Annotated in this window: 211 protein-coding genes, 1 pseudogene and 2 riboswitches (2 of these 214 only partly in view); of the genes and pseudogenes, 93 read left to right on the top strand and 119 right to left on the bottom strand. The window is 59.0% G+C overall.

Translation table 11 applies throughout. The annotated features are described in order from the left end of the window. A protein-coding gene (locus ACWHXT_RS04555) for an SDR family NAD(P)-dependent oxidoreductase (RefSeq protein WP_447957417.1) crosses the window boundary here: on the bottom strand, positions 1-100 show its beginning. It extends 632 nt beyond the left edge of the window; 100 of the gene's 732 nt are visible here — the first part of the coding sequence; it begins with the start codon at positions 98-100; its stop codon lies off the left edge, out of view. A 528-nt stretch (positions 101-628) separates the two neighbouring features. Between ACWHXT_RS04555 and phoA the strand changes: the two genes are divergently transcribed. Continuing rightward, positions 629-2080 (top strand): alkaline phosphatase, encoded by a 1452-nt coding sequence (gene phoA / locus ACWHXT_RS04550; RefSeq protein ID WP_447957416.1) that lies wholly within the window; start codon positions 629-631, stop codon positions 2078-2080. A gap of 119 nt (positions 2081-2199) precedes the next feature. Here the strand turns inward: phoA and ACWHXT_RS04545 are convergent, their stop codons facing one another. The 6 genes from ACWHXT_RS04545 to ACWHXT_RS04520 all read right to left on the bottom strand — a co-directional run bounded on the left by ACWHXT_RS04545 (position 2200) and on the right by ACWHXT_RS04520 (position 5616). After that, positions 2200-2646, bottom strand: coding sequence for a GNAT family N-acetyltransferase (locus tag ACWHXT_RS04545; protein ID WP_447957415.1), 447 nt, complete (start codon positions 2644-2646; stop codon positions 2200-2202). 81 nt (positions 2647-2727) lie between these two features. Beyond that, positions 2728-3765, bottom strand: a complete 1038-nt coding sequence (locus tag ACWHXT_RS04540) for an alpha/beta fold hydrolase (protein WP_447957414.1) — start codon at positions 3763-3765, stop codon at positions 2728-2730. A 93-nt stretch (positions 3766-3858) separates the two neighbouring features. Next, a complete protein-coding gene (locus ACWHXT_RS04535) occupies positions 3859-4254 on the bottom strand; it encodes a GFA family protein (protein WP_447957413.1) in 396 nt (131 codons plus the stop codon). A 20-nt stretch (positions 4255-4274) separates the two neighbouring features. Continuing rightward, a complete protein-coding gene (locus tag ACWHXT_RS04530) occupies positions 4275-4700 on the bottom strand; it encodes a GFA family protein (protein WP_447957412.1) in 426 nt (141 codons plus the stop codon). Positions 4701-4811: 111 nt separating this feature from the next. Next, a complete protein-coding gene (locus tag ACWHXT_RS04525; RefSeq protein ID WP_447957411.1) occupies positions 4812-5267 on the bottom strand; it encodes an N-acetyltransferase family protein in 456 nt (151 codons plus the stop codon). Positions 5268-5394: 127 nt separating this feature from the next. Beyond that, positions 5395-5616, bottom strand: coding sequence for a VF530 family protein (locus ACWHXT_RS04520; RefSeq protein WP_447957410.1), 222 nt, complete (start codon positions 5614-5616; stop codon positions 5395-5397). Positions 5617-5844: 228 nt separating this feature from the next. On the opposite strand from ACWHXT_RS04520, the gene ACWHXT_RS04515 reads away from it, so the two are divergent. Further along, positions 5845-6333 carry a TspO/MBR family protein gene (locus tag ACWHXT_RS04515; RefSeq protein WP_447957409.1) on the top strand — a complete coding sequence of 163 codons (489 nt, stop codon included), beginning with the start codon at positions 5845-5847 and terminating at the stop codon, positions 6331-6333. A gap of 368 nt (positions 6334-6701) precedes the next feature. Here ACWHXT_RS04515 and ACWHXT_RS04510 read toward each other — a convergent pair whose 3' ends face one another. Next, positions 6702-7142, bottom strand: coding sequence for a GNAT family N-acetyltransferase (locus ACWHXT_RS04510; RefSeq protein WP_447957408.1), 441 nt, complete (start codon positions 7140-7142; stop codon positions 6702-6704). A 217-nt stretch (positions 7143-7359) separates the two neighbouring features. Between ACWHXT_RS04510 and ACWHXT_RS04505 the strand changes: the two genes are divergently transcribed. Next, entirely contained in the window at positions 7360-8895 is a 1536-nt protein-coding gene (locus tag ACWHXT_RS04505; RefSeq protein WP_447957407.1) for a Na+/H+ antiporter NhaC family protein, read from the top strand. A gap of 103 nt (positions 8896-8998) precedes the next feature. On the opposite strand, the gene ACWHXT_RS04500 is transcribed toward ACWHXT_RS04505, so the two are convergent. The 11 genes from ACWHXT_RS04500 to ACWHXT_RS04450 all read right to left on the bottom strand — a co-directional run bounded on the left by ACWHXT_RS04500 (position 8999) and on the right by ACWHXT_RS04450 (position 16407). Then, on the bottom strand, positions 8999-9262 hold the full coding sequence (locus tag ACWHXT_RS04500; RefSeq protein ID WP_447957406.1) for a Txe/YoeB family addiction module toxin: 264 nt from the start codon (positions 9260-9262) through the stop codon (positions 8999-9001). Further along, on the bottom strand, positions 9259-9501 hold the full coding sequence (locus ACWHXT_RS04495; RefSeq protein WP_447555587.1) for a type II toxin-antitoxin system Phd/YefM family antitoxin: 243 nt from the start codon (positions 9499-9501) through the stop codon (positions 9259-9261). Before ACWHXT_RS04495 ends, ACWHXT_RS04500 begins: the two co-directional genes overlap by 4 nt. 142 nt (positions 9502-9643) lie before the next feature. Continuing rightward, positions 9644-10624 (bottom strand): SH3 domain-containing protein, encoded by a 981-nt coding sequence (locus tag ACWHXT_RS04490; RefSeq protein WP_447957405.1) that lies wholly within the window; start codon positions 10622-10624, stop codon positions 9644-9646. 115 nt (positions 10625-10739) lie between these two features. Next, positions 10740-11297 carry a hypothetical protein gene (locus ACWHXT_RS04485; RefSeq protein WP_447957404.1) on the bottom strand — a complete coding sequence of 186 codons (558 nt, stop codon included), beginning with the start codon at positions 11295-11297 and terminating at the stop codon, positions 10740-10742. Positions 11298-11386: 89 nt separating this feature from the next. Continuing rightward, a complete protein-coding gene (locus ACWHXT_RS04480; protein ID WP_447958006.1) occupies positions 11387-12124 on the bottom strand; it encodes a carbon-nitrogen hydrolase family protein in 738 nt (245 codons plus the stop codon). A gap of 78 nt (positions 12125-12202) precedes the next feature. After that, positions 12203-12823 carry a LysE family translocator gene (locus ACWHXT_RS04475; protein WP_447926819.1) on the bottom strand — a complete coding sequence of 207 codons (621 nt, stop codon included), beginning with the start codon at positions 12821-12823 and terminating at the stop codon, positions 12203-12205. Positions 12824-12922: 99 nt separating this feature from the next. Next, the gene (locus tag ACWHXT_RS04470; RefSeq protein ID WP_447957403.1) at positions 12923-13702 is read right to left on the bottom strand and encodes an aminoglycoside adenylyltransferase family protein; all 780 of its coding nucleotides are present in this window, start codon (positions 13700-13702) and stop codon (positions 12923-12925) included. 99 nt (positions 13703-13801) lie between these two features. Continuing rightward, positions 13802-14293, bottom strand: a complete 492-nt coding sequence (locus ACWHXT_RS04465) for a DUF6985 domain-containing protein (protein WP_447957402.1) — start codon at positions 14291-14293, stop codon at positions 13802-13804. A 64-nt stretch (positions 14294-14357) separates the two neighbouring features. Further along, positions 14358-14870 (bottom strand): N-acetyltransferase family protein, encoded by a 513-nt coding sequence (locus tag ACWHXT_RS04460; RefSeq protein ID WP_447957401.1) that lies wholly within the window; start codon positions 14868-14870, stop codon positions 14358-14360. Positions 14871-14964: 94 nt separating this feature from the next. Beyond that, a complete protein-coding gene (locus tag ACWHXT_RS04455) occupies positions 14965-15570 on the bottom strand; it encodes a hypothetical protein (protein WP_447957400.1) in 606 nt (201 codons plus the stop codon). A 78-nt stretch (positions 15571-15648) separates the two neighbouring features. Beyond that, positions 15649-16407, bottom strand: a complete 759-nt coding sequence (locus ACWHXT_RS04450; RefSeq protein WP_447957399.1) for a hypothetical protein — start codon at positions 16405-16407, stop codon at positions 15649-15651. Between the two features lie 258 nt (positions 16408-16665). Here ACWHXT_RS04450 and ACWHXT_RS04445 point away from each other — a divergent pair, with 258 nt between their 5' ends. Both ACWHXT_RS04445 and tenA read left to right on the top strand, forming a co-directional pair. Continuing rightward, positions 16666-17610, top strand: coding sequence for an integron integrase (locus ACWHXT_RS04445; RefSeq protein ID WP_447895379.1), 945 nt, complete (start codon positions 16666-16668; stop codon positions 17608-17610). An 80-nt stretch (positions 17611-17690) separates the two neighbouring features. Then, positions 17691-17840: riboswitch (TPP riboswitch) on the top strand. Positions 17841-17927: 87 nt separating this feature from the next. Next, positions 17928-18596, top strand: a complete 669-nt coding sequence (tenA, locus tag ACWHXT_RS04440) for a thiaminase II (RefSeq protein WP_447957398.1) — start codon at positions 17928-17930, stop codon at positions 18594-18596. Between the two features lie 19 nt (positions 18597-18615). On the opposite strand, the gene ACWHXT_RS04435 is transcribed toward tenA, so the two are convergent. The 6 genes from ACWHXT_RS04435 to ACWHXT_RS04410 are packed head-to-tail and all read right to left on the bottom strand — an operon-like array spanning position 18616 to position 24848. Then, positions 18616-19629 carry a Rieske 2Fe-2S domain-containing protein gene (locus ACWHXT_RS04435; RefSeq protein WP_447957397.1) on the bottom strand — a complete coding sequence of 338 codons (1014 nt, stop codon included), beginning with the start codon at positions 19627-19629 and terminating at the stop codon, positions 18616-18618. Then, a complete protein-coding gene (locus ACWHXT_RS04430; RefSeq protein ID WP_447957396.1) occupies positions 19629-20777 on the bottom strand; it encodes an ATP-grasp domain-containing protein in 1149 nt (382 codons plus the stop codon). Before ACWHXT_RS04430 ends, ACWHXT_RS04435 begins: the two co-directional genes overlap by 1 nt. 4 nt (positions 20778-20781) lie before the next feature. Next, complete coding sequence (locus ACWHXT_RS04425; RefSeq protein ID WP_447957395.1) at positions 20782-21963, bottom strand: hypothetical protein; 1182 nt, start codon at positions 21961-21963, stop codon at positions 20782-20784. 43 nt (positions 21964-22006) lie between these two features. Beyond that, a complete protein-coding gene (locus ACWHXT_RS04420; protein ID WP_447957394.1) occupies positions 22007-22855 on the bottom strand; it encodes an MBL fold metallo-hydrolase in 849 nt (282 codons plus the stop codon). Further along, the gene (locus ACWHXT_RS04415) at positions 22852-23856 is read right to left on the bottom strand and encodes an NAD-dependent epimerase/dehydratase family protein (RefSeq protein ID WP_447957393.1); all 1005 of its coding nucleotides are present in this window, start codon (positions 23854-23856) and stop codon (positions 22852-22854) included. The genes ACWHXT_RS04420 and ACWHXT_RS04415 overlap by 4 nt, the downstream gene beginning before the upstream one ends. Beyond that, positions 23853-24848 carry a 3-oxoacyl-[acyl-carrier-protein] synthase III C-terminal domain-containing protein gene (locus ACWHXT_RS04410; protein WP_447957392.1) on the bottom strand — a complete coding sequence of 332 codons (996 nt, stop codon included), beginning with the start codon at positions 24846-24848 and terminating at the stop codon, positions 23853-23855. The genes ACWHXT_RS04415 and ACWHXT_RS04410 overlap by 4 nt, the downstream gene beginning before the upstream one ends. Before the next feature lie 152 nt (positions 24849-25000). Continuing rightward, positions 25001-25114, top strand: a riboswitch (TPP riboswitch). A gap of 77 nt (positions 25115-25191) precedes the next feature. On the opposite strand from ACWHXT_RS04410, the gene thiC reads away from it, so the two are divergent. Both thiC and ACWHXT_RS04400 read left to right on the top strand, forming a co-directional pair. Continuing rightward, positions 25192-27072, top strand: coding sequence for a phosphomethylpyrimidine synthase ThiC (gene thiC / locus ACWHXT_RS04405; RefSeq protein ID WP_447957391.1), 1881 nt, complete (start codon positions 25192-25194; stop codon positions 27070-27072). Between the two features lie 189 nt (positions 27073-27261). Beyond that, positions 27262-28950: a hypothetical protein gene (locus tag ACWHXT_RS04400; protein ID WP_447957390.1), complete on the top strand. Its 1689-nt coding sequence runs from the start codon at positions 27262-27264 to the stop codon at positions 28948-28950. Positions 28951-29081: 131 nt separating this feature from the next. Here the strand turns inward: ACWHXT_RS04400 and ACWHXT_RS04395 are convergent, their stop codons facing one another. The 5 genes from ACWHXT_RS04395 to ACWHXT_RS04375 form a co-directional block, all read right to left on the bottom strand. Continuing rightward, positions 29082-29261, bottom strand: a complete 180-nt coding sequence (locus ACWHXT_RS04395) for a CsbD family protein (RefSeq protein ID WP_447895375.1) — start codon at positions 29259-29261, stop codon at positions 29082-29084. A 110-nt stretch (positions 29262-29371) separates the two neighbouring features. After that, a complete protein-coding gene (locus ACWHXT_RS04390; protein ID WP_447957389.1) occupies positions 29372-30424 on the bottom strand; it encodes a DUF2955 domain-containing protein in 1053 nt (350 codons plus the stop codon). A 67-nt stretch (positions 30425-30491) separates the two neighbouring features. Further along, complete coding sequence (locus ACWHXT_RS04385) at positions 30492-31553, bottom strand: HlyD family secretion protein (protein WP_447957388.1); 1062 nt, start codon at positions 31551-31553, stop codon at positions 30492-30494. A gap of 166 nt (positions 31554-31719) precedes the next feature. Continuing rightward, complete coding sequence (locus tag ACWHXT_RS04380; protein ID WP_447957387.1) at positions 31720-32229, bottom strand: porin family protein; 510 nt, start codon at positions 32227-32229, stop codon at positions 31720-31722. 77 nt (positions 32230-32306) lie between these two features. After that, positions 32307-33224, bottom strand: coding sequence for an EamA family transporter (locus ACWHXT_RS04375; protein WP_447957386.1), 918 nt, complete (start codon positions 33222-33224; stop codon positions 32307-32309). A gap of 156 nt (positions 33225-33380) precedes the next feature. Here ACWHXT_RS04375 and ACWHXT_RS04370 point away from each other — a divergent pair, with 156 nt between their 5' ends. Then, a complete protein-coding gene (locus ACWHXT_RS04370; protein WP_447957385.1) occupies positions 33381-34562 on the top strand; it encodes an acetate/propionate family kinase in 1182 nt (393 codons plus the stop codon). Beyond that, positions 34559-36739 carry a phosphate acetyltransferase gene (pta, locus tag ACWHXT_RS04365; RefSeq protein WP_447528032.1) on the top strand — a complete coding sequence of 727 codons (2181 nt, stop codon included), beginning with the start codon at positions 34559-34561 and terminating at the stop codon, positions 36737-36739. Before ACWHXT_RS04370 ends, pta begins: the two co-directional genes overlap by 4 nt. An 86-nt stretch (positions 36740-36825) precedes the next feature. Here pta and cyoE read toward each other — a convergent pair whose 3' ends face one another. From cyoE to cyoA, 5 genes are read right to left on the bottom strand one after another with little or no spacing between them, the layout of a single operon-like run. Continuing rightward, positions 36826-37746 (bottom strand): heme o synthase, encoded by a 921-nt coding sequence (gene cyoE, locus ACWHXT_RS04360; RefSeq protein WP_447895369.1) that lies wholly within the window; start codon positions 37744-37746, stop codon positions 36826-36828. Beyond that, positions 37704-38030 (bottom strand): cytochrome o ubiquinol oxidase subunit IV, encoded by a 327-nt coding sequence (cyoD, locus tag ACWHXT_RS04355; RefSeq protein ID WP_447528030.1) that lies wholly within the window; start codon positions 38028-38030, stop codon positions 37704-37706. Before cyoD ends, cyoE begins: the two co-directional genes overlap by 43 nt. Position 38031: 1 nt before the next feature. Next, the gene (gene cyoC / locus ACWHXT_RS04350; protein WP_447928283.1) at positions 38032-38652 is read right to left on the bottom strand and encodes a cytochrome o ubiquinol oxidase subunit III; all 621 of its coding nucleotides are present in this window, start codon (positions 38650-38652) and stop codon (positions 38032-38034) included. Continuing rightward, positions 38652-40628 (bottom strand): cytochrome o ubiquinol oxidase subunit I, encoded by a 1977-nt coding sequence (cyoB, locus tag ACWHXT_RS04345; protein ID WP_447957384.1) that lies wholly within the window; start codon positions 40626-40628, stop codon positions 38652-38654. Before cyoB ends, cyoC begins: the two co-directional genes overlap by 1 nt. Before the next feature lie 3 nt (positions 40629-40631). Then, positions 40632-41621 carry a ubiquinol oxidase subunit II gene (cyoA, locus tag ACWHXT_RS04340; protein WP_447928281.1) on the bottom strand — a complete coding sequence of 330 codons (990 nt, stop codon included), beginning with the start codon at positions 41619-41621 and terminating at the stop codon, positions 40632-40634. A gap of 636 nt (positions 41622-42257) precedes the next feature. On the opposite strand from cyoA, the gene ACWHXT_RS04335 reads away from it, so the two are divergent. The 8 genes from ACWHXT_RS04335 to ACWHXT_RS04300 all read left to right on the top strand — a co-directional run bounded on the left by ACWHXT_RS04335 (position 42258) and on the right by ACWHXT_RS04300 (position 50228). Further along, a complete protein-coding gene (locus tag ACWHXT_RS04335; RefSeq protein WP_447957383.1) occupies positions 42258-43106 on the top strand; it encodes an outer membrane protein OmpK in 849 nt (282 codons plus the stop codon). Between the two features lie 36 nt (positions 43107-43142). Beyond that, positions 43143-44426 (top strand): NupC/NupG family nucleoside CNT transporter, encoded by a 1284-nt coding sequence (locus ACWHXT_RS04330; RefSeq protein WP_447957382.1) that lies wholly within the window; start codon positions 43143-43145, stop codon positions 44424-44426. A gap of 93 nt (positions 44427-44519) precedes the next feature. Next, positions 44520-45305, top strand: coding sequence for a deoxyribose-phosphate aldolase (gene deoC / locus ACWHXT_RS04325; RefSeq protein ID WP_447928278.1), 786 nt, complete (start codon positions 44520-44522; stop codon positions 45303-45305). After that, positions 45305-46648, top strand: coding sequence for a thymidine phosphorylase (gene deoA, locus ACWHXT_RS04320; protein ID WP_447928277.1), 1344 nt, complete (start codon positions 45305-45307; stop codon positions 46646-46648). The genes deoC and deoA overlap by 1 nt, the downstream gene beginning before the upstream one ends. Next, positions 46648-47886 carry a phosphopentomutase gene (locus ACWHXT_RS04315; RefSeq protein ID WP_447957381.1) on the top strand — a complete coding sequence of 413 codons (1239 nt, stop codon included), beginning with the start codon at positions 46648-46650 and terminating at the stop codon, positions 47884-47886. Before deoA ends, ACWHXT_RS04315 begins: the two co-directional genes overlap by 1 nt. A 43-nt stretch (positions 47887-47929) precedes the next feature. Continuing rightward, on the top strand, positions 47930-48655 hold the full coding sequence (gene deoD, locus ACWHXT_RS04310) for a purine-nucleoside phosphorylase (protein WP_447957380.1): 726 nt from the start codon (positions 47930-47932) through the stop codon (positions 48653-48655). 13 nt (positions 48656-48668) lie between these two features. Next, positions 48669-49079 carry a cytidine deaminase gene (cdd, locus tag ACWHXT_RS04305; protein WP_447957379.1) on the top strand — a complete coding sequence of 137 codons (411 nt, stop codon included), beginning with the start codon at positions 48669-48671 and terminating at the stop codon, positions 49077-49079. A 15-nt stretch (positions 49080-49094) separates the two neighbouring features. Next, the gene (locus tag ACWHXT_RS04300) at positions 49095-50228 is read left to right on the top strand and encodes an aminotransferase class V-fold PLP-dependent enzyme (protein WP_447957378.1); all 1134 of its coding nucleotides are present in this window, start codon (positions 49095-49097) and stop codon (positions 50226-50228) included. 164 nt (positions 50229-50392) lie between these two features. On the opposite strand, the gene ACWHXT_RS04295 is transcribed toward ACWHXT_RS04300, so the two are convergent. After that, positions 50393-51808: a hypothetical protein gene (locus ACWHXT_RS04295; RefSeq protein ID WP_447957377.1), complete on the bottom strand. Its 1416-nt coding sequence runs from the start codon at positions 51806-51808 to the stop codon at positions 50393-50395. A gap of 169 nt (positions 51809-51977) precedes the next feature. Between ACWHXT_RS04295 and ACWHXT_RS04290 the strand changes: the two genes are divergently transcribed. Both ACWHXT_RS04290 and ACWHXT_RS04285 read left to right on the top strand, forming a co-directional pair. Then, positions 51978-52925, top strand: coding sequence for a DnaJ domain-containing protein (locus ACWHXT_RS04290; RefSeq protein WP_447957376.1), 948 nt, complete (start codon positions 51978-51980; stop codon positions 52923-52925). Between the two features lie 14 nt (positions 52926-52939). After that, positions 52940-53377 (top strand): hypothetical protein, encoded by a 438-nt coding sequence (locus ACWHXT_RS04285; protein WP_447957375.1) that lies wholly within the window; start codon positions 52940-52942, stop codon positions 53375-53377. Here ACWHXT_RS04285 and ACWHXT_RS04280 read toward each other — a convergent pair. Next, positions 53288-55711 carry a mechanosensitive ion channel family protein gene (locus tag ACWHXT_RS04280; protein ID WP_447957374.1) on the bottom strand — a complete coding sequence of 808 codons (2424 nt, stop codon included), beginning with the start codon at positions 55709-55711 and terminating at the stop codon, positions 53288-53290. The two genes, ACWHXT_RS04285 and ACWHXT_RS04280, sit on opposite strands and share 90 nt — an antisense overlap. A 164-nt stretch (positions 55712-55875) precedes the next feature. On the opposite strand from ACWHXT_RS04280, the gene ACWHXT_RS04275 reads away from it, so the two are divergent. Beyond that, on the top strand, positions 55876-56883 hold the full coding sequence (locus ACWHXT_RS04275; protein WP_447928268.1) for an amidoligase family protein: 1008 nt from the start codon (positions 55876-55878) through the stop codon (positions 56881-56883). Positions 56884-56905: 22 nt separating this feature from the next. Continuing rightward, entirely contained in the window at positions 56906-57595 is a 690-nt protein-coding gene (locus ACWHXT_RS04270; RefSeq protein WP_447957373.1) for a gamma-glutamyl-gamma-aminobutyrate hydrolase family protein, read from the top strand. Here the strand turns inward: ACWHXT_RS04270 and tpx are convergent. Beyond that, complete coding sequence (gene tpx, locus ACWHXT_RS04265; protein ID WP_447928266.1) at positions 57592-58095, bottom strand: thiol peroxidase; 504 nt, start codon at positions 58093-58095, stop codon at positions 57592-57594. The two genes, ACWHXT_RS04270 and tpx, sit on opposite strands and share 4 nt — an antisense overlap. A gap of 150 nt (positions 58096-58245) precedes the next feature. Here tpx and ACWHXT_RS04260 point away from each other — a divergent pair, with 150 nt between their 5' ends. Continuing rightward, entirely contained in the window at positions 58246-58959 is a 714-nt protein-coding gene (locus ACWHXT_RS04260) for a glutamine amidotransferase (protein WP_447957372.1), read from the top strand. On the opposite strand, the gene nfi is transcribed toward ACWHXT_RS04260, so the two are convergent. Together nfi and ACWHXT_RS04250 are read right to left on the bottom strand one after the other, a co-directional pair. Beyond that, positions 58943-59668: a deoxyribonuclease V gene (gene nfi, locus ACWHXT_RS04255; RefSeq protein WP_447928264.1), complete on the bottom strand. Its 726-nt coding sequence runs from the start codon at positions 59666-59668 to the stop codon at positions 58943-58945. The two genes, ACWHXT_RS04260 and nfi, sit on opposite strands and share 17 nt — an antisense overlap. 96 nt (positions 59669-59764) lie before the next feature. Further along, positions 59765-61486 (bottom strand): DEAD/DEAH box helicase, encoded by a 1722-nt coding sequence (locus ACWHXT_RS04250; RefSeq protein ID WP_447928263.1) that lies wholly within the window; start codon positions 61484-61486, stop codon positions 59765-59767. Between the two features lie 486 nt (positions 61487-61972). Here ACWHXT_RS04250 and ACWHXT_RS04245 point away from each other — a divergent pair, with 486 nt between their 5' ends. Together ACWHXT_RS04245 and ACWHXT_RS04240 are read left to right on the top strand one after the other, a co-directional pair. Then, positions 61973-62170, top strand: coding sequence for a CsbD family protein (locus tag ACWHXT_RS04245; RefSeq protein WP_447928262.1), 198 nt, complete (start codon positions 61973-61975; stop codon positions 62168-62170). 101 nt (positions 62171-62271) lie between these two features. Next, positions 62272-62769: a PRC-barrel domain-containing protein gene (locus ACWHXT_RS04240; protein ID WP_447928261.1), complete on the top strand. Its 498-nt coding sequence runs from the start codon at positions 62272-62274 to the stop codon at positions 62767-62769. Between the two features lie 149 nt (positions 62770-62918). Here ACWHXT_RS04240 and ACWHXT_RS04235 read toward each other — a convergent pair whose 3' ends face one another. Further along, positions 62919-63917 carry a glutathione S-transferase family protein gene (locus ACWHXT_RS04235; protein ID WP_447957371.1) on the bottom strand — a complete coding sequence of 333 codons (999 nt, stop codon included), beginning with the start codon at positions 63915-63917 and terminating at the stop codon, positions 62919-62921. Between the two features lie 78 nt (positions 63918-63995). Then, complete coding sequence (locus ACWHXT_RS04230; protein ID WP_447957370.1) at positions 63996-64916, bottom strand: LysR family transcriptional regulator; 921 nt, start codon at positions 64914-64916, stop codon at positions 63996-63998. 744 nt (positions 64917-65660) lie between these two features. On the opposite strand from ACWHXT_RS04230, the gene ACWHXT_RS04225 reads away from it, so the two are divergent. Further along, the gene (locus ACWHXT_RS04225; protein WP_447957369.1) at positions 65661-67337 is read left to right on the top strand and encodes a peptidoglycan DD-metalloendopeptidase family protein; all 1677 of its coding nucleotides are present in this window, start codon (positions 65661-65663) and stop codon (positions 67335-67337) included. A gap of 74 nt (positions 67338-67411) precedes the next feature. Here ACWHXT_RS04225 and ACWHXT_RS04220 read toward each other — a convergent pair whose 3' ends face one another. Then, positions 67412-69052 (bottom strand): L,D-transpeptidase family protein, encoded by a 1641-nt coding sequence (locus ACWHXT_RS04220; RefSeq protein WP_447957368.1) that lies wholly within the window; start codon positions 69050-69052, stop codon positions 67412-67414. Positions 69053-69169: 117 nt separating this feature from the next. On the opposite strand from ACWHXT_RS04220, the gene ACWHXT_RS04215 reads away from it, so the two are divergent. The 6 genes from ACWHXT_RS04215 to ACWHXT_RS04190 all read left to right on the top strand — a co-directional run bounded on the left by ACWHXT_RS04215 (position 69170) and on the right by ACWHXT_RS04190 (position 75422). Next, the gene (locus tag ACWHXT_RS04215) at positions 69170-69910 is read left to right on the top strand and encodes a murein L,D-transpeptidase catalytic domain family protein (RefSeq protein WP_447957367.1); all 741 of its coding nucleotides are present in this window, start codon (positions 69170-69172) and stop codon (positions 69908-69910) included. Between the two features lie 112 nt (positions 69911-70022). Then, complete coding sequence (locus ACWHXT_RS04210) at positions 70023-71042, top strand: patatin-like phospholipase family protein (RefSeq protein ID WP_447928255.1); 1020 nt, start codon at positions 70023-70025, stop codon at positions 71040-71042. Between the two features lie 157 nt (positions 71043-71199). Further along, positions 71200-71886 (top strand): SDR family oxidoreductase, encoded by a 687-nt coding sequence (locus ACWHXT_RS04205; protein ID WP_447957366.1) that lies wholly within the window; start codon positions 71200-71202, stop codon positions 71884-71886. A 167-nt stretch (positions 71887-72053) separates the two neighbouring features. Next, complete coding sequence (locus ACWHXT_RS04200; RefSeq protein ID WP_447957365.1) at positions 72054-73046, top strand: LLM class flavin-dependent oxidoreductase; 993 nt, start codon at positions 72054-72056, stop codon at positions 73044-73046. A 48-nt stretch (positions 73047-73094) separates the two neighbouring features. Further along, positions 73095-73589: an N-acetyltransferase family protein gene (locus ACWHXT_RS04195; protein ID WP_447957364.1), complete on the top strand. Its 495-nt coding sequence runs from the start codon at positions 73095-73097 to the stop codon at positions 73587-73589. Between the two features lie 168 nt (positions 73590-73757). Next, a complete protein-coding gene (locus tag ACWHXT_RS04190; protein ID WP_447957363.1) occupies positions 73758-75422 on the top strand; it encodes a methyl-accepting chemotaxis protein in 1665 nt (554 codons plus the stop codon). Between the two features lie 153 nt (positions 75423-75575). Here ACWHXT_RS04190 and ACWHXT_RS04185 read toward each other — a convergent pair whose 3' ends face one another. Both ACWHXT_RS04185 and ACWHXT_RS04180 read right to left on the bottom strand, forming a co-directional pair. Then, complete coding sequence (locus tag ACWHXT_RS04185; RefSeq protein WP_447928250.1) at positions 75576-76139, bottom strand: DUF1415 domain-containing protein; 564 nt, start codon at positions 76137-76139, stop codon at positions 75576-75578. 61 nt (positions 76140-76200) lie between these two features. After that, complete coding sequence (locus ACWHXT_RS04180; RefSeq protein WP_447929117.1) at positions 76201-76893, bottom strand: GntR family transcriptional regulator; 693 nt, start codon at positions 76891-76893, stop codon at positions 76201-76203. Positions 76894-77089: 196 nt separating this feature from the next. Here ACWHXT_RS04180 and ACWHXT_RS04175 point away from each other — a divergent pair, with 196 nt between their 5' ends. The 3 genes from ACWHXT_RS04175 to ACWHXT_RS04165 all read left to right on the top strand — a co-directional run bounded on the left by ACWHXT_RS04175 (position 77090) and on the right by ACWHXT_RS04165 (position 80131). After that, positions 77090-77647, top strand: a complete 558-nt coding sequence (locus ACWHXT_RS04175) for a chromate transporter (protein WP_447957362.1) — start codon at positions 77090-77092, stop codon at positions 77645-77647. Next, positions 77644-78174 carry a chromate transporter gene (locus tag ACWHXT_RS04170; protein ID WP_447957361.1) on the top strand — a complete coding sequence of 177 codons (531 nt, stop codon included), beginning with the start codon at positions 77644-77646 and terminating at the stop codon, positions 78172-78174. The genes ACWHXT_RS04175 and ACWHXT_RS04170 overlap by 4 nt, the downstream gene beginning before the upstream one ends. A gap of 118 nt (positions 78175-78292) precedes the next feature. Next, positions 78293-80131 (top strand): ABC transporter ATP-binding protein, encoded by a 1839-nt coding sequence (locus tag ACWHXT_RS04165; RefSeq protein ID WP_447957360.1) that lies wholly within the window; start codon positions 78293-78295, stop codon positions 80129-80131. A gap of 74 nt (positions 80132-80205) precedes the next feature. Here the strand turns inward: ACWHXT_RS04165 and dkgB are convergent, their stop codons facing one another. Further along, entirely contained in the window at positions 80206-81018 is an 813-nt protein-coding gene (gene dkgB, locus ACWHXT_RS04160) for a 2,5-didehydrogluconate reductase DkgB (protein ID WP_447957359.1), read from the bottom strand. Between the two features lie 141 nt (positions 81019-81159). Between dkgB and ACWHXT_RS04155 the strand changes: the two genes are divergently transcribed. Further along, positions 81160-82407: an MFS transporter gene (locus ACWHXT_RS04155; RefSeq protein WP_447957358.1), complete on the top strand. Its 1248-nt coding sequence runs from the start codon at positions 81160-81162 to the stop codon at positions 82405-82407. Here the strand turns inward: ACWHXT_RS04155 and cobA are convergent. Together cobA and ACWHXT_RS04145 are read right to left on the bottom strand one after the other, a co-directional pair. Beyond that, on the bottom strand, positions 82372-83268 hold the full coding sequence (gene cobA, locus ACWHXT_RS04150) for a uroporphyrinogen-III C-methyltransferase (protein ID WP_447957357.1): 897 nt from the start codon (positions 83266-83268) through the stop codon (positions 82372-82374). The two genes, ACWHXT_RS04155 and cobA, sit on opposite strands and share 36 nt — an antisense overlap. A gap of 337 nt (positions 83269-83605) precedes the next feature. Further along, entirely contained in the window at positions 83606-84451 is an 846-nt protein-coding gene (locus tag ACWHXT_RS04145) for an alpha/beta fold hydrolase (protein WP_447957356.1), read from the bottom strand. Between the two features lie 177 nt (positions 84452-84628). Between ACWHXT_RS04145 and ACWHXT_RS04140 the strand changes: the two genes are divergently transcribed. From ACWHXT_RS04140 to ACWHXT_RS04130, 3 genes are all read left to right on the top strand, one after another. Continuing rightward, on the top strand, positions 84629-85564 hold the full coding sequence (locus ACWHXT_RS04140; RefSeq protein ID WP_447958005.1) for a cation diffusion facilitator family transporter: 936 nt from the start codon (positions 84629-84631) through the stop codon (positions 85562-85564). A 61-nt stretch (positions 85565-85625) separates the two neighbouring features. Next, positions 85626-86636 (top strand): phosphotransferase enzyme family protein, encoded by a 1011-nt coding sequence (locus tag ACWHXT_RS04135; protein ID WP_447957355.1) that lies wholly within the window; start codon positions 85626-85628, stop codon positions 86634-86636. A 93-nt stretch (positions 86637-86729) separates the two neighbouring features. After that, positions 86730-87140 (top strand): hypothetical protein, encoded by a 411-nt coding sequence (locus ACWHXT_RS04130; protein ID WP_447957354.1) that lies wholly within the window; start codon positions 86730-86732, stop codon positions 87138-87140. A gap of 48 nt (positions 87141-87188) precedes the next feature. On the opposite strand, the gene ACWHXT_RS04125 is transcribed toward ACWHXT_RS04130, so the two are convergent. The 18 genes from ACWHXT_RS04125 to ACWHXT_RS04040 all read right to left on the bottom strand — a co-directional run bounded on the left by ACWHXT_RS04125 (position 87189) and on the right by ACWHXT_RS04040 (position 110244). Further along, positions 87189-88451 carry a PQQ-dependent sugar dehydrogenase gene (locus ACWHXT_RS04125; protein WP_447957353.1) on the bottom strand — a complete coding sequence of 421 codons (1263 nt, stop codon included), beginning with the start codon at positions 88449-88451 and terminating at the stop codon, positions 87189-87191. A 200-nt stretch (positions 88452-88651) separates the two neighbouring features. Then, positions 88652-89410: a FadR/GntR family transcriptional regulator gene (locus ACWHXT_RS04120; protein WP_447957352.1), complete on the bottom strand. Its 759-nt coding sequence runs from the start codon at positions 89408-89410 to the stop codon at positions 88652-88654. 239 nt (positions 89411-89649) lie between these two features. Continuing rightward, positions 89650-90657: a 3-dehydro-L-gulonate 2-dehydrogenase gene (gene yiaK, locus ACWHXT_RS04115; protein ID WP_447957351.1), complete on the bottom strand. Its 1008-nt coding sequence runs from the start codon at positions 90655-90657 to the stop codon at positions 89650-89652. A gap of 141 nt (positions 90658-90798) precedes the next feature. Beyond that, positions 90799-92376 carry an aldehyde dehydrogenase (NADP(+)) gene (locus ACWHXT_RS04110; RefSeq protein WP_447957350.1) on the bottom strand — a complete coding sequence of 526 codons (1578 nt, stop codon included), beginning with the start codon at positions 92374-92376 and terminating at the stop codon, positions 90799-90801. 164 nt (positions 92377-92540) lie between these two features. Then, complete coding sequence (locus ACWHXT_RS04105) at positions 92541-94055, bottom strand: tripartite tricarboxylate transporter permease (RefSeq protein ID WP_447928216.1); 1515 nt, start codon at positions 94053-94055, stop codon at positions 92541-92543. Between the two features lie 37 nt (positions 94056-94092). Beyond that, complete coding sequence (locus ACWHXT_RS04100) at positions 94093-94626, bottom strand: tripartite tricarboxylate transporter TctB family protein (RefSeq protein ID WP_447957349.1); 534 nt, start codon at positions 94624-94626, stop codon at positions 94093-94095. 89 nt (positions 94627-94715) lie between these two features. Next, on the bottom strand, positions 94716-95654 hold the full coding sequence (locus ACWHXT_RS04095) for a tripartite tricarboxylate transporter substrate binding protein (protein WP_447957348.1): 939 nt from the start codon (positions 95652-95654) through the stop codon (positions 94716-94718). Positions 95655-95722: 68 nt separating this feature from the next. Beyond that, the gene (locus ACWHXT_RS04090; RefSeq protein ID WP_447957347.1) at positions 95723-97063 is read right to left on the bottom strand and encodes an enolase C-terminal domain-like protein; all 1341 of its coding nucleotides are present in this window, start codon (positions 97061-97063) and stop codon (positions 95723-95725) included. Between the two features lie 104 nt (positions 97064-97167). Beyond that, positions 97168-98085, bottom strand: a complete 918-nt coding sequence (kdgD, locus tag ACWHXT_RS04085; protein WP_447957346.1) for a 5-dehydro-4-deoxyglucarate dehydratase — start codon at positions 98083-98085, stop codon at positions 97168-97170. A gap of 252 nt (positions 98086-98337) precedes the next feature. Then, positions 98338-99846, bottom strand: coding sequence for a tripartite tricarboxylate transporter permease (locus tag ACWHXT_RS04080; protein WP_447957345.1), 1509 nt, complete (start codon positions 99844-99846; stop codon positions 98338-98340). After that, entirely contained in the window at positions 99846-100292 is a 447-nt protein-coding gene (locus ACWHXT_RS04075; RefSeq protein ID WP_447957344.1) for a tripartite tricarboxylate transporter TctB family protein, read from the bottom strand. The genes ACWHXT_RS04080 and ACWHXT_RS04075 overlap by 1 nt, the downstream gene beginning before the upstream one ends. 83 nt (positions 100293-100375) lie before the next feature. Next, positions 100376-101350 carry a Bug family tripartite tricarboxylate transporter substrate binding protein gene (locus tag ACWHXT_RS04070; RefSeq protein WP_447957343.1) on the bottom strand — a complete coding sequence of 325 codons (975 nt, stop codon included), beginning with the start codon at positions 101348-101350 and terminating at the stop codon, positions 100376-100378. 338 nt (positions 101351-101688) lie between these two features. Continuing rightward, positions 101689-103014: an enolase C-terminal domain-like protein gene (locus ACWHXT_RS04065; RefSeq protein WP_447957342.1), complete on the bottom strand. Its 1326-nt coding sequence runs from the start codon at positions 103012-103014 to the stop codon at positions 101689-101691. 46 nt (positions 103015-103060) lie between these two features. Beyond that, positions 103061-104629: a galactarate dehydratase gene (garD, locus tag ACWHXT_RS04060; RefSeq protein WP_447957341.1), complete on the bottom strand. Its 1569-nt coding sequence runs from the start codon at positions 104627-104629 to the stop codon at positions 103061-103063. Then, entirely contained in the window at positions 104610-106172 is a 1563-nt protein-coding gene (locus ACWHXT_RS04055) for a tripartite tricarboxylate transporter permease (protein ID WP_447928207.1), read from the bottom strand. Before ACWHXT_RS04055 ends, garD begins: the two co-directional genes overlap by 20 nt. Positions 106173-106187: 15 nt before the next feature. Further along, positions 106188-106622 (bottom strand): tripartite tricarboxylate transporter TctB family protein, encoded by a 435-nt coding sequence (locus ACWHXT_RS04050; protein ID WP_447928206.1) that lies wholly within the window; start codon positions 106620-106622, stop codon positions 106188-106190. Between the two features lie 136 nt (positions 106623-106758). Further along, a complete protein-coding gene (locus tag ACWHXT_RS04045; RefSeq protein WP_447957340.1) occupies positions 106759-107814 on the bottom strand; it encodes an ABC transporter substrate-binding protein in 1056 nt (351 codons plus the stop codon). 717 nt (positions 107815-108531) lie between these two features. Then, a complete protein-coding gene (locus ACWHXT_RS04040; protein ID WP_447957339.1) occupies positions 108532-110244 on the bottom strand; it encodes a thiamine pyrophosphate-dependent enzyme in 1713 nt (570 codons plus the stop codon). Positions 110245-110468: 224 nt separating this feature from the next. On the opposite strand from ACWHXT_RS04040, the gene ACWHXT_RS04035 reads away from it, so the two are divergent. Both ACWHXT_RS04035 and ACWHXT_RS04030 read left to right on the top strand, forming a co-directional pair. Continuing rightward, a complete protein-coding gene (locus tag ACWHXT_RS04035; RefSeq protein ID WP_447957338.1) occupies positions 110469-110609 on the top strand; it encodes a hypothetical protein in 141 nt (46 codons plus the stop codon). 724 nt (positions 110610-111333) lie between these two features. Continuing rightward, a complete protein-coding gene (locus ACWHXT_RS04030) occupies positions 111334-112095 on the top strand; it encodes a M48 family metalloprotease (protein ID WP_447527958.1) in 762 nt (253 codons plus the stop codon). Between the two features lie 95 nt (positions 112096-112190). Here the strand turns inward: ACWHXT_RS04030 and ACWHXT_RS04025 are convergent, their stop codons facing one another. Then, on the bottom strand, positions 112191-113444 hold the full coding sequence (locus tag ACWHXT_RS04025; RefSeq protein ID WP_447957337.1) for an NAD(P)/FAD-dependent oxidoreductase: 1254 nt from the start codon (positions 113442-113444) through the stop codon (positions 112191-112193). Positions 113445-113532: 88 nt separating this feature from the next. Here ACWHXT_RS04025 and ltaE point away from each other — a divergent pair, with 88 nt between their 5' ends. Further along, positions 113533-114537, top strand: coding sequence for a low-specificity L-threonine aldolase (ltaE, locus tag ACWHXT_RS04020; RefSeq protein WP_447957336.1), 1005 nt, complete (start codon positions 113533-113535; stop codon positions 114535-114537). Positions 114538-114685: 148 nt separating this feature from the next. Here the strand turns inward: ltaE and fhuB are convergent, their stop codons facing one another. Next, entirely contained in the window at positions 114686-116665 is a 1980-nt protein-coding gene (gene fhuB / locus ACWHXT_RS04015; RefSeq protein WP_447957335.1) for a Fe(3+)-hydroxamate ABC transporter permease FhuB, read from the bottom strand. A 163-nt stretch (positions 116666-116828) separates the two neighbouring features. Between fhuB and ACWHXT_RS04010 the strand changes: the two genes are divergently transcribed. Together ACWHXT_RS04010 and fhuF are read left to right on the top strand one after the other, a co-directional pair. After that, the gene (locus tag ACWHXT_RS04010; RefSeq protein ID WP_447957334.1) at positions 116829-117596 is read left to right on the top strand and encodes an ATP-binding cassette domain-containing protein; all 768 of its coding nucleotides are present in this window, start codon (positions 116829-116831) and stop codon (positions 117594-117596) included. Positions 117597-117704: 108 nt separating this feature from the next. Next, complete coding sequence (fhuF, locus tag ACWHXT_RS04005; protein ID WP_447957333.1) at positions 117705-118475, top strand: siderophore-iron reductase FhuF; 771 nt, start codon at positions 117705-117707, stop codon at positions 118473-118475. Here the strand turns inward: fhuF and ACWHXT_RS04000 are convergent. The 3 genes from ACWHXT_RS04000 to ACWHXT_RS03990 form a co-directional block, all read right to left on the bottom strand. Beyond that, entirely contained in the window at positions 118472-120136 is a 1665-nt protein-coding gene (locus ACWHXT_RS04000; RefSeq protein WP_447957332.1) for a multidrug ABC transporter permease/ATP-binding protein, read from the bottom strand. The two genes, fhuF and ACWHXT_RS04000, sit on opposite strands and share 4 nt — an antisense overlap. 155 nt (positions 120137-120291) lie before the next feature. Then, positions 120292-120849, bottom strand: a complete 558-nt coding sequence (locus ACWHXT_RS03995) for a cytochrome b (RefSeq protein ID WP_447957331.1) — start codon at positions 120847-120849, stop codon at positions 120292-120294. A 50-nt stretch (positions 120850-120899) separates the two neighbouring features. After that, positions 120900-121772, bottom strand: coding sequence for a LysR substrate-binding domain-containing protein (locus ACWHXT_RS03990; RefSeq protein WP_447928194.1), 873 nt, complete (start codon positions 121770-121772; stop codon positions 120900-120902). Positions 121773-121890: 118 nt separating this feature from the next. On the opposite strand from ACWHXT_RS03990, the gene ACWHXT_RS03985 reads away from it, so the two are divergent. Further along, the gene (locus tag ACWHXT_RS03985; protein WP_447928193.1) at positions 121891-122769 is read left to right on the top strand and encodes a DMT family transporter; all 879 of its coding nucleotides are present in this window, start codon (positions 121891-121893) and stop codon (positions 122767-122769) included. Between the two features lie 133 nt (positions 122770-122902). Here ACWHXT_RS03985 and ACWHXT_RS03980 read toward each other — a convergent pair whose 3' ends face one another. Further along, complete coding sequence (locus ACWHXT_RS03980) at positions 122903-123688, bottom strand: RsiV family protein (protein WP_447957330.1); 786 nt, start codon at positions 123686-123688, stop codon at positions 122903-122905. 281 nt (positions 123689-123969) lie between these two features. Continuing rightward, positions 123970-125403 carry a hypothetical protein gene (locus ACWHXT_RS03975; RefSeq protein WP_447957329.1) on the bottom strand — a complete coding sequence of 478 codons (1434 nt, stop codon included), beginning with the start codon at positions 125401-125403 and terminating at the stop codon, positions 123970-123972. Positions 125404-125717: 314 nt separating this feature from the next. Between ACWHXT_RS03975 and ACWHXT_RS03970 the strand changes: the two genes are divergently transcribed. The 3 genes from ACWHXT_RS03970 to ACWHXT_RS03960 all read left to right on the top strand — a co-directional run bounded on the left by ACWHXT_RS03970 (position 125718) and on the right by ACWHXT_RS03960 (position 130101). Beyond that, entirely contained in the window at positions 125718-126095 is a 378-nt protein-coding gene (locus ACWHXT_RS03970; RefSeq protein WP_447928190.1) for a septal ring lytic transglycosylase RlpA family protein, read from the top strand. Positions 126096-126312: 217 nt separating this feature from the next. Next, entirely contained in the window at positions 126313-127317 is a 1005-nt protein-coding gene (locus ACWHXT_RS03965) for an NADP-dependent oxidoreductase (RefSeq protein ID WP_447957328.1), read from the top strand. Between the two features lie 270 nt (positions 127318-127587). After that, positions 127588-130101 (top strand): glucose/quinate/shikimate family membrane-bound PQQ-dependent dehydrogenase, encoded by a 2514-nt coding sequence (locus tag ACWHXT_RS03960; protein ID WP_447957327.1) that lies wholly within the window; start codon positions 127588-127590, stop codon positions 130099-130101. A gap of 285 nt (positions 130102-130386) precedes the next feature. Here ACWHXT_RS03960 and ACWHXT_RS03955 read toward each other — a convergent pair whose 3' ends face one another. Continuing rightward, positions 130387-132438 carry a TonB-dependent receptor family protein gene (locus ACWHXT_RS03955; RefSeq protein WP_447957326.1) on the bottom strand — a complete coding sequence of 684 codons (2052 nt, stop codon included), beginning with the start codon at positions 132436-132438 and terminating at the stop codon, positions 130387-130389. 267 nt (positions 132439-132705) lie between these two features. On the opposite strand from ACWHXT_RS03955, the gene ACWHXT_RS03950 reads away from it, so the two are divergent. Beyond that, entirely contained in the window at positions 132706-132879 is a 174-nt protein-coding gene (locus ACWHXT_RS03950; RefSeq protein WP_447928186.1) for a YqaE/Pmp3 family membrane protein, read from the top strand. Positions 132880-132953: 74 nt separating this feature from the next. Here the strand turns inward: ACWHXT_RS03950 and ACWHXT_RS03945 are convergent, their stop codons facing one another. Continuing rightward, positions 132954-134219: a dicarboxylate/amino acid:cation symporter gene (locus ACWHXT_RS03945; protein WP_447957325.1), complete on the bottom strand. Its 1266-nt coding sequence runs from the start codon at positions 134217-134219 to the stop codon at positions 132954-132956. A gap of 139 nt (positions 134220-134358) precedes the next feature. Further along, on the bottom strand, positions 134359-135186 hold the full coding sequence (locus tag ACWHXT_RS03940; protein WP_447957324.1) for a helix-turn-helix transcriptional regulator: 828 nt from the start codon (positions 135184-135186) through the stop codon (positions 134359-134361). A gap of 101 nt (positions 135187-135287) precedes the next feature. Here ACWHXT_RS03940 and ACWHXT_RS03935 point away from each other — a divergent pair, with 101 nt between their 5' ends. Beyond that, a complete protein-coding gene (locus tag ACWHXT_RS03935; protein WP_447957323.1) occupies positions 135288-136451 on the top strand; it encodes an MFS transporter in 1164 nt (387 codons plus the stop codon). 267 nt (positions 136452-136718) lie between these two features. Beyond that, positions 136719-136925, top strand: a complete 207-nt coding sequence (locus ACWHXT_RS03930) for a cold-shock protein (protein ID WP_447527937.1) — start codon at positions 136719-136721, stop codon at positions 136923-136925. A gap of 135 nt (positions 136926-137060) precedes the next feature. On the opposite strand, the gene ACWHXT_RS03925 is transcribed toward ACWHXT_RS03930, so the two are convergent. After that, complete coding sequence (locus ACWHXT_RS03925; protein WP_447957322.1) at positions 137061-137909, bottom strand: putative RNA methyltransferase; 849 nt, start codon at positions 137907-137909, stop codon at positions 137061-137063. Positions 137910-137946: 37 nt separating this feature from the next. Then, positions 137947-138891, bottom strand: a complete 945-nt coding sequence (locus ACWHXT_RS03920) for a DMT family transporter (RefSeq protein ID WP_447957321.1) — start codon at positions 138889-138891, stop codon at positions 137947-137949. 97 nt (positions 138892-138988) lie between these two features. Between ACWHXT_RS03920 and ACWHXT_RS03915 the strand changes: the two genes are divergently transcribed. Further along, the gene (locus ACWHXT_RS03915; protein ID WP_447957320.1) at positions 138989-139924 is read left to right on the top strand and encodes a LysR substrate-binding domain-containing protein; all 936 of its coding nucleotides are present in this window, start codon (positions 138989-138991) and stop codon (positions 139922-139924) included. Positions 139925-139941: 17 nt separating this feature from the next. Here ACWHXT_RS03915 and ACWHXT_RS03910 read toward each other — a convergent pair whose 3' ends face one another. Next, on the bottom strand, positions 139942-140673 hold the full coding sequence (locus ACWHXT_RS03910) for an XRE family transcriptional regulator (protein ID WP_447957319.1): 732 nt from the start codon (positions 140671-140673) through the stop codon (positions 139942-139944). A gap of 132 nt (positions 140674-140805) precedes the next feature. Between ACWHXT_RS03910 and ACWHXT_RS03905 the strand changes: the two genes are divergently transcribed. Then, positions 140806-143961 (top strand): MFS transporter, encoded by a 3156-nt coding sequence (locus ACWHXT_RS03905; RefSeq protein ID WP_447957318.1) that lies wholly within the window; start codon positions 140806-140808, stop codon positions 143959-143961. A 137-nt stretch (positions 143962-144098) separates the two neighbouring features. Further along, positions 144099-144698 (top strand): nitroreductase family protein, encoded by a 600-nt coding sequence (locus ACWHXT_RS03900; protein ID WP_447957317.1) that lies wholly within the window; start codon positions 144099-144101, stop codon positions 144696-144698. 79 nt (positions 144699-144777) lie between these two features. Here the strand turns inward: ACWHXT_RS03900 and ACWHXT_RS03895 are convergent, their stop codons facing one another. Continuing rightward, on the bottom strand, positions 144778-146511 hold the full coding sequence (locus tag ACWHXT_RS03895) for a mechanosensitive ion channel family protein (protein WP_447957316.1): 1734 nt from the start codon (positions 146509-146511) through the stop codon (positions 144778-144780). Between the two features lie 177 nt (positions 146512-146688). After that, the gene (locus tag ACWHXT_RS03890; protein WP_447957315.1) at positions 146689-148425 is read right to left on the bottom strand and encodes a mechanosensitive ion channel family protein; all 1737 of its coding nucleotides are present in this window, start codon (positions 148423-148425) and stop codon (positions 146689-146691) included. Positions 148426-148686: 261 nt separating this feature from the next. Between ACWHXT_RS03890 and ACWHXT_RS03885 the strand changes: the two genes are divergently transcribed. The 5 genes from ACWHXT_RS03885 to msrQ all read left to right on the top strand — a co-directional run bounded on the left by ACWHXT_RS03885 (position 148687) and on the right by msrQ (position 153656). Then, positions 148687-148905 (top strand): DUF1656 domain-containing protein, encoded by a 219-nt coding sequence (locus ACWHXT_RS03885; RefSeq protein WP_447928168.1) that lies wholly within the window; start codon positions 148687-148689, stop codon positions 148903-148905. Further along, positions 148905-149771 carry an efflux RND transporter periplasmic adaptor subunit gene (locus ACWHXT_RS03880; RefSeq protein ID WP_447957314.1) on the top strand — a complete coding sequence of 289 codons (867 nt, stop codon included), beginning with the start codon at positions 148905-148907 and terminating at the stop codon, positions 149769-149771. The genes ACWHXT_RS03885 and ACWHXT_RS03880 overlap by 1 nt, the downstream gene beginning before the upstream one ends. Positions 149772-149775: 4 nt before the next feature. Next, on the top strand, positions 149776-151845 hold the full coding sequence (locus ACWHXT_RS03875) for an FUSC family protein (RefSeq protein ID WP_447957313.1): 2070 nt from the start codon (positions 149776-149778) through the stop codon (positions 151843-151845). Positions 151846-152002: 157 nt separating this feature from the next. After that, positions 152003-153019: a protein-methionine-sulfoxide reductase catalytic subunit MsrP gene (gene msrP, locus ACWHXT_RS03870; protein ID WP_447957312.1), complete on the top strand. Its 1017-nt coding sequence runs from the start codon at positions 152003-152005 to the stop codon at positions 153017-153019. Positions 153020-153035: 16 nt separating this feature from the next. After that, positions 153036-153656: a protein-methionine-sulfoxide reductase heme-binding subunit MsrQ gene (gene msrQ / locus ACWHXT_RS03865; RefSeq protein ID WP_447928164.1), complete on the top strand. Its 621-nt coding sequence runs from the start codon at positions 153036-153038 to the stop codon at positions 153654-153656. Positions 153657-153694: 38 nt separating this feature from the next. Here msrQ and ACWHXT_RS03860 read toward each other — a convergent pair whose 3' ends face one another. The 3 genes from ACWHXT_RS03860 to ACWHXT_RS03850 all read right to left on the bottom strand — a co-directional run bounded on the left by ACWHXT_RS03860 (position 153695) and on the right by ACWHXT_RS03850 (position 156885). After that, positions 153695-154438, bottom strand: a complete 744-nt coding sequence (locus ACWHXT_RS03860; protein WP_447957311.1) for an ion transporter — start codon at positions 154436-154438, stop codon at positions 153695-153697. 160 nt (positions 154439-154598) lie between these two features. Continuing rightward, positions 154599-156104 carry a glycerol kinase GlpK gene (gene glpK, locus ACWHXT_RS03855; protein ID WP_447957310.1) on the bottom strand — a complete coding sequence of 502 codons (1506 nt, stop codon included), beginning with the start codon at positions 156102-156104 and terminating at the stop codon, positions 154599-154601. Between the two features lie 58 nt (positions 156105-156162). Next, positions 156163-156885 carry an MIP/aquaporin family protein gene (locus ACWHXT_RS03850; protein WP_447957309.1) on the bottom strand — a complete coding sequence of 241 codons (723 nt, stop codon included), beginning with the start codon at positions 156883-156885 and terminating at the stop codon, positions 156163-156165. A gap of 502 nt (positions 156886-157387) precedes the next feature. Between ACWHXT_RS03850 and ACWHXT_RS03845 the strand changes: the two genes are divergently transcribed. Together ACWHXT_RS03845 and ACWHXT_RS03840 are read left to right on the top strand one after the other, a co-directional pair. After that, entirely contained in the window at positions 157388-157819 is a 432-nt protein-coding gene (locus tag ACWHXT_RS03845) for a DUF2231 domain-containing protein (protein ID WP_447957308.1), read from the top strand. After that, a complete protein-coding gene (locus tag ACWHXT_RS03840) occupies positions 157816-159255 on the top strand; it encodes a PQQ-dependent sugar dehydrogenase (RefSeq protein ID WP_447957307.1) in 1440 nt (479 codons plus the stop codon). Before ACWHXT_RS03845 ends, ACWHXT_RS03840 begins: the two co-directional genes overlap by 4 nt. A 78-nt stretch (positions 159256-159333) precedes the next feature. Here ACWHXT_RS03840 and ACWHXT_RS03835 read toward each other — a convergent pair whose 3' ends face one another. The 4 genes from ACWHXT_RS03835 to ACWHXT_RS03820 are packed head-to-tail and all read right to left on the bottom strand — an operon-like array spanning position 159334 to position 163304. Next, positions 159334-160509 (bottom strand): mandelate racemase/muconate lactonizing enzyme family protein, encoded by a 1176-nt coding sequence (locus tag ACWHXT_RS03835; protein ID WP_447957306.1) that lies wholly within the window; start codon positions 160507-160509, stop codon positions 159334-159336. A 16-nt stretch (positions 160510-160525) separates the two neighbouring features. Then, positions 160526-161797 (bottom strand): TRAP transporter large permease, encoded by a 1272-nt coding sequence (locus tag ACWHXT_RS03830; protein WP_447957305.1) that lies wholly within the window; start codon positions 161795-161797, stop codon positions 160526-160528. Beyond that, on the bottom strand, positions 161794-162339 hold the full coding sequence (locus ACWHXT_RS03825) for a TRAP transporter small permease (protein WP_447957304.1): 546 nt from the start codon (positions 162337-162339) through the stop codon (positions 161794-161796). Before ACWHXT_RS03825 ends, ACWHXT_RS03830 begins: the two co-directional genes overlap by 4 nt. Beyond that, complete coding sequence (locus tag ACWHXT_RS03820; protein ID WP_447957303.1) at positions 162339-163304, bottom strand: sialic acid TRAP transporter substrate-binding protein SiaP; 966 nt, start codon at positions 163302-163304, stop codon at positions 162339-162341. The genes ACWHXT_RS03825 and ACWHXT_RS03820 overlap by 1 nt, the downstream gene beginning before the upstream one ends. Before the next feature lie 146 nt (positions 163305-163450). On the opposite strand from ACWHXT_RS03820, the gene ACWHXT_RS03815 reads away from it, so the two are divergent. Both ACWHXT_RS03815 and ACWHXT_RS03810 read left to right on the top strand, forming a co-directional pair. After that, the gene (locus tag ACWHXT_RS03815) at positions 163451-164137 is read left to right on the top strand and encodes a FadR/GntR family transcriptional regulator (RefSeq protein WP_447957302.1); all 687 of its coding nucleotides are present in this window, start codon (positions 163451-163453) and stop codon (positions 164135-164137) included. A gap of 171 nt (positions 164138-164308) precedes the next feature. Next, the gene (locus ACWHXT_RS03810) at positions 164309-164836 is read left to right on the top strand and encodes a hypothetical protein (protein ID WP_447957301.1); all 528 of its coding nucleotides are present in this window, start codon (positions 164309-164311) and stop codon (positions 164834-164836) included. Positions 164837-164860: 24 nt separating this feature from the next. Here ACWHXT_RS03810 and ACWHXT_RS03805 read toward each other — a convergent pair whose 3' ends face one another. Continuing rightward, positions 164861-165880, bottom strand: a complete 1020-nt coding sequence (locus ACWHXT_RS03805; RefSeq protein WP_447957300.1) for an SO_0444 family Cu/Zn efflux transporter — start codon at positions 165878-165880, stop codon at positions 164861-164863. Between the two features lie 72 nt (positions 165881-165952). Here ACWHXT_RS03805 and ACWHXT_RS03800 point away from each other — a divergent pair, with 72 nt between their 5' ends. The 6 genes from ACWHXT_RS03800 (at position 165953) to ACWHXT_RS03775 (ending at position 172590) form a co-directional block, all read left to right on the top strand. Next, positions 165953-166354 carry a MerR family transcriptional regulator gene (locus ACWHXT_RS03800; RefSeq protein WP_447928151.1) on the top strand — a complete coding sequence of 134 codons (402 nt, stop codon included), beginning with the start codon at positions 165953-165955 and terminating at the stop codon, positions 166352-166354. 150 nt (positions 166355-166504) lie between these two features. After that, positions 166505-168652, top strand: coding sequence for a ferric-rhodotorulic acid/ferric-coprogen receptor FhuE (gene fhuE, locus ACWHXT_RS03795; protein WP_447928150.1), 2148 nt, complete (start codon positions 166505-166507; stop codon positions 168650-168652). Between the two features lie 66 nt (positions 168653-168718). After that, positions 168719-169711: an iron-siderophore ABC transporter substrate-binding protein gene (locus tag ACWHXT_RS03790; protein ID WP_447957299.1), complete on the top strand. Its 993-nt coding sequence runs from the start codon at positions 168719-168721 to the stop codon at positions 169709-169711. Beyond that, complete coding sequence (locus ACWHXT_RS03785) at positions 169665-170738, top strand: FecCD family ABC transporter permease (RefSeq protein ID WP_447957298.1); 1074 nt, start codon at positions 169665-169667, stop codon at positions 170736-170738. The genes ACWHXT_RS03790 and ACWHXT_RS03785 overlap by 47 nt, the downstream gene beginning before the upstream one ends. After that, positions 170735-171775: a FecCD family ABC transporter permease gene (locus ACWHXT_RS03780; RefSeq protein ID WP_447957297.1), complete on the top strand. Its 1041-nt coding sequence runs from the start codon at positions 170735-170737 to the stop codon at positions 171773-171775. Before ACWHXT_RS03785 ends, ACWHXT_RS03780 begins: the two co-directional genes overlap by 4 nt. Further along, a complete protein-coding gene (locus ACWHXT_RS03775; RefSeq protein WP_447957296.1) occupies positions 171772-172590 on the top strand; it encodes an ABC transporter ATP-binding protein in 819 nt (272 codons plus the stop codon). The genes ACWHXT_RS03780 and ACWHXT_RS03775 overlap by 4 nt, the downstream gene beginning before the upstream one ends. 62 nt (positions 172591-172652) lie before the next feature. Here ACWHXT_RS03775 and ACWHXT_RS03770 read toward each other — a convergent pair whose 3' ends face one another. The 3 genes from ACWHXT_RS03770 to ACWHXT_RS03760 all read right to left on the bottom strand — a co-directional run bounded on the left by ACWHXT_RS03770 (position 172653) and on the right by ACWHXT_RS03760 (position 175620). Continuing rightward, on the bottom strand, positions 172653-173183 hold the full coding sequence (locus ACWHXT_RS03770) for a hypothetical protein (RefSeq protein WP_447957295.1): 531 nt from the start codon (positions 173181-173183) through the stop codon (positions 172653-172655). A 190-nt stretch (positions 173184-173373) separates the two neighbouring features. Then, entirely contained in the window at positions 173374-174534 is a 1161-nt protein-coding gene (lldD, locus tag ACWHXT_RS03765) for an FMN-dependent L-lactate dehydrogenase LldD (RefSeq protein WP_447928144.1), read from the bottom strand. A 117-nt stretch (positions 174535-174651) separates the two neighbouring features. Continuing rightward, positions 174652-175620, bottom strand: coding sequence for a LysR family transcriptional regulator (locus ACWHXT_RS03760; protein ID WP_447957294.1), 969 nt, complete (start codon positions 175618-175620; stop codon positions 174652-174654). 139 nt (positions 175621-175759) lie between these two features. Here ACWHXT_RS03760 and ACWHXT_RS03755 point away from each other — a divergent pair, with 139 nt between their 5' ends. The 5 genes from ACWHXT_RS03755 to ACWHXT_RS03735 all read left to right on the top strand — a co-directional run bounded on the left by ACWHXT_RS03755 (position 175760) and on the right by ACWHXT_RS03735 (position 178474). After that, entirely contained in the window at positions 175760-176152 is a 393-nt protein-coding gene (locus tag ACWHXT_RS03755) for a RidA family protein (protein ID WP_447895264.1), read from the top strand. A 68-nt stretch (positions 176153-176220) separates the two neighbouring features. Then, entirely contained in the window at positions 176221-176739 is a 519-nt protein-coding gene (locus ACWHXT_RS03750; protein WP_447957293.1) for a cupin domain-containing protein, read from the top strand. An 87-nt stretch (positions 176740-176826) separates the two neighbouring features. After that, positions 176827-177444: a TetR/AcrR family transcriptional regulator gene (locus ACWHXT_RS03745; RefSeq protein WP_447957292.1), complete on the top strand. Its 618-nt coding sequence runs from the start codon at positions 176827-176829 to the stop codon at positions 177442-177444. A 29-nt stretch (positions 177445-177473) separates the two neighbouring features. Next, positions 177474-178151, top strand: coding sequence for a type 1 glutamine amidotransferase domain-containing protein (locus ACWHXT_RS03740; RefSeq protein ID WP_447957291.1), 678 nt, complete (start codon positions 177474-177476; stop codon positions 178149-178151). Between the two features lie 26 nt (positions 178152-178177). Next, positions 178178-178474 carry a DUF1330 domain-containing protein gene (locus tag ACWHXT_RS03735; RefSeq protein ID WP_447895261.1) on the top strand — a complete coding sequence of 99 codons (297 nt, stop codon included), beginning with the start codon at positions 178178-178180 and terminating at the stop codon, positions 178472-178474. A gap of 98 nt (positions 178475-178572) precedes the next feature. Here the strand turns inward: ACWHXT_RS03735 and ACWHXT_RS03730 are convergent, their stop codons facing one another. The 5 genes from ACWHXT_RS03730 to ACWHXT_RS03710 form a co-directional block, all read right to left on the bottom strand. Then, positions 178573-179364, bottom strand: coding sequence for a PhzF family phenazine biosynthesis protein (locus ACWHXT_RS03730; protein WP_447957290.1), 792 nt, complete (start codon positions 179362-179364; stop codon positions 178573-178575). A 10-nt stretch (positions 179365-179374) separates the two neighbouring features. After that, positions 179375-180523 (bottom strand): GGDEF domain-containing protein, encoded by a 1149-nt coding sequence (locus ACWHXT_RS03725; protein ID WP_447957289.1) that lies wholly within the window; start codon positions 180521-180523, stop codon positions 179375-179377. A 267-nt stretch (positions 180524-180790) separates the two neighbouring features. Next, positions 180791-181942, bottom strand: coding sequence for a GGDEF domain-containing protein (locus ACWHXT_RS03720; protein WP_447957288.1), 1152 nt, complete (start codon positions 181940-181942; stop codon positions 180791-180793). A 273-nt stretch (positions 181943-182215) separates the two neighbouring features. Continuing rightward, entirely contained in the window at positions 182216-183550 is a 1335-nt protein-coding gene (locus tag ACWHXT_RS03715) for an alpha/beta hydrolase family protein (RefSeq protein WP_447957287.1), read from the bottom strand. A 203-nt stretch (positions 183551-183753) separates the two neighbouring features. Next, entirely contained in the window at positions 183754-184689 is a 936-nt protein-coding gene (locus tag ACWHXT_RS03710; protein WP_447957286.1) for a LysR family transcriptional regulator, read from the bottom strand. Positions 184690-184788: 99 nt separating this feature from the next. On the opposite strand from ACWHXT_RS03710, the gene ACWHXT_RS03705 reads away from it, so the two are divergent. Both ACWHXT_RS03705 and ACWHXT_RS03700 read left to right on the top strand, forming a co-directional pair. After that, positions 184789-185625 (top strand): EamA family transporter, encoded by an 837-nt coding sequence (locus ACWHXT_RS03705; protein WP_447957285.1) that lies wholly within the window; start codon positions 184789-184791, stop codon positions 185623-185625. Positions 185626-186009: 384 nt separating this feature from the next. Further along, on the top strand, positions 186010-186603 hold the full coding sequence (locus ACWHXT_RS03700; protein WP_447957284.1) for a hypothetical protein: 594 nt from the start codon (positions 186010-186012) through the stop codon (positions 186601-186603). 148 nt (positions 186604-186751) lie between these two features. On the opposite strand, the gene ACWHXT_RS03695 is transcribed toward ACWHXT_RS03700, so the two are convergent. Beyond that, positions 186752-187654 (bottom strand): LysR family transcriptional regulator, encoded by a 903-nt coding sequence (locus tag ACWHXT_RS03695; RefSeq protein ID WP_447957283.1) that lies wholly within the window; start codon positions 187652-187654, stop codon positions 186752-186754. Positions 187655-187751: 97 nt separating this feature from the next. On the opposite strand from ACWHXT_RS03695, the gene ACWHXT_RS03690 reads away from it, so the two are divergent. The 5 genes from ACWHXT_RS03690 to ACWHXT_RS03670 all read left to right on the top strand — a co-directional run bounded on the left by ACWHXT_RS03690 (position 187752) and on the right by ACWHXT_RS03670 (position 191438). Beyond that, positions 187752-188492, top strand: a complete 741-nt coding sequence (locus ACWHXT_RS03690; protein WP_447957282.1) for an SDR family NAD(P)-dependent oxidoreductase — start codon at positions 187752-187754, stop codon at positions 188490-188492. A gap of 161 nt (positions 188493-188653) precedes the next feature. Next, positions 188654-189235 carry a biotin transporter BioY gene (locus ACWHXT_RS03685; RefSeq protein ID WP_447957281.1) on the top strand — a complete coding sequence of 194 codons (582 nt, stop codon included), beginning with the start codon at positions 188654-188656 and terminating at the stop codon, positions 189233-189235. Next, the gene (locus ACWHXT_RS03680; protein ID WP_447957280.1) at positions 189232-189663 is read left to right on the top strand and encodes a DUF1284 domain-containing protein; all 432 of its coding nucleotides are present in this window, start codon (positions 189232-189234) and stop codon (positions 189661-189663) included. The genes ACWHXT_RS03685 and ACWHXT_RS03680 overlap by 4 nt, the downstream gene beginning before the upstream one ends. A 186-nt stretch (positions 189664-189849) precedes the next feature. Then, positions 189850-190710, top strand: a complete 861-nt coding sequence (locus ACWHXT_RS03675) for a hypothetical protein (protein WP_447957279.1) — start codon at positions 189850-189852, stop codon at positions 190708-190710. A gap of 98 nt (positions 190711-190808) precedes the next feature. After that, on the top strand, positions 190809-191438 hold the full coding sequence (locus tag ACWHXT_RS03670; protein WP_447957278.1) for a LysE family translocator: 630 nt from the start codon (positions 190809-190811) through the stop codon (positions 191436-191438). A 276-nt stretch (positions 191439-191714) separates the two neighbouring features. Here ACWHXT_RS03670 and ACWHXT_RS03665 read toward each other — a convergent pair whose 3' ends face one another. The 5 genes from ACWHXT_RS03665 to ACWHXT_RS03645 form a co-directional block, all read right to left on the bottom strand. Continuing rightward, the gene (locus ACWHXT_RS03665) at positions 191715-192665 is read right to left on the bottom strand and encodes a DUF808 domain-containing protein (RefSeq protein ID WP_447957277.1); all 951 of its coding nucleotides are present in this window, start codon (positions 192663-192665) and stop codon (positions 191715-191717) included. 69 nt (positions 192666-192734) lie between these two features. Continuing rightward, on the bottom strand, positions 192735-193346 hold the full coding sequence (locus ACWHXT_RS03660; RefSeq protein ID WP_447957276.1) for a nucleotidyl transferase AbiEii/AbiGii toxin family protein: 612 nt from the start codon (positions 193344-193346) through the stop codon (positions 192735-192737). A gap of 23 nt (positions 193347-193369) precedes the next feature. Beyond that, positions 193370-193672 carry a nucleotidyl transferase AbiEii/AbiGii toxin family protein gene (locus ACWHXT_RS03655; RefSeq protein ID WP_447957275.1) on the bottom strand — a complete coding sequence of 101 codons (303 nt, stop codon included), beginning with the start codon at positions 193670-193672 and terminating at the stop codon, positions 193370-193372. Beyond that, entirely contained in the window at positions 193656-194474 is an 819-nt protein-coding gene (locus ACWHXT_RS03650) for a type IV toxin-antitoxin system AbiEi family antitoxin domain-containing protein (RefSeq protein ID WP_447957274.1), read from the bottom strand. Before ACWHXT_RS03650 ends, ACWHXT_RS03655 begins: the two co-directional genes overlap by 17 nt. A gap of 197 nt (positions 194475-194671) precedes the next feature. Then, positions 194672-195805 carry a Fic family protein gene (locus ACWHXT_RS03645; RefSeq protein ID WP_447957273.1) on the bottom strand — a complete coding sequence of 378 codons (1134 nt, stop codon included), beginning with the start codon at positions 195803-195805 and terminating at the stop codon, positions 194672-194674. Positions 195806-196125: 320 nt separating this feature from the next. On the opposite strand from ACWHXT_RS03645, the gene ACWHXT_RS03640 reads away from it, so the two are divergent. The 3 genes from ACWHXT_RS03640 (at position 196126) to ACWHXT_RS03630 (ending at position 197952) form a co-directional block, all read left to right on the top strand. Then, positions 196126-196434 carry a hypothetical protein gene (locus ACWHXT_RS03640; RefSeq protein WP_447957272.1) on the top strand — a complete coding sequence of 103 codons (309 nt, stop codon included), beginning with the start codon at positions 196126-196128 and terminating at the stop codon, positions 196432-196434. 159 nt (positions 196435-196593) lie between these two features. Further along, positions 196594-196851: a helix-turn-helix transcriptional regulator gene (locus ACWHXT_RS03635; protein ID WP_447957271.1), complete on the top strand. Its 258-nt coding sequence runs from the start codon at positions 196594-196596 to the stop codon at positions 196849-196851. Positions 196852-197061: 210 nt separating this feature from the next. Then, positions 197062-197952: a pseudouridine synthase gene (locus ACWHXT_RS03630; RefSeq protein WP_447957270.1), complete on the top strand. Its 891-nt coding sequence runs from the start codon at positions 197062-197064 to the stop codon at positions 197950-197952. Positions 197953-198207: 255 nt separating this feature from the next. On the opposite strand, the pseudogene ACWHXT_RS03625 reads toward ACWHXT_RS03630, so the two are convergent. Then, a pseudogene (locus ACWHXT_RS03625) lies at positions 198208-198321 on the bottom strand (IS481 family transposase); the annotation flags it as partial. Between the two features lie 78 nt (positions 198322-198399). On the opposite strand from ACWHXT_RS03625, the gene ACWHXT_RS03620 reads away from it, so the two are divergent. Next, on the top strand, positions 198400-204249 hold the full coding sequence (locus tag ACWHXT_RS03620; protein ID WP_447957269.1) for a DUF3320 domain-containing protein: 5850 nt from the start codon (positions 198400-198402) through the stop codon (positions 204247-204249). 477 nt (positions 204250-204726) lie between these two features. Here the strand turns inward: ACWHXT_RS03620 and ACWHXT_RS03615 are convergent, their stop codons facing one another. After that, positions 204727-205635, bottom strand: a complete 909-nt coding sequence (locus tag ACWHXT_RS03615; RefSeq protein ID WP_447957268.1) for a LysR substrate-binding domain-containing protein — start codon at positions 205633-205635, stop codon at positions 204727-204729. Between the two features lie 93 nt (positions 205636-205728). Here ACWHXT_RS03615 and ACWHXT_RS03610 point away from each other — a divergent pair, with 93 nt between their 5' ends. Next, positions 205729-206649, top strand: coding sequence for a DMT family transporter (locus ACWHXT_RS03610; protein WP_447957267.1), 921 nt, complete (start codon positions 205729-205731; stop codon positions 206647-206649). A gap of 78 nt (positions 206650-206727) precedes the next feature. Here the strand turns inward: ACWHXT_RS03610 and ACWHXT_RS03605 are convergent, their stop codons facing one another. The 9 genes from ACWHXT_RS03605 to ACWHXT_RS03565 all read right to left on the bottom strand — a co-directional run bounded on the left by ACWHXT_RS03605 (position 206728) and on the right by ACWHXT_RS03565 (position 218112). Then, on the bottom strand, positions 206728-207822 hold the full coding sequence (locus ACWHXT_RS03605; protein ID WP_447957266.1) for a hypothetical protein: 1095 nt from the start codon (positions 207820-207822) through the stop codon (positions 206728-206730). A gap of 639 nt (positions 207823-208461) precedes the next feature. Beyond that, a complete protein-coding gene (locus tag ACWHXT_RS03600; RefSeq protein WP_447957265.1) occupies positions 208462-209589 on the bottom strand; it encodes a hypothetical protein in 1128 nt (375 codons plus the stop codon). After that, positions 209586-210182 carry a Cap15 family cyclic dinucleotide receptor domain-containing protein gene (locus ACWHXT_RS03595; RefSeq protein WP_447957264.1) on the bottom strand — a complete coding sequence of 199 codons (597 nt, stop codon included), beginning with the start codon at positions 210180-210182 and terminating at the stop codon, positions 209586-209588. The genes ACWHXT_RS03600 and ACWHXT_RS03595 overlap by 4 nt, the downstream gene beginning before the upstream one ends. A 579-nt stretch (positions 210183-210761) precedes the next feature. Beyond that, positions 210762-211739, bottom strand: a complete 978-nt coding sequence (locus ACWHXT_RS03590) for an RES family NAD+ phosphorylase (RefSeq protein WP_447957263.1) — start codon at positions 211737-211739, stop codon at positions 210762-210764. A 50-nt stretch (positions 211740-211789) separates the two neighbouring features. Then, positions 211790-212725: a sce7725 family protein gene (locus tag ACWHXT_RS03585; protein WP_447957262.1), complete on the bottom strand. Its 936-nt coding sequence runs from the start codon at positions 212723-212725 to the stop codon at positions 211790-211792. Between the two features lie 7 nt (positions 212726-212732). After that, a complete protein-coding gene (locus tag ACWHXT_RS03580) occupies positions 212733-213623 on the bottom strand; it encodes a sce7726 family protein (RefSeq protein WP_447957261.1) in 891 nt (296 codons plus the stop codon). A gap of 212 nt (positions 213624-213835) precedes the next feature. Continuing rightward, a complete protein-coding gene (gene guaA / locus ACWHXT_RS03575; protein ID WP_447895243.1) occupies positions 213836-215413 on the bottom strand; it encodes a glutamine-hydrolyzing GMP synthase in 1578 nt (525 codons plus the stop codon). 117 nt (positions 215414-215530) lie between these two features. Beyond that, the gene (guaB, locus tag ACWHXT_RS03570; RefSeq protein WP_447957260.1) at positions 215531-217000 is read right to left on the bottom strand and encodes an IMP dehydrogenase; all 1470 of its coding nucleotides are present in this window, start codon (positions 216998-217000) and stop codon (positions 215531-215533) included. A gap of 194 nt (positions 217001-217194) precedes the next feature. Further along, the gene (locus tag ACWHXT_RS03565) at positions 217195-218112 is read right to left on the bottom strand and encodes a LysR family transcriptional regulator (RefSeq protein WP_447928110.1); all 918 of its coding nucleotides are present in this window, start codon (positions 218110-218112) and stop codon (positions 217195-217197) included. Positions 218113-218207: 95 nt separating this feature from the next. Between ACWHXT_RS03565 and ACWHXT_RS03560 the strand changes: the two genes are divergently transcribed. Genes ACWHXT_RS03560 through xseA form a run of 5 tightly spaced genes read left to right on the top strand, consistent with a single transcriptional unit; the run spans position 218208 to position 223673 of the window. After that, positions 218208-219149 (top strand): DUF1177 domain-containing protein, encoded by a 942-nt coding sequence (locus ACWHXT_RS03560; RefSeq protein ID WP_447957259.1) that lies wholly within the window; start codon positions 218208-218210, stop codon positions 219147-219149. Next, positions 219146-219835: an AroM family protein gene (locus tag ACWHXT_RS03555; RefSeq protein ID WP_447957258.1), complete on the top strand. Its 690-nt coding sequence runs from the start codon at positions 219146-219148 to the stop codon at positions 219833-219835. Before ACWHXT_RS03560 ends, ACWHXT_RS03555 begins: the two co-directional genes overlap by 4 nt. Positions 219836-219887: 52 nt before the next feature. Then, a complete protein-coding gene (locus ACWHXT_RS03550) occupies positions 219888-221516 on the top strand; it encodes an OPT/YSL family transporter (protein WP_447957257.1) in 1629 nt (542 codons plus the stop codon). A 54-nt stretch (positions 221517-221570) separates the two neighbouring features. Continuing rightward, a complete protein-coding gene (pepE, locus tag ACWHXT_RS03545) occupies positions 221571-222293 on the top strand; it encodes a dipeptidase PepE (RefSeq protein ID WP_447957256.1) in 723 nt (240 codons plus the stop codon). 36 nt (positions 222294-222329) lie between these two features. Then, entirely contained in the window at positions 222330-223673 is a 1344-nt protein-coding gene (gene xseA, locus ACWHXT_RS03540) for an exodeoxyribonuclease VII large subunit (RefSeq protein WP_447957255.1), read from the top strand. 64 nt (positions 223674-223737) lie between these two features. Here xseA and ACWHXT_RS03535 read toward each other — a convergent pair whose 3' ends face one another. Genes ACWHXT_RS03535 through ACWHXT_RS03525 form a run of 3 tightly spaced genes read right to left on the bottom strand, consistent with a single transcriptional unit; the run spans position 223738 to position 226165 of the window. Further along, positions 223738-224970: a DUF3618 domain-containing protein gene (locus ACWHXT_RS03535; protein ID WP_447957254.1), complete on the bottom strand. Its 1233-nt coding sequence runs from the start codon at positions 224968-224970 to the stop codon at positions 223738-223740. Then, a complete protein-coding gene (locus tag ACWHXT_RS03530) occupies positions 224967-225404 on the bottom strand; it encodes a phage holin family protein (protein WP_447957253.1) in 438 nt (145 codons plus the stop codon). The genes ACWHXT_RS03535 and ACWHXT_RS03530 overlap by 4 nt, the downstream gene beginning before the upstream one ends. A 50-nt stretch (positions 225405-225454) precedes the next feature. Next, positions 225455-226165 carry a hypothetical protein gene (locus ACWHXT_RS03525; protein WP_447957252.1) on the bottom strand — a complete coding sequence of 237 codons (711 nt, stop codon included), beginning with the start codon at positions 226163-226165 and terminating at the stop codon, positions 225455-225457. Between the two features lie 571 nt (positions 226166-226736). On the opposite strand from ACWHXT_RS03525, the gene ACWHXT_RS03520 reads away from it, so the two are divergent. Then, entirely contained in the window at positions 226737-227591 is an 855-nt protein-coding gene (locus ACWHXT_RS03520) for an SDR family oxidoreductase (RefSeq protein ID WP_447928101.1), read from the top strand. A 65-nt stretch (positions 227592-227656) separates the two neighbouring features. Here the strand turns inward: ACWHXT_RS03520 and ACWHXT_RS03515 are convergent, their stop codons facing one another. Further along, on the bottom strand, positions 227657-228295 hold the full coding sequence (locus tag ACWHXT_RS03515; protein WP_447957251.1) for a TetR/AcrR family transcriptional regulator: 639 nt from the start codon (positions 228293-228295) through the stop codon (positions 227657-227659). A gap of 88 nt (positions 228296-228383) precedes the next feature. On the opposite strand from ACWHXT_RS03515, the gene fabF reads away from it, so the two are divergent. Next, complete coding sequence (gene fabF, locus ACWHXT_RS03510) at positions 228384-229649, top strand: beta-ketoacyl-ACP synthase II (RefSeq protein ID WP_447957250.1); 1266 nt, start codon at positions 228384-228386, stop codon at positions 229647-229649. A 39-nt stretch (positions 229650-229688) separates the two neighbouring features. Here fabF and ACWHXT_RS03505 read toward each other — a convergent pair whose 3' ends face one another. Next, the gene (locus tag ACWHXT_RS03505; protein ID WP_447928098.1) at positions 229689-230294 is read right to left on the bottom strand and encodes a TetR family transcriptional regulator C-terminal domain-containing protein; all 606 of its coding nucleotides are present in this window, start codon (positions 230292-230294) and stop codon (positions 229689-229691) included. A 203-nt stretch (positions 230295-230497) separates the two neighbouring features. On the opposite strand from ACWHXT_RS03505, the gene ACWHXT_RS03500 reads away from it, so the two are divergent. Further along, a protein-coding gene (locus ACWHXT_RS03500; protein ID WP_447957249.1) for an efflux RND transporter periplasmic adaptor subunit crosses the window boundary here: on the top strand, positions 230498-230686 show its 5' end (the start). The gene runs 1017 nt beyond the window's last position; the window shows 189 of its 1206 coding nt (coding positions 1-189); the start codon lies at positions 230498-230500; its stop codon lies off the right edge, out of view.

Raw genomic sequence — 230686 nt, 5'->3', positions numbered from 1 at the left:
GGTAGAAGGCGGATGCGGCGCCCAGTCCTTCGTTGGTGGTGGCACCGGTCACCACGGCGACGCGGCCTTTTAACAGGTCACTTTGAAACGTTGCTGCCATTTTGATTACCTCTCGATTTACCAGACGACTCCACTTTGACTTGTTTATTACAAACTAAAGAAAATCATCGACAATGAATTAAAACAAGCCGTTACCACGCTTCAAACGTATACCTTTTAGCTGAAAATTCCAATTCATGAGGGCACATTAATGAACCTATTACCCTTGCGATCTTTTAGTTCCGACCTTTTACATGATGTTATTTCAGCAAGATAAAGGGGGCGGTATTCAGAAGCAGGGCATAGGCACAAGTCGTTCCCAGTAAGGCGTGAGAGGCTGATAACTTTGCCGGCAATGCGCGGCGGTAATACAACAGTGCCCAGCGCCTCGATTTCAACGACCCAAGCCAGTGGGCCATCTAACGCTAACCCGCCTTCTATGCGTTCGCTTTTCCTCCTGTTTTGCTCTTTGCCCTTCCATGGCGACAACCCACACACCCCAAACTCGCTCGTCATTCAATCGTCACATTGGCGGGGCACTCTTATTGAACCTTATATCATAAAACCCTTACATATAGAGGCCCTTGCCATGTCCACGACTCCTTTACGCCTTGCTGTCGCCAGTGCCACGCTTCTCCTTTCCAACGCGGGTTTCGCCCAGGCGTCGGATTCACCCGCGGAGGCTTCCGCGCTGATGCAGCGCCAGGCGCAGGGGGAGTTGAATCAGCACGGCGGCGCTCGCCGCCTAAGCGGCGATATCACCGACGAGCTGCTCGACGCGATTGCTGGCGGTACGGCCAAGAATGTCATTCTGCTGATTGGCGACGGCATGGGCGATTCCGAAATCACCGTCGCGCGTAACTACGCGCTCGGCGCCGGCGGCTTTTTCGAGGGCATCGACGCCCTGCCCTTCACCGGCCAGTACACCCACTACGCGCTGGACAGAGACACCGGCAAGCCGGACTACGTAACCGACTCGGCGGCCTCCGGCAGCGCCTGGGCGACCGGCACCAAAACCTATAACGGCGCGATCAGCGTCGATATCGACGGCAACCCCCAGACCACGCTGCTGGAACTTGCCAAACGTGCGGGCAAGGCCACCGGCGATGTCTCGAGCGCCGAAATACAGGATGCCACGCCGGCGGTGCTCTTCGCCCATGTGAGCGCGCGCAAATGCTATGGCCCGGTCCGTACACTGGAAGAGTGCCCCGAAAACGCCCTGGAAAATGGCGGCGCGGGGTCGATCACCGAGCAGCTACTCGAAACCCGCCCGGACGTAACCCTGGGCGGCGGTGCCGAAACCTTCGACGAAGTGGCCGGCGCCGGCGAGTGGGAAGGACAAACCCTGCGCGAGCAGGCCGAAGCCCGCGGCTACCAAATGGTCAGTAACATGGAAGAGCTTTCCGCCGTCAGCGCCGCCAATCAGGATCAGCCGCTGCTGGGCCTGTTTGCACCGGGCAATATGCCGGTGCGCTGGAATGGCCCTCAAGCGAGCTACCACGGCAACCTCGACAACCCGGCGGTGACCTGCGAGGTCAACCCGGAGCGTAACGATACGATCCCGACACTTGCGAACATGACCGCCACGGCCATTGACCTACTCAAGGAGAACGACGAAGGCTTTTTCCTGCAGGTAGAAGGCGCGTCGATAGACAAAGAGGCGCATGCGGCCAACCCTTGCGGCCAGATTGGTGAAACCGTAGATCTCGATGAAGCCGTGCAACAAGCGCTGGCCTTTGCCCGCGAAGACGGCAACACGCTGGTCGTGGTCACCGCCGACCACGCCCACTCCAGCCAGATCGTCTACCCGGACGCCGAAGCGCCCGGCCTGACGCTGGCGCTTAATACCGAAGACGACGCGGTGATGGCCGTCAGCTACGGCAACTCCGAAACCGACTCACAGGGTCATACCGGCGCGCAGCTACGCATTGCCGCCTACGGCCCCCAGGCCGCCAACGTGACCGGGCTAACGGATCAGACCGATCTGTTCTTCACGCTGCGTAATGCCATGGAGCTCGAGGCTGAAGACGAGGTCGAATAATCCCATATAGCCACCCCCCAACACGGCTTTAGCGCCGTGTTGGGGGGTGTCCGTTTTCCATGCCTTCGTTAGCGGTATCCAAGCCGCCTCGACAAGCAATGGCCCACCAGTAGACGCCGCTAGCCCTCTTTATCCTGGTAGCCGAGCGCTTTTGTAAAGACCTTCTGCTCCTTGGCCACGGTGAAGCCTGCCGAAAGATAGAAGCCGTGGGCTTCGTGTCGAGTGACATTGGCGCGAATGCGCATTGTGTTGACCCGCTCACTCAGCCACTCCTGGGCATGCGCTAACAGCTGGTGGCCAACTCCCTGCCCGCGATGATCAGCGGAGACCACCAAACTCGCCACCTCGCCGCATTTCCCCTCCGCCAGCCGCACATCCACGATGACATTGATACAGCCGACGACCGTGCCGTGCGTTACCGCGACAAACACTTCACCCTCCCGACTGCGTATCTCGGCGATCATGGGCACCAGGGCGGACTCATCGAAGGAGTAGCCCAGTTGCGCCAACAGTAAACGCATTGCGGGGATGTCGCTTGAGCTGGCAGGCCGACACTGAATCGTCATGGTTCAAGCTCCTCGATGGGATAAAGCTTTACAGAGACTCGAAGCGCCAGCGCATGTCAGCACTGGCGCCAACGCTCACGACTACGGCTGATTCACCCCTTCGAGCAGCGCTTCATGAAAACGCTCGGGGGCCTGAATCTGTGGCGAGTGGCCAAGCTCGGGGAATTCGACCAGGGTTGCCTTCGGGATCGCATCGCGCGCCTGCTCGCCCAGTATGTCGTAGTGGCCCAGTGTTTCCTGAACTTCTTCAGTAGCGCGGCCTTTGCCAATGGCGGTGTTGTCCTGCTCGCCGATCAGCAAAAGTGTGGGCACCTCGAGCTCGCCAAATTCGTGCACGACCGGCTGGGTGAAGACCATGTCCGAGGTCAGCGCCTGGTTCCAGGCGACCAGCTCGCCGTCTTCGCCTTCGTACATGCCCGCCAGCATCTCGACCCAGCGGTCGTATTCCGGCTCCCAGGTATCCACGTAGTAGGTGCTTTGCTGATACTCACGAATACCCTCCGCAGTGGTTTCGAGCTCGCTTTCATACCCGTCATCGATGCTTTGATACGGCACGCCGAGGGCTTTCCAGTCCTCCAGACCAATCGGGTTGACCAGCACCAGCTGCTCGGTTTGATCCGGATACATCAGCGCGAAGCGCGTCGCCAGCATGCCGCCCATGGAGTGCCCCATGGCGGTGGCTTTATCTACGCTCAGCTCTTCAAGCAGTGCATGGGTGTTGGCCGCTAGCTGATGAAAGCTGAACTGGTAGTGTTCGGGCTTGGTCGATTTGCAAAAGCCGATCTGGTCCGGTGCGATAACCCGATACCCTTCGTCCACCAGCGCTTCGATGGTGGCCTCCCACGTACCCGCGCAGAAGTTCTTGCCGTGCATGAGCACCATGGTGCGACCGTTGGCGCTGCCCTCTTCAGGCTGAACATCGAGGTAGGCCATTTGCAACGCCTGGCCCTGGGATTCGAACTCGAACCGCTCGACCGGGTAGGCGTATTCGAAACCGGAGAGCTCGCCGTCGAATGTCGGTGCGTCCTCGGCGGCGGCGCTGCCAACCGCGCCGATGGCCAGCGCGGCGCTAATACCGCTTGCCAATAATGTGCGAGTAAAAATAGGGCCTGGTGTCATGATGCTTTTCCTTTCGTCCATGGAATGAGTCACAGGGTGAGTATGGCAGTATTACGTATTAGACATCAGGGCACGTTGTTTCAAGTGTCGACGTTAACGATCCAATTCATGGTGAATGCCATCATCGACCGGCACATTCTCTAACTCGAATGGATTAACGCCCTCGAGGCAGGCCACGTTGAAGCCGTACCTGTCGGGGTGCGAACGCGATTGATGATGGGTATAGATACCGCAGGTCGAGCAAAAGTAGTGCTTCGCCACCCGGGTATTGAACTGATACAGCGTAAGGTGCTCGGTACCCTTCACGATGCGCAGCCCATCCAGCGGCACGTAAGCCATCACCGCTCCTCTACGCGCGCAGATAGAGCAGTTGCAACGCTTGGGTTCGACCAGGCCTTCAGGCAAATCCAGTTCCAGTTCGATCTTGCCGCAGTGGCACGTTGCTTTATGCTTGGGCTGAATTGCAACGCCGCCGACGTGTTTTAGCATTTTAGTGTCCCCTGGCCAGCTTACCGCTGAAGTGCTCTATTGAGAGATTCCAAACTATCACAAGCCCCCTCCAGCCGGATGCACTCGGGTGCCTCCTGTGCCCACGCAGCAGCCGAAGTTAAGTTGAGGTGAACGGCCAAGCGAGAGGTGATTGTTTCATCCAGCAAGCCTGCGGGCACCCACATCAAATCCGTATCGCGCAGCTTGTTGGGCACCGAGCTACCACATAGCGAGCAGAAGTCATTGCGATAGCCCGTGGATCGCTGAAAAGAGCGGATACTAGCCTGACCGGCCACCCAGCGAAAATGCGCTTTGCTAACAAATGTCGCCGTATTGGCAGTGGAGCCGGTCGTTTTTCGGCATAAAGAGCAGTGGCACTGATAGAAATTGGGAAGTTTTCCCTCGATTTCGAACTTCACCTCACCGCAGAGGCATTCACCGGTCATGATCAAAACCCTTGGGCTTGTGTTTGATTGAATAGCTTGCTGTAAATTACGCTTGAAAGACACTGCCTTAATGCCGTATTCCTCGACTAAAAGACCTTATCAATCAACGCTTCACAGCACGAGCTTGAACCCTTCATGGGTGGCTTTGAAACCTATCTTCTCGTAGAATCGGATGGCATCAGGGCGCTGCTTGTCGCTTGCGAGCTGAAGGACATGACAGCCCTTCTCTTTGGCCAGCGCGATGGCATGCGCGAACATCTTCTCGCCGTACCCTTGTCCCCGAAACGCCTCATGGATTCTGACGCCTTCGATTGAAGCACGCCAACGGCCTTGTTGTGTCAGATACGGGGTAAACGTCAGTTGAAGCATACCGGCCAACTGCCCCTCCAGCTCCGCGACCAGCAGAAGATTATTTGGATCGGCCGCGATGGCCTTGAACGCCTCGATGTAAGACTCGTTCAGGGGCATGGATATATCTTCACGCTGGCGTCCCAACGGGTCGGCAGCAAGCAAGGCGACCAAACTCTCCAGATCATCCAGACTTGCTGAGCGGTAATGCAGTGCCATTGGCGGCTCCTTGTCTTGATCGTTACGTCATCCATGAGTCAGCAGCACTGGTGGCCCCAAAGTAGCCAGAAACGCAGCCCAACGCCTTATGCCACGAATATTCCTGATCAGAACATGGCAGAGCGTATTACTTGCTGAACGTAGCGATATACAGCGCTTCTACTTTATCCCGCGCCCACTGCGTTTTGCGCAGGAATTTAAGCGAAGACTTGACCGAAGGATCATTATAAAAACAATTGATGCGGATTTTTTCGTACAGGCCTTCCCAGCCGTAATGCTCGACCAGACGAGTCACTATCGTTTCAAGGGTCAAACCGTGCAAGGGGTCGTTGAGTTGCGGATGGTTCATCAAGTCATTCCCGGTGTTTATTCCAAACGCCCTATTCAAAGCGTTCAGGCGACCAATAACCTATTTTAACAGAGTAGCCTTTTGAGCTGAGAAAAGCTGAGCTTGATGATTAAGCCGAAGCGCTGCCGGTAAATTGTACGCGAAAGGGCCACGCGTTATCAGCCATGGCCGAGCCTGCCATGCTGCATTACCATTGAAACAATTTTCCCAACTTTAGCAGGCACTCCCATGCGCGCGATTTCCCGCAAGCAACAGACTTTAGGTCTCATCAGCTGGTTGATAGTAGCCTATATCGCCGCTGGCATCGCCGCCGTGGCTTCTATCAATGCGGCCGACTTTTACGAGTCGCTCCAACAACCCGCTTGGGCGCCGCCGGCCTGGCTATTCGGGCCGATGTGGACGACGCTTTACGGCCTGATGGGCATCGCCGCCTGGCTTGCTTGGCGCGAACCCCGCCACCGCCCGGCCCTCACGATGTTCCTGGTACAACTGGCGCTCAACGCCCTTTGGACCTGGCTCTACTTCGTGTGGCAGTTGGGCATGATCGCATTTATTGGCGTCGTGGCGCTGTGGGTACTGATTTTGATCACGCTGGTGATGTTCTGGCGCCTTCAGCCACTGGCCGGGGTGTTGCTGGTGCCTTATCTGGCTTGGGTGGGGCTCGCCTGCGCCTTGACCTGGAGTACCTGGCAGTTGAATCCGCAGATTTTGGGATAGTCGTCGGCGGGGCCTGGGCGGCTCACTTTATGGAGGAAAAAACGCATACGTGCGGCAGCGCCTTGGGCCGAACCACGTGATAGCGTTGAGCGAAAAATCCATGCCGCCTTGCTTCCCTGAAATCCTCGGCGGACGCTTCAATAGCCTGGGGCAAGCCATGGAGATATGCAGGGAGCGTGGCGCGACACCTCATCGAGCTTGTCGCTGAAGCCGACAGCCACCGTTGGGTGCACATGTTAGCTTTCTTGTCTCTGTCCAATCATGAATCGGTAACGGTAAACATCTCTGTATTCCCCAGCCAACTGCGGCGCCTTGTAAACGCTCTCGGCGCTTTCAGTAAACACGAACCCGGCTTTGACCAAAGCGCGTTACGCCGCAGCGTTTTCCACGTCCGTGAAAGAAGTAATGCTTTTTGCCTGCCCGGTCATGAGAAAGTAACGAGCTGCGAGTGACAGCGTCTCTGTTGCATACCCTCGGCTTCTAAACGGGGCGCCGATACCGAAGTGAAGTTCCATGCTCTCATCACGCTGTATGGCCGTTAACAATCCTATCGGCTTTTCTTCTTCGACCGCTTCGATCACCCAAATACATTTACCTGTCAACGTCAGGCTCTGCGGGGTTGAAAGCCGCTGCAGCATTTGTTCAGTTTGCTCGAGACTAGCATGGGGCTGCCTCGCAAGATATTTTGCTGACTCAGAGTCGCCCGTATAGCTTGCGAAAATCGAAGCGATATCTTCGGGGCCAAAGTGTCGCAATATCAGCTTTTCTGAAGCAGTTATCCTCGTCATGATCAGCCCGGGTTGCACCATGTTTTTCCGTCATGCTTATTTCTATTAAGCATGTTAACACCGGAGGCAAAACCGGCGCGAAGCAAAGCTTCTGGCATACCGACCAAACTGCACTCGACACTCAACCAATAAAACAGCGATCAAGATCCCCCGCTTTTGTGCGGCCACCTTCAGCTTTGCAAACATCATGCTTTGCGTGCTAACAATAAAAAGAAGTACAACGACAGGACGCTATCGCATGGACGCCCTCATTTCCCTACTCCCGCCCATCGCCGCCGTGGCGCTGGCCCTCGCTACCCGACGCGTGAACGTTTCGCTGTTCGTTAGTATCTGGATCGGCGGCTGGCTGGTGGCGGGCAACCCTATTGCCGCCGTGGGCCAGACCTTTGACTGGTTCGCCGAGGTGATGACCGACGAATGGAACGCCCGCTTTCTGGTGCTGGTCGCCCTGCTGGGTGCCGGTGCGGCCTTCATGCACCGCACTGGAGGCTCCCAGGCGCTGGCCCGGGCGCTTGCCAAGCGCATTCACTCCGGCCGCGCCTCCCTGCTGTTGACCTGGGCGCTGGGCATGGTGATATTTTTCAACGACTACGTGAACTCGGTCATCGTGGGTAACGCCACCCGTGATTTGACCGCCCGCCAACGCCAGTCCCGGGAGAAGCTTGCCTGGGTGATGGACGCGACCTCCGCCCCGATGGCCACCTTGGGCCCGGTATCGGACTGGATCGGCTATCAGGTTTCACTAATTGCCGGTGCCTTGGTGGGCTTAAGCTTTGCCTCGGCGGAGCCCTACCGCCTCTTTCTACTGTCGATTCCCTGGAACTTCTACGCCCTGCTCTGCCTGGCTTCAGTGCCGATGATTCTGCTGGCCGGGGATTTCGGCCCCATGGCGAAAGCCCAGCGCCGCGCCGAGCAGACCGGTGAGCTGGTCGCCCCCGGCGATACGCCGCTTTCCAACGTGAATGCGGACCTGGGCGAGGTGCCCGAAGGCCGCGGGCGACTCTGGCACTTTCTGCTGCCGCTGGTGGTGCTGATTAGCGTGGCTTGCTGGGGGCTCTGGTACACCGGCGGCGGCGCCGAAGGGGCGACGATCATGGACGCGCTGGAGGAGACCGACGTGAGCGTGGCGCTCTCCTGGGCGGCGTTCGCCATGGTGGGCACCGGCATGGTCATGGCGCTTCTTCAGCGCCAGACGTTGAAAGATTGCGAAGAGACGCTGCTGGCCGGGTTTCGTACCATGCTGCCGGCCCTGGTGATCATGGTACTGGCCTGGAGCATCGGCACCGTGACCGGGGCGCTGGGCACCGGCGAGCACGTGATCGATGCCACTCGCGACTGGCTCTCGCCCGCGCTGCTGCCGCTGCTGATCTTTCTGATCGCCATGGTGATCTCGTTCGCCACCGGCAGCTCCTGGGGTGCGATGGCGATTCTCACGCCAATTGCCGTGCCCCTGGCGTTCGAGCTTTCCGGCGGTGACATGGCGCTGGTCAGCATGGCCATCGGCGCGATCTTCTCCGGTTCGATCTTCGGCGACCACTGCTCGCCCATTTCCGACACCACGGTGATGGCCTCGATCTTCGCAGGCTCGGATCATATCGCACACGTGCGCACGCAAATTCCCTACGCACTGGTACCTGCCAGCATCAGCGGGCTGCTTTATGTAGCCTCGATGATGGTGGAATCGGTGTGGGTCCTGTTGGTCGCGGGGCTGGTGGTTCAGTTTGGGGTGTTGATGGCGCTAGGTCGGCTGGGGCAGCGCCAGTACAGAGGATAGCCCCTACTTCGGGCGTTTGTGGATCAAACGCCCGGAGCAAGATCCAATCTGTAAAAGCCGCAAAGCGTTAGAGAAATATTCGGCAACATCGTCTGATGATTCATTATTCGTAGTGGCTCCAAAGCCTTAGCACTTTGATCACTCGCTCATCTTCAAGCACCTGGTAGACCAAACGATGCTGAATATTAATGCGGCGCGAATACGCCCCAGCAAGATCACCAACGAGTTTCTCGAATGGGGGCGGTTTGCGGTAGGGATCTTCCGCTATCAATGCTAGAAGTTCCTGGGCTTTAGGCTTGAGGCCGCTAGAAGCCAGCTTTTTGGCATCCTTCTGCGCCTGCCTGGTGTAAACCAACCTCCATGTCACCAGTTCAGTTCCTCATCGCATTCATCCACCGGAGTGTCCATCCCCTCACGAATCGACTCCCGCATACCCGGCACGGAGAGCAGGTACAGTGTTTCCTGAATGGCCGACCAATCCTCTTCCGATACCAGCACGGCATTGTTTCGCTTACCCGTAATCGCGATGGGCTGATGGGACTCGGCGGTCTCGTCGATCAACCGGTAAAGATTACTGCGCGCCTCAGTGGCGGTAATTGCGGTCATGACGCACCTCCTATATGTTGCCTCATGGGAAGTGTACGCCTTAAGGTACGTACGTCAAGACGAACGCTCCGTATAACGCCGCGCTCTGCGGCAAACTTGTAGCGCAGCGGAAAGTTTATCCGACAGAGGCGCTTTGTTAGATTTATTTAAAGTAAGCTGTGTAACGTCTAGAGATCCAGCCCTGCTCAAGAACACCGTCAATTTCAACCTCAACTAGAAGCCATGATCGGTCTGACTTATCAATAACTTCGACCAATGTTCCAACCGGTAGAGTTGTGACTATTTCAGATTTCACTCCTGGACTTCCTCTAAATTTCAGGGTGTTAGCAGTAATAACACGAAACCCTTTTAGAGCAGCACGATCGAAAGTTTCAGTCGACTCCCTAACAAAAGCTTTGGCCTCTGACGGCGTGGTTATAGCAGCAGTCTCTTTTCTGGCCTCAATTGCATTTGTCATTACATAAGTAGCCAGACAACTTAAAACAACAGGAATAAAATAAGTATGGTACAGGTAAAGTAAAACTCTCTTTGTATTTTCCGAGAGAGCATTAAAATCAGTTACCGAAGATACTTCTTCACTTATTTCCGCATCTATTTCTATAAGGGATTCATCAATAGCTTCTGAAAATTCCATTTCAGGAGAAAAAGCTAAAGCTGAGCTTTCAAAAAACGGCGAGTTATCCAAGTTGGATAAAGCTTTAAATGATGCGAGATTTCTTAGCTGTGATATATGCTTAAATGCTTCCGATTGCTGGAATGCAATAGCAGACAATCGAGTCGATCCTGCAATAGATCTAAATAATTTCAATGTTTCTGATTCTTGCAATGCCAGTGCAGCAAAGCGACTCGATTCAGTTAACTCTCTGATTGATCTCATGGCATCTGACTCACGGAGTGCGAGCGATGCCAAATTACTACTTTCTGTAACCATGCGCGCAGATTTCATAAGCTCCGACTCATTAAATGCTAACGAAGCTAAGTTGTTAGATTCATTTAGCTTTCTGATTGAACGCATGGCTTCAGATTCTTGGAGTGCCAATGCAGTAATATTGGTCTGTTTTTGAAGCCTTTGAATAGACTTCATCCAAGGATGATTGACTAATTTCTCAAGCCCTTTATTCATATTTTATACGTTGCTCATTCCTAGTTGGCACACAAAAATCTAACGCCGCAAGCAAGAGCAGCTTTGATGTGTAGGCGAAGCCGGAACGGAAAAGCCGTCGCCTTGACTTGCATTGTTAGGCTTTAAATCCAGGTGGGATATCCCATAGTTGCACCTCAATATAGAGCTCAAAATCTGTTTCCCAATATCGGTCATAAGGAACCACGTGATCATTTTCAGGAATCCCGAATCGTGTAACGAGGTCACTCATCTCGTTGAGCAGAAACACTTGGTTGTAATAAGGCTTGTCTTCTCGGGATAGAGCAATAAAACTATCAGGGTAAGTTAAGGACGTTGTTACAGGGTCAAGCTCCGAAAGAGGAATTTTCAACTCACTTTGATTAGCATTAAGGTCACGAAACCAAGGAGATTCTCCAAGCACTAGATAAAAGGGGTGACGGCGGCGTGGCTTACCTCCTTGCGCAATAAAGAGTTCACGCAGCCTAGCTTCAATCTTACTGCGGACTTCAATGTAGTTCCTGCCATAGCGACGTCGATAATTGGGATCACGCTGATGACGAGTCAGAAGATTTAGGAACACGGGGTCTTCTGATCCGGCAGAAAGCTCTGAAAGGCTCCGAAACGGACCACTCTCAGGTAAATAGTAGTGGGTAGCAAACTTTGGAAATTTCATCTCTATATCACACCTAACGCTTGCAGCATGCGCGCCCTTGGAATGGAGCCGAAGGCGCAATGTAAAGGGCGTCGCCGTGCCTGCACTTGTTATATTTCAATAACTTCCCCAGACCAGCCCGCCGATGTGTTCTGTGCAACGACAATGGCTGACTGGCTCTCATTGGCTAGAGCAAGCAAGCCAGATGGAGTCCAGATAGCACTTTTCCCGCAAGGTTGCCCACCGCCTGAACGCGAGTTTTGATTAGCCATCGCTACCAAGATTCCATAGTTCCGAGCGTAGCTCTTCAATACTTCTGTATCTTTGACGTACCCATTACGAGTTATCATCGCGCCTGAGATATAGATTTTTGCGCCCTTTTCGACGCAGCCGCTCACATGTTCCGTGACATTTGTGTCTGCACAAATGGCGTTGGCTATTGTGCTGTCGCCTACGGAGACTAGTTCGTAACTCGTACCAACTGAAAAGTATTTTTCTTCTCCAGGATGCAGATGCATCTTCGCATACGTGCGAATTCCTCCGTCTGGCAAAAAAATAAAAGAGCCGATCTGCGGAAGGGCTCCTGTAGCAATCGCGGCTCCAGCAACGACAACCAAACCATGCTCCCGAGCGGCGAGCTGCAATGGTTCGAGTCGGCGATCATTAACTGAGATCGCGAGTGCCTGCGATAGCTCAGGCTCATAGCCTATAAGGGAAAGCTCTGGGAACGTAAGAAAAGAGATATTGCACCGTGCGGCTACCTCGATGGCATTTATATGAGCCTCCAAGTTTCGGTCGATCCCTCCACTTTCGGATGAAATCTGAGCCACACCAACTTTCAAAACCATCACACAGTCATCCTTGAAATATAACGCTGAGCGAAGCGGCGGCCCGTCAGGGACGTCCGCCTTACACGGCTGGTTAGTTCACTCACGGCGAGCCAGTAGCAGTCCGACCCCGGCGCTCCCAAGAAATCCAGCACAGATCCTATTGAACAGTTGACGCATAGCCGGACGAGAAAACCAGTGCCGCAACATCTTGCCAAAGAAGGCGTAGGTGCCTATCGCGATCCATTCAAGCATAAGAAAAAGAGCACCCAAAACCAAGAACTGAAATCCTACTGAGCCTGAAGGATCGACAAACTGAGGAAGAAAGGCCGTAAAAATCAAAATGGCCTTTGGGTTACCAGCCGCCAAAAGAAATTCTTGCTTCGCCAATTGGAGCAGGTTTTTACCCGCCGGTGACTCATCATCGGCACCAGTCGTGTCTGCTGTCCAAAGCTGGAAAGCCAGCCAAAGCAGATATAGTCCGCCGGCGATTTTTATAACAAGAAATAACTTCTCCGACGTATACAGCACTGTTGCCAGGCCTGTTGCTGCAAGAGTAATCATACCCACAAACGCGACAAGCCGACCAATGCCAGCACAACAGGCTGCCTTGATCCCGTAACGTTTGGCGTTTGCCATTGAAAGAAGGTTATTTGGCCCAGGAGCCATGTTTAAAGCAAAGCTCGCTGGTATGAATAAAAGGATCGTCGATAAGGTCACAGTTGATTCTCCTTGATGAACTAACGCCCACAGCACGGGCAAATTTGTAGCGCAGCGGAAAATTTGTCCCTGTGCCTGTGATTGTTAGGGCTTTTCTCCCTACGAGGCATCAAGGCACTCCTCAATAGATTCTTTAATATAAGAAACAAGTGCCTCGAAATCCTCCTGCTTCTCATCCCATCGATCCTCAATCTTTCCCAGATAGCCATCCCGCGCATACCTCAATAGCATTGCGTGATCAGGGGATGCTTGCTTTTCCGCCCACTCAGCAGCCGCATCTTTTGGAGCAATATCGCCGGTAGCAGCGGTCAGCCACATACGCGACAAGGTCAGAACGACATTGCGTTCATCTCCCGTTGCCTCAGCCAGAAGAGTGGGCAAAGAATCATGGATTGCCCGTCGGATGTCACTCATTGGCACCGGATCGAACAGCTCTTCAGCATAGACCCCATACAGCGGCAGGCTGTTATCGATTATTTTCTTCAAAACAACTGCAAGATCAGGATCGCGGACTGGTTCCGGAACACTTCCGGCCTCAAACTCCTCTCGCAACCACTCACCGTATACAAACTCAGCCCGAGGCGGGAATTGCCAAGGCACGACATCAGAAACCGTCATCACAGTTAACTCTAGCGGCCTGATAGCTTGTAGATTCCCAATTGCGCCGGATACGCTCATTAACTGAGATACCAAGGCCTTTCTTTGCTCAAAGGTAGGCGCGTTAGAGACTGCAACCAAGATATCTACGTCGCTGTCGCGCTTTAAACCACCAACGATGGCAGAGCCGAAGAGATAAATACCGATAATCGAATCACCAAGCACACCTTCAACGACTGACTGTGCTTGTGTCGCTTCATCTGGTATCTCTACATTTTCCATATACTCCGGGATCTCCTTTCGCCCTAACGCCCGCAGCACGGGCAAAGTTGGAGCGCAGCGGAAGCTTTGTCCCTGTGCCTGCGATTGTTAGCTGCTGGTTCACTCGAACTGAAAATGAATAGCGTTTTCTCCCGCTTCGGATAGTTGCCATCTCTCAAACTTGATCCCGACACCATGTTCGACCTCCCACTTTGTCCAAAAGCCCATACCGAAGGTACCGATTTCCCTCCAAGAGGGGATAAATAGGCTCTGATACAGTAGCAAAGGAGCCAAGCCTTCTACTGATCGGACGAGCGGGACATTTTCGTCAGGGTCTTCACCCCACTCTTGAAATGCTTTTCGATAGGAATCTGCGCCCGCTTGGTAGTCGGTAAAAATACGCTCAAGCGTTTGCTGATGAACCGCATCGAGCCGTTCAAGATAGCCCCTCAACGTATCCAGCTGACTATCCGTAACCATTCGCTCTTGGCCAATAAAGCAGATCTCAATTGGCTCTTTCTGTCGCAAGAACGGCACTTGCAACTCGCCAACAAGGAGGTCATCTTCTTTCAGCAGACCATCAAGCCACTGATCAAGTTTTCCAAGCTGCACAGTTGATCCTCATTCAGCTAACGCCAAATTCAGGTGCGCCGTAGGCGTCACTTGGAATTTCTTGTTACATTCCGGTTTTTTTATAGTAATAGAGTGTTGAGTCAAAGCCACCATCAGAGTTAGAGGCAAACTCAGGAATTTCGCCAGCAAGTTGATAGCCTATAGCTTCATACAAACTGGATGCCACATCACCTTTACGAGTATCAAGAACCAATAATGACTTCTTTATGCTTTTGGCCTTATCTTCAAGCTCAAGCATTAGAGCTTTACCGGCTCCCTTGCCACGGGCACTTGTGTGAACCATCAGCTTTTCAACTTCAGCACGGTGAAGCCCGTTTTTCTTTTTGCATAAAGAAAGCTGAACTGTACCGATTACCTGACCTTTATCTTGAGCCAAAAACATTACTTTTGAACTGTCAGATAAGTCATTCTCAACGCTTTTCCAGTATTCATCAGCTTCAGATATTGAAAGTGGAGCAATAAAGCCTATTGAAGCTCCATCATCTACACAATTGCATAGAAGTTTAACGAGCTGTTCACGATATCTCTCTAGCTTTTCTACTTCGATGATTTGCACGTTTTCTCCTGAGGAATGTAACGCTCGCCAACACGCGCAGCTTTGTAGTGAAGGCGAAGCCGCAACGAAAAAGCTGTCGCCGTGATTGGCCTTGTTAGGCAAAGCAATCTGGAACCTGAACAACCTGCTGATCCTTTGTAAGTGGGGATAGCATCCACTCAAGACTCCGAAGTGGATATGTCCGCGCCCAAATAGTACTGGCTAGAAGATGGTGCGCTGCAGGCTCCGACAGGACGGATTTAACATTCTGCAAAGCAGCTTGCTTATCTTCTGCTTGATGGATGATAGACCCATAGAATATTGCACGGATCATCTCTTCAGTATCCAAACCATGCCACTTTTTTCCGGCCCCAGCTCGCTGCCACTGCTGTTTATTGTGCTTGAGGGCCGCCTTGACCGCACCCGACTCACGACAGTGCTTTCCAATAAGCCTTTGTATCGTGAAGAAATGCGAGGGTTCTTCATTACCCCAAAAAAAGCGAAAATCAATATAAAGCCCTTTCAGGCGGTGAACACTTACTGGAATCCCAGTAGCGTTGAATTTCCCTTCGGAATCATGCCCCACCCACCCTGAAACAGTGAATCCTTCGCTTTCAAGCTCACTCCAGTTCCGCTCAAGCTCCGCGAGGCGGTCGCGGAAAAATTGGATAGTTCTTAACGTCTCGTCATCCATTGGTTCAGTCAGCTCGATTACACTCAAAGCTTTCCCTCTTTTGCCTAACGCCGTGCTCTGGGGCAAACCGAAGCGCAGCGTAGGTTTGTCCCTAGCAGCACTTTGTTAGGGCTGATTTGGCTCACACCAAACCAACTCATCTTTTAACTTTAACTCTTGCAGAGAATATACCTTGTTACTGGATAAAATATAATTTTGCCAGTACATGGTTAGTTTGTTGAATTTTCGTTCAAGCATTTTCTCATTTTCAGAAGGGTTCGCCATAAGGGATGGCGAGCATGAAGCAAAACCTGAGTAGGCAGCTTCAATACGAGCATTTTCCTGGATTTTATGCCAGGAAAAGTAACCGACTGCAGGTATAGATATAGTTGCGAATGCGATTGTTGCATACATAATCAATTTCATACGAGCAAGCTCAGGATGACGCCTGGCTTCTGCAAGCTTTTGCATCAGGCTCGTTATCTCGCTATTTCCTGACAGCACTTGAACGATTTCAAAATCACTAGAAGGGTAAAATATTTCAATAGAAACTGATTCATTTGGGGGTATTTCTTCAATTATGAGTTCTTTTTCACCTCCTTTTAAATCACATTTTACGGAGACATCTCTTCTATGAAATTTAAATATCGGCTGATACTGAAAATCGCCAGTATATAAAACACGAATTTCTTTCTGTACTTTGGAAGAGTAGTTGTCGACCCTAATTGAAGTTAGACTGATAAAATCAAGTCCATCGTGGTTTTCCGTAGATAGTTCCTTGAATTCCTTTGGTACAGGAAAGCTAATTGGGCCATAGGTGTCATAGCCAACAGCATCTGGAACTTCTTTTTTAATCTGTAAAAAACTTTGAACTGTACTTAACAAGAAAAACTCCATTTATTTATGCAGGTGACGCGCATTGCCCTAACAGTGATTATATAGCCGGCTGCATAACCTTAATGAACGTGCCGGCACGTTCATTGGGGTTATCTAGCCGCTCTGATCAAATCTACCTCATTGATTCTATTACTAGCAAAGCAAATTTTGGCTGGTTATCCAAAATTCGCGTGCTGGCAAGATTTGTCATTCTCAATAATACTGTATATAAATACATATAAAATATTCATGCAAAAGGATGCCGCCATGAAGTTAATGGATAGGGTCCGGGCTACCCTGCGGGTGAAACGCTATAGCCTTCGCACTGAGAAGACGTATTGCTACTGGATTCGCTTCTTCATTCGTTTTCATGGAATACGCCACCCAGCCACGATGGCAGGTCAAGAAGTCAGGCAGTTTCTGGAGTATCTCGCAACTGAGCGGCGCGTGGCCGCTGCCACACAAAATCAGGCGCTTAATGCCATCGTATTCCTGTATCGGCACGTACTTGAACAACCACTGGGTGACATTGGCACTTTTAGCCGAGCCAAGCGCCCTCAGCGTTTACCGGTCGTGCTTTCCCATCAAGAGGTGATGCGTGTTTTCGAGCACCTGACAGGCTCCATGCACCTCATCGCTTCGCTTATGTATGGCTCCGGGCTACGTGTTTCTGAAGCCTGCCGTCTGCGGGTCAAGGATCTCGATTTTTCACGACAAGTCATCACCATACGTTCCGGCAAGGGCGATAAGGACCGTACGACGCTCTTACCCCCGTCTTGTATAGCGTCATTGCAATCCCAGGTTTACCAGGCAGAGCAGCAACTGGCCAAGCGGCTTGGAACCGGCGCGATCCCCGTGTCACTCCCTTACGCGCTAGACCGAAAGTATCCCAATGCCGGAACGTCACTTGCGTGGCAGTGGCTTTTTCCTTCAACCAGGCCCTGTTTCGACGTTGATAACCGGGTGGTGCTCCATCACATTCACACGTCTGCCGTCCAAAAAGCGGTGAAACACGCCATGCGCGCGGCGTCTTTAACGCGCCCTGGGTCATGCCATTCTTTGCGCCATAGCTTTGCGACTCAATTGCTTAGCCAAGGGACAGACATACGCACGTTGCAAGCGTTGCTGGGGCATAAAAGCGTCGAAACCACTCAAATATATACGCATGTGCTGGGTAACGACTTTGCAGGGGTGAAAAGCCCGTTGGGTTAACGGCGCCGCTTGGCTCATCTGGCATTGTTCGGCTATCTCACCTTGCATCTCCCCCCGCCCAGCCCTAGACTCGCCAAGACAACTGCTTGACGGGGTGCCGGTGATATCCGGCTGAGATGGCGCAGGGCGAGCTTAAAGCTTCCAAGCGCGGGTCCCGCTGAACCTGATCCGGCTAATGCGCTTATTGGAAAAGCGCGGGTACCGGCGTAGGGATCAAGCGATGGCGCCGGCTGGCTCTACCATGATCGCAAGCCCCCTTCCCCGCCATTTCCTCGATCTTCTCGCCTGCCCTTCGGATCTCTACCCCCGGAGGAAACATGGGCTACTGCTTTAACGATCTCACCACCGCTTGCCACAACGACTGGCGCGCTTATATCGAGCACGACTTCGTGCGCCAATTGGGCAACGCCACGCTCCCTGAAGAATCCTTTCGCCACTACCTGAAGCAGGATTACCTGTTTTTGATTCACTTTGCCCGTGCCTACGCGCTGGCCGCCTACAAAAGCCCCACGCTTGCCGACCTGCGCCAAGCTCATGAGGGCATGAAAGCCATCGTCGATGTCGAGCTGGATCTGCATATCGGCTTTTGCCGCGAGTGGGGCATTAGTGAAGACGAGCTGGCAAAGCTGCCCGAAGCGCGTGCGACGATGGCCTATACCCGCTACGTGCTGGATACCGGCAGCCGGGGCGATCTGCTCGATCTGCATATCGCCCTTGCACCGTGCCTGGTCGGCTACGGCGAAATCGCCAACTGGCTGAATGCTCAACCTTTTACCCTGCGCGGCGCAGATAGTCCTTATGACGCCTGGATTGCCATGTACGAAGGCGAGGAGTTCCAAGCGGCGATGCACGCGGAGCTCGAGTGGTTGAACGCCCGCCTGGCAGAAGTTTCGCCCGCCCGCTTCGCCGAGCTCACCAAGATATTTCGCGATGCCACTCGCCTGGAAATCGACTTCTGGCAGATGGGGCTAACGCTGGCGGAGTAGCTGCAACGCATGCTCCGTTTTAAAGCATTACCTTGACGGTCGGGTCTTCGCCTTTGGGTAGCGTTTCGCCCATCCAGAGGCGATGCAGGCGCGTTTTTAAAATATCACCAGGGCCCGAAATGAATTTTGGCTGGCCGAAGTGAGTCATCACCTCATGCTGTCGTTCCAGGGCTTTGCGATCCTGAGCAACGACCGGGGCCAGAAACAGACGAATGGCAGCCTGCTTGAGCCAATGGGGCGCCATACCATTGGGCGTCGAAAAGCAGGCAAAGGGCGTAAAGGTACCCGCGGTGGCCGGTGTAAAAATCGCCGTAACGCAGAGCGTCAGCTTCGTCTGTCCTTCCCAGCGCGCCTGTACCGTGGTGGGGGGATAGTAGCGCGAGACGCTATGCGAGCGATCGCGTTCGAGAAAACGTGACATCAGACCTGTATCGGGCTGGGTCTGCTCTATTTTCATATCGATCCCATTGCCATGGCTGGTCACGACGAGTTCGACGGGCAAGCGCTTATCGCGGCGGCGAATGAAGCCATGATGCAGATGGTTGGTATGAAAGGGGTCCATCACGTTCTCTATGGCATCAAAGGCGCGCCCACGCCAGGTCCCCTGTTGCCACCAGAAGTGATCAAGCGCTGGATTGCCAAGGTCTGGTGGCAGCTCCGGCTCAGCCGGGGCCGCCTCCGAGAGCGCAACGAACACGCCACCGTGGCGCTCCACTGCACGCAGTGGCGTGGCCGCTAGGCGCGCGTCGCAAGTGGTTTCAACCTCACATCCCGGTACCTTGGCGCAGTGACCATCGCGACCAAAACGCCAACCGTGGTAGGAGCACTCCAGCGTGTTGTTCGTGACACGTCCTTCGGAGAGCGGGTAGTTGCGGTGAGGGCAGCGATCCACTAATGCACCGATACCCTCATCAGTACGAAATAGCGCTATTGGCGTATCGCAACACATAACCTTACGCACTTTGCCGCGCGGCACATCACGAGACAAAGCGACCAGATGCCACGCATCCAGCACCGCTTGGGGAAAACTCATCAGGGCAGCTCCTCGCCGTTCCACTCCAAATCATGGGTTGTGGCGGCGTTGGTAGAGTGTTTGTGAAGAAGGCCGCTAATCGCAAAGGCCGCCGCGTCGGTCAAGGCGCCGATCAGTACCCAGCGGTCGTGGGGAGTAGAAATCGCATCACTACCGGCCCGCACACAATGCCACCAGTGCGCCAAACGTGCATGGCGGAGCGCTTTCGGCAACCCAAACAGCCACATGGCTGGGCCCAAGTAGCGGATAGCGGGTGATCTATCGGGCGTGGGTATGCCATCGCCCATGCTTCGGGCAAGATGCCCCTCTCCCCCAAACAAGTGCACGCCGCTGGTTGCGCGCGGGTTGCACTCAAGCAAAAAAGGCGCGCCAGCCTTATCGAAGATGACATCGCAGGCGAACTGACCATGCATTTTGCTACTCGCTGCCAACTCCATGGCCAGTGTGTGAAGCCTCGCGTAGCGCGGGGCCTCTAAAGGTTCAAAGGCGTAGCAGGCGCTGCCGGCCATACGCCAATCCGACTGATAAGCGCTGAAGGCAGCGAGTTTGCCGTGGTGGGCAACGGCGTAAAAGCAGGCCTCTTCACCGCTTACATAGGCCTGCGCCATCCAGGGGGCCGTGGGGCTCGGAACCTGCTTGTCCAAGGTAGCCGCCTCTGGGGTGATCAATGTCTGATCGCCAAAACGACTAAAGCACGGCTTAAATACCCACTCATGGCAAGTAGCACGATAAGATGCTAGCTGGTCAACGCTCTCTATCGGCTCGCTGTTGGGTACCGGTAACCCCGATTTTTGACAATGTCGAGCGAAGGCCAATTTGTCATGGAGCGTGCGCAGTGTCTTAAGCGAAGGTGCCAGAAGCCGTTCACCCAACCAGCCATGCAGGCTGGGGGCGGCCAAATGGAACACCTCTTCGCAGGTTGGTACCACTAACTCTATATCGTGCTGCTCGACCAGTACCCTTACCCACTGACGAAATGCATGGCCCTGCTGACGAGGTGCGGGATGGCGATGCAGCCGGACGGGCAGTCTTGAGCAGCGCGCCATTCTCGCCGTGACGCTGTCTGCCATGTGCACTTCCCAGCCCGCAACACAAAAGTCTCGCGCAAGCTCCAGCGCTGCCACCGAACGCGCGCCGGTAATCAACACACGCCTAACCATGATGACTAACCACACGGCGGCGTTTAGGACCTGGCCAGCCCTTGAAGTCATGCGTTACTTCGACAGGCACCGGCAGTTGGCACAAACGCTTGAGCGTGGCGGCCGCGTGATCGGCATCGCTGGCCGAACAGCAAGGGGAAAGGTGGAGCACTACGCGCTCGGGCCACGCCTCGGCCTGCCATAGCGGGCAGCTCCCCCGCACGGACTCCATGGCCGCGACCACCTGAGGCGGCGTAACAATATGAGAACCAAAGCGCCAAAGATCGCTCACTCGGCCCTGGGGCGGGCGGATAATTCGTCCGGCAAACCCGCAGGGGCAAGTAGCCGCACCCAGCTCCAAATAATCATCGCCGCGCACACGCACAATGGGTTGGCTGACCCGGCGCAAGTCGGTAATGATGGGTCGGTAGCCCGGCGTGCCGGGCACCGGTTCCAGCTCGATGATCAACGAATGATCATTCAGGTGCAGATGACCATGGGCGCACTCGGCGCCTAAAAAACCTTCAGTGGCCTGGTAAATCGCCCGAGGGGCGCAACCCAATTGATGAGTAATGGTTTCCCGCTCGGCCTCCCCCATCGGTTCGCTACCTACAAAGAGGTGGCGTAGCGACGGTAAATCCATGCCCGCCTCGGCCAGTGCGACAAGGCGATGAGGCGGCGCAATCAAAATCGTGGGGGCGAACGTCTCCAGAGCGGTACGTGTCTGCTCGCATGAGTCGTTCAAGGGAAAATGGCCGAAGACGAAACGCTTGCGCTGCACATCACTATAGAGTGCATTGCTGGCACGCAGATGCAAGGCCAGCCGCTGGCGGGCCAGCAGCGCCCGGGCGGGCAGCAGCCGCGCAAGGCTCTGACCAAGATAGTCGGCGCGCTCCTGGGAGCTGGCTAAAAAGAGCCCACGCGCCGTACCGCTGCTCCCGGTCGACCAGCCCGCCGACAAGGCTCCCGTTTCGCAGCCCTGCTCGGCGGCATCGGCCATGGCATAAAGCGCTGACGTGCTCAGGCCAACGCTGTTCCAGGCACCGTAGTCACCACGCAACGCCGCTACCTCAGTGATCGGCACGTTCTCCCACGCTCCCCAAGCGACATCAGTCAGCGCCGGGGTGCGCGCCAGTACCGGCTGAAGCTGTCGCCATTGAGCGCTACGCCTTGCCGCTAGCTGGCGAGGCGACAAACGTAACGCTCGCCGGGTGCGAAGCCAAGCGGCAGCGATATGGCTAGCGTGCATACGGCCCCTGAAAGCGTTGCGCGCTCTCGGCGCAGTGCGAAGGTAAAATGGTCAGTTCCTTATTGCGCTCGGCTGCCGTGCATAGTTTTGCAAAGGTGGCCCGATAACACCGGGTATCTCCCAGCAGCGCGGTGGTAAGCTTGGGCGGTGGACGACGCTCCAGAATCGACTTGCCCAACCAGACCGCATCGGCGGCGAGTAGTATGAACCGATCATCCGTGGTGCGCAGCGCCAGCCCCCAGTGCCCTACACAGTGCCCGGGCAGCTCGACGGCCAACAAACTGCCGTCACCAAGAATATCGCGCCCCTCGCTAAAGGGTGCGAAGCTGCTGGGCAGCGCTAGCGCAGGCGCCTCTTCGAAAAAGCGGGCGTTGGCATCCGCGGCTTGGGGTACCAGTGCGGGGAGGAGTCCTTGGCGAACCCGCTTGAAGCGCCCCGGCGCGCGCAGCTCGGCCAGCCCGGCCCTGGCACAGTAGACGGGGCGCTCGGCCAAATGGCACATACCGGCCACGTGATCACCGTGAAAGTGCGAAATGATGGTCGCCGTAATATCGCGATCGTCGATACCGTGGGTGGCAAGCCAGGTGTGCCAGGCGTGTTCGGTGCCCACTTCCACCGGCGTTGCCCAGCGGTAGAGCCGCTCCGGAAAAGGGGCCGTTGCCTCCCAAAACGCCGGGTCGTAGCCGGTATCGAAAAGCAGCAAACCACGCGTCGGATGCTCGATAACACCCAACATTGCAGGAAAATCCACGGGGCTGAAGCGGCCGCCAGAAAGCGTCGCGGCTTCAGGGTGCCGGCAAAACCCACGCGCCAACCAGCGAAAGCCGACGCGGATCATGGTGTCTCCTGTCCGGCCAGCTGCCGGGCCTGAGTCAGTAAAGTGTCCATGGCATCGAAGCGGGGCTGATAGCCCAGTAGACGCTGGGCAGGTTCCAGGTCAAAGGTTTGCGAATAGGCAAGCGTAGCCAGCTTGTAGCGCGTCAACAGCGGCTCCTTTTCCGTCTCGACCAGCGCTCCCCAGTGTTCCTGCAGCCAGGCCATCGCGCGCGCCACCCTCACGGGTACGTTGAACATTGTCGGGGATTGTCCCAGTGCAGCGGACAGCCGAGACGCCACTTCGCGCACCGTGACAGGCTGCCCCCCGGAGATGTTGATCGCCCGCCCTATAAGCGCTGGGGCGCGCGTCTCGGCTTCACAGATAGCCCACGCCGCATCGCGCAGGTCGGTCAGTTCGATAAGTGCTCTGCCATCTTTGGGCAGCGGAATCCTTGGGCGACCAGCCAACTCGGCGAGTTTGGGGAGAATGATACGATCGCCCGGCCCCACCAGTGCACGGGGGCGGATAGCGCAGCAGTGAAGAGAATCTCGTCTAGGTGACAACACATATTGTTCGGCGGCCAGCTTGGTACGCGCATAGTGGTTGAGCGGCGGCTCAGCAGGCTGGCTTCGTTCATCGATCCGAAGCCGGTCGCGATAAGCGGCAAAAATAGAAGGCGAGGAAACCAACACAAACCGAGTTGCCCCGCTTTGTGCAGCAGCGTCGAGTAGTCGCTCGGTCATCGTTACGTTGTGGCGCTCAAAAGCCTCTCGGGGACCCCAACTGGCCGACAAAGCGGCGGCATGAATCACGCTATCGACCTCATCCAGCAACGGTGAAAGACTGGCCTGAGGGCGTGATAAATCCGCCGCCACGAAATCGGCACCCAAGCCGGTAATTACCTTGCCCGCCTCTTGCGAGCGCCCCGTGGCGCGTACCACATGTCCGCGCGATAGCGCCTCGCGCACCAGCGCCATGCCCAGCCCGCCCGTGGCGCCGGTAATCAAGAGACGTCGGCTCATACGCGCAAGACCATGGCACTGGCGCTGATGCCTGCCGCCGTTCCCAAGAGTAAAAGATAGTCGCCCGCCTTGACCGCGCCGGTGGTCAGCGCATGGGCGAGTACGGTGGGAATCGAGGCCGCAATCTGGTTACCGGTGGTCGCAAAGATATTGACCACTCTGTCGCTACGCGGCGCAAAGAGCCGCCGCACATGCTCGACGCCGGGCGCACTGGCCTGATGGCAAACCACGCAGGCCAGCTCATCGCGAGTAATATTGGCCTGGTCCAGCGCCTGCCCGATGACACCGGGCAGCGTTTTGGCGGACGCCTTGAAAATCCCGAAGGCGTCCATCTCGAAGCAGGCGCCAGCTTTCAATGCCTCAAATCCCTCTTCGATGCGCAGCTTCGTACCGCCCGCCCGTAGCTGAGCAAGCCCATGGTGGGCACCATGAGTAACCGATGCACTACCATATAACCCCTGCTGCTGATCGTCGCTTGCTTCGATCGCCAACGCCGCTGCGCCGTCGCCGAAGATAGCGCGCGTTTTAGGCTCATACGGATTAAGGCCCGCCGAGGCGATATCACTGGCGAAGAGCAAAACACGCTTCCAGCGCCCGCAAGCGATGCCCATGGCGGCAATATCCAGGGCCGTCACAAACGAGAGGCAGGTCTGGTTGACATCGAAACTGGGCACGCCGGAATCTCCCAAGCCCAGCTGGTGCTGTACCAGCGCGGCCGTAGAGGGGATCGGCTGCTCCATCACGCCACACCCGCCAATGATCACATCCGGCAGCGTTTCGCCCCATCCCGCTCGAGCCAATGCCTCGCGAGCCGCAATCGCGGCCATACTCGAGGTGGTCTCTGCCCCGCTGGCAACGTGGCGAACGGCGATACCAAACTGGCTCTCGGTCCAGCCGGGTGTAAACCCCTGTTCCTCATCCAGCTCAAAAGAGGAGAGCTTTTTTGAGGGGCGGTAACTGCCCCAGCCTACAAGCGCGAAATTACTGATCATGGATGCTCGTCTATTCAGTATGCTGACTTACTTTAAACCGGGCCTTGATTCAATTGCGACCATAACCATAATAAAAATTAGCCACCCCTTAATCACTTGCTACATCCTCGTGGCTGCATCAAACTACTTTTAGCGCGGCTGGTCGCCGCGCGTAACGCTTGACGGGGTGCCGGTAACGCCGGCTGAGATGGTGCCGATTCAACAGCACTGATCCCGTTGAACCTGATCTGGTTAGGACCAGCGTAGGGATCAAGCGACAGGCAGCAACTAAAGATAACCTCACCCTGCCTCAGCCTCCCTTTGCGCGTCCTCTCTATTTAGTCTTTCTAAAGGGAGAGCCTCCATGACGAAAACAGCCCACTTTCTGGCCGAAACCGCCAAAGTCGATGCCGCCGCCATCGCGCCGCTGCCCGCCTCCACCAAGCGCTATATAGAAGGCTCGCGGCCAGACATTCGCGTGCCGTTTCGCGAAATCACCCTGTCGCCGACTACCACCAGCGGGGTAGATGAAGAAAACCCGCCGCTGCTGGTGTACGACACCTCCGGCCCCTACACCGACCCCGCCGCGCAGATCGACCTGCGCCAGGGCCTGGCGGAGCTGCGCCGGGCGTGGATCGAGGAGCGCGACGACACCGAGTTTCTGGAAGGATTGACCTCGGAGTACGGCAACCGCCGCGCCAACGACCCCACCCTTGCCCAGCTGCGGTTCGATTTGAAGCGCACCCCACGCCGGGCGAAAGCGGGTCACAACGTGACCCAACTACACTACGCCCGCCAAGGCATCGTGACGCCAGAGATGGAGTTTATCGCCATCCGCGAAAACCAGCGTCGCCAAGCGTTGGGCGATGCCGAGGTCGAGCGTATTTTAGGCCACCAGCACCGGGGCCAGAACTTCGGCGCCAGCATCCCCGAAGAGATCACCCCGGAATTCGTGCGTTCTGAGGTGGCCCGCGGCCGGGCGATCATTCCCAACAACATCAACCACCCGGAAAGCGAGCCGATGATCATCGGGCGCAACTTCCTGGTGAAGATCAATGGCAACCTGGGCAACTCGGCGGTGACCTCGTCCATCGAGGAGGAAGTCGACAAGATGACCTGGGGCATCCGCTGGGGCGCGGATACCATCATGGATCTTTCCACCGGGCAGAACATCCACGAGACCCGCGAGTGGATACTGCGCAACTCGCCGGTGCCCATCGGCACGGTGCCGATCTACCAGGCGCTGGAAAAGGTCAACGGCGTGGCGGAAAACCTCACCTGGGAGGTGTTTCGCGACACGCTGATCGAGCAGGCGGAACAGGGCGTGGACTACTTCACCATTCACGCGGGCGTCTTATTACACTACGTGCCGCTGACGGCCAACCGCGTCACCGGGATCGTCTCCCGCGGCGGCTCCATCATGGCGAAGTGGTGCCTGTACCATCATCAGGAGAGCTTCCTGTATACCCACTTCGAGGAGATCTGCGAGATCTGCAAGCAGTACGACGTGGCGTTTTCCCTCGGCGACGGCCTGCGCCCGGGCTCGATTGCCGATGCCAACGACGAAGCCCAAATGGCGGAGCTGAAAACCCTGGGGGAGCTGACCCACATCGCCTGGCAGCACGACGTGCAGGTGATGATCGAAGGCCCGGGGCACGTGCCCATGCACCTGGTGAAAGAGAACATGGACAAGCAACTGGAGTACTGCGACGAGGCGCCCTTCTATACCCTTGGCCCGCTGGTGACGGATATCGCGCCCGGGTACGACCACATTACCTCCGGCATTGGGGCGGCGATGATCGGCTGGTTCGGCTGCGCGATGCTCTGCTACGTGACGCCCAAGGAGCACCTGGGGCTGCCCAACAAGGAGGATGTTAAAACCGGCATCATCACCTACAAGATCGCCGCCCACGCGGCGGACCTGGCCAAGGGCCACCCGGCCTCACAGCGCCGCGACAACGCGCTCTCCAAAGCGCGCTTCGAGTTCCGCTGGGAGGACCAGTTCAACCTGGGGCTGGACCCGGACACCGCGCGCAGCTATCACGACGAAACCCTGCCCAAGGATTCCGCCAAGGTGGCGCACTTTTGCTCCATGTGCGGGCCGAAGTTCTGCTCGATGAAAATAAGCCAGGAAGTACGCGATACCTACCGTGACGCCGCCTCGGGAAATGACGCGGCGCGGGGCATGCAGGCGCAGGCCGAAAAATTCCGCGAGGAAGGCGGCGAGCTTTACCAGAAGGTGTAACGCGCCAATACGTTGTCGCTTCGCTGCCATGGCCTCGATGGCCCGCGCTTGATATGAGCGGGCCATCGAGGCCGTTTTTTTAAAGGTGCGCGGTGTCGATCGAAAAACCCGGTTCAACGTCAAGGGACAATAGTGTTGTTAACCCAAGTTATGTATTCTTTGGGTTTCCTTTCAGAGAGCGACCCGACGATGAATAGAAAAACCTACCTGGCGGCCTCCCTTGCTCTGTTGGGCGGTAGCGTACTCAGCGGCTGCGGCGACGACAGCGACTCGGCCGCCGATACGTCGATGCTGCGCTACATCCCGGCGGACTCCCCGTACTTCATGGCCACCCGGGAGACGATGCCGGAGCAGGAGGTGTTCGATTTCTACAAACGCACGATGCTCTTCGATGAAGGCCTGGAACAGGACATGGAGGAGTTGCGCGAGCTCCAGCGCCATGAAACCGATGCGCAATCCCAGGCGTTCATCTCGCTGATCCTCGCTCTCGGAGAAGAGGTCAAAAGCGTAGGGACCCTGGACGACCTGCATGAGCGAGGTATCAAGGCCGCGCCCCAGGCCGCATTTTACGGCCTGGGCATCCTGCCGGTGCTGCGCTTTGAACTGGAAGATAGCGCGGCGTTTCGCGAAACCCTCGAGCGCGTGCTGGCCAATGCCGATATAACGCCGCGCACGGGCACCACAGACGGCACCGACTACTGGGTGCTGACCCCGGAAGACGATGTCGAGATCATCCTGGCCCTCGTCGACGGGCAGGCGTTGCTGTCGCTGGTGCCCGATGATGCCAGCGATTCCTTGCTGGCCGAGGTACTGGGTAAGAATCTGCCGGAAGAGAGCCTCGATGACACCGGTGCCCTCGCCGATCTCGAAAGCCGCTACGGCTTCACCCCCTACGGGGCGGGCCAGATTCGCACCGCCCGCGTACTGGATGAGTTGAGCTCGCCCGACCACGCAGGCACCGAGGCCCTGTTGGCTTTGGCCGGCGAAGAGCCGCTGGACTTTTCCGCCTGCCAGGCGGATCTCGACCGTATCACGGGCCGCTTCCCCGGTATCGCGATGGGCTCGCGGGAGCAGGACCTAAACGGCCGCTCGGAGATGAACCTGATCGTGGAAACCGACGACGCGATCGTCAGCGACCTGCGCCGCCTCGTTACCGACGTGCCGGGTCTGGGAAGCAAAGAAGGGCTGGCGAGCTTTGGCATGGGCCTGAGCCTGCCGGTGCTACTTGAAACCGTGCAGACCTACTCGCGCCAACTGCGCGAGAACCCCTTCGGCTGCGCCGAGCTTCAGGAGCTAAACGGCGCCTGGGACGATGCCAACAAAACGTTGAGCCATCCGCTCATGATGATGGTTGGGCCATCGCTTTCGGGCCTCTACACCCGAGTCGACAGTTTCTACGTCGAAAACGGCATGCCAGCGGGCACCGGGCTTTTGACACTGGCCTCCCCCAACCCCATGACGCTGCTCCAGAGCGCCAGCAACTTCCTGCCAGGTTTTGACGAGCTAAGGCTGACGCCAGGCGGCGACGCCCAGCGCGTCGAGAGTATTCTGCTGCCCCCGAACGCGCCCGAGCTTTACGCCGCCATGTCCGAGTCCGCTTTGGCACTGGGCCTTGGCAGCGACGACCCCTCGTCACTGCAGGATGAACTTAAGGCCTCGTCCACCGATGAGAACCTGCTGATGCACGGGTTCATGGCCGGCGACTTCTTTCATGCGATGGCAAACGTCGCCGCGCAGTCCCCCGGTGACGACTTCTCCAAGGCCGATATCGAGGTGTTCCGCCACTACGGGGACATCTACGATCAGATGGAGTGGTGGGTAACGGTTGGCGACGGGGGCCTGGAGATGGGCTTCTCGGTCGAGATGGCCGAAGAGTAGGCATGACCACGCGTCAGCGTAGCGCCGTCCGGGCGCTACGCTGAACGACAATCTGCTCTCAAAAACAAACGATCTGCTCTCAAAAACAAAACAGGGGCCCGAAGGCCCCTGCTCACTATTCTAAAACTGAATTACTTTTTGGCGGCGTCTTTTAGATCGCCCTTACCTTTTTGCACTTCGCCTTTGGCTTGCTGGGCTTTGCCCTTGGCTTCGGTCTTGTCGCTACCGGTTACTTTGCCAGCGGCTTCTTTCACTTTGCCCGCAGCTTTGTTGGCGTTACCGTTTGCTTTATCTTCGTTTGCACCAGACATAGTCATATACCTCTAATCCGTTAGTAGGGAACGTGCATCCTGCAAGGAGACAATCACTGTCTTTCGCTTTACAGGTACCTATTAGAGTAGCCGGTGCTGAAAAAGTTGCGTTAATTTCTTTCGGGCAATGCCGTGGCCTTCCACTTATTGAGCAGCCGGTGCAGGCAGGCCATGACCATTAGCGTGATCGACAGCGCCACGAACATCGATGAAAACCGGTAAAGCGCACTGTAAACAAGGTCCTGGCTTGGCCCAAGCGACTGGCCAAACAAAATGCCTAGCGTGGTCATACCGCCAAACCCGACACCGGAGCCTCCCGCCTCGCGAACGTGTTCGCGGGCAAAAAGCATCAAACCCAGCCAGTAAATCATGATCGCCAGTAAGAAGTGATTGCTCTGGGTATAGAGCAGCATCTGCATCACCAGCGCCATGTTGCACCCTAAAAGCGTACCGATGATCCGCCGGATGGACGAGGCCTGGGCGCCGGCATAGCCCATGGCAAACAGCACCAGCACCGTCGCCATTTGGGCCGAGAGCGAATCGCGCAAATCAAAGGTTTGAAACACCACGAAAGAGAGGGTGGCGGTAATTCCGCCGATCAACGTCTCGTGGCGGATTTGCGCGGCCGGCTTCTCCGCCCGCGGGGGCGGCTGGCGGGGCGTGACGTCGGGGAAAAGCGTGTGCATGAGCATGGCGATCAGCACCGCCAACAAACTCGCCAGCATGTTGGCGGTTAAAAGCTCGCTCAGGTCCACCCCAGGGTAGCTTGCAAAGTGCAGCAAAACACTCAGGGTCACCACGCCGTTGGCGGCGTATAAAAAAAGCGGGCCTTTCGCCATCAGATTGAAGCGGAAAAGAAAAATGCCGAGCACCACCAGCGTCATCACCACCGGCATATGCTGTAACAGGCCGATGATCAGGCTGACCTCCACCACGTTGAAGGTAGCGTTGCCCAGAAACTGGCGAACGATGCTGGCATTCAGCAAAGGCACCATGCCCAACAAAAACATGGGAAAGACGGTGAAGAACACACCGTAGTTCCAGCCCATTATCTTGCTGATGACGAACCCGATCGTCGCGCCCCCGGCCACGCGCAGGCACTGGCGCAGGCCGTTTTCGTCCAGTATCTTCTCCCGCGCCGGGCCGCCAAACACGTAGGTCATGAACGCCTTGATGGGTCTGGCGTGAGTCAACCGGTGTTGAATCGACCCTGTGTTAGTAGACCGGATCTTAGTAGACATAATGTAGCCAGCTGATCAAATGCGCCTGTAGCCACGCGAACGGGTGCGCCAGCGCATGCTCGCCGGGCAGTAGTTGGACGCTCGCCCGGGCGCCGCTGGGCGGCATCGCCGCGAGCGGGTTTGCTAATGTAACGTGCAAGCGCAGGCGCTGGGCATCGCGCACCCACCGGTTCGAAGTGGGAATATCGGCCAGTTGGCCGTTGGCGCTGATCTGGCCTTCGCTCACGCCGGCGTCCAGTGCCGTCACGCGGCCTTCGAAGATATGCCCGGGCAGCGCATCCAGTATCACTTTCGCTTCGTCGCCGACGTGCACGTGGCGCAGGCTCTTCTCGCGAAAGTCCGCCACGATATCCACGCCGCCCGCCACCAGCGCCAGCACCGGCTGGCCCGCCTGCACGTAATCGCCGGGTTGAAGTTGCAGGTTGGTCACCTGCCCCGCTTCTTTGGCGCGCACCTCGGTACGGTCCAGATCGAGCTGCGCATTGGCTAGCGCATTGCGGGCCTGGCGCAGCCGAAGATTGGTATCGCCTTCTTCACCCAACTGCGCCTCGAGGCTTTTGATTTGTGCCTCGGCCGCGCGCACGTCGGAATTGGCGGTATTCGCCGCTGCGACCCGCTGTTCGTACTGCTGGCGGGAAATGCTCTGACGGCCCACCAACGACTCCGCCCGCTGGCGTTCGCCGCTAAGCTCGGTTGCGGTCGCCCGGGCGGCGCTCAACGAGGCGCGCGCCGCGGCCAGGTCGGCCTGCAGGCGCTCGTTCTCCTGGGCGGCCTGCTCGACATCCAGCTCCGCCTTGGCAAGCGCGATCTCGTAAGGCTCGGGGTCCAGGCGAAACAGCACATCGCCCTTGGCCACTTGCTGGTGGTCGCGTACCACCACCTCACTGACCGGCGCACTCAACTGCGGCGCTATACGAGTGACCGGGCGCATGATGCGCGCCTCGGGGGTAAGCGGCATGAAGCTGTCGGCTATCAGGAAGTAGACAAACAAAAGGGCAAAGGCAGCCAAAGCCACCCTTACCCATCGGGTAAAGCGCTGATCGGGAGACATCGTATTTACTCTTTCAAACCCTGGCGGGGCCCAGGTCGATTCAAATTAATACGTTAGTCTACCAAATAATTAGCAAGCTAACAATATAGCCCCTTTTAAGGTTCCATATGCCCACAAAAAACCCCACCGCGGGGGTGGGGTTTTGAAACGCTGCTACGAACTCGCTTTAGAAGCGGTAGCGTAGACCGACACTGGCTGCGTCGAAATCGTAGGCCGATTTATCGAGGTAGCGCATGTAGTCGGCGTTGATCGCAATGTTCGGAGCGATATCAAACTCGGCGCCGCCGCCGTAGGAGAAGCCGCTTTCACGGTCGAGATCGAAATCCACTTCCGTCATACCCGCCAAGCCGTAAAGGCGAACGTTGGGGGCGATCGGGGCGATACCCTTGGCGTAGACACCGGCCAGGTAATCCAGCTTGGCGCCACTGTCGGAGCCGCCTGTACCCAGGTGGCCTTCCACGGCGAAGTAGTCGTTGAACTGAGCGCCGCCGCGCAGGCGCAGGCCTACGTCATCGCGCGAGGAGCCGCGGTCCGGGTCCAGGCTCCAGAACATGGCATCGCCACCGATATAACCTTCCGGGTAGCCAAAGGATTGCTGCGCCTGGGCCGATGCCGCGAAAGCACTTGCGCCGAGAACGACAGCGGCAGAGGTGAGTGATAATACGGTCATCTTCATAGGAGGTACCTCAGTTAAAAAACAGTGTTTCCTTACGTTTTTTAAGTTTGCCCCAGAATGGCGCTCAACGCAACTCCTCAGCGTACCTTCGAAAGACTCAGCACCACGATCCCGCCGACCACGACCGCCCCGCCCAGCAGTTGAACCGGGCCAAGCATCTGACCTAAAACGAAATATCCAAATACCAACGAGGCCACGGGCTCGAGATTCATGACCGGGGCATTGCGTGTCATATCCAGGCGCGGCACAAAAATAAACAGCGTCGAAAACCCGGTGCCGTATAACAGTGCCAACAGCACAAGCCCGGTCCAGCCGGCGCCGTTGCCCGGCAGGTCCATGCCGCCGGGCACCGCGCCGGTAACCGCCCCTATCACCATGGCAAAAAAGACGGTTTGCATGGTCAAGAGGGTGCGCAAGGTACTGCCTACACTGGCCAGGCGGTGTTCGGTAATCCATAGCGCGTTGGCAAAGACGAACCCGGCGAGCAAACCAAAGCCGATACCCGCCATCCATTCGGGGCCCATGCTTTGCGGCGTTGCAAGCCAGGAGGGAATATCCAGCACGACCAGCAGGCCGATCAAAATAGTGCCCATTATCAGGCACTGCCGAAGTGTCGGCCGCGGCCCACCAAGCGCCCAGCTCAGCAGTGCCAGCTGAATGGGAAAGGTGTTGACCAATAAAAGAGCCACGACGACGGGAAGCCGCGCCACCGCGGAGTAGAGGCTTAGGCTTTGAACGGTGATCAAAAGCCCTACCGCCAGTTGCCAGGGCCAGGTGCCCTTGGGCAGCCAAAGGCTTTTCCTTTGTACCCACACCAGCGTGATCAGGATCAAACAGGCAACGCCGGAGCGGGTTAAGATAGCCAGCAGTAAGCCGGTCCCATTATCGAAGGCCAGCCGTGCCGAGACGTGATTGGCCGCGAACATACTGGCCACCGTTACCAGCAACATGATGGCTAAATGGCGCGGAAGCGGCGAAGTGGATAAAGCTGACATAGCGACAGATCGGCTCATATTGGATAAATAAGGGGCAAGAACTAGCCATATTACATGGATGGCCCGCGCGCTTCAGCGCTGATTGCGTCAGAGCCGTCATGCTACACTAAAGTCTATTCCTCGCTTTAACTTAACCCCACCCAAGAGAAGGCTTGTATGAATGCACCGGTGCTGGTGATCAACTGTGGCTCCTCCTCCATTAAGTACGCGCTGATCGATTCGACCCCCGATACACCACGTCTTTCAGGGCTTGCCGAGCGGTTGGGCAGCGCCGGGGCCTGCTTGAAGGGGAAAACCAGCGCGGGGGAACGTTTTACCCAGGCGCTTCCCCACGCCGACCACGCTCAGGCGCTCAACGCCATACTGGATCGCCTGGAGGGCCGCCTGCCCGTGGCGGTCGGTCACCGCATCGTTCATGGCGGCGAGCACTTCACCCAAGCCGCGCTGATTACCGATGACGTCATTGCCGCCATTGAAACCACCGCCGCTTTGGCGCCGCTTCATAATCCGGCGAACCTGGCCGGCATCACCGCCACCCGCAGCGTGTTCGCGGCGCTGCCCCAGGTCGCGGTGTTCGATACTGCCTTTCACCAGACTCTGCCCGAGCGCGCCTACCGCTACGCGCTGCCCGAGGCGCTTTACACCCAGCACGGCATCCGCCGCTACGGTTTTCACGGCACCAGTCACGCCTTCGTAAGCCGCCGCGCCGCCGAACTCAGCGCCCGAGGCGAAGGTGGCTGGCTGGCCGCGCACCTGGGCAATGGCTGCTCCACCGCGGCGGTATGGCACGGCCAAAGCGTGGATACCAGCATGGGGTTGACGCCGCTCGAAGGGCTGGTCATGGGGTCGCGCAGCGGGGATGTCGACCCGGGCCTTCACGCCCACCTGCACCGCCAGTTGGGCTGGTCGCTGGATAAAATCGACGAGGTGCTCAACAAGCAAAGCGGGCTTTTGGGGCTTTCCGGCTTGACCAACGATATGCGCGAAATCGAAGAGCAAGCGCTTGCCGGCCACCCCAAGGCATCGCTTGCGCTGGAAGTTTTTTGCTACCGAATCGCCAAGTCGTTGGCCGCGCTCTCCTGCGCACTGCCCTCTTTGGACGGCGTCATTTTCACCGGCGGTATCGGTGAAAACTCGCCGATCGTACGCGCGCGGGTGCTCGCCCTGATGCCCCACTTCGGTTTTACGCTCAGCGAGACGGTGAACGAGGCCACCATTCGTGGCCAGGAGGGCCTTATCAGCCAACCCGACCACGGCCCGGAAGCCTGGGTCATTCCCACCGATGAAGAGGGGCGTATCGCCCTGGAAACTCGCCAGTGCCTGGAGACCTTGATATGAGCACACCGGACGACCAACCCCAGGCCATTTTGCTGGTACCTACCAGCGCGGGTGCGGGCCTGACTTCGGCCTGTTTGGGTCTTATTCAGGCGCTGGATACCATTGGCCTAAAAGCGGGCTTTTTGAAACCGTTCATGCAAAACGAGCTCAACGGCCCGGGCCTCGACCGCTCGACGGCGCTTGTCTCGCGTACGCTGAACCTGCGCCCACCCTCGCCCATCTCCCAGGCGCGGCTGGAGCGGCTCTTGCGCGATGACCATACCGATGAACTGATGGAAGATGCCGTCGAGCTCTTCGATCAGGTGCTCCAGCAAGCCAAGCGCGACGACACGGCGCTGGATTTGGTGGTCGTCGAAGGCGTCGTCCCCACTCAGTACACCACCTACGCCACGCAGACCAACGCCCAGCTTGCCCATGCGCTGAACGCGCGGATCATTTTGGTCGGCACCGGCGATTTGAACGAGCCCCAGCGGCTGGCCGAAGAGCTCGACATGCACGCGCGAAGCTTCGGCGGCGTAGGGTCCAAGCGCACCCTGGGCGGCATTTTGATGCGCATGAAGAACCTGCCCTACGGCGGCCACGAAGACGAGCTCTCCGCCGCACCGGGCACGGTCAAACCTCAGCTGGAAGAACCGGTCCTGGCGGAGCTGCGTCGCTACTCGCCCTTTTTGGCCACCGAAAGCTTCCACCTGATCGGCATCGTGCCGCAAAGTAAAACACTCAACGCGCCCCGTACGCTGGATGTCGCCCGGGCGCTGAACGCCACCGTGCTCAACGAAGGCGACGCCGCCTCGCGCCGGGTGCTCTCTACCAGTCTGTGCGCGCGAAGCGCCGCCAACGCTCTGCACATCTTTACACCGGGCAGCCTGGTCGTGGCCTCCGGCGACCGGGACGACGTGGTGCTCGCCTCGGCGCTGGCCACCATGAACGGTACCCAGCTCGCCGGGGTGTTGCTCACCAACGGCTTCATGCCCAACGACAACATGATCGAAATGTGCCGCCCGGCGCTGAAAACAGGCCTGCCGGTACTGGCGGTCGAAACCGACAGCCTGACCACCGCCCAGAACCTGACCATGGTCAGCCGTGAAATCCCCATGGACGACTTCGAGCGTGCCGAGCAGGTGGCCCGCTACGTGGCCGCGCACATGGATTTGGAATGGCTAAAAGCCAACCTGAGCCGTGGCTATACCCGGCGCTTGTCGCCCTCGGCGTTTCGCTACCAGCTGGTCAAGCAGGCTCAGTCGGTCAAAAAGCGTATCGTGTTGCCGGAGGGCAACGAACCCCGCACCGTGGAGGCGGCCATTATTTGCCAGCGCCGCGGCATTGCCGACTGCGTACTTTTGGGCCAGCGCGAGGAGATCGAAAGCGTGGCCCGCCACCGCGGGCTGACCGTACCCGAGGCGCTGACCATCATCGACCCGGAGAGCACCCGCGCTCACTACATCGCACCGATGGTCGAGCGCCGCCGTGGCAAGCTCAACGAGTTGACCGCCGAAGCCCAGCTTCAGGACAACGTCGTGCTCGGCACCATGATGCTCGCCCTCGATGAAGTGGACGGCCTGGTCTCCGGTGCTATTCATACCACCGCCAATACCGTGCGCCCGGCATTTCAGTTGATCAAGACGGCACCGGCGTACAGTCAGGTATCGTCGATCTTTTTCATGCTGCTGCCGGAGCAGGTCGTCGTCTACGGTGACTGCGCGGTGAACCCGGACCCGGACGCCGAAACCCTGGCCGAGATCGCGCTGCAAAGCGCCCGCTCCGCCGAGGCCTTCGGGATCGAACCGCGGGTCGCCATGATCAGCTACTCTACCGGCGACTCCGGCACCGGCGTGGATGTCGACAAGGTGCGCGAAGCTACGCGTATCGCTAAAGAGCGCGCCCCCCACCTGGCGATCGACGGCCCGCTTCAGTACGACGCCGCGGCCATCGAAAGTGTCGGCAAGCAGAAAGCACCGGACTCCCCCGTGGCCGGCAAAGCCACGGTGTTCGTTTTCCCGGATTTGAATACCGGCAACACGACCTACAAGGCAGTACAGCGTAGCGCTCGGGTGGTCAGCGTGGGCCCAATGCTGCAGGGTTTGAACAAACCGGTGAACGACCTTTCCCGCGGGGCGCTGGTCGACGACATCGTCTACACCATCGCGCTCACGGCGATTCAGGCCAGCCAGCGCTAGCGTTGTTTTTTGGTACGTGGCCATAAACGAAAAACGCCCCAAGGTGACCCTCGGGGCGTTTTCATTTACTTACCGCGACCACCTCTTTAGGCGAGCGGTACCACGGCTTCCAGCACCATGATGATACTCAGCGCGGTAATGGTGAGAATCGACACACCGAATACCTGCCGCGCCCAGCGCACGTCGTCTTCCAGGCGGTAGCCACGCAGCGCCAGGTAGAGCCAGTAAAAGCCCATCACCAGTGCCACGCACAAGTAGCCGATCCCGGCTTTGCTCGCCAATACCAGCGCCAGCGAGGCGGGAATGAACGCCACGATATAGCCCAGAATGTGATGCTTGGCAGTCTTGATGCCACGCACCACCGGTAGAACCGGAATGGAGGCGCGCTGATAGTCCGCGTAGCGGAAGATCGCGATGGCATAAGAGTGCGGCATCTGCCACAGGCAAAAAATCACCAGCAGCGCGATCGCACCGCTATCGAACGTGCCGGTGACCGCGCAGTAGCCAACGACCGGCGGCATCGCACCGGAAAGGCTGCCTACCAGCGTGCCGTATTCGGAGCTGCGCTTCATGTAAAGGCTATATATGCCCACATAAACGCCCCAGCCGATCACCGCGAGCGCCACGGTCAAGCCGTTGGTGCCCAGCGCCAGACATACCACGCCGCAAACCCCCAGCAACGCTGAAAGGCCCAGCGCCATGGTGATCGAGACGCTACCGCGTACCAGCGGGCGATGGCGCGTGCGCGCCATCAATGCATCGATATCGCGGTCGATGACGTTATTGCAGGCACAGGCTGAACCGATAATCAGCGCAATGCCCAGTAAGACGGCGGCGAAGGTGATGCCATCGAACTGCCCCTGGGCGGCCAGGAAATAGCCGCCGATGGCGGCAATCAGATTGCCGCCGATGATACCGGGTTTAGTCAGCTCGAGAAGATCCTGCCGCCGGCTGGGCATCGTGGTTAGCCGATCATCATGTTGAGGTGCAGATGATGCATGATCCACAAAGAGCCTCCTACCACGAGGGCGAGAATCGAGACGGTGAACACGAAGGACATCATGTTCCATCCTTCGTCGGCCTTGGTATTCAGGTGCATGAACATCACAAGTTGAACAAGCATCTGCAGCACCGCGGTAATCACGATAATCCAGACCGTCACGGGCGTGCTGAACAAGCCCATCATGACCGCGCCAAATGGAATGATCGTCAGTACCAGCGAGAGTACCAGCCCCAGTACGTAGGATTTCGTCGAGCCGTGAGCGGACGGTTGGCTAGAAGAATGACTCATCTCAAAGCACTCCCATCAGGTAAACGAAGGAGAACACGCAGATCCAGACGATATCCAGGAAGTGCCAGAACAAGCTAAGGCACAGCATGCGCGGACGCGTTTGGGCGTTGATCCCCTTGGTGGACAGCTGAACCAGCATGACCAGAATCCAGATCATACCGAAGGTGACGTGCAGACCGTGGGTACCTACCAGCGTAAAGAACGATGACAGGAACGCGCTACGATCCGGCCCGAACCCTTCGTGAATCAGGTGTTGGAATTCGTAAACTTCCATCCCCAAAAACATCAGACCCAGAACGAAGGTCACGCCGAGCCACATTTTCACCTGGCCAACGCGGTTGGCGTTCATCGCCAACACGCCCATGCCGAAGGTGAAACTACTGATCAAAAGGGCAAAGGTGCCAAAAAGAATCAGCGGCAGTTCGAAAATATCGGCGCCGGTCGGGCCGCCCGCCGTGCCCCTCATGAGCACGGCGTAGGTGGCAAACAGCGTACCGAAGATCACCAGGTCACTCATCAGGTAGACCCAGAAGCCGAAGACTTTGGTGCCTTCTACATCGTGGTGATCGTGGTCGTGATGCTCGTCAGCATGGGCGCCGTGGTGCGTTGTATCTGTCGCCATTACCCTTGTGCCTCCAAACGCTTTTGATGAGCCCGCTCGATCCGCTCAACCTCGGCGGCCGGGACATAGTAGTCGATGTCGTCGTTAAAGACGCGCGCCAAAAAGCTCACCAGCGTACCCACTGCGCCAACGATCGCCAGCCACCAGATATGCCAGATCATCGCGAAGCCAAAGATCATCGCAAACAAGCTGATAATCGGGCCCGCCACGGTGTTTCTGGGCATGTGAATATCCTGGTAGGTCTTCTCTTCCGCCTGCTCGATACCGCGCTGTTTCTGAGTCCAGAAGCTATCGATATCGCCGACTTCCGGCTCGTGCGCGAAGTTATAGAACGGCGCGGGCGAAGAAGTAGACCACTCGAGCGTACGGGCATCCCACGGGTCGCCGGTGACGTCCTGATTCTGCTTACGATCGCGGATGCTCACGTAGAACTGGATCAGCGTACAGGCGATACCCAGCGCGATCAGTACCGAGCCTACCCAGGCAACGATCATCCAGGGCTGCCATTCAGCGTTGGGGTAGGACTGCATGCGGCGCGCCGCACCGTAGAAGCTCAGCACATAAAGCGGCATGAACGCGGTGTAGAAACCGGTGATCCAGAACCAGAAGGCACGCTTGCCCCACTTCTCGTTCAGCGTGAAGCCGAACGCTTTCGGGAACCAGTAGGTCAGACCTGCCAGCATGGCGAATACAACGCCGCCGATGATGACGTTATGGAAGTGCGCGATAACGAACAGGCTGTTGTGCAGCACGAAGTTCGCCGCCGGCAGCGCCAGCATGACACCGGTCATACCACCGATCGTAAAGGTGATGATGAAGCCAAGGGTCCACAGTACCGGCGAGGTCATTTCCAGGCGACCACGGAAGATGGTGAAGATCCAGTTGAAGACCTTAACCCCGGTCGGGATGGCGATGATCATCGTCATGATGCCGAAGAAGGCGTTGACGTTGGCACCGGCCCCCATGGTGAAGAAGTGGTGCAGCCAAACGATGAACGAAAGTACCGTGATGGCAACGGTTGCCCATACCATGGTGTGGTAACCGAACAGACGCTTGCGAGCGAACGTTGCAATGACTTCCGAGAAGACACCGAACGCCGGCAGCACCAGGATATACACCTCCGGGTGGCCCCAGGCCCAGATCAAGTTGACGTACATCATTACGTTGCCGCCAAGCTCGTTGGTAAAGAAGTTCATACCGAAGTAGCGGTCAAGCGTAAGCAGTGCAACGGTCGCCGTCAGAATCGGGAACGAGGCGATGATCAGCACGTTGGCGCACAAGGACGTCCAGGTGAAGATCGGCATGCGGAACATCGTCATGCCTTTGGTACGCATCTTCAAAATAGTGACGAAGAAGTTGATACCCGTTAGCGTCGTACCGATACCGGATATTTGCAGCGCCCATATCCAGTAATCCACCCCGACCCCGGGACTGTACTCTATCCCCGACAGTGGCGCATAAGCGAGCCAGCCGGTCTTGGCGAACTCACCCAGTACCAGCGATACGTTGATCAGCACAGCGGAAACTGCGAACAGCCAAAAGCTCAGGTTGTTCAAGAACGGGAAGGCGACGTCGCGCGCACCGATCTGTAGCGGCACCACCAGGTTCATCAGGCCGATAACCATCGGCATCGCTACGAAGAAGATCATGATAACGCCGTGGGCGGTAAAGATCTGGTCGTAGTGATCCGGTGGCAAAAAGCCCATCGAGCCGCCAGCGGCCAGGGCCTGCTGACTACGCATCATGATGGCGTCGGCGAAACCGCGCAGCAGCATGACAAGCGCCACCGCGAAGTACATGATACCGAGTTTTTTGTGGTCGACCGAAGTGAACCACTCATTCCATAGCCAGCCCCACTTACGGAAGTAAGTAATCGCGCCCAACAGGGCGATGGCACCGACAATCATCCCAATACCCACGATCACGATAATCGGATCGTGTAAGGGGATTGCTTCTAAGCTTAGTTTACCGAACACGGCTTACCCTCCCGCCTCGTTGCTGATGAGCTGGTCGTCGTCAGACCCCTCACCCTCTTGGTTTTCGGTCGTTTGATAGGCTTCATTCGTATCAACGGCCGGTGCACGGTCTGCGTCCTGCGTTTCCGTCTCAGGGTCTGTTCCCGAATGGAAACTGCTTACTAGCCGCTCGTAGAGTTCCGGCGTTACGTCAGAGAAGTACTCGACCGGGACGAACGAAGAACGCTCGGCAAGTTCGGAGTAACCTTCCGGGTAAGTCAGGGTGTTGGGCGACGCGGCGACTTCTGCGACCCACTCATCGAAGTTCTCTTGCGATGTCACGTGAGCGTCGAAGACCATACCGGCGAAGCCTGCACCGCTATAGTTGGTGGAGCGCCCCCAGTAGGTACCGATTTCGTTACCCATGAGATGGACGTCGTTGTCCATGCCCGCCATTGCGTAGATCTGTGTGCCCAGACGCGGAATGAACAGCGAGTTCATGACCGAGCCGGAGCTCACCCGAAAGCGCACCGGTGTATTGACCGGCATGGCGACTTCGTTGATCGTGGCGATGCCCTGTTCGGGATAAATGAACAGCCATTTCCAGTCCAGCGAGACCGCCTGGATTTCAAGCGTCGGCTCGTCGCTCTCGAGGGGGCGGTGCGGGTCGAGCTCGTGAGAAGAGCGCCAGGTAATCACCGCCAGAATACCGACGATGACAACGGGCACCAGCCACACGATACCTTCGATCACGTTGGAGTGCGCCCAGTCCGGCAGGTACTGCGCGACGGTGTTGTTGCGCCGATAGTGCCAACCGAAAGCGATCGTAAGCACGATGACCGGGATCACCACGATCATCATCAAGCCAAAGGCACTGAGAATCAGCGAACGCTGTGCTTCACCAATATCGCCCTTGGGGTCCATCAGGGCCGAGCTACAGCCTGCAAGGAGCAAGCACAGCGCGAGGAGCACGAAGAAAGTGCCACGCCTGCGCCATTTGGAGGGTTGTTGCATGGTGCGATCTCGTCAGAGTTGCGTTTCAAAACTAGCCGCCAGACAGCAAGCCAAACGATATGCCATATAGCAGACCAACTAGCACCCCATACTTTTCCTGGCGCACCAGGCGCGGGCCTCATAACACCGGGAAAAATATGCGCTACCGCATGGGGTTGGTAGCGAACCTGGCGTGCGTTTCACGCACGAATAAAGGCGGAGGTATTTTCTATTGATTACGCGCGCGCAGAAAGCGACGCATTGCCGCACCCTGCCCGTTCAAAACCCATGAATACCGCCTTTCGGCCAAGTCACTGCGATGCTCGGCTCACGGTTCGAGCGTCTCTCAAATCGCTTTGAAATCTGCCCGTCATCGGAGACCACCGCATCGAGGCTGCCAAGAGTAGCAAAATAGGCTGGTCGAGCAACACCCATTTGCGCACATTGACCGGTAAAGTTCGCTTTTCGCCCGATCAAACCCACGCGGCGCTTTTTTGAACGCCTCGAAGAGGGCGGGCAAAGCGGTATTAAACAAATAAAACTAAATGTTATAATCTAAAGCCATGCCAGCCCGCGTCCACGTACCCCGGCGCACTACTTGAACCGCCCTACTAACAATACCAGATGGCGGCCGTGCCACGTTAACCTTGAGGCCTTATGACTGTTCTACCTATTAACCGACTTCCGCACGCATCCATTTTCTGCGGGGCGGGCGCCTTGCTGGTAGGCGCGCTACTCACGCCCCAGGCATTGGCCAACGAACCCGAGCCGCAAACCCTCGACCGGCTCTGGTCATTTGCCAATGTCTCGGTCAACTACCTGGACTGGTCCAGCGGTACCGAACGCCGCACCGCCAACAACGCAGCCAAAAGCGACTTCACCTACGTGGAGCTCGAAGGCGGCGTTGGCTTTAGCTGGGGCGAGTTCTACGGCTTCTTCGACTTCGAAAACCCGACCAACGATCAGTTCGACGAATCGAGCAACGGCCAGGATAACTTTCGTACCGCGGGCAAGGTCACCTCGCACATCTATCTGGGCGATACGCCTTTCTCGCTCTACGCCCACGTCTATGATTTCCGCGACTACGGCTTCGACGGCCGCGAACAGGATCAGATCCTGGGCCTTGGCTACCGCACCACCTTCGATAACGGCCTGTGGTTCAAGCCCTTCATCGGTCCGGCGCGGGTACAGAGTGACGGCTACACGGGCATGAACGGCTATATGGCCGGCTGGGTCGCGGGTTACGAATTCACGGCCTTCGATCAGGGCTTTAGCGTGACCAACTGGCACGAGCAAACCTTCGATCGCGACAGCGACTACATCGAACAGAACTACGTGGGTGGCACGGCTAGCCGTACCGGCACCAACGGGGCGATCGGTCTTTGGTGGCACCCGGCGGATTTGATCACCACCGGCGTTCAGTACCGCTACTCGGATAACAAGCTAGGCGCACCGAATCAGTACCAAAACGCGATGATCTACTCGGTCAAGCTCAACTTCCTATAAACCGAGGCGAGCCTCGCGAACTCAAAGGATCTCCCTATGACACTCCTTATGAGCCTGGTCGGCATGGCGACGCTAGTCGCCATTGCGCTGCTGTTCTCCTACGACCGTAAGGCCATACGTCTGCGCACCGTACTGGGCGCCTTCGCCATTCAGGCGAGTATCGGTGCGTTCGTGCTTTACATCCCCTTCGGTCAGGTTTTTCTGGGCACGATTTCGGCCGGTGTGAGCCAGGTACTGGTGTTTGCCAACGACGGTATCGACTTCCTGTTTGGTGGCCTGGCGGATGTCGAAAGCATCGGCTTCGTTTTTGCGGTTCGGGTTCTACCGGTCATCATCTTCTTCTCCTCCTTGATTGCCGTGCTCTACTACCTGGGCATCATGCAGTGGGTCATCCGCATTTTGGGTGGCGCGCTTCAAAAGGCGCTAGGCACCTCGCGCACCGAATCGCTTTCGGCCACGGCGAACATTTTCGTGGGTCAAACCGAGGCGCCGCTGGTGGTGCGTCCGTTCATCGCACGCATGACCCCGTCGCAGCTTTTCGCCGTAATGTGTGGCGGCCTGGCCTCGGTGGCAGGCTCGGTATTGGCCGGCTACGCGCAGCTGGGTATTCCCATGGAGTATCTGGTGGCCGCCTCGTTCATGGCCGCCCCGGGCGGGCTGCTGTTCGCCAAGCTGATCATGCCGGAAACCCAGGACAACGCGGATAGCGATAGCATTTCCAAAGTGGACGAAGAGCTCAAGGAGCAGGACGACAAGCCGGTCAACGTGCTGGACGCAGCGGCCTCCGGCGCGACCTCCGGGATGATGCTGGCCGCCAACGTGGGCGCCATGCTGCTGGCGTTCATCGGCTTGATCGCGCTGATCAACGGCATTTTGGGCGGTGTCGGCGGCTGGTTCGGCTTCGAGACGTTGAGCCTGGAAATGATCCTTGGCTGGCTCTTCGCGCCGCTGGCGTTTTTGCTCGGTGTGCCCTGGTCGGAAGCGACCCTGGCCGGTTCGTTCATCGGCCAAAAGATCGTCGTCAACGAGTTCGTCGCCTTCATCAACCTCGCCCCTTACATCGATGGGGAACAGGTAGTGGCCGCGACGGGTCAGATGATGACGCCGCATACCGCCGCGATTCTGTCCTTTGCACTGTGTGGCTTTGCCAACCTGTCCTCCATTGCGATCTTGCTGGGCGGGCTTGGCAGTATCGCGCCGACTCGGCGCAATGAAATCGCCCGGTACGGGGTCAAAGCCGTACTGGCCGGCACGCTGTCCAACTTGATGTCGGCCTCGATCGCAGGCTTTTTCATCGCGTTGGGAAGCGTCGCGGCGTAGCCCTTTTTTTAAATGCGCCAAAAAACGGGCACGCCACGCGCGATGCCCGTTTGTTTTTTACACTGAAAATATCGATACCAACGCGAGAATGCCATGACTGCCTCACCCGACCTCATTCAAGCCGCTAAACAAGCGCTCGCCCTGATGGACGTCACCAGCCTCAACGACGACGACACCGACGCGCGCATCGAGTCGCTATGCCAGATGGTCAAAACCCCGGTCGGCACGCCCGCCGCAGTCTGCATCTATCCGCAGTTCATCGTGACCGCTCAGCGCGCCCTGAGCGCCCACAACCTGGCAGGCCAGGTAAAAATCGCCTCGGTGACCAACTTCCCTGAAGGGGGCGAGGACATCATGGGCGCGGCCCGGGCCACCCGCGAAGCCGTTGCCTCCGGCGCCGACGAAGTCGACGTGGTCTTCCCCTATCGCGCGCTGATGGCCGGCGATGAAGAAACCGGCCGGGAACTGGTCGAAATGTGTAAGGCCGCCTGCGGTGGCCAGGCGCTTTTGAAAGTGATTCTGGAGACCGGCGAGCTGAAAACGCCCGCGCTGATCAAGCGGGCGAGCGAGCTTGCCATCGAAGGCGGCGCCGACTTCATCAAGACCTCGACGGGCAAGGTCGAAACCAACGCCACCTTAGAAGCCGCCGAAGTGATGCTCAACGCCATCAAGGCAAGCGGCCAGGAGGTGGGCTTCAAAGCCTCCGGCGGCGTACGCACCGTCGAAGAGGCGATCGAGTACATGAAACTCGCCGCCAGCATCATGGGCCCACACTGGGTCACACCCCAGCATTTCCGTTTTGGCGCCTCGAGCCTTTTGGGTAACGTCCTCATGACCTTGAACGCCACCGACACCGCGCCGGAAGAAGGAGAATACTAATGTCTTCCCAGCACGCCCTGCTCCCCCAGGAATTCATCCGCCTCAAGCGCGACGGCCAGGCGCTGCCGCTCGAGGAGATCAAGCACTTCGTTCAAGGCGTGGCCGATGACCGCATCAGCGATGCCCAGATCGGTGCTTTCACCATGGCGGTCTATTTGAACGGCATGAGCCGCGAAGAAGTCGTGGCGCTGACCACCGCCACCCGTGACTCCGGCCACGTCATGGAGTGGGGCTCGATGAACCTGCCCGGCCCCATCGTCGACAAGCATTCCACCGGCGGCGTGGGTGATCTGGTGTCGCTGGTGCTCGGCCCCTGGGTCGCCGCCTGCGGCGCATACGTGCCGATGATTTCCGGGCGCGGGCTTGGCCATACCGGCGGCACGCTGGATAAGCTCGAGTCGATCCCCGGCTACGACCCCTACCCCGCCCCGGAACGCTTCGGCCAAGTGGTGAAATCCTCGGGCGTGGCGATCATCGGCCAAACCGGCAACCTGGCGCCGGCGGACAAGCGCATCTACGGCGTGCGCGACATTACCGCCACCGTGGAGTCGATCCCGCTGATTACCGCCTCTATCCTTGGCAAGAAGCTCGCCTCCGGGCTCGACGCGCTGGTCATGGATGTCAAAGTCGGCAGCGGCGCCTTCATGCCCACGCCGGAAAAATCCCGGGAGCTTGCCGAAAGCATTGCCAACGTGGCAACCCAGGCAGGCACCCCGACCACCGCGCTATTGACCGACATGAGCCAGCCGCTGGCCCCCAGTGCCGGCAACGCGGTCGAAATCGTCGACACCCTGGCCCTGCTGCGCGGCGAGCGCCCGCAAAGCCGCGTGATGCAGGTCACCCGGGAGCTGGCCGTCGAGATGCTGATGGCCGGCAAGCTGGCCGCTAATCGCGAGGAGGCCCTTGCGAAGCTCGACAAAGCGCTGACGTCCGGCGCGGCCGCCGAAGTCTTCGCCCGTATGGTGTCGGAACTTGGCGGGCCGAGCGACTTCATGGAGAAATCGGACAGCTACCTGCCCAAGGCGGCGGTCGTGAAGCCGGTCTACGCGTCCGAGTCCGGTATCGTCAGTCGTATCGACACCCGGGCGGTCGGCATGAGCGTGGTCGAGCTTGGCGGCGGGCGCCTTCGCAACGACGCCGCCGTCGACCACAGCGTCGGCTTTAGCGAGATCGCCGAAATCGGTGACCGGGTCGATGGCGAAAAGCCGCTGGCCATGGTTCACGCCCAGAGCGAAGAGGCCGCCAACCGCGCCGCCGAGCAGCTCAAGGCCGCCATCACCCTGGGCCAAGCCGCCGTCAACGCCGATACGCTGATACAGGACACCTTTAGAGGAGAAGCCTAATGCGCCGCGCGATCGTAGTAGTACTGGATTCGTTTGGTATTGGCTCGGCGCCGGACGCCGCGGCCTTCGGCGATGAAGGCGCCGACACCCTGGGCCATATCGCCGCCGCCTGCGCCCGCGGCGAGGCCGACACCGAATTTCGCAGTGGGCCCTTGAAGCTGCCCAATATGGCCAAGCTCGGGCTTTTTCACGCCCACCGGGATGCCACCGGCCAAGTGGCCGAAGGCGTCGAGCTCCCCGAAGAACTCAAGGGCGCCTACGCCCACGCCCAGGAAATTTCCAGCGGCAAGGACACGCCGTCCGGCCACTGGGAAATCGCCGGGGTTCCGGTGCGTTTCGACTGGGGCTACTTCTCGGATAAAGAGGGCAGCTTTCCGCCGGCCCTTTTGGACAAGATCGTCGAGCAGGCCGGGCTTCCCGGCACGCTGGGCGACTGCCACGCCTCGGGCACCGAGATCATCGCGCGGCTGGGCGAGGAGCACGTCGAAACCGGCAAGCCGATCGTTTACACCTCGGCGGACTCGGTTTTTCAGATCGCTGCCCACGAAGAGCATTTCGGCCTCGAGCGCCTCTACGCGCTTTGTGAAACCGTGCGCGAGCTGCTCGAGCCCTATAACATCGGCCGGGTCATCGCCCGCCCGTTCGTCGGCGATGACGCCGCGAGCTTCACGCGTACCGGCAACCGCCGCGACTACAGCATCGAGCCGCCGACGCCGACGGTACTACAAAAGCTCGCGGAAGCCGGTGGCGACGTGGTCTCGATTGGCAAGATCGCCGACATCTACGCCCACTGCGGCATTACCCATAAGGTGAAAGCCAGCGGCCACGACGCGCTAATGGACGCCACCCTGGGGGAAATCGCGCGCACCGAGGCCCGCGAGAAGCCGACGTTCATCATGGCCAACTTCGTCGATTTCGACTCGCTCTACGGCCACCGTCGCGACGTGCCCGGCTACGCCAGTGCGCTTGAGGATTTCGACGCCCGCCTGCCGGAGCTGATGGGCGCGCTCGACAAGGACGACCTGGTGATACTGACCGCGGACCACGGCTGCGACCCGAGCTGGGAAGGCACCGAGCACACCCGCGAGTACGTGCCGATGCTGGTGAGCGGCGCAAGCTTTACCCCAGGGCCGCTTGGCAAACGCGACACCTTCGCCGATATCGGCCAGACGCTTGCCGACTTCTTCGTGCTGCGCGCAATGGACGACGGCGAAAGCTTTCTGCCCGCCTTCGTCTGATTCGTTTTTGACCGCTCAAGGTTTGATCGTTTAAGGAGCATTTATGGCAACGCCCCACATCAACGCAGAATCTGGCGACTTCGCCGATACGGTTTTAATGCCCGGCGACCCGCTGCGCGCTCAGTACATTGCCGACACCTTCCTCGAGAACGTGCGCCAGGTAAACGACGTGCGCGGCATGCTGGGCTTTACCGGCACCTACCAGGGTGTCGAGGTCTCGGTGATGGGCCATGGCATGGGGATCCCCTCGGTTTCCATCTATGCCAAGGAGCTGATCACCGAGTTTGGGGTGAAGTCGATCATTCGCGTGGGCTCCTGTGGGGCGGTGCGCGACGACGTCAACCTGCGCGATGTGGTCATCGGCCTGGGCGCGAGCACCGACTCCAAGGTCAATCGCATGCGCTTCAACGACCACGATTTCGCCGCCATTGCGGATTTCGAGTGGGCGAGCCACGCCGTGGCCGCCGCCAGGGCGCACAGCGTGCCGGTGAAAGTAGGCAATATCTTCTCCGCGGATCTGTTCTACAACCCCCAGGAGCAGATGGCGGAGTTGATGAAGCGCTTCAACATCGTCGGCGTCGAGATGGAAGCGGCCGGGCTTTACGGCGTGGCCGCCGAGTTCGGCGCCCGGGCGCTGACGATCTGCACCGTGTCGGACCATATCCTGAAAGGCGATTCGCTCTCGAGTGCCGAGCGCCAAACCACCTTCAACGACATGATGACCATCGCCCTCGACGCCGTACTGCGCGACAAGGGCGTCAACGCCTGAACCGGAGATTGCGATGAATCAGGTAGATCCTGCGCTGGTAGAGCGCCTTACCGGCGCCCTGGCTAACGCCTACGTGCCCTACTCCGCCCACCCGGTCGCCGCCATCATGGAGACGCCGGATGGCCAGCAGTTCGTTGGCTGCAACGTCGAGGTGGCCCATTACAAGGGCATCTGCGCCGAGGGCTCGGCGATTTCGGCCATGGTCACCGCCGGTCACCATACGCTTTCGAAAGTGTACGTAATGGGCCCGGGCGAGCACCTGTGTACGCCCTGCGGTGACTGCCGCCAGCGCATTCGCGAGTTCGCCGCCCCCGGCACCGAGATCCACGTGGTCTCTCGCGCCGGCGAACGGCTCAAGACCTACACCATCGAGACGCTGCTGCCCGATGCCTTCGGCCCCGAGCAGTTGCCCGCGCGCCCTTAACTCCAGGAGAAGCCCATGGCGGCCCTTTTGCCCGACGTCGACCCGAACGGTTTGCTCGAATATTCGGTGGTCTACACCGACCGTTCGCTCAACCATATGTCCGCGCGTTTCCAGCACGTAATGCGCGACATTTCCGCCACGCTCAAGGAGGTCTATAACGCCCAGGCCAGCGTTATCGTGCCGGGTAGCGGCACCTTTGGCATGGAGGCCGTGGCCCGCCAGTTCGCGAAGGACGAGAAGGTGCTGGTGATTCGCAACGGCTGGTTCAGCTACCGCTGGACCCAGATCATCGAGATGGGCCGTTTGACCGAGGATCACACCGCGCTCAAGGCGCGTCGGGTGAAAGAAAACGACCCCCAGGCGCCTTTCGCGCCGATGCCCGCAAGCGAGGTCGCCGAGCGCATTCGCGCCGAAAAGCCGGCGGTCGTCTTTGCCCCCCAGGTGGAAACCTCGGCGGGTATTTTGCTGCCGGACGACTATATTCGCGAAGTGGCCGCGGCGGCCCGGGAAGTGGACGCGCTGTTCGTACTCGACGCGATCGCCGCGGGTACGCTCTGGGTGGATATGCAGGACCTGGGTATCGACGTGGTGGTCAGCGCGCCGCAAAAAGGCTGGAGCGGCCAGCCCTGCTGCGCCATGGTCATGCTGTCCAGCCGCGCCGTCAAGCGCCTGGAAAACACCCAGAGCAACAGCTTCGCCTGCGATTTGGGCAAGTGGCATGCCGTCATGCAGGCGTATGAAAACGGTGGTCACGCCTACCACGCCACCATGCCCACCGACGCCCTGCGCGCGCTTTGTGCCATCATGCAGGAGACCCGCGAGTACGGCTTCGCCAAGGTGAAGCAAGAGCAGATCGAACTCGGCCGCGCGGTGCGCGATATGCTGACACGCCAGGGCTTCAAAAGCGTGGCCGCCAAGGGCTTCGAGGCGCCGGGCGTGGTCGTGAGCTACACAAGCGATGCCGCGCTGGTCGGCAAGTTAGGCCAGGCGGGGGTGCAGGTCGCCGGCGGCGTGCCGTTGATGTGTGATGAAGGCGATCACTTCCAGACCTTTCGTATCGGCCTTTTCGGGCTGGACAAGCTTCACCATACCCAGCGCAGCGTCGATCAGCTGGAAAAGGCGATCGAAGCGGTGAATCGTGAATCGTGAATCGTGAATCGTGAATCGTGAATCGTGAATCGTGAATCGTGAATCGTGAATCGTGAATCGTGAATCGTGAATCGTGAATCGTGAATCGTGAATCGTGAATCGGTAAGTAGAGTGGGTGAGGGATAAGCGGTCAATCGTTAAAGCGCCCTTTGGGGCGCTTTACGTTACCGGGATGCGCTTTTCTGCTCGACCCGCTCGACATCGACGATCCCTGAGCGGCTGACCACGACCTTCCAACGCACCAGCTGCGGCGTGTCTTCACTGCCGGTTTCGCGAATCACCAAATTGAACAGGTGGCGGCGCTCGACGCTTTCGCGCACCGCCTGGCCCTCTTTCAGCCGGTAGATATGGTGCTTGCCCTTGTTCATTAGCCGGGTGAGGAGCGAAATATCCAGCGTCAGCGTTTCCCGGGTGTGCTCATAGCCACTCAAAAAGCGCGTGGGGGACATCCGCGAACGCGAGCGATAATGCAGCACCATTTCCTCGCGCTGGGCAACGCTTCGGTGGCGAAGTTTTTGTATCTCTTCGTCCAGTGATGAAAAGCGCTTGTAGTTGAACCATTCGAGCTGCTTGCCGACCAGCACGTTGCGCGTCGGGTCCAGATACCGGCGGCGCCACTTGGGCCGCCCCTTGCGCAGAAGCCGCCACAGCGTATTGCGCAGGTCATCCTTGAACACCTCGCGCATGGCGTACAGGATCGCCATCACCAGTACGAACAGCGCGGTAATGTCCCCCACCACATCCCGTGCCTGCAAAACCCCCAGCGTCACAAACGACATGACCACGGCCGTTGCCAGCGCCTTCACCGCCCGCTGCTCGCCATGACCCAGCTCGAGCGAAGCCTGTTTGAGGGTAATCGGGTGCTCGATCAAGCGGCGCATAAGGCGCATTTTATTGGACATGCGGGTGGGGTCGGCCATGACCCGTTCGGCGTTGTACTGCCGCTCCCGACGGTAGCCGTTTTCCACCTCGCACAGGTCGATCAGCTGTTTACGCACCGGGTTGAACACCCCGCCCCGCGGCAGGTGCGCCACTAGCGTCAGGCGCTGCTGCTCGGTGAACCAGGAAAGATAGTTGTCGATATTGGCGAAATACTTGTAAAGCGCCTCGTCGCTTGGCTCGTTACGCCGCAGGCGTCTAAGGATGCCCTCGCTCAGGTCATTCATTTCATCGACCTTATCCAGAAGCGCCTGCTGGCTTTCGCGCTCGGCCTCGGAAAGCTCCTCTTTTTTCTCGACGCGCAGCGCTCGGGCATCGGTAAGTACCGACTGAGTGGCCTGTTCCAAAGCAATAACGTACTGGTAGGCGTAAAGGCTCAAGCCAAGCCGGTAGGACTCGCTGCCCAGCCGGTTGCGGCTCGCCAAGCGGCTATGCACCAGCGGCAGGTGGTACTGGTCACTGTAGTAGGTGCGCGATACCTGAACGGCGCTATGAAAGAAGGCCTCTTCGGTGACCAGCTGCGTGCCAAGCCCCAGCTCACCGGGAACAAACAAGTAAACATCCAGCGTGTGCGACGTCTCCTCTTTCAGCCGCCGGGTAAGCCTTAGCTGAAAGCTGTTTTTACGCTCGACGTTAATCACCTGCCTGCTATCTCCTTAAGGTAAAATGTTTCATCATGTGCCTTTGGGCCCTGCTCGAACACGCCGGTTTCGAAGGCTCTCCCCAAGCGTAGCCCAGGATGGGCTTGCTATCGTGCAGTACGCGGGCGAGTATTGCCCGCTAATCTTTCATCGCTTTTGGAGCCAGGGGATGCCCACCGCCCGTTTTTCTACCTTTGAGCGTGTGCTTGTTAAAAGCCGCAGCCAAGTGGATACGGCGGTGCTTCTTTTGCTGGCCTGGGTACTGACCAAGCGCCAGCATATTTCCGAAGGCCAGCGTCGGCGCCGCCTGGCGCAGGTCACCGCGCAGTTTCGTCACGATCACGCGCAGGGCGTAATGTTCGATATTGCCCGCCAGCAGGATCTCAAGGCGCTACAGCTGGCCGCCGAGGTAGTGCGCAGCGAGTGCGACGAGCCGCGCCGCCTGGCGATCATGCACCAGGCCATTGCGCTGGCCACCGACGACGGTAAGCTCTCCCCCGCCAACCATTACGTGCTGCGCTTTCTGGCCGACGTGCTCACCATTGCGCCGGCGACCCTGGTCACGCTTTTTCAAGAACTCACCGGCAGCGCGTTAGAGCTACCCGAGGATATCAGCCGCCGCGGCTATTGGCTGCACCACGACGCTGCCTACCGCGAAGAGAAAGCCCGCCAGGCCCAAGAAGCCCAGGCACAAGCCGAACGCGAACAGGCCGAGCGTGAAAAGGCACGGCGCGAACACGCCGAACGGGAAAAGGCGCGCCAGGAACAGGCCGAACGGGAGCGCGCCCGCGAAGAAAAAACGCGCCGAGAGCGGGCGCGCCAGGAAAGTGATCGCCGCGAACGGGCACGGCGCGAAAACGCCCAACACGAACAGCGCCGCGAGCAGCATACCCGCGTCGAGCCCGCCGGGGGTTACCAGACCCGCCGGGCGCTGGCGGTGCTGGAGCTCTCCCCCGGTGCCAGTCGCGCGGAGATTCGCCGCGCCTACCGGCGCATGGCGCAGTTGCACCACCCGGACCGCTTCTACACCAAAAGCGAGCACCACATAGCGCTGGCCTCTCAACGGTTTCAGCGTATAAAAAATGCCTACGACTATCTGATCAAAGCGACGCTTTAACGAAGGGTTCTGACATGCGCGATCTCTACAAACGGCTGGCGCTTTCCCCCAAGGTGGACGAGCAGACGCTCAACACCGCGCTGGAAAAGTGCGCCAACAGCGCACTGCGCGAGGACGCTGAGGCAACCCTGGCCGAGGCCCGCCACCGCGCCCAGTACGATGCGATGCACCATACGCTAAGCGATATCGGCCGCCTGCGCGCCGGGCTTGGGTTAAGTCACGCCCCGCACTGGCAAGGCGATGCCGCCAACGACTTCTCGATGCCGCCGGACAACACCCCGCCCCGGCTGGACGAACTTTCCCAGCGCCTTGGCGAAGCGGTGACGTTTTACGACCGCTGGAAGCGCTTTCGCGGCGGCTGGCTACTCGTCGCCGTGTTCGCCGTTGGTGCTAGCGTAGGCCTCGCTTTGGGGCTCGCCCTGCTCGTTCGGTTTGGGGTGGGGTCGGTCTGACTGACGCTCGCGCTCGTCCTTGCGCGTTTCGGCGTTCGTAGGCCGCGGCGCGGGTTTGGGCGGTGCAGGCCGCTGACGCGGCCCCTCGGGGTCGTCACCGCTGGTTTCGATAAAGAAATCGGTTCCCGCGCTCTCCTCCACCTCTGACTGGGACCGAGGCTCCATGCTGACGCTAAGCCGCGGCACGCCCAGGTCGATGTTTTGCGCTTCCATGCGCTGCTTGAGCAGCAGGTTGAACGCCCGGGAGACGTCCCACTGCATCTCCGGGGCGGTACGAAAGCGCATCCGCAGCACCGGGCAGCCATCTTCGAAGCCCTGAACCCCCTGCATCTCGAGAGGCGACCAGATGTAGTGGCGCATCATCGGGTCCTTACGCAGCTCCTGGGCGGTCTCCTGCATCAGCGTGATGGCGTCATCGATGTGCATATCAAACGGAATTCGAATACGCATCAGGGCGATACCGAACTGGCGCGACATGTTATGAATCGATTCGATGCGGCTAAAGGTGATGATGTGTACCACGCCGTCCAAATCGCGCAGCTTCACCGTGCGCAGGGTCAGCCCCTCGACGGTGCCCATGTGGCTGTTGATCTGGACGAAGTCGTCCACGGCCAGCGAGTCTTCGATCAAAATGAAAATACCGGTGATCAAATCCTGCACCAGGGTTTGCGCGCCAAAACCGATCGCCAGACCGATGACACCGGCACCGGCCAGCAGCGGTGTCACGTTGACCCCGATATTGGCAAGCCCAACGATCACCGCGATGATCAAAATAGCGACGAAAATCACGTTGCGGATCATGGGCGTGATGGTTTGCGCCCGGGCCTGGTTGACCCGGCGCCCGCGCGAGCGTGCCGACGAGGTCAGCGCCCGCTGGATGGCGGTATCGGCAAAGATCCACACAAGCCAGGCCAGCAAGACAGTCGCGCCCAGGCTCACCAGCGCCTGGCCAATCCGCGCGCTTGCCACGGCCTGCTGGCCCAAACCGAACAGCGAGCCGCCCCATACCTGCATGGAGAGCTCGGCAAATACCATCCAGGCGCACAGGTGCGCCAGCACGAAACCAAAGCGCTCCAGCCGCTTGCGGTACTGGCTATGGCGGCGGCGGTGACGGCGCTTGGTGAGCCGCTCGGCCTGGCGGCGCAGAAGCCCCGTGACCACCAGCGTCAGCACCAAAAGGCTTGCGGAGATGATCGAACGGGCCAGTGCGGTGGCCACGTCGCCCACGGTAATGAAGATCGCCAGTAGCGAGCCGCCCACCATTAAAAGCGCTGGAATGTGCCAAAGCCCGCCCAGCGTACGGACCATTTCGACCGCCGCGCTGGCATCGCGGCGCTGTTTATAAGGCCGGTTACAGATCAGATGGCGCACCGGGCGCTTGAACTTGAAGATAAACCGCGCCGCCAGCACCGCCGCCAGCATATTGGCCAGCACCGAGGTAAGGCTTGCAAGCTCGGCGCCCAGCAGATCGACCAGCCGGGTGGAGTTCACCGCATCGCCCAGGGCGATCAGCGCGCCGATCACGAACAGCCCGCGCAACGCCTGGTTTTGCATTAGCTGTACCGCGGTAAAGCGGTGGCCGCGGCTGAAAAACGCAATGACCGTCTCGAACACCACCGACAGCGCCCGCCCACACAGGCAAACGTAGGCAATCACCAGTATCAGCGTGCGCCCGGCGCTGTAAGGCAGAAGCTGGCCAATCCCTAAAATGACCGCAAACGAGAGCGTCCAGGGCAGCATGCGGCGAAAGAAGTGGGCGACCAAAAGCCAGGCCTTGGGATCCCGCGGCAAATCGAGCGGCCACTCGCGCCGGGTGGCAATCAGCCGCCCAAAGGCGATCAGCGCGATCAACAGGGATATCCAGATCGCCGCCAGAATGGCGCCGTCCACGACCTCGCGGATTGCCTCGCCCTGGTTAGTGTCTTCATTGAGCGCGCGCAGATCCTGGGCGCCCTGCAAAAGCTGGCGGGACCACTCGTCGACCGGGGAGTTACCCGATTGCGCCTGGTCCCCCAGGTCGCTCAACGTATCGGCAAGCGCGCCCAGAAGCCCCTGGCGGGCCACGCCCTCCTCTTCGGCGGCTTCGCTGGTGGTCTGCAGCTCGCGCAGCGAGTTGAGAAGGGCCCGGCGCTGCTCATCGTTTTCCAACAATGTAATGACGTCGGACAGCGAGCTTTGAAACTCACTGCTACTCACCGACTCCTCTTCGGCCGTATCGTCGCTGCTGGTAAGGCTGGGCAGCCCCACGCTTTGTGCCTGCGCCAAAGACGCCGCGCCCACCATTGCCCATAGCGCGACACTCAAAAAGACAGTGATCAACCAGTGCTGTCGCACATGCTCCTCCAGGCTCGACCGATGCGTATCGGTCTCATTGATGAACGACCCAATAACGGTGGTGGGTAACGAGGCAAAATAACCAGGCCACGATGAATATCGCTTAGCCTACCGCCTGACTATGATAGGGTGAAGGCCTAAACGTTCACCTCAAGGATCTAGAGATGACGCTCCAGGCGCCCCCCCATCGTTTGAACCATCACGGCCAAACGCGACGCGTCGGCGTGGAGATCGAATTTGCAGGGCTTCCCCCTCACGACACCGCCCAACTGGTGAGCGAACTCTTCGGGGGCGAGCTTAACGTGGTAAGCCCACACAGGCTACTGGTACATCATACCCGCTGGGGCACCTTTGGTATCGAGCTCGATACACAGTATGCCCACCCGGACCAGACGCTGCTGGACGACCAGCGCGACGACGACAGCGAATGGGCGCGCCAGCAGCACCTTCGCCGGGTGGAGTTTCACCGCAAAACCCGCGAACTGATCGGCGATATGGTCACCGGCCTGGTGCCCACCGAAATCGTCTGTCCGCCGGTGCCCTGGGAGGAACTGGACGAACTGGACACGCTGTTCAAGGCACTGCGCGAAAAAGGTGCCAAAGGCACCGATGCCAGCCTGCTCTATGGGTTCGGCCTGCACCTCAACCCGGAAGCCGGGGCGATGGATGCCGAGTCCCTTTTGGCGATGCTGCGCGCTTACATGCTGTTGGCCCAGTGGCTGCGCGATGAAATCAAGGTCGATATCACTCGCGAAGTGCTCCCCCACGCCAACCCGTTTCCCAAGGAGTACGCGCTGAAGGTACTGGACCGGCGCTACGCCCCGTCGCTCGATCAATTGATCGACGACTACCTTCATTATAACCCGACGCGTAACCGCGAGCTGGACCTTTTACCGCTGTTTGCCCATCTGCGCCCGGATCATCCCCACGCGCTTTTGCACAGCCAGCTCACCAAGCCGCGCCCTACTTTTCACTACCGGCTGCCCAACGCGCAGCTCTCCCAGCCGGGTTGGGGCTCGGCGGTGGAGTGGAACCGCTGGGTCGAGGTCGAAAAACTCGCCGCTAACCATGAGGCCTTGAATGCCCGGTGCGATGAGTACATCGCCTACAACACCCAGGCCTGGACGACCCGCTTGAAAAACAAACTGCTGCGTTCGTTCAAGCGTCGCTGAAATTTTTGAGAGACTTCGTTTTATGACCCGCCCGCTCATCGGTATCACGACGTCCGATTACAAGAGCCACCTGGCCTGGTGGTTCGACTGGTTCGCCGTTTGGCGCCATGGCGGAAAGCCGCTGCGCCTTTCGCCCTCGCGCCCGCTGCCCGACACCCTGGACGGCTTGATCGTCGGCGGCGGCGACGATATTCAGGCGCACCTGTACGGTGGCGAAGTGCAGCTCGACGTGCGTCTCGACCCGGCCCGGGACGAGCTCGAGCTCGAATTACTGGGGCGCTTCATTCCCGGCCACACGCCGGTACTGGGTATTTGCCGCGGCGCCCAGCTGATCAACGTACATCTGGGCGGCACCCTGGACCCGGACATCTATACCACCCACGAAGGTTTGAAACGCCGCCGCACGGTACTGCCGCGCAAAACCGTGGATATCGTCACCGGGAGTAAACTCCACAGCCTGCTCGACGTGAGCTGGTGTCGTGTGAATAGCCTGCACCACCAGGCGGTGCACGAGGCCGGCAACGGTATCAAGATCGTCGCCCGCGACCGGGATGGGCTGGTGCAAGGTATCGAGTCGCAACATCACGACTTCGTGATCGGCGTTCAGTGGCACCCGGAGTGGCTGATTTTCAACCGCCCTCAGCAGCGTTTGATTAGCGCGCTGGTGAAGGCGGCGAAAAAGCGCCGTAGCGCCGAGTCTTCCGGGCGTTAAGCGCCCAGTACGGCCAGCGCGGCGTCGTAGTCGGGCTCGTCTTTAAGCTCGCTGACCAATTCGCTGTGTAGCACGGTGTCGTCACGATCGAGCACGACCACCGCACGGGCGCAGAGGCCTTCCATGGCGCTATTGGTCAGCGCCACGCCCCACTCCTTGAGAAACGCCTGATGGCGAAAGGTAGAGAGCGTTTCGACGTTATCCAGGCCCTCGGCACCGCAAAAGCGCACCGCCGCGAACGGCAAATCCGCCGACACCACCATCACCACCGTATCCGGCAAGTTGGAAGCCAGCTCATTGAAGCGCCGGGTCGACGTGGCGCAGGTCGGCGTATCGACACTGGGAATGATATTGAGCACCTTGCGCTTACCGGCGTAGTCGTCGAGAGTGACGTCGCTTAGTTCCCGGTTGGTCAGCGTAAGGCCGGGGGCTTTCTCGCCCACTTTCGGTATGACGCCGTCAACGTCCATCGGGGTACCGCCTCGGGTAATTTGCTGCATAGAATAGTAGTCCCATGTTATAGGTAGACGCGCAGTGATTAGGCAAATCCGGCATTCGCCGAGACCTACCCTAACCCCAAACCGCGCCGTTTGGATACACCCCGGGGCCTGTCAGCGACAGCGCCCCGTATGCACCGCCACGAGTATGCCATGCCCTTAGTACTGATCGTAAAAACCGGCGACGCTTTTCCCGAAGTGACCGACCAGCACGGCGATTTCGATGCGCTGTTCGAGGAGCCCATGAAGCGGGTGGTCCCCAACACGACGATTAACGTATGGGATCCGCGCGCAGAGCCCGATGCCCCCTCACTGGACGCGTTGGATGCGATCGTGATTACCGGCTCCAACAGCATGGTGAGCGACGCCGAGCCCTGGAGCGAGGCATTGAAGCCCTGGCTCAACGCGGCGCGCGAGCGCGACATTGCCATGCTGGGCGTCTGCTACGGGCACCAGCTGATGGCCGAAGCCTTTGGCGGCCAGGCCGGTAATCACCCAAACGGCCGCGAGGCGGGTACCTTCGAGATCGAACGCACCGACGCCTCCCATAGCGACCCGCTCTTTAGCCAGCTGCCCACGCGTTTCATGGCGCACCTGACCCACGGCCAGACGGTGCTCAAAGCGCCAGACGATGCGCTCATCCTCGCGTTCAACGACCACGACAGCCACCAGGCGGTTCGCTACGGCACCCGCCAGTGGAGCGTACAGTTTCACCCCGAGTTCAACGCCGACATCCTGCGCGCCTATATCGAACGCGTGGAACCTGCGCTGATCGAACAGGGCGAAGACGTCGGCGCCCTGATCAACCGCATCAAGGAAACGCCCCAGGCGACCAGCCTGCTCGAGCGCTTCATTCGCCTTTTGTAGCCTTTTTGGCCGCCGCTTTGGCGGCGCGCTTTTCGACGCGCCGCGAGGCGAGCCGGTCGGCCAGCCGCGTCGGCTCGGGCAGCTTGGTACGCCCAAGGCACTGCATGACCCACTGAAGTGACGTTGCCAGCGATATACGGTGGCCCGGGGATACGAACACGGGCTTCACGTTCACTCGCGAACGCAGCACCGCGCCCAGGGTTTCCCCTTTGGCGGTGAGCGGGCTCCAGTCGCCGCGCTCACCGCCGACCTCTTCAAAGCGCCCGTAAAGGCGCGATTTGGCAATCCCGATCGTCGGCAGGTCGAGCCAGAGCCCCAGATGCGCCGCCACCCCCAGCTTGCGCGGGTGGGCAATGCCCTGGCCGTCGACCATCACCAACTGAGGCATTTGGGAGAGCCTGGCAAAGGCGCCGAGCGCGGCGGGGATCTCACGAAACGATAAAAGCCCCGGCACGTAGGGCATACGCGTTGGCTCGCGGTGAACGACCTGTTCGACCTGCTCGAGATAAGGCGCCTTCTGCGGGTCCCACTTCAATAGCACGACCGCGGCGCGGGTGGTTTCGCCCTCGTCTTCGAAACCGATATCCACCCCGGCGATAAGCTTCACCTCGTCGAGGCGATCACTAAGCTCCAGCCGCCCGGCAAGCTCGGTTTGCAGCGCAATCGCGTCTTTGGGCTCGAGATTCCAATCGTGTAACGGCGCATCCATGGCAGTTTTCTCCTTTTGAAACGTTAAGCGTAGAGCATCGAGCAGCCAATAAAAAACCCCGCTCGAAAGCGGGGTTTTGCGTGGCCTGGCTCGCGATTAAGCGCGTTCGCGGCGACGGACCGGCGCATCGCCGCCTTCGTCACGACGGCGACGCGGGGCGCGTTCCGGGGTGCTGCTGTCTTCGCTGATCTCAAGCGGCCGACCGGCCACACGGGCGCGCGCCATCTTGGTCAGAATGGTAGACGGCAGGTTGCTGGGCAGCTCGACCACCGAGAAGGCGTTGCGAATATCGATACGCCCGATACGCGCGCCTTCGATACCGCCTTCATTGGCCAATGCGCCGACCAACTGGCCAGGCTTGACGCCATCCTTGTGACCCACGGAAACGCGGTAGCGGGTCATGCCTTCGCTGGGCGCGCTCGAACGCTCGCGACGGTTAGCGGGCTTGCCGCTGTCCTTGCCGCCTTCGCGCGGGGCACGCTCTTTGCGCGGGGCCTGCAAGCGGCCGATGGGTGCTTCGTCGGCGCGGGCCATGGCGGCAAAGGCGCAGGCCAGCTCGACCGGGTCGTGACCCTCTTCGACCAGACGCTCGACCAGCGCACGCTGCTCTTCAGCGCCCTTGGTCAGCGCCGCCACGACGCGGTGATGGAACACCTCGTCCCGGTGAGTGCGGATGGCGCTTTCGTCGGGCAGCGGCATCTCGGTCATTTTCTGACCGGTTGCCTGCTCCATCCAGCCCACTTTACGACCTTCGCGGAAACCGGCGAAGGTGATCGCGATACCGCTACGCCCGGCACGGCCGGTACGGCCGATACGGTGGGTATAGGCTTCGGCGTCCTGGGGCAGGTCATAGTTGATGACGTGGGTGATACGCGAAACGTCCAGACCGCGTGCGGCGACGTCGGTGGCGATCAGCACATCGACCTTGCTGCGCTTCAAGCGCGTGATGGTGCGCTCACGCAGACTCTGATCGAGATCGCCCGACAGGCCAGCAGCGTTGACACCGCGGGCGGTCAGTTGCTCGACCAGGGTGGTGCAGGCGGCACGGGTGCGCACGAACACGATGGCCGCATCGACGGGCTCGACTTCGAGAATACGCGACAGCGCTTCGAGCTTGGCGCCACCATCGACGCGCACGATGCGCTGCTCGATGTTTTCGCCGGTAGTGGTTTTCGATTCGATCGCCACTTTCACCGGGTCGACGAGGTAACGATTGACGATACGCTCGATTTCGGCAGGCAGGGTCGCGGAGAAGAAGACACGCTGAGCATCTTTCGGGGTATCGGCGACCACGCGTTTTACGTCGTCGATAAAGCCCATGCGCAGCATTTCGTCGGCTTCGTCCAGCACCAGCGCCTGAAGGTCGCCGAGCTTCAAGCTGCCGCGGTCCAGGTGGTCGATAATACGACCCGGGGTACCGACGACGACCTGAGCGCCGCGCTTGAGCGCGCCCAGCTGCTCGCGATACTCCTGACCGCCGCACAGCGTGGCCACTTCCAGGCCTTTAAGATTCTGACCGTACTTGGTGAACGAAACCGCTACCTGTTGGGCCAGTTCGCGCGTCGGCGCCATCACCAGCACCTGAGGCGCATGGCGGTCGAGATCGATACGCGAGAGTAACGGTAGTGCAAACGCCGCGGTTTTACCGGTACCTGTTTGGGCCTGGCCCAACATGTCACGGCCTTCCAGCAGCGCGGGAATGGTTTTCGCCTGAATGGGCGAAGGGGTCTGGTAGCCCTGTGCTTCAACAGCAGAAAGAACGGCAGGCAACAGAGCAAGATCGCCGAAGCTCGGCGAGGCGACAGAAGTCGAGGTCATTAATCACACCTTGGTAGACCGGCGTGGCCGGCAAAAAACATCGTAAGCGTCTTCGACACGTTGGTCAGCGTACTCGCGCTGAACACAAACGCCGCTTGGCGGATCGCTTGATAAAGGAGTCAAAGACGCCGGTCGCACCTGGCATCCAGTTGGCAGAAACATGAATAACGCGCCAACCGTTGTGGCGACCTTCTGCGTCGATTTCACCCGGTTGGTGAAATGCTAAAGACGCGCCATCTTCACAGCAATGAACATCTCAAAGGGATGTTCCCGCAAGCGCCACTACGTAATGAGTGCTACGCAGTCTAACGCTTACCGTCGTGATGGAGGGGTCAACACATGCGAGGAGCGCGAATACTAGCACTTTAAAAATTATCTGGCTAGCTTTTTTGCTTTACCCAACTTGAACAGGCGTCCTTGCGCTTGTCGACATATGGTCTAAAATTTTAATCGCAATAACGCTTTAGGCAGTCAAGGAGAGAGACGATGAATTGGGATCAAATCGAAGGCAAATGGACCGAAGTCAAAGGCAAGGCGCGTTCGAGCTGGGGTGAGTTCACCGATGATGAACTCGACCAGATCGGCGGCAAAAAGGATCAGCTCGTCGGTAAGCTTCAGCAGAAATACGGTCTGGAGCGCGAAGAAGCCGAAAAGCGCGCTGACGACTGGGCGGACAGCCTGTAAGAAAGCCAACAGTTAAAACGTAGTGGACACGTCAACGGCGTTACGGGCGGCTTTTAGAAAGCCGCCCATAAAACGCCACAGGAAGTTAAAGGAGTAACGCGATGCGTAAATCACTGCTATTGGCTGCAATGAGCACCACCCTGCTGGCCGGTATGGCTTTCAACGCGCAGGCGTCCCAGGAGCCTCAAGGCGTCTACTCCGCCGAAGACATACTGGATGCCGAGGTTTACTTCTCCAACGGCTCCGGGGAAGAAGTCGGCGATGTCGATGACATTTTGTTCGACGATGACATGCGCATCACTGGCCTTGTGATCGAAAGCGGCGCCGTTTTGGGCCTTGGTGGCCGTGAAATCGTGGTCGGCACCGACTACTTCACGCTTGAAACCAGCACCGAAGGCGATGGCGACACCGAACACCGCATCATGTTGACCGCTACTCCCGAAGAAGTGGAAAGCTTCCCCGCCTACAACCGCGACTGGTGGGAGCAGACTCAAAACAACGCGCGTAACGCCTGGCAGACCACTCGCGACGGCGCCCAGAGCGCCTGGCAATCGACCCGCGAAGCGTTCAATGACGACGAGAACCAGCCCCAGCAGTAAACGGCTCGTTTAATCGCGCGTAAAAAAAGGCCGCCCATCGGGCGGCCTTTCGTTTTGTCAGGTGGCTTTTTTTCAAGTGCCCTTTTTTCAGGTGCCTTTTAAAAGAGGGCCTCGACGGTTTGCGGTTACTTTTTGCCGTTACTTTTTCGTTACTTTTGACGCCTACGAATGCCTTTGCCCTCTAACCGCTCACGATCATGGGGGCGCTCGAAATCGAGTAGCGGACCGGCCGGGACGATCCGGGTCGGATTGATCGTTTCGTGGCTGTAATAGTAGTGGCGTTTGATGTGATCCATATTCACCGTCTCGGCAACACCTGGCCACTGGTACAGCTCACGCAGATAGTTCGAGAGGTTGGGGTAATCCTCGATACGCTTATAGTTGCACTTGAAGTGGCCGAAATAGACCGCGTCGAAACGCACCAGGGTGGTAAACAAGCGAATATCGGCTTCGGTCAGCCACTCCCCTGCCAGGTAGCGGTTTTCTGCCAAACGCGCTTCCAGCCGGCCGAGCGCGTCGAACAGCGCCTTGACGTGCTTCTCGTAAACATCCTGTTCGGTGGCAAAGCCCGACTTGTAGACACCGTTGTTCACGTTGTCGTACACATCATCGTTCACTTCATCGATGGTTTCACGCAGATCCTCGGGGTAGAAGTCGAGATCGTTGCCGGTCAGCTCATCGAAGGCACCGTTGAGCATGCGCAGCAGATCGGCGGACTCGTTATTGACGATGGCGCTGCGCGTTTTGTCCCAAAGTACCGGCACCGTGACGCGCCCGGTATAGGCCGGGTCGGTCATGGTATAGAGCTCGTAATGGTAATTCACCCGGTTGATGGGGTCGCCACTCGAGCCTTCCTCTTCGTTATAGGTCCAGCCCTTATCGAGCATCAAGGGACTAACGTGGGAGACGCCAATCAACGGCTCCAACCCCTTGAGCTTGCGCATGATCAGCGCCCGGTGCGCCCAGGGGCAGGCCAGGGATACGTAAAGGTGATAACGGTCCTTTTCGGCGGGAAAACTTTGCCCCTGCTGCTGACCACGTCCTTCTACCCAGTCGCGTAACTGGGCCGACTCGCGTACGAACTCGCCGCCATGCTTTTTGGTGTCATACCACTGATCGACCCACTCGCCTTCTACTAATAGTCCCATCGGGCGCCTCCTGTAATTTGCGTCTTTGCTTATGTTTTTAGAGCATAGCGCGCTTTACGATGCACTCAAGCGGATGTTTTACCCTTTTTCATTCGAGTAAATTGAATCTTCCGGGCATTGCTCGATCACCGCCTCGCGAAGCACCTGGGCCATGGCGTGGGTGGCCGGGCCTGCATGGTCGCGATCCTTGAAAATCAGTTGAAAAGGCGCTTCGCGAATCCCCCCGGCCGTCAGGGGCAGCGGCTTCAGTTCACCGCGCTCGAGCTCGTCGGCGATCCGGGTGACCGGCATCCAGGCAAAGCCCAGGCCGCGCTTTATCATATCAAGCGATGTATTAAGGTGGCTGACCGTCCAGCGCTGCTCGGCCTTGAGCCACCCCGCATTGGCAGACTGACGATTGGCCGAGTCGCGCACGACCAGCTGGCGATATTGCGCCAGGTCGCGCAGGTCCAGTTCACGCCCCAGCCCGTGCAGCGGGTGATCCGGATGCGCCACCGCGATAAAGCGCACGTTGGCTAACGTCTCGCCTAGAAACCCCGGGACTTCCATACCGGAAATCACCAGATCCGCCCGCCCATCGAACAGCATCTCTACCCCGCCGTTGAGTACGCTTTCATAAAGCTGGACCCGAACCTGCGGGTAGGCCTCGGAGAAGCGCTCGAGCGCTTTGGCCTGGGCATCCGCGGGAAACACCTGATCGATGGCGACCGCCACTTCCGTTTCGAGCCCTTCGGCAAGGCGTGTAGCAATGTCCTCTATCGAGGCGGCGCTCTCGATGAGCTGACGCGCCCGGCGCAGCAATAGCTCACCGGCCTCGGTCAGGCGGACCTGACGACCGACCGGCTCGAGCACCTGAACGCCAAGCTGCTCCTCCAGCTTGTGCACCGCATGATTGAGCGTAGAAGGGCTTTTATGAATAGCCTGCGCGGCGCGTGCAAAGCCACCGTAATCTACAACGGCGGCGAGCATGTGCCACTGAGCAAGTGTTACCCGAGACATTTCGATTTCCTCGACGCTAAAAGCGTATTAGTGCGCTTGGTCTTCGAAAAAACTTTAACAGAATGCTGGCGACGACGAATAGCTAACTTGTGCGGCGACTCATGCTGTTTCAACGAAAACACTAAAAAACAGGGAACTTTTTGAAAATATTGTATAACATCGGCTCTGCTTCTACTTTGCTATAAGACAATTGAGTCATCGCTCTTTAGTTACAAAAAAACACAAAGACGCAGACACTAAAGTACTCTTTACAATCACTGAAATAACTAGCGGACTAACAATTCACTGAAACGCCGGTTTTTTTCAAAGGCGCCTTCTTCGGGCCAAACCAATCCTTGTACAAAAGCATGACGCTAATAGCCGCTCAAAACAGCGTGGAAAAAGCGTTTTGGGAAACGTTTCTTGATGATCAGCGGTACTCAGCGCGATAAACCATTGATCCTTGCTATCGGGAAGGCTTTACAAAGAACCACTATTGGCTATATTGATACGCCTTAACCGATACAACTACATTTAGGTGTACAAGCTATTGGCAGGTTTGAAAGTTTAGGTTTCGTATAGCCAACGCCATTAGCAAACACTGTTTCTTAATAAGTCGCTTGCTGTCCGGTTTTTTCGTTAACGCGAAACCCGCCTCTCTGTATGTAAATACAGTCTATTCACCCCTACCCCCATGGGGTATTGTTCCCGTGCTTGTTCACTTTTACGTTCATTTTCACTTCGAACTCGGCGGTCAATTTACCCATGTTGCGAATCCTTCATTCGCTGCCCCGCGCACATAAATTATTACTTTTACCCGTGGCTACAATGGTCACCGTGCTGGGCACACAAAAGCTTATAACGACGTATCAGGATCTCAATAAACCCCATACTTCACTGGAGAGCGTGCTCGTACCGCTGCCCAGCGACTCTTTTACCACCGTGCCCTCCTTGCACCAGGAGCGCCGCCCGGTCGCCAAAGCGATCGACCGCGCCTCCCGCGCCATCGACGCCACCCGCGAGCAGATCCCGCTAAGTGATCTCGCCGCGACCGAGATCATCGATCTCGATGTCATCGCCACCGCCGAGGCATCAATCGCCAGCGAAATAGATGCCACGCCCGTACTGGATGACGGCGCCATTCACATGGCGGTGGTGTTTGGCACCCTAACCAGTGGCATGCTCAATATCGACGAACCGGGCACTCCGGGGCCGGTCGAGATTGCCGATGCTACTTCCGTGGATAGCGCTACCTCTTACGAGGATTACGGCATCGAGCTATTCGACGATATCTCCTTTCTCGAGCTCGAACTGGCCGCTGAAGAGCCCTTCGTTCCCGAGTGGGCCACCCATATCGTAGAGCCGGGTGAAACCTTTGCCGTGCTGGCGCAAAACGAGCTGGGTCTTGGCTATAGCGAAGTGCTGGCCCTTTTGGACGACATGCCCAACCCGCGCATTTTCACTAACTGGCGCGCCGGTAACAGCTTCGATTACCAGCTGGACGAAAACGGCAACTTGCTCGCGCTGCGCATGATGAAAGACATCCGCGACGGCGTGCTGCTCGAGCGCAATGAAGACACCTCGTTCGCGGCAACCGTCATCGAACGTCAGGGCGAGCCGGTTCAGCGCCTGTTCGCCGGTACCGTTAGCGGTAGTTTTGCGCGCTCGGCCCAGGCAACGGGGCTTTCAAGCAGCTCGGTGACCGAGCTGACACGCCTGCTCGAGAAAAAGCTCGATTTTAGGCGGGATAGCCGTCGCGGCGACAGTTTCAACGTACTGGTCGAGTCTGACATGATCGACGGCGAGACACTGGATTCGCGCGTACTGGCGGTCGAGTACGATGGCGAGCGCATGGATTTGACGATGGTACGTAACGCGGCGGATGACAACTTCTATACGCCGGAAGGCAGCGGCCTGGAGCCGGGCTTTGCGCGTCATCCCTTCGAAGGCAGCTATCGTTTGAGCTCTAACTTCAATCCGAACCGCAAGCACCCGGTAACCGGCCGTATCAGCCCGCATAACGGCACCGACTTTGCCATGCCGATCGGCACCCCCGTCACCGCGCCAGCGGACGGCCGGGTCGAGCGAGTGACCAATCACGCAGCGGCCGGCCGCTACATAGTGATCCGCCACGATAACGGCTACCGCACGCGCTATCTGCACCTGTCAAAACCGCTGGTCAGCGCCGGCGATCGCGTGGCCATGGGTGATCGCATCGCGCTTTCCGGCAATACCGGGCGCAGCACTGGCCCGCACCTGCATTACGAAGTCATCGTCAATAACTCACCGGTTAACGCCATGACCGTAGAGCTTCCCGAGTCCTCAAGCCTGACCGGCGATACGTTGATCGCGTTCAAGAACCAGGCCGAACCGATGCTGGCCGCCCTCAACAGCGGCGAGACCGGTACGATCAATGTAGCCAACTACCAGCGCGACGAATAAAGAGCCTGCTCACTTGCGCTAAAAAAAGCCGCCCAATCGGGCGGCTTTTTTGCGTCTTTAGACCACACGCCCCATCAAACCGGGCGGCTTAGCGCATCGAGCAGCGCATCGTCGTGACGGTAGATATCGTCGCGGAACTCGATCTCGCCCTCGGCATTGGGCCAGGCGGTCAGGTAGTGCAACATGACCGGAATGCGCTGCGGCAAATTCACGTTTTGATCGCTGCTGCCTCGGCCAATGAGCGTATTGACCCGGTGCTGGCTGCCGCTGTCGCGCAAAAGCATCTGGGCAAGTTCGCTAATGCCTTCCACGCGGATACAGCCGGAGCTGAGCGCGCGCTGTGTACGACCGAACGCGCCCTGGGCGGGTGTGTCGTGCAGATAAATCATGTCGTCGTTGGGAAAACGAACCACGATTCGCCCTAGCGGGTTGCCGCTGCCCGCCGTTTGTCGAAGCATGACGCCACCGGGGCGTTGCCAGTCGACGCTTTCCGGATCCAGCCGCTCGCCGGCGGGGCTTAGCACCTGGATATTGCGCGCGGAGAGATAGCCTGTATTACTACGCACCCGGGGCAGCACGTCTTCGCGCATGATGGTGGGGGGAATCGTCCAGCTCGGGTTGATGGTGAGGTGGCTGATCGCCGAATGGATCATCGGCGTGGCCCGCTGGGGCGAACCGACCACGACCCGGGCATCCCACTGCTCGCCGTTGGGGCGCACGTAGTGAAGCTTGTAACCGGCCACATCGACCCATACGCGGGAAGGCTCGCTTTCGAAGTGTTCGAGCCAGCGTGCCCGCTCAAGATTGATACGCAGCTGATCGATCCGACGGGACAGCGGCGTATTGAGTGCCCGCCGCGTTTTGTCGCCGACCACGCCGTCCGCCTGGAGCTGGTGGCGGCGCTGGAAACGCTGGACGGCGCGCTCAACGGTGGTGTCGAAGCGACGTTGATCACCGTTTCGTTTAACGGCCTCCACCATCGGGTAGGCGCCGTCGTCAGCGGCGACTAACCCGCTTTCGCCCCAGAGCGCCAAACGCTCGCGCAGCGTCACCACATCGGCGTCGGTATCGCCCACGCGCAGCGCGTCGTCACGCCCGGCCAGGTACGCCACGCTGGCACTGCCTCGGCGCTCGAGGGCACGGTAATCGCTCAGCATCTGGCGAAGTTCGCGGTAGGCATTCGACTGGGGCCTGGCGACCTCGAAAGCCGCCTCGACGTCGCCCTGGGCGAGGGCCTGACGCACCTGAACCATGCTGTATCCCCGCGCCGGGCGCTCGCCGCTCCACTGTGTATTCAGCGCTTTGGGGTCCACCTTGCCCCGCGAGAGGTGATCCAGCGCCAGCAGCAGGGTTTGCGTGGCCTTGAGGTCGAAACGCGCCTGAGCGCTGGCATCGCCCTGTTGGCTCACACGGAAATCATCGAGCAGCCGGCTTCCCTGATAGTCACTGGGGGTCAAGCCATCCTGGTCGAGACGCGCCAAAGCCTCGGCCAGCGACTCGACACGCTCGGCGTCTTGCCAGACCAGTTGATCTTCACGGGCCTGGTAGAACGCGGCCACAGGTAAATCGCTTACGTAGGCGTTTAACTGCTGAGCCAATGCCGGTTGAGCCGGGGCGTCGGCATGGGCATGATGGATAGCATACGGAAGGGGTAGCAGGGCGGCGGTCAACACGGCACCCAAGGCCCATTTCTGAATTGGCGGTTTCTCGTTCATAACCCCTCCATGGGTTACTATGCGGTGTCGCATGCCAACCCAATAAAGATAAAACATGCGCACGCTTGTCATGATGTTATCGCTTTGCGTACCACTAATTATAGTAGGTCTTACACTATGCGGCTCGGATTAAGCTTTTTTAGCAAATTTTTCTTTCTCCCGACACTGCTGGCAAGCGCCCCCCTTCAGGCCGCCCCACCCGCACCCTTTTTTTCCCAGATGGCGGCCTCGCCGCCAGCCGGCGTCTCACCGCTTCACCAGCAGCTTCAGTTGCTCGCCCCTTCCGCGACCCCTAAAGCGCTACAGCTCGCCGCCCAGGCACTTAGCTGCGCCGACCCCGGCGCCGAGCGCCTGGCGGTGATCGACTACTCGCTGCCGTCGACCGAGCAGCGCCTGTGGGTGTTCGATCTTCACCAAAACCGGCTGCTGTTCAAAGAGCTGGTCTCCCACGGGCGCGGCTCCGGGGACGCCAACGCCGAGGTGTTCTCCAACACCCCGGAAAGCTATCAGTCGAGCATCGGACTTTTTCGCACCATGAACAGCTACTACGGGCGAAACGGCTACTCGCTGCGCCTCGACGGGCTGGAGGCGAACGTCAACGACCAGGCCTTCGATCGCGCGATCGTCATTCACGGCGCCCACTACGTCAGCGACGACTTTATCACCCAGACTGGCCGGCTGGGTCGCAGCCACGGCTGCCCGGCGGTTCGCGAAGAGATCACTTATCCCTTGATCGACAGCTTGAAAGAGAGCCAGTACGTTTTCGCCTACTACCCGGATGCGGAGTGGATGGCGAATTCGGCGTTTTTGCGCTGCTCCGAAGGCGGTATTTACCAACTCGCGGCCGCCGCCTACTAAAGCGACACCCACCGCCGCCTCTCTACCAGGCAGGCTTCGTTGAAGCCCTTGCTTTCGCGACCCGGGTTTTATGCCATGCTTAGGCTTTCCTACTTGAAGTGAGGAAGTTGGCATGGCAAAGGTAAAAACGCTGGACCTGGCCCTGCAGGGCGGTGGTGCCCACGGCGGCTACACCTGGGGCGTGATCGACCGCCTGCTCGAAGATGAGCGCATCGAAATCGAAGGCATCAGCGGGACCAGCGCCGGCGCCATGAACGGGGTCGTGATGGCCGACGCGCTGACCCGCGGCGATAAAGAGACCGCCCGCGAGGCACTGCGTGGCTTCTGGCAGGCGGTTAGCCGAGCCGGTATGGCAAGCCCCATTCGCCGCTCGCCGCTTGACGTGCTCACCGGCAACTGGAGCCTCGATCAGTCGCCAGGCTACATCGCCATGGACCTGATGAGCAGGCTCGTCTCCCCTTACCAGCTCAACCCTTTGAACATCAACCCGCTGCGCAGCATCGTGGACGAGCACATCGATTTCGAGCGGGTGCGTCGCTGTGACCGACTAAAGCTATTCGTCGCCGCCACCAACGTGCGCACCGGTAAGCAGCGGGTGTTCCGCCGCGAAGAAATGAGCCTGGATGCGGTCATGGCCTCGGCCTGCTTACCTTTCGTGTTTCAGGCCGTGGAGATCGACGGCGAAGCCTACTGGGACGGCGGCTATATGGGCAACCCGGCGCTCTTCCCGCTTATGGAGGAGTGCAGCGCCCGGGACATATTGCTGGTGCAAATCAACCCCATCAGCCGCGACACCCTGCCCACCAGCGCCTCGGCGATCATGAACCGCCTAAACGAAATCACCTTCAATGCCGCGTTGATCAAGGAGATCCGAATGATCGCCCTGCTCAAGCACGCGCTTGACGAGCAGGGGATCGAGAACTGCTACCAGCAGACGCTCTTTCACCGCATCAGCGGCGAACACGCGCTGGAGAGCCTGTCGGTATCGAGCAAAATGAACGCCGAATGGCCGTTTTTGTGCCACCTGTTCGAGCTGGGCCGCGCCGCCGCCGAACGCTGGCTTCAGGAGAACTTCGAGGCGCTGGGCGAGCGCTCGACCCTGGACATCGACACCGTCTACATGAATGAGTGACCCGTCTACATGAGTGAGCGCCCGTCTAAAAGAGGGGGCCGCTTGGAACGTAAAGCGCTCTGAACGGCGCTCTTTGCCGCTACGGGAGGTTTGCAACATCCCGCCCCATTAGCCATTCTGAGGGTTCCCCTATTAATAATGGCAAGGAGCGCATCCCATGCAAGACCGTGTATTACTCATCACCGGTGCCTCGAGCGGCATCGGCGCGGCTACTGCCCGGGCCGCCGCGCGTGAGGGCTATAAACTGGTGCTTGCCGCACGCTCGACGGACAAGCTCGAAGCCCTCGCCCAAGAGCTTGGCCAGGAAAACCTGCTCACCGTCGAGCTGGATGTGACCGATATGGCACAACAGCACGCCATGGTGGAGCAGGCAATGGAAACCTTTGGCCGCATTGACGGCGTTTTTGCCAACGCCGGACGGGGCGGCTCGCCGGGCGGGTTTAGCGGCGCCGACCACGAGGCCTGGCGCGAGATGATTCTCACCAACGTGTACGGCGTGGGGCTGACGCTGCAGGCCTGCCTGCCAGCGCTCAAGCGCAGCGCCGGCCACGTGCTGCTCACAGGCTCTGCGGCGGGCCGGGCAACCATCCCCGGCTCGATGTACAGCGCCACTAAATGGGCGGTGACCGGAATGGGCTATAATCTGCGCGAAGAGCTTCGCGGTACTGGCGTTCGCGTCACCTTGATCGAGCCTGGCATGGTCGATACGCCCTTTTTCGATGAACCCCCGGAGCATGCGCTGGAAGACAAGGATATCGCCAATGCGGTGATCTACGCGCTGAATCAGCCTCCTCACGTCGACGTCAACGAGATACTGATTCGGCCCACGCCGCCCCGTGAATAGCGCCTTTAGCCCTCCCCCGCTTCGGCCCTGATGCTTTTGAACCTTGAGCATCAGGGCGTGGCCTTGTTTTATCGCCATCCCGCCCGCATTACATAGTATTAACAAGCGTGCTAATGACTTCCTCGGAATCGTCATTGGCCGCCACACTCCCAATGCGCAGGTGAACCATGAGCCAACTCGCCGAAACCGCCTTATCGGTGCTGGATCTAGCCCCCATCCGCGAGGGCGGCAGCGCCGCTGAAACCTTCGCCAACAGTGTAGAGCTCGCCCAGCGCGCCGAGCAGCTGGGCTACACCCGTTTTTGGCTGGCCGAGCACCATAATATTGCGGGTATCGCCAGCGCCGCCACGTCCGTCTTGATCGGCCATGTCGCCGGGCATACCTCACGCATACGCGTGGGTAGCGGTGGCATCATGTTGCCCAATCATGCGCCGCTGGTGATCGCCGAGCAGTTCGGCACGCTGGAAACGCTCTATCCTGGGCGTATCGACCTGGGGCTCGGCCGGGCGCCGGGTTCGGACGGTGCGACCATGCGCGCCATGCGGCGAAGCGCCCAGGCTGGCGTCGACGACTTCCCCGCCCAGCTCGACGAGCTGACCCGCTACTTAAGCGATGAAGCGCCGGGTCAGCAGGTCAAGGCCGTTCCCGGCCAGGGAACTCACGTACCTACCTGGCTTTTGGGCTCCAGCGGCTACAGCGCGCAGCTTGCCGCGCGCCTTGGCCTGCCGTTCGCGTTTGCCGCCCAGTTCGCCCCGGGGTACCTGTTCGAGGCGCTACGGCTCTATCGCGATAATTTCCGCCCCTCCGAGGTGCTTTCCAAACCGCACGCCATGATAGGGCTTCCCGTGATGGCCGCCGAAAGCGACGAAATGGCGCGTTACCTGGCCACCACCGCACAGCAGAAGTTTCTCAACCTGATCCGCGGCAAGCCCACCCAGTCAAGGCCGCCGGTCGAGCAGCTCGACTGGACGCCCATGGAGCAGGCCCAGGTCAGCCAGTTTTTGGGCGCCGCGATCATTGGCGGCCCACAGACGGTCAAGGAAGGACTCGAGGCGTTCCAGGCGCAAACCGGCGCCGACGAGCTGATGATCAATAGCGACTTCTTCAATCAGGAAGACCGGCTGAAAAGTTACGAGATCGTCGCCGAGGTCGCGCGCTAACGCCCTCGAGACACCGTGTTTTAACTTTTAACGTTTAGCGGATAGCCCATGACCGATATGACGATCGCGCCGATGACGAAGGACGACTTCCGGGCTTTTTGGCCAACCTTTAGCGCCATTGTAGCGGCCCAGGAGACCTACGCCATCGCGCCGGATATCTCGTTTGACGCCGCCTACGCGCTCTGGTGCGAGGCGCCCACGGCCACGCTGGTGGCCAAGGATCGCCAGGGCACGGTACTGGGCTCGTACTATCTAAAAGCCAACGCGGCGGGTCCGGGCCAACACGTGTGCAACTGCGGCTACATGGTGGCCCAAGCTGCGCGTGGCCGCGGGCTTGCCCGCACCCTGTGCGAGCACTCGCAGACGCTTGCCAAAGAGCACGGCTTTCTCGCCATGCAGTTCAACGCCGTGGTCAGCACCAACGAAATCGCCGTAGCGCTCTGGCAAAAGCTTGGGTTCAGCATTGCCGGCACCGTGCCCGGCGCGTTTCGCCACCCCGCCCAAGGGCTGGTGGATACCTACGTCATGCATAAATTTCTATAACGGCGCATTTCCCGCTAAATATCCCGCCCCTTCTGCCGATAACGCTACTAACGCAGTGAACCCAACGGCTCGCTGCGTTGGCTTTCTCTGCTACCAGCGTAACGCCTCATCGGATCGCGACGCTGGCATTTCCTGCTATTGCTCTGCTTGAGTGAGATCCTAAAGTACATGAAGAATCTATCCGTAAAATATGCCTTGGCCGGGGCATTGGGATTGCTGGTGGTCATGTTATTGATCGTGGCCGCGCTGGGAATACGCGCCGAGAATAGCGCCGTCAATAACCTTGCTGCCCTCGATGAAGTCGCCGCCCGTCAAACGGCGTATATCAACCGCGCCGAAGTCAACCTGATGGAACTTAGAGTACGCCTGGAGCGTTACCAGGAGTATGCAGAAGGCGGTAATACCGCGTTGGCTGACCTGGCACTGGAGCGTGCCCAAGCCGCCCTTACTCGGGCCGAGGAACGCTTCGCCGAATTCAGCGCCATCCAGGTGCCGGCGGACTCGCCCCGCGCGTCACTGATCGACGCGTTGACCAGCGAGTACGCGCGGCTGGTAAGCCCGGCACTGCTCAGCGCCATGACCCAGGGGGACTATGACGCCCTGATGGTCCAACGTAGCCGTCTCAACGAGCAGTTCGATACGTTCACCCAAAGCGTACGCGACTTTAACGAATACACGCGCAACTTTGCTCAAATCACCACCGCCGACGCCGTGGCGTCGCGTAACCGCGACACCTTTATTTTTGGGGTCTTGATTGCGCTTGCGTTAATCGCGTATGTCGTGGTGCAGGTAGGTATCAACCGGCTGGTCGTGACACCGTTACAAGGCGCCGTCAAACTTTGCGAACGTATCGCCCAGGGAGATCTAACCCAGAGCGTCGAGGCGCGCGGGCGTAACGAGATCGGGCGGCTTTACAGCGCCATGGGCGATATGCAAACGCAGCTACAACAAATGATGACCACGCTTGGGAAAAGCAGCCGTATCGTGGCCGCCAACTCCCGCGAGATAGCCGGCGGCAGCCAGGACCTTGCCTCGCGTACCGAGCAGCAGGCCGCGGCCATTCAGCAAACGGCGGCCAGCATGGACGAGATCTCCTCGATCGTTCGCCAAAACGCCGACACGGCGGGTCAGGCGGAAAAACTAACGGTCAGCGCCGCGCAAAAAGCCCAACAGGGGCAAACCGAGGCCGAGCGCTCCGGCGAATGGATGCGCGATCTCGAGAAGGACTCCCAGAAGGTTCACGACATCGTTCAGGTCATCGACTCGATCGCCTTCCAGACCAACATTCTTGCGCTTAACGCCTCGGTGGAAGCCGCCCGCGCCGGCGAGCATGGTCGTGGCTTTGCGGTGGTGGCGAGCGAAGTACGCTCGCTGGCTACCAAGACGTCGAACTCATCGAAAGAGATCCGCACGATGATCGAGGATATCGCCCAGCGTATCGCCGAGGGCGCCAATCAGGCGATCCACAACGGCCAGAGCATGGGCGAGGTCAACAAGGCCGTTCGCCACGTGACCGACATGATGCAGGAGCTGGCCCTGGCGGCCAAGGAGCAGGAGTCGGGCATCGCGCAGATCAGTACGGCCATTGCGCAGATGGACTCCGCCACCCAGGAAAACGTCTCGTTGGTAGAGGCGACCAGTACGGCGTCCGCTTCGCTTGAAGATGAAGCCACGCGCCTGGCATCGATCGTGGAGACCTTTAAACTGCCAAGCGGTGGCCAAGCAGCAACACGCACCCTGGCGCCTGCGCAAAAGCCGGCCCCTTCACTGCCTTCACGCAAGCCTGCCCCCGCCAAATCCCCCAGCGCGGAACCCGAATGGGAGGCGTTTTAATCCTGCGATAAGTCACCGGGCGGCCTTGGCTGCCCGGTCCTCTCTTCACGGCGGTTGATCACGCGTTGAGCGCCACTCTTCAAAGACCGCGGGTTCTGCCCACGGCGCTTAAAAGCCCGCACATAATCCGCTCGTCATTCACACGCCGAAGGATTAGCCGGGAGTCTGCTCGGCCAGGGCATCCTGCAAATAGCGTTCGGCCTGGCCGCTCCCCATGGCGGTGAGGTGTTCGATGTTGCGTTCGGGAATGGCCTGGGTATCGCCATAAAACGCGATGGCTTTCTCGACGCTTGCCTCGCGCAGCAGGTGCACCATGGCGTAGGGTGAACGGTTGGTGTAATTCGAGGCCTCGTCGGGTGCCACACCATCGAAGCAGTAGTCCGGGTGGAAGGTCGCCAACTGGTAAACCCCTTCGTACCCCTGATCAACAAGAATGCTTTCGGCCAGTTCGACGTAGTCCAGATAGTGTTCGAAATGCTTGAACAGCGTCGGGAAGACCAGCAACGTGGTCTCGGTATCCGGATGCTCATCCAGCCACGCGACTTCGTTCATCAGCTCTTCCAGCGCTACTTCGACCTTCTTCGAGCGCACCACGGCGACGCGGATGGCCGCGCGCTCCAGCTCACGCTGGGCAAAAGGGCATATATTCTGTGCCACGATAAAATTGCGCACCCAGCTCAACGTTTGCCCGGCGACTACCTCGTCTGAATATTGCATTACGCTTTACGCCCATCTTCGCATGTCGGTGCGCGCCAGTTTACACCAGTGCGCGCAACAATTATGCGTCCGCCCAGACGGTGTTGGCATTCTGAGCCTGGAAACACTGTAGCGCCGCGTCGTAGGACCTGGTGATGTGCTCATCGAGCAGCTTGCGTGCCGCCTGGGCGTTGCGCTCAAGCGCCAGCACCACGAGCTGGTGGTGTTCCTGATCGAGTTGCTGGCGAACCGCCGGCATTTCGGGGCCCTGACGGCGGTAGCGGTCGAACTGGTCATGAAGCTGCTCGATGAAGCGCAGCAGCCAGACAGAGCCGCAGGGAGCGACCAGGGTGCGATGAAACCGGGTGTGCAGGCGCTCCCACTCATCCTCTTTCTCGGGGGTCATATCCGCGCACTTCAAGCGATGCTCGGCGGCCAGCAGCTCCGCCTCCCAGGCGGCATCACCATGGGCGATGGCTTGTTCGAACGCCATCCCCTCCAGCGCCAGGCGCGTTTTGGCAATATCGTCCAGCTCGGTACGTGTCAGGGTTGGCACGCGAAACCCGCGCTGATTCTCCTGAATCAACAGGCCATAGGCCGCCAGCTTGTTCAAGGCCTCGCGTAGCGGGCTCAACCCCACCTGATAGCGCTCTTTCAAGGCATTGATAGCCAACTTCTCACCCGCGGCAAAGCGGCCATCGACGAGGTCCCTGCGCAGAATTTCGTAGATCCGGCTGGAGGCCGTAGCATTGGCCGGCGGGCATGGCGTATTCATCATGGCTTCCTTGTGGCGTAGAGCAGCAAACTGCCCGTCACACGTAATGGTTGAAGGTGCGCTGTTGACGCTGCACAAGCCGCTACATTATATTCAGCGTCATTAATAATCGATTTTAAAAAAATAAACGATTTTACCGACGACTTTACCACGCCGCGGTAATCGCGATGAAGCCATCTTAGCGAGCAATACTCCAATGAAACATACCGCACTGTTCTGGGCTTTCTTTCGGGTCGGCATCTTCGGTTTTGGCGGCGGGCCTTCGATGATCCCGTTGGTACACGCCGAAGTGGTCAAACGCTACGCGTGGCTTACCGATGAAGAGTTTGCCGACATTCTGGCCATTGGCAACACCCTGCCCGGGCCCATTGCCACCAAAATGCCGGGGTATATCGGCTATCGGGTCGGTGGCACTCTCGGTTGCATCACGGCGGTTTTAGCCGTTACCGGCCCCATGATCGTCGCCATGATCATCATGCTGGGTGTATTCAGCCGCTATCGCGATGTCGCCTGGATCAGTGGCATGGGCCAGGCGGTCATTCCGGTGGTCATGGTGATGATGGGACAACTGACCTGGGACTTTCTGGAGAAATCCAAAGCGTCGCTTGGCTGGCTCGTCAGTAGCGTGATCGCGCTGGTGGCCGGGGCGCTGATCTACTGGCTCGGTGTTCACCCGGGCATCATCATCGGCGCCATTCTGGCAGCCGCCCTCTTGAAGCCCAAACCTAAAAAGCCCGTGGAGACCTCGCCATGATTTACTGGGAGCTGTTTCTGGCCTTTTTCATTCCCAATATCATCGGCTACGGCGGCGGCCCGGCGATCATTCCGCTGCTCGAAGCAGAGGTCGTCGGCCGCTACGGCTGGATGACCTCTCAAGGGTTTGCGGAAACGTTGGCGCTGGGTAACGCCCTGCCAAGCCCGATCGCCACCAAAATGGCCGGCTACATCGGCTACGAGGTTGCCGGCATTGCCGGTGCGACTATCGCCGTGTTGGCAACCGTCGTCCCCTCGCTTTTACTCATGCTCTGCGCGCTGGGCCTTCTCTATCGCCACCGCGAATCCCCTCAGGTCAAGCGCATGAGTCAGTGGGTACGCCCGGTTATTGCGGTCATGATGGCGTGGCTAACGCTCGGCTTTTTTCTGGAAGGCATGGAAAGCGCCGGCCTCATCCATACATTGATCATTGGCGCTTTCGCCACCGCGGCGCTGGTGTGGTGGAAGATACACCCGGCCTTCGTGGTCATTGGCGCGCTCATTTACGGGGCCACGCTGCTCGGCTGATGACCTTATCGTGGCCCGGGCGCTTGAGCCCGACACTTATTACGAGCGTTCACCTGGTAGTAACGGCCAAAGCGTTGCATCATGGCGCTTTTGATACGTTAAAGGTGCCCTGCGCTTTATGGCCTTGTTGAGCCCCTCCTCTTCGATCACCGGCTTTTTCAGTGTGTTCCGCTATAGCCGGCGCGCACTGGCGTTGGTTTGGGGCACCTCCCGCTGGATGATGCTGGGCCTTGCCCTTTGCACGCTGGTGGCCGGTGTTTTGCCCGCGCTGGCGGCCTGGGTGGGCCAGTTGATCGTCGATGGCGTGGTCAGCGCCATGAATACCTTCGAGGCCGCCGAAGAGCCGGTGCTTTTGATCATCATCGCGCCGGTGCTGCAGCTGGTGGCGCTCGAGGCGCTGATCATCGCGCTGATTGCGCTGGCCCAGCGCGGGCTCGCTGCCCAGCAGTCGCTTTTACGCGCGATGCTGGGCCAAAAGGTCAACGTGCTGATTCTCGAGAAAGCCGGCACGCTTTCGCTGGGCCAATTCGAGGACTCCGAGCTTTACGACAAGCTGACTCGCGCCAGGCGCGAGGCCTCTACCCGGCCGCTGGCGTTGGTCACCAAAACCTTTGGGTTCATCCAAAACGCGATTTCGCTAGGTAGCTTCAGCGTACTGCTCATTCAGTTCTCCCCCTGGGCGCTGTTGATTTTGGCCGTCGGGGCCGTGCCGGTGTTCATCTCCGAGGCGAAGTTTTCCGGCGACGCCTTTCGGCTTTTCCGCCGCCGCTCGCCACAAACGCGTATGCAGAGCTACCTGGAAACCGTGCTGGCGCGCGAAGACAGCATCAAGGAGGTCAAACTCTTTGGTCTCGAGCCGCTCTTTTTACGTCGCTACCGGGCCATTTTCGATCGTCTCTTCGCCGAGGATCGCCTGCTGACACTTAAGCGCGAGGGCTGGGGGTTCGTGCTCGGCCTGCTGGGCACGCTCACGTTTTATATCGCCTACGGCTGGGTGGTGCTCGAGACGATCGTCGGCGCGATCACTCTGGGCCAGATGACCATGTATCTAATGGTCTTCAAGCAAGGCCAGTCGTCGCTTTCCGCCATTCTGACCGCGATTAGCGGGATGTATGAAGATAACCTGTATCTCTCCAATCTTTACGACTACCTGGAGCACCCCACCGAAAAGGAAGGCGGCACGCTGACCGTGGGCGCAGCACCCGGCGACGGGCTTCGCTTCGAGAACGTGAGCTTCGCCTACCCAGGTGGTGGCCAGGCGCTCGTGGATATCTCGTTGCATCTATTACCCGGGCAGAGCCTGGCGCTGGTAGGCGAAAACGGTTCGGGCAAGACGACGCTCATCAAGCTGCTGACCCGGCTTTACCAACCCAGCGAAGGGCGCATTTTGCTGGATGGCAGCGACCTGCGGGATTGGGACGCTGAGACGCTGCGCAAACGCGTAGGCGTCATTTTTCAGGACTTCGTGCGCTACCAGCTCCCGGTAGGCGAGAACCTCGGCGTGGGCGATATCCACGCCTTCGAGGACCAGGCGCGCTGGCAGCAGGCGGCGCACTTCGGCCTCGCCGACCACTTCATCGAGCGCATGCCCAAGGGGTATCACACCCAGCTTGGCCGATGGTTCAAGGATGGTCAGGAGCTTTCCGGCGGCCAGTGGCAAAAAATCGCGCTCTCGCGGGCCTACATGCGCAAGGACGCGGATATTTTAGTGCTCGACGAGCCCACCGCCGCCATGGACGCCGCCGCCGAAGCCGATGTATTCGCGCGCTTTCGCCAACACAGCCGCGACAAGATGACGATTTTGATCTCGCACCGGTTCTCGACCGTGCGAAGCGCCGGATTGATTCTGGTGATCGACCAGGGGCGTATTATCGAGCAAGGAAGTCACGAATCGCTCATGGAGCTCGAAGGCCGCTACGCACAGCTTTTCCAGTTACAGGCGGCGGGCTACCAGTAAGCGCCTAAAAGCGGCGCTCCTGCCTGCCGGGGGAGGCCTTGTGGCCCACCCCGCTGAATGCCCCAAGCGAGCGTTTACTCATCCCAGACCGGCGCCATGTCCGGGTTGGCAATGCGTTCGCCGCGATCGAGGGTCGCGATATCCGCCATTTCGGCCTCGGTCAAGGTGAGCTCGAAGGCCTTGATGTTGCTTTCGATATTACGCGCCTTGGTGGAGGACGGAATGGTGACGATGCCGCGGCCCTTGAGCCAGGCCATGGTGATCTCGGCCGGGGTGACGCCGTGGACACCGGCGATCTGCTTGAGTACCGCATCCTCCATCACCTTGCCCACTGCCAGCGGCATGAACGCGGTGACCTCGATGCCCAGTGACTCGCAGTGTTCGGCAAGCTTGCGGTTTTGCAAGAACGGATGCACTTCGATCTGGTTGGTGAGGATCTCGCCCTTACCGAGAATGCCCACTGCCTCGTCGAGCTGGGCGATGGTGAAGTTGGAAACGCCGATATGGCGCGCCTTGCCTTCCGCCTTGACCTCTTTTAGCGCGGTCAGGTAATCCGCCATGGGCACTTCGTCGTTGGGCGAGGGCCAGTGAATCAGCAACAGGTCCACGTACTCGGTCTTGAGCTTTTTCAGGGACTCGTCGACGCTCTGCTTGAGCGCATCCGGCTCAAGGCGGTCGTACCAGACCTTGGTGGTCAGGAAGATATCGCCGCGGGCCACGCTGCTATCGCGAAGTACCTCGCCGACGGTCTCCTCGTTGCCGTAAAACTGGGCCGTATCGATGTGCCGATAGCCCGCCTCCAGCGCAGCGTTGATGCTCTCTTTAAGCGTCTCATCTTCCAAGCGGAAGGTGCCGAAACCGGGATTGGGCAGGGTATTCGTAGCCATGGGTATCATCCTTTTTGCGTTAAGCACTTGCATGTGCGGTGTCGTTAAGACTTAAGTAGCGATATGGGGCACACGGCAGCCAAGTTCAACCACCCAAGGCGATGCGCTACACTCTTTTCTTTGCCTGCTAATAAGTCCGCCATGCCTAATAACGCCATTGATACACCCTGTACGCCGCCGATTTACCGTCAGCCCGGGTTTTTGAGCTTTTTACTCGCGCGGCTGGCCGCGGTCTTCGCCATGCAAATCCAGGCGATCGTGGTGGCCTGGCAGGTGTACGACATTACCCGCGATGCAATGTCACTGGCCTACGTGGGGCTGGCCCAGTTTCTGCCCATGGTCGTGTTGCTGTTGCCCGCAGGCGATGTGGTCGACCGTTTCTCGCGCAAGCGTATACTCCTTCTGAGCTGGGCGGTACAGGGACTTTGCAGCGCGCTTTTATGGGTACTCGCCCAGGCGGCCTATGAAAGCATTACGGAAATCTATCTGGTGCTGGCGCTTTTTGGCTGCGCCCGGGCGTTTACCGGCCCTACCCTGCAAAGCCTTTTACCCAATATCGTGCCGCGTGCCCAGCTTGCCCAGGCCATTGCGCTGAATAGCTCGATCATGAAGGTCGCGGTCATCAGCGGGCCGCTACTGGGCGGCGTGCTTTATAGCGTAGGCGGCGGAGAGCTTGCCTACGCGGTGTGCCTGGGTTGTTTGATCGTCGCACTCGGTTTTCTGCTGCGGGTGCCGGTACGCCACATCGAGAAAGCGAAGGTGCTCGAAAGTACCGCCTGGAAGCGCTTCTCGGCGGGTATTGCCTATATTCGCCATCAGCCGATCATTTTGGGGGCCATTTCGCTGGACCTTTTCGCCGTGCTGTTGGGCGGCGTGGTAGCGCTGTTGCCCATTTACGCCCAGGAAGTGCTGCATGTGGGCGCCGAAGGGTTGGGGGCGCTGCGAAGTGCTATCGCCATTGGCGCGCTGTTGATGGGGCTTTATCTGGGCGTGCGGGGCATTACCCGGCGTGCCGGGCACGTGATGTTTGCCGCGGTGGCGGTCTTTGGGGTGGCGAACCTGATATTCGCCTTCTCGACGCTTTTTTGGGTATCGATGGCCGCCATGCTGGTGGCGGGGGCGGCGGACATGATCAGCGTTTACGTGCGCACGACGCTGATTCAGCTGGCCACGCCGGACGAAATGCGGGGCCGGGTAAATGCGGTCAACATGCTGTTTATCGGCTCGAGCAACGAGCTTGGGGAGTTTCGCGCCGGGAGCATGGCAGCCGCCTTTGGCGTGATACCGGCGGCGGTGATCGGTGGGGTCGGTACACTGGCCGTGGTCGGCGCGTGGATGAAGCTCTTTCCCACGCTACGCCGGGTCGACCGCTTCGACGATGCCCGCTGAGTGCGCCGCAGGGCTTTGCGCCACCATGCTGACCACACTGCCTACCACGATCAAACAGGGCGACGGCAACGGGTGCGACGCCAGGCGTGCGGGCATATCCTCGAGCGTGCCGACGAGCGCTTGCTGCTCGGGTTGGCTGGCGTTGGCCACTAGCATGATCGGCCAGGTGCCCGGAAGACCCGCCTGGCGTAAGCTCTGACAAATCGCCTCGACCTTTGAAAGCCCCATGTAGAACACCAGGGTTTCGTCCTGGCGGGCAAGTGCCTGCCAGTCCGGCGCGCCGCCTTCACGACAGAGCTGGGCGGTAATGAAGCGAAGCTGCTGGGCGTGGCCGCGGTCGGTCAGCGGAATACCCATGCTGGCCGCCGCCGCCGAAGCGGCGGTAATACCGGGCACGATGCGGGCCTTGATATCCGCCTCGGCCAGTGAAAAAAGCTCTTCGCCCATGCGCCCAAAAATGCCCGGGTCGCCGCCTTTCAAACGCACAACCGACTTGCCCGCTCGGGCAAGTGTGACCAGCTGCGCGCCGATCTCAGCCTGGGGCACGCTGTGATGGCCGCGGCTCTTGCCCACGTAATAGCGCTCGGCGCCGGGGTGTATAAGGGCCAGCACCTCATCGTCCACTAACCGGTCGTAAACCACGGCGTCGGCCTGCATCAAAAGCCTGGCGGCTTTCAGCGTTAGAAGCTCGACATCGCCGCTGCCCGCGCCTACCAGGTAGACCGTGCCCTTCTCACACTCGCCACGCGCAGGTAAACACAGACGCTCCTTGCGGGGCGTCACGCAGGACCACACCTGTCGGCTGACGCGCATTAGCGCCTCAGGCCATTTGTGTAACCGGTGTTTGCTTAGGACGCGCATGGCCCCGCTCCTTTTCAAGAATCGATTCAAGTTCAGACAGGCACCGAGCGCGTCGATGCGTTCCTGGCCGCTGCGTACCCTCTAATGGCCTGCTGACTTAACGGGGGCAGCTGCAAATCACTGGCTAGCCCGTTCGGCGGGCCGCCCGGCAACAGCCACTTCAGGCAATCATTATACACACCCGCCGCGCCGCGCGAGCTTCGCTTTCGAGGGTGGCGAGGCCACCCGGCCTAAACGATGCCTGGGCCTAAACGCAAAAAGCGCCGCCTCTTGATACAAAGCGGCGGCGCTAAAAAAAGGTCGGCGTTTTCTTGATGCCTTGAGCTTGTCCTTGCGTCTAGCCTTCGTCGCTATCCAAAAACGCGATCAAGGCCTTATTGAACGCGTCAGCGTGGGTGACGTTGAGGCCATGGGGCCCGCCGCTGATAGTCTCGAACTTCGAATGGGGCAACGTTTCACTGGCCCGCTTGCCGCTGACCTCGACCGGTACGATACCGTCGGCGTCGCCGTGGAGCACCAGCGTCGGCAGCTTCATTTTGGGCAGATCGTCGCGAAAGTCGGTGTAGCTGAAGGCCTTGACGCAATCAAACGTCGCCTTGGGAGAGGCGAACGTCGCAATGTCGCGGTGGTACTGACGGTTGGCCTCGCTGATCAGGTCGGTCTTGTCGCCGGCGGCGAAGAAGTTTTTGGTGAAGTCCTCCAAAAACGCGAGGCGATCGCCCCGAATGCCGTCCAGAAACTGGTTGATGGTAGCATCGTCCAGCCCGCCGTCCGGGTTGTCGTCGGCCTTGTAAAGATACGGAGGCACCGCTGCCGCCAGCACCGCCTTACTGACCCGCTCGGTGCCGTAGCTTGCGATATAACGGGCTACCTCGCCGCCGCCCATGGAGAAACCGACCAGCGTTGCGTCATGAACGTCGAGGGCGTCGAGCAGCTTTTTAAGATCCGCCGCCAGGGTGTCGTAATCGTAGCCACCGTCGGCCTGGGTGGATTTACCGAAGCCCCGGCGATCGTAGGTGATGACTTTGTAGCCCGCCTCGACCAGCGCCGGCACCTGCGGCTCCCAGGCGCGCCCGCTGAGCGGCCAGCCGTGGATCAGCACCACCGGCTTGCCTGCGCCGTGGACCTCGTAGTAAAGCTCGACCGGTGTTCCGTGCTGAGTTCCTGCATTGAGCAGCGGCATCGTTTCACCCTCCAGATTGGTTGAACGTGGTAACAGCGTGTCATGAAAGGCTAGTACAACTCTTCACGGCTTACCAAATGCTTGCAAGGCCAAGCATGGGTGCTGGCTTTGGGCGAAGGCACGCCAGAAAATTGCTATGCTGAGCCGCGTTGTCCACCACTTTAGGAGCAGGTATTGGTGAAGACCGAGTCCGGTACATTGGCTTTTTCCGCGTTCATGGCGCTTTTGATCGGCGTCGTGGGCATCGCGGCCACGCTTGCCTCCAACTCCCAGGCCATTTTGCTCGATGGGCTTTTCAACATGATTTATTTCGTCGTCGCGCTGGTCACCATCAAGGTGAGCAGGATGGCGAGCCAGCCGGACAGTGACGCCTACCCGTTTGGCTACAGCTACTTCGAATCGGTGGTCAACCTCTGTAAGGGGCTTTTGATTTTTGGGGTCTCGATCTTTGCGCTGGTCGATGCCATTGCCGCGCTTTTGACCGGGGGCCGCGAAATATCCGCGGGTATCGCGGTCGTGTACGCAAGCTTTGCGACCCTGGCCTGCTCGCTGACCGCTTGGGTGATGCATAAAAGCGAGCGCCACGTAGTCAGCCCCCTGGTAGCCGCGGACAAGCTCAACTGGGTGGTGAACAGCATTATCTCGGCGGCGGTACTCACCGCGTTTTGTCTGGTAGTACTGTTCGATAAGCTGGGATTCGAGCGCGTTTTGCCCTATGTCGACTCGATTCTGGTGATCGCGGTCGTGGTGCTTTGCCTGGGCGTGCCCATCCGTATGGCGAGCCAGGCGTTGGGCGAGCTGGTCAATAAGGCCCCCACGGAAGCGGTAGCGGCGCCGGTGCGTGAAGCCGTGGCGAGGGGGCTCGAGAGCATCGATGCGCTCGAGGTGCGCGTTCGCATCGTGCGCCCGGGCCGGCTTTTGTACGTGATGGTTCACGTCGTGCTGCCCAAAGAGGACGCCGCGATGTCGCTGACCACCCAGGACGCCCTTCGCGACCGGGTCGACGAACACGTGCGCCGCCACTATTCGCCGGTGGTGTGCGACGTCGTGTTTACCGTCGACACGCGCTGGGCGGCGCCAACCAGCGGCTTGCTGGTGCGCCAGATCAGCTAAGCGCTCCCCGTGGTTTGCAAGGCGAGCATTTCTATCCTAAAACGCCAACGAGAGCTTTGCCATGTACACCCAGGCCCTGCTGTCCGCTCTTCAGGAACGGCTCACCCAGGCACTACCCTGCTGGCAGTTGCCCGGCGATACGCACGTCAAGCTTCTCACTACCTCGGAAAACGCCACCTTTTTGGCGGCAAGCCCCGCTACCGGACAGACGTACACCCTTCGCGTACATCGCCCACATTATCAAATCAAAAGGGAGATCGAATCGGAGCTTGCCTGGCTCGACAATCTACGCCGGGCCCGTAGGGTCGAAACACCTTCACCGCTGCCTACCCTCACAGACAGCCCGGTCATTCAACTCCGGCTCGACGGCCGCTGCTTTTACGCCGTGGCGTTCGAGTATATCGAAGGGGAAGCCCCGAACTGGGGCCAAGGGCTGCCCGACTGGTTCGAAAAGCTGGGGGCGATCACCGCTTCACTTCACGAGCACAGCAAAGCCTGGCAGCCACCGACGTGGTTCGTTCGCAAACGATGGGACCTGGAGACGATGATCGGACCGAACGCTCTTTGGGGCGACTGGCGCCAGGCCCTGGGTATCACGGCATCGGATGAACGCGCGATCGAACGGGCCATCGAGCGGATTTATCGGTTCATTGAAGCGTACGGCAGCGACGAGCGACGCTACGGACTGATACACGCCGACCTGCGTCCGGCCAACCTGCTGGTGAAAGCCGAGCGGCTGTCGGTCATCGATTTCGACGACAGCGGCTTTTGCTGGTATGCGTTCGATTTCGCCGCTGCCGTCAGCTTTTTCGAGCTCGACCCGCTCGTCCCCCGACTGCGCAAAGCGTGGCTTCGCGGCTATCGACGTATTGCGACCTTCGACGAGTACGACGAGGCTGCGCTCGATACGTTTATTATGATTCGGCGCATCATGCTAAGTGCCTGGCTCGTCACTCACGCCGAAAGCCCCACTGCGAAAGCACTGAGCGACTGTTTCATCCAAGGCACCGCCGCCTTGGCGCGAACATATTTAGGCATCTCGAACGTAGCGCCGCGCTTACACATAGGTTGAAAGAATCCAACCACGAGCCGACATCGAGGCACGCCCTCCCGAAGAAGCCTGACCATCGTCGACGCGTTCGTGCAGCCTATCAGGCAAGACGCCTTGTCTGATGGAGCAGCAGATAGAACACGCTCAAACAGCCCGCCAGCGAAAGCCCACGCGCTGGATCTTCTGCTGAGGCTGTTGGTAAAACCCGGCGATATGGTGTTCGCGGTGCCCTTTGGTTACTACAACCTCTTCGTCCTTTTGCATATGCACGGCGTGCGTCTCATCGGCGTGCCACGCTTGCCGACGGGCCGGATCTCGAGCAGTTGCAAGCGCTGTTCATGCGGCTCGAACGCCATATGGGCGCCACACTGGTCACGTTCGATCATAACGGCTGGGAAGCCTTCACCCCGCCGACAGGCGGGAGGTTCGGATGGGCAAAGCCGCCCGTTGAAGAAAGCGATGCGATTGAACGTCGCCTATATGCAGGATGAAAGCGTTTTGAATTTTATTCGCTCCTTTCAATGAGATCGGGCACCCGAAGGTGCCCGATGGGGTAGTTACCTTGCCAGGCGATTACTCGCTAGAGGCGTTTTGCGGTTCGATACGGTAAAGGCCGCCATCCTCTTCATCGGTGAGCACATAAAGCATGCCATCCGGGCCCTGGCGGACGTCGCGGATGCGGCCCAGGGTGTCGGCCAGCAGCATCTCTTCATGCACGATCTGGTTGTCGTCATCCAGCACGAGGCGATGGAGCTGCTCGCGGTTCAGGGAGCCCGCGAACATATTGTTCTGCCACTCGGCAACATCGCCGGTGTAGAACGCCAGCCCCGACGGCGCCATGGAGTCTTCCCAAATGTGATTCGCCGGCGTCAAGCCGGGCGCCTCACGCCCCAGGCCGATATGCTCTTCGGTGGTGTACTCGGTACCGTGAGCGATCATCGGCCAGCCGTAGTTCGCGCCTTCGTCTACCCGGTAGAGGCGGTCGCCGCCGTTGGGGCCGTGATCCACCGCCCATACTTCGTTGGTTTCCGGGTGAAGCGCTAGCCCCTGGTTATTGCGGTGGCCGTAAGAGTAGATTTCCGGGCGCAGGTTGCCGGGTTCCACGCCGATGAAGGGGTTGTCTGGATGAGCGCCGCCGTCTTCATTCAGGCGAATCATCTTGCCACCGGGGTTGGTCAGATCCTGGGGCAGGTTCTGAACGTTACGGTCGCCGATCGGGAAGATCATCGAGCCGTCGCCGGGAAAGACGATGCGCGAACCGTAGTGAGCACCAGGATGCGTACGCGGTACCTGGGTGTAAAGGGTTTCCAGGTCGGTCAGCGTAGCGTTGTCCGCGTCGATACGTGCGCGCGCCACCGCGGTTCCGGTCCCGTAACCCGGCTCGTAGGTGCTGAACGCCCGCGGGTCACCAGGGCTTGAGTAGGTGAAGTAGACCCAGCCATTGTCGGCATAGTCCGGATGCACCACGACATCCAACAACCCGCCCTGGTTGCCGCCCTGAACGGCGGAATCATCGTCCTCCTCCAAGTCGGTTTTCGGCAGGTTATCGAGCGAGGTGACGGTGTCGCCATCGATCAATTGAAGCCGACCCGGGCGCTCGGTGATCAGCATGCGACCATCCGGCAGCCAGGCCACGCCCCAGGGATGCTCCAGCCCGCCAACGACGCGCGTCACGTCGAACGTCGTCTCCTCGCTTTCCACATCCGTGGCCATGCTCTCTTCCACCACGCTGACGTCGGCCTGCGCACCGGCCGCCATCGCTAAAAACGCCGCGCCCACCGCCCACCGAAGCGGCGCCGGCTGCAGGGGCATTTTGAGTACCTTTTGGCCCGTCATGATCTACTCCTTTAGAAAAGATTAACGTGAGTTAACTAACACGATACGTTTTTAGCGTAGGGGAGCTTTGCAAAGCCCACAAATAGCGCTTTGCTAATAAAGGTGAAACCAAAAAGGCCCGCAGATCGCCGGATGAGAAAACAGCGCCGATGTTAGCGCTTACGCACGGGCCCGGCGCGAGACGCCGTGAAGGCCGCTGACTACGCCTGGTCGCGGTACTGCGCGTAGGTATCCCGCGCGCGCGTGAGATGCTGCTGCATGGCTTTTTGCGCGGCGTTACCATCGCGCGCCAAAATGGCTTCGAGTATGCGCGCGTGCTCCTTTTGCACCTGCTCCAGGTAGCGCTGAGAAGACACCGGATTGATATCGCTACTCATGAGCTTGGCGCGGGGGATCACACTTTGGCTCCACTGCTCATAGAACGACTCGAAAAACGGGTTCTTGGTTGCCTTGGCAATCGTAAAATGAAAGAGATAGTCCTCTTCCCGGGCCTGAGCATTCGCCGTATATGCCTTGATGAACCCCTGGTGCTGAGACTCCAGCGTCGCTTTATCCTGTTTATCGTGGCGTAAAGCGGCAAGCTCTGCCGCGGCAGGCTCCAGCGTCAAACGTAGTTCTAAAAGGTGTAAAATATCCTCAACCGTCGTAGGTTTAATGCGCTCTGCCGGGCGCGCCTCCACTTTGGAGGTGCGCAAAATGGTCGTGCCCACACCACGGCGTGTTTCGACCAAACCCAATGACTTGAGATGCGTAATGGCTTCCCGAATAACGGTGCGGCTCACGCCAAAGGACTCGCAAAGACTGTTTTCGGTGGGCAGTTTATCTCCTACCGCTACTTTGCCCTGCACAATCAACGTTTCAAGCTGCTCTGCCACGTGTACGGATAAACTACCCTGCTGAGGAACCTTGTTGACTTTAAATGGCGTTGTTAGAGGCGTTTGCGTGGCCATGCCCGACATCCTTTGTTTGCATTCAATAAAATGTATCGCGCCATTTTCATGAGTGTTCGATAAACAGGCACTAATTTATAATCGCATATCATCCTATCACCCGTTCCCACTAAGGCTTAAACCCTGATCCCGGCACCCCCTTTGTCGGGTGCGAATGAGTCATATTTATATAGTTTTAACTTTTATTAGAAAATCCCAAAAAACTGTTAAATATTAACCCGAACAATTAAACACCTATTTTTATAGCGCTAACCTGCAAGTTCAATAACCGACTGCCATAACTGATCGTCGATATTAATAAGCTCTTTTGCATTGCGATTATGAAACGTCGATTCGCCGGGCCACCGGACGGTGCGGCCTTGTTCTGCTGGCACCGCTGCTTTCAAGTGAGCCTGGATCCCCTCGACAATCGCATCGCAGGACGCTTTGCCTCCCAACTGGCGAGGATCGAACACCATGAATATTTGACAGCTACCGCCACCACTGCCGCGCTGGACCTTATCGATTTCGTGGCTCGGATTTCCCTGGGCCAACAAAGAGGCTAATGCATCGAGTAAGATAGCCAACCCCGAGCCTTTCCAATATCCGGTTGGCAATAATCGCCGCGTTGCCGCAATGGCTGCCGGGTCCCGGCTGAGCTCCCCGTCAGCATCGAAGCCACCATCGACGGGCAGTTGCTCGCCTTTTAACTGCGTCGTTTGAAGCTTGCCATAGGAGAACTGGGACATCGCCATGTCCAGTACCAGAGGCCCCTTTTCGTAGGGCACCCCCATGACGAGCGGATTGTTTCCCACGGATTGGGAGGTCGCTCCCCAGGCAGGCATACACGATTCGGTGTTCGTCCACATGATCGTAGCAAACCCCTGCTCGACGGCATGCCAGCCGTAGCTTCCGCCGCGCATCCAGTGGGTAGTATTACGCAAAGCCACCAACCCCATCCCGTGCTCTTTAGCTAGCTCCATGGCCCGTTCGGTGGCGTGCAAGGCGTTAGTGATACCAATGCCCATGTTGCCATCCAGTACTTCAATGGCCCCGAGTGTCTGCACGCTAGTGGGTGAGGCCGTAATATCGACAAAGCCCTGTTCTACGAACTCGACGAAACGCGGAACGCGGCCTATGCCATGGGAGTGAACACCGTCCCGGGTGCTCTCGGTGTGGATACGCGCGCAGGTTTTTGCGCACTCCTCGCTCAACCCCGCTTTTAAAAAAACGTTTTCAAGCGTGTTCAGCAAAGTTTCAAACGTCACTCTAGTCATGATCACCTCAAAACATAATACATAGTATCTTTATTACGTTAGCTTTAACACATCTACATAGCTATTCCGCCTTGGTCGCTATGATTAAAAAGGCCACCCGAAGGTGGCCTTTGAAACGGTTACACGAAGACCGCTAACCGATTACTGCTCGCGCTTGCCATCTACCAGGCGGTTCAAGCTCAGCGGGTTGCTCTGCTTGATCGCTTCGGGGAGCAGCGCATCCGGCAGATCCTGATAGCACACCGGACGCAGGAAGCGGTAAATAGCCGCCGTTCCGACCGAGGTCGTCCGAGAATCCGACGTCGCCGGGAACGGGCCACCATGCACCATGGCATCGCACACCTCGACACCGGTCGGCCAGCCATTGATCAAGATACGGCCAGCTTTGCGCTCGAGCGTGGGCAGAAGCTTACGCGCGGCCTCGAGGTCGGCGTCGTCCATTTGCAGCGTCACGGTAAGCTGCCCTTCCAGGTGCTCGGCCACCTGTTTGAGTTCCTCTGTGTCAGCACATTCGACGACCAGAGAGGTCGAACCGAACACTTCCCCCTGCAACGCTTCGCTACCCAGGAAGTCTTGTGCGCTGGTCGTAAACAGCCCGGCCTGGCACTGGTTGGGGCTATCGCCTTTTTGTCCGCGCGCTACTTCGTGAGCCTTGCCACTATCCTGCAGGTTTTTGACGCCCTTTTCGTAGGCCTCGAAAATACCCGGGGTCAGCATGGTCTGAGCCGCGCTCTCTTTGACGGCGTTGCCCGCCGTCTGAACAAACGCGTCAAGCTCTGGTCCTTTAATCGCGATCACAAGCCCCGGGTTGGTGCAGAACTGGCCCGCGCCCATGTTGAGCGACCCAACGAACGCTTTAGCCATCTCTTCACCGCGCGCTTTCAAGGCTTCTGGCAGCGGGAACACCGGGTTGATCGAGCTCATTTCGGCATAGAACGGAATGGGTTCCGGACGCGACTGAGCCGCCTTCCAAAGTGCGATACCGCCGCTACGCGAGCCAGTGAAGCCAGCGGCCTTGATACGTGCATCGCTCACCAGAGCGGTTCCCACTTCGCGACCGGAACCAAACAGTAGCGAGAAGACACCTTCAGGCAGACCGCATTTCTTGACGGCTGACTGAATGGCCCGGCCGATAAGCTCACCGGTACCCGGGTGTGCAGCGTGGGCTTTCACGATGACCGGGCAGCCTGCGGCAAGTGCCGAGGCGGTGTCACCACCGGCTACAGAGAAAGCCAAGGGGAAGTTACTGGCGCCAAATACGACCACCGGGCCAAGCGCGATGTGACGCTGACGCAGATCACTACGCGGCATGGGTTCGCGGCCGGGCATGGCCGGGTCGACCCGTACATCCAGCCACTCACCGGCACGCACGGTTTTAGCGAACAGGCGAAGCTGGCCGCAGGTACGGCCTCGCTCGCCCTGAATACGCGCCTGGGGCAGCCCCGACTCAGCAACGGCCCGCTCGATCAGCGCATCGCCTAGCGCTTCAATTTCGTCGGCAACGGTTTCAAGAAACGCAGCGCGGTCTTCAAGCGATGTTTCCCGGTACTGATCAAAAGCGTCCCAGGCAAGCTGGCATGCCTGATCTACCTCCGCTTGGGTGCCGCCTGCATAGCCGGGCTCCAGGCGTTCGTTTGTTGCGGGATTGATAGCCTGAATAGGATCACGAGACCCTTTAACGGCTTTCTGTCCGATTAACATTTCACCTGTTAAATTCATCTTGCCTCCTGCGATGAGAGTAATGTTCCTGGCTTATTTGCAATTAAACCAGGCAGCCCTTGCAAACTTTAGCTAGCACTTGCGCCTTAAAATGGCGAGTCGAAAACGGTGTCCCTCGTATGTAATCTAGCAGATCGATACTCGGTTAGATGTCTTTATAAATATTAAACATTATCGCCTTCGGTAGTGTTGCTTCGTTGATTAGAACGATAGTTTTGCCATAACGTCAGAGCAAGTAAACCAACGGCTACTACTAAAAAGGCTACGCTAATTGGCCGAGTGAAAAAAGGGGTCCAGTCGCCCTGAAACGACTGCAGCCCGCGACGCAGATTCGCCTCGGCAATAGGGCCGAGAATCAGCCCCAAAATGACCGGCGCCGTACCAAAATTATAACGATTGAGGAAATAACCCAAGACACCAAACCCGAGCATCAAATAGAGATTGAAGACATCGCCATCGACGCCATAAACACCGATAAAACAAAACACTAGAATGGCGGCTAAAAGTTGTTTTCTTGGCACCGTCAGAACACGGATAAATAACTTAATGCCCAGACACATGATCAAAAGCATGAAGACATTCGCCACCAGGTAGGCGAGAAAGATACCGTAAACGGTGCCGCTTTGATCGGCGAAGAGTAGAGGTCCAGGCGTAATGCCTTGAATCATGAGCCCGCCGAGTAGCACGGCAGTGGCAGCCTCGCCGGGAATGCCCAAGGCCAGGGTAGGAATCAGCGCGCCCCCCAGCAAAGCGTTATTCGCACTTTCGACGGACACGATACCCGGCGCGTGGCCGGTACCAAACTTCTCGGGGGATTTCGAAAAGCGCCGCGTTTGATCGTAGGCCACCAGAGACGCGATACTACCGCCAGCGCCGGGTATGGGGCCGACCACCGAGCCAGACGCGACCCCGACCAGTACGGCCTTCCAGTTTTTTAACGTTTCGATAAAACGCGGGCGGGCGATATCGATCCGGTGAGCACTCTCCTTGATGCGCTCGTTAGGGTCGTACTCAAACGCATCCTTGAGGACCTGAGAAACTGCGAATAGACCGATCAAGGCCGGCAAAAGGCTCACCCCGGTTAGAAGGGAGAGTTCATCGAAGGTAAAGCGGTTGACCCCGGTAATCGGGTCGGTTCCGACAGTGGCGATAAAAAAGCCGATAATGCCGGCGATCAACCCCTTGATGAGCGACTTACCCGCCACCGAGGCGATGATCACCAGACCGAAAACACTCAGCGAGAAGTACTCTGCCGGTCCAAACCGCAGCGCAAATTCAGCAATGGGCGGCGCCAGCAGGCTCAGTATCACCATGCTGGCGACGCCGCCAAAGAAAGAGGCCACGATTGCCAAGCCGAGCGCGCGCCCTGCTTCGCCTTTCTGCGCCATGGGGAAACCATCGAAGGTGGTGGCCACCGACGAAGGCGTGCCCGGAATATTCAACAAAATGGCGGGTATAGAACCACTGGCGCCCGCGCCGCAAAGGGCGCCGAGCAGCATGCCAATTCCCGCCACGGGGGGCATACCGAAAGTCACGGGTAGCAACAGAGCAATCGCCATCGCCGAGGTCAACCCCGGCAGCGACCCCATGATAATACCCAAAAGAGTCCCACCGGCAATGGCCAGCAAGGTACTCAGCTGTAACACCATACCCAAGCCATCGAGATAACCGGAAATCATGCAAGCCTCCTAAATATCAAGAAGTAAGAATGTCCGGTCACGATGGGAGCGGAATTTGGAAAAGTTCGGTAAACACATAAAAGATGGCGCTTGCGAGTACTACCGCAAAAACCGCAGCAGAGAGTACCGATACTCCTTTTTGCGGCGTCGATAACGTCGCCCAGGTACCGCTAATCATTACCAGCCCCATTACACAAAAAAAGGTAAATAATGATGTGCTAATAATATATCCAAGCCGCTCGAACGCTAAAATATAGGCAATCAGCAAAACGATGATAAACGACCACTGGGCGATGCTACGTACGCGCCCCGAAGCCGATGATGTTTTGTCGCCACTTCTACTATTGCTTTCCGGGCTCTTGCTTTCCTGGCTTTTCCATTCCTGAAAGTCTTTGATCAGGCAGGGGATGGCCAGGATAAAAACGAGTCCAGAAAGAAGCTTTGGAAAAAAAGCGGCAGAAAGATCACCGGGTATTTCAACGTTAGGCAGCGCTGTAGCAGCAACGAACGCACTGGCTGAAGCAATCAGTAGAAAAACATTAAATAGCGGCTTTCCAATATCACGTTCCATAATGTTACCCAGTCGCTTTTACGCCAGATCAGTAGCGCCGAAAACATCCCCGCTGGCAGGCGATGCCTGCCAGCGGGCCTCTCTCACGATTAATTTGCCAAATCACCCGCTGCTTCGCGCATGACCGCGGCGGACTCGTCGATGAAAGCATCGAGCTCGTCGCCGTAGAGCGGCGCAAGCTCGGTTCCCAGGTTGTTCGCTGTTTGCTCGTAAGAGCCGTCTTCGACGATTTGCTGAATGGCGGCCACCCACTGCTCTTTCACTTCTTCGGGCAGGCCTTTCGGACCGACGATACCCCGCCAAACGGTAAGCGTTAGGTCGTACCCGGACTCCTGGAAAGTCGGCACGTCGGGCAGGTTATCGCTGCGTTCGGCGTAGGTCGTCGCCAGGGCGTTCAAACGACCCGACTCGAGCGCCGAGCGAAGTTCTGCGCCCCCCAGCACGACGGCCTCTACGTGACCTCCCATGGCCGCAGAGATAGCTTCGGAGCCACCGGGATAGGGAATCAGGTTAAAGTTGGCTTCGGTACGGTTAGCAATAGCGTTGGCGGTAATATAGGCAGAAGAGCCCACGCCGGAAGAGCCCACACGAATGGACTCAGACGCCGCGGCCTCGGCCAAACTCTCGATATCCTGGTAGGGGCTCTCGCTACTCACCGCAATCAAGTAGGGTTCTTCAATGATCTTGGCAATGAAGTCGAAATCATCGTGGGTAAACGCGACGTTACCCATCGCTTCAAGCGTCAGCATGGCGTTGCTGGCGGCCAGCAGCGTGTAACCGTCGGCCGGCGAGGCAACGGCGCGGGACATACCCACGGCGCCGCCGCCGCCGGCGATGTTGCGAATGACCAGGGTACCGTCCAACTGCTCTTCCATTAGCGGTTGAAGCGCTCGGACGAAGGTATCGTTACCGCCACCGGCAGAGAACGGAACGATCATACTGATATTTTTCGTGGGGTAATCCGCCATTGCCTGCCCGGCGACAACAACCCCGATGGCGAGCGTCAAATTGCTTAGTAGTTTTTTCATTGTTAATGCACCTCTCACTCGGATTTAGAAGCCCAGGGTTACGTTTGAACGCCCCGGGACAGCACCACTTAGCGAACCAGCGCGGGTCGCTTGGGATCGAATGTCCAGCCATCGATCAAATACTGCATGGCGGTGGCATCGTCGCGCCCGCCTGCCGGTAAGCGGCGATAGAGCTCGTGGGCTTTTTCGATCGCTTGCATATCGATTTCCACCCCAAGGCCGGGCGCATCGGTAACCGCCACTTTGCCATTGGCGATTTCCGGCGGGTTACGCGTCAAGCGTGCATCGCCTTCCTGCCAAATCCAGTGCGTATCGAGCGCCGTCGTACGGCCTACTGCGGCGGCCCCCACCTGCGCAAACATGGCAAGCGATATATCGAAATGGTTGTTGGAGTGGGAGCCCCAGGTCATACCGTGGTCCTGGCAAAGCTGCGAAACACGCACCGCGCCGGATAGGGTCCAGAAATGCGGGTCGGCAAGCGGAATATCCACGGAACGCAGCATCAAGGCGTGCGCCATTTCACGCCAGTTAGTGGCGACCATGTTGGTCGCAACGGGCAACCCGGTGGCATGGCGGAATTCCGCCAAAATCTCGCGTCCCGAAAAGCCCTGCTCCGCGCCACAGGGGTCTTCTGCATACGCAATGACGCCATGAAGGTCCTTGCAAAGCGCAATAGCCTGCTGCAAGGACCAGGCGCCATTGGGGTCAATCGTGGTTCGCGCGTCGGGAAACGCGTTATGAAGCGCCGTCACGGCTTCGATCTCCTGCTCGCCAGGTAGCGCCCCGCCCTTGAGCTTGAAGTCCTTGAAGCCGTAGCGGTCGTGAGCGGCCTCGGCCAGTTCGACGATACGCTGCGGCGTCATTGCCGCTTCGTCGCGCTGGCGATACCAATCGTGACTCACGCCTTCAGTACCGCGCCTGAAATCCAGCGGCGTGGCATGTCCATCGCCAATAAAGAAGAGATAACCCAGCACGTCCACGCTGTCGCGCTGTTTGCCATTTCCCAAAAGCTCGGCGACGGGTACGTCCAAAAACTTGCCGAGCAAATCGAGCAGGGCCGCTTCAAGGGCGGCCACCGCATTGACGCGCAGCTCGAACGTCCAGGAGCCTTTGCCGAAATCCTCGAAGTCCGCGCTCTGACCGGCACTGTTCAAAGAGGCGACCACTGAGCGCAGCTTGCCAATCGACTGGCCAATCACACGCTCTCTGGACTGCTCGAGCGACTGCTGGATCGTATCTCCCCCCGGTGCTTCGCCCACACCCACATTACCGGCACTGTCCTTTAGGATGATCAGGTTGCGAGTAAAGTAGGGAGAGTGCGCCCCACCGATATTGAGCAACATGCTGTCGCGACCCGCGACCGGGATGACACGCATTTCGATAATGGTGGGAGTACCATGGGTTGGCATAAACACCTCTACATCAGTCTATCGTCGCGTAGACCTTTACTTATTCAATAGCGCAAGAGAAGCCCGCAAATAAAGGCGCCCCCCTTGCAAGGCGTGCCCGTTTTTTAGAGCGACTTGGCATTCTCGACCAGCTTTTTGAGCTGGCTTACCTGCGCATCGTTGGGCATGGTCAAAGGCGCTCTGACGTTACCCGCCGGGTAGCCTACGATGTCGGCACCGGCCTTGATCAGGCTAACGGCGTAACCCGGTGTGGTATCGCGCAGCGTCACAAAGGGAATGAAAAACTCGCGCGTCGCTTTACTGATAAAGTCGCTATCGCCTTGACGCAGCGCTTTGTAAAACTTGACGGCCATGTCGGGGACGAAATTGAAGACCGCCGAGGAGTAAGTGCTCACACCGATAGCCAGGTAAGCTTCCGCGATGATCTCGGCGGTAGGGACGCCTCCGACATAGGCCAAGCGATCACCGATCGTCTTGATCGTGATATTGAGCGATTGCATGTCGCCCTTGCCATCTTTCAAACCGACCAGGTTGTCACACTGCTCTGCCAACGACTTGACGGCATTGACGTTCAGGTAGCCATTGGCGCGGTTGTAGTAAATAACGCCCAAGTCGGTCGAATTACAAACGCTGGCCGCGTAATCGACGATGCCTTCTTGTGAGCACTCGGTCAGGTACGGAGGCATCAATAGAATGCCGTCGGCACCGGCGTCCTGAGCGATCTTCGCATGCTGGCGAGCAAGCTCGGCGCTCTGACCGGCACTGGCGATGATGGGAACATGGCCACCGATGGTTTCCACCGCTACTTCGACGACTCGACGGTACTCGTCAAGCGTCAAGTTGAAAAACTCACCGGTACCGCCCGCAACAAAAAGTGCAGAAACCTCATACTCTTTCAGCCATAACAGCCGCTTACGATAGCTTTCGACATCAAATTTGCCATCGGAGTCGAAGTCCGTAATAGGAAATGACAAGAGGCCATCAGCGATAGAAGCCTTGAGCGATTCTTTAGAAAAATTCATTGCGAGTCCCTTTTTGTTTATGCGGTAAGCCACCATAGCCGGCGGTGATAGGATTGACGCTCATCACCTGTGTATCGCCTATTGAGGCAACTGCGTTCAGCCATGAGGTCATATTGTCATACATCATACAAGCATTCTTCTAGACTTTAGGCTAAGGGTTAACCGTCCACCTCTATCGAGTTACGGCTCCCTTCTCATCCAACGTCTTACTATAAGAAACGCCATTCAGTGCAAGCTGATTATTTAAATGATTTATTTAGCACCTTCTTCGACAGGCATTTTCTTTTTCTTTACCGCCGAGTATACCGACCAGCATATAAAGGCCGCTATCAGGGCAAAGAACGTTGCGCTAACAGGTCTTTCCAAAAAGACCATCAAATCTCCACGGCTAATCAGCATGGCACGACGAAAGTTCTCTTCCATCATGGGCCCAAGAATGAAACCTAATAATAAAGGCGCAGGTTCGAAGCCCAGTAACAAGAAGACGCATCCCATTACGCCAAACAGTGCGACCAGCATGATGTCCATGTCGGAGTAGTTGATGCTGTACACACCAATAACGATAAACAGGATGATGGCAGGATATAAAATGGGATACGGGATTTTTAAAAGCCTTACCCATAGCCCCACCATGGGAATATTGAGAATCAAAAGAAGTACGTTGCCGATCAAAAAGCTGATGACCAGCCCCCAGAAAAGATCCGGGCTATCGGAAATCACGTTAGGCCCCGGCGTAATACCGTGTATCAAAAGAGCACCCAGCATGAGTGCCATCACCGCGTCACCGGGTATCCCCAGCGTAAGGGTAGGAATAAACGCCGATTGAGCCGCTGCGTTATTGGCACTTTCAGGGGCGGTAATCCCTTCGATTGCCCCCTTCCCAAACTTTTCCGGATTTTTCGAAATCCTTTTTTCCAACGCGTAGGCAATGAACGAGCCGATGGAGGTACCCGTGCCAGGTAGTATCCCGATCCCGGTTCCGATACCCGTTCCTCGCAACATGGGGAAAATACTCTCCTTCATATCGCGCCGGGTTGGCAAGAGTGACCGAAAGGTAATCTTTTCATCGTTTTTAACCTGAACGACTTTACCTACGTTGGCGATCACCTCGGTTACCCCGAAAATACCCATGGCGATCGCGACGATGTTGAGCCCGTCATAAAGAAACGTTAAACCGAAGGTATAGCGCTGAATACCCGTACTCACATCGGTACCGACAACGCCCAGAATCAACCCGAACACCACGGCGGCTAGTCCTTTTGCCGGCGACCCTTGTACTAGAATAGCGGCGGCTACGAGCCCCAAAAGCATCATGGCGAAATAGTCGGCGGAGTTGAAAGCCACGGCAAAATTCGCAAGCGGTGGCGCAAAGGCCGCCAGCACGATAACGGTAATGAAACTCCCCACGAAGGAAGCGATCGTGGTCATGAACAAGGCGACCCCGGCTCGCCCCTGCTTGGCCATGGGGTAACCATCGAGGCAAACGACCGAGGAAGAAGGCGTGCCGGGCAAGTTCAGCAGTATGGCCGCTGTAGAACCACCGTATTGGGCGCCATAATAGATACCCGCCAACATGACCAGCGCCGTGGTGGCCGGTACGTAATAGGTCAAGGGAAGCAGCATGGAGATTGCCGCCAGGTGCCCTACACCGGGAATGACCCCGATGAACATACCTACCGTGACCCCCAGGGCGCAGTACATGAGATTTTCGAGCGTAAAAGCAACGGATATACCAAGCGCCAAATTATTTAAAATTTCCATTAGAAACTCCAGGGAAAAAGGCGGATCGGCATATTAAGACCAACAATGAAAACGACATACGACATCAAACAAAGCGTTATGCCGATTAAAATCAGCCTGACGGGCCTGAACGCTTTCTCACTGACTCCACATATCAATACCAGCGCCATCGTGGCGATAAAAACACCGGCCGGCCTCATCAAAAGAGCAAACACCAGGATAGCGACCGTGATACAAACCAACGCTCTATAGTTGATATTGGGAAACTCGCTGGCAGTCCTTGCTGAAAACCCTATGGTCGCCAAGCCAAGAAAGCCGAGCGAAAAACCCAGAAAGCGTGGTAAATACCCCGGCCCCATATTGCGTAGTGTCCCCATGTTGTAGTCCTGTGCCTGCCAAAGCACCAGCACCGATACGATGAGACACATTAATCCTGCAAGAAAATCTCTATTGGTTATTACTCGCATGGTGCCTATCTCTTATCATCGGGGCGTAACATCCCGCTCCAAAGAGCAGGATGTATTTTTTACACAATGGATATTGATGATAATTACTGACCGATACCGGCGCTTTCGATGAAGCGCGCCAGCTCGCTTTTCTGCGTAGCCATCCACTCCTGAAGCTGCTCGGGCGAGTCGGATGGCCGGGCCTGGCCACCCTGCTCGGCGATTCTTGACTGGATCTCTTCTGTGGCAAGAATCGCGGTAAGCTCTTTTTGGAGCCGCTCGACGACCTCGGGCGGGCTACCGGCCGTTATCAAGATCCCCTGATAAGTGCCGTCCAGCTCACCTGGAAGGCCTAGCTCTCGAAAGGTAGGAATATCCGGCAGCTCTTCAAGACGCTCCTCCCCCGTTACCGCCAACGCACTCATTTGGCCGCTCAGCACGAAAGGCAGTGACGCAGTCGTACCGTTCAGCAGCATATCGCTTTCCCCCGACACTACGGCGCGGGTGGCATCGGAGCCGCCGCGATAAGCGATGACGTTCCAGTCCAGGTCCAGATGTTGAATCAAACGCTCGGTGGTGATGTGGTTGTTCGCGCCCACTCCCGAGGTGGCAACAGAAATGTCGCCGGGGTTATTGCGGGAGTACTCGAGTAGTTCATCGAAGTCAGCGAACTCGTTACGCTGAGACACCCCCAACACGTAAGGCGAGTATGACACCATGGTGACGGGCGCCAGATCATTTTCGATATCGTATGCCACACTTTCCAAAACACTGGGAGCGGCCAAAAGCGCCGTTAAATCGGAAAGAAGCAGCGTATGCCCGTTGGGTGTCGCTTTCGCAACGTAATCGGCGCCGATGTTGCCCCCCGCGCCTGCCTTGTTCTCTACGATCACGGGCTGGCCGATCGCATCAGACAGTTCCGGGGCTATATAGCGGGCGAGAATGTCAGAGGTGCCGCCCGGCGCAAACGGCACCACGATTCTTACTGGCCCCCTGAACTCCTCGGCTAACGCACTATTGGCTGCCATCACCAGGCAAAGTGAGGTGGCGCTCAAAAGTAGCTTTTTGGTTTTTTTCATCGTTCGCTCCATTTTTATTAAAATAATAGCGCTTAAGCTTTTGTTTATTTAAGACAAAAACCTTTTTTAAAGTAATATGTATTTAATCATACAACTACAAGTTAGACGTGGTTACAGCGTTTTAATATACGACTATGGTCCATACAGTTTCCGCCTGAATTATAAGTAGCATTAAAACCCAAAAAAAGGTGGGTAGAGGCGCTTCGCGACTTAGAAAATTATTTTATAAAACAGCGAATTAAAAAATAAGCGCGATGAGCGAAACAACCTTGAATGGCAAAAAAAGCAGCCTGCTTGTCAGGCTGCCCTATTGCGATACTTCTAATGCGTTATTTCACTTAGCGAGCCAGCGCCGGGCGCTTGGGATCGAACGCCCAATCGGAAATCAGATACTGCATCGCCATGGCGTCGTTGCGCTGAGTGACGGCCAACGACTTATAAAGACGATGTGCCTCCATTAGCTTCTCTCCATCGAGCTCGACGCCCAGGCCCGGCGTTTTCGGCACGGTGAGCTTGCCACCGCGAATCTGGAACGGCTCCCTGGTAATGCGCTGACCGTCCTGCCAGATCCAGTGGGTGTCGATCGCGGTAATCTCCCCCGGGCACGCCGCGGCGACGTGAGTCATCATGGCAAGCGAGATATCGAAGTGGTTGTTGCTGTGCGACCCCCAGGTCATCCCCCACTCGTTACAAAGCTCACCGACCATGACCGCACCCTGCATGGTCCAGAAGTGGCAGTCGGCCAGCGGAATATCCACCGCGTTGAGCTGAACCGCGTACTGCAGCTGCTTGAAGTCCGTTGCGATCATGTTGGTCGCGGTGGGCAGGCCCGTACGCTTTTTGAACTCGGCCATGGTTTCACGCCCGGAGTAGCTCTCCTCCTGACCGCAGGGGTCTTCGGCGTAGCTCAAAAGGTGCTTGATGGGGTCCAGAACCCGTACCGCCTCATCGAGTGTCCAGGCGCCGTTGGGGTCCAGCGTCAACCGCGCCTCCGGGAAGGCGTCGTGAAGCGCGCGGATGCAGTCGGCCTCTTCTTCGCCGCGCAGCACGCCCCCCTTGAGTTTGAAGTCCTTGAAGCCGTAACGCTCATAAGCTGCCTTGGCCAGGTTGGCGACCGCATCCGGCGTCAGCGCCTCCTGGTAGCGCACCTCGTCCCAGGCATCCGCCGGCGCCGTGGCCTTCGGATAGGGCAGATCGGTTTTATCCGCGTCGCCCAGCAAAAACAGGTAACCCAGCGCCTCGACCTCATCGCGCTGGCGGCCGTACTGACCCAAAAGATCCGCCACCGGAAGCCCTACCGCCTGGCCATAAAGATCGAGCAGCGCCGACTCCAGCCCCGTAATGACGTGAACCGCGACGCGCAGATCGAAGGTTTGGCGGCCGCGCTCTTCGCGACCGTTTTTGGCCAGTGCCACCCGGGCGTTATTGAGCGTCTGCTTGAAGCCGTTGATGCTGGAGCCTTCGACGATATCGCGGCACTGCTCGAGGCCCTTGAGAATGCCCTCGCTGGACGGAATCTCGCCCACGCCCTTGTTACCGGCATCGTCTTCAAGAATCACGACGCAGCGAATGAACCAGGGCGCGTGGCCACCGCTCAGGTTAAGCAAAAAGCCGTCGTAACCAGCGACGGGTACGACCTTCATTGAGGTAATTTTTGGCAACATGACTATCGACTCTCTTTTGACCAGATTAAATGTATCGATGCGCTATCTAGGTGACCGGCGCCGGGTTAAACAGTACCAGGTCGTTGTGGATGCCCAGCTTATCGGCCGAGGCCTGTTTCCGGCCGCTGGCCACATCCAGAATCAGGTGGAAAAGCTCCCAGCCGACATCCTCGATACTGACCTCGCCGGTGGCGATACGCCCCGCATCCAGATCGATGATGTCGTGCCACCGGCTTGCCAGGTGCGAGTTGGTCGCCACCTTGAGCACCGGCACCATGGCAAGCCCGTAAGGCGTGCCCCGCCCGGTGGTGAATACCTGCATATTCATGCCCGCGGCTAGCTGTAGCGTGCCGCAGATAAAGTCGCTGGCCGGCGTTGCCGCAAAGGTCAGCCCTTTTCGCCGCAGCCGCTCGCCCGGGCCAATCACGTCGACGATGGGCGAGTTACCGGACTTGATCACCGAGCCCAACGCCTTTTCGACCACGTTGCTCAGACCGCCCTTCTTGTTACCCGGCGACGGATTGGCGCTACGATCGGCCTGGCCCTGTAGCAGGTAGTCATCGTACCAGGCCATCTGGTCGATCAGCGCCTGGCCAACGGCTTTATCGATCGCCCGGGGCGTTAGAAGATGGATGGCGTCGCGCACCTCGGTGACCTCGGAAAACATCACGCTACCACCGGCACGCACGATCAAATCCGTGGCAAAGCCCACCGCCGGGTTGGCCGTCACCCCAGAAAAGGCGTCGCTGCCGCCACACTGCATGCCCACCACCAGATCTGATGCCGGGCAGGTTTCGCGGCGGCGCTTGTTCAAGCGCTCGAGGTGACGCTCGGCCATGGCGAGAATGCCATCGACCATCTCGCCAAACCCTTCAAAGCTTTCATCCTGAAGGCTCAAGACGTTGGCCTCGGGGTCGGCGGCCTCGGTATTCTCGTAAATCCTTACCGGGCGGTCTTCAAGTAGCGTCGAGGGCTGAAGCTTTTCGCAGCCCAAGCCAATCACCATGATCTCGTTGCCGAAATTGGGGTTCAGCGCGATATTTTTCAGCGTGCGAATGGGCACGATGGCCGCCGGTGCGTTGATCGCAACGCCGCAGCCGTAGCTGTGATTGAGCCCGACTACATCGTCCACGTTGGAATAGCGCGGCAAAAGCTCGCGCTTGATACGCCCTACCACGTACTCAACGGTGCCCGCTACGCACTGCACGCTGGTGGTGATACCCAGTACGTTCTTGGTGCCCACGCTGCCATCCGGGTTACGAAACCCCTCGAAGGTATAGCCCTCGAGCGGCTCGGACGCCGGCGGCTCCCGCGTGGCCAAGGGTAGCTCGTCCAGGCCCGGGGCCGTGGGCAAGCGCACGTTGGTTTCATTGACGTGGCCGCCGCGCTCGATCGCCACCACCGCCGTGCCGATCACCTCGTTGTAGCGAATGACCGGGCTGTCCTGCGCAATCGCTTTTAGCGCCACCTTGTGGCCCTGAGGGATCGGCATCGTCGTCGTGCACTCGTCGTTGATACTGACGCCTTCGGCCAGCCCCCCGTGTTCGATCACGATAGCGACATTGTCGTTGGGATGAACCTGAATGACGCGGGAATTAGTCGTTAGTTGAGTCATGCGGCTTTCCTGAATCGGTGGTCGAACGGCCTGGCATCTGGCTAAGCTCCATCTTCTGCCGGGCTCGCGACTTGAACCCCATGGCGATGGCGAAGACCACGGACGCGGCAATCAGCGCCCAAAGCACCATCGCAATCGGGCTTTTGGTAAAGAAGATGCTATAGGTGCCGAAGGATTCGAGGCTTTTGACGAAATAGACCTCCGCCTGGCTGCCCAGAATGAACCCGATGATCAGCGGCGCGACTTCGAGGCCGATTTTTTGAATCAAGTAGCCCAACACGCCAAAGATCAGCAGTGTCCAGACGTCGAACATGATGCCGTAGTTGATGGCATATGCCCCGACCACACACATCATCACGATGAGCGGGTAAAGAATATGCTTGGGCACCATGACCACCTTGGCGATATGCTTGATGGCAAAGAACATCAAGAAAAACATCACGAAGTTGGCCAACACCAGCGCGACCATCATGACGTACCAGGTGTCGTGGTTTTCCGGAATGAATAGTGGCCCTACCTGAATACCCTGCAGCGTAAAGGCGCCGATCAACACGGCAGTGGTCGAGTCGCCTGGAATACCCAACGACAGAAGCGGAATGAGCGCACCGCCGGTTAACGCATTGTTCGCCGATTCCGAAGAAATCAGGCCCTGGGGCGCCCCTTTACCCATTTGCGAAGAGTCCCGCGCCAGGTTCTTTTCCTGGGTATAAGCAAGGACCGAAGCAGCACTCCCCCCAACGCCTGGCAGCATGCCCACGAAAGTGCCGATAAACGAGGAGCGTGTGAGGTTGGTCAGGCTGCCCTTGAACACCGACAGCGAAAAAGCGCTCTCCTTGCCAATCTTGACGCGCTCGCCGGCAACGTCCCGCTTAACGCCTTTTTCGGCTTCAAGCAAAATGGTCGACACCCCGAAAATACCGATGAGTACCGGCAGTAACGAGAAGCCCTCGAACAGGTACGGCTCCATGAAATCGAGCATCAGCCGGGTATGGCCGTTGCCGCCGTCCGAAATACTGTAATCGCCGATCAGGCTCAACCAGACGCCGATCACGCCGCTGAAGATGCCCACCAACATACTGTTGGAAAGTGAGGCAATCACGGAGAGCGCCAGCAAGATGATCAGAAACTTCTCCACGTAGGAGAATTTGATCGAGAAATCCGCAAGCAAAGGCGCAAACAAAAAGAGCACCGCGGCGCTCACCAATCCACCTACCAGCGAGGCAATCACGCAGATACGCAGCGCTTTTTCGCCTTCGCCTTTTTGAGCCATGGGGTAGCCGTCAAAGGTCGTGGTAATCGATGAGGGCGTGCCGGGTATATTCAAAAGCACCGCCGGCACCATCCCGCCGGATATACCGCCGACATAAAGCCCCAGCAGCAGCGCTAAGCCGTGGTTCAAGCCCAGCGCGTAGGTCAGCGGTAGACAGACGGCCACGGCCATGGTCGCCGTCATGCCGGGGATCGCCCCAAAAATGATACCGACCAGGGTGCCAAAGCCAACGAGTAAAAAGAAAGAGAAATCGAGGAACGAGAGAAATTCCATGGCGCTACCTTCGGGTCACGGCAAGGTGATAGTAAAGAGCTTGGCGAGTACGAACCAAACCAGCGTAGGCGCGACGACGGCATTGACGGCGACGATGAGGAGGGCTTTTTTGGTCCACTTATGCAGATAAAGCAGCGACATGAGCAGCACGAACGCCATCGAGACGAACAGGAAGCCGTAGCCCGTATACGGAAACAGGTTGCCGACCACGTCCATCAGGTAGAAATAGGCGATGATCAACGCGAAGGTGCCAAAAAAGCGCCCGTTATCCCGCGACTCACCAAGGATGGGCAGCGTACGCTCCCCGCGCTTGACCGCCGCCATGAAGGGCACCACTCGAGTAACCAGGATCACGGCAAACAGGATGCCCAAAATCCAGTGAACGAGAGTGGGAAAATATAAGTGCGATGTTTCGAAATCGATCGAAACACTCAACAGATCTGACGCCATATCTGCTCCAGACGTATGAACTCGGCGCACACACTGACAGCGGCGGTGGGCGCGTCGATGTGCTTGCCCCGGGAAAGGAAAGGAGAAGCTGACGGCAGCCCGCCGCCAGCGCCTGACCGCTTAGTTGACGTTATTCTTAATTGATATTGCTGATGATCTCTTCGTAGCGGGTCATTTTCTCTTGCAGGTACTCCGACGCCTCTGCAGAGGGCTTGAAGTCGGGGATGAAGAACGCATCGAGCTGTGCCTGTTGAATGTCGCCTTCGTCATAGATCTCGGCGAGCGCCTCGTCGATCTGGTCGATGATGCCTTGATCCATGTCCTTGTTGTAAAGGAAGAAGAACTCTTTATCGAAGGTAAAGCTCTGGTCATCGCCCATGGTGACGTTCACGTTGGGTTCGACGTATTCAAGGAGCTGCTCGCGCGTGGTTTGACCAAGCCCCTCTTCCGGCGCCTGTTCGATCGTATCCTGGCGCGCCGTCAGCCAGATGAAGCGCATGGCTTTCTGGTCGCTCTCGGGCAAGCGCGTGTACTGCTCGTTGGCCTGAACGCTGCCGTTGATGACATCGGCCTGGCCGTCGAACAGTTGCTGGTTCTTGTCGGACTGGGAGCCGGTATTGATCGCGACCAGGTTCTCTTCCTGACCCGGATGTTCGATAGCGATCGCGTTCTTGAGCGCGCTGTAGCCGATCTCGGAGACGCCGCCGGGCTGAATGGAGACGCGAACGGTTTCACCACTGCCCACCGCTTCGATGATGTCATCAATCGTCTGGTAGGGTGAATCCGTGGGCACCAGGTAGGCGTTGCCAGGGTTGATGGCGATGGTCGGCCCGATGGTGTACTTCTCGAAAATATCGTCGTACCCCTGTACGCCATACAAGTAGCCAAGGTAAGACTGATCATGAAAGATCATCAGGGTGTTGCCCCGAGAGTCCCTATCCAGGGTGCGAAACGCCGAGCTTGCGCCGACCGCATCCACCTTCATGTTCACGCCAAGGTGCTCGGCCAAACGGTCTACCACAATGCTGGCATTTTGGTAGGTATCGCCGCCGGTCGAGGTCGAACCGATCACGACGCGCACGTTGCCTCGAAGCTCGGCGTCCTGGGCCATGGCAAAGCCAGCATTGAGGGTAAGACCCACCATGGCCGCGGCCACGCTTGCACGCATGAATGTCTTTTTGGATAGCAACATAAGCTTACCTTTTGCGTTGATTGTTGGTTTTCTACGCTTTGAAGGCCGTTACGTTTTGTTTAGCGACACTTCAAGGCTTCAGCCGATCATTGGGCGCACTCGATGTACCATTCAAGGCATGAATAATAATACATCATACAAATGGAAGGTTATGGATAAGCGTGGGGTACGGCAAGCTAAAACCACTAAAGCAAGACCAAAGTTTAAACGGGCAAAGAAACCTTTCTACATTAGGCTACGCTTTTAAATTTATAAAAACGTCAAAGGTACTTTGTAAAAAACACAAGGCAGGTCAAGGGGAAAGCGCTGAATCTATCCAATACTTAATTTGATAAGGGCTAGGGTCTGTCTGAAAAGTCGACGAGCGAAGACAAGACAAGGCAAAAATTGGCGAAAAAACGGAGTTTACATGTGTAAATGAGTATTTTGAGCCAATTTTTAACGCCGTATTGTCGAGCGCAGGCACTTTTCAGACAGAGCCTAAAGCGGTAGCCTCTGGGAGACACCTATAGGCTTACCGCTGACCTCCCCTTTGAGCATCGGTACGCGGTGGCCCAATAACCAACACTTTGGCAACGCGAAAGTCCCGTAAAAACCTTCCAGTCGAAAATTAGAGAGCATGCGCAGCCGCAGCGTTTTATCGTTTGATTAGGCATTTTAAGGCGTGGTCAGCCCGGTGGTCACCTTGCGCGCACCGGGCTGAACGCATCTTTTAGACTAACGTTTCAAAAAGTTGCTCTTCACCAGATGCACGACCTCGTCCATGCGCCCGCTCAGCACGGCCTTGGCCGAGTAAAGCGCGGTCGCGCCCACCTGCCCCGCCGCTACCTTGGGCGGCATGACCAGCTCCATCGGGTTGGTCATGACATCCAAAAGCGCGGGGCCGGGCTGGTTGAGCCACTCGGTGATCGCGCCCTCCAGCTCGTCCTCGCGCTCCACGCGTTTACCCCAAAGCCCAATGGCGCTGGCCACTTCGCCAAAGTTGGGGTTTTGAAGCTCGGTGTAGGCGTCCAGCATTCCCTCGACCTTCTGCTCCAGTTCGACGAAACTCAGCGACTGGTTGTTGTAGACCACGATCTTGAGCGGGATTTTGCGCTGGACCAGCGTCAGCAAGTCGCCCATCAGCATCGAAAGGCCGCCGTCGCCACACATGGCGATGACCTGACGATCCGGATAGGCCAGTTGAATCCCCAGCGCCTGCGGATAGGCATTGGCCATGGTGCCGTGTTGCAAACTCGAAAGCGTGCGCCGCTCTTTGGAAGCGTGAATATGGCGCAACATCCAAACGTTCACACTGCCTGTATCGGCAGTGAACAGCGCGTTGTCGTTGCTCAACCGGTCGATCGCAAGCGTTAGCTCTTGGGGATGAACGGTTTTTTTATCTTTCGTGTCGTGGGCCGACTTCTCGAGAGACTTCTTGTAGCGCTTCAAGCACTTGTCGAGCCAAGCGGAATGACTATTGGGCTGGACGGTCTGGTTCAGCGCCTCGCAGGTTTCGGCAATACTGCCAACGATGCCGACATCCACCGGGTAGCGCTTGCCGATCTGGGTGGGCTCGTGATCGACCTGAATGATGCGCGCGCCTTCCGGGTAGAACTGGGCGAAGGCGAAGCTGCACCCGAGCAGCAACAGCGTGTCGCACTCTGCCACCGCGTGATAGCCCCCTTCCAGCCCATACACGCCGGTCATCCCGACCTGGTAGGGGTTGTCGTACTCGATGTAGTTCTTGGCCCGGGAGGTCCAGGCGATGGGTGCTTGAAGCTTTTCAGCCAAGGCGATGACCTGCTCGCGGGCGTCCTCGCAGCCGGCGCCGGCAAAGATCGTGATCTTGCCGCCTTTATTGAGCTCTTGAACGGCGGGCACGAGCGCCTCGGCGCTGGGGCGAATCGAGTAGTCGAAGGTGTGCGTTTTAAAGCTCAATTCGCCGGCGGGCTGTTGCGTCATGACGTCGCCGGGAACGATCAGCACCGCTACACCGCGCTTACTAATGGCCGCCTGCGCAGCCATGGCCGCCATGCGCCCGGCCTGTTCGGCGGACACCACGGTTTCGCAGAACACGCTGCACTGCTTGAAGATGTGGGATTGATCCACTTCCTGGGGGAACTGGCTGCCGATTTCGCCCAGCGCAATGTGGCTTGCGATCAGCACCACCGGCGCGTTGTTGCGGTGGGCGTCGAAAAGCCCATTGACGAAGTGCAGGCTTCCCGGCCCGCAGGAGCCAGCGCAAAGCGCGAGCTCGCCGGTCATGTACGCCTCGCCGCCAGCGGCAAAGCCCCCCACTTCCTCGTGGCGCACGCCGATCCACTCGATGTCGCTTTGTCGAAGCGCGTCGGTGAAGTGGTTGAGCGAGTCCCCCACGACGCCGTAACAGCGCTTGGCACCGGCGTTTTGCAGCGTATTGACCAGTATCTCGGCGACATTCGAACTCATGGACGACTCCCTTCGCAGCGTTGATGTGATCTCTTAGCTTAGCCCTGAACCGGGGTTTTGCCGAACGCACGGACGTTCTCTTTATGCTGCAATGCAACAAAGCTGCTATACTAGGGGTCTATGACCGCGGTTAGAGGTCCAAAACCGCGGTGACGTTGGCTTGCACTGGTTCAGTGCCGGCTTTTAGGGCAGAGCCTGGTGATATAACCTGCAGAGGATTCAACATGAGCTTATCGACATCCGGTGCTTGCCTTGATCAGGAAGTACTCGCCTTTTGGCAAGCACAGGCAGTCTGGCAGTACGCCGCCAGCGAAGGGATTGCCGAATATACCGACCAATCAAGCAGCTCCAAGGGGTTGGGCTAGGCTCTGTCTGAAAAGTGCCTGCGCTCGACAATACGGCGTTAAAAATTGGCTCAAAATACTCATTTACATATGTAAACTCCGTTTTTTCGCCAATTTTTGCCTTGTCTTGTCTTCGCTCGTCGACTTTTCAGACAGACCCAGCACTCGATCGTAATACCACATCCTGCTTTTCCCGCTGCTTCGGCAATAGGTCGTGACGCATTGGCGTTAAAGCAAGAAACTTCATTAAAGAAACTTTATTAAAGAAGCTTCGCTAAACCGTTAGCGCAATGTGCGACGCCTTGTAAGCATTTGCTTACAAGGCGTCTTCTTTTGTCTATGTTTTTATAACCAGCCTTATAGACCGCCAAAGCGATACGGGCACTGTTTGTTCATTGACACCCTACACTTGAATACATGAAAGCACTTGGCTGGTTATCCAAGCAAATAAAAAAGTTATATTTTACAATAATTTATATAAATAATTGACTAAAATCCTGATAAAAGTGCCGATAAAGCGCCTCTTTTACCAAACCTGCTAAAGCCCTCATTCCATGGTTGACCTGCTCTCTTTAGCCGCCTTCCTGGCGCTTTCTCATAAAAATCCATAAAGCTTCATAGCGACTTAGCGCGTTTTTAAAATGGGTGGTCCTCCTATACATTCTCGGTTAACATTAGTTAGCCTCGAACAGGCTTTACTAATTCAAAAAGTGTTTAAACAAGCTCATTCATTAAGGAACTGACAATGCAGACCCCGTTTTTAGGATCGAAAACCCGCTACGCATTAACCTTGAGCGCCGTATTGGCGATGAGCGGCTGTCAATCTGGCGCAGACCTGGGGGGCCTGATGTCAGCGGGCACCAATATGGCCGGCGCCGCCATGATGTCCGATCAGCAAATCCAACAGATCGGCGATCAAACCATTGCACAGCTGGACGCCGAAAGTCAGTTGGTGGACACCAATAGTCAATACGCTACCCGCCTGCAGCGCTTGACCCAAGGCTGGGAAGAAGTGGAAGGCCACCAGTTAGACTTCAACGTTTATCAGCAGTCCGAAATGAACGCTTTCGCCGTACCGAACGGCTCTATCCGCCTCTATAGCGGGCTGATGGATGAAATGAACGATGACGAAGTTCGCTACGTCATCGCCCACGAGATCGGCCACGTCGCACTGGGTCATTCCAAAAAAGCCTTCCAGGTGGCCTACGCCGCCTCTGCTGCCCGTGAAGCCGCCGTTTCAAGCGGTAGCTCTACCGCAGCGGTACTGTCCTCCTCGGAGCTTGGTGATCTGGGCGAAGAGCTCATCAATGCCCAGTTCTCGCAAAGCCAGGAGAACGAAGCCGACGATTACGCCCTGCAAATGCTGCAGAGCCAAAACCTGAATGCCGAGGCATCGGTCTCCGCGCTGCGCAAAATGGAAGCGCAATACGGTAATAACAGCAGCTTCTTCTCCAGCCACCCGGCGCCGGGTGATCGGGCCAGCCGGCTATCCAACTCGCTCAATTAATCGCCCAGCCCAAGGCGTCTACCCGTCATTCGGGTAGACGCCTTTTCACGCCTCGTCACGTTTTCCTGCTCGGTAAAGCCCATGCGAGCCGCTGCTCATGGGTGAGAAGGTACGGGGTCGTGTTCATCGGCAGGCTCGCTTAACCGCCGCTCGAAAGAAAAGAAGGCGGCCAGCGGGTGGGTGGTCCCCTCGATCAGAGCGCGCAGCAGCGGTGCGCCCATCATCGAATAGGTGATACCGTTGCCGCCGTAGGCCAGCGCGAAATGCACGTGCGGCCCCCAGCGTTCGACGGGGCCAAAATACGGCAGCCCGTCGTCGGTCTCGGCGAACGTACCGGCCCAGCAGAAGGTCGGGTTGATCGCAAGCCCAGGCCAAAGCGACTCGACCTTGCGGGCGAGCCCATGGGCTTTTTCCATCACGCGTTCGTCGCGGCGCTTGGGCACATCGTTGTCGTCGTCATCACCGCCGACCAAAAGCCGCCCTTCATCGGTGGAACGCATATAGAGATAGGGCCTGGCAGACTCCCACACCAGGGTATGGCGAAGCTTGCCCAGCACCTGTGGCGCAATGGGGTCGGTCACGAAGGCGTAGCTGCTGCGGTTTTTCGCCACCGGCTTGTCGAGCCAGCGCTGTGATTCATAACCCGCCGCTATAATCACCTTTTTAGCGCGCACCCGGGCAGCATTTTTCAAGGTAACCACCACCCCCTGCTCATCGGGCGAAAGACTCGCCACTTCGGTACGATCGAATACCTCGCCACCCTGGCGTTGTACACGCTCGAAAAGCCGGTACGCCATCAGGTAAGGGTCCAGGCTCGCAGCGAGCTTCGAAAGAATCGCGCAGGGCGCCTCGATAGCGTAGCGCTCATAAAGCGCCTCGCGATCCAGCCACTCCATGTCGAAGCCGTGCTTGTCACGCAGCGCGTACTCGGCCTTCAAGGCGTCGACATCGTCTTCGCTCGAGGCGTAGTAGAGGCTTTCCTGGCGCTCGAAGGAGACCTTGCCAAGCTCACCGGCCAGCCGCTCGAGCGATAAAATCGCCTCGCCGCAGCCTTGATAGGCCATCACCGCGTGGGGCTCGTCATACCGTTTGGCAAGCTCCACCATGTGGGTATCGATTTCATACTGCAAAAGCGCGGTGCTCGCCGCGGAGCTGCCCCAGCCGATATCGCGACGCTCGAAGACGACCACGTGGTGGCCGTGCTGGCTAAGCTCATCGGCGATCAGCGCGCCGGTAATGCCACCGCCGATGACAACGACGTCGCAGGTATGGTCGTGGTCCAGTTGGGGAAAGGAAACAAGCAGGCCATTTTTTACCGCCCAGAACGGATAACCGCTTTTAAGATCCATTTAATTGCCTTCTCAAGGTTGTCCTGTTAACCATAGTGTCTGGACAAAGAATTGTCCTTACGCCGCATGAAAAGTAGAGGAGCCTGGCATGATTGATTTACGAAGCGATACCGTCACGCGCCCGAGCAGCGCCATGCGCGAGGCGATGCTGGCCGCCCCGGTGGGCGACGACGTCTGGGGCGACGACCCCACTGTCAACGCCTTCCAGCGCCATCTTGCCCAGCGTACCGGCAAGGAGGCGGCCCTACTCTTCCCCAGCGGCACGCAGAGCAACCTGGTCGCCCTGATGGCCCACTGCGAGCGCGGCGACGAATACATCGTGGGACAGAATGCCCACACCTACCGCTATGAAGGCGGCGGCGCTGCGGTGCTGGGCAGTATTCAGCCCCAGCCCATCGAAAACGCGCCGGATGGCAGCTTGCCGCTGGAGAAAATAGCCGCTGCGGTCAAGGCCGACGATATCCACTTCGCGCGCACGCGCTTGTTGGCGCTCGAAAATACTATCGGCGGTAAGGTGCTGCCTTTCGAGTACATTCAGCGCGCCACCGCGCTTGCCCGCGAACACGGCCTGGCCACCCACCTGGACGGCGCGCGTCTTTTCAACGCCGCGGTGGCAACAGACACCTCGCTCGAAACACTTTGCGCGCCCTTCGATAGCGTGTCGCTGTGCTTTTCCAAAGGGTTGGGCGCGCCGATCGGCTCGGCGCTGGTCGGCTCCCACGCGCTGATCGATAAAGCCCGGCGCTGGCGTAAGGTGGTGGGCGGCGGTATGCGCCAGGCGGGCATCATTGCCGCCGCCTGCCAGCACGCCCTAGACCACCACGTGGCAGATTTGGCCGACGACCACCGCCGGGCCGCACGCCTGGGCGAAGGGCTGGCCGCGCTGCCCGGCATTACGGTGACTTCACAAGCGACCAACATGGTGTTCGCCCAGGTCGACAAAGGCCATGTCGAGGGACTGGCCAAGTGGCTCGAAGAACACGACATTTTGCTCGACCTGCTTTACGCCACCCGGTTTGTCGTACACCGCGATATTAGTGACGACGATATCGAGCGCGTGCTCGAGGTGATGCAGGCGTATTTCGACCGCTAGGGTCCGTCTGAAAAGTCGACGAGCGAAGACAAGACAAGGCAAAAATTGGCGAAAAAACGGAGTTTACATGTGTAAATGAGTATTTTGAGCCAATTTTTAACGCCGTATTGTCGAGCGCAGACACTTTTCAGACAGAGCCTCAGCCGGCCTACAGGCGGCGCAGCCCCCACATAAAGTAGGCGCCACCAATGAGCGAGGCGACCAGGCCCGCTGGAATGTCGTAGGGAAACATCACCTGGCGGCCGATGAAATCCGCCAGCACCATCAGCAGCATACCAATAAGCCCCGCGCCCAAAAGATGCCACCAGGCGCGGGAGAAACCGGCCAGGCGTGCCATGTGCGGGGCCAAAAGCCCTATGAACGAAAGCGGGCCGACGACCAGGGTGGCGCAGGCGGTCAGCACCGCCACCAGTAACAGCAAGGCCAGCCGGGCCCGGTTCAAGCCAATGCCCAGGCCCCGCGCGGTGGCCGCCCCCAGCGGTAGAATATCCAGCCAACGGGTAAAGGGCAGCGCCAAGAGAAGCAGCCCGGCGGCGGCAGCCCCCACCAGCAGCGCGCTTTGAACATCCACGTAGTAGGTCGAGCCGGCAAGCCAGGCGATTACCTGCTGGCCGCGCGGGTCGCCGCCGGCCAAAATCACGCCGCGCACTGCATCGAACAGAGCGCTGACCGCCACGCCGCTCAGCAGCAGGCGCTCGGGCAGAAAGCCGCTTCTCTTGTTGAGCAGGACCAGAAGCGCCAGGGTCGCCAGCGCGCCTAACGTCCCCACCCCCACCAACTGGGCACTCCCCGGCGTGGGCAGCCAGTAGATGCCCAGAATCAGCGCAATGGCGCAGCCCCCACTGATACCCAGCACCTCGGGGCTTGCCATGGGGTTGGCCGAAAGACGCTGCAAAAGGGTGCCCGCCACCGCCAGCATCAAACCGCTAGCCGCCGCGGCCATCACACGGGGCGCGCGCCACTCCATTACTGCCGCGTCGAAGGGCGACACCAGGTTAAGGCCGTGGCCGCTTTGGCCAACCGTTAACCCCAGCAAAGCCGCGCCCGCCAGCAAAAGCAGCAGCCAAAGGGCCCGCCGCCCGGGTGCCGAATGGCGCAGCATGGTCACCCCCGTGGCCTGCGGGGGCTGATCGCTTTGCAGCTTCAAGCGCGGGATCAGCCAAAGCAGCAGCGGCGCGCCCAGGGCGCCAGTAATCGCCCCGGTCGGCAGCAGCGTGGCAAGCTGGCCGGAGAAGCGTTGCAGCAACAAGTCGGTGGTGGCGAGCAACACCGCGCCCAGCACCACCGAGTAGAGCATGCGCGACCCCAGCCGTCGCGCCCCGGCCATGCGTACGATGTTCGGCGCCGCCAGGCCGATAAAGCCCACGATCCCCACCACGCTGACCACGCTTGCGGTGATGAAAACGGCCAGCCCCAGCCCGGTCAGGCGCAAATATTTAAGCGAAAGCCCGAGGCTTTTGGCGCTGGCGTCGTCGAGCTCCAACACCGCCAGCGGGCGGATCAATAGCACGGCGGCCACCCCGCTCAGCAAAAGCCTGAGCGAGAGTGTGGCCACGCCCTCCCAGCCGTTTTGCGCCAGCGACCCCGCGCTCCAGATCAAAAGCCCCGCCAGGGTTTCGTGGTTGAACAGTAAAAGCGCGGTGGCCAGTGCCCCAAGGTAAAGGTTGACCACAAGCCCTGCCAGTACCACCACAACCGGCGCCAGCCGGCGCTTCCAGGCAAGCCCGAACACCAGCGCCATGGCAGCCGCGCCGCCGCCAAGTGCCACCCACTCGCGCCCGTAAACCAAAAGCCCGGGGGCCAGCAGCGTCGCCATCATCAGGCCGAGATTGGCACCCGAGGCGACGCCCAGGGTGGTGGGCGAGGCCAGCGGGTTACGCAACACCTGCTGCATCAACACCCCGGCAAGGGCCAATGCGCCGCCGGCCAGCAGCGCGATTAAAAACCGCGGCCACCAGGTAAAATGAAGCAGCAGCGCCTCGGCGCTGGCAAAATCCGGGCTAAAAAGCCCGCTAACACTGTCGGCAACGCCGCCCTGCTCCGCCAAGGCCAGCGCCAGCAACAAAAGCAGCGGCAGGCCGAGTAGGACACAGGTGGTAAAGGGGGTGACGCGAAGTTTTAGTGACATGCCGACCCAACGCCTAAAAGAGCAGTCAATACAGGAGCAAGCGTTGTCATGGAGCAGCCCGGTCGGCAAGAAGTGAGAGAAAATAATTCAAGCGCAGGATTCTAAATGATAAGTATTAACACTACAATTGGACGATCAATTCGCCAAACCACGGGAGCCGCGCATGTTCGAGGTCTTGAACGCAAGCTTTACCATTGCCGGCAAGCCTTTGCTTCACGCCATCGAGCACACCTTCGAGCAGGGCAAGGTCGTCGGTCTGATCGGCCATAACGGCTCGGGTAAATCGACGCTGATCAAGCTGCTCGCGCAGCAGCAGCCGCTCACCGAAGGCGCCATCCACTTCGACCAGCGCCCGCTGTCCCAGTGGGGCCACCGCGAGTTCGCCCGTCAGGTGGCCTACCTGCCCCAACAGCTACCCAGCGCGGAGAACCTGACCAGCCGCGAGCTGATCGGCTTTGGCCGCTACCCCTGGCACGGGCTTTTGGGCCGCCATACCCAAAAAGATAAAGCCGCGATCGAGCGCGCCATTTACCTGACCCATACCGAGGCCTTCGCTGACCGGCTAGTCGATACGCTCTCCGGCGGCGAACGCCAGCGGGTGTGGCTTGCCATGCTGCTCGCCCAGGGCAGCCGGTTTTTGCTGCTGGACGAACCGCTGGCCGCGCTGGACATCGCCCATCAGGTCGAGGTGCTGGCGCTGGTGCGCAAGCTCTGCGACGAGCTCGATCTGGGCGTGATCATCGTACTGCACGATATCAACATGGCCTCGCGCTACTGTGACGAACTGATCGCGCTGCACAGCGGCCGTTTGCTGGCCCAGGGCACGCCCGGGGAGCTGATGCACGCGCCGACCCTGGAGGCGATTTACGGGTTGCCCATGCAGGTCATCGACCACCCAAGCGGCCACCACTCCATTGCCGTGGCCCAGTAAGTGCGTAAAGTGATCGGCCTACGGGTTTAACTGATAACCATTATCGACTAATCTGGTCAACGTAGAACACGCCGGGGCGCTGCCCCGCCCTGGATGAGGAAAGCGACGATGCCCTTGGCCCTACGCGAACCCGAACCCCGGCGCCCCGCCACCCTGGCCGAGTGCTACACCGACCGTTTGGCCCATTTGGCGCCGCCGCACATTGGCGGCGAGCCGCCCCCGGGGGCAATAAAGGCCGCGCGCTGGCGCAACCCGGCGCTATTGGAGCAGGACATCGCGCAGTACGCCGCCCAGTTTCCCGGTGGCAACCGCCGCGCCATCGTCTCGCTTTGGTCGAAGTGGCTGTTCAGCACGCTGACCGTGCCCACCGTGGTCTCGCACCTGCTGCTCGACCGGGCACTGCCGGTTAGCCTGGACGAGGCTTACGTGCTACTCAACGCCCAGGGCTGCGCCCAGGGGCTCTGGCTTGCCCAGGGCGGCGAGCCGGTTACCACCCATGACCCGGCCAAGCGCTTTGCCGCGCTGATCGACGGCCACTGGGCGCCGCTGATCGAACGGCTATCCGCGCTTTCCGGCGCCGCGCCCCGGGTATTCTGGAGCAATGCCGGCGGCTACCTCGACTACTACGTCAATCTGTTGGCCGAGCACCCTTTCGTGCAGCCAGCCGCTTTGAAGGACGCCCGGGCGCTTTTGGAATCGCGCACCCTCGACGGCCAACGCAACCCGCTCTACCAGCCGGTGAAAAGTTTCACGCCCAAGGGGTCGGATGAAGTGAAGCAAGTGCGCAAGCTTTGCTGCTTGCGCTACCTGCTGGACGAGTTCGAGGTGTGCAGCAACTGCCCGCTCGAGGGCTGCGACCGACGCGCCCGCAAGCGCTAGCCGCCGGGGCAGATCTGCGCCACGGCGTCCGCGCTTGCCTGCTGACGCTGCTCTCCGGTTAGCTCGATCAACTCCCCCTTCGCCATTTCCAAAAGCCGGTCGGCGTGCACGAAGTAGCTGTCGTCGTGGCTGATCGCGAACACGGTTTTTCCCATCGCCTTTAGATGCGGCAACAGCTCACGGTAGAAAAGCCGCCGGAATTGCGGGTCCTGGTCCGCCGCCCACTCATCGAGCAGCAGCACATCGCGCTCTTCGGCAATGGCCAGCAGCAGCGCTAGGCGCTTTTTCTGGCCCTGGGAGAGGGTCGGGTTGGTGACGCGGTCATCCTGCCACGCAAGCTTTTGCGTCATCTGCAGCCGCTCGAGCCAGCGAGCCACCAGCGCCGGCTCAGCGGCACCGCCCCCCGGGCCCATTAGTTGGTCGAAGGCGTGGAAGTCGGTAAATACGCTGGCAAAGCGGGCGCGAAAGGCGTCCCACTCGGCGGCACCGATGCGCTGGTCGTCGATTTGAATGTAGCCGCTTTGTGGGCGGTACAGCCCGGAAATAAGCCGCGCCAGCGTCGACTTGCCGCTGCCGTTACCGCCAATCAGAAATACCTGCTCGCCGCGCTGAAGGGTCAAATTCAACGGCCCCACCTGAAAGGCGTTTTGCGCGCCCCCCTCGCCTTCGTAGCGGTAGACCACGTCAACCAGCTCGATACGCTGCCAGGTTTTAAGCGTATCCTCGACCTCGAAACCGGGCCGGTACTCGGTAAGCTCGAGGCTTTTGAGTTTATCGAATGCTACCTGGGCGCTGATCAGCGTAGGCCAGGCGCCAATGGCCTGAATCAAAGGGGTGCGCAGGAAAAGCAGCGTTAGCGCGAAGGTCGCCGCCGTGGCCTGGCCCGCCCACCCCAGCACGTTGGCCATGAAAAACACCACGCCGATCGCACCGAGCATCATGATGTTCGACCAGTTATTGGCGCTTAAGTGGTAGGTATCCGCGCGAATGATATGGTGGCGGTAGGTCCTGGCGTTCGCCGTGTAGGTGTCGTCGAAAAAACGCTGCGCTCGCGCGCGGTTGAGCGCTAGTTCCTTGCGCCCTTCGATAGCGGTCTGGTAGTCCCGGTATAAAAGATCTTCGCTTTCGCGCACCAGATGAAAGTGGCGGTACACCTTGGACACCAGTAACCAGCCAATCCCCATGGTAGCCGCCATCCAGGCCACCGTTACCAGCACCATCTCCGGCGAAAGCCACGCAAGATACGCCACGCACGCCACGCTCATCACGATGCCCTGCACGAGTTCCGGCAGGCGTACGAAGCCAATGGTGATGTTGCGCACGTCGCTTGAAAGGCTCGCCAAAAGCGTGGCGCTACCGGCCCGCTCGAGGCGCTCGATATCGGTATCCAGCATGCGTTTCAAAAGCCGGGAGCGCAGGTTATAAACGAAGTAGTGACCCAATAGCGTGAGCGCGAGCTGGGTGGCCAGGGTGACCGCCAAAAGCAGTGTCAAAAGTCCCATGAAGGGCAGCAGTACGGAGAAGGTACTCTCAGAGGTGATCAAACGCTGGTTGATGAAGGCGATGACCCCCACCCCTAACCCGGCGCTTAGAAGGCTCAACCCCATGGCGCCAAGAAAGGCCCAGCGGTAGTGCGTAAAGACGACCCGCAACAACTCCATTAGAGACTCCCCCGTGGTGTAGGCCGCGAATTGTGACGCACTCACCCGCCAAGTCAATCAGCAAGTGATTGTCATTTTCACTTACCTATACCCGTTCAAGCCCTCAGGAAAAGATCGGCAGCGCCATACCCTTGCTCCCTTGAAGCCGCCCTGGATCAGTCGAACAGGCTCATCCGCTTGGTGACGTTGTCGCGTTTGATACGCCAGTGGATCATCGCACCGCCCACGTGAAGTACCACCAGCACCAAAATGGCCCAGCCAAGCAGTTCGTGCCAGCCGAAAAGCGTTTGGGAGAGCGCGGCGTTCTCACTGAGAAAACCGGGCAAGTGCCAGCTGAAAAACTCGACGGGGTAGCCGCCGGTGGCCGTCGCCGCCCAGCCGATCAGCGGCATTAGCACCAGCGCGATGTACAAAAGGTGATGGACGCTTTTACTGACGATGCGCTCGAACGCATTCAGGGGCGGATCATGATCCGGTACCACGAAGGCGATGCGCGTGATGATACGCAGGGTCATCAGTAGCAAGATCGTCACGCCCAGGGTTTTATGCCCGGTGTACAGGAAGTTGGTGAGGGTCGTTCCCAAAAAATCGGCCGTCCGCTCGAGGCCCCAGGTGCCGAGCGTTAGTCCCGTGGCCAATGACACCAGTACCGCCGCCGCCACCAGCCAGTGCAGCACCCTGTGCGGGTAAATATAGTGATCCAACTCGTGCATCGCTTGCTCCTGACGCCTAAATCCTTATGAGTAAAACGCTGCCCCTAACCTTATAACGCTTCGCCAATGGCCGCTAGCTGTTCGCGAATTAACTCTCCCAGCCGGCGGGCAGGCTCGGTGGGCCGATGCGGCGCGCGGTGCAGGGCAAGCTCGATGGAAGGAAGCGTGGGCAGCCCACTCGACTCGTCCAGCGGGCGAAGCGAAGGTGTGAGCATGCTGCGGGTCACCACCACCACCGCAAGACCAGCGGTCACGATCGGCGCAAGCCCGGCCATCGACTGGCTGGTATAGGCCACGCGCCAGTCGCGCCCCGCCGCCTGCAGGGCCTGCTCGGCCACTTCGCGAAACACGTCCGCGCCGGGGGAATAAAGCGCCAAAGGGATCGGGTCGCTCAAAAGTGGCTGCTGGTTCATGCCCACCGCCCATAAAAGCGGCTCGCGCCGGATCACCTCGCCGCCGGGTGAGTTACGTTGGCGCGTGACCAGCGCCAGATCGATGTCGGCATTTTTGACCTGCTCCACCAGATGCGCGCTGGTTCCACAAATCACCGTCAGCCCCACCGCCGGGTAAAGCTGGTGAAAGTAGGCGAACACCGACGGCAAAAGCGAGGCGTAATCCTCGGGAATGCCCAGGGTCAGATCCCCGGTTACCTGGCGGGCCTGCATATCGCTAAAGGCTTCGTCGTTCAACGCCAGCAAGCGCCTGGCGTGGGCTAAAAGCCGCTCCCCTTCCTGGGTAAAGCGTAGCCGCCGGCCTTCCCGTTCATGCAGCGTCAAATCCAGCTGCGCTTCCAGGCGTTGCAGCTGCATGCTGACCGTGGACTGGGTATAGGCCAAGCGTTTGGCCGCCGCGGTGACGCTGCCGGTGTCGGCAATGGCCACCACCGTGCGAAGCAGCGACAGGTCAAAAATGGGTGCGCGCATATATCACCACTATTGATAGGTATCATCACTAAAGATCGATATTGTGATGTTTCACTAAGGATTATGCTTATCACCACTGACAGAAGGCAAGGTTTGTTTATATAGAAGGAGCTGCTCCATGCAACGCGTTCACACCCCCGTCCTCCCCTCTCGCGGATACAGTATCGGCGCCGCCCTCATCGCGGTCGCGCTCTGGAGCGTAGCACCGCTGCTGGCGGAGATGGCGCATACGTCGACACCGCTACAGTTGACCGCTTTGACGCTTTTGGCCGGGGCGCTTGCCACACTGCCGCTGAGCCGCAAGACCGGTGTGAGCACGTTGAGCATGGGATGGCGCATTAGCGTGTGGGTGGGCGTACCACTGCTCATTCTAGGCGCGGTGAGCAGCTACTTTATCGGCATGCGGCTGGCCCCGGCAGCGGAAGCCGCGCTGATCACTTACACCTGGCCGGTGCTTTTCGTACTGCTTAGCCAGTACAGCCGCTTCAAGAAACTGCGCATCGAAGGCGTGATCGGCGCGTTGATCGCGTTTTCCGGCGCCTCGCTCTTGTTGCTGCCCCAGGCCATTAGCGGCGGGCTGGGTGGTGAAGTCACCGGCTACGCGATCGCGCTGTTATCGGCATGCTGCTGGGCGCTCTACTCCTGGTTCGGGCAAACCGCCCCGGTCGCGCTGACTCCGCTTCTACCGCGCCTTTTATTGATTGCCTGCGCCCTGGCCACCGGCGCGAGCCTGACCCTTGAAGCCAACCTGACCCTGCCAAGCGGCGAAGCGCTGCTGGCCGGTATCGCACTGGGCCTTGGGCCTTACGGCATCGCCATGGTCGCCTGGGACAAGGCGCTGCGCTGGGGGCATTCGAGTCTGGTCGGCAGCCTGGCCTACGGCGTGCCGATTCTCGCCGCGCTGCTTTTGGTGTTGGCCGGCATGAGCGTACTCGACTGGCGCCTGCCCACCGCCGCCGTATTGGTCGTGGTTGGCTGTCTAAAAGCGGGCCGCTAATCAAGGCACCTTCTCTTACTCGGCGAGCCCAAAACACGCCTTTCTATCAACAAAAAAACCGCCACGACAACGTGGCGGTTTTTCGTTCTGCGCTTGAAGGACCTGTGTTAAACGCCAGAGACGCTACCCCGGCTTATTGATCCAGGTAGCGCGGCTTGGCAATCCCCTCGAGCGCGTCGAGCGGGATTTCCAGTTCTGGCTGGCCCACCGCGTAGGGGGCGATCTCGTAGACGTCGAACTTCACCACCCAGTGATCCTCCATGGGCGCGACGTTGCGATGATCACTCAGCGGCCAGTTGGCGGCAAAGGTGTCGTCCTGGTCGATGTCGCTCAACCAACGCTGGTGCGCCTCGCCTACCAACTGCTCGAAGGCGGCCTCGCGACCGTCGATCAGCATGTCGTCCAGGCCGACCGTGCGCGCCTGGCGCTCATCGATCACCATGAACTCGGTGGCGGGCAGGCCATGCGCCTGGCCGTTGAAGTAGGCGTCGCTATTGAGTTCGATGATCAATACATCGTTGTAACGACCCACGACATCGGCTTCCAGCAACACCTCGCTGGCGCCGCCATCGGGCATGGGCATACCGTGGCGGCTTGCCTGCTCGAAAAAGTCGTTGGCGTAGCCTGCCCAAGTGGGTACGGACGCGCTGCCCTCGACCGGCGTATTCGCGCGCTCGCTCGGGGCCAGCGCGATCAAGCGGCTGCGAAGCTCGCGAGTAAGCCCTAAGGACTTGGGAAACTCGAGTGCGGAGACGCGCACCTGGGCGCAGTTCTCGCCTTGACACTCGGGCGCGACGAACTGCTTCTCCTGGGCCAGCGTTACGATGGCGTAAGGCTCGACCGGCGCGTTTGGATGACTTTGGCAGCCGGTAAGTACCAGCGCGGCCGTGGCCAGTACGCCCCCTGTAATACGTTGCATAGTAGATCCCTTTTGAGTTCTATCCTTTTAGCGTCGCCTGTCACCATTCAATAACCGTAGCGACCCTATAAATGTAAACGCCCTTGCCGCACAAAGCGAACAAGGGCGTTACGGAGAGCCAATGAAGGCTATCGACGCTTAGGCTCTGTCTGAAAAGTGTCTGCGCTCGACAATACAGCGTTAAAAATGGGCTCAGAATGCTCATTTACTCGGTGTAAACTCCGCTTCTTCGCCAATTTTTGCTTTGTCTTGCCTTCGCTCGCCGGCTTTTCAGACAGACCCTAGGCGTCCGGCTGCATCTCGGTGGGCTCGGCCTGGAAGGAGAGCTGGAACAGACCGCTGCCATAGGAGCTATACCCGCGGGCGTGCACGGTGTAGCGTCCCGGCAAAAGCGATACGTCGAGCAGCGCGTCGGTTCCACCACCGCTGTCGTCATCGGTGTAGGAAACTCCATCGCCGGTGAGCTCCAGGTAGGCGTCGAAATCCGTGGAGTCCATGGCAATCGTCACCGCCGAGCTCTCTTCCAGCTCGATCTGATAGAGCACGTCTTCGCCGCTGTACCAGCCGTTGAGCGTTTCACCGATGCCAAGGTCGCCACCGTTTTGAAGTTCGACGTCGTCGGGTAGCTCGCTGCTTTCTACTGAAAGCGAGAAAAGCCCCCCACTCCCGCTTTCATAAGGCGTACGCGCGGTAATTTGATAGGTGCCCGGCGCCAAAAAGTCACTCAACCGAGCGTCCAAACCGTCGCCGCCGTCGTCGTTTTCACGGTAGTAGCCGCTTTCGTCGCCAAGCTCCAAAAACGCGTCGATATCGTCAGACGTCATATCGATCTGATAGATACCCGCCTCTTCGATGTCGAGCGTGTACGCCAACGGCTGGTCGCTGTACCACCCGTTGAGCGTTTCACCCGGCGCGATCGGGCCATCGTTTCGAAGCTCCCCGGCTTGAAGGTCACTAGCCTCGGCGGTCAGCGTGTACATGCCGCTGCCCGAGCCGTAAGTCTGTGCCCTGACGGTATAGTCCCCCGGCGCCAGGAAGTCAGCGATCTGCGCATCGAGATTGCCGCCGCTGTCGTCGTCTTCACGCTGGTAGCCGTTCGGGCCTTCGATGGTCAGATAAGCGTCGAAATCCTCCGAGCGCATATCGATCTGGTAAAGACCTGCTTCCTCGATGGTGAGGGTCACGACCTCCTCCCGGCCCTGCAGCCAACGATCCGAAGGCTCCCCCATCGTGAGCGTATCGCTCTCGCTTAGCTCGACGGTGCGCGGGTAGAGCGTGAACGGGCCGTAGCTGCTGGCGTCCTGGCCACTCACGACCACGATGTAATCGCCGGCTTCTTCAACGCGGTAGCGCAGCGTCTCGGCGCTATCCAACAGTTGCAGCTGGTCGTCATAAAGCGAGGTCACCCCTAAAAGCGCCCCGCTCAGGCTCAGTTCAATAAGGGTGTCTTCTTCGAGCGACAGCGCATAGCGCATCGAGCGGCTACCGTCCTTGCCATTGAGCTCGGCGCTTGATGTGAGCTCGCCGCGAAGGCGCTCATCGAGGGTCAAATGATCGAGCCCGCGAAGCGCCTCGGGCCCCTGCTCGGTCTCGGACGCCTCGGGTTCGGGGTCGGAGACAAGATCCAGCCCTGGCACGACCTGGGCGATCAAAAAGCCGGCCAGGGCGCCGCCTAAAACACCCACTACGAGCGTTAACGAAGAATTATTAGCCATGAGATACCCTTTTAGGACCACTATTCGAGTACGAAATATAGTCGCATAGCTTTGCTTACATGACACCTTACTTATAAAGCGCGCAGCCATTTTTTTAATCGCGGGCCAACGCCTATCCCCTTGATGAATGGGGCGCTTTAACTGACTGATCTCACTTAAAGAGTGCTCCATTGAACTAAAATCGTAACTTGGGGTACATCTTCGCCGAATATCGCAAAGCTTGCTGAATGTAAACCAGGGCGGTAACATTCCCGGGCCTATCAGGCAACTTTCCAAAAGAATGCCGGATCGACATTAATAGCTGAGGTACTCCAATGGGAGCCCATGCAAGAACCCTAAAGAAAAGCCTATTCGCGGTTTTATTGAGCATCGCTTCAAGTAGCGTCCTGGCCCAGGGCGTCGATCTACAGGGAGGCGAGGCCTCGTTTTATAGCGACCGTTTCCAGGGGGCGACCACCGCCAGCGGCGACTCTTTCGACCAGCAGGCGCTGACCGCCGCCCACCCAAGCCTTCCCTTTGGCAGCAAGGTACTGGTGACCCGCCCGGATACCGGCCAGGAAGTCGAAGTACTGATCAACGACCGCGGCCCCTTCGTTCAAGGCCGGATCATCGACCTTTCCAAACGCGCCGCCCGCGAGCTAGGCATGGTGCGCCGCGGTACGGCACCGGTGATGCTCACACTGATCAACTAGCCGCCCGCCGAACTCAACGGCTAACGCACCCACCCTCGTGCGCTACCCCTTGGGTTAACCCATTATTTTAAAAGACCTTCTCGCTACAAAGCGGCCCGCCATCGGGCCGCTTTTTTAATTCATGAGCGATTGGCGAACTAGCGCCAGTACTTATAGTCTTTAATGGTACCTGGCTTAATGTCAGCTTTTAAATCGATCCATCCAGCAGGAGGCGACGATGCAGTCACGCTATTTTACGTTGACCGATTACCCGCAAGGGCTACCCAGCCGCGAGCTTTTCAAGCTGGAAACCGAAGAGCTTCAACCCCTCGGCCCGGGTGAAGTGCGCATCCAAAACCACTGGCTGTCCGTTGACCCCTACATGCGCGGGCGCATGAGCGGCGTGCGTACCTACGTTGCGCCCTTCGAGCTTGGCAAGCCCATGGAAGGGGGCGCGATCGGCGAGGTCATCGAATCCAACGATGAGAAACTGAAAGCCGGCGATAAAGTCAGCCACATGGGTGGCTGGCGCGATGTGGCCCAGGTGCCCGGCGAAGGCGTTACCAAGCTGCCCGACCACGACGTTCCCGACCAGGCCTACCTGGGTGTGCTGGGCATGCCGGGCATGACCGCCTGGACCGGCCTTAACCTGATTGCCGAGTGCAAACCCGGCGACAACGTGCTGGTAAGTGCGGCCAGCGGCGCAGTGGGCTCGCTCGCTGTGCAGCTCGCCAAGGCCAAGGGCTGCCACGTGGTGGGCATTGCCGGTGCGGCGCACAAGCTCGCCTGGCTCGAATCGATGGGTGTCGAGCCGGTCAGCTACAAGGATCGCACCGCCCAGGAACTCAGCGACGCCATCAAGCTTGCTAGCCCCGAAGGCATCGACGTCTACTACGAAAACGTCGGCAGCACCTGCCTCGAGGCCGCCCTCGATCAGCTCAACGAAGGCGCGCGGATTGCCGTGTGCGGCATGATCGATAGCTACAACGAGCGCAAACCCGGCCACGGCCCGGGCAACCTGTTTCAGATCGTGGCGCGCAGGGCGAAAATGCAGGGCTTTATCGTGGCCGATCACTGGTCCAACTACAGCTACTTCCTCAACGAGGTGGCGCCGCACGTTGCCGAGGGCAAATTCGACTATCAGGAAACCGTGGAAGAGGGTCTCGAGCGCACGCCGGACGCTTTTTTGGCACTTTTCGAAGGCGGCAATACCGGCAAAATGCTGGTCAAGCTGACCGACTAACGCCCTCTTTTTAACCACTTTTTCTTCCCGCCTGCCAAGGCCGCCGCCCTCGAGCGGCGGCCTTTTCTTGTGAAAAGAGCGTTAAACTCGTTCGACCAATAGCGAATTGACGCTTAAAATACGACGTCCTCCAACGCGCGCTAACCCATTGACCCTATCGATGATTGACCCCTATCGGTGATTGACCCTATCGATGGGTTAGCGCACGTCAAGAAGGTTAGCCGGCCTTGGTGTCGGCTAACCGCTAAAGCGTTATCACAAGGGAATTCTATGAACGATAAAAGACGCGCCCGCAGCCCCTGGCCGGGCCTATTGCTGGGTGTTGTACTGGGCATCGCGGGGATGGCGCTGGCCATCGGCGGCGTAAAGCTGCTCAGCCTGGGCGGTAGCGCCTATTACTTGATCGCCGGTATTAGCGTACTGGCCACCGGCTTACTGCTGGCACTGCGCAAAGGCGCCGCGCTTTGGCTTTTTGCCGCTACTTTGCTGGCCACGCTGGTCTGGGCGCTTTGGGAAGTGGGCCTTGACTGGTGGCAGCTGGTACCCCGCGTGGCGATTCCCTGTTTGATCGCGATCATTATGCTGCTGCCCTGGTGGCGCAAGCCGCTCGATTCTCGCGGCGGAAGTCTGGCGCTGACGCTTGGCGTCGTGGCCTCCATTGGCGTGGCCATTGCTAGCCAATTCACCTCCCCCGGCGTTGTGGAAGGCAATCTGGCCGAGAACCGCTCGAATGGCGACATCAACCCCGCCCAGGTAGCCGGCGATGACTGGCCCGCTTATGGCGGCACCAATGCCGGCACCCATTACTCCTCGCTCGATCAGATCACGCTCGACAATATTGGCGAGCTCGAAGAGGTATGGCGCATTCAAACCGGCGACGAGCCCGGCCCCAACGCGCCGCCGGAAATCACCAACCAGAACACGCCGCTGAAGGTCAACGACGCGCTGTATATCTGCACCTCGCACAGCCGCGCCGTGGCACTGTCGCCGGAAACCGGCGAAACCCTGTGGCAGTTCGACCCCGAGATCAGCACCATGGGCGCCGAGAACTTCTCCGGCTGGGCCCACATGACCTGCCGTGGGCTTGCCTATTATGACGCCGCCAACTACGCCGGCGGCGAGTCCGACGAAAGCGCCACCGAGACCAGCGCAGAAGCAGCCGGCTCTTCGGAGCTTTACGCCGATGCCAGCGCCTTCGCCGTCGACGTGACGCTGCTCGAAGAACTGGCGGGCTCTACCGGCAGCGAGCCTTCCCTGCTGCTTAGCCAGACCGATGTCATGTGCCCGCGCCGGCTCTATCTGCCCACCGCCGATGCCCGCCTGATCGCGCTGAACGCCGATACCGGCGAGCGCTGCGCCGGATTTGGCGACAACGGCGAGGTCGATCTGACCCGCAATATCGGCGGCTTCGATCCGGGCGGCTACTACTCCACATCCCCTGCTACCGTGACCGAAAACCTGGTGATTCTGGGCGGCCACGTGACCGACAATAGCTCCACCGACGAGCCTTCCGGCGTGATCCGCGCCTTTGACGTGCGCACCGGCGAGCTGGTCTGGAACTGGGACAGCGGCAATCCGGAAGAGACTCAGCCGATCGCAGAGGACGAAACCTACACACGCAACTCGCCCAACGTCTGGCCGCCGATTAGCGTCGATGAAGAACTAGGACTTGTGTACCTGCCCATGGGCAACGCCACACCGGACCAGTTCGGCGCCAACCGCACCGAGAACGACGAAACCTACAGCGCCGGTCTCGTGGCGCTGGAACTCGATACCGGCCAAGTGGCCTGGGTCTATCAGTTCGTTCACCATGACCTTTGGGACATGGACATGCCCGCCCAGCCGGTGCTGATCGACCTGGCCACCGCGGACGGCACCCAGCCTGCGGTGATTCAGCCCACCAAGCAGGGCAGCCTTTACGTGCTCAACCGGGAGACCGGCGAGGCGATCGTGCCGATCGAGGAAATTCCCGTTCCGCAAGGCGCGGTAGAAGGCGACTGGACCGCCGAAACCCAGCCCCGCTCGGCACTGAACCTGCTGCCGGCGCCGCTCACCGAGCGCGACATGTGGGGAGCGACCCCGTTCGACCAGATGATGTGTCGTATTCGCTTCAACTCGCTCCGCTACGAAGGCCAGTACACACCGCCGTCGCTCGAGGGCAGCATCGTCTACCCGGGCAACGTGGGCGTGATGAACTGGGGCGGCGTGGCCATCGACCCGCAGCGTCAGGCACTGTTCACCGGCGCCAAGTATCTGGCGTTCGTCTCCACCCTGGTACCGCGGGACGAAGTCGAAGGCGAACAGGGCTCGGCCAGCGAACAGGGCCTTCAGCCCAACGCCGGTGCACCCTACGCCGTCGAGCTCGGCCCGCTGCTGTCGATTTTCAACCTGCCCTGCCAGGCACCCTCCTGGGGTGACGTTGCCGGTATCGACCTGCAAAGCGCCGAGGTTGTCTGGAAGCATCCCAACGGCACCACCCGGGACAGCATGCCTTTCGGCCTGCCCATTGGTCTGCCGGTCGGCGTGCCGGCACTCGGCGGCCCGCTGACCACCGCCGGCGGCGTGACCTTCATGAGCGGCACGCTGGATCAGTACCTGCGCGGCTACAACCTGGAAACCGGCGAGGAGGTCTTCAAGGCCCGCCTGCCCGCCGGCGGTCAGGCCACCCCGATGACCTACACCGGCGCCGACGGCCGCCAGTACGTGGTGGTCAGCGCCGGCGGTCACGGCACCTTCGGCACCAAAATGGGGGATTACGTGATCGGCTACGCGCTGCCCGAGTAACCCCCGCCTGACCGGATGCTTCATCCGGTCGTCCTCCAACAAAACGGGCAGCCCTTGGGCTGCCCGTTTTTTAGTGCAAAGCGCTTGCTACTCACCCGCGTCTCGGGCTGCCCGTAGCGGGGGTCTTTCGCCAGGGATGGCGAAAGTAGCGTACAAGGAGGTATTCACAGCGCCCCCGCGTAGGGTAGCGCGAGACCGCACCCAAACTGGCATCTGTTGGTTCAGTCACCGAAAACGGGCAGCCCCAGGGCTGCCCGTTTTCACTTTAACGACCGGCCTGGCTGACTAGAACGCAAGCTCCACGCCGCCGTAGACGCTGCGCCCGGGGGCCGGCTCATAGTAGCGCGCGTAGGAGCCGTTCAGGCGCACGTTGGAAAAGTGTTCCCGATCGAAAATGTTTCTAAGCCCGACGAAAGCGTTGAGCCGCGAGCGCTCGTCGAGCTGCCAGCCGTCCCCCACCCGCAGGTTCACCAGCCAGTAGCTGTCCGCCTCGACCTCGTTGGCGTTATCCGCTTTCAAGCCACCGATGTACTCGGTCTCGAGGGTGGCAAACCGCTCGTTTGCGCCTTCCCAGGTCAACTGGCTGATCCAGGTCTGCTCCGGCAGGCCCGGAATACGGTTGCCGTCGAAGCGCTCAGAAGGCGTGGCAAACTCATCGAAAGTGTAGCGGGCAAGCGTAAGTGCGCTGTCCACGCGCCACTGGTCAAAAAACTGCCAGCCAAGCGAGAGCTCCATGCCGTCGCGGTCGGTATTACCGGCGTTTTGGTAGAACGTGCGCCCGCCCTCGTCATAAGGCACCAGCTCATCGCGCACGCGCACCGAAAACAGCGCCAGGTCGTAATCCAGCGCCAGCGGGGCCACGTAGCCGCGCAGGCCCACTTCGCGATTCCAGGATTTTTGCGGCTCTACGCTTGGGTTGAAGCCGCCGCCGCCGGCGGGGTTAGCGAACTCGGCAAAGGTGGGCGTCTCGAACGCCGTGCCGGTATTGATGTACGCCTGATGCTGCGGGCGGTAGCGGTAACTAAGCCCGGCGGAGCCGCTCCACTCGTTGAAGGTCTGGTCGCCGCTTTGGTCGCCATCCGCGAGAAAACGGTCATCCACCTCGAGCTTGACTCGATCGAAGCGCGCGCCCAGCGAAAGCGTCAGCGCCTCCGAAAGGCCCAGGTCGCCCTGAGCGAACACGCCGGTCGAGGTCGCGGTCTGCTTTTCATCATTGACCTGCTCGCCGACCGCACCGCTTGAATTGACGTCGTTACGAAAGCGGTCGTCCTTTTGGCGGGCAGCGTCCACGCCGACGATATAATCCAGCGGCAACGCGCCCAACTCTACGGAGTGGTGATACTCGGTGCTTAGTCCCATGTAGTCGCGCTCATAGCCCAGGCGGCTGTCACCCACGTAGGGGAGCTGCTGCTCGAAATCGCGCTGGGCGTAAAAGCCCTTGATGTAAAGCTCGCCCGGGCCCGCGCTCAAGTCCTCGTACTGCAAACCGACCATCTGCTGGTCCACGTTCTGGTGGGCATCCAGGGCATTCGCGTTCGGCGCGGCCTGGTCGCGACCGCGGGCGACCTCAGAGGCGTTGAGCGCCCCCGGGTCTTCCGAGCGCGGATTTTCCAAGAGGTTGACGATGGCGGTCAGCGCGCGGTCGCTGCCCAGTTCCCGGCGCAGCTTGGCGTTGAGCAGGTACTTTTCGGTGGAGCTCTGCTCGCGGTAGCCATCCACATTCAGCCCCGAAAGGCTCACGTGGTGCGACCAGTCGCCGTTTTGGCCACCGTTTTGCAGCGAAAGCTTCTGGTAGCCGTCGCTACCCGCCTCGACGCGCACGCTCGAACCCGGATTGGTCCGGCCATCGGCGGTGGTGATATCGATCACCCCGCCGGCGGCGTTGCCGTAAAGCACGGATGAGGGCCCGCGAATGACTTCGATGCGCTCGGCACTGTCCAGGTCGATGGCATCGAGCTGGGCCTGGCCATCGGGCAGCGTGTAGGGAATGCCGTCGACACGCACGGTAATACCCCGCACGCCAAACGGAGCGCGGGCGCCAAAGCCGCGAATGGCGATACGCTGGCCCTGGGCGAAGTTATCGCGGTTTTGCACGAACACCCCTGGCACGCGAACGAGGGACTCGTCCAGACGTACGCGCTGCTGCCCGCGGCTGATCTCGTCACCCTCCAGCGTCGAAACCGCGGCGGGGGTGGCGTAAAGCTCCCGCGAAAGGCGCGGGGCGCTCACTTCAAGCGTAGGGAGCGCGGTGGCCTCCGATGCGGGGGCCTGGGCCAGAGAGGGGCTCGTAGCCACGGCGCTTGCAAGCATAACGGAGGAGGACAACAGCTTATTCATGGCATCTCATCGTGGTCGTACGGTAAAAAGGCAGAACCCTTACGAAAAGGTAGCGCTTATTGTAAACCGAGACTGCGCTTTGAAAGAAACCGGCAAGGCCGCATAAAAATTAACGCAAAATATTCGCTGGGCCGAGCACCGGTCACTACACTTGTGCAGGTAGCCAGGTAACAAGCCGCTATTTTTACAAGCACGGGTTTTTACAAGCCTGGGTTTTACAAACACGGGTTTTTACAAGCACAGGTTGATAAGCACAGGAGGCTTACCATGGCATTGACCGCCACAGACCCCATCAAGATGCTGTTCGCTATACTACTGCCCCCGCTGGGCGTATTTCTCGAAGTCGGCCTTAAAGGTCACTTCTGGCTGAACATTCTGCTCACCCTGTTCGGCTTCATTCCGGGCATCATCCACGCCTTTTACGTCATATTGAAGTACTGACCCACCCCGTTTAAACGTATCAAACGACAAGGGCGCCTTTCGGCGCCCTTGTCGTTTTCAAGCCTATGACCTTGTCATGTTCGTTCCGGCGCAGGCGCCTCAGAGGTCTGAGGTTCGTCGTCAAGCGTCTGGCCTTCGCTGCGCGCTATCAGCGTCGTACCCGCTAAATCGCCGGTGACGTTCAGCGCGGTCGCGCCCATGCCCACCAGCGCATCGATGGCGGTCAAAAGCCCCACCACCTCGATTGGAAGCCCCACCTGGGTGAACACCGTCGAGATCATGATGATGCCCGCGCCGGGCACCCCAGCGGTGCCGATCGACACCAGCGTACCGATCAAAACGATCTGCACCATGCTGGCAAAATCGAGCGGCGCACCGATCACGTTGGCGGCGAATACCGCAGAAATCGCGATGCGAATGGCCGCGCCATCCATGTTCATGGTGGCGCCCAGCGGCAAGCTAAAGCCGTAAATGCTTTTCGAAACGCCCAGCCGATGCGCCGCGTTCACGGTCAGCGGCAGCGTGCCGGAACTGCTTTGGGTGGCAAACGCCGTGGCCATGGGGGTTCGCGCCTCGCGGAAAAACGTGCCCAGACGCACGCCGAAAAGGCGCATCGCCACGCAGTAAAGGGCGAGCTGCACGGCAAGCGCAATGTAGAGCACCACGACCATATCGCCCAGCGCCAGCAGCGTATCGAGCCCCTGCTGGCTTACGGTGCCCGCCACGATAGCGAATACGCCAATCGGCACGTAGTGTAAAACCCCCGCCATCACCTTGAGCGTGACCTCGTTCAGCGCCTCGATCACCCCGTAAAGGCGATCGCCCATCGCTTGTTGGCTCGGGGACTGGCGCATTTTCAAAAGCGCGATGCCAAACACCAGCGCGGTAAAGATGATGCCCAGCATGTTCAACTCGGTGAAGGCGCCAAACATGTTGTTGGGTACGATATTCAGCAGGGCATCCACCACGCCGGGGTTATCCGGCACCGAGAAACTCATGTTCTCCTCGGGCGTGGTGTTACTGCCGGGGCTGAAAAGCGACGCGACGGCCAAACCCACGATGATCGCCAGCGCCGACGAGGCCAGATAATAGAGCAGCACCTTGCCGCCAATTCGCCCAACGCTGCCCTCCTGGGACTGATTGATCCCGACCATCAGCGTGAACAGCACGATCGGTACGATCAGAAAGGTCAGAAGGCGCAGCAGCAGATCGCCCAGCGGCGCCAGCCAACCGGCCAGCGTCTCGCCGCCGAAAAGGCCCACCGCGACCCCTAACACCAGCGCAATGCTGACGCGCAAAATCAGCGAGGTGCGCATATAGCCGTTTAACAACGCTTTCATAATCCCTGCCTCGGTAAAAAGAGTGTTTGGGTGGTTGCCCAGCCAAATGCCGCCTTATATGGCGTTCGCCTACGCCCAACACAACCCTGCCCGCCCCGTTAGCGGCCCACGGCCTGGCAGCGAGTATAGACACTATCGGCTAACGCGCCGTTAGCCAATCATCCAGCGCGGGATCCTGCGCCGCGTAATACACCAGGCGCAGGTGGCGGTCTTCGTCGATCGTCAGCGAAATGTGATCAACGTCCACCGCCCCAAGAGGTGCTACCTGCAGGTGGCGCACGCCCAGGCAAGGCCCGTGGATATCCTGACCTGGCCACAAGGCCCTGAAATCCGCATCCACCTGCTCGAGCGTTTCGACCAGCGCGTTGATCGCCGGGTCCTTTGGCGCACGGGCCATGTCGCGCTTGAAGCTGGCAAGCATTTGGCGCGCCTGGTCCTGCCAGGGGCAGAAAAGTGCGCGTACCGCGGCATCGGTAAACAGCAGCCAGAGAAGATTACGTTCAGGCCCCGCGTGGCGCGAAAAGCCAAACAGCGCATCGGCGGCCGGGTTATAGGCCAGCACGTCCCAGCGCAGGTTGAGCACGTAGGCCGGGCGATGGGTTAAATCCTCCAGCAAGCGGTGCACTAAAGGCGGCACCTGACACCAGGTTTTGCCGGGCTCAGAGGGCAGGCGCTGGTGGGCCAGTAAAAAAAGATGGCGCCGCTCGGTCGCATCGAGCTTGAAAATACGCGCCAGCCGCTCGAGAAAATCGCTCGAGGCGCGGATATCGCGCCCCTGCTCCAGCCAGGTATACCAGGTCAATCCCACGCCAGCAAGGGCTGCGACTTCCTCCCGGCGAAGCCCGGGCGTGCGTCGCCGCGCCCCGCTCGGCAAGCCTACGTCCTGCGGGGTTATCTGCTCGCGGCGGCTCTTGAGAAACTCGCCAAGTTCCGGATGGCGGCGTTGTAGCGAACGGGTCTGGGCCACGCTGTTGCCTTTAGTAATAGTATAAAGGGTTAAATTGTACCCCTTTAAAGAGCTCGCCAAAATAGCCCCGTTCAAGACCACCGCGCTATATGGAGAGCTCAATGACCCCCTCTTATCGACTATCCCTTTACCTGATCGCCCTGGGCGCGTTTGCCCTGGGCATGGCTTCTTACGTGACGGCGGGGCTGATACCGCTGATCACCCAAGCGTTTGACGTATCAGACGCGGCAGCCGCACAGCTGGTGACCGCCTTTACCCTGGCCTACGGGTTAGGCTCGCCGCTGGTGGTGGCGCTGCTACCCGGGCGCTGGCAGCGCGAAGGGCTGGTTAGCGCACTGGCCGTTTTTGCGCTGGCCAATGCACTAAGCGCGCTGGCCGAAAGCTTTACCGCACTACTGGTATGGCGGGGCGTTGCCGGCGCGGCGGCCGGGGTTTATCTGGCGATGGGGATCGCGGCGGTAGCGGCGCTTGCACCCGACACACAGCGCGGCAAGGCGATTGCCGTGATCATGGGCGGCATGGCAAGCGGCACGGTGCTGGGTGTGCCGCTAAGTCTTGTACTGGCAAGCCAGTTGGGATGGCAGTTCGCGCTCTGGCTCATCACCGCACTCGGCGCCATCGCCTGGGCCGGGCTCTATTTCAAGCTACCCACACTTGCGACCCCGAACGCCGTCTCGCTCGTGCGCAAACTCGCCCTTTTGAAACACCCCACCACCCTGGCCATTCTGGCTGTTTCGCTGATGGCGGCGACGGCGAGCCTTGGTATGTATACGTTTATCGCGCCCTTTTTGGCCGCCCCCGCCTTTGGCGAAGTCTCCTCCATTACGCTCTATCTTTGGGTATGGGGTTTGGGGGGCATCGCTGGCAGCTTTCTGGTGGGGCCGCTGGCCGACAAGTACCGCGAGGCCAACGTCACACTGGTGATCATGCTGCTTTTAGCAACCGCGCTTTTGGCGTTTCCCCTTGCGGCCTCGCAGCACCCCTGGCTTGCCCTGGCCCCCATCGCGTTATGGGGCGCAGTGGGCTGGGCGCTACAGGTACCGCAGAACAATCAGCTCATGACGGTAAGAGAGGCCACCGGTGACGCCAACCTCGCGGTGGCGCTCAACGAATCGGCCCTGTACCTGGGAAGTGCTATCGGGGCGGCGCTTGGCGGGCTGCTACTCTCCCATGCGCTACCGCTTTGGCTACTGGCGGTAAGCGCCGCCGCTTTCGCCGGGGCGGGCGCGCTATTGCAGCTGTTCGTTCGCCGCCGCACGGCTTGAATCGTGCGGTTTGACGGGGCCGAACAGGCATAAACCGAGCGGCGCGAGACGAAGTTTCACAGCGGGGATTATAAAATATTTGCAGAAAGGCTTTGACGCATCGGTCGAATCATGACACTGTGTCGTCAGTTGGTTAGCAAGCAGCATGGTTTCAGAAGCGTACGATCTTTTCGGCAGCCTGATAGTGTATTCCTTGTTTCACCCGCTACTTCCTCTGGGTAATACCAGGAACTTTACGACAGCGCATTTGCGCGAAAGGATTTAAAAATGGCAACTGGCACAGTTAAATGGTTTAACGACACTAAAGGTTTCGGTTTCATCGCTCCTTCTGACGGTGGCGACGACCTTTTTGCACACTTCTCCGAAATTCAAGCCGACGGCTTCAAAACCCTGCAAGAAGGCGCTAGCGTCTCTTTCGACGTTACCCAGGGTAAGAAAGGCCTTCAGGCTTCTAACATCAAGCAGACTTCTTAATCGTTTAGATTAACTGCTTGAGCGGATTTCGATCCGCCCCCTCAAGGCCCGCTTATGCGGGCCTTGTTGCGTTTGGGGATACCCCAATGCTGTCTAAAAAGCCGTAAGCGCGTACTTTTCAGACAGCATCGATTCTCAGCCTTCCTTTACCCACTTGATCACCCGCACATCGACCGTGACGGTAAGCGTCTCTAACGCCTGTGCCCGCGTACGCCCTTCCACGCTCGCGCGGTAAAGATGCGGGGTCATGGTCAGCAGGTCGCCAATCATACTTTGATCTTCGAGCGTCACCGAATAGCGAATCGACTCGACGCCGCGGGCGCTGAATCCGGCCGGCGTGTCAGGCTCGCCTTCGCGCTCGGGCTTGAGACGCGGGTAGATAATATCGCGTAGCTCGCGAAGATGATCCGGCCCCGCTTCCACCTGCAGCCATACCCCGCCGGGTACCAGCACGCGCGAAAACTCCGGGGCTACGGGAAAGCCGAACATGCACAACAGCCGGTCGATGGTGCCGTCCTGCAGCGGCAGGTTCGCGTTACTCCCCACCAGCCAGCAGCTTTTATCATCGCCCCGGCTCTGTTTGGCTGCTTGAAGCACCGCCCACTTGGAAATATCGAGGCCGACCCGCTCGAGCGCTACCTTGCCGGCCGAGCCCGCCAGCGCGCGCAGGTAGTAGCCTTCGCCGCAGCCGGCGTCCAGGCAGCGCAGCGACTCGTTAGACACGCCCTCGAACACCGCCGCGCTCACCGCATCGGCAATACCCTGATAATACCCCGCCCTTAGAAAACGCTGGCGCGCCGCCACCATGGCCTTGCTGTCGCCGGGGTCGGTGGAGCGCTTTTGCTGTACTGGAAGCAGGTTCACGTGGCCCTGTTTGGCGATATCGAAACTGTGCCCCGCCGGGCAGCGCAGAGCGCCCTCATGGCGGGTGAGCGGGTGGCCATCGAGCGGGCAGGCCAGCGATTCGAACGGGGTGGTTAACATGAAGGCTCTTGAAGGCAGAACGTCGAGGGCGGCATAGTCAACCAGGCGAGCGCATGACCAGCACGATGCCCAGCAAAATGACGCCGCCCCCCAACAGGAAATGGATACTCAGCGTTTCATCGAGCAGTAGCGTACCAAAAACCACCCCAAAAAGCGGCGCCAGAAACGAGAAGATACCCAGCTGCGATGCCCGGTAACGGCGCAGCAGCGAAAACCACAGCAGCAGCGCCGCCAACGAGATGATCAGCGTCTGAAAGCCAAGGCTCCATAGCGCCATCGAGGTCCATCGAGCGCTGGTCAACTGCCCCGAGAGCGCCGCGACGGGTAACAACAGCAGCGCCGTGACGCCGAGTTGATAGCTCAAGGTCAACTCCGCCGGGGCCTCGGACAGTGAACTCTTGCGAATGACGACCGTGGTCGCCGCCCAGCAAAACCCGGCCAATAGACCCAGCATATCGCCGAGTAGCACCTCGAGGCCCAGACCCTGCCCAAGCCCCGGCGCCAGGGCGATCACCATGCCTAAAAAGGCCAGCCCTACGCCCCACCACTGGCGCACGCCGAGTTGCTCGCCGGGCACCCAGGCGTGCAACCCCAACGCGGCGAAAATAGGCGCCGTATAAAGAAACACCGACATATGCGAGGCAAGCGTGTAATCGAGCCCCCAGGCCAGGAAAGCGAATTCGCCGGTAAAGCCTAGCCCCACCAGCACACCGGGGCGCCAATGGCGGCAAAACGCCCGGCCTTGCACGCCCTTCCAGTACGCAAACGCAACCACCAGCAGTGCCGCCCCGGAACAGCGCAGCGCAATTTGCGCCAGGGGTGATATATCCTCAGCCACGCCTTTAATGGCGACCTGCTGAAATCCCAGCACCACGCAAAAAACCAGCATGAGCGAGGCCGCCACGCCACCGACGCGACGGCGCTCCAGGGGCTTATGGCGCGTGTAATCGTTTGAGTCATCAACCACTTTCTGGCGGCTCATACGGCGTCTCCCTTACAATGAAGGCGCCATTGCAGCAAGAAGCGTTACCCTCTACAAACGATTAGTTGTCAGGCCTGGACTCAGGAAAACTCATGCCATGAGAGTCGAGAGATTACCCCTCAATGCCCTGCGCGCCTTTAACGAGGCCGCCCGGGAGCAGAGTTTCAAGCGCGCGGCGGACAAGCTCGGCGTGACACCCGGCGCCGTTAGCCGCCAGGTCAAGCAGCTCGAGCAGCGCTTGGGCGTCGTACTGTTCGAACGCCATGCCAGCGGCATCAAAGTGAACCAGGCGGGGCAACGGCTAGCTCAGGAGGTGCAGGCAGGGCTTTCGCGCATTGCCGGCGGTGTCGAGCAGATCACTCAGCCCGCCGGTGGCGCCTTCGAGCTTTTGATCAGCGCGCCTCCGTCGCTTTTGCAGCTTTGGCTGCTGCCGCGCCTGCCGGCGTTCGAGGCCCGCCAGCAGCAGGTCAACGTATCGCTGGACGCCGATGCGCGCCAAACCGAGCCCATGTGGCTTCCCAACCGGGCTCGGCTAGCCTTGCGCTACGGCCAGGCGCCCTGGTCCGGGGTGGAAAGCACCCACCTTTTCAAGGATGTGCTCTTTCCGGTTTGCTCCCCCGGGCTTCTTGCCCAACACCACATCGAAACACCCGAAGACCTGCTGGCGCAGACCCTTTTGACGGTTGAATGGCAAACGTTCGCCGATAGCCCCATTCCCGGGTGGCACGACTGGTTTCAACAGGCGGGGGTAACGCAGCCGCCAATCTCCCGGCAGCGCCACTACTCTCTCTACAGCCTGGCGCTGGATCAGGCGATTGCGGGTCAGGGCGTCGTGCTGGCAAGCTATCCGCTCATCAAGGACCGCTTGAAAAGCGGCGTACTGGTGCGCCCTTTCCAGGCGCGCTACCCGCTCACCTCGCGCCTCTCCTACTCCCTGATACGGCCAGCGAGTGGCGAGCCGCCACCCGCGGTGGCCCAATTTTGCGAGTGGCTCCTTGCCCAGGCCGCCCTGCTTGAGACACCGACGCCTTGACCCTGGCCCATTGCGACCTAGCGGGCGTAGTGCTGAAACAAGCCGTGCTGCCACTGGCGCACCGCCAGCACCGAGGTCGTACCAAAGCGCTGGGTGATGGGCAGCGCCTGCTCGCGCTCGCACAGCGCGTGAAACTCCTTGGCCAAACGCTGCATGATTTGCTGCCATTCGCTGTTGCCCGCCCGGGAAAGCAGCCCGTTGAGCACCAAAAGCTTTTCGCTTTCGCTGTTAAAGCGCGAGCGAAAGAACTCGTTGGCGATATGCTGCTGAAAAAACTGCTGGATCGGCCCGTTCGGGCGCCAGTGAAAGTGCGGCGCAACCCGGCGTTTGATGCGATTGCCCGGCAGCAGCTCGATCACCCCCAGCCGCTCCAGGCTCAAAAGATGGCGGGTACACTGCGCTTCGCTTAGCTGGTACTGGCGGTGTATATCGGTAAAGCTATAGCCGTTGAGCACGCACACCGCGACCAAAAAGAGCTCCTGGTCGTCGGCGATACACTGCTCCTGGGCGTGACTCAGCGCCTGCAAGCGGTGGGTCTCCGCCTGCATGGTCTGGACCAGCTCGCTGAATTCGAGCGTCAGGTGCTCACAGATACACTCGAGCCGCGCCAGGGTGATATGGCGCTCGGCGAACAGCCGTTTGACCGACGCCTCGCTAAGCGAAAGCCACCCGGCGACATCGGCATAGGTTTTCCCCTGGGCGCGCAACTCACGCTTCAAGGCGTCGATCAACGAGGCGGTTTGTGACATGACGGGCTCTCCTTAAGTATCTTATAACGATACTTAAGCGCGCACATAACGCAACCCGGGGTTAAAAGGTTGCGTAATACGCACCTATAAAGGACAGTTCGATGACTTCGAGACGACAAGGCTGATTTTCCCATGCAACGTGTACTGCAAACAAAAAATGCCTGGCCCTACCTGGTCGCGATTTTTCTCAACGCTTTTGTCGATCTTGGTCACAAGATCGTCATCCAGAATACGCTGTTCAAAAGCTTTGAGGGCACCACCCAAATTGCCCTGACCGCGCTGGTGAATGGCTTGATTCTATTGCCGTTCATTCTGCTCTTCACCCCGGCCGGTCACGCGGCGAACGCCTTTCCCAAAGTGCGGGTGCTGCGCCTCTCGGCCTGGGGGGCGGTGGCCGTATCATTAGGGATTACCGCCGCCTACTACGCCGGGCTTTTCTGGCTGGCGTTTGCCATGACGCTCTTACTGGCCATTCAGTCCGCGTTTTACTCGCCGGCCAAGTATGGCCTGATCAAAGGGCTTTTCGGCAAGCAGCGCCTGGCCGAAGCCAACGGCGTGGTCCAGGCGATCACCATCACGGCGATTCTAACCGGTACCGTGGCGTTTACGGCGCTGTTCGAGCGGTGGGCCAGCGCCAGCGCCAACCCGGGGCAGATGCTCACCAGCGTTGCCCCGCTTGGCTGGCTTTTGGTGGTCAATAGCGTGATCCAGGCGCTGCTGCTCTACCGCCTGCCGCTGGACTCACCGGCCAAGCCAGCCACCGAAGACGAGACCCAGCGCCCCATGGGCGGGCGCACCCGCTGGCGCAACCTGAAGGTCGTGGCCCGCCAGCCGGTACTTCGCCTCTCGATCATTGGACTCGCCACGTTCTGGTCGGTCGGCCAGGTACTGCTTGCCGCGTTTCCCGCCTACGCCAAGGGCGCGCTGGATATCGACAACACTCTGGTACTGCAGGGCATATTGGCCGCCAGCGGCGTGGGGATCGCGCTGGGCTCGATGCTGGCCAGCCGTTTTTCGCGCAACCGTATCGAAACCGGGCTGATTCCGGTGGGCGCGCTTGGCGTGGCGCTGGGCCTTGGCTGCCTGCCGCTACTGTCTACGCCGCTGAGCCAAGCGCTCAACTTCGTATTTATCGGCACCATGGGCGGGCTTTTTATCGTGCCGCTGAACGCGCTGATCCAGTTTCACGCCAACGAGCGCGAGCTTGGCACCGTGCTGGCCGCCAACAACTGGTTTCAAAACCTGGCCATGCTGGGCTTTTTGATCATTACCGCACTGATGGCACTGGCCGGGTTCGATAGCCGCTACCTGCTGCTACTGATTGCCGCCGTAGCGCTTTTGGGCGGCGCCTATACCGTGGTGAAACTGCCCCAGAGCCTGGTACGCTTCGTGTTGAGTTTTTTGCTCACTCGCCACTACCGCGTGCGGGTTCAGGGGCTGGAGAACATGCCCTCCCAGGGCGGCGTACTGCTGCTGGGTAACCATATCAGCTGGGTGGACTGGGCGATCGTTCAGATCGCCTCCCCCCGCCCGGTGCGCTTTGTGATGCTTAAAAGCGTGTACGAACTCTGGTACCTGCGCGGCTTTTTGAAAGCACTGGGTTGCATTCCGATCGAGCGCGGCGAAAACGCCAGCAAGTCGCTGGAGCGCGTTGCCGAGCAGCTCAATGCCGGCGAGGTCGTCTGCCTTTTTCCGGAAGGTGCTATTAGCCGCACCGGCCAGCTGGGCGAGTTTCGTCGCGGCTATCAGCGTGCCTGCGAAATGGCCAACCCGGACGTCAAAATCGTGCCATTTTACCTGCGCGGGCTATGGGGCAGCCAATTCTCACGCTCATCAAAAAAGCTGAAAACCTTGCGAAGCGCCCCCCTCCACCGCTCGGTGATCGTCGCCTTCGGCGAGGGGCTTTCAAAGGATACCCCCGCGGATGTGCTCAAACGGCGCATTTTCGATCAGGCAACCCGCTCCTGGCAGCACGCCGTGGAGGAGTTCGCCACCCTGCCCGAAGCCTGGATTCAAAGCGTCAAGCGCCGCCCGGGCGAACTAGCCCTGACCGACACCGCGCGCCGCACGCTGACCGCCGCCCAGGCACTGGGTGAAAGCGCGATGCTCGCCAGGCGATTAAAAAAGCGGGCCTCGGCAGCACCGTTAGGGCTTTTACTACCCAGCAGCAATGAGGGCGTGCTGGCCACCATGGCCGCGCTGATGGCGAATAAAACCGCTGTCCACCTCGACGCCGCGGCGGATCAACAGGCACTGGCCCGCCAGCTTGCCCAGGCGGGTATCACCACGGTCGTCACCTCCCGCGCGTTTGCCGGGCAGCTTGCCCAGCGCGGGCGCCCGATAACAGCGCTATTGGCCGACACCGACATCGTCTATTTGGAGGATCTAAAAGCCGGCCGGGGCGAGCGCACGCTCACCTGGCTTGGCATACGCCTGCTGCCCACCGGCGTGCTGCGTCGTTTACTCAGCCGCGCACACCGCCCGGACGCCACGGCGGTGATCGTCTTCAAATTAGAGCGCACCGGCGCGCTCAAGGGCGTGCAGCTGAGCCACCGTAACCTGATGGCCAACGTGGGCCAGATCTCCGATGCGCTCAATACCGAGCACAACGACGTCATGATGGCGCCTTTGCCGCCGCATCAGGCCTACGGCTTGACCGCGACGCAGTTACTCGCGCTGGTGGAAGGATTGCCACTGGTGTGCCACCCGGACCCGGAAGACGCCGTCGGCATCGCCAAAGCCGTGGCCAAACACCAGGCGACGATTCTTTGCACCAACGCCGCCTTTTTGCAAAGGCTTACCCAAAGCGACGATGTGCATCCGCTCATGCTGGACAGCCTGCGCCTGGTGGTGGCGGGCGGCGACACCGTTAGCCCCGAGCTGCGCGACGCTTTCGAGCGCAAATTTCGCAAGCTGATTCTGGAAGGCTACGGCGTAACGGAAACGGCGCCAGTGGCCACGGTCAACCTGCCCGACGCGCTGGATACCAACTACCTGCAGGTACAGCGCGGCGCCAAGGTAGGCAGCGTCGGCATGCCGCTGCCCGGCACCAGTATCAAGATCGTCGACGCCGAGAGCCTCGAAGAGAAGGCCACCCGGGAAACCGGCACCATACTCATCAGCGGCCCCCAGGTCATGCAAGGCTACCTGAACGACGAAGCCGGCACCGCCCGGGCGTTTCACGAACAGGGCGGCCACACCTGGCTTGTCACCGGGGACAGCGGCTACCTGGACGAAGACGGTTTCTTGACGCTTGCAGAGCCGAGCGGCTCTTCGCCTTCAACATGAGCCGTGGGTGGATAAATACTTTTCTTCACTTGTGGGAAAGACATTTCCCCATGGATTGCTCAGCAGCACTGAACTAGATTAATGTATTCTAATTTGGGCGCCGCCCATCGATCATCGGCAATACAAGGAGAGGTTGAATGGCCAACTCTGCTATTAGCGTTTTTGAAAACCGCCGTAGCCAGTACGTTATTGGTAAGGATATTCCGCTCGGCCAAGAGGAGACGGCCGCGCTGATCCAGCAAGCGGTGAAGTTGGCGCCGTCGTCGTTCAACTCGCAAAGCTCGCGGGCGGTGATTCTGTTCAATGAGCAGCACGACCGGTTCTGGGACATCGTCATGGATACTCTGCGCGAAATGGTGCCGCCGGAGTCCTTTGCGCCGACCGAGGAGAAGGTCAACCGTTTTGCCGCGGGCGCCGGTACGGTGCTGTTTTTCGAAGAGCAGGACGTAATCAAGAACCTGCAGGAGAAGTTTTCGCTTTACGCCGACAACTTCCCGGTCTGGTCGGAGCACTCGACCGGTATCGCCCAGTTCGCGGTCTGGACGGCGCTGTCTGAAGCCAACATCGGTGCGAGCCTGCAACACTACAACCCGATCATCGACGATGCGGTCGCCAAAGAGTGGGATCTTCCCGCCACCTGGAAGCTTCGCGCGCAGATGCCGTTTGGCTCTCACGAAGCGCCCTTCGGTGAGAAAGACTTCATGGACGACAGCGAGCGTTTCCGCGTTTTCTCCTAAACACCCCCCCACCACTAACGCAAGGGGCGCTATATCATTAGCGCCCCTTGCGTTTTCATGGGTCTTAATCGATTTACTGTTAATCGTTTTGCTGTTTAGGGGTGGAGGTAGCCGTAACGGTTTTATGCATTTTGGTACCTTCTCCTCGCGCGATGTCTTCGTGGCTTAGCACCACGATTTCACGAGGCCACCACTCGGGGTAGTGATCGCGCAGGTAAATCACCATTTTCTCGCGCAGCTCGTTTTCCGCCTTCCAGCCGGAGAACGGGTCGACGGCCACAAAGTAACCGGTGACGGTTTGCTGTGAGCCCTGCTGCGCGGTCATATAGAAATAGAGATTGTGGTGCTCGATGACCTTATCGTTGTCTTTGGCGAACGTATAAAACTGCTGTCTCAACACTTCGACATCCGCGTTGATATGCAGACTCATATCGACCGAGCGATAGTTTTTGGCGTTCTTGACCGATAAGTTCTCGAACGGCTTTGAGATAAAATAGGTGACCGGCACGATCAGACGCCGCTCGTTCCATATCCGCAGCCGAATGTAGGTAAAGTAAATACCCTCCACGTAACACCAGTGGCCTTCGAACATGACCAAATCGCCGATACGAATAGGCTTGGCCAAAGAAAGCTGCAGTGAGGAAAGAATGTTGCCCAGCACCGCTTGGCCCGCAATACCCACCAGCACCGCTAGTACGCTGGCCGAGGCCAGAATCGACAGCCCCAGGGTCTCGAACAGCTGAATCTGGCTAAGTACGTAGACGACCACCACGGTGACGGTGAGCAAAATGATGATGCGACGAATCGCGTAGAGCGTGGTCAACAGCCGGCGATCGTCACGGGGTTTGGTGTTATCGATCTCGCCCACCAGTTTGCGCGCCATGCGCAACATGAGGGTATCCACCAGGCGCAGTGCGATCGTGCCCATTCCCCAGGCCATCACGATGATCAGCAGTATGCGAAACGTAGCGGTCGCAATGGCCGAAAACGAAACGACGTAGTTCAACAACGTTTGAGTGACCAGCGCCAACGCAATCAGCGTGACCGGGCCCTGGATCTGGCCAACAAAAATGCTCACGCTACCGGCGGACAGGTAACGCGACAGTTGCCCGATCAAAGCGTGCACGCTCCACCCCAGTAAGATGATCAGCACCAAAAAAATGGGAATGGCGATCCACTCCCAGACCATCAAGGGACCCATAGGGGTCTGGTAACGCTCGGGCAGGTGCGATTCCAGCCATGAAGGCCCATACTCGTCGAACAGCAAAGCAATGGAAGTAATGCTTTCAGGCATGATCAGCCACACGGGGTCCTGACCTTCAACGTAGTAACGCCCCATGCGTATGTCGTAGGTTTCCCCGCCGGCCTCAAGGGCAGTGAGCTTGATGTTCCGACGCGGCTGGCCCGCCATCGGGTCTTCCTCGGCGGTGCTTTCGATCACCGCATCCTGGCGAGCCGACAGACTGGAGGCGGCGATCAAGTCACCGCGCTTTAGCACCTCAGCGAGCTGCCTTGCGAGCTCTTCCCCCCGAGCGGGCTGCGCATCAGGGTCTATAGCAGAGAGGTTGAGAATATGCGCCGCCGCCTGATAACGGCCTTCATTGGTGAGTTCCATAAAACTGCGTATTGCTTCACGCGGGGTGACACGCACCACGTCTTCAGGAACCTCCCCAAGGCCAGCATTCAGTGCGTCCTGGGTAAACCAAAGCCTGTCACGACTGCCTTGATACTCACTTTGCGCAAAGCCTGGGCCGGCCAATAAAAAGGCGAGCAGCCCGACGACCCATACGGGCCACACGATCATCTTCTTCATGCGCTTTTCCATTTAATGTAGGGTCAACGCGTTATCGCAAGCGTCATTGAAGCCAAAAAACCCCATGCCCTCGTGTTCAGTTTACTCATGTCATACAGCACGATACACGCTTTAAAAGGCGCGTATATTGAAAAGCCCCGCTCACTGGCGGGGCTTTTTTGCACGGCCAGACGGCCTTTAATCGCTACTACTCTCTTTGGGGCTGGAGGTAGCCATGATGGTTTTCTGCATTTTGGCACCTTCGCCTTTTGCGATGTCTTCGTGACTGAGCACCATGATATCCCGGGGCCACCATTCGGGATGTTCATCGCGCATGAAGGTCAGCATTTTTTCACGAAGGTTCACCTCCGCGTACCAGCCGGCCAACGGCTCGGAGGTGACGAAATAGCACGTCAGTGTTTGCTGCGGGCCGTTCTGGGCCGTCACCGCGCACATGAGGCGGTGATGTTCGACGATATTCTCTTCTTGCTCCGCGTACGTCATGAATTTCTTGCGCAGGGTGTCGATATTGGCGCTGATATGTAGCGTCAATTCGAAGTAGCGGTAGAGCTTGGAGCTTTTCACCGACAGGTTCTCGAACGGCTTGGAAACGAAGTAGGTGACCGGCACGACCAGGCGCCGCTCGTCCCACACCCGTAGGCGAATGTGGGTGTAGAAGATGCCTTCGACGTAGCTCCACTGCCCTTCGAACATGATCAGGTCGCCGATGCGAATGGGCTTGGCCAGCGACAGCTGAAACGAGGAGAGAATATTGCCCAGGACCGCTTGGCCGGCGATACCCACCAGTACGGCGAGTACACTGGCAGAGGCAAGAATCGACAGCCCCAGGGTTTCGAAGAGCTGGATCTGGCTGATCACATAAATGGACGTCCCGACCACGGTCAACAAAATGATCGCCCGGCGCAGGGCGTAAAGCGAGGTCAGAAAACGCCGCTCGTCCCGGGACTTGGTATCGTCTATTTCGCCGACCAGCCGTTTGGCCATGCTCAAAAGGATCGTATCCACCAGGCGCAGCGCAATGGAGCCAAGCCCCCAGGCGATGACCATGACCAGCATCACCCGGAAACTGGTCGTTGCCATGGCCGAAAACGACACCACGTAGTCCAGCAACACCTGGATAATGAAGGCCATGGCCAACAGCGCGATCGGTAGTTTGATACGCAGGAAGAAAATGGTGACGCCGCCCGAGGGCATTAGCTTTGACGTCAGCTCGATGAGCTTATATAGCCCCCACCCCAGCGCGCCGATCAGTACCAGAAATAGCGGGATGGCGATCCATTCCCAGAGCATCAACGGGCCCAGAGAAACCTTTAAGCGCTCGGGCAGTTGCTCTTCGAGCCAGGAAGGGCCGTAGGCGTCGTAAAGTATCGAAATAGAGGCAACGCTTTCCGGCATGACCAGCCAGGCGGGCTCCTGGTCCTCGACATGATAGCGGCCCATGCGGATATCGTAGATCTCGCCGCCGGTCTCCAGGGCGGTGAGTTCGATATCCCGGCGCGGCTCGCCCGCCAGCGGGTTCTCGCCGGTGGTGCTTTCGATCACCGCATCCTGGCGGGCAGGCAGGTTGGAAGCGGTCAGCCAGTCGCCGCGCTTCAATACCTGGGAAAGCTGCATGGCAAGCTCTGCGCCGCGTTCTTGCTGCTCACCGGGGTCGATATTCGAAAGATTGAGAATGTGCGCCGCCGCCGCGTAGTCTTCCTCGTCGGTGAGCTTTAAAAAACTTCTGATCGCCTCGCGCGGGGTAACGCGGGATACGTCCTCGGGCAGCTCGCCAAGGCCTGAGTTAAGCTCTTCTGCGCTAAACCAAAGCCCCTCTTCGCTATTCTCCTGTTGGGCTTGTGCCGCACTCGAGCCAATCAATAAAAAGGCCAACAGCCCCAACACCCAGAGCGGCCAAGAGATACGTCGTTTCATGCAGTTGTCCATTGATAACGTTGGTCGAGCGAGAATGCAGCCACTAGCGGCAGCGTTTAAAACGGTGACGAACGGCGGCGGGCCGCCTGCTATCCTTGCATGAGCGCGCGCCGGGTTCGAGGCGGCGCAGAGCTTAACGTACCCGCAGGTTAGCGCGACAACATGAGTTAACCGCTACACTGCATCGTTTAAAGCGGGTCATACCAACACCAGGCGCGCCCTGGCTGCCCCCTAAAACAGGTCGATACTAAAAAGGACACTATGGGTCTTCAAGAATTCGCCCTTGGCGGGATTTATATTAGCCCACTGCTTGTGTATGCGCTGCTGGGTTTTATCCTGACGCTACTTTTACGGACGCTTTTGCACGTCACGCTCTCCACCCGCGCACTTTGGTTCGAAGCGTGGTTCGACGTATCGCTGTTCGTTATTATCACGGCGCTTATCGCGTTCATATTCACCGTTTTACTCGAGACTGCCTGATGCGCTCTTCGCTTCGCATACTGCTTACGCTTGTCATGGTGGGGCTGGCCATTGCCGCCGGCACCTGGCTTTGGCGCTACTATCTTTACACGCCCTGGACCCGCGATGGCCGGGTTCACGCCGACGTGATCACCATCTCGCCGGACGTCTCCGGCTGGGTGCGCTCGCTCAGCGTGACCGACACCGACTACGTAAGCCAGGATGACCCCCTCTTTCAAATCGACCAGGCGCGCTACCAGGCAGCGCTAGACCAGGCCCGGGCCGAAGTCGCCCACCGCCAGGCCACCCTCGAACTCAACCGTGCCGAGGCCAACCGGCGTAACCAGCTGGGTAACAGCCGGGCGATCAGCGAGGAGAATCAGCAGATCGCCCAGATCAACTCCCAGGTCGCGGCGGCGGATTTGGAACAGGCCCAGGCGGCACTGGCCAGCGCCGAGCTGGATCTCGAGCGCGCCAACGTCACCGCGCCGGCCAGCGGCCACGTGCTCAACGTTCAGTTCAGCGCGGGCAATTTCGTCAATCGCGGTACGCCGATCATGGCGCTGATTCGCGAGAACTCTTACTACGTGGTGGGCTACTTCGAAGAGACCAAGATGAGTACGATCCGCGTTGGCGACCCGGCGGTGATCACGCTGATGCAGGGCGATACCCGTATCCAGGGCCGGGTCGCGGGCATCGGCCGCGGCATCGCCGATTCCAACACCACGCTCAATGCCCAGCTTCTCCCCCAGGTCGCGCCCACGTTCAACTGGGTGCGCCTTGCCCAACGCATTCCGGTGCGTATTGCCCTGGAGGACGTTCCCGACGAAACACTTTTGAGCGTGGGCATGACCGCTACCGTGCGTATCCGCCAGGATAACGAGTAGCCCCATGCCGCCGCTTGTCAAAACCTACCTGATGCCCGAGATGTCGGCGGTCAAGTTCGCCATCAAGGCGACCCTTGCGATGATGCTGGCGCTCTATATCGCCCTGGCTTTGGATCTCGAGCGCCCCTACTGGGCGCTGATTTCTGCCGCCTTCTTACAGGTGCGCCCGATGAGCGGCATGGTGATCGAGAAAGGCATCTGCCAGCTGGGCGGCACCTTTATCGGGGTGGTGGCGGGTATCGTGATCATGGCGTTTTTTGCCCAGGCCCGGGTGCCCGCGCTCATTTCGCTGACCCTTTGGATTGCGCTGTGCACCTACGTCGGCTCGCTTTGGCGCAACAACTACACCTACGGCTGCCTGATGGCCGCCGTGACCGCCATGCTGATCGTGGTGATCGCCGGCGGCAGTACCCCGGCGGGTATTTTCAACGTGGCGATGGCCAGGCTCACCGAGCTTGGCCTGGGCGCCATCTGCGCGACGCTGGTCAGCTCGCTTTTATGGCCCTCGCGGGTGGGCGGCCACCTAGCGCAGCAGGCGGATACGGTCATCAACAGCGCGTTTTCTCACGCGGCCCTGCGCCTGGAGGCAAGCGACGACCGCGACGCCATGCTCAAAGCGATGCGCGAGAGCCTGGGGGCGCTGACCATGCTCGAAACCGACAGCCAGGCAGCGCGCTTCGAAGGCCCGGAAGGCCCCGGGCGTATTCGCGCCTCCCACGTGCTTACGCGGCGTACGCTGCGCTTTTTGGCAAGCCTCTACGCTTTGCATCAGCTGCTTTTCGAACACACCCAACGGCTCGACCCCACGAGCGTGGCCATTGCCCACGAGCTCGCCCAGGGGTTTCGCGACGCCGAGGACGTCAATGGGGTGGCCAACGCCCGCAAACACCTGCAAGGGCTGCGCGCCCGGGTACACGAAAACGATGAAACGCAGGCCCACCCACTCAGCCCGCTGGACCGCCGCCTGCGCCTGGGCCTGCGCGAAGTACTGGGCCACGCGATGATCATGCTGGACGCCCGCGAGGCGATCGCCGCACCCGGCGCCTATACGTTGAAGGCGGGCCCGCTTGCTTGGCACCGCGACCGCGTGGCCGCCGCCATCAATGGGTTGCGCTCCGGGCTTGTGTTCGCCGGGCTCGCCACGTTCTGGATCGTCACGGCCTGGGACAGCGCCATGGTCGCCATGATGCTGGGCACGCTCTTCTCGGCGTTTTTCGCTACCCGAGACAACCCGGTGACGGTCACCGTGATGTTCTATAAGGGCATGCTCGCCGCCATTCCCAGCGCGTTCATTTTTGGCCACGTGCTGCTCGCCCAGGTGCACGACTTCCCGCTGATGGCCGTGGTCTTTGGCACACCGCTGTTTTTAGGGCTGCTGGGGGCGACCAACCCGGCCACCATGGGCTACTGTCTGGCGTTCACCATTTTCAATATTCTGCTCACCATGCCGGGCAACGATATGGATTTTTCCTTCGATAGCTTTGCCAACCGCGCGGTGGCGGCCATCATCGGGCTGACCACGGTGGTCACCGCCTTTCGCCTGCTGCCGGGGCTTGGCACGCGGCTTCGCCGGCGGCGCCTGATCCGCGCGATCTCCCGCGATATCCACGGCCTGCAGCGGCGCTCGATCACCCAAAGCGAAACCCGCTTTAGCGGCCATATGGCCGACCGGCTTTTACAGCTGGCCCAGCACGACGACATGCTCGCCCAGGAGCAGCGCCACCTTTTCATCCTGGGGCTTACCGGGCTCGATATCGGCACGGCCACCCTGCGCCTGCGCCACCGTTTCGACAACACCCCTCATTTGGCCATTCAACACGCGCACCAAACGCTGCTGCGCGCCCTCGCCCAGGGGTTCGAACAGAGCGCCCGGGGCCACGCGCCGCAAGGCATCCTCGAGGCGGGCCAGCAGCTCGATAAGGCACTGAGCAACCACGACGAAGAAAGTGGCGCCCACCGCGAGCTTTTAACCGGGCTGGTCGAACGCCTGGCGCTGTCCCTCGACCGCCTGGCCGACACCATGGCGAGCCAGCCCGGCCATCGCCCAAGCGCCGGCGCCGCGGCGGCGGGTTAGGCCGCTGGCACCGGGCGTTATCAACGAACTTTTCGCTTGGCCGCCTATCGAAGCACCGTTGACTAAAAGGGTTAGACAACCCGGCTAGAAGCATAAAAACTGAACAGAACGCGCCCTGGGGTACGACGCCCTAAAGGCTAGCGTCAGGGAGATACCGATGCTGATCAAAATCGCCAAACCCGGTGACCTGCACGAATCCGACGTCACGCCCGAATCCGTCTACCTGGACCGGCGCCGCTTTTTAGGCGGCGTGGTGGGCCTGGGCGCGGGTCTTGCGCTTTCGGGGAACGTCAAGGCAAGCGAAGACTACGCCGATGTGCCAAGCGGGGAGGCACCGGCCTGGCTCGATCAAAAAATCGCCCAGACCGAGTGGCGCGCCGTCACGCCCCAGGACCCGGACAAGGACGCGCTGGCCCCCTTTGACGACGCCAGCGGCTACAACAACTTTTACGAGTTCGGCACCGGCAAGAGCGACCCGGCCAAGCGCGCGGGGAGCCTTCAAACCGAGCCCTGGAGCGTGGTGGTCGACGGCGAGGTCAACAACGGCGGGCGCTTTACGCTGGAAGATATCGCCAGCCCCTCCCGGTTCGAAGAGCGCATCTACCGGCTGCGCTGCGTCGAGGCGTGGTCGATGGTCATTCCCTGGCTGGGCATTCCGCTTGCCGATGTGATCCGCCGGGCCGACCCCACCAGCAAGGCCAAATACGTGCGCTTCGAAACCCTGGTCGACCCGGAACAGATGCCCGGGCAGCGCTCCTCCTTTGCGCTGATCGACTGGCCCTACGTGGAAGGGCTACGCCTGGACGAAGCCATGCACCCGCTGGCGATGCTCGCACTCGGCATGTACGGCCGTGAGCTACCCAACCAGAACGGCGCGCCGCTGCGCCTGGTGGTGCCCTGGAAATACGGCTTCAAGAGCATCAAGTCGATCGTGCGGATTTCGCTGGTCGAAGAGCAGCCGGTCAACTCCTGGCAGTTGCTGGCCCCCAACGAGTACGGCTTCTACGCCAACGTGAACCCCCAGGTCGACCACCCGCGCTGGAGTCAGGCCACCGAACGGCGTCTGCCCAACAGCCTGTTCAGCCCGAACAACATCGATACGCGCATGTTCAACGGCTACGAAGACGAGGTTGCCAATCTCTACGCCGGGATGGATTTAAGGACCAACTATTAAGGGCGGGGCGCGCTTCATGGCGGGACAAGGCAAATGGCGGCTTTGGCGCGGGGCGGTATTTTTAGCCGCGTTGGCGCCGCTCGTTTACTGGGGCTGGCAGGTGTATCAAAACGCGGCCGGCCCGGAGCCCGGGCGCTACCTGCTGCTCAATATCGGGATCGGCGGGCTTTGGCTAATGCTTTTGACACTTAGCCTGACGCCGCTTTCCAAACTCACCCGCTGGAAAGGCTTTGCGCTGATTCGCCGCCAGCTGGGCCTTTGGACATTGGCCTACGCCACCCTGCACCTTTGCTGCTACGCGCTGTTCATACTCGGGCTCAACTGGGCGCTTTTGGGCGCCGAGATCGTCAAACGCCCCTATATCATCGTGGGGATGCTGGCGCTCATCGGGCTTGCGCTGCTGGGGGCCACGTCTAATCGCGCCGCCATGCGCAAACTTGGCAAGCGCTGGAAAACGCTGCACAAACTCGCCTATCCGATTCTGGGTTTGATGCTACTGCACTTTTTCTGGGTGGTGCGCGCCGACATGCAGGAATGGGCCGTGTACGCCGCTATCGGTGCGCTACTGCTGGCCACCCGCCTGCCGCCCATTGCCCGGGCGCTGCCCAGGCTGCGTCAGCGCTTGAAGCGCACCTGAGTGGAGTGTGATGTCTTCCCGCCAAAGGGAAATAGCGCTTATTTTTTCCTGAACGCTTCGCTAAACGCTGCGGCTAGAATGCCCGTGGGCATGGCGATAAGCCCGATACCCGCCACCGCCGTGAGCCCGGCGAAGGATTTGCCCAGTGCGGTGACCGGCGTTACGTCACCATAGCCGACCGTGGTCAAGGTCGCGATGCTCCACCAAAGCGCCCGAGGAACGCTCCCAAAAGCCTCTGGCTGCACATCGGCCTCTACCACATAGAGGCAGCACGAAGAGAACAGCAGCAAAAGCCCGGCGACGCCTGCACTTAGCCACAGCTCGTAGGCACGCGTTTTCAACGCCTCGGCAAGCGACGACCAGGCCTGACTAAAGCGTCCCAAACGCGCCAAGCGTAGCATGCGCACCAGCCGTAGAAGGCGCAGCAAAAACGCGTTGTCGTGATGCATGAAGCCGATGAAAAAAGGCAAAATAGCCACAAGATCGAGCAGCGCCCAAAACGAAAAAATATAGCGAAGCCGCCCCCTCACGCCGCGATAGCGCGGATTTTCGCCTACCGCGTAAAGCCGCACCAGATACTCGACGGTGAATAGCACGACAAACAGCATCTCCAGCGCGGTAAAAAGCGGCGACGCCGGGTCGCGTAACGTCGACTCGGTTTCCAAAATGGCCGTCAGCGAGGCGAGTAGAATGAGTAGGCAGATCACCCGGTTAACGCCGGAAAGCCCTAACTGCGGGCGCGCCTCCGGTGCTAACTGACGATAAAGCTCGGCTCTTGTCATGCGTCGTCTCTTTAGGCTATCGGGTTAGGCTATCGGGCGTTTCTCAGAATACTACGCCGAACATCCGCTTACACTACCTTCGCCGTTTGGAATGCGGATATGAAAAAGCCTCTGGACGAACCAGAGGCTTTTTGGGTCAAATCGTGTTTAAACCCGCGACTCAGGACTCGACGTGAAACGCCATGGTGGCGTTGACCGCCTGTTTCCAGCCGGCGTAGAGCGCATCGCGTTTTTCCGCCTTCATTTCCGGGGTAAAGCGGCGCTCGATGGCCCACTGCTCGGAGATCTCTTCGCGAGACGCCCAGAACCCGACGGCCAAACCGGCCAGGTACGCAGCGCCCAGCGCAGTGGTTTCGTTCACCTCGCAGCGCAGTACGTCCACGCCCAGCATGTCGGCCTGGAATTGAGCGAGGAAGTCGTTACCGATCGCCCCGCCGTCGGCGCGCAGCTCGCTCAGGTCGAGCCCGGCGTCGGCCTGCATGGCTTTGAGTACGTCGGTGCTTTGATAGGCCAGCGACTCGACCGCCGCGCGGATGAAGTGCTCTTTTTGGGTACCCCGGGAGAGTCCGAACATGGCGCCGCGCACGTTGGAGTTCCAGTACGGTGCGCCCAGGCCGGTAAACGCAGGCACCATATAAACGCCGTCGTTATCCTTGGCACGGGTGGCGTAGGCTTCCGAATCCGAGGCCTTGCCCAGCATGCGCATACCATCGCGCAGCCACTGAATGACCGAGCCCGCCACGAACACACTGCCTTCCAGGGCGTACTCCAGGGTGCCGTCCACTTCCCAGGCGACGGTAGTCAGAAGGCCGTTCTTGGAGGGCGTGGCGGTGGTGCCGGTGTTCATCAGCGTAAAGCAACCGGTGCCGTAGGTGTTCTTGGCCATACCCGGCTCGAAACAGGCCTGACCGAACAGCGCCGCGTTCTGGTCGCCGGCGATACCGGCAATGGGGATCTCCTGGCCCACCAGGTACTTCGGTTGAATCTGACCGTACACTTCGCTGGAGGATTTTACTTCCGGCATCATCGAGGCCGGCACGCCGAAGAGCTCCAGAAGCTCCGGGTCCCACTGGCGATCGCGAATATTGAACAGCATGGTGCGCGAGGCGTTGCTGACGTCGGTGACATGCACCTTGCCGCCAGTCAAATTCCACACGAGCCAGGAGTCGATCGTGCCGAAGAGCAGCTCGCCCTTCTCGGCTTTCTCCTTGACGCCCGTTACGTTATCGAAAATCCACTTGAGCTTGGTGGCAGAGAAATAGGCGTCGATCACCAGGCCCGTTTTCTCGCGAATCATGTCGGCGTGGCCGGCCTCGAGAAGCTCGTCGCAGATTTCGGCGGAGTGGCGCGACTGCCAAACGATGGCGTTGTGCACCGGCTGGCCGGTATTTTTGTCCCACACCACGGTGGTTTCGCGCTGGTTGGTGATACCGATGGACGCGATTTCCGTGACGTCCACGCCGCTTTGGTTGATCACCTCGGTCAGCGTGGTGAGCACGCTGGTCATGATCTCCCGCGGGCAGTGCTCGACCCAGCCGGGTTTGGTAAAGATCTGCTCGAACTCGTGCTGGGCCATGCTGGCAACGCGGCCTTCATGATCAAATAGCATTGCCCGAGAGCTGGTGGTGCCTTGATCGATCGCGAGAACGTATTTTTTCTGGCTCATGAAATGCCTCTCAAGCGTTGGCGTTTAAGTAAGAAAGTAACGGTAAAGTGTAAACGAATTAGTAAACGTGAGCGGCCAGCCCGGCAAGCGAGGCGCCGATCAATGGCCCGAGGACCGGAACCCAGGCATAGGCCCAATTGCTGCCCTGCTTGTGTTTGATGGGAAGTAGCGCGTGGGCGATGCGCGGGCCCAGATCCCGTGCCGGGTTGATCGCGTAGCCGGTGGGGCCCCCAAGCGAGGCACCAATCGAAACCACCAGCAGCGCCACGGCAAGCGGCCCAAGTCCGGACGGCGTGTTACCGAACATGATAATGACAAAGATCAGCACGAAGGTACCGATAATCTCGGTGACCAGGTTCCACCCCAACGCGGGGATCGCCGGGCCCGTGGAGAACGTCGCCAAAATAGCCGGGGCCTGTTCGGTGGCATCATAATGCTTTTTGTAAGCCAAATAGCACACGAGCGCGCCCAAAAAGGCGCCGATCACTTCCGAGATCAGGTAGGCCAGGGTGGTCATCGCGGTCACGGGAATGCCTGGCGCGTACTCGCTGGCCGGGCTCATCAATAAACCGATCGTGACCGCCGGGTTGATATGCGCCCCAGTATCGAAGGCCACGTACACCGCGCAAAACACCGCCAGCCCCCAACCGAAAAAGATAACGATGCTATCGCTTCCGCTGCCATTGGTGCCCTTGAGCAGCACATTGGCCACGACCCCGCAGCCCAGAAGCGTCAGGATGGCCGTGCCGGCGATTTCGTGTAGAAAAATGGTTGCAAACATCGTTGTCCAACTTTTGGGTTTATTACTTCTTTTGGGTTTATTGCTTCACCCGCCCTGCCCGCGCGGTGCACTTGGAAGCCGCGGTATTTTCAATTCCGAAAATACCATGTTCTTTTTGGCATCCTATCGGGGGCATTGGAAAAAACAATACAAAAATCCGAAAACGCCGGCTAATTTGGCTTATAAATTTGATTATAAACGATTTTCTTTTATGTTAGACATTAGTTGATTACGCCGTTCGGTGAGCGCTAAAAGAAGGCTGCGAATTTTCATAAAAACGCATTTTTGTCAATTATCGAAAAAATAGCCGCCGCCGCACGCTTTTACCAGGGCCCGGCTGGCTCGTTAAAAGAGCGTGACGACAAGGAAAGCTTTCTAAGCCCGCTAAACGTCTCCTATACTCAGCCTGGCGGCTCATAGAGCGCCAAACCATTAGCCCGTCTGGAACGCGGTCTTCCCAAGCGGCAACCGCATCGGGTCATTCATCAAGGAGGAGCGCACCATGCAGGCACCTGCACACCCTACTTACCGTAGCGGGATCCACCCGCTTCACGCCGTACTGCTGGCCGGTATGCTACCGCTTTTTCTGGGGGCGGCGCTCACCGACTACGCCTACTCGTCGAGCTACCATATTCAGTGGGCAACCTTTGCCTCCTGGCTGATCGCAGGAGGGCTGATATTTAACGGCTTCGCGATTCTCGCCGCTTTGATCGGCTTGTTTCGCGCCGACCACCGCACGACGCACTCCTTTCTTTACCTGGCGCTTTTGGTCGTGACCTGGGCGCTGGGCCTGGTTAACGCGCTCGTCCACGCCAGGGATGCCTGGGCGATGATGCCCACCGGGCTCGTGCTATCGGTGGTAATCACCCTGCTGAGCCTGGTAGCGATTTTTTTGGGTTTTACCCGTACGCGCGCTGTTGGAGTAGCCTCATGAATGTCTTTCGTCTCAAATATTTAACCCCGCTTTCCGCGCTTATAGTGGCCACCGGCGTCAACGCCGCCGACGTCGAACAGCCCTATGGCCCCAACCCGACCCTGCCCGAGCCCGAGCGTGGCTTGCTGCCGGACATGACCGTGCCCGAGCCCGCCGAATGGGGCGATGCCAAGCCCACCGTGCCCGAGGGCTATACGATTACCGCCATCGGCACCGATCTGATGGTGCCGCGCCAAACCATCGTGCTGCCTAACGGGGATATCCTGGTGGCGGAAGGTAGCGGCGGTAACGCCCCGCAGCTCAAGCCCAAGGACGTCATCGCCGGCTACATCAAGGACCAGGGCAACACCTCGGTCGAAAGCGGCGACCGCCTGACGATCTTGCGCCCCAACGGCGACGGCACCTACGAGCAGTCCATCTTTGCCGAAGACCTCAACGCGCCTTACGGGCTCGCCCTTATCGACGATGGCCTGTTCGTGGCCAACCAGGATGCGCTGGTACGTTTCGATTACGAAGAGGGCCAGCTCGAGGCCGAGGGCGCCCCGGAAGTGATTGCCCAACTGCCCGCCGAGATCAACCACCACTGGACCAAGGCGATGGTCGCCAGCGCCGACGGCGAGTACCTCTACGTGGGCATCGGCTCGAACAGCAACATCACCGAGCGCGGGATGGACGCCGAGGTCAACCGGGCCGAGGTGTGGGAGATCGACGCCGAGACCGGGGCGCACCGCCCCTACGCCACGGGCCTGCGAAACCCCACCGACTTCGCCATTCAACCGGAGACCGACCAGCTCTGGGCCGTGGTCAACGAGCGTGACGAGCTGGGCCCGGATCTCGTGCCGGACTACCTCACCTCGGTGCAGGAAGGCGGCTTTTACGGCTGGCCCTACAGCTACTGGGGCCAGCACGTCGACCCGCGCGTGCAGCCGCAAAGGCAGGATTTGGTCGACGCCGCTATCGCCCCGGACTACAGCCTGAGCTCCCACGTCGCCCCCTTGGGGGTCGCCTTCTCGATTCCCGAGGTAGGCGATGACTACGCCGACGGCGTGTTCGTTGGCGAACACGGCAGCTGGAACCGCACCGACCCGGTCGGCTACAAGGTGGTGTTCATCCCCTTCGAGAACGGCAGCCCCGCCGGTGACCCGGTCGATTTCGCCAGCGGCTTTTTGACCGAAGACGGCAACGCTCTTGGTCGCCCTGTCGGCGTTACCGTGGCCCCGGATGGCGCGGTCATCGTCGCCGATGACCTGACCAACGTGGTATGGCGGATTACGCCGGACAACCCGCCAGTGACCGCCTCGGAACAGAGCGCTGACGAGCCGTCGGTTACTGAGGAAGACGAAGACGCCTCGGAGCAAACGCTACAAGACGCCCCGGAAGCGGACGCCCAGGCACCCGACGAGCAAGATCCCGACGCGGACACGTCCGAGTCATAAGCCCTTTGCCCGGCGAGCCATGCTCGCCGGGCATCCCTGCCTTTCCCCTCTGTTTCCCCCTCTGCTTTCCCTTCCCCTTTAGATATCGAGCTTCAGCGCCTTGAGCCGGTCTTCATCGATCGCGATGCCAAGCCCGGGTGCGGTGGGCAGCGCCAGCTGACCGTGATCCAGGCTTAACGGCGTTGTCAGCAGCGCTTCACGCAGTGGGTTATTGGCCGAGACATCGAACTCGACCCAGGTCGGCGTATGCGTGCGCTCCGGATGCGGATGCGGCGCCAGCGCGGCGGCAAAGTGCGCTGCCGCCATGATGCCTACCGCACTGCCCCATACGTGGGGGGAAATTCTCAAACCGTTTAGCTGCGCCATATCCGCAATGCGCAGCGCCTCGACATACCCACCGCACAGGTTGAGATCCGGCATCAGCACGTCGACCCCGCCGGTGGCGGCCAGCTCGCGGAATTCGACCGCGTTGACCGAGGCCTCCCCGGCGGCAATGCGCCCGTGACGGCGCAAGGCCAGGCGCCGAAACCCGGGCAGGTCCTCCGGTGCGACCGGCTCCTCGATCCAGTAAGGGCGCAGCGGCGCCAATGCCTCGATCGACTCAAGCGCAATATCCGCCGTGTAGGCGCCGTTGATATCGGCCATGATGGCCACGTCGTCGCCAAGAATCCGCCGCGCGCTCTGCATCCGCTCGAGATCGCTTTTGATGCCGTGGCCGATTTTGATCTTGTAGCCGTCAAACTGCCCCGCCACACGCTCGAGCTGAGCTTCAAGGGGCAGCGCCGCGGGTTCGTGAAAGTAGCCTCCCGAGGCGTAGACCTGTACCGCCGCCTGCTCTTCGCCGCCCAGCAGCCGGTAAACCGGCAGGCCCAAAAGCTTGCCCAGGCCATCGTGAAGCGCGATATCCAGCCCGCTGACGGCAGCGGCCAGCTGGCTTTGCGCGCGTACGTGGTAAAGCACGTTGGTCATGCGCCGCCAGATGACCCGGTGGTCGAAGGCGCTTTGGCCGACGTAAGCCTCGCGGAGAATATCCAGGTAGGCAAGCGTGGTTTTGGGCGGCCCATAGCATTCGCCGATCCCCAGGATACCGGCGGAAAAACGCACGAACACCAGCGTGGCCATACGGGCATGACCGATTTCCCGGGCGCTGCCGTAGCCACCGTTCGCCGGTAGAAAGCTTGCGATAGGCACCATGTCGATGGCCTCGATCCGCGCATCCTGAGCGATCGAGGCGTTGTGTTGAGGTTGGTTCATGCAGATGACTCCGAAACTAGATGAGACTGGGCAGCCAAAGGGTCAGCGCCGGAATGAAGGTGATCAGCAGCAGCGATACCAAAAGCGCGGCAATGAACGGTAAGGTGGCGCGAACGGCGCGGGGAAACGAAATGTCCGCCACCCGCGCCAGAATGAACAGCACCAGCCCCACCGGCGGGGTCAAAAGCCCGATCATCAAATTGAGCACCATGATGATGCCGAACTGTACCGGGTCGACCCCGGCCTGCACGGCCAAAGGCAGCAATACCGGCGTCAAGATGGTGATCGCCGCCACGGTCTCCATGAAGCAGCCCACCACCAGCAGGATCAAATTGATCAGGATGAGAATGAGGATCGGGTTGTCGGCTACCGCCATGACGGCCCCGGCAAACGCGGTGGGTACGCCTTCACGGGTAAGTATCCAGGCAAAGATCGAGGACGCCGCCACGATCAACAGCACCACCGAGGTCATTTCGATGGTTTCACGAAAGACCGTAATGATCTGGCGCCAGCCGGCGCTGCGGTAGACGAGCGTGGCGAGTACCAGCACGTAGGCCACCGCGGCAATCGCGCTTTCCGTGGGCGTAAAGATGCCCAGCACGATGCCCCCGACGATGATCACCGGAATCAGCAGCGAAAGCGACGCGTGGAGAAAGCTCGCGATTAGCCGCTTCACCGAGAAGCGCTCCCCCACCGGGTAGCCGCGCCGATGCGAGATCACCGCGACCATGAGCATCAATAGCGCCGCGATCAAAAGCCCCGGCACGATACCGGCCACGAACAGCTGGCCGATCGACGCCCCGGCCACCACGCCATACACCACCAGCGGCAGCGAAGGCGGAATGATCGGCCCCACCGTCGAGGAAGCGCCGGTGATGCCCACGGCGAAATCCACGTCGTAGCCTTTATCGCGCATCGCCTTGATCTCGACGCCCCCGAGCCCGCCGGCATCGGCAATCGCCGCGCCGGACATACCGGCAAAAATCACCGATGCGCCCACATTGACGTGGCCAAGACCGCCCCGGGCCCAGCCCACCATCGAATCGGCGAAGCGAAAGATCCGCTCGGTCACACCGCACACGTTCATCAGGTTGCCGGCCAGAATGAAAAACGGCACGGCCAGCAGCGGGAAGCTATCCACCCCGCCGACCATGCGCTGAATCAGGATGATGTCCGGGATGCGGTCCGCGGCCAGCAGATACAAAAGCGACGACCCGGCCAGCGCCACCGCCACCGGTGCGCCCATCAACAAAAGCGTTGCCAGGCCAGCAAAGAGTAGAAGGATCATGGCTGTTTCTCCCCGCGCCAGCAGGTAATGCCCTGTCGCGCTAGCCGGTACGCCATCATCAGCATGGCGGCGGCCACGATGGTGTAGATCCAGCCTTTCGAGATGGGCAGGGTGCTCATACTGGAGTGCCAGACCCGCTGCCCCACCTGCCAGGCAAGCCAGGCCACGTAAGCAAAGAAAGCGGCGCTAAGCAGGTGATTGAACCCGCTTAGCCATCGCCGCGCCCGAACGGGCAGTACGAGCTCGAGGATTTCCACATAAATATGCCCCCGCCGGGAGGCCGCCCCCGCGGCGCCGATGAACACCAGCAGGACCAGCAGCATACGCGCGCCCTCTTCGGTCCACCCGATCGAGTGATTGAAAACGTAGCGCGACAGGAACTGCGCAAAGACCACCCCGCCCAGCAACATCAACACCCCCAGTGCGACATGGTCCTCGAACACCCACTTCTGAGCAGGCGCGACGGGCATGGGGTCGAGCGAAGACGCGGGGGCGCCTGGCTCGGCCACTGGCTCACAAGCGCGGTCTTTCGGGCGACTCATTACTCGATCGCCTCGAGCGTTTGCAACTGCTCGGCGCTCCAGCCTACGTCACTGGCGGTGAGCGAAGGGCGCACGCGCTCGGCAAAGGGTGCGCGGTCTACTTCGTGCACGTTCGTCCCGTTGTCCTCGAACCAGGAGACCAGCTCTTGTTCCTGCTGCTGAATATCCAGACTGCCCTGCTCCCCCGCTTCCCGGAAGACATCCCGGAAGATCGTCTGATCCTGTTCGGAAAGCTGTGACCAGGCGTCGCCGCTGATGATGATCGGCTGGCTATCGAAAATATGGCCGGTCAGGGAGATATCCGACTGCACCTCGTTGAACTTCATCGCCTCGATGATCGGTAGCGGGTTTTCCTGCCCGTCGACCACGCCCTGTTGAAGCGCTAAATACACCTCCGCAAAGGCAATGGGCGTTGGGTTAGCACCCACGGCCCGGGGAAACATGAGCAGCAGCGGCGCATCGGGTACGCGTATTTTCATCCCCTGCATGTCCTGCGGGGTCAGTACCGGTTTATTGGCGGTGACGTGGCGCTGGCCAAAGTAAATAAGCCCCAGCGGCACGTGCCCGGTCGCTTCTTCGTACCCCTGGGCGAGTTCCTGAAAGAGATCACTATGCGAGTACGCCAGCCAATGATCGAAATCTCTGAAAACGAAGGGTGCGCTGCCCAGCGCAATAGGCGGGTAAGCATTACCGGCAAAGGCGTTGCCGGTGTAGATGATATCGACCACGCCCAGGTCGAGGCCTTCGTTGAGCTCTACCTCATTGCCCAACTGCGACGAAGGGAATACCTCGACCGTGTGGCGGCCATCGCTGCGCTTTTCGATCTCCTCGGCCGCCCACTGCGCCCATTTATGATGGCTGTGGCTGGCTTCATAGATATGCCCGAAAACGAAATCATTGGCCTGGGCGCTAACCCCGAAAGAAAGCGCAAGAAGAAGTGTGGTGAGCTGGCGACGTGCACGCATTGTTATCTCCTTATTAGAAACGGTAACCAACACATGCAGTACACTTGGAATAGTAACTCCGCGCAATTTGTTTATTATTAAAGCCATAAAACAACATCAAACTACTGTTTTTATTTAATAAAAAAGCATTCAATGGGTCTGAATACATGACAACAAAGACCAAGGTCGAAAAGACCAAAGACTTATACGACGACATGCATCACTGGATATTGCGGGGGCAATATTTACGCGGATCAAAGCTACCCACGGAAGCCGAACTCTCGGTTCGTTACGCGCTTAGCCGAAGCGCGGTAAGAGAGGTCACAGCCCGCCTGAAAGCCGAAGGGCTGATCGCCTCGCGCCAAGGAGCGGGGCTATTCGTGGCGGCCCGGCCGACCACGGCGCTGGATGCCCCAAACTTCGTGGACAACCGCAGCGACCTGGAGGCACTGTTCGATTTTCGCCTGCTGATCGAGACCGAGTCGGCGGCGCTTGCCGCCCGCCACCAGCGTGTGGGCGATATCGCGCGTATAGACGAGAAAGCCCAGGCGCTTCGCGCGCTTTTTCGTAAAGGCAAACAAGGCACCCAGGAGGATTTCGACTTTCACCTGCAGGTCGCCCAGGCGTCGGGTAACAAATTCCTGCTAAGCTCGCTGCTCGCTCTGCAAACCAACGTCATTTTTGGCGCCACGTTCAATCAAAAAAGATCCGAAAGCGACCGAATCCTTCATTCGCAGCAAGTAACCGAAGAGCACGATGCCATCGTTTCGGCCATTCGGGGGCGGGAGGAGGCAGGCGCCCGCTACGCCATGCAGCGTCACATAACGGCGTCGCTGGCGCGTATTATGGTGTAAGGCCTGCCCATATTGACTACGCTCTTATTCCCGGACGTTGAATGATGCGTTCGTGCAAGGGCTTAATCCTGCAGCCCAAACGTTAATCCGAGCGTTTAAGCCAAGGGTGACGAGCGGCAAGGAAAGCCGCGATGCGCGTGCTTGCAATGCAGACTCAAGGAGAAACCTGCCATGATCGAAACAATCGAAGAGCTCGAGGCCATTAAACGGGTCTGCCAAAAGAAGGTGAAGCGCAGTTCGACCCTTTCCGCCGGGGCCGCCGTGATTCCCATTCCGGGGCTTGATATCGGCTCCGACGTGGCGATTCTGCTGCGCCTGATTCCCCAAATCAACGAGCAGTTCGGCCTGACCCCCGAGCAGATCGACGAACTCGATACCGAATCCAAGGTAATGATGATGACCGCGATTTCAAACGCGGGCAGCCAGATGGCCGGCAAGTACATCACCCGTACCCTGGTCATCAATTTGCTGCAGAAGATGGGCTTCAAGGTGGCCACCAAGGGCGTCTCGAAGTTCGTCCCGTTCATCGGCAGCGCCGTGGCGGGCAGTATCAGCTATACCGCCATGAAGTACATGGGCAACAAACATATCGAGGACTGCTACCGCATCGCCCACGAGACGCTGGACCAGCGCCGCCTGAGCGAGCGCGAGCCCATCGACATCACCCCGGCCCCGGTCGAGTCACGCAACGACGATTGAGGCCACCTCGATCACGGGGCAGGTTTAGAACCCCAGCGCTCGCCGGCGAAGCGGACGCAGCGCGAAAAACGCCAGCACCAGCAGCGCCGCCCACTCGAGCCCCGAGGGCAAAAGTTCCTGAACCTGCCCCGCTTGGCTAACCGGGTCGAACCCGGTCCGCGCCAGCACAATATCCACGCCCCAACCAATCAGCACCGTAACCACCAAAATGGCCGCCAGGTAGACCGCCAACGCCTGGCTACCCAGCTCACGGCGGAAAACGCCGAGCGTTGCCAGGCTGGTAATCGGGCCGGCCAGCAAGAAGACCAGCGCCATGCCCGGCGTGATGCCGGCCATTAAAAGCCCGGCCGCGATAGGCGTGGCCGCCGCCGCACATACGTAAAGCGGAATACCGATAATCGCCATCAAACCCAGCGCCAGGGGCCCGCCGGAAAACCGGGCGAGCGCCTCGGGCGAGACCCAAGTCATGAGCACGCCGGCCAGCAGAAACCCGGCAAATATCCAGACACTGAAGTCATCCAGCAAATCGCTGAACGCGTAGCGAAGCCCGGCTCGTAAGCCACCCGGCGGGTTGGCTTCTTTAGGCGCCGAGCCACACCCACCCGAGGCGCAGCAGCTCGAAACCGGCGCGGCGGGTGCGGCCCGCTCACCGGTCAGGCTGACCAGAATGCCTGTCACGATCGCAGTGACTAGCGCCCCCAGCACGCGTAAAAGCGCCATTAAAGGCCCCAGTAGCGCGCTGGTGAGAAAAATCGAATCCACGCCGACGCCGGGGGTGCTGATCAAAAACGACGTGGTGGGCCCGCGCCCGGCTCCACCGCGGTGAAGCGCCATCGCCGTGGGAATGGCGCCGCAGGAGCAAAGCGGTAGCGGCATGCCGATGATCGAAGCACGCAGAATGCTGCCAAGGCCCGAACCGCCCAGCCAGCGCATCAGCACGCGCTCGGAAAGCCAGGCCTTGACCAGCCCGGCCACGAACAGCCCCAGCAAAAGCCAAGGCGCCGCGCTTAGTGCAACGCTTAGCAAACTCGTCATCATCTCCATCGTCGTCTCCCGCTGGTGGACCGAGTAGATATGCACCAGGATAAACCCTGTAACCATTACAGGGTCAAGCCAATGAAACCGTCCTACCGTATCGGCGAAATCGCCAAAAAGACCGGCTGCTCACCGGAGAGTATCCGCCATTACGAAAAGCGCGGGCTCATCACGCCGCCTGCCCGAGGCGAGCAGGGCTACCGGCTTTACAGCCAGGCCTCCCTCGAGCGTATCAACTTTATTCGCCACGGCCGCCACTTGGGCCTCGACCTTTCTACCATTCAAGAATTGCTGGCGCTTTCCGACCAGCCAAATAACGACTGCGCCGCGGTGGATGCCATCGCCAGCCGCCACCTGGCGCAGTTGGAAGAGCGCATCAAGGCGCTCGAGTCCCTGGCAGGCGAGCTTCGCCAGGTGATCGGCCAGTGCCGCGGCGGCGACACCGCCCACTGCCAAATCATTCAAACGCTTTATCAGCAGTGATGAGAGAACCGCCGCCAAAAGCATTGCAGGAAAGCAAATACAAAGAGTTCTCATATGCATTTACATAAGACAATCGTTTTTATATGATCCAGCGTAGCCATAGATATAACGCCTTTTTATAAGGCATATAACGCTCGCTCAAGGGATCCTATGAAAACCGCACCTTTTGCCGTCCACACGGCGGTTTCGGCGCTAACCTGCGTAAGCCTGCTAGGCGCCGGTAGCGCCATGGCGCAAACCGATAACGACGTTCAGGCACTCGAAACCTTGACGGTGACGGGCACCAACCTCTACGAAAACGTTGGCTACACGCGTAGAAGCACCACCGCCGGCACGGGCCTGACGCTTAGCCAAAAAGAGCTGCCCCAGGCGATCAGCATCGTGACCGAGCAGCGCATTCGCGACCAAAACCTCGATTCCATCGAAGACGTGCTGGCCAATACCACCGGTATCGCCGCGCGCCCTATCGACAGCGAACGCGTCGGCTTTCACTCCCGCGGTTTTCGGATCAACAGCTACCAGTATGACGGGATCCCGACCCTCAACCGGGACAGCCGCTGGTATTTCGGCGAGGGCCGGCTCAATACGGCGATTTACGACCGCGTCGAAGTCATTCGCGGCGCCAACGGGCTGGTGACCGGCTCGGGCAACCCGGGGGCATCGGTCAACTTCGTACGCAAACGCGCCGATAGCCGTGAATTCGAAGGCTCGGTTTCCGGTACGCTGGGCAGTTGGGACAAGCGCGGTAGCACCGTGGATCTCACCACGCCGCTGAGCGCCTCGGGCGACGTGCGCGCCCGTTTTATCGGCGGCTATGAAGAGGGCGGCGCGCACCTGGACCGCCAGGACAAGCGCCGCACCTTCGGCTACGGGGTGGTCGACGCCGACGTCACCGACAACACGACACTTTCGCTGGGCTTCGATTATCAGGACAGCCACACCTCTTCGCCCACCTGGGGCGGGCTGCCGCTTTGGTACAGCGATGGCACCCCCACCGACTACTCGCGTTCGTTCAGCGTAGCGCCGGACTGGTCCTACTACGACTTCGAGTCGGAGAAAGTCTTCGCCGAGCTAAGCCACCGCTTCGCCAACGACTGGCAGGTGCGCGTGGTGGGCACCCATGAAGAGACCGACATGGACGGCAAACTGGCCTACCCCTACGTGGAAGGCACCCTGCCCGACCGGCTGGATGGCAGCGGCGTGTCCTTCTATACCGGCTGGAACCGCGGCCAGCGCGAAGTCGACTCCGTCGATGCCCAGGCAAGCGGGCCCTTCACCTTGCTGGGCCGCGAGCATGAGCTGGTCGTCGGCGCTAACTACAGCGAGCAAACCAACGACTACGAGAACACCTTCATCGACGGTTTCGAGGCCGATGATTTCAACCACTACAACGGGGCGGCGCCCAATGAAGGCTGGGCGCCCTTCGAGGCGTCCGAGGCGGCCAGCACGCGGCAAAAAGCCGTTTACACCGCCGCGCGCTTTTCACTGGCCGACCCGCTCACCCTGATTGCCGGGGCGCGCTACACCGAATGGAGCGGCATGACCCAAACCGCGCGCAGCGATGACAGCCAAAGCACCTACGAAGTCACCCCCTACGGCGGCCTGGTGTATGACTTCAACGACACCTACTCCGCGTTTGCAAGCTACACCGAAATCTTCGAGCCCCAGGATTTCCGCGACCCCGCCAGCACCTACCTGGACCCGGTAGTGGGCAAAAGTTACGAAACCGGCCTCAAGGCCGCCTGGTTCAACGGTTTGCTGAACGGCTCGGCCTCGATATTTCGCATCGAGCAGGACAACGTCGCCGCGGCCCTGCCCATGGCGCCGGGCCAAACCGAAACCTTCTACACCGGTGTGGACGGCGTGGTCAGCGAAGGCTTCGAAGTAGAGCTTAGCGGCGCGGTCACCGAGGACCTGGACATGACCCTAGGCTACTCCCACTTCACCGCCAAGGACGACGAAGACGTCCTCAACATCGACCAGCCGCGCTCTCTCTTCAACCTTTTCGCAAGCTACAGCGTTCCCCAACACCGGGAGCTGACCCTGGGCGGAGGCGTGAACTGGCAAAGCAGCCTGGTCGCCAACGGCCTGACCACCCCGGTGGGCCTGCCCAGCGAGTTCGAGCAGGGAAGCTACACCCTGACCAACCTGTTCGGGCGCTACCAGTTCACCTCGGACCTTAGCCTGCAGGTCAACCTGAAAAACCTCTTCGACGAGAAGTACTACAGCCACGTAGGCGGCTACGGCGTGTACGGCGAGCCGCGCAGCATCTCCTCCACGCTGCGCTACGACTTTTAGGCAAGCCACGTTACCCCGCGGCCGCCCGGGCACTGCTCGGGCGGCCTACGTATTCATGGGAGAGTCATGATGGACAAGCACCGCCGCCGCATGGGGCTTTCGCTGGTCGCCACGCTTGCGCTTTACGCCACCACCGCCGCCAACGCCCAGACTTACCCGCAGCAGATCGAACATGGCCTGGGCACCACGGTCATCGACGAAAAGCCCGAGCGCATCGCCACCATCGCCTGGGCCAATCACGAAGTACCGCTGGCGCTGGGTGTGGTGCCGGTCGGCTTTGCCGCCGCCAACTTCGGCGACCCGAGCGGCAATGGCCTGCTGCCCTGGGTCGAAGCGCGCCTGGATGAGCTTGGTGAGCCCGCCCCGGCGCTTTTTGACGAAGGCGATGGCATCGACTTCGAAGCCGTCGCCGCCAGCCGCCCGGACGTGATTCTGGCCGCCTACTCCGGGCTTAGTCAGCGCGATTACGACACGCTCAGCCACATCGCCCCGGTCGTGGCCTACCCGGATGGCCCTTGGGCGAGTAGCTGGCGCGAGATGATTCGTCTCAACAGCGCCGGCATGGGCATGAGCGAGGAAGGCGAGGCGCTCATCGAGGCGCTGGAAGCCCAAATCGCCGAGACTGCCGCGCGCTACCCAGCCCTTGCGGATACGACTGCGATGTTCGTCACCCACCTGGACCCGGGTAACCTGGGGCGTATCGCGTTTTACTCCGATAACGACGCCCGGGTGCAGTTCTTCCACGACCTTGGCCTTATCTCGCCCGGGGTGGTGCGCGAGCATTCGAACGCGGGGCAGTTTTCCGGTGAAATCAGCGCCGAGCTGATCGATGAGCTCGACGATGTCGACGTGCTGGTCACCTACGGCGGCGCCGAGCTAATGGAGGAGCTCGACGCCACCCCGCTCACCTCTCGGCTGTCGGCCGTCGAAAACGGTGCCGTCGTCATGCTGGATAATAGCCCTTTGGGCACCGCCGCCAACCCCACCCCTTTATCAATTGCCTGGGTACTGGATGACTATGCCGAGCTACTCGCCCGCGCCGCCCGCAAGGTACGCTAACAGCGCCACCTACGCGTTGCGCGAAAGCCGGCGCCACGTGGCCAGGCGGCTGATGGCCGGCGCGCTGCTGATGACGCTGCTAGTTCTGGCGGCCATGCTCTCGGTGGCCTTGGGCGCGCGAAGCGTGGGCCTTGCGGAAATCAGCGCCGCACTCAGCGCTCGCATCGACACCGTAGGGGACGCCGCCGTAGCCAGCCGGCTGCCGCGCACGCTTTTGGCGCTGCTGGCCGGGGCCGCGCTGGGCGTGGCTGGCGGCGTCATGCAGGGTGTGACGCGTAACCCGCTGGCGGACCCAGGCCTTTTAGGCGTGAACGCCGGCGCCGCGCTGGCGGTGGTCATCGGTATCGCGTGGTTCGACCTTCAAACGAGCCTGGGCTTCATTGCCTGCGCCTTGGCAGGCGCGGGCGTTGCCGCCGTGACGGTCTACACCATTGCAAGCCTGGGCCGGGGTGGTGCGACGCCGCTTCGCATGGCGCTGGCCGGCGCGGCCATCACCGCCGCGCTTACCTCGCTGACTACGGCGGTCATCCTGCCCCGCACCGATATCGCCGGGCTGGTACAGGCCTGGCTGGTGGGTGGTGTGGGCGGCGCGACCTACGCGCAACTACTCCCCGTTACGCCTTTTTTGCTGGGCGGTTTTGTCATCGCCCTAACGGCGGCGCGCAAGCTCAACCTGCTCGCGTTGGGGGACGATACCGCCGTCGGGCTTGGCGAAAGCGTTGCCAGAGCGCGAATGATGTCCGCCCTGGGGGCAGTGCTTTTGTGTGGCGCAACGACCGCGGTCTGCGGGCCCATCGGGTTTGTCGGGCTGGTCGTGCCGCATGCCTGCCGGCTGCTGGTGGGCGGCGATTACCGCTGGCTGCTGCCGTTTTCCGCCCTGGGCGGCGCAGCGCTGCTGACCCTTGCGGATGTCGCCGGGCGGCTGGTGGCTCACCCAGCGGAGCTCGATGCGGGTGTCGTAACCGCCTTTATCGGCGCGCCGGTGTTTATCTGGATCGTGCGTCACCGCAAGGTGGGCGCGCTATGAACACGACGGCCCCGCTGGCAGACACCTTGCGACGCACGCGCCGCGGCCAGGCCAAGCGCCGCGCGCGTATCCTGGGGCTTTTGGCCATCGCCCTGCTCGCCGGGGCGATGCTCACCCTGATGCTTGGCCAATCCTTTACGCCGCCGGCCACGGTGGCGCGCATTTTGACCGGCACCGACATACCGGGGGCAAGCTTCACCGTGCGCGAGCTGCGCCTGCCTCGGACACTGGCGTGTCTTCTGACCGGCGCCTGTTTCGGCCTTGGGGGCGTTGCCTTTCAAACCATGCTGCGCAATCCGCTGGCGAGCCCGGATATCATCGGTATCAGTACCGGCGCCAGCACCGGCGCGGTGTTCGCCATCGTCGTGCTCTCCTTGAGCGGGCCGGCGGTGTCGTTGATCGCGATTACCGCCGGGCTTGGCGTGGCACTGCTGATTTATCTACTCGCCTGGCGCGACGGGGTGACCGGCGCTCGGCTGATTCTGATCGGCATAGGGCTTGCCGCCATGCTGCAAAGCGTGACGGCGTATCTTTTGATGCAGGCGCCCAACTGGTCGCTTCAAGAAGCGCTTCGCTGGATCACCGGCAGTGTCAACGGCGTGGGACTGGACCAGACGCTTTCGCTTTTCATCGCGCTGTTGCTGATGGGCGGGCTACTCGTCAGCCGCCGGCGCGATCTGGAGACGTTGCGCCTGGGCGACGAGCTGGCCGCCGGGCTCGGCGTGCACCTGGCCGCTACGCGGATCATCGTGGTGCTCTGCGCCGTGGCGCTGGTGGCCTTTGCCACGGCGGTGTCCGGCCCCATCGCCTTCGTGGCGTTTCTCTCGGGGCCGATTGCGGCGCGGGTGGTCGGCCAAAACGGCTCGCTGCTGCTTCCCTCGGCATTGATCGGGGCGCTGCTGGTGCTTTTCAGCGACTACGCCGGGCAGTTTTTACTGCCCGCCCGCTACCCGGTGGGCATCGTCACCGGCGTGCTGGGCGCGCCTTATCTGGTGTATTTGATCATTCGCGACAACCAACGCAAAGGCGCCTTATGAGTGCAACCACGCTAATGGCCGAGGGGCTTTCGGCGGGCTATGGCGAGCGCCGCGTGCTCGAAGACGTGAGCCTCGCCGTGCAGGCGGGCCATACGAGTGCCATCGTGGGGGCCAACGCCTGCGGCAAGTCCACGCTCTTGCGCGCGCTTTCCCGGCTGATTACCCCACGCCGGGGCCGCGTCGTGCTCGACGGCGAGAGCATTCACCAACTGCAAAGCCGCCACCTGGCGCGAGAGCTCGGCTTTTTGCCGCAGTCGCCCATCGCACCGGAAGGCATCAGCGTGCTCGATCTGGTCAGCCGCGGCCGCCACCCGCATCAGGGGCTATTCAAGCGCTGGAGCCGCGTTGATGACGCCGCCGTGGCGGATGCGCTGGCCGCGACTCACCTCGTCGAGCTTGCCACCCGCGAGGTCGACGAGCTCTCTGGCGGCCAGCGCCAGCGGGTGTGGATCGCAATGGCGCTGGCCCAGCAAACGCGCGTGCTGCTGCTCGACGAGCCCACCACCTTTTTGGACATCAACCATCAAATCGACGTGCTGGATTTGCTCACCGACCTGAACCAGACCCGGGGCACCACCATCGTGATGGTACTGCACGAGCTGAACCTGGCCGCCCGCTACGCCGATACGCTCATCGCCATGGCCGGCGGGCGCGTCTACGCGGCCGGCACGCCAGAGGAGGTACTCACTGAGCAGATGGTATTCGACGTGTTTGGTCTGGAAAGCCGCGTGATCGACGACCCGGTGACCGGCAAACCAATGATGGTTCCGCTGGGGCGCCACGGCCGCGTGAAAACTGCTCGGCCCGGGCATTAAATGCAAAACGCCCTTCTCGACGGGCTCGAGAAGGGCGTTTATGAATCACGAAGGGCGCTGCGTTACTCCGGCTGGTAGGCCATTTCGATGATCGTCTCGCCGGACTGGTCGTAAATGGACACGTGCTCATGATACGGCACGAGGTTGGCCCAGCGCTCGAACTCCATCGGGCTCAAGTCCTCCGGCAACCCCTTCCCGAAGGTCACGCCTTCTGCCTCGTAGTCCAGCCGCGTAAAGCCGTCGAGCTGCTCTTCATAAAAGTCGGTGACCTCAGCAACGGAATCCTCGGACACCATCATGATCGTCGGCAGCGCATCTTCACCCAGGGTCCCGCCATCCATGCTGGGGATAACGCTTGGGTCGGTGAAATGGACCCGAACCTCGGCATCCGGGTAAAGCGGTAAGGTGGCGCCATCGCTCGTGGTGGTAGCGCCAGGCTGCATGAGCGCGATCTCGACCATCTGCTGCTGCATTTCGGCCATATCGTCAGGGTCGGATGGGTCCAGGGTCTGCGCGAAAGCAGGCACTGAGACAGCGACGCCCAGCATAACCAATGGCAGGCACTTTTTTAGCGGTTTAACGTTGTGCAGCACGGCTCAACACTCCTTATCGATAGTAAAACGACCACTTCGCAAGAGGCCCGTCAGGCTCATAGCAGAGCCCGCATAATGCTCTTCGAGGTGTTTGCCAAACGAAAAACCTCGAAGAACCTGGCCTTTGGATGGCTGCCACCGCAGGAGGTTCAAATTAAATTTAAGATTCTTCGATCAAGTGCCCAACCACTTACTCACTCATCTTGAGCTCTTTCACCACCGCGTCCAGGTGGCTCTGGTTGATCTCGGCCGGCGAATTGGCGCCGATCAGCGTCATGGTTACGCGCATGTCCGCAGCGATCAGTTCCAGTAGATGCGAAACGCCGGCCTCGCCCCGGGCGGCCAGGGCGTAAGCGTAGGCGCGGCCCAGCAGCACCCCCTTGGCGCCGAGGGCCAGCATGCGCACCACGTCAAGCCCGGAGCGCACGCCGGAGTCCGCCAGCACGGTCAGCTCGTCGCCCACTTCCTCGACGATGTGCGGCAGCGCCTGGGCGGTGGAGATCGCGCCGTCGAGCTGGCGGCCGCCGTGGTTGGAGACCACGATGCCATCAGCGCCCATGCGCTGGGCCTCGCGGGCGTCGTCTTTATCCAGCAGGCCCTTGATGATCAGCTTGCCCTTCCAGCTTTCGCGAATCCAGGCAAGCTCGTCCCAACTGATCGAGGGGTCGAAGTTCTTGGCCAGAAAGCCCATGTAGTCTTCCATGCCCATCTTGCGCCCGGTGTAAGCTTCGATGTTGCCAAACGAAAGCGGCTTGCCCTTAAGCCCCACATCATACGCCCACTGCGGGTGGGTAATCGCCTGGGCGTACTGGCGCAGTTTGGCGTTGGGCCCGGACATGCCCGAGCGGCGGTCGCGGTAGCGCGAGCCGGGCAGCGGCATGTCCACGGTGAACACCAGGGTTTTCATCCCCGCCTCCCAGGAGCGCTCCAAAGCGTTTTTCATGAAGCCGCGGTCTTTCAAGACGTAAAGCTGCGACCACTGCTCGCCGTGAGCCTCCCGGGCGACCTCTTCGATCGAGCAGACCGACACCGTCGAAAGCGTGTAGGGAATACCCGCTTTCTCGGCGGCGCGGGCCGCCTGTACTTCGCCGCGCCGGGCGTACAGGCCGGTGGCACCCACCGGGGCGAGGGCGACCGGCATCTTCCACTGGCTACCCAGAATATCGGTATCGAGGGTGGGCGTGCCGCCGCCTTTCAGCACGCGCTGGCGCAGCGGAATGCCCTGCAGCGCCTCGACGTTGCCGCGCAGCGTACTCTCGGTGACCGAGCCGCCGTCCAGGTAGTCGAAAAGAAAGCGGGGGATGCGCTGCTGGGCGGCTTGCCGGTAATCCGACGGGCTTGAAATGATCATGGAATCGCCTTAATTCTCGATACGGGAAACGGGGAAGCGTCCGTACATCCAACGCCTTACGCTACCGGTTAGCGTACCAAGTAAACCCGCTGGGCGAGCGCTCCCCGGCCCCCAACTTTAGTCTATGCCAGGCGCACTCGGGCGGCGTTCGCCTTGGCCACTTACCGGATGGGAGTGATCGGCGGTAGGCAGCGGCGTTGCCATTAGCGCGGCCACCCACTCGATGAACACGCGCAGCTTGGCGCTGACGTGGCGATTGGGTCGAAAGGCAACGAACATCGGCATGGGTTCTAAATGCCAGTCATCGAACAGGCGCACCAGCTCGCCACGAATGACGTGTTCGTAAGCCATGTAATCGGGCAGCCACACCACGCCTAGCCCGGCAAGCCCCGCCGCCAGTGCGGCGTTGCCATCGTCGACGGTTACCCTATAGCGCCCCTGAATATCGACGCGCTCTGCGCCGCGTTTGAGCGTGGGGGCGAAGGGCGCAAGGCCGCGCCACTTAAAGCCAATGAGATAGTGCGGTGAGACCGAAAGCCTTGCGGGATGTGAAGGCACACCGGTGTTTTCCAGGTAGCCCGGGGCTGCGTAAGCGCCCAGGTTCAGCTCACCCACCCGGCGGGCCACCAGCGAAAGATCGGCAAGCTCTGCGCCGCGTATGACGCAGTCCACGCTTTCATCGACCAGGTCCACCCGGCGGTCGCTTACGCCGATGTCGAGCTGAATATCCGGGTACTGCGCCCAAAACCGCGGTAGCGCGGGAATCAAAATCAGGCGGGCAAACGGGCTTGGCACATCGATTCTGAGCCGCCCGCGGGGCGCTACGGCCGCATTGGAGAGACTGGTTTCCGCATCATCCATATCCGCCAGCAACTTAACAACGCGCGCGTAGTAGGCCGCGCCGTCTGCGGTGGTATTCACCTTGCGCGTGGTGCGGTTTAAAAGCTTGACCCGCAGCCTTGCCTCCAGCTGTTGCACCAGCTGGGTCACACTGGTCTTGCTGATACCCAGCGTTTGCGCCGCCTGAGTGAAGCTGCCGGTCTCGACGACCCGAGCGAACGCCTGCATGGCGGTGAAACGGTCCATGGCGTTCAGACCCTCGTGATTGTTTGGAAAGAGCAAACAGTGTTGAACAGGATATCGCGTTTATCCAGTACCTGGGCAGGCTTAAAATGGCGCTATCAAGCGTACCGCTTGCCCATGAAGCTTCAATGGAGAGACCGCGATGGCACAACGCGATGTAGTGTTCCCCCAAAACCGGCAGGCCCTTTACGAACTCAACGGCTATAGCGCGGCCGTACGCGCCAATGGCTTTCTGTTTGTATCGGGCCAGGTCGGTAGCCGCGAAGACGGCTCGCCGGAGCCGGATTTTGCCGCTCAGGTGGAGCTCGCCTTCGATAACCTCAAGGGGGTGCTGGAAGCTGCCGGCGCGAGCTTTGACGATATCGTCGACGTGACCAGCTTTCATACCGACCCTGAAGCCCAGTTCGCTACCGTCATGGCCGCCAAGGCCCGGGCGTTTCCCGACAAGCCCTACCCGAACTGGACAGCGGTCGGCGTCAACTGGCTGGCGGGTTTCGATTTCGAAATCAAGGTCATTGCCACCCTGCCCACGTAACCCACAACCCGTCCTTGGCGATCGACTGCTAGAGTAAGGTGAGTGCTCAACGCCGAAAAGAGGACAGGATGATGCTTCCCAACCCCGAGACCCTTTATCTGGAGCGCGACGAGGCGGCCGGCTTTCCCAACTCGCCGTTGCCGGTGCTGATTTACCGCCAGGTGCTGCAAGCCGATGACCCCGAGCAGCGCGCCCGGGACTGCGAGGCCATGTTCGAACAAAACGGCTGGCCGCCGTCCTGGCGCTACCATCTGTATGATTTTCAGCACTTCCACACCAACGCCCACGAGGCGTTGGGCGTTTTTCGCGGCCACGCCCGGGCGCAACTGGGTGGGCCCAACGGGCCCGAGGTAACGCTCGAGGCCGGTGACGTGCTGGTGCTGCCCGCCGGTACCGGCCATGCCTGCCTGGCGGATAGCGACGGCTTTTGCATGGTCGGCGCCTACCCACCCAACCAGGCGCCGGACCTGGAACGGGGCGACCCGGCCCGGCTGGAGGTGGCCCAAAAGCGGATCGCCGCCGTGGCCTTGCCCGCCGGTGACCCCGTCGGCGGAACGCTGCCTACCCTTTGGAAGCCCACACGATAAGCCCGCTTTTGTCGAGGCCGGTGGTGGCAAAAATCTCAGCCCCTCTAGACGACTGGTCTAATGAAGGGTAGTCTAACGACTATGACCATGACACCAATCACCGGCGATGTCCGGCAACGCATTCTTACCACCGGCCAGAGCATCATTGGCGGCAAGGGGTTTGCGGCGGTGGGCCTCAATGAAATTCTCAAAGCCGCCGGCGTGCCCAAGGGCTCCTTTTACCACTACTTCGCCTCCAAGGAGGCGTTTGGCGAAGCGCTGCTGGAAGAGTACTTCGCAGGCTATCTCGCGCAGCTCGAAGAGCGCCTGGCCCAGCCCGGCTCGTCCAACGCTCAGCGGCTTTTGAGCTACTGGCATCACTGGCGCGATACCCAACGCTTCGATGCACCGAACAGCAAATGCCTGGCGGTCAAGCTGGCCGCGGAAGTGAGCGATCTCTCCGAGAACATGCGCCACGTACTCCAGCGCGGCACCGACGCCGTGATCGAGCGATTGGCGCTGGCTATCAACGCGGCTACGGCGGATAGTTCACTTGATTTGCCCACAAGCGTTCAGGGCGATGCGCAGGCGCTGGCCGCCACGCTTTATCACTTGTGGCTGGGCGCCAGCCTGCGCGCCAAAATCACGCGGGACGACGTACCGCTGGAGGCCGCCCTGAATGCCACCTACGCTTTATTAAATCAACGGCTTTATTCAACCGGCTAAACCAGCCTCAACCTGTAAAGGATTCAATGATGAATATTCTTTTGGTAGTGACTTCGCACGACCAGCTTGGCGATACCGGCAACAAAACCGGCTTCTGGCTGGAAGAGCTGGCGGCGCCCTACTACACCTTTCTGGACGCCGGCGCGACCCTGACCCTGGCCTCCCCGGCTGGCGGCCAGCCGCCGCTCGACCCCAACAGCAACGTGCCGGATGCCCAAACCGACGCCACCCACCGCTTCGAGGCCGACGACGAAGCGCAAAAGGCGCTGGCCAACACGCACAAACTGGCCGATGTCGACCTTTCCCAGTTCGACGGCGTGTTCTACCCCGGCGGCCACGGCCCGCTTTGGGACCTGGCCGAAAACGCGGACTCGATCAAGCTGATCGAAGACGCCATGGCTGCCCACAAGCCGGTGGCCACCGTATGCCACGCGCCGGGCGTACTGCGCCACGTTAAAGACAGCGACGGCAAGCCGCTCGTGGCGGGCCGTAAGGTGACCGGTTTCAGCAACAGTGAAGAAGACGCCGTGGGCCTGACCAACGTCGTGCCGTTTTTGGTCGAAGACATGCTCAAGCAGCACGGCGGTGAGTACAGCAAGGGCGACGACTGGGGCGTCTACGTGGTAGAAGACGGCCTGCTGATCACCGGCCAAAACCCGGGCTCTTCTGAAGCCACCGCTCAAGCGCTTTTGAAAAAGCTTTCCTAAGCGCCGGCTCACAAAAGGAGAATCGAATGTCCGCTTATGTCGTACTGATCCGTGAACGCACCCACGACGCCGATGAACTGGCCCGCTATGCGGAGAAAGCCCAGGCCGCCCGCGAAGGCCACGACCCGGAGCCGCTGGCGTTCTACGGTGACTTCGAGGTAATGGAAGGCAGCGACATGGAAGGCGCGGTGATTCTGCGCTTCCCGGATATGGACGCCGCCCGCGCCTGGTACCAAAGCCCCGCCTACCAGGCGGCGCGCAAGCACCGTTTTCAGGGCGCGGACTACCGGGTGCTGCTCGTCGATGGGCTCGAAGAGGCGTAAAACGCCGCAAGCCATGTAAAAAGCCACGTCAAAGGCCGTTCGCGCATCCGCGAACGGCCTTTTTACTTTCTGGCTTGTGAAGGTATTTAAATGGCCGCTTAACGCTCGCCGAGGGTGATCATGCCTTTCAAATACGGTGCTACCTGGCCCTTGATCACCACGCGTTCGCCTTGAACGGTGCAGCCAAGCTCGCCTTTTCTCGCGCCGCCCTGGCGGGCGGTTAGTAAGGGCTTACCCAGCCGTTCGGCCCAGTAAGGCGCCAGCGCGGTGTGCGCCGAGCCCGTGACCGGGTCTTCTTCCACGCCGACGTTGGGGCCAAACCAGCGGGAGACGAAATCCACGTCCTCCCCTTGACCGGTGACCGCCAGGCCCCGCCCGGGCAGCTTTTTCAGCAGCTGCATGTCCGGCTCGAGGGTTTCGATCGCCGCCGCGTCCCGCGCCACCGCCACGATATCATCGGCGATCAAAAGCGCTTCGAGTTCGATACCGCCAAGGGCAGCGACCACCTCATCATGACCATTGAAAGGCGCAAGCGTTTTGGCCGGAAAATCCATGGCAAGCGCCTGGCCTTCCCGGCGCACGATCAGCACGCCGCTGCGCGTCTCAAAATGAAGCACATCGCGCGTATCGCCCAGCTCGTTGAAAATCACCCAGGCGGCGGCCAGGGTCGCATGGCCGCATAGATCCACCTCGACGGAGGGGGTAAACCAGCGCAGGTGGTAGCCCGTCTCCAGCGGTACAACAAAAGCGGTTTCGGACAGGTTGTTCTCTGCGGCGATCGCTTGAAGCTCGCTGTCGTCGAGCCACGTATCCAGCGGGCATACCGCCGCCGGGTTGCCTTCGAAGGGCTTTGTGGCGAAGGCATCTACCTGATAAAGCGCAATCTGCATTCTTTCTCCGTTAGCGTGTGTCAGTGCGTGGGTAGGGCAAAAACTCGACCCGGTTACGGCCGTTGTCTTTCGCCCGGTAAAGCGCCTTGTCGGCCATGTTCAAAAGCCCCTCCCCGGTATTGGTACGCTGAACCGGGCAATTGGCGGGGTCAAGGCTGGCTATGCCAAGGCTGATCGTCACCCACCCCGAAGCCGTACCCGCGTTGGGGATATCGAGCGCACGTACCGCCTTGCACAGTTTTTCGCCTAGATGGCGAGCATGCTTTTCATTGATACCCGGCAGGATAAACACGAACTCTTCACCGCCAAAGCGGGCGACTAAATCGGAGGAGCGCGACACGGCGCCCTCCAAGACGCGGGCAATGCGCCGCAAGCAGTCATCCCCGGCGTTATGGCCGTAGTGGTCGTTGAACTGCTTGAAGTGGTCCACATCGCACATGATGATAGAGAGCGCGTTGGGCTTTCGCGTCAGCCTTCGCCACTCCCGTTTGAGCGTTTCGTGCATCGCCCGCCGGTTGGCAAGCCCGGTCAGCGGATCGGTGCTGCTAAGCGTGAGCAGCGCCTGATTGGTCAGCGTTAGCTCGTCTTCGGCCTGCTCGATCTGCTGTCGAAAAAGATACAGCAGTACGCCCAGCATCACCAAAACGCACGTCACGCTGACGCCATACATGATGTCGGTCCAGGGCGCGGGTATCGGCGTAAACGAGCGGCTTTCGAACACGAAATGCGCGATGACGTAAAGCGCGCCGCATCCTCCCATCATCACGCCGTAGGTTTGCCAGGTAAAGTGAGGAAACAAAAAAATCAGCACGCCCGCCAGCGCAAAATAATAAAGTGGCACCCCGGAGCTGGCCCCCAAAAAGGACGTCTTGATCAGCAGATACACGGCAAGCACAGCGACCAACATATTTCGGGCGTCGTTATACCGTCGCCGGTGGTTGAGGAACATGATGACAAGACAGCTCACGACGAACAGCGAGCTGATGATCAAAATGGGGAGATAAAAGGCGACTTCGTAAAAAATATAGAAGAGTTGGTACGGCAAGGTGGCCACGATGCAGAACAAACAGAGCTGGTTGCAAAGCTCTATCTGCCGGCGCAGCCGAATCGAATTGCCCGCCACTCCCGGCGACCAACACTTCATTACTACATCCAGCATGGGCTTAAGCTCCGTTGCGGCGTTCGACGACCCTTTACGGTTTTTTCGTTGCGCTCGGCGCTTGCGCGGCTCGTTAAAACGCGTTCAAAAAAACGTGGGATAAAGACTTAAAACAAGAGGCAACGGTAATGGGGAAGCAGCGACCGCCCGACACCGACAATCGCTCCCCGATCAGACTTTATCGGCCGGGCCCTGGGGTTCTTGATACCCGGCCGAGCAAATGAGCAGTGATGGGGACGACGCGAACAGAGATTACGTCGATAAAAATTACGTTTTGCGTCTGTCACTCGGTGGCGTGGGCCGCTCGGGCGAATGCTCGGCCTCTTGGCATGCCAAAAACGCGACCTGATCGCGGCCCTGGGCTTTGGCCTGGTAAAGCGCCTGATCCGCACAATTGAGCAGCTGCCTCTCGCTTATCGAGCGGGCCTTGCGACACGACGGGGCGATGCTGGAGACGCCTACGCTAATGGTCACCCGGCCAGCGTGCGTGTCGGCGTTTAAAATATTCAGGTCGCGAACCGCTTCGACGAGCTTCTCACCCAGATAACGAGCGCCTTGCTCATCGGTAAAGGGCAGCACGCAGGCGAACTCTTCACCGCCATAGCGCGCCACCAGGTCCGTCGGCCGGGCGAACGTAAGCTCGAGTGCTGCGGCAATCCGCTCCAGGCACTTGTCTCCCTCCCCGTGGCCGTAACGATCATTGAAGCGTTTGAAGTGGTCGATATCGCACATGATCAGGGAGAGCTCCCCCGCCTCAAACGCCAGCCTCGACCATTCCCGTTCGAGGGTTCTATCGAGCAGCCGCCGGTTCGCCAGCCCGGTCAAAGGGTCGGTATTACTCTGCACCTCGAGATGCTCGTTTTTGTGCGTCAGCTCATCTTCGGCACTGTCGATCTGCTGGCGCAACAGATACAAAAGCCCAGCCTGCAAAGACAGCACGCCTGCGACGCTAGCGACGTACATGACATCGACCCAAGGCGATGGCACCGGCGTGAGCGCCACCGACAGTGGAAACATGAAGTGAGCGGTAATGTAGAGCGCGCCGACCAGGGTCATCAGCACCAGGTAGGTAACGACCCGTAGCTGCTCGAACAGAAACACCAGAATCGACGCCAAACAAAAGTAGAAAAGGTGCACGCCGGCTTCAGCGCTAATGAAGAGCGTCACGACGAACAGCTGGATACACGCATTCACGACCAGCAACTTTCTAGCGCTTCTGTAGAATCGGCAATAGTTAAGCGGCAACACCGAAAGGTAGGCCACCATGAACAGTAGATTAGCCGTAAAGATGCCGCGATAGAAGCCGAGGTCGTAGCCAATATAGAACAGTTGATAAGGGATGGTGGCCAATGCGCCGAACAGGCCAAGCTGGTTACAAAGCTCTATTTGCCGGCGGACCCTGACGGGGTTTCCCTCCACGCCCAATGACCCAATCTTTTTTACCGTAATTAGCATTGGCCAGCCCTTGGTGCAGCGTTTAAAGACAATAACCCGCCCGGCAGGCCACGTCCACCGAATGCCTTCGCCGCAATCAGCGCCCTCGAAACTCCGTTATCCAATGCTTTTGGCGCGTGTCGCCGTCGCCTTCTCTGCCAACCGATACGCCGATTACAAAAGAGCAGACGACGGCTTTGCCGATCAAGAAAACACCCTGGCCCCCAACAAGGGGCCGATGGCCACTAGCAGCTTGAATTACCGCTCGGCATCCAGAAAATCGAAATGCAGCGCCTGGGCGGAGCGCTCCGGGAACCCGGTCCAGTAGGTGTGCTCGGGGGTCGGCTCGCCCTCTTCCATGCGCCATACGCCGTCGTTGGAGGACGGCACGAGGTCCAGATACGCCGACATGGCCTCTTCGTCTTTCAGGTACTGGCCAAGCCAGGCCGTCACGAAATGCGCCGACACGTTGTTCATCCGCACGCTATCCCAAACGAAATCGGTGTAGTGCATGGCCAGGTTGAAGCCCACCGCCTCGCTCTCTACCCAGGCTTCTTTTGGCGCGGGCATCGGCGCGCCGACATTGTGGTTGGCGCCTTCGAAGATCAACAGGCCCCGCTCGACGCCTTCTGCGTTTTGCCATGCCGGTAAAACGCCGTCTTCATAACCGACGGTGTCATCGTTCGAGCCGCCCACGAAGAGCGTAGGCACGTTCAGCCCTTTCATCGTTTCTTCATCGAAGAAGCCCGAGGAGTAACCGGCCGGGGCAAACACGACGGCGGTCTTGATGCGCGGGTCGAAACGTTCCTGAAAAGCCGCGGTATCGAAGCGGTACTGCTCGAGGGTGCCGGCGGGCGCGTGCCACGTGCCGTCGTGCGCCTCAACCGCCTGCGCCGTGAGCCCGACCCCGGCGGACACCAGCGTGCCGTAAGCCCCCATGGAGTAGCCGACCAGCGCGGTATGGTCGTCATCGACCAGGCCGTTCAGAAAGCTCTCCGGCGCCTGGCCGAGCCGGGCGATCTCATCGAGCACGAACGTCTGATCATTTGAGCGGTTCACCAGCGCCGACGCGAAGGAGCTCAAGGTGCTGTAGGTGGTGTCCGTATGGTCGATCGAGACGACCACGTACCCCTTGGAGGCGAGGTTCTCGGCAAGCGGAGAAAGCAAAAAGCGGTTGCCCGGATAGCCGTGGGATACGATCACCAGCGGGTACGGCGCATCCGTTTGAGCCGGCGGCGCGTCCCGCATCCCCTGGCCCTGGAGTTCGACCCGCGTCTTGCCATCGCGCAGGTACGCCTCGAGCGTGGTGCTCCCCTCGGCGTCATCGCTTGCCGGGTACCACACCTCGACCGGCAGCGAGCGGTCGTAGCGCGGCATCTCGTCCGTTGATGTCGCGTCCTCGGCCACGTTGGCGATATCGATCTGATCCTCGTGGACCAGCGCCAGCTCGCGCACGCCCACCGGGTACTCGCCATAGGCCGCCAGTTCCGGGGCATCCGGGCGCACCGTATCGATGCGGTTTTCCGCCATCGCCGGTGCCGCCATGACCGTTAGCAGCATAGAGCCTGCTACCCACCTGCCATTCGCCTTCATACACGCCTCCTCAACGCTGGTTTGGTTAATCGAGTGGCCCGAGCCACAAAGCCTCGAGCCCACTCAACCCTACCACCGCGGGTAAACGATTACCCTGCTACCGAAGTTGAAGGTGGCGCAGCGTCATGCCCGTCTCGTTCATCGACTGGCTTTCTGAAGGTTGAGGGATCGGGTCATTCAGCAATGGACACATTGACCGATCTTTATATCAAACCCGCTACCGAGTCGCGCTGCTGAGTGATTTCGCCAAGCCACTGCTGGCCTAGCGGGTTCAAGGGCCGCTTTTTGGGCCAGAAAGCAATCAGGTTGCGCTGACGGGTGGGCGATAAAGGCAGTGCGGTCACGCCCGCCGCGGGCCTGTTGCTCAGGGCCAGCCGGGGTACCAGGCTGACGCCTACTTCCCCCGCTACCATCTGTAGCAGGGTGTGGGTATCCCGCACCCAAAAATCCACCGTGAAGGTTTCACGCTCTTGCTGGGTACTCACGAACAACTGCTGAATCAACGCCTCGCACCCGCCGGAGGACATTACCAGCGGGTAGCGGGCAAGCTCGGTTAACGTGACGCGGGCTTGCTGGCCAAGCGGGTGCTGAGCGGGCACTACGGCCACGATTTCATCGTGCTTCAGCCGTTGCCAGTCGAAGTGTTCACGCCAGTAATCAAGGTCGAGCTGCGTGACGTCCGTGGTGATCCCCACATCCACCACGCCGCTTTCCACCCACTCTTTGATCTCCTCCTCCACGCCTTCGAGTACCAGGCTGATAGCTTCCGGATAGCGGCCCGAAAAGCGGGAGAGCGTCGGCGAGAGCCACCCCTTCAGCGCGCTGGGAATGGCCCCTATGGCAAGACGTTCATGTGCCTGGTGGTGAAAGGTGGAGACCTGCTGGTTTAGCACCTGAAGCTCGTTAAGCACTTTTCGGGCACTGCTCAGAACGACCTCGCCGAGTGCCGTTGGCGCCAAACCGCCCTCGCATTTTGAAAAGAGCGGGCCGCCCGCGTGTTTTTCCAGCGCGCTTAGCGCGTGGCTGATGCCGGGTTGGCTAATACCCAGGCGCGCGGCGGCGCGGGTATATGCGCCTTCTTCGGCCACGGCCACCAGCGCCCGAAGCTGGGCAAGGGAGATATCGGCCCCTTTCATCATCACCTCTCCTTATGGCGGGCATGAGCACGACGAATTTTCCGCCGCCGGTTACGCCTTTTATGCTGGGTTTCCTACTGATCATCCTCATCTGGAAACCGCATGTCTATCGCCCTGGCACTTTGCGCCATGCTGCTACTCGGCAGTACGCACTTTATCAACGGCCTACTCGCGCGCTATTTCCCGCCGTTCAATATCGGTTTTTACACCCACCTGGGCGGCGCACTTCTGGGGCTGGCGGCGGCGGCGCTTTTCGCCACCTGGGAGCCGGCCACGTTTAAATGGGCGGCCCTGGCAGGCGCGGGCTCGGCCCTTGGCGCGCTGCTGCTTTATAGAGGGCTTGCCCAAGCGCCCTTCGCGACCGTGGTACCGGTCAGCGCCGTGTCGATGGTGATCATCGCCTTAGGGCTTTCGCTGGTGTTTCTGGGCGAGCGGCCCAATGCCTGGGTGTGGCTGGGCGTCGTCATCGCCCTGCCCGGGATTTGGCTCACCGCCGGCGGCGGGCGGCTTGCCCATACGACACACCCTTTCGCTCATCGAGGCCTGCTTTTTGGGTTGGGCGCCGGCGCCGGGTTCGCGCTGCAACTGCATTTTCTGGGGCTCATACCCGAACCCGCCGCGCTTTACGGTATTGGGCTCTGCATGCTCAGCGGCGCGCTCTGCCTGCTGCCGTTTTACCGGCACGTTCATCAGGCGCCAAGACGCTTGCCCCTGCTTGCCACCCTGGCCGGCGGCATCAGCGCGCTGGGGCTGGTGCTCTATACGCTCTCCCGAGAGGGGCAGCTTGCGGTGATCAGCATCGTGATCGTTTCGATGTATCCGCTGATTCCCGTCGTGCTGGGCTCGCTGGTACGCCGCGAGGCGGTGAGCGCGGCGGCGATGGCGGGGATTGGATTGTCTTTATTGGCGACGGTGTTGGTGATGGCGGGAGCCGGTTAGTTAAGCAGCCATGGTTTGAAAGCGCCCGAGCCATCACTCACGAAAGCTCCCGTTAGAGCATCGTGCGTTTCTGATACTATATCGCGCTCGCGAAAATAACCGATAGACCGAGAGAGGCCCGCTTGAGCAACGATGCTCGCCCACTGACAACGCTTGAACGCTCTCACGCCCGGACGGTGCGCCGGGGGATTACGCTGGTCAACGCCCTGGCCATGGCCCTTGGCATTACGTCTTTGCTGCTTGGCCTGGCGGCGCCCGTTGCGTTCATTGCCGATGGCAAGCTGTTCGCGCCTCCCGTTATGCTCTTGATTGCGTTGCTGACGCTGTTTCTCGTTTCATCGGGCGCGCTATTGATCGCCTATGCCCGATATCACGAGACCACCCTTGCCAACACCGCTACCCCCCTTGCGCGGGACGATCACACGCGAGCGCCGCCGAAAGGTCAATGCCGTGACCGGTGGCCGCCATACGCTACGTATCGACTTCATCGACGATATTCAGCTGCGCTGGCCTTACGGCGCCGACCCCATTTTCGACCCGCTGGAAGGCCAACACGTCGAGCTGATGGTGGCGATGATCGAAATTCGCCACCGCGGCCCGTGGACCCGGCTTCGCGACTTCCTGGGCTGTGCCAAGGCACGCCCGCGAAAAGTGGCGGTCGTGCTCGAGTACGGCAAAGCCATTCAACTCCACGCCGCGCTCGAAAAGTACGGGCGCCACTACCTGCTGCGTTACCACGCCACGGTGACGGCGGTGATCATTGCTCTTGTGGCGCTGAGCCTGCTCATCTTGATACAGCCCGCCACGACGGATTTTTTGATACGCATCAACTTCTTTTTGAGCCTGCTGGCCGTTTTGGGGTATTTGGCGGGCCTCCTCCTGATCACCCTGCTTGTCGGCAAAGTTATCCGGGCGCTGCGCCAGCGCTTCGACCCCAGTTTTGACGAGACCCCGCACGAGGAAAGGTTGAAGGGGTGAGTGACGGCACTGGGCGTCTTGTGTATCGCCCACGGCCTGGGACGGGCAGAGCGCACGCGATTGATCGTACGCTGGCCATGCTGCGCCCGCTAGCCTACAAAGGAGCCGTGCAAACACTGCTAGAGCGGCTACCGCAGCAGCTCAAGGGTTAACATGCATCGTTTCCTTGCCTGACGTGCTCCAGAAACGCCCGGAACGCGGGCGGCTGCTGTCGCCGGCTGGGGTAATAGATGAAAAACCCGGGAAACGGCGGCGTCCAGTCGGGCAGCAGTTGAACCAGCTCACCGGTCTCCAATAGCGGGTCGACCTGATGGGAGAACTGATACGCGACCCCGGCGCCCTTCGCCGCCATGGCGGGCAGCATCGACGGTTCGTCAACGGTCACGGGACCGCTCACCGCCACCTCGAACCGCGTGTCGCCTTTTTCAAACTCCCAACGGTAGGGCGAGCCGTCGCTGGGGTTACGAAAGCAGAGACATCGGTGATGCTCGAGATCACGCGGGTGGGCAGGGGCGCCGAACTGCTCGATATACTCAGGCGAGGCCACTACCTTCATCTCCAGATCCCCGCTGAGCGGCACCGCAATCATGTCCTGATGCAGCTTTTCGCCAAGGCGTACACCGGCGTCGAACCCATCCGCGACCACATCCGCCAACCGCTCCTCGACCACGATCTCCACGTGCACCTCGGGATATTCAGCCAAAAAGCTCGCCAGTATCGGCGCCAGGTAGCGTTTTGCGGCTATCCGCGTGGCGTTGAGACGTACCCGGCCAGCAATACGCCCCTGCGCGGCGGTGGCGACGGTTTCAGCACTCTCCAGGGCGCGAAAGGCGGGCTCGGCCTGGCCGTACATGCGACGCCCGGCGTCGGTTAACGACACGCTGCGCGTCGTACGGTTGAGAAGCCGCGAGTCCAGCCGCGCCTCGAGGTCCTTGAGAATCTGGCTCAGTGCCGAGGCGGGCAGCCCGAGGTGAGCCGCCGCCCGGGCAAAGCTGCCGTGTTCGACAATGGCGCAGAACGCCTTGAGCTGATAGAGATGTCGTCCACGCATTATGCCTCCATTTGATCACTTCTCGTGTCGATTGTGCCGTATAAACCTCATGGCTCACAGCGGGTAGAGTACTCCTTTCAAGAAAGGAGACATGACCATGAATCGTTTTCACGGAAAGCGCCTGCTCGTTACCGGTGCCACGAGCGGGATCGGGTTGGCGGGGGCCCTGCGCATCGCATCGGAAGGCGGCGAGGTGATCGCCACGGGGCGCCATCGCGCCAGGCTGGAAAAACTCCGCCAATCATTGCCGGAAAACGCCACCGTACTGCACAACGACGCTTCGCAACCTGATGAGGCCCAAGTGCTCACTGACCTGGTGGCCGACAAGGGCGGGCTGGATGGGCTCTGGCTGAATGCCGGCGTTGCGCGCGTGGCGCCGCTGGAGGACATTACGCCCGAGGCGTTTGATCAGATCATCGGCGCCAACCTGAAAGGCCCGGTGCTCCAGATGGCGGCGCTATCGAATCATCTTCGCGAAGGCGCTTCGATCCTGGTCACCAGTTCGACCTCGGCTTACGAGGGTGCCCCGGCCACGAGCCTTTACGCCGCCGCCAAGGCCGCCCTGGTCGCACTCGTGCGCTGCTGGGCCGCCGAGCTGGGCAAGAGGCGTATTCGCGTCAATACGCTGGTTCCCGGGCCCATCGATACCCACTTTCGCGACTTCATGTCACCGACCTCGCGCCAAGCGTTTGAAGACACCGTCACCTCCCAACTGGCCCTGCCCCGTGTTGGCCATCCTGAGGAAGCCGCCGCGGTGGCCGCCTTCCTGCTTTCCGACGAAGCCTCTTTCGTCACGGGCAGCCAGTACCTGGTCGATGGCGGGTTGATCATGCGGTAGCCAGAAACAGGGTGATCCAAACCTTCCCCATAAGGGCACCCCCAAATAGCCTGGTTGGCTTCAACAACGGCACATCTGTAAACCAAAGCACTAGACTAAAGGTTACAGCGGCGATAGAGTCACGCAGTAAACTCAACAAAACACAAAAGGTTTCCTCCGCCATGTATGACACGTCTCGCGCCGTTACGCTGCCTACGCCCTTAAACCTTGCCCACCGCTCGATGAGTTGGAAGATGATAGCGGTGGTGCTGGGCTCGCTTTTTCTAACGCTGTGCTCCTACGTGCAAGTGCCCATGGTGCCCGTGCCGGTCACGCTGCAAACCTTCGGGGTAATGCTGATCGGGGCGCTCTACGGCTGGCGCTTGGGCGCACTGACCACGCTGGCGTGGCTAGGCCAAGCTGCCATGGGCTGGCCGGTACTGGCGGGCGGCGCGAACGGCTGGATCGCCTTCGCCGGACCCACGGCGGGCTATCTATTCGCCTTCCCGCTATGTGCGGCGCTGACAGGTTGGCTCGCTCAGCGTGGCTGGAGCGGTCAGCGTCCCGCGCTTGCCTTCACAAGCATGATGCTGGCCCACGTGCTCTGTTTGGCTGCGGGCGGCGCCTGGCTTGCACAACTCGTTGGCATAGAACAAGCCTTTGCGTTAGGCGTGGTGCCTTTCCTGGTAGGCAGCGTGCTGAAATCCGCCCTGGCCGCCGTTACGCTCAAACTGATCGCCAGCCGCTCGCGCGGCAAGATGTGACCATAAGGCTACGCGGCCACCACCTGCTTTGCCTGCTCACCTACGTAGGCAAGGGGTATAGCGCCTCCTTTGTGGCCAATTACGACCGGCTCGCCGCGCGCCTTTCTTGCGGCGAGCCGGTGGAGCTGGTCGCGGGGCCGGATGACATCTGCGCCCCGCTGCTGGCCCCCGCGTGTGAGCCGCCCCACTGCCTGAACGACAGCGTAGTGGGGCGAGATACCGCCGCGCTCGAGGATATCAGCGAGACGCTGGGCCGCTCGCTCGCCGTTGGGGATACCTTGAACCTGAACAGTGCCACACTGGCATCGTTAAGAGCCGCCTTCCGCGCCGGGCTGAACCGGCGGGCGTGTGTCGATTGCCAGTGGCATTCGCTTTGTACTGACGTGGCCGGGAGCGGTTATGTTGGAGTGCGCATTCAGGTTACGTAAGCCCATCGCCATCGGATTATATATCCTCCTCTTTCAACAACCCACTCTCTCGATCTTGCTTTCTATTCATGGATTTATAGCCCTTTTTGAAGCACCTCTAGCGATCTCCTATAAGCACCCAATAAAGCGCGTTTCATCTTTCTGTTACGCTATGCGCTTTTTAGCACCACCGGCAAGGAGCCCCGCTTGAGCAATAACACCCGCCCGCTAACGGCGCTGGAAAAGCACCACGCCCGCACGGTTTACCTGCGCGTGGTGTTGTTCAAATGCCTACTGGTACTGTTCGGCATGTTCTTTCTGGTGCTCAGCGGGGTGCTGCCGGTTGCGTTCGTGGTGGATGATATCCGCGCACCGGTGCTGCTCATCGGCTTTTTGATGGTGCTGGATCTGGTCGTGGCGGCGCTGGGCGTCTTTTTGGTCGCCCACGGATTGGGGCGGGCCACCACGCTCAAGCACACTACTACGCAACTGCGCGGCCGGTTGATCGAAAAAAAACGTACCGCCAGTGCAGGCAACGGCGGCGGGCGTTATACCGTGTACACCTACTTCATCAACGACGTGCAGATCTCCTGGCCGCCTGGGGCCGAACGCCTCTACAAGCCCCTGATCGATCAAACGATCACCCTGACGGTGGCCATGATCGACATCAGAAGCCGCCCCCGGTTGCAGGCGCTGGTGAAGTGCTTTGGCATCGACCCGGACAAGGAGAAGAGCCCGGGCCTGGGCGTGGTGCTCAAATGCCAGAAAGCGATCAATGTACACGGCGCACTCGAAAAGTACGGGCGCTATTACTTGCTGCGCTACCAGCTCAAACTGGCGGCGGGCTTTGGCTTCTTCGCGGGCCTGGCTTTACTGTTTTTCATGCACCCGGCCTCGAACGGCTGGATGGTGCAGCAGAGCCCCCTCATGCAGGGCATGACCATTACCGGCTACATCTTTGGAAGCATTGTGCTGGCGGCGTTGGTGGCTAACGGGTACCCGGCACTGCGCAAGCGGCTGAATGCGGATTACGACGCTACGCCGCATGAGGAGCGGCTGCGAGGCTGAGGCGCTATTCATAATGGACCCAAGGGGCCTTGCTTGCGCAGGCGCTATAGACAGGCGCAGAATCAAAAACGACTCTGCGCCTACATGGACACTACAACATGTCTTTGCACGTTTGGCTGACGTTTTCCGTTGCCTACCTTCTGATTACCCTCTCACCAGGCCCCAACGTGCTGTTGGTCATTCGCAATACATTAAGGTACGGCGCGACCGGTACGGTGATCGCGCTCACTGGTAACCTTCTTGCCCAGCTGTTCACCATCTTGCTGGTGGCACTGGGCGTGGGCACCTTGCTCAGCACCCTGCCCACCGCGTTTACGGTATTGAAGGTGATCGGGGCGGCTTACCTTGTTTATCTTGGCGTGGCTCAGTTAGTGACCTCTTTCAAGACACCCGCTGCGGCCCAACAGGTAGTGGGCAGTACGCCATCAAGGCACCGCTCTCTGCTGCTGGAAGCGTTTTTGGTGTCTATCAGTAATCCCAAGACCCTGCTGTTTCTATCCGCCTTTCTGCCGCAGTTTCTTGATCACATGACAGGCGTGACCCGCCAATTCGCCCTCATGTACCTCACCATCGCGCTGATCGTGATCGGCGTACACTCAAGCTACGCGCTAGCGGTACGGCGCTTGGGGCATCACTTTCAAAGCCCGCGATGGAAAGCAGCGTTCAGTCGTATCAGCGGCACGCTGTTTATCGGCATGGGTATTCGGCTGGTCGGTAGCCGCACATAGTGTGTAAGTAGATAACCGATACAACGAATAATGCCCGCTCCCTCACGACCAAACCGATAAACCACTCTACCCGCTTGGCCCTAAATCCAATATTTAGCGCCTAATCCATGTTAAAGCGCTTTAACCAATAAAATATTGGATTTAAATAGCCTTTACCGCAGGCCATCACCCACCCGACGCTGCGCGGATTGTGGTGCAAACGAAGTCGAAGCAGCTTGGCACAGCCGATTCAAGGTATCAGGCTCTTGATGCCTGATACGCCCGTTGCGGCCTCCACTACGGCGAATGTGCCTTCTTGAAGGGAACGAGGTGAAACGTTCCCACTACCACCGAGCCCACCAAAAAGCCAATGAGCGCAGAACACAGCGTATTGAAGCTCCAGCCCAGCAGGCCGCCCAGGGCACCGGTTGCTTCGCCAATGTCATGCTCGATATGGTGCACCCAATCGTAGGGCGCGTTGAACCACCCCATGCCATCCGCCCCCAGGTTGGCCATCAGAATATGCCCACCCACCCAGAGCATAGCGATGGTACCCACCACCGAGATGGTCGCCAGCACCTTGGGCATGGCCGTCACCAGGCTACGGCCCAGTGTTTGTATTCCGGGGCTCTTACGCCTGGCAAGTTTCAGGCCGATATCATCCATCCTGACCAGCAGCGCTACCACGCCATACACCAAAATGGTGATGACCAACGCGACCACTATCAGACTCACCAGCTGTGACCAGAACCCCTGATGAGAAACCGTGGAAAGCGCGATCACCATGATTTCCGCAGACAGAATCAGGTCAGTGCGAACGGCACCACTCACGATCTTTTTCTCGGCCTCCGGCCCCTTTTCGACCGCTGGCTTGTCGTCGTCATGCTCGCCGGATAGCTTGTGCCAGACCTTTTCCGCGCCCTCGAAGGCCAGGTAGGTGCCGCCCACCATCAGGATGATCGGCAATAACGCGGGCAAAAAGTGATTCAGGAGCAGCGCCGCCGGCAGGATAATTATCAGCTTGTTGCGAATGGAGCCCAGCGCGATCCGCTTCACGATCGAAAGCTCACGCTCTGCCGTTACCCCGTGCAAATATTGCGGCGTTACCGCCGTATCATCGACCACCACCCCGGCCGCCTTCGCCGTTGCCCGCCCAGCGGCTGCACTTACATCGTCCAGTGACGCGGCAGCCAGCTTCGCCAGGGCGGCAATGTCATCCAGCAATCCAATCAAGCCGCCTATGGCCATGGATGTTTTCTCCGTGAATAACAGTTGTAGATAGTAAAGCACATAGCGACTTGGACGGAGCGCGTCTCTTCACACATCAAATGCTATTCGTGCCAGGGTCTGCTCAAGTTCATGGCGATCCGCCTGGCGCTTGGCCTTCGAGCGACGGGTAAGGTTTTGCAGCTTTCGCCCTACCCCTGGCAATGCTGCTGCTTCCTCTAAATGGATCAATTCAAAATCAGGCTGCTCATCTTCGACGGACCATAGAAAGTCACAGGAGGGCTTATCCAGCTTTTTAGAAATCCATAGCAGTAGCTGTGCTCTGTTCTCAAGCAGTTGCGCCGCCGTCACCGGCTTGGCGGTCATTCCCTTGAAATGGGCATCGAAGAGCGTCTCAAAATCCACTGGTTCCCTGGGAGCCAGAAGTTCCCAGGCCGGTTTAGGGCTACACGTTAGATACACCAGAAAGGTTCGCCATAATGTCGCATCGGCCCGTTCATCTTCCAGCAGCAAGCCAATGTCGAACAGATCCCTGGGATGTTGACGAGACAAGGCCGCCGCCAGTTTTCCAGCGTAGAGATCGGCAAAATCGAGCACCTGCGTTGAGGCAAAGCCGAAGGCCTGTTCGACTTCCGGTTGGACCACCATCATTCGAACCGGGTGTACTGTGCCGCGCATCACTGGGGTTGTTTCAATCTGCACACGCGCCCGGCCACGGCTGCAAATTAAGCGTGTGATCCCCCTGTGTTCGCGCCACCTGATGTTTGCACTTGTAATTGCAAAGGACGGGCACGCAAGGTCTCCGCCAACTGCTCTAGTGCTGCGGCAATATCCGCCACACCTGCCTCAAAATTCTGCACAGGAAGCCAGGTCAAGTCGATATCCACCGATAGCCTGGGGAGATCATGCTCAAACAAGTTGATGGCAGTACCCCCCTTCAGTGCAAAGCGGGTTTCCTTTGCCAGCACCGGCAGGATATCTACCAGCAATTGCACACGGTCGCTGTAGCGTTTATCCCAGCTGCTCATCAAGGTCTCCCGGCAGAACAATGTGATACGTGGGATGCAGGCGGCCACCAGGCACCAGCGAACGCTTCCCACTGCCGAGATTCACCCCCTCTATCGATAGGTGTGAAAACCAGGCGTGCCCATGACGCTCGGCCAGCGCGAGAAACAGACGCTTAGCCTTGATGCTGTGGCAATGGCGCAACAGCATTTCAAGCCGCTGAGGGCGTAGGGTGGCCATGGCCTGCATTAATGCATCCACTTCGTAGACCCCACCCGCATCAGACACCTCATCACACATCTCCAGCATGGCTCGTTCCGGTGTCGAACACACCAGCACACCGCTCGGCATCGCTTCACGTCGTTCCAGCCCCAGGTTCAGCAACGCCTGATCCGTTGTCTTATCAGTAAGCGGAATATCAGGTAGATCAAAAGGTCCTTTGCCGCAGTAGTCGACCCGTTCCACCAACGGCAACTTGCATACCCACCCTGGCAAGCGATCCGGCCCGAAGAGTGTGATAACGGCGGCTTCGCCCAACCGTAGGTAGTGCTCATGCCCCAGCCAAGCCAGCGCAAAGCGCCCACCTATATGCAGCGACAAACCCTCCGTCTCTTGCACCGTGCGCACCACCCCTTCCCATTTCAAAGAGCCTCCTTTACGCATGTACACACCACGCGCCGGGGAGACCAGCCAACCACTAGCGACATAGCGGGCCAACAAGCTACTGTAATAGCCATGCGCTCTTAGCCACCGGCTGGAAACCACGCCGGTATCGTTTAGTCCTGTAAGCAGGCGGTTTAATTTTCCATCATTTTGATCACTCATAATGACTAAAATACACTTTCTATAAACCGACACAATGGGCCGAGTTTAATAAACAACAAAAAAAGTCACTCAGAGTGACTTTATAAGGCATTTAATAAACAAATCCTTGAAGTGCCTTGTGGTCATAGTATGAGTTAGCTGCTTACTTAACCCCCCCCCTTTCAGTAACGATCACCCTTAAACAGCAAAGATCGCCACTACAAAGAGCCCTCCACAGTTCGCCCAAGTAACACCGCATAACGCGTACTACGCCCACCACCAGGCAGCTTGTAAAAGCAGCCCTTTTCCACCAACTCGGTCATATCTCGCGTGGCGGTCGCCTTACTCACCTTAGCCAGTGCCTGGTACTTGCGCGCATTGATACCTTGTACGAACTCTTCCCCCGCGTTATCCAGTAACCGATTGAGTATCTTGATCTGCCGCGCGCTTAATACCGTGGTGGCATGGCGCTGCCAGAAATGCGTTTTCAGAAGCACCCGGTCAATACGCAATAGTGCCTGTTCGAGTGCCTCTTTGAGTGTATCCAGAAACCACGCAAGCCAGGGTGTGATATTCAGCCCGCCCTTCTGAGTACGTTCAAGATGATCGTAGTAGGCCTCGCGCCGGGCCATGATTGCCGCGCTGAGTGAATAAAAGCGCACGGACTGCCGCTCAGCCTGGGCCAGCGCTCGATCGGTCACTGCACGCGTAACGCGCCCGTTACCGTCACCAAACGGATGCAGTGTAATCAGCCAAAGGTGGGCGATACCGGCACGCACCAAAGGATCGAGCCCTTCCGGTGGATGATTGAACCACTCAAGGAACGCCTCGAGTTCCGCTTCCAACTGAGCACGCGGTGGCGCCTCAAAATGTACCTTCGGACGATCTATCCGACCCGAAACGACCTGCATGGGATGATCGCCGCGTAGCTCATTAACGCGTACCTCGCTTATCAGACCAGGACGCTGCACGAAGAGCAAAGACTGCCAGTGGCATAGCTGCTTCAGGGAGAGGGGATCATCGGGCTGATGGGTCGATTGAAGCAGCAGCTCGATCAGCGCTTCAGATTCCGGCGTGGTTCGGTGAGTAACGCCCGCCTGCTCTAACCCCAAATGGCGAGCCACCGATGAGCGCACGGACCCCACGTCCAAACGCTCCCCTTCGATCTCGCTGGTGCGAATAGCGTTCTGAATGAGCGCGTCCATTTCCACGGTTAAATCCGTGTGTTCAGACGTTGCATCCGTTCGCCCCACCACGCGGCCTTGCAACAGCCTTACGGCATTCAGCAGGGGGCGCAAAGTGGGCTCATCCCACTCGAATAAAGGCCAGTTGCGTTGCTCCCATATATGCATGAGCCGATTACCACGCTTATTCGAATCAAATTATGAGCCGATTATGGCGTTTATTCGGCTCAAACGCTAATCGACGGCAAAGCCAACGTTGTCGGCCGACCCACTGCATCGACTTTAAGTAAACCGCCATGAAGCTGACAAGAGCTACCCTGAAACCTTCATTCTCGTACAACCGTTGAGTGTCTTCAGGTTCTCGAACGCCCTTAGTGACGACCAAACCCTCGCCAATCAATGAAATGGGCTGCGCAAAAAGTTATTATCCTGCTAAATAATTTCTCGGCCGAATTGATACACTTCCATACCCTCTCACTGGACACGCTATGCACAACCTATGGATTCCCGTCGTCGCCATTTTCGTCGTGGCGGGCCTGATATTCGGAAGCCAAGCCTACTCCGAGGCCCAGCGCGATGCTCACATCGCCGCGACGATAGCCGAACGCCTTGAAAGCCAAGCACCGGCCGACATCTCCGACTTACAGCGCGTCAACAAGGGCTATGGCGTGTGCGGCGACTACGCGCTTTCAGGCGCTGAGTCCGGCCGCTTCTACTACAACAGCGCCACCAAGCGGCTAGCGCTTGGCACCGATGCCCCGCTGTATCAGGACAACTGTGAGAGCGTCGCTTACTGAACCCCTTGAAAGCTGTTTTGGATCAGTTAAGCAGTAAAGTGGTTACGCGCCAGCACCGCGATCCCGCCGCGCATAAAGTTACCGGTCGGTAATTTAAAAGCAGTCTCGACCCTTTATACCCAGAAAAGTTACCGAACGGTAATCAAACGCAGGTTCCCTATGCCAATCGATAACGCCCCTTCCTTCACGACCATTCGTCAAAGCGAAGAGCTGGGCCAACTGGTCCGTAAACTCCGCACTGAACAAGGCTTGTTGCAGATGGACCTGGCCGGCCTTGCAGGCACCGGCAACCGCTTTATCGTCGACCTTGAACGCGGCAAGCCCACCCTGCAGCTGCAAAAGGTGCTGGATGTATTGGATTTAATGGGGCTCGAAGTGGTGGTGAAAAGAAAAGGGGACGGTCACCATGGCGCGTGACGCCATGCTGCCGGTGAGCCTCTCGCCTTCCCTACCGCTCTCGCAGCCAGTTCACGAAGGCGATAGCGCCAACCAGACAACCAGATTGACAGAGGAGACATGTCTCGCCCGACACGAATTCCTCTCTCGGTTACACTAGCGCGACCGCCTGGAGGGTGAGGTTTTCTCACCACTTTTTCGCTACCCCCTTCCCAACCTGTGATGCATTCCATGTCCATTTCCCAACGCCCTTCGAAGCTGAGCCTGCCTCAGGTCAATCCCGGTGTGCCGACGGTACTGGAGTATCTGCTGCTCAAGTTTCCGGCCATCGATGAGGCGATATGGCGTGAGCGCATGGCCACCGGCAAGGTGCATCGCGATGACGGCACCTGGATTACACCGGCGGCGCCCTTCAAGCCACAGCTTCGCGTGTTCTATTATCGCGAAGTGGCAAGCGAGCCGAGCATTCCCTTCGCAGAGCATACCGTCTATCGCGATGAGCACATTCTGGTGGCCTACAAACCACACTTTCTGCCGGTCACGCCCGGCGGGCGCTACGTCAATGAGTGTTTGCAACAGCGGCTGCGTAAAAGCACCGGGATCGAGGCGCTGCAGCCGGTACATCGTCTGGATCGCGTGACGGCCGGACTGGTGCTTTGCTCGCTCAATCCCGAGACCCGCGCGCTGTATCACCAGCTGTTCAAGTCACGACAGATTCACAAGACCTATCAGGCCATCGCCGAGGTAGACGGCGCTACGTCATGGGTGGGTCGAGAGTGGGACGTAAAGAATCGCATCGAGCCAAGCGAGAAGCGCTTTCGCATGCGGATTAGTGAGGGCGACGCCAACAGCCATTCGGTGATCCGCTGCGTGAAGCAAACCGACACCCAAGCGCTGTTCGAATTACACCCCGTGAGCGGGCGCCGCCACCAGCTGCGCCTGCACATGCAGTCACTCGGCTGGCCGATTTTGAACGACCGCTACTACCCGGTGCTGCAGCCACTCTCGCCGGATGACGTTACGCGCCCTTTGCAGCTGCTCTCCAAGGGCTTCGCGTTCACTGATCCCGTGACCAATGAGCATAGGTGCATTGAGTACGATGGCAGCCTGAAGCTTAACTAGCGTGGCGCCGTCACTTCCCTATCGGTTACTCATCGAAGGCGCGTCTCGAGCCGGACCACCATTTTCATGCCGGCTATTGCATGCTGAGCAAATACCAATGGCGATTGAACATACGCCCGGCACGCTAAGTTCGATTGCCCAGCAGGGTACCGAGCAGACGCCGCTTGAAAGGCTTGGGCAACGCTTATCAAGTAATCGCCGTAAATTACTTCAACGTTGGTCGGCGAGATAATTCACGATCATTAAGGTATCGCAGTAGCCCGGCTCATAGTCCTTAAATAGCTTGTGCCAAGACTTCTCATCGCCATCGATATCCTCTCGCGCCAATTCCTCTATCGTCGACACCTCACGCCGTTTGAACATGCGGTATGCATCGTTTGCTCGAACATTGACTGCTGAGCAATTAAAATCAAAATTAATTTAAAATTATCTAATCAGGATTCAGGAATGCTCTCCAAAACAATCGACGAGGATACCAATCCTTCGCTCTTGCTGACTTTTGTCACGACAGGAAAAGTAAACTTTGCCTCATCCCAAAATGGAGTTTCAGTACTCAAGAAGCTCGTTTTGGAGAATCAATCGGATGTACCTCTGGAAAACCTTACTGTCGAGCTGACTTGTCAACCGGGTCTGTTGCGTCCCAAAGTCTGGAAAATGGATCGCTTGGCACCTGGAAAACAGCAAGCCCTACACGACTTGGAAACCCCGCTGGACACAGTGCTTCTTGGTGGGCTTAACGAAGCTGAAACAGGAAGACTAACGCTACAAGTGCGACAGGACGATGTTGAATTATTGTCCGAGAAGCGCCCCATCGAAATGCTGGCACGCGATGAATGGGGCGGTGTTGGTGAGATGGCACATCTTTTGGCAGCCTTCGTTTCTCCCAACGATACGGTCGTGGCCGGGGTACTAAAGGAAGCGGGACGACTTCTTGAGACAACAGGACAAAGCGGCAGCATGGATGGCTATCAGTCCAGAGACCCATCACGCGTATGGATGCTGGCAGGAGCCATCTGGTCTGCTGCTACGGGGCTGGGTCTGACCTATGCGGTTCCTCCTGCCAGCTTCGAACGGCAGGGACAAAAAATTCGTGACCCTGGCCGTATCCGCTCTGAAGGGCTCGCGACCTGTCTGGACAGTGCGCTGTTTTTGGCAGCCTGTTTTGAGGCAGCAGGCCTCAATCCTGCCGTTCTGTTTTGTAAAGGACATGCCTGGACTGGCGTATGGCTGACCGAAAAGGATTTTGGAACCATCAGCGAACCGGACGTCATGACCGTTCGCAAGGCGCTTGATGCCAGAGAATTCGTAAGCATGGAAACTACCTTGCTCACACAACGTCCCAGCGCTGGATTCGAAGAAGCCGTTGAGCGCGCGCGCGAGCATACTTCGGAGCGCAACGAACACGATTTCATCATGGCCATCGACATTCGTCGGGGCCGTGCGGCGCGAGTGCGCCCTCTTGCCAGCCACCGTAGTGAAGCCGCTACTGAAATAGCAGATATACCGGCACGCCCAGCCGCACTTCCAAAACCGTTGTCCTTGGGAATGCTGCCCGATGAGCTGACCGAAGAAGAACCTTCGACGCCTGCAGATCGAATCTCACGGTGGCAAAGAAAGCTGCTTGACCTTTCGTTGCGCAACCGGCTACTGAATTTCAAGGATAGCAAGCAGACGCTGTCGTTTTTCTGTCCGGATGTTCCATCACTTGAAGATCAGCTTGCCGAAGGCAAAAAATTCCGCGTGCTGGCGCTAAAGGATGAAGACCCAATTGGAAAGCGGGATCTACTGGCAAAGGAGGAACCGGAACTCATAGAAGAAGTGGCCATGGACGCTTTCTCCAAGGGCCAGATTGCAACGATTCTGACTCGCAAGGAGGCCAGCTCACGACTTCTGGAGCTATACCGACGTGCCAAAAGCGACATGCAGGAAGGGGGCACCAACACGCTTTTCCTTGCCGCCGGCTTTCTGCGCTGGAAAAAATCGGAAGGAGATATACAAAGCTATCGTGCGCCACTTTTACTTATCCCGGTAAAGATTACGCGACAATCTGCACAGTCCGAGTTCTTCATCGAGCATCATGAAGATGAGGTTCGCTTCAACACAACACTCCTTGAGTTTTTGAAAAGAGACTTCGAACTCAGGATGCCTGAGCTGGAAGGCGAGCTGCCGCGGGGCGAGAGTGGCTTCGATCTGCCACGCATCTTTGAAGCCATGCGGCGCAGAGTACGAGAGGTAGCAGGTTTTGAAGTAGTCGAAGATGTTGCTCTATCGACCTTTTCCTTTTCCAAGTTCCTGATGTGGAAGGATCTGGTCGATCGTACCGACAGCCTGCGCGAAAGCGCGCTTGTGAAACATCTGGTCGACAATCCGTCAGAGCCTTTTATCGCTGCAGGAAACCCGGGGCTCCCTGACGCTGCGGATGTAGATCGGCGCCGTGCACCACGTGATCTTTTCACTCCCCTGCCTGCGGACTCTTCTCAGCTTGCAGCCGTTCTGGCCGCCGAGGAAGGGCATGATTTCGTACTCATTGGCCCGCCAGGTACAGGCAAGAGCCAGACGATCGCGAACATCATTTCGCAATGTCTTGCCGTGCAAAAAACCGTTCTCTTTGTGGCCGAGAAATCTGCGGCTCTGGATGTGGTTCATCGTCGTCTGGCAGCACATGGGCTGGGAGATGCAGTATTGGAGCTGCATTCCAACAAGTCTGATCGTAAATCAGTGCTATCGCAGCTCGGACGCAGCTGGAAGCGTGCGGCGCAAAACTCCGAAGCAGAGTGGATAAAGGTGACCGACGACCTTTCTGTCACCCGCGACCAATTGAATGCTTATGTCGCTGCGTTGCATGAAAGGGGAACTCAGGGCTTCAGCATCTTTCAGGCTATTGGAGAAACCGTGGGGGAGATGCCGCCGTTCAGACTTTCCTTTCAGAACAAGGATGCCCATGATTCACAAAGCTATGCGCGGCTGAGAGGTATAGCCGAGTCGCTGGGCCGATGTCATGAAATCATTGAGGAGCGACAACCCTTGCCGCTTATTCAAGCGGATGACTGGTCCTTCGCCTGGCAAGCCGAACTTCTCGAGAAGACCACTGTGCTGGCTTCTGTGACGCATGAGCTATTCGATGCCGCCGAGGCACTTGCTCACCAGCTCGGTTTGGGCTGGAGTGGCACCGGTGCTCCTGAACAGATCGGGACCCTTCGCCAGCTTGTCGAAATATCCGTTACCGGCGAAGACGTGAGCTGGTGCCTGCCGCGCGACATGGCAGAGATACAACATCAGGCACAGGTCCTGCACGACTTGCTTGAACAATACCACAGCGCCCTGGGCCGTGCTTCGGCACGCTATCCGATGGAACGACTTGAAGATATTCCTCTGGATAAACTGGACGAGAGCTGGCGACTCGCCCAGGCGAAGATATGGCCGCTTGCCTTTTTTGCGAAATCTTCAGTGCGCAAGCTCCTTCAAACCTATGTCGAGAGCGGTCAGGCTGACCCTGACAGAGACATTGCCGCCATGAGAGACGCCAGGCGCCTACAGGCAGAGATCAGAGAAAATGTCCTGCAGCAGTGTCCTGTTGCTGACGGGGTGAACACTGATAGCGACCGGCTGAGGAACTGGGTGGCGCAGGCAGGCAGCCTGAAAGCGATTCTGGATACCGTTGCACCAAGCGTATCCGATGAGGCTCGCTGGGAAACAGCCAAGCTCAGTCTGGCCCAGCACGCGCAAGACGATCTGCGGCGCGCAATGACCCACTTTTCACAAAAGCACTCTAAATGGAAAAGCTGCGCGGACGCTTTTTCCCACGCTTCACAATCAGATCCTGAAAAACTGTCGCTATCCGAACTTTCCGAGGGTCTCAACAAGATTCTGGAACACAAGGGCCATCTTTCAGACTGGACACGATGGATCAGTGTTCGGCTTGAGGCCGATGCCGCTGGCTTGACGCCCATGGTAGAGGCCATCGAAGAGGGTCGCCTTGAAGGTGATGTCGAGGCCGCCTTCGTGTCCGCATATGCCGCTTGGTGGCTGCCACTGGCGATAGACTCCCAGTCACCGTTACGTGGTTTTTCGCACTGGGCGCACGAGGACACGATCAAACGCTTCAAGGAGCTTGATGACCAAGCAACGGAGATGGCGGCGAACCAGGTTCTAAACCGTATTCAGCACGGTCTGCCGGCTCAGGACGCTGTACCACGACGATCCGAACTCGGCACGCTTCGGCACCAGCTGACTCTTCAACGGCCCAGTATGCCGATTCGAACCTTGATTTCGGAAATGCCGGACAGCTTTACCAGGCTGGCACCGTGCGTACTGATGTCTCCCCTATCCGTGGCGCAGTACCTGCCTGCTGGACAGGCCGCCTTCGACGTCGTGATTTTCGATGAGGCATCCCAGATCACCACATGGGACGCCATCGGCGCGATCGCCCGTGGGCGTCAGGCCATCATTGTGGGTGATCCCAAACAGCTGCCCCCTACCAATTTCTTTGGCCGCAGTGATGATGGCGATGAGGACATGCACGAAGCAGAGCGCGATCTGGCGTCCATCCTCGACGAAGTGGCTTCGGCCGGTATTCCGACTCAACAGCTCGACTGGCATTACCGCAGCCGGGATGAATCGCTCATTGCTTTCTCCAACTGGCATTATTACGGCGGTCGCCTTGTGACCTTCCCGTCTCCCGCGACTGCCTCCGAGGCGGTAACGTTGCACCAAGTGGATGGTGTTTACGGACGTGGCCAGGGACGCACGAACGATGCAGAGGCGCGTGCAATCGTGCACATGACAGTGCGTCGCTTGAGCGAATGGCTGACATGGCCAGAGGAAGATCGCCTGACGCTGGGCATCATCACCTTCAACATTCAGCAACAGAGCCTCATCCTCGACCTGCTCGACGAAGAGCGGCGGCAAAATCCTGATCTGGAATGGTTCTTCGAAGATGCCCGAGAAGAACCCGTGATCGTCAAGAATCTGGAAAACATCCAGGGCGATGAGCGCGATGTGATGCTCTTTTCGATCACCTTTGGACCGGATCATGCAGGCCGACTCTCGATGGCCTTCGGCGCCTTGAACAGTGATGGTGGCGAGAAGCGTTTGAATGTCGCGGTGACCCGCGCCCGACAGGAGCTACACGTTTTTGCCTCCATACGTGCCGATCAGATCGATCTCACTCGTACCAAGGCCACTGGTGTGAAGCATCTCAAGGCTTTCCTTGACTTCGCCGCGCGTGGCGCGATTGCCTTGCCGGCACGGGACGAAGGCTCGCTGGGTCCCGTCGAGAATGTCTTTGAAGCCGCAATCAAGGCGGCCATCGAGGCAAAAGGATGGGAACTTCGCCCGCAGATCGGCGTTTCAGGCTTTCGAATCGATCTGGGCGTGGTCCATCCGGATCATGCTGGCGTGTATCTGGCTGGTATTGAATGCGATGGGGCAACGTATCATGGCTCTGCTACGGCGCGGGACAGAGACAAGATTCGACAGGCGGTTCTTGAGAATCTTGGCTGGACCATACTGCGCATCTGGTCCACTAACTGGTTTCGAAACCCAGGTATGGTTGTCGACCGCCTCCACACGATGCTTTTAGAGCACCTGGAAACAGACCGCAGCAGGAGAGCATCAGAAAAAACCACCCATGAACCGGCCGATCAGGAAGGGAGTACCACTGACAGCACCACACATACCGAACCGGAAAGTGGCGTCGCGTCAGATAGTTCTGCAAACGATCAGACCTCTGAAACAATGCAGGCGGAAGCCTCATTCGCAAGAGAAACGACCATGGTTGCGAAATCAATATCTTCTGAGCATCTCGCAACATCGGCAGCCACGGAATTCGACCAACCTGTGCCAGACCCCGACCAATTCTATCACCAGGATTACATTCCAACCCTGGAACTTCTTGTAGCCAATATCGTTGATCGCGAGGGTCCCATACCTCTGAGCCTGCTTGGTAAGCGCATCGCGAGCATGCACGGCTGGCAACGAACCGGTCGGCGCATCTCCGAACAGGTGGCCAACGCGCTGGGCCGCGTCGAAATACACCGAGAAAACGATATCGATTTTCTCTGGTCAGCAGGAAGCTACTCGAGCAGGATCGCGTTTCGATCAGGAATGGATCGCTCGATTCGAGATATCTCTCGAGCTGAAATTGCCGAGCTCTATGACCGCCATGAGGCTTCACTTCTCAATACTCAGGACCAGGCTCTAGAACTTGCTCGATATGCAGGCATCTCGCGGCTTTCAGCGGAAAACCGGGCCTATCTAGAAAGCTGCATTCTCTGGAGGTCCTCAAAGCATGCATAAATGTCGAGTCCTGCGTTGAAGTGCCCCCTCCATAGCTGCACAAGCTAAAGTGCAGCCACCAGGAGGACAGAATGAACGACGACAACCCGAGCAAGTGATGGACCGCCAAGCGAAAGGCTGCTGTGGTAATGGACAGCTTCTAAGGCAAGACCACAGCAGCTGAAATGGCGCGCCAGTATGATCTTACCGTCTCAGAGATCGAAGGATGGATCGAGGAGCACTGGCCCGCGCGCTGCGCTTTCAGCCACGTTACTTCTTGAAGCAAGGGCTTGAGCTTGCTGAGCGAAGGCCAGTGGCCATTGAACATACGCTCGGCACGCTGAGTCCGATTGTCCAGCGGGGTATCGAACAGACGCTGCTCAAGAGGCTAGAGCAACGCTTATCCAGTCATAGCCGGAAACTGCTCCAACATTGGTCGGCGAGGTAATTCAGGATCACTGCGGTATAGCAGTAGCTCGGCCAAGCTCATGCTCAACGTCACGCATCCCCCATTCTCTCACGCAGCCATTCCAATAACGCTTCTCTACCCGCACGGCGTGGCGCGCCCTGGCGGGTGTAGAGGGCAATGGCATCGCGTTGCAGCACGCTCTCAGCCACCGGGCGAATCAGTTCGCCGTTGTCGATCATGCGCTGCGTGGTGCGCCGCCACCCAAGCGCAACCCCGTGCCCCGCGACCGCCGCTTGCAACAGCAGCGGATAACTGTCGAACACGGCGCCCTCCGCCGCTGCACTTTCAAAGTACCCCATCACACGAAACCAGCCCTCCCACTCCAACCAATCCGCCGGGTCGGCGTGGTGCTGCAATAACCGCTGGTTTAGCAGGGCGTCGAGACTCAACGGGGAAGTGGCATCCTTGAGATAAGCGGGGCTACAGACCGGAAATATCTCGTCTTCGGCGGTAAACACCAAGCGATGGCTACCGCTGGGCCGGCCGTTGGTTTGCAGGGCGATGTCGAAGTGGCCACTGAACTCGGTGATCGGCCGGGTCGACGTGGCCAGTTGAATCTCGATGTCGGGGTAACGCTGGTTGAAGTCCGAAAGCGTTGGCATCAGCCAATAAAACGCTTCGCATAGCTGGCAGAACAACACGACGCGCTTGTCGTTTGGGTCGCCGCGTAGCGCCTGCGCCTGGGTCGCAATAGTTTCCAATGCTTGGGAGACCGTACGGCCAAACTCGCGCCCCTCACGGGTAAGAAACACACGGCGATGACGGCGCTCAAACAGCATCACGCCCAGATCCTCCTCCAGCGCACGTATCTGTCGGCTGATCGCCGCCTGCGTCAGATGGAGCTCATCCGCCGCCCGGGAAAAGCTCTCGAGCCGGGCCGCGGCCTCGAAGGGGCGTAGCGTTGCCAGCGGCGGAAGCGACTTGATGAAGTTATCCATAATCTGAGCTCATCCATCGAAACGTATAAGTCGTTTGAAGCGCTGCCAGTGGCAGCGGCATTCTGGAGCGGAATTCATCGCTGGAACCGTGTAATGAAGGCTACTCCTGAACGTAAAGACCATATCCTGCAGGGCGTAAGCCTTATTGTGGGAGCCGTTTTCCTGCAGGCTTTGACCGACGCTCTGGTTAAGTATCTAAGCGCCAGTATGTCGCTCTGGCAACTTCATGTCATCGCCTCATTGATATCGCTGCCGATACTGGCCGGATTCATCATCCGCCCTTCAGGCCCGCGCCCCACCATCAAATCATACCGCTGGGTGACGATCAGAAGCCTGCTGCTGTTGCTGATGTGGATAGCCTACTACGCCTCCCTACCGCTGATCCCGCTCTCCGTCGCGGCTGTTGCCATTTACACCACGCCGCTGTTCATTGCCGTACTGGCGGCGTTTGGGGCGGGCGAGCGTCTTTCACGCTCGGCGTGGTTGGGCGTTTTGGTGGGTTTTCTGGGCGTGGTCGTGGTTCTGCGCCCCGGCCGCGACACCTTCACACCGGCCACCCTTCTACCCGTGCTGGCCGCCCTCTTTTATGCGCTGGCCATGCTGGTCACTCGCCACCACTGCCAACACGAACACCCCTTACTGCTGACGCTGGGGTTGAATCTGGCCTTTTTGGCGGCGGGCTCTCTTTTCAGCTTGTTGGTGGCGTTCAACGACACCGCTGCGCTTTCCGGGCGCTCGCCTTTTCTGTTCGGCGGCTGGCAATCGCTTGAGGCCAAGACGTTAATGATCGTGAGCGTTTATGTGCTCCTGTTGATCGCCGTGAATACTGGGGTAGCGAGGGCCTATCAAATAGCCCCTTCGGCGTTGATCGGCATCTTTGATTACGCTTACCTGATCTTTGCCAGTTTGTGGGGCTATCTGCTATTCAGCGAAGTACCCGATGCCATGACGTGGCTGGGGATGGGTTTGATCCTGATGGCGGGGGTGGTGGTGTTACGGCAACGGCGAGTCTGACGCCGTGCAGCTTGTAAAAGCAGCCTTTTACCATCAGCTCTCAAAATCCTGCGCTGCAGTTGCTCTACTCAAGCTCATTCAAGAATCACATTCCATCACTTTAGCCACGCTAGCATAGGGGATTAAAGCAATCTCCTTCGACTCGCCGTCTTGCCAAGGTCGCGTATAAAAGATATCCCTAGTAGCCATCGGAATCCTTAGATCGACACTCTTTAAGCGGTTATCTTCGCTGCGAAAGTCAGGCACAACTTTAGCATCCTCAGTCCAAAAAAACACGGTACAACCACGTCCACCTGTCGCTGAACTCGACATAGCATACCCAACCAATATTTTATTTAACGGCGGCATGATACAAACTACCAGAATAACAATCCCAGCAATGCCTCCCGCACGTATAATCGGCCTAGGCTTTCTAGCGACTTCCCACATGCTCCACACAATTACCATCTGGAATATTGAAAGCAATAACATAGCGATTATAAGAAAACCAAATAACTCCGCTAAACCAGCCCTTACGTTTGACTCAACAATTGCTGCAATATTAATCATGACGAATGTCTGAATAAGACCATATACCAAAAACCCACCCCATTTTGCTTTGGCATGAGCCTTCCAAGCTAGAGGTAACATCTGGCGTGCAGCCAGAATTAAAGACAAAGAAAAAAGTAGTATGGCTGCAATAAAAAGACCTGGATACCCCAAAAAATTCAAGAACGCTGGCCAATATAAAAATGCTATAACTATGATTGAAGGAACTATTAACCCTAAACTCCAAAATATAGATAATCGCATACGAACCTGATGTTCTCGGTAAGAACAGCCATTGTCACTCAGCAGCATGTCCTCTAAAAGACTACGACTAAGCGCTTTGCTTCGGCTCAGCAATATCATCGCTGGTAGTGCAGCTGAGCATGTTAAAATAAAAACGACGTATGCTATCAAAACAAAAAGAGCTGAAAGCCCCGATACAACATCAGGAGAAGTGATACTGAGTGGGATTGCCTCCCCTACTAGATAGCCATGCATTGCAACAACAGAGAGAGCAAGAGTCCCAATGCCCAGTAAAGCCCAATATCTCATCACAAAACCTGCCGCCCTTCGAACCTCGACTTTCCAATCAACTCCTTGGTTCTGTAACGTGCCCGAGTTATACGCCATAATATTATCCACCACTCTAAATCATTCGAATTAAAAGATGAGCATTACACCCAGCAAGATATTTTTCGCGTAACTGAGATTGAAGCACCGACGTCACCCCATCTTCAGTAGCAGCCCGGTTTAGAGTCAGAAGGTCAGCCCTCACTGTTAACGGGCAGGGCCAGCTAGGCAGTGTCAAATGTGTTGACTGTTAGTTAACAAAAAACGCCAGAAAGCGGGCTTGAAGCTGCCGTCACTTCAAGTCAGCACTATACCGGGTAAGGTCACATTTTGTGAGGAATAAAGATAGCTAAACAACCTTTAAAAGGCGAAAAAACTGAGGTATTACGCAACCCTTTAGCACAAGGTCCCGAACAAACTTATGCTGGTGAGTTCGTAGATGGTTTCTCTATGAATGCCCTAATTAGCGACTTGGATTGGGAAACGTACTGCCTACCTTCTATATAATGCAAATAGGTTAAGAGCTAAAACGATGCTTTTGCCAAATACTAGTCACACATTATAAATGTCCAACAGCGAATTTAAATCAACAGTCAACCGCTCCATGAGGCCTAAATTTTATCTTAAGCAGCCTTTTATAAACTCAGATCAATCAAACCTGTAAAGTAGTTTAGACAATACTATACAAAACAAATCATTCGAGCGATCTCAAATCTAAAAAACAGGTTTTTTTAATATTTCCAAAGAATCATATATACTACCATGAGGCCGCAACTCTTTAAATATGGAAATAGCTAAGTCATTCATTTCTCTGCTCAAAATCGATAGCGCGTCTACTTTGCCATCATTATCAAAAATCTTACGACTTTTATCAGGAACAAAAAGAGATGAGCGGTAATCCTTGTTTTCAAGTAAGAGAGCCAGATAACTCCGTGTTTTTTCAACCAGTGAAAGCTTCATATAATAGGGCGCGCTAAGTTCTTCATTCATATGAAAACCAATAGCAGCCAAATCATAACTGCTAAGCTGTTTAACCACACACTTCTTATAATCCGGCATATCTGCTATCATATTCTTCATAAGCCGAATAACAGACTTTAGGTTTCCTGTATAAAGAGCATCGCGATCATTAACCAATTTCATATGTGTGAAGGGAAAATTTAGCAAAAACTTATCATCTTTTTTATGATATATCTTTACTCCACGATCATGCTCTTGAAAGGAATTTTGATATTTAATGGTATCGAACCAGATTGCAGGAACCACATCCACTTCTCTAGCTAGACTACCGCCACTCACGCAAATGCACTTATTATTTGAGCAAACAACATTCGCTTTAGGAAAATTTACTGGTAAGATCTTTTCCGATTTATCGCGAACATCACGAATTATTTGCAAAATATTTCTAGGGTCACTAGAAGGAAAATAACTGCTTGGCAAAACTTTTGGTAACTCTATATTTACTGGATCAGTCACAGGGATAAGCATATCAACGTCGGAACGGCCTTTAATATGTATATCCAAGGCAACGGAACCCTGTAATCTTTTAGTAACGTTTTCCCCTGCAGCATTAAGACTTTTAATCAAGCTATCAGCAACTCGCTCGCCTTCTCTAATAGAAACCTGAGTAGCCGTTTCATCAACAGCCGCCATTGCACCTATTGCGTATTTTACACCAGCCGATTCATTAAGAGTTTCGAAAAATTCTCTTTTTCTAACATCTCGCCCTGTTCGAATAGCTTGATCAGCTGAAAAAGACTCCATTGAATCATAAATAGCCCTCTCACGGGAACCTTGTCGGCGTTCCTTTAGCGAATCAAGGCGACTATTAAAATCAATCATGCTGCTCTCCTTAATAACATAGTACCAAAAGTTCTTCTTCCGCCGCTATTAAAATAGGAAGCACGAGCAGTAGATAAATTTTTGGCTATCTCAATTTCGCAATAACCTTTATGGGGATTAAGCTTATGACTTTGTTCAATTTCCGGCTCATTTTTATAGCTGTAACTTAGTAGCCACCCCCCAGTAGGGCCGTGGCGTTTTGATAATGTTGCGGTATAACTTAAGCTTTGACTTTTTTTAGTTTTCAGATGAATAGATATTTCCTTCCAACTTTGCTCGACTCCAAGCTCCCCCTCCCAATCAAACCTCGTAGTGCCATCCTCATTTAATGTCTGACCATTAATAACCCAAATTCCGTTTAGGTCAGGTATTTTAAAGTAAGGAATTTTCCACGCCAACTTTTTAAAGGCCAAATGCAACGCAAAATAAATAGCCCCCGTAGTAACTGTTGCCCGAGTGAATGCATCAATTCCAGTTAGATTGGTTGTCCAAGCTAATAGTTGGGAGATGCCGCCGGCAACTACGATTGATGCAACACCCAGCCACCTGCCAATTACCGCTCGATCATGACCGAAAACAGCGTAATCATGCATTACACTTGCCTCCCATGACAGCATTAAGAGTCAGTCGAAAATTAACTTTCAAAGCTCTATCTCCTAAGAAAACATTCACTGAAGCCAGAAAGCATTCTAAATTTTAATTTATCATTAAATTAACTATGATGCACTATTTTATACAGCGACAGTATTCTATATTGAAGGTATAAAGCATAGCTTGTTAATGCTGAAAAGAAAAAATTATTTCGAGCCGCGTTTTCTTAATAGTGCTAGCAAAAATTGGCTATAGTGCTTTTGCATGGGTCTAGTCGATATGCAAAAAATAGATAAAGACTTCGAATGCGTCGACTATGAAACCATAACGAAGACTGTAGCGGCAATAATCTTGCTCTATTTCTTTGCCAGCCACTTTCTAAGAACAAGGAGGACATAAGCACTTAATAATAAAGCACTTACCTAAGAAACAGAATTTTGACAAATTACAGACGATGCACTATCAGGCTAGGTAGCTGCTTGATGCCCCTCAGAAGCGTCTTAAACACCCATACGTTGTGCTTATTGATTAAGAAAGAGTCGAAAAATGCTCTGTCACATAACTATAAAACGAACGACTCTCTAGATAGCTGCTACTGTAACCGATACTTTAGAAACATTGTAAAGCTTCACTTCTCCGCCAATAGCCAAACTAGGATTAAATAGAGCGAGATTGATGCCATCGCTAACTGAACTACGATAGACCACACCGTCGAACCCTGTCTTCTTAATAAATTCACAAAGATACTGGCTCGGAATGTAGTCGATTGCCGCACCAGTCGGTTGAACAGGCCGAGTCAATTCCTCGCCAAGACGCTCAAGGAATGGCAAATCGGCACGCAGTTGGTCAATGGCACTAGACTCTGAAAAAATGAAAGGTGAAACGAGCTTGCGCGGATTACGCAAGTCCACTGCTTTAATCTCTGGGATCGTGAAATCGGCGACGCAAGCAATCTCACCAGTATGAGGCCTGATCTCAGCCGCAGCAGTTTCGGGGAGTGATCCCAAATAAAGATAGGGAATGCCTGCTGGATTGGCTCGACCATGTGATGAGCGCCTTTTCGGTGGCGCTCCCATCTTTTCAATTTGAAAAATCTCATCTTCGGTTCGGATACGCGCTCGATACCATTGACGGGGTAATTGCCGCGCCAACAGCATTTCGAGAAGTTCACGGAGACGCTCTTGATCGATTTCAACATCAAGAAACCAGCGATTAGCATACATCATCTCGTCACGAAGCTTGTCCCACTGCGCGAGACCTTCACTGATATAGCTTGAAGACGGTGCAAAGCCTTTTCTTACGATTTCACCATCATCGAGAATCTCGCCAAGTAGCTCCTTAGCGTGGGCAGTGTCCATGCACCTGTGACTGAAGAGCTGCCAATCTTCCTTCATCCACTCAACCAGCAGCTTACCACCCTCACTAGGCTCATAAATATTAACTAAAAGTTCAAAATAGTCAGCGAGCTTAAAAGGCTCTAACAGTTGCGTACCTTCGGTACCACAGAAATTGCAGGTTCCATAATCGGGATCGAGAGACGGGAAGAGCTCGTCACGCAAGGCACGATCATCGAAGCACTCCGGACAACAAAATCGCTTTGACATGGAACTCAACCACAATAATCGGCAAGCGTTTCAATGTGATGCTTCATCGAGAGCTTTTTAATGTAGCCGAGGCCCGGAAAATGGCCTTTAGTATGAAGAGCGCGAAACTCCTTAATCGCCTCAGTTTCGAGAATATGGGAGGTACCGGTATCCAGTTTTGTGATCAGTTTTTCCAACGCCTGAGCGAACTTACCAGCAGGATCGGTTGGAGTGTCATTTGTATTCGAGACAAAATGATAGATGTACATAACATCGTCTTTGTCAGGATCGATATAGGTTAAGTGGATCGCGACGGCGTAAGCCGGGCCACCACTCTCGCTGTAAACGTCGCCTGCTATCAGAAAGTCACCGAAGCCAGCCATACCAAGTTCACTACAGATAACATGAAGATCCGAGAATTCCTCTATCGGCGGATAATCGGCATTTCGCTGCCGCTTAAAGCCATCGCGTACGAGGATACGCTTGCTCTGATCAAAGTGCTTACGGTAGAGCAACTTTGCGTGGTCTTCGATGAAGACGTTGGTGAGGCTAGATATTTCTTGCTCTAACGCATCCGCTAGAATCCTGGGGTCTGTAAAACCCGCGTGGACTAATACAGGGTGATGCTCGGCATGTTCGCCATAGCAGGCCATCACTTCGTTGGAGTTCATGTCATTACGCAGCAAAATTCCTGCGGAGATATTGTCAGCGTCGCTAAAGTCTTCTTGCAAGAGGCTGGTGATACTAGCCCCGTCTTCCTTATGATCACCGTGATAGGGGTTTACAATCACAATAGCGTGCCCACCGGCATCGCATATTGCAGTTAAGGTCTTTTTAAGACTATTAAGCGACTCCTTTACTGGTTCGATTATAGGTACAAAACTTTTTTCAGCAAGTAATTCTGACATTTCGCGAATAGTTATTAGTTCGAATTGCTTTCCGCGGAAGTATGGATAGTACATACGTATGTCAGCTCCAAGTCATAGCTGTTTGCAAAGGAGTCTCAATAGCGCCAAGCAGCTTCGGGTGATCAGAGCGGCGTACCGATATAGAAAGCGCCGCAGTTTGCAAAGATTTGGGCAGACGATTGACAAAGTCACTAAGCGGTGCAAGGTCACGCGTCCGCTTAAGAGTGCGAACCATCTCTATATGTAACTCTACCGGGTCTAGCCTAGCGAACAGGTCACGCATAACAGCATGCCGTTGAGTGTTAGGAACCTCAGGCACCCCCACGTCCATTGCATGCAAGATTGTGTTGCTTTCGGCCATACGCAATGACTCAAAAACAGTTACCGGGCAGATTCGCGCAGGGCACTCCGCTGCTTCACGCACTGTTGTTATCCGGAAGCGCTTTGAAAGACACATTACCCCTACATCTTTCGGAACCGTTCCTATTATCCCGTCTATATGACCTTCGCTCGCGATTACATTTACCTTGGCGAAAACGCGCTTGTAATTCTCGACTTGGGTGGCAAGCCGCGCAAGCGAATCCCGCTCTGATTTGATCTCATAAACGGTAGCAGTGCCATTTAAGATAACGAGATCAGCCTTACTACTACCAGCACGAAACTCATTGAGCATAGAGGCTGTGCGTAGAGTATGCGTTCCCATCAGTATCTTCTGGCTGATAGCCGCTCGATAAATATACTCATCGCGCTGTCCAGCGACCTTCAAAATTTCGAATGCTTGGTCGAAAACATCTCCAACACTCGCATTTGAATCGGCATTATCAAGCAAACTTGTTTGTCCGAGTAGCCGACAGAACAAGCCGGATCGGCCTTTTTTCGCCAATTCTCGGAAGACAGCGGCTGAGAAAAGTCGAGTCAGAGCGGACAGTTGCGATGTACTATAATTTTTCATGCTCCTACCTCAGCCGTCCACTTCGAACAAATCAGGGTGCATGAGCTGGCCCCTATCCTACATTTAGCAAAAACGGCGGTACCCTTACCGCCGCTCAAAGCTAACAAACTTACCGTTGTATATCTTCAATAATAAACGTAGCCCTGATATAGAACAGTTTACGTTTAGGCTACATTACTTGCGCCCACACAACTATATAAATAAGCCGACACTCACTCCCACTCAATAGTAGCCGGCGGCTTACTGCTCACATCATAAGTCACCCGCGACACCCCTTCCAACTCATTGATCACGCGATTGGAGACCTTCTCCAGCAGTTCATACGGCAGGTGCGCCCAGCGGGCGGTCATGAAGTCGATGGTTTCGACCGCGCGCAGCGCGATGACCCATTCGTAGCGGCGGCCGTCGCCGACCACGCCGACGGATTTGACCGGCAGGAACACCGCAAACGCCTGGCTGGTTTTTTCGTACCAGCCGGAGGCGCGTAGCTCTTCGATGAAGATGGCGTCGGCTTCGCGCAGAATGTCGGCGTACTCTTTTTTGACTTCACCCAGAATGCGCACGCCCAGGCCCGGCCCCGGGAAGGGGTGGCGGTAGACCATGTCGTAGGGTAGGCCGAGCTCGAGGCCGAGTTTGCGTACTTCGTCCTTGAACAGCTCGCGCAGCGGCTCGACGAGCTTGAGCTTCATGGTTTCCGGAAGCCCGCCCACGTTGTGGTGGGATTTGATCACGTGCGACTTGCCGGTTTTGGAAGCGGCGGATTCGATCACGTCCGGGTAGATGGTGCCTTGGGCCAAGAAATCCACGCCGTCGATCTTGCTGGCTTCTTCATCGAATACGTCAATGAAGGTGTTGCCGATGATCTTGCGCTTGGCTTCCGGGTCGTTTTCGCCTTTTAGTTTGTCCAGGAACAGGTCTTCGGCGTCGACGCGGATCACCTTCACGCCCATGTGGTTGGCGAAGGTTTCCATGACCTGGTCGCCTTCCGCCTTGCGCAGTAGGCCGTTATCCACAAATACGCAGGTGAGCTGGTCGCCAATCGCCTTGTGGAGAAGTGCCGCCACCACGGACGAGTCCACGCCGCCGGAGAGGCCCAGCAGCACGTGACGATCGCCCACTTGCTCGCGTACGCGCTCGACCTGGTCTTCGATGATCTGCGCCGGGGTCCAGCGCTTTTCGGACTTACAGATATCCAGCACGAAGTGCTCGAGCATCCGCTGGCCTTGCAGGGTGTGGGTCACTTCCGGGTGGAACTGTACGCCGTAAAACTGCTTCTCTTCCCACACCATGGCGGCAATCGGGCAGCTCGGCGTAGACGCCGTCACGGTGAACTCGGCGGGCGCTTCGGCCACCTTGTCGCCGTGGCTCATCCATACATCCAGCAGGCCTTTGCCGGTTTCCGTGTCCACGTGGTCCTTGATGCCGTTGAACAGGGCATTGTCCGCGTCGATGCTGATCTGGGCGTAGCCGAACTCGCTCTTATTCGAACCCTGCACCTTACCGCCGAGCTGCTCGGCCATGGTCTGCATGCCGTAGCAGATCCCGAATACCGGCAGGCCCATCTCGAACACGGATTGCGGCGCCCGCGGGGACTCGAGCTCGGTGACCGATTCCGGCCCACCGGCGAGTATTATGCCGTTGGGGTTGTACTCGCGAATCTCCTCTTCGGTGATATCGAAGGCGCGAACTTCCGAGTAAACGCCGATTTCGCGCACGCGGCGGGCGATCAGCTGGGTGTACTGGGAGCCGAAGTCGAGAATCAGAATCTTGTGGGCGTGAATGTCTGTCATGGCGGTATCTCTCAAGCAGTGTAGGCGCGGCCGCTAAGGCTTTTACAGGGGCTCTAACAAGGGCTATAAAAAGCAAGCGACGGGCCAGAGCCCGCCGCCGTTTAACTCACGTGCCGGTTAGCCCACCCGGTAGTTGGGGGCTTCCTTGGTAATCTGCACGTCGTGAACGTGGGATTCGTTGAAGCCGGCGCCGGTGATCTGTACGAACTCCGGCTTGGTGCGCATCTCTTCGATGTCGTGGCAGCCGGTGTAGCCCATGGAGGCGCGCAGCCCGCCCATCATCTGGTGAACGATGGCGCTCATCAGGCCCTTGTAGGGCACGCGGCCTTCGATGCCTTCCGGCACCAGCTTCTCGGCGCCCGCGCTCTTGTCCTGGAAGTAACGGTCCGCACTGCCCTGGCTTTGCGACATCGCGCCCATGGAGCCCATGCCGCGGTACGCCTTGTAGGTCCGGCCCTGGTAGAGCTCGACCTCGCCCGGCGCTTCTTCGGTACCGGCCAGCAGGCCACCGACCATCACCGCACTGGCGCCGGCGGCAATCGCCTTGGCCAGGTCGCCAGAGAAGCGCACGCCGCCGTCGGCAATCAAGGGAATGTCGAACTCCTTGAGCGCGGCGGCCACGTTGGAAACCGCAGTGATCTGCGGCACGCCCACACCGGCGACGATACGCGTGGTGCAGATAGAACCGGGGCCGATGCCCACTTTCACGCCGTCCGCGCCCGCTTCGGCCAGCGCCCTGGCGGCCTCGGCGGTGGCGATGTTGCCGCCCACCACTTGAATGTCCGGGAAGTGCTGCTTCACCCAGCGGATACGGTCGATCACGCCCTGGGAGTGGCCGTGGGCGGTATCCACGATCACCACGTCTACCCCGGCTTCGGCAAGTGCGGTGATGCGGTCGCCGGTTTCCGGGCCGGTGCCTACGGCAGCGCCTACCAGCAGGCGGCCGTCGGTGTCTTTCGCGGCGTTCGGGTAGGTGCGGGCTTTTTCGATATCCTGGAAGGTCACCAGGCCGCGCAGGTGGAAGGCGTCGTCGACGATCAGCATTTTCTCGATGCGGTGCTCGCGCATCTTGGCTTTGCTGGCTTCGAGATCAGTGCCTTCGGCGACGGTGACCAGGCGCTCGCGCGGGGTCATGATGTCGGCAACGCTGTCGCCCACGTTGGGCTGAAAGCGCATGTCCCGCTCGGTCACGATACCCACCAGGGTTTCGCCTTCGACCACCGGGAAGCCGGAGAAGCCGTATTCGCGGGCCATGGCCAGCAAATCTTCGAGCTTCGCCTTGGGGCTCACGGTGACCGGGTCTTTCACGATCACGCTTTCGTGCTTTTTGACCTTGCGCACCTCGGCGGCTTGCTGGGTCATGGTCATATTCTTGTGAATGATGCCAATGCCGCCTTCCTGGGCCATTGCAATCGCCAAACGCGCTTCGGTCACCGTGTCCATGGCGGCGGAGACGAGCGGAATATTGAGCGTGATATTGCGGGTCAGGCGGGTTTTGAGGCTGACATCCTTGGGAAGAACGTCGGAGAAGCCAGGAACGAGGAGTACGTCATCGAACGTAAGCGCTTCTTGGGCCATACGTAGCATAGCGGCAACACCCAATGGAAAGTGGGAAGATGGGGCGTGGTAAAGTTAATCGACTATTATAGCGTTTCGAGGGCCTCGCCATCAATGTGGTGGCTGCATCCTGGTGAATAGCGTTTGGCTATAGCGCCCCGGTTTTGCCACGGTGCTCTACTTTGAGGGCGCGTTCCCTGCGCGCTTTTCGACCCCCGGCCTGGTCATTCCGGGCTTGGCAGCAGCGAACGGTTCGCTTCGACCAGCTCCATCAATACTTCGATAAAGCCTTGCGCGGCGGGGGTGAGTTCCTGGCGGCGAGAGGTCAGCACGCCGATGTCGCGGTAAAGCCTTTCGCTGATAGGAATCAAGCACACGTCGTCCCGGTGAAACATCAGCTTGAGCGAAGACGGCAAGGCACTCACGCCGATATTGTTGGCGACCATGCCCAGAATGGTCGATTGATACCCCGCCACCTGCACCGGTTCCATCGGTTTACCGGCAATCGCAAAGCCCTGTTCGGTGAGCCGCCGCATGCTGGTGCGCGCTTTCATGGCGATGAACGGCCACTCGACGATCTGATGCCAGCTCACCTCTTCTTCCCCGGCCAAGGGGTGATCCGGCGCGCAGACGAAATAGAGATAATCCTTGTAGATCGGATGGAAATTGACCTCCTCGGAATGGGTGGGGGCCACACTCACGCCGAAATCGACGTCGCCGGCCATCACCTGCTGATAGATCGGCTCGTCGCTCTCCTCCAGGTACTCCGTGCCTATCTGCGGGTAGCGCTTTTGAAACTCCGCCATGGCCGCCGGTACCAGGCTGCCTCCCACCGTTAAAAGTGCGGCGAAACTGATTTGGCCCTGCTGACCTTTGGCGAAGGCGCGCATGCTTTGCAGGCCACGATCCAACCTTGAGAGCACCCGCTCGGCCACCGGCAAGAACTCCCGCCCGGCGGCGGACAAGCTGACCTGTCGCGTGGTGCGCTCGAACAAGCGTACGCCCAGCATGTCCTCGAGCTGACGCACCAGCTGGCTGAGCGACGGCTGAGACATATGAAGCTTTTCAGCGGCTTCGGTAAAGCTGCCCAAATCGGCCACGGCGATGATGGCTTCGAGTTGACGGGCGGTCACGTTATTCATTGGCAATACCAATCAATCCATCTTTTATTCAAATTTATACAATCAATGCTTAAGCGTAATCTACTTACGTCTAATACTCTACCGAGGGAGCGCCCATGCTTAAGCAAGTAATCGATCTTCACGAAATTCTGGATACCCCTAGCGCCTGCGGGGAGCGGGTCAAGGAGCATCTCATCGCCTGTGGCGCGGCGCCGGAGAGCATTCGCGTCACGCGGGTAGAGTCCGAGAAAGGCGCGAGCGATTTTTTGCATATCACCGTGGCCGGCCACAGCGGTAAGCAGGCGGGCAAAGAGGCCCCCACGCTTGGGGTGATCGGCCGCCTGGGCGGCATTGGCGCCCGCCCGGACATTACCGGCTTCGTTTCCGACGGCGACGGCGCGCTGGCGGCCCTGGCCGCCGCGGCCAAGCTGATCGGCATGGCAGCCAACGGTGACCAATTAGCCGGCGATGTGATCATCACCACGCATATCTGCCCGGATGCCCCCACCCGCGAGCACCACCCAGTGCCGTTCATGGATTCGCCGATCAGCTTCGAGGATACCTGGGAGCACGAAATCGACACCGCGATGGACGCCATCGTGTCGATCGATACCACCAAGGGCAATCGCGTGATCAACGTGCGCGGCGTGGCCATGTCGCCGACGGTCAAGCAGGGCTACATTCTGCGCACCAGCGAAGACCTGATGGATGTCTTCTCCCGGGTGACCGGCCGCTTGCCCGATATTTTCGCGCTGACCCAGCAAGACATCACGCCCTACGGCAACGGCCTGCATCATCTAAACAGCATCCTCCAGCCTGCGGTGGCCACCCAGGCGCCGGTGATCGGCCTGGCGCTGTCGGCGGAAACCGCCGTTGCCGGCTGCGCTACCGGCGCAAGCCATGAAGTCGATATCGAACAGGCCGCGCGCTTCGCCGTCGAGGTCGCCAAGGACTTCACCGCCGGTATCTGCCAGTTCTTCGATGCCGAGGAGTTCGACCGGCTCATCGCGCTTTACGGCGAGCAGACCCACTTCCAGCAAGGCGGTGCACGACAATGAACATCGCCCCCACACGTTTGGGCATCGTGACGATCGGCCAGGCGCCGCGCACCGACCTTGACGAGGACCTTGCCACGCTACTCGCTGAACATATCGAGATAATCGAGCGCGGGGCGCTGGATGAACTGACCCTCGAGGAGGTCGAGCACCGCTACCCCATCCCCGAACAAGCCCAGGTGCTCGTCTCGCGCATGCGCGATGGTCGCCAGGTCACCATCGCCGAACAGGACCTGGAGCCCTTGCTGGACACAGCTATCCGCGCGATGGCCGAGGACGAGCGGGTCGATGCCATCGTCGTGTTGTGCACCGGCGAGCTGCCCGACTACCGCGAACTCCCCGTGCCCGTTCTCTCGCCCAAGCGGCTGGTCCGCCACGGCCTTCAAGCGCTTTTTCCCAGGGGTAAACTGCTGGTGATGACCCCGGAGCCACGCCAGATGGCCTACGCCCAGGCGCGGTGGGAGGAAGCGGGCTTCGAGATCGAGATGCTCAGCGCGTCGCCCTACGGCGAAACACAGGAACTTGAACGCGCCGCCCGGGAGGCCGCCTTGCTGAAAGGCGAGGCGCTCTATTTGGACTGCATGGGGTACACCCTGGCCCAGCGCGCGCGCCTCGCAAAGCTCTCCGGCCATCGCACGCTGACACCGCGCCAACTGGTCTTCAGCGCCGCCAATCTGCTCTTGAGCTAGCCGGCACCTTCGCTACATAAAAAAACACGACATCGACACGGAAACAGCCATCATGAACGATACGACCTCGTCGGCGCAGGCCGATAGCGAACCCCCACAGTTCGCGCGCCAACATCCAAAATTCTTCTCGCCCTGGCAGATGATCACCAACGTCATCGTCTGCGTATTAGGGGCAATCATCGGCCTCGAGTTGATCACCCGGGTCGGTATTACGCCCAACACCTCGATCATCGGGGCGTTGATCGCCATTTTGCTTTCGTATATCCCGCTGCGCCTTTTTCGCAGCTACCGCTCCCTCGAGCGCCAAACGCTGGTGCAAACCACGATTTCCGGGGCGACCTTCTCGGCGGCCAACGGTTTGCTCTTGCCCCTGGCGATCCCGTTTTTGATGGGCGAATCGCAAATGCTGGTGCCCATGCTCTTTGGCGCAGCACTGGCCGTGATTACCGATGCCTCGATTCTTTACTTCTCTTTTGACAGCAAGATATTCACCGCCCGGGCGGCCTGGCCACCAGGGCTTGCGACGGCAGAAGCCTTGAAAGCAGCGGCCAACAAGGGGCGTAATGCCCTTCTGCTGTTGGTGGGCATGGTGGGCGGCTTGACCGGCAAGGCGTTTGGCATTCCCGCGGAAATGTTCGGTATCGCCTGGATCGCCAACGTCTTCGCCATGTGCGCGCTGGGCCTTGGGCTCATCCTGCGCGGCTACTCGGAGCAGTTTTTCGGCTTCGATATCAGCACCGCCTATATCCCCCACGGCATCATGATCGGCGCCGGGTTGGTGGCGTTGGTTCAAATCCTTTTGTTGATGCGTCGAGACCGCCGGGAAAAGTCGAACGACGGCGAGTCGACCCAGCGGCCCACGCGGTCAGCGCTTCAAATGCGCACCGCCATGCTGAACGGGTTTGGCGTTTACTTGATTATTGCGCTGACACTGGCGCTGGGGACGGGCATCTATACCGACATGCCGCTGGGTATGCTGTTCGGCTGGATGGTGTTTGCGGCCCTTGCGGCCATGGCCTCGGAGTTGATCGTCGGCATCGCTGCGATGCACTCCGGGTGGTTCCCCTCCTTCGCGACGGCGCTCATTTTTCTGGTCATCGGCATGTTGATCGGTTTTCCAAGCGAAGCGCTGGGCATACTGGTCGCCTTTACCGTGGCCACCGGCCCGGCGTTTGCGGATATGGCCTACGACCTGAAAGCCGGCTGGGTGATTCGTGGCGAAGGCACCGACCGGGAATACGAACTGGACGGCCGCCGTCAGCAGTACTTTGCGGAGCTTTTTAGCTTCGGCGTGGCCATCGTCATCGTGGCGCTGGTCTTCAACGCGTATTTCGCCGCCGACCTGGTGCCGCCGGTCGCCCGCGTTTATGTCGCCACCATCGATGCCGGCGCCAGTATGGAAGTCGCCCAGCAGCTACTGATTTGGGGCGTGGTGGGTGCCATCATTCAGGCCGTGGGCGGTATGTCCCGCCAGATCGGGGTGCTGCTGGCCACGGGGCTGCTCATCACATCGCCGGTGGCGGGCATCGTGATCTATATGGCGCTGGTCATCCGCTGGCTGGTGGTCAAGCGCTTTGGCACCGACGGCGGCCATAAGCTCTATATTCTGGGGGCGGGTTTCATTACCGGCTCGGCGCTTTACAGTTTCTTCTCCTCGACCCTTAAACTGGGTTCCCGGTAATCTGACGTTACGGGCGACGCGATTGCGCCGCCCGCACTGTTTAGGAGTCACACCATGTCGCGTTTACTTTTATTGAGCAGCTCCCGTGCCGGTAGCACCGGCTATCTCGACCATGCAAAGCCCCTCATCGGTGATTTTTTGGGCGACAACCCCACCCCGGTCAAGCGGGTGCTGTTCGTGCCCTTCGCCGGTGTGGGCAAAACCTTCGATGACTATCTCGCGCAAGTACGCCCGGCCTTCGAGGCGCTGGGCCTCGAGGTCGAGGGCATTCATCAAGCCGCGGATGCTCAGCAAGCGGTGCGCAACGCCGAAGCCATCGCTGTGGGCGGGGGGAATACCTTCGCGCTGGTCAAACGCCTTTACGAGGCGGATCTGCTCCCGGTCATTCAGGAGCGTGTTGCCCAGGGGCTGCCCTACATGGGCTGGAGCGCGGGCTCGAATATCGCCGGGCCGACGCTTTGTACCACCAACGACATGCCGATCGTCGAGCCGCCCAGCTTTAAAACCCTGGGCCTGGTGCCGTTTCAGCTCAACCCGCACTTTCTTGCCGGTAAACCCGCCGGGCATAACGGCGAAAGCCGCGAAGAGCGTTTGAGCGAGTACCTGGCGCTCAACCCCCAGGCGTTGGTGGTCGGCCTGCGTGAAGGCACGGCGCTTCGCCGGGAGGGCGAGTCGCTCCAGCTACTCGGCGAGCTCGATGGCGTCACGTTCTCGACAAGCGGCCAGCAGGAACTCGCCGCCAATAGCCAGCTGGACCATTTGCTAACGCGCAATTAATGCTAGGCTAAGCGCTTTCTCGACCCGAAGCCTTCCATGACCTCACCTTCTTCCAAAGCGCTTTCCGTGAGCGCCCTCAACAAGCAGGCCCGCCAGGCGCTGGAGCGCGACATGGGCGAGGTCTGGGTCGAGGGCGAGCTCTCCAACGTTTCCAAACCCGCCTCGGGCCACATCTACTTCACCTTGAAGGACGACCGGGCCCAGGTGCGCTGCGCGCTGTTTCGCCAGCGCGCGCGTTTCGTGGCAGCCCCCATGCGCGACGGTGACCAGGTCAAGCTGCGCGGCAAGGTTTCGCTGTTCGAGCCCCGGGGCGACTACCAGCTGATTGCCGAGGCGGTGCAGGCGGCAGGCCTTGGCGAGCTTTTGGCGGCCTTCGAGCGGCTGAAAGCGCAGCTGGATGGCGAGGGGGTGTTCGCCAACGCCCGGGAACTCCCCTACCCGCCCCGCAAGCTATTGATTCTAAGCTCCGCCACCGGGGCGGCGATTCGCGATGTATTGGCGGTCCTCAAAGCGCGCTGGCCGCTGACGGACGTAACGCTGATCCCGGTGCCGGTTCAGGGGGCGGAGGCCGCGCCGGCGATGGTCTCGGCGCTGGCACTTTTGAACCGCCAAACGCGGCTGGACCCGAACCAGGACGCGGTCCTGATCACCCGGGGCGGCGGCAGCCTGGAAGACCTGTGGGCGTTCAACAACGAACACCTGGCCCGGGCGATTTTCAACTCCCGCCTGCCGGTGATGTCCGCGGTGGGTCACGAGGTGGACACCACCCTTGCCGACTTCGCCGCCGACATACGCGCCCCCACGCCCTCGGCCGCGGCGGAGCGGCTGGTGCCGGACGGCCAAGCGCTTGCCCGAACGCTTGGCCAGAGCGAGGCGCGCCTGCGCCGGGCCATGCAGCAAAAGCTTCAACGCGAAAGCCAGCGGCTGGACAACCTGCGCGCCCGGCTCAAGCACCCCGGCGAGCAGCTCGCCCAAAAGCGCCAGCAGGTCGAGCAGCTAGGCCAACGCCTTCAACGCGCCATGCAGCTTACCCTGACGCAACAGCAAGGCCGCGTCACCCAGCTTGGCAAGCGCCTGGCAAGCCAGGACATGGCGCGGCTTCACCAGGCAGAGCAAACGCGCATCGACCAGCTCGAGCGGCGCCTAAAAGGCGCCATGCAGCGCACCCTTGAAGCGCGCCGGGCCAGGCTGACCAGCGCCGCGCGGGAACTGAACGCGGTAAGCCCACTGGCCGTACTGGGCCGGGGCTACGCGATTGCTCAGGATGACCAGGGCCAGGTGATACACCGCGCCCAGGACACCGCACCGGGCCAGAAGCTTTCGCTGCGCTTGGGTGAGGGGCGTTTGAGCGTCGAGGTAAAACGCCGCCATAAAAAATAGCGCCCGGCGTGGGCCGGGCGCTATGGCGATACTCAAAGTATCGCTTTAAGTGGGGTGTTTCAGATCAACGCTTGGGCGGCTCCAGGGTGTCGTCGCCCTGGGTATTGCCGGAAGGCGTATCCGAGTCGGCCAGGCCGTGCTCGTTTTTGCGGCGGTCCTTCTCGTGGGGCGTAGGCTCTTTGCCCGGGTTACCCGCCGGGCCAGAGGCCGCGTTGTGCCCGGGCATGGCTTCGTCGGTGTAGCGCATCGATTCGCCTTCGGTATCGCTGGGCGTGCGCTTGGGGTCGTGTTCCTGATGGTCCTTATCGGTGTCGTTTTTCATCTTCTCGGTCCTCTCGTGAAGCGTGTGCTGCATCTTGTCCGCTTGCTCGTGGCCCCTATCCGCCGCCTCGCTCATGAAGCGGTCACGATACTCGCCCATGTACTCATCCTCTTTACGTGTAGAGGGTAGAATACCGCCCAGCGCCGCGCCAATGGCAAACCCCAACGCACCGGCTACCAGCGGGTGCTGCTGAATGAAATCAGACGTTTGGCGGCCGGCGTCCTGCGCCCACTGCGTGGCGTCCTGAACGCCGTGTTGGGATGATTCGTAAAAATGCGAAGTGCTGTCGCGCATGCTGCCTCCCATATCGTGTGCCCGGTCGCTCAAGTGGTGCGCTGCGTCGCTGGCGCCGTGGCCAAAATGACGCGCTCGTTCGGCCATGCGTTCTTTCATGCTCGGCCCTTCGTTGTGGCGGGAAGCAGCCGGGTCATCGCCATACGCCTCGTCAAACGCCGGCGGGTGGGAGAACGCGCTGGGCGCCGGGCGCCCAAAAGGCCGGGGTGGTGAGCCCGCCTCCAACCCGGCCGCATGGCCACCGCCAAAAGCGTCGCTTTCCTGCTCCCGCGGGCCACGGCCTAGACCCTGGCCGGCCGAAAAGCCCGTCGTCTGGGCTTCGCGGTAACCGGTGTTATCGAAGCGCCCGGTCGGGCCGCTATGCGGGTAGGCTTCGGAGTTGGCGAAGTGCGCTGCCCCGCTTTGGCGCTGCGTATTGGCGCTGAGCTGGGCGGTCACCAGCCAACCAAGCCCGGCCCCGGTGACCAGAAACGGCACCGGGTTTTCCTTGATGGTCGTGCTCAGGTTGGTGAAAAACTCGTTCGCGCCGCCGTGGCGCAGGTAGTCGTAGGAGGCATTGAGCAGGCGCTGGGGCGAAAAACGCTCTTCGATTTCGCTAAGCGTGGAGTCTAGGCGCTCGCGGGAGCGGTGAATATCCTTTTCGATCTCCTCGGGGCTTCGTTGGTCCGGATGCTCGCTCATTTCAACTCCTCCTTGACGTTGTGCTGATGCTCCTTCGCAAGCGCCTTGTCCTGCTTAAAGCTTTGCATGGTGCGATGGGGCATCAGGCTGCGCGCCTTGATCTTGTTGAGCCCTACGCTGAGCATGATCATGCCCACCACGGCCACGACAACACCCACGATGGCCGCGGAAAGCCAAGGTGTCATGTCCGGGGGAAGGATTTCATTGAGTAGGAAGACCGCCGCTGCCAACAGCACCAGAAAGCCGGCAAAAATGACCGCACCGGCAATGGCGATGGCGGCGATGCCGGTCATGGCCTGGTGGGTTTTTTCCGATACCTCGGCCTTGGCAAGCTCGGCCTCGTTGCGAACCAAATCAGTGACTTCACGGGTCAACGTCGTTAAAAGCGAGCCAACGGACGCTCCCTGCGTCGTACTATTATGCTGCGTTTCCATATAAGCCTCGTGCGTACTGGCAAGTCGATGAACGTTAAACCACGTAACTCTTAGCGGGGTGAACGTTGCGGGCCGTTATCACCGGCTAAAGGGTCATCGCCGGGCCTTGGCGTGGTAATCGGCCGGGCAGGCTCGCCGTAGCCGTAAGCACTGGGCTCTGCGGGCTCGCGCTGGTGGGGCGCGCCGCCGCCGCTCGGTCGCATACTGTCGTTGTCGAAGGACGAAGGATGGCGAGACGCCGGGTGCTGGGAAGCGTAGCGCGACCCCGAGGCATTCATGTCCGTACGCCGCTCGCTATAGGAACCTTGCGAATGATCGCTCGAGCTTCTCAAAAAGCGCGCGACCAAAAAGCCCACCGCGATGGCCCCGCCGATGAAAACCGCCGGTTCGCGGCGGCTATAGTCCTGGGCGTCGTGGCAAATACGCCGCAGGTCCTTGTCGCGCAGCTGGTGGGAGAAGCCGTCGGCCAGGTCGGCCACTTTACGTGCCTGCTGGGAAAAGAACGGCTGCTGCTGGCTATCGAACTCGTCCGCCGTTTTTTTCATCACGCCGGTAAACTTGCTGGCGTGTTCGGCAAACGTTTGGCGCTGACTGTCATAGAAGTGTTCGGCCTGGTGCTGGGCGGCGCCGCCGATATCATGAGCCGCTTCCCGGCCCTGCTCCTTGAGGCGTTCCGTATCCAGGTGGTCATGCGCGCCGGGCGTTTGATGGGCGCTGCCGCCACTCGAGCCGGAGTGGGAGTACTTTCCTTGATCGCTCATTGATTGCATCCTCCATGCGTTGCAGCTGGTGGTAATAAACAAAATGAACTTCAAGCGCTAATAAAAGCGCCTTCCTTTTTAAAACAAAGAATAATTATTAGTGGAAATTAATAGTATGCCACCATTGAAATATAGCGAGGCAACGAAAACTGTCAATTTATAAATACGGCGTTCAAAAAGTGCTATAAAAACCCAAAACCTCAAATAAAACCATGGATTTTAACTTTAACTTCAAACAGTTGAATAATTAAAAAGCTTTAGAAATCGAAACTCATAAAAGAGAGTTAAATATAACTAACCTATTTACAAAAAGAACCTCATTGAAAAATAAACAGTTTATGTAAAGCGCCATTAGACCGGCCTGATTAATTTAACAAAGATTATTAAACGAAAGTGTGGCGTGGTGCGTCGTGGGTTTGGCCCTTTTACGGCTTTCGACTAGGGTGAACATAGGCGCCCAGAATGACCATAAGCATCCATTTATAAACATAGCCGCGGCCGAGGAAGCGGCCGCCGGCCGGCTTTTGAGCCAAGCGCCCGCCCTACGCCGTTAGCCAAGGAGAGAGATACCATGAGCGATCAACTGCAACCCCCGCAACATCAGAACAAGCAGCCAGGCGACGAGCACGCCATGCGCCCGGAACCCGAGTACATTCGGGAGAGCTACCGGGGCTCCAACAAGCTGCTCGATAAAGTAGCGATCATTACCGGCGGCGATAGCGGTATCGGCCGCGCCGTGGCCGTGCATTATGCTCGGGAAGGCGCCGACAGCGTGATCGTTCACCTCAAAGAAGACGAAGACGCCAAAGAGACCAAGCGGCTGGTGGAAGCGGAAGGCCGGCGGTGCCTGGTACTCAAGGGTGATGTCGGTGAACCCGGTTTTTGTCGCGAGATCGTACAAAGCACCCTCGATGAATACGGCCAGATCAACATCCTGATCAACAACGCCGCCGAACAGTACGACTGGGATGACATCACCGACATTCCCGATGACCAGTTGCAGCGTACCTTCCAGACCAATATCTTCAGCCACTTCTACATGGTCAAGGCGGCCTTGGCCCACCTAAACGAAGGCGACACCATTATCGCTACCTCGTCGATCAACGCCTTCAAGGGCAACGACACGCTGATCGACTACACCGCGACCAAGGGCGCGATTCAGGGGCTGGTACGTTCGCTTGCCATGTCGCTGGTAGAGCGCGGCATTCGTGTCAACGCCGTGGCCCCAGGGCCTGTGTGGACCCCGTTGATTCCCGCCAGCATGGATGACGACAAAGTCGCCGGTTTCGGTGCCCAGGTGCCCATGAAACGCGCGGGTCAGCCCAGCGAAATGGGCCCCGCCTACGTCTATCTGGCATGCCAGGACTCTTCCTACATGAGCGGGCAAACGCTGCACTTGAACGGTGGGGTCGTGCTGAATACGTAAGAGGGCTTTCGAACCCCCGTACGCCAAAAGGCCGGCTTTTAAAGCCGGCCTTTTAAATGCTCGCGTCAGGTTTGAATCATGGTATCCGCGTCATCGTCGCTGACGCCCAGCATTTGCAAGATATAGCGCTGGGTGGCGACCAGTACCTGCTTGCGCTCCGCTTCGCCGGGCAGGCTTTTGGCAATGGCGACCGCGCCCACCAAAGCGGCCAGAATGACGCGGGATTTATCCGCAATCGCCTGGCGGTCATCCGCTAGCGGCAGTTTATTGAGCCGGCCCAACGCGCGCAGGCGCATCTCCAGCATCTTTTTCATACTCAGATACGAGGCTTCGAACAGGGTGCGAATTTCAGCTTGTTCGCTGCCGATTTCATTGAACAGCACCGCTTCCGGACCCGGTTTTTGCCGGGTTTCGAGCTCCTGAAGATTGTAGTAATTGGCGACCAGCTCGGTCAGGTGCTGAAGCGAAAGCGGCCCTTTCACCAACCGGGCGGCGCGGCTCTCGTTCAAGGTCAAACGTACAGACTCGTGGTACAAGGCTTCTTTCGAGGCAAAATGGGCATAAAAAGCGCCATGCGTCATTTTAGCGAGCTTCATGATCTGGCCAATCGATACCTTGTGAAACCCGTTGCGGCTAAAAAGCTCGGTGGCCGAGGCTAAAATACGCTCTTTCGTTTTCGACTTACGACTTTTGGGGTAAGGCATAGTGACCTCGGACTGGGCACGCTTAATATTATCTTGATCATATAATGCGGATTGCTAGGGTGGCGGCATCAATCACTCAGGAACCGCTATGCAATCACCAATTGTTATTACCGGCATGGGTATGGTCAGCCCTCTGGGCAGTAGCGTCAATACGAGCTGGCAACGCTTGCTGGATGGCCAGTCCGGTATTGGCGCTATCGAACGCTTTGATACCGGCGAGCTCCCGGTCAAGATATCGGGCACCGTCAAGACGCTGGACCAGGACCCGGAGCACGGCCTGGACCTGGACGCGATTGCCAACCCCAAGGAGCGGCGCAAGCTCGATCTGTTCAGCCTCTATGCGTTGGCCGCCGCCCAGGAGGCGCTGGACCAGGCAAGTTGGCACCCTACCGAGGCGTTTCATAAACGCCGCACCGCCACCATCGTGGGCTCGGGGATTGGCGGCTTTCCGACGATCACCCAGGCGCAGCAAACGCTGAGCACGCGGGGTCATCGCAAGCTTTCCCCCTTTACCGTGCCGGCCTTTTTGGCCAACCTGGCAGCCGGTAATCTTTCCATTCGCTACGGTTTTCAAGGGCCGCTGGGGTGCCCGGTCACCGCCTGCGCGGCCGGCCTGCAGGCCATTGGCGATGGCATGCGCTTGATTCGCAGCGGCGAGGCGGATGTCGCCCTGGTCGGCGGCGCCGAGGCGTGTATCGACCCCTTGTCACTGGCAAGCTTTAACGCGTTGAAAGCGCTATCCACCGAGTCTACGACGCCGCAGCGCGCCTCGCGGCCATTCGACCGGGCGCGTTCGGGCTTCGTCATGGGGGAAGGCGCCGGGCTTTTAGTGATCGAAACGCTGGAGCACGCCCAGGCACGGGGCGCCACCCCGCTTGCCGTCCTTAGCGGCTATGGTACCAGCGCCGATGCGCATCATATGACGGCGGGCCCAGAAGATGGTGCCGGTGCTGCCCTGGCGATTAATAGCGCGCTCGACATGGCAGGCTTGAGCGGGGCCGACATCGACCACGTCAACGCTCACGCGACCTCGACGCCGGTCGGCGATCGTGCGGAAATTGCGTCTCTCCGGGCGGCCTTCGGCGAGCGGCTGCCTTCTATTCCCATTTCAGCCACGAAGGCATCGACGGGGCATCTGCTGGGCGCCGCCGGGGGCATCGAAAGCATCTTTTCGGCCCTGACGGCCATTCATCAAACGCTCCCGCCTACCCTCAACATGGAGCAGTGCGATGACGACATGCAGGATTTGACCTTCGTCACCGCTGCCCGGGCCCACGCTACCCGGCATGTCTTGTGCAACGGATTTGGTTTCGGGGGTGTGAACGCTGCGTTGATCATCAGCCCGGTCCACTAACCCGCTAAGCGAGGCCTCTAAAGCGACGTAAAAGCGCTATCAGGCCGGTTGCGCAACCGGCGCATCGACCAGCACGCCCTCGAACAAAATGGCCTCGAACTGCTCCATCGGCGCCGCCGACTTGAGCGTTTTGGAGCGCAGAATGGCGCCTTCCCAGCCGGAGAGAATGAAACTGGCCAGGGCCTCGGCGGGCGCCTGAGATGCGATTTGGCCTTTGGCCTGGGCGGCTTCGATACACACCGCAAAACGCTTCTCCCAACGCTTGAACACGTTGTTGAGCGCGTCGCGGAAGGTGTCGCTCTGGCCGGAGAGCTCCTGGCCCAGGTTACCGATCAAACAGCCGGTTTTATGGTTGCAGTCGCTCATGTAGGCGCGCCCCTGGGCAAAATAGAGGCGCAGCCGCTCGCAAGGGTCGAGGGAGTCGTCTTCCAGCAAGGCAGCAAGGTCTTCGTCGTACTCTTCGCCAAAGCGCTCGATCACGGCCAGGCCGAAATCTTCCTTGCTCGAGAAGTAGTGATAAAACGACCCCTTGGGCACCCCGCAGGTGCTCAGAACGGCGTTAATCCCGGTGGCCGTGTAGCCGTGCTGAGAGATCAGCTCGGCACCGGTATTAATCAGTTTGTCGCGGGTTGCGATGTTTTTCATAGCGTTGTTTGAGCCTGTCGTTCGGATACCGCTACCGATCTTGAAGCCGGTATATTTATTAAAAATGGCATGCCGTGGGGCTGGGCGCCAGCTTGCACGCTCTTTACATATTACTTGCCCAGTCACTGCTTAACGAACGTAGATGCTAGCATATCAGGCTTCTCTTCAAGCATTTTAGTCTTTATTACGGATGACGCGCGGCAATGACTCTTTTTGATTCGACGGCTGCCAGCCAGTCTGGCCGGGTGCGCCTTGGCGCTGTTTTGGCTCTGTTCGTGTTGGTCGGGGGGTTGGCCCTGGCCTGGTGGATTATGACCCAGCCTCCGCGTATCGAGCGCCGCGCGCCACCCCCGGCGCCCGTGCCGGTGGTCGATACCATCACCGTCGACGAG

It is taken from the genome of Vreelandella halophytica (assembly GCF_968193635.1).
The sequence above is the reverse complement of the archived record's forward strand: the minus strand, read 5'-3'. Positions and strand labels throughout refer to the sequence as shown.

Coding starts and splice junctions, on each gene's coding strand:
- phoA (WP_447957416.1), top strand. CDS start 629: ATGTCCACGACTCCTTTACGCCTTGCTGTCGCCAGTGCCACGCTTCTC.
- ACWHXT_RS04545 (WP_447957415.1), bottom strand. CDS start 2,646: ATGACGATTCAGTGTCGGCCTGCCAGCTCAAGCGACATCCCCGCAATG.
- ACWHXT_RS04540 (WP_447957414.1), bottom strand. CDS start 3,765: ATGACACCAGGCCCTATTTTTACTCGCACATTATTGGCAAGCGGTATT.
- ACWHXT_RS04535 (WP_447957413.1), bottom strand. CDS start 4,254: ATGCTAAAACACGTCGGCGGCGTTGCAATTCAGCCCAAGCATAAAGCA.
- ACWHXT_RS04530 (WP_447957412.1), bottom strand. CDS start 4,700: ATGACCGGTGAATGCCTCTGCGGTGAGGTGAAGTTCGAAATCGAGGGA.
- ACWHXT_RS04525 (WP_447957411.1), bottom strand. CDS start 5,267: ATGGCACTGCATTACCGCTCAGCAAGTCTGGATGATCTGGAGAGTTTG.
- ACWHXT_RS04520 (WP_447957410.1), bottom strand. CDS start 5,616: ATGAACCATCCGCAACTCAACGACCCCTTGCACGGTTTGACCCTTGAA.
- ACWHXT_RS04515 (WP_447957409.1), top strand. CDS start 5,845: ATGCGCGCGATTTCCCGCAAGCAACAGACTTTAGGTCTCATCAGCTGG.
- ACWHXT_RS04510 (WP_447957408.1), bottom strand. CDS start 7,142: ATGGTGCAACCCGGGCTGATCATGACGAGGATAACTGCTTCAGAAAAG.
- ACWHXT_RS04505 (WP_447957407.1), top strand. CDS start 7,360: ATGGACGCCCTCATTTCCCTACTCCCGCCCATCGCCGCCGTGGCGCTG.
- ACWHXT_RS04495 (WP_447555587.1), bottom strand. CDS start 9,501: ATGACCGCAATTACCGCCACTGAGGCGCGCAGTAATCTTTACCGGTTG.
- ACWHXT_RS04490 (WP_447957405.1), bottom strand. CDS start 10,624: ATGAATAAAGGGCTTGAGAAATTAGTCAATCATCCTTGGATGAAGTCT.
- ACWHXT_RS04485 (WP_447957404.1), bottom strand. CDS start 11,297: ATGAAATTTCCAAAGTTTGCTACCCACTACTATTTACCTGAGAGTGGT.
- ACWHXT_RS04480 (WP_447958006.1), bottom strand. CDS start 12,124: ATGGTTTTGAAAGTTGGTGTGGCTCAGATTTCATCCGAAAGTGGAGGG.
- ACWHXT_RS04470 (WP_447957403.1), bottom strand. CDS start 13,702: ATGGAAAATGTAGAGATACCAGATGAAGCGACACAAGCACAGTCAGTC.
- ACWHXT_RS04445 (WP_447895379.1), top strand. CDS start 16,666: ATGAAGTTAATGGATAGGGTCCGGGCTACCCTGCGGGTGAAACGCTAT.
- tenA (WP_447957398.1), top strand. CDS start 17,928: ATGGGCTACTGCTTTAACGATCTCACCACCGCTTGCCACAACGACTGG.
- ACWHXT_RS04435 (WP_447957397.1), bottom strand. CDS start 19,629: ATGAGTTTTCCCCAAGCGGTGCTGGATGCGTGGCATCTGGTCGCTTTG.
- ACWHXT_RS04420 (WP_447957394.1), bottom strand. CDS start 22,855: ATGATCCGCGTCGGCTTTCGCTGGTTGGCGCGTGGGTTTTGCCGGCAC.
- ACWHXT_RS04415 (WP_447957393.1), bottom strand. CDS start 23,856: ATGAGCCGACGTCTCTTGATTACCGGCGCCACGGGCGGGCTGGGCATG.
- ACWHXT_RS04410 (WP_447957392.1), bottom strand. CDS start 24,848: ATGATCAGTAATTTCGCGCTTGTAGGCTGGGGCAGTTACCGCCCCTCA.
- thiC (WP_447957391.1), top strand. CDS start 25,192: ATGACGAAAACAGCCCACTTTCTGGCCGAAACCGCCAAAGTCGATGCC.
- ACWHXT_RS04400 (WP_447957390.1), top strand. CDS start 27,262: ATGAATAGAAAAACCTACCTGGCGGCCTCCCTTGCTCTGTTGGGCGGT.
- ACWHXT_RS04395 (WP_447895375.1), bottom strand. CDS start 29,261: ATGTCTGGTGCAAACGAAGATAAAGCAAACGGTAACGCCAACAAAGCT.
- ACWHXT_RS04390 (WP_447957389.1), bottom strand. CDS start 30,424: ATGACCTACGTGTTTGGCGGCCCGGCGCGGGAGAAGATACTGGACGAA.
- ACWHXT_RS04385 (WP_447957388.1), bottom strand. CDS start 31,553: ATGTCTCCCGATCAGCGCTTTACCCGATGGGTAAGGGTGGCTTTGGCT.
- ACWHXT_RS04380 (WP_447957387.1), bottom strand. CDS start 32,229: ATGAAGATGACCGTATTATCACTCACCTCTGCCGCTGTCGTTCTCGGC.
- ACWHXT_RS04375 (WP_447957386.1), bottom strand. CDS start 33,224: ATGTCAGCTTTATCCACTTCGCCGCTTCCGCGCCATTTAGCCATCATG.
- ACWHXT_RS04370 (WP_447957385.1), top strand. CDS start 33,381: ATGAATGCACCGGTGCTGGTGATCAACTGTGGCTCCTCCTCCATTAAG.
- pta (WP_447528032.1), top strand. CDS start 34,559: ATGAGCACACCGGACGACCAACCCCAGGCCATTTTGCTGGTACCTACC.
- cyoD (WP_447528030.1), bottom strand. CDS start 38,030: ATGAGTCATTCTTCTAGCCAACCGTCCGCTCACGGCTCGACGAAATCC.
- cyoC (WP_447928283.1), bottom strand. CDS start 38,652: ATGGCGACAGATACAACGCACCACGGCGCCCATGCTGACGAGCATCAC.
- cyoA (WP_447928281.1), bottom strand. CDS start 41,621: ATGCAACAACCCTCCAAATGGCGCAGGCGTGGCACTTTCTTCGTGCTC.
- ACWHXT_RS04335 (WP_447957383.1), top strand. CDS start 42,258: ATGACTGTTCTACCTATTAACCGACTTCCGCACGCATCCATTTTCTGC.
- ACWHXT_RS04330 (WP_447957382.1), top strand. CDS start 43,143: ATGACACTCCTTATGAGCCTGGTCGGCATGGCGACGCTAGTCGCCATT.
- deoC (WP_447928278.1), top strand. CDS start 44,520: ATGACTGCCTCACCCGACCTCATTCAAGCCGCTAAACAAGCGCTCGCC.
- deoA (WP_447928277.1), top strand. CDS start 45,305: ATGTCTTCCCAGCACGCCCTGCTCCCCCAGGAATTCATCCGCCTCAAG.
- ACWHXT_RS04315 (WP_447957381.1), top strand. CDS start 46,648: ATGCGCCGCGCGATCGTAGTAGTACTGGATTCGTTTGGTATTGGCTCG.
- deoD (WP_447957380.1), top strand. CDS start 47,930: ATGGCAACGCCCCACATCAACGCAGAATCTGGCGACTTCGCCGATACG.
- cdd (WP_447957379.1), top strand. CDS start 48,669: ATGAATCAGGTAGATCCTGCGCTGGTAGAGCGCCTTACCGGCGCCCTG.
- ACWHXT_RS04300 (WP_447957378.1), top strand. CDS start 49,095: ATGGCGGCCCTTTTGCCCGACGTCGACCCGAACGGTTTGCTCGAATAT.
- ACWHXT_RS04290 (WP_447957376.1), top strand. CDS start 51,978: ATGCCCACCGCCCGTTTTTCTACCTTTGAGCGTGTGCTTGTTAAAAGC.
- ACWHXT_RS04285 (WP_447957375.1), top strand. CDS start 52,940: ATGCGCGATCTCTACAAACGGCTGGCGCTTTCCCCCAAGGTGGACGAG.
- ACWHXT_RS04275 (WP_447928268.1), top strand. CDS start 55,876: ATGACGCTCCAGGCGCCCCCCCATCGTTTGAACCATCACGGCCAAACG.
- ACWHXT_RS04270 (WP_447957373.1), top strand. CDS start 56,906: ATGACCCGCCCGCTCATCGGTATCACGACGTCCGATTACAAGAGCCAC.
- tpx (WP_447928266.1), bottom strand. CDS start 58,095: ATGCAGCAAATTACCCGAGGCGGTACCCCGATGGACGTTGACGGCGTC.
- ACWHXT_RS04260 (WP_447957372.1), top strand. CDS start 58,246: ATGCCCTTAGTACTGATCGTAAAAACCGGCGACGCTTTTCCCGAAGTG.
- nfi (WP_447928264.1), bottom strand. CDS start 59,668: ATGGATGCGCCGTTACACGATTGGAATCTCGAGCCCAAAGACGCGATT.
- ACWHXT_RS04250 (WP_447928263.1), bottom strand. CDS start 61,486: ATGACCTCGACTTCTGTCGCCTCGCCGAGCTTCGGCGATCTTGCTCTG.
- ACWHXT_RS04245 (WP_447928262.1), top strand. CDS start 61,973: ATGAATTGGGATCAAATCGAAGGCAAATGGACCGAAGTCAAAGGCAAG.
- ACWHXT_RS04240 (WP_447928261.1), top strand. CDS start 62,272: ATGCGTAAATCACTGCTATTGGCTGCAATGAGCACCACCCTGCTGGCC.
- ACWHXT_RS04235 (WP_447957371.1), bottom strand. CDS start 63,917: ATGGGACTATTAGTAGAAGGCGAGTGGGTCGATCAGTGGTATGACACC.
- ACWHXT_RS04230 (WP_447957370.1), bottom strand. CDS start 64,916: ATGTCTCGGGTAACACTTGCTCAGTGGCACATGCTCGCCGCCGTTGTA.
- ACWHXT_RS04225 (WP_447957369.1), top strand. CDS start 65,661: ATGTTGCGAATCCTTCATTCGCTGCCCCGCGCACATAAATTATTACTT.
- ACWHXT_RS04220 (WP_447957368.1), bottom strand. CDS start 69,052: ATGAACGAGAAACCGCCAATTCAGAAATGGGCCTTGGGTGCCGTGTTG.
- ACWHXT_RS04215 (WP_447957367.1), top strand. CDS start 69,170: ATGCGGCTCGGATTAAGCTTTTTTAGCAAATTTTTCTTTCTCCCGACA.
- ACWHXT_RS04210 (WP_447928255.1), top strand. CDS start 70,023: ATGGCAAAGGTAAAAACGCTGGACCTGGCCCTGCAGGGCGGTGGTGCC.
- ACWHXT_RS04205 (WP_447957366.1), top strand. CDS start 71,200: ATGCAAGACCGTGTATTACTCATCACCGGTGCCTCGAGCGGCATCGGC.
- ACWHXT_RS04200 (WP_447957365.1), top strand. CDS start 72,054: ATGAGCCAACTCGCCGAAACCGCCTTATCGGTGCTGGATCTAGCCCCC.
- ACWHXT_RS04195 (WP_447957364.1), top strand. CDS start 73,095: ATGACCGATATGACGATCGCGCCGATGACGAAGGACGACTTCCGGGCT.
- ACWHXT_RS04190 (WP_447957363.1), top strand. CDS start 73,758: ATGAAGAATCTATCCGTAAAATATGCCTTGGCCGGGGCATTGGGATTG.
- ACWHXT_RS04185 (WP_447928250.1), bottom strand. CDS start 76,139: ATGCAATATTCAGACGAGGTAGTCGCCGGGCAAACGTTGAGCTGGGTG.
- ACWHXT_RS04180 (WP_447929117.1), bottom strand. CDS start 76,893: ATGAATACGCCATGCCCGCCGGCCAATGCTACGGCCTCCAGCCGGATC.
- ACWHXT_RS04175 (WP_447957362.1), top strand. CDS start 77,090: ATGAAACATACCGCACTGTTCTGGGCTTTCTTTCGGGTCGGCATCTTC.
- ACWHXT_RS04170 (WP_447957361.1), top strand. CDS start 77,644: ATGATTTACTGGGAGCTGTTTCTGGCCTTTTTCATTCCCAATATCATC.
- ACWHXT_RS04165 (WP_447957360.1), top strand. CDS start 78,293: ATGGCCTTGTTGAGCCCCTCCTCTTCGATCACCGGCTTTTTCAGTGTG.
- dkgB (WP_447957359.1), bottom strand. CDS start 81,018: ATGGCTACGAATACCCTGCCCAATCCCGGTTTCGGCACCTTCCGCTTG.
- ACWHXT_RS04155 (WP_447957358.1), top strand. CDS start 81,160: ATGCCTAATAACGCCATTGATACACCCTGTACGCCGCCGATTTACCGT.
- cobA (WP_447957357.1), bottom strand. CDS start 83,268: ATGCGCGTCCTAAGCAAACACCGGTTACACAAATGGCCTGAGGCGCTA.
- ACWHXT_RS04145 (WP_447957356.1), bottom strand. CDS start 84,451: ATGCCGCTGCTCAATGCAGGAACTCAGCACGGAACACCGGTCGAGCTT.
- ACWHXT_RS04135 (WP_447957355.1), top strand. CDS start 85,626: ATGTACACCCAGGCCCTGCTGTCCGCTCTTCAGGAACGGCTCACCCAG.
- ACWHXT_RS04125 (WP_447957353.1), bottom strand. CDS start 88,451: ATGACGGGCCAAAAGGTACTCAAAATGCCCCTGCAGCCGGCGCCGCTT.
- ACWHXT_RS04120 (WP_447957352.1), bottom strand. CDS start 89,410: ATGTCGGGCATGGCCACGCAAACGCCTCTAACAACGCCATTTAAAGTC.
- yiaK (WP_447957351.1), bottom strand. CDS start 90,657: ATGACTAGAGTGACGTTTGAAACTTTGCTGAACACGCTTGAAAACGTT.
- ACWHXT_RS04110 (WP_447957350.1), bottom strand. CDS start 92,376: ATGAATTTAACAGGTGAAATGTTAATCGGACAGAAAGCCGTTAAAGGG.
- ACWHXT_RS04105 (WP_447928216.1), bottom strand. CDS start 94,055: ATGATTTCCGGTTATCTCGATGGCTTGGGTATGGTGTTACAGCTGAGT.
- ACWHXT_RS04100 (WP_447957349.1), bottom strand. CDS start 94,626: ATGGAACGTGATATTGGAAAGCCGCTATTTAATGTTTTTCTACTGATT.
- ACWHXT_RS04095 (WP_447957348.1), bottom strand. CDS start 95,654: ATGAAAAAACTACTAAGCAATTTGACGCTCGCCATCGGGGTTGTTGTC.
- ACWHXT_RS04090 (WP_447957347.1), bottom strand. CDS start 97,063: ATGCCAACCCATGGTACTCCCACCATTATCGAAATGCGTGTCATCCCG.
- kdgD (WP_447957346.1), bottom strand. CDS start 98,085: ATGAATTTTTCTAAAGAATCGCTCAAGGCTTCTATCGCTGATGGCCTC.
- ACWHXT_RS04080 (WP_447957345.1), bottom strand. CDS start 99,846: ATGGAAATTTTAAATAATTTGGCGCTTGGTATATCCGTTGCTTTTACG.
- ACWHXT_RS04075 (WP_447957344.1), bottom strand. CDS start 100,292: ATGCGAGTAATAACCAATAGAGATTTTCTTGCAGGATTAATGTGTCTC.
- ACWHXT_RS04070 (WP_447957343.1), bottom strand. CDS start 101,350: ATGAAAAAAACCAAAAAGCTACTTTTGAGCGCCACCTCACTTTGCCTG.
- ACWHXT_RS04065 (WP_447957342.1), bottom strand. CDS start 103,014: ATGTTGCCAAAAATTACCTCAATGAAGGTCGTACCCGTCGCTGGTTAC.
- garD (WP_447957341.1), bottom strand. CDS start 104,629: ATGACTCAACTAACGACTAATTCCCGCGTCATTCAGGTTCATCCCAAC.
- ACWHXT_RS04055 (WP_447928207.1), bottom strand. CDS start 106,172: ATGGAATTTCTCTCGTTCCTCGATTTCTCTTTCTTTTTACTCGTTGGC.
- ACWHXT_RS04050 (WP_447928206.1), bottom strand. CDS start 106,622: ATGGCGTCAGATCTGTTGAGTGTTTCGATCGATTTCGAAACATCGCAC.
- ACWHXT_RS04045 (WP_447957340.1), bottom strand. CDS start 107,814: ATGTTGCTATCCAAAAAGACATTCATGCGTGCAAGCGTGGCCGCGGCC.
- ACWHXT_RS04040 (WP_447957339.1), bottom strand. CDS start 110,244: ATGAGTTCGAATGTCGCCGAGATACTGGTCAATACGCTGCAAAACGCC.
- ACWHXT_RS04035 (WP_447957338.1), top strand. CDS start 110,469: ATGAGCTTATCGACATCCGGTGCTTGCCTTGATCAGGAAGTACTCGCC.
- ACWHXT_RS04030 (WP_447527958.1), top strand. CDS start 111,334: ATGCAGACCCCGTTTTTAGGATCGAAAACCCGCTACGCATTAACCTTG.
- ACWHXT_RS04025 (WP_447957337.1), bottom strand. CDS start 113,444: ATGGATCTTAAAAGCGGTTATCCGTTCTGGGCGGTAAAAAATGGCCTG.
- ltaE (WP_447957336.1), top strand. CDS start 113,533: ATGATTGATTTACGAAGCGATACCGTCACGCGCCCGAGCAGCGCCATG.
- fhuB (WP_447957335.1), bottom strand. CDS start 116,665: ATGTCACTAAAACTTCGCGTCACCCCCTTTACCACCTGTGTCCTACTC.
- ACWHXT_RS04010 (WP_447957334.1), top strand. CDS start 116,829: ATGTTCGAGGTCTTGAACGCAAGCTTTACCATTGCCGGCAAGCCTTTG.
- fhuF (WP_447957333.1), top strand. CDS start 117,705: ATGCCCTTGGCCCTACGCGAACCCGAACCCCGGCGCCCCGCCACCCTG.
- ACWHXT_RS04000 (WP_447957332.1), bottom strand. CDS start 120,136: ATGGAGTTGTTGCGGGTCGTCTTTACGCACTACCGCTGGGCCTTTCTT.
- ACWHXT_RS03995 (WP_447957331.1), bottom strand. CDS start 120,849: ATGCACGAGTTGGATCACTATATTTACCCGCACAGGGTGCTGCACTGG.
- ACWHXT_RS03990 (WP_447928194.1), bottom strand. CDS start 121,772: ATGCGCGCACCCATTTTTGACCTGTCGCTGCTTCGCACGGTGGTGGCC.
- ACWHXT_RS03985 (WP_447928193.1), top strand. CDS start 121,891: ATGCAACGCGTTCACACCCCCGTCCTCCCCTCTCGCGGATACAGTATC.
- ACWHXT_RS03980 (WP_447957330.1), bottom strand. CDS start 123,688: ATGCAACGTATTACAGGGGGCGTACTGGCCACGGCCGCGCTGGTACTT.
- ACWHXT_RS03975 (WP_447957329.1), bottom strand. CDS start 125,403: ATGGCTAATAATTCTTCGTTAACGCTCGTAGTGGGTGTTTTAGGCGGC.
- ACWHXT_RS03970 (WP_447928190.1), top strand. CDS start 125,718: ATGGGAGCCCATGCAAGAACCCTAAAGAAAAGCCTATTCGCGGTTTTA.
- ACWHXT_RS03965 (WP_447957328.1), top strand. CDS start 126,313: ATGCAGTCACGCTATTTTACGTTGACCGATTACCCGCAAGGGCTACCC.
- ACWHXT_RS03960 (WP_447957327.1), top strand. CDS start 127,588: ATGAACGATAAAAGACGCGCCCGCAGCCCCTGGCCGGGCCTATTGCTG.
- ACWHXT_RS03955 (WP_447957326.1), bottom strand. CDS start 132,438: ATGAATAAGCTGTTGTCCTCCTCCGTTATGCTTGCAAGCGCCGTGGCT.
- ACWHXT_RS03950 (WP_447928186.1), top strand. CDS start 132,706: ATGGCATTGACCGCCACAGACCCCATCAAGATGCTGTTCGCTATACTA.
- ACWHXT_RS03945 (WP_447957325.1), bottom strand. CDS start 134,219: ATGAAAGCGTTGTTAAACGGCTATATGCGCACCTCGCTGATTTTGCGC.
- ACWHXT_RS03935 (WP_447957323.1), top strand. CDS start 135,288: ATGACCCCCTCTTATCGACTATCCCTTTACCTGATCGCCCTGGGCGCG.
- ACWHXT_RS03930 (WP_447527937.1), top strand. CDS start 136,719: ATGGCAACTGGCACAGTTAAATGGTTTAACGACACTAAAGGTTTCGGT.
- ACWHXT_RS03925 (WP_447957322.1), bottom strand. CDS start 137,909: ATGTTAACCACCCCGTTCGAATCGCTGGCCTGCCCGCTCGATGGCCAC.
- ACWHXT_RS03920 (WP_447957321.1), bottom strand. CDS start 138,891: ATGAGCCGCCAGAAAGTGGTTGATGACTCAAACGATTACACGCGCCAT.
- ACWHXT_RS03915 (WP_447957320.1), top strand. CDS start 138,989: ATGAGAGTCGAGAGATTACCCCTCAATGCCCTGCGCGCCTTTAACGAG.
- ACWHXT_RS03910 (WP_447957319.1), bottom strand. CDS start 140,673: ATGTCACAAACCGCCTCGTTGATCGACGCCTTGAAGCGTGAGTTGCGC.
- ACWHXT_RS03905 (WP_447957318.1), top strand. CDS start 140,806: ATGCAACGTGTACTGCAAACAAAAAATGCCTGGCCCTACCTGGTCGCG.
- ACWHXT_RS03900 (WP_447957317.1), top strand. CDS start 144,099: ATGGCCAACTCTGCTATTAGCGTTTTTGAAAACCGCCGTAGCCAGTAC.
- ACWHXT_RS03895 (WP_447957316.1), bottom strand. CDS start 146,511: ATGAAGAAGATGATCGTGTGGCCCGTATGGGTCGTCGGGCTGCTCGCC.
- ACWHXT_RS03890 (WP_447957315.1), bottom strand. CDS start 148,425: ATGAAACGACGTATCTCTTGGCCGCTCTGGGTGTTGGGGCTGTTGGCC.
- ACWHXT_RS03885 (WP_447928168.1), top strand. CDS start 148,687: ATGGGTCTTCAAGAATTCGCCCTTGGCGGGATTTATATTAGCCCACTG.
- ACWHXT_RS03880 (WP_447957314.1), top strand. CDS start 148,905: ATGCGCTCTTCGCTTCGCATACTGCTTACGCTTGTCATGGTGGGGCTG.
- ACWHXT_RS03875 (WP_447957313.1), top strand. CDS start 149,776: ATGCCGCCGCTTGTCAAAACCTACCTGATGCCCGAGATGTCGGCGGTC.
- msrP (WP_447957312.1), top strand. CDS start 152,003: ATGCTGATCAAAATCGCCAAACCCGGTGACCTGCACGAATCCGACGTC.
- msrQ (WP_447928164.1), top strand. CDS start 153,036: ATGGCGGGACAAGGCAAATGGCGGCTTTGGCGCGGGGCGGTATTTTTA.
- ACWHXT_RS03860 (WP_447957311.1), bottom strand. CDS start 154,438: ATGACAAGAGCCGAGCTTTATCGTCAGTTAGCACCGGAGGCGCGCCCG.
- glpK (WP_447957310.1), bottom strand. CDS start 156,104: ATGAGCCAGAAAAAATACGTTCTCGCGATCGATCAAGGCACCACCAGC.
- ACWHXT_RS03850 (WP_447957309.1), bottom strand. CDS start 156,885: ATGTTTGCAACCATTTTTCTACACGAAATCGCCGGCACGGCCATCCTG.
- ACWHXT_RS03845 (WP_447957308.1), top strand. CDS start 157,388: ATGCAGGCACCTGCACACCCTACTTACCGTAGCGGGATCCACCCGCTT.
- ACWHXT_RS03840 (WP_447957307.1), top strand. CDS start 157,816: ATGAATGTCTTTCGTCTCAAATATTTAACCCCGCTTTCCGCGCTTATA.
- ACWHXT_RS03835 (WP_447957306.1), bottom strand. CDS start 160,509: ATGAACCAACCTCAACACAACGCCTCGATCGCTCAGGATGCGCGGATC.
- ACWHXT_RS03830 (WP_447957305.1), bottom strand. CDS start 161,797: ATGATCCTTCTACTCTTTGCTGGCCTGGCAACGCTTTTGTTGATGGGC.
- ACWHXT_RS03825 (WP_447957304.1), bottom strand. CDS start 162,339: ATGAGTCGCCCGAAAGACCGCGCTTGTGAGCCAGTGGCCGAGCCAGGC.
- ACWHXT_RS03820 (WP_447957303.1), bottom strand. CDS start 163,304: ATGCGTGCACGTCGCCAGCTCACCACACTTCTTCTTGCGCTTTCTTTC.
- ACWHXT_RS03815 (WP_447957302.1), top strand. CDS start 163,451: ATGACAACAAAGACCAAGGTCGAAAAGACCAAAGACTTATACGACGAC.
- ACWHXT_RS03810 (WP_447957301.1), top strand. CDS start 164,309: ATGATCGAAACAATCGAAGAGCTCGAGGCCATTAAACGGGTCTGCCAA.
- ACWHXT_RS03805 (WP_447957300.1), bottom strand. CDS start 165,880: ATGGAGATGATGACGAGTTTGCTAAGCGTTGCACTAAGCGCGGCGCCT.
- ACWHXT_RS03800 (WP_447928151.1), top strand. CDS start 165,953: ATGAAACCGTCCTACCGTATCGGCGAAATCGCCAAAAAGACCGGCTGC.
- fhuE (WP_447928150.1), top strand. CDS start 166,505: ATGAAAACCGCACCTTTTGCCGTCCACACGGCGGTTTCGGCGCTAACC.
- ACWHXT_RS03790 (WP_447957299.1), top strand. CDS start 168,719: ATGATGGACAAGCACCGCCGCCGCATGGGGCTTTCGCTGGTCGCCACG.
- ACWHXT_RS03785 (WP_447957298.1), top strand. CDS start 169,665: ATGACTATGCCGAGCTACTCGCCCGCGCCGCCCGCAAGGTACGCTAAC.
- ACWHXT_RS03780 (WP_447957297.1), top strand. CDS start 170,735: ATGAACACGACGGCCCCGCTGGCAGACACCTTGCGACGCACGCGCCGC.
- ACWHXT_RS03775 (WP_447957296.1), top strand. CDS start 171,772: ATGAGTGCAACCACGCTAATGGCCGAGGGGCTTTCGGCGGGCTATGGC.
- lldD (WP_447928144.1), bottom strand. CDS start 174,534: ATGATCATTTCAAGCCCGTCGGATTACCGGCAAGCCGCCCAGCAGCGC.
- ACWHXT_RS03760 (WP_447957294.1), bottom strand. CDS start 175,620: ATGGACCGTTTCACCGCCATGCAGGCGTTCGCTCGGGTCGTCGAGACC.
- ACWHXT_RS03755 (WP_447895264.1), top strand. CDS start 175,760: ATGGCACAACGCGATGTAGTGTTCCCCCAAAACCGGCAGGCCCTTTAC.
- ACWHXT_RS03750 (WP_447957293.1), top strand. CDS start 176,221: ATGATGCTTCCCAACCCCGAGACCCTTTATCTGGAGCGCGACGAGGCG.
- ACWHXT_RS03745 (WP_447957292.1), top strand. CDS start 176,827: ATGACACCAATCACCGGCGATGTCCGGCAACGCATTCTTACCACCGGC.
- ACWHXT_RS03740 (WP_447957291.1), top strand. CDS start 177,474: ATGAATATTCTTTTGGTAGTGACTTCGCACGACCAGCTTGGCGATACC.
- ACWHXT_RS03735 (WP_447895261.1), top strand. CDS start 178,178: ATGTCCGCTTATGTCGTACTGATCCGTGAACGCACCCACGACGCCGAT.
- ACWHXT_RS03730 (WP_447957290.1), bottom strand. CDS start 179,364: ATGCAGATTGCGCTTTATCAGGTAGATGCCTTCGCCACAAAGCCCTTC.
- ACWHXT_RS03725 (WP_447957289.1), bottom strand. CDS start 180,523: ATGCTGGATGTAGTAATGAAGTGTTGGTCGCCGGGAGTGGCGGGCAAT.
- ACWHXT_RS03715 (WP_447957287.1), bottom strand. CDS start 183,550: ATGAAGGCGAATGGCAGGTGGGTAGCAGGCTCTATGCTGCTAACGGTC.
- ACWHXT_RS03710 (WP_447957286.1), bottom strand. CDS start 184,689: ATGATGAAAGGGGCCGATATCTCCCTTGCCCAGCTTCGGGCGCTGGTG.
- ACWHXT_RS03705 (WP_447957285.1), top strand. CDS start 184,789: ATGTCTATCGCCCTGGCACTTTGCGCCATGCTGCTACTCGGCAGTACG.
- ACWHXT_RS03695 (WP_447957283.1), bottom strand. CDS start 187,654: ATGCGTGGACGACATCTCTATCAGCTCAAGGCGTTCTGCGCCATTGTC.
- ACWHXT_RS03690 (WP_447957282.1), top strand. CDS start 187,752: ATGAATCGTTTTCACGGAAAGCGCCTGCTCGTTACCGGTGCCACGAGC.
- ACWHXT_RS03685 (WP_447957281.1), top strand. CDS start 188,654: ATGTATGACACGTCTCGCGCCGTTACGCTGCCTACGCCCTTAAACCTT.
- ACWHXT_RS03670 (WP_447957278.1), top strand. CDS start 190,809: ATGTCTTTGCACGTTTGGCTGACGTTTTCCGTTGCCTACCTTCTGATT.
- ACWHXT_RS03665 (WP_447957277.1), bottom strand. CDS start 192,665: ATGGCCATAGGCGGCTTGATTGGATTGCTGGATGACATTGCCGCCCTG.
- ACWHXT_RS03655 (WP_447957275.1), bottom strand. CDS start 193,672: ATGAGCAGCTGGGATAAACGCTACAGCGACCGTGTGCAATTGCTGGTA.
- ACWHXT_RS03650 (WP_447957274.1), bottom strand. CDS start 194,474: ATGAGTGATCAAAATGATGGAAAATTAAACCGCCTGCTTACAGGACTA.
- ACWHXT_RS03645 (WP_447957273.1), bottom strand. CDS start 195,805: ATGCATATATGGGAGCAACGCAACTGGCCTTTATTCGAGTGGGATGAG.
- ACWHXT_RS03640 (WP_447957272.1), top strand. CDS start 196,126: ATGCACAACCTATGGATTCCCGTCGTCGCCATTTTCGTCGTGGCGGGC.
- ACWHXT_RS03635 (WP_447957271.1), top strand. CDS start 196,594: ATGCCAATCGATAACGCCCCTTCCTTCACGACCATTCGTCAAAGCGAA.
- ACWHXT_RS03630 (WP_447957270.1), top strand. CDS start 197,062: ATGTCCATTTCCCAACGCCCTTCGAAGCTGAGCCTGCCTCAGGTCAAT.
- ACWHXT_RS03620 (WP_447957269.1), top strand. CDS start 198,400: ATGCTCTCCAAAACAATCGACGAGGATACCAATCCTTCGCTCTTGCTG.
- ACWHXT_RS03615 (WP_447957268.1), bottom strand. CDS start 205,635: ATGGATAACTTCATCAAGTCGCTTCCGCCGCTGGCAACGCTACGCCCC.
- ACWHXT_RS03610 (WP_447957267.1), top strand. CDS start 205,729: ATGAAGGCTACTCCTGAACGTAAAGACCATATCCTGCAGGGCGTAAGC.
- ACWHXT_RS03600 (WP_447957265.1), bottom strand. CDS start 209,589: ATGATTGATTTTAATAGTCGCCTTGATTCGCTAAAGGAACGCCGACAA.
- ACWHXT_RS03595 (WP_447957264.1), bottom strand. CDS start 210,182: ATGCATGATTACGCTGTTTTCGGTCATGATCGAGCGGTAATTGGCAGG.
- ACWHXT_RS03585 (WP_447957262.1), bottom strand. CDS start 212,725: ATGTACTATCCATACTTCCGCGGAAAGCAATTCGAACTAATAACTATT.
- ACWHXT_RS03580 (WP_447957261.1), bottom strand. CDS start 213,623: ATGAAAAATTATAGTACATCGCAACTGTCCGCTCTGACTCGACTTTTC.
- guaA (WP_447895243.1), bottom strand. CDS start 215,413: ATGACAGACATTCACGCCCACAAGATTCTGATTCTCGACTTCGGCTCC.
- guaB (WP_447957260.1), bottom strand. CDS start 217,000: ATGCTACGTATGGCCCAAGAAGCGCTTACGTTCGATGACGTACTCCTC.
- ACWHXT_RS03565 (WP_447928110.1), bottom strand. CDS start 218,112: ATGAATAACGTGACCGCCCGTCAACTCGAAGCCATCATCGCCGTGGCC.
- ACWHXT_RS03560 (WP_447957259.1), top strand. CDS start 218,208: ATGCTTAAGCAAGTAATCGATCTTCACGAAATTCTGGATACCCCTAGC.
- ACWHXT_RS03555 (WP_447957258.1), top strand. CDS start 219,146: ATGAACATCGCCCCCACACGTTTGGGCATCGTGACGATCGGCCAGGCG.
- ACWHXT_RS03550 (WP_447957257.1), top strand. CDS start 219,888: ATGAACGATACGACCTCGTCGGCGCAGGCCGATAGCGAACCCCCACAG.
- pepE (WP_447957256.1), top strand. CDS start 221,571: ATGTCGCGTTTACTTTTATTGAGCAGCTCCCGTGCCGGTAGCACCGGC.
- xseA (WP_447957255.1), top strand. CDS start 222,330: ATGACCTCACCTTCTTCCAAAGCGCTTTCCGTGAGCGCCCTCAACAAG.
- ACWHXT_RS03535 (WP_447957254.1), bottom strand. CDS start 224,970: ATGAGCGAGCATCCGGACCAACGAAGCCCCGAGGAGATCGAAAAGGAT.
- ACWHXT_RS03530 (WP_447957253.1), bottom strand. CDS start 225,404: ATGGAAACGCAGCATAATAGTACGACGCAGGGAGCGTCCGTTGGCTCG.
- ACWHXT_RS03525 (WP_447957252.1), bottom strand. CDS start 226,165: ATGAGCGATCAAGGAAAGTACTCCCACTCCGGCTCGAGTGGCGGCAGC.
- ACWHXT_RS03520 (WP_447928101.1), top strand. CDS start 226,737: ATGAGCGATCAACTGCAACCCCCGCAACATCAGAACAAGCAGCCAGGC.
- ACWHXT_RS03515 (WP_447957251.1), bottom strand. CDS start 228,295: ATGCCTTACCCCAAAAGTCGTAAGTCGAAAACGAAAGAGCGTATTTTA.
- fabF (WP_447957250.1), top strand. CDS start 228,384: ATGCAATCACCAATTGTTATTACCGGCATGGGTATGGTCAGCCCTCTG.
- ACWHXT_RS03505 (WP_447928098.1), bottom strand. CDS start 230,294: ATGAAAAACATCGCAACCCGCGACAAACTGATTAATACCGGTGCCGAG.